Below are 225568 nucleotides of genomic sequence, written 5' to 3' on the forward strand. Positions count from 1 at the left end.
CCGGCGCTATGACTCGTTCTGGAATACCGGCGAAGAGCAATTCGCGACCGACGCGCTCGCGCCCGATTTCATGGACCGCACCTTGCCGCCCGGACGGGCCCAGGGGGTTGCAGGTCCCCTTGCCGCTTCGAAGTTCGTCCGCACGGCCATTCCCGATCTCACCTGCGAGATCGAGCAGATGATCGTGGCCGGAGATCGCGTGGTCACTCATTTGCACTTCCGTGGGCACTTCACGGGGCGCTTTAGGGAAGCCCAGGGCAACGGCGAAGCGATCGACTTCATCGCGACCGACATCTACCGCATCGCCAACGGCCGTATCGCCGAGAACTGGCATCTCGAAGACAATCTCACCTTGCTGCAGCAGCTCGGCCTCGTTGCGAAATGAATATCTGAGGAGCGTCGCATGTGGAAAACCCTGGCAGTTGCCCTGCCGCTCGCCGTCGTCGCATACGCAGGCGGCGCCAGGTTCGGCAGCCAACCCGCGCATATGGCATCGCAAATGCTGATGTCCGAGCTGTGCGGCGACGAGGCGCCATTCATGGTTGAAAATCAGGCCGCGATGCATCGGATGATGAGCGACATGGATATTGCTCCATCCGGTGATGTCGATCGTGACTTCTCAGCCATGATGATTCCGCACCATCGCGGTGCGATTGCGATGGCGCAGGCCGAATTGCGCTACGGCCGAAACGAATCCCTGCGGCGCATCGCCCAGGAAATCATTGTCGATCAGCAGCAAGAGATCGCCGTCATGCGCCTGGCGCTTGATCAGCCGTCGCCGCCGACTACGGCCACGGCGGCCTTGGTGCGGAAATAAGAGGGAGACCATGTCATGAAGCGAATTTTCGCGCTCGCAACGTCGCTTTGCCTGTCGAGTCTCTCTGCGACGTCGGGCTGGAGCGGACAGGCGCCGGGGCCCTCCGCCGCGGCCGACATTCCGGTCAGCCATCATGACCGGGTCTATGCGGCCGAGCAATTCTCCAACACCGTCTCGGTGACCGATCCCGCCGACAACAAGCTGCTCGGCGTCATCCGGCTGGGCGCGCCGTCGCCGCAAAACTTCAGTCCGCTCTACCGGGGACAGCTGCTGGTGCATGGCATGGGATTTTCACCCGACCATCGCACGCTGGCGGTGGTCTCGATCGGCTCCAACTCGGTCACGTTCATCGACACTGCGACCAACATGGTCAAGCACACGACCTATGTCGGCCGCTCTCCGCATGAAGCCTTCTTCACGCCCGACGGCAAGGAAGTCTGGGTGACCGTACGCGGCGAGAACTACGTGGCCGTGCTCGATCCCGTCAGCTTTGAAGAGAAGACGCGGATCGTGGTGGCAAATGGACCGGGGATGCAGATCTTCTCGCCCGACGGCAAATACGGCTATGTCTGCTCGTCGTTCAATCCGGAGATCGCCGTCATCTCCGTTGCCGATCATGCCATCGTCGGCAAGGTCGCGCAGGCGAGCCCGTTCTGTCCCGATCTCGCAGCGACGCCTGATGGAGCACAAGTCTGGTTCACGCTGAAGGATACCGGCAAGGCGCAAGTCTTCGACGCCCGGCCTCCCTTCAACCTGCTCAAGACGCTGGACACCGGCCCGATCACCAACCACGTCAACATCGTCCGTAACGCGAATGGGCAGTTCGCCTACATCACCGTTGGCGGCCTGAACGAGATCCAGGTCTACCGCACCGACGACTTCACCAAGGTCGCAACCATTCCGGTCGGCAAGCTGCCTCACGGCATCTGGCCATCGGGTGATGGTTCACGGGTCTATGTCGGATTGGAGAATGACGACCAGCTCGCCGCGATCGACACGCTCTCGAACAGCGTCATTGCCAATATCCCGATCGGCCAGGCGCCCCAGGCCGTCGCCTACGTGCCCGGTGCAGTGCCGACGGCGCGCGAGTCCGGCAATGGTGCCATGAGCGTCATGGACGACGCCGCCAGTCCCGAAGCCACCAATCTGCAGCAGCTCGGCATTGCCGGACAAGTTGCGCATTTCGCCATGGCCGCGGTCGGTCAAGCCTCAGAGCATCCGAAGGCGCTGACCAGTGTCAGCCTGTTTGACCAGGGCCTGTCCCAGGTGTTGCAGGCGGCAGCGACGGGTCTCGAACCGAAGCACGCCTATGTGCTGGCACTCGCCACGCATCCCGACGGCAGCGGCAAGCTCGAACCTCTGGCAGGCTTCATGACCAACCCGGCCGGATCGGCCATCGTGAACGCGCTGGGTCCGATCCGTCAGATTGTACAGAGCGACACTCAAGATGCGCGTCGCTATCTTGTGATCGCGCCGGGCTCCATGACCGAATTTGGAAAACCGGTGCAGGTCCAGGCGCCCTGAGCTGCGTGAGATGACATCCCGTCAACAGAATGTCATCTAACCTATCGCAATGCACACGGTTGTTTGCATTGCGATAGAGGCGGAGCCAAACCAGAGAAGGTATCGAAGCAGAAGCAATTACGAAAAATCAACGCATTCGTGTTGCGACCTCGTCAACTGATTCTGCTTATGTTAGACTTAGGTCTCAAAGCAGGGGTTAAGCAGGGAGGTCACCACGATGTCAGCAATCGCTGAAGTGTTGTCGACCGTCGCGCCGAGGCGTGATCCGCGTTGTAGCGAGTTGCCAACCTGTCCCGTGTGTGCCGACTCCATGGTCGCCGCCGAAGCGTCCGCCTACGTCTCAGACCACATGATCAGCTATCTCTGGACCTGCGACACTTGCGGCTACGGCTTCGTCACCAAGCACGCCGTCAAGCAGCGGCTGGTGTGCAACTAGCCCAATCGCTCTAGCGCGGGGCGATGTCGCCCCTCGCCCAGTCCTCGCGCGTACGCTGATAAAACTCATCGAACGTTCCGTGTGCGATCGCGTCCCTGATGCCCTGCATCAGGAACTGGTAGTAAGCGATATTGATTTCAGACAGCAGCATCGCCCCCAGCGTCTCGCCGGCCTTGACGAGATGATGCAGGTAAGCGCGCGCGTAGTTGCGCGCGGATGGCCATGAGCTCTCCTCATCAAGCGGGCGCGGATCGTCGGCGTGGCGCGCGTTGCGCAGATTGACCTGGCCGAAACGCGTGAAGGCGACGCCGTGGCGGCCATTTCGCGTCGGCATCACGCAATCGAACATGTCGACGCCGCGCTTCACCGCCTCCAGAATGTCGTCGGGCGTGCCGACGCCCATCAGATAACGCGGTCGGTCGGTCGGCAGTGCCGGCGCGGTCTCGTCGATCATGGCCAGCATCACCGCCTGCGGCTCGCCGACGGCAAGGCCGCCGATCGCATAGCCATGAAAGCCGATCTCGACGAGGCCTTGCGCGCTGGCATGGCGCAGCTGAGGAATGTCGCCGCCCTGCACGATGCCGAACAGCATGTAGCCGTCGGGCGCACTCTCGAAAGCCCGCTTGCTTCGCTCGGCCCAGCGCAGCGACAGACGCATCGCGCGGTCGATGTCGTCGCGCTCCGCCGGCAGCCGCACGCATTCGTCCATCTGCATCGCGATGTCGGAGCCGAGCAGGCGCTGCACCTCGATCGAGCGTTCCGGCGACAGCTCGATCTTGGCGCCGTCGATATGCGAGCGGAACGTGACGGCGTGCTCGCTGATCTTGCGCAGATCCGACAGCGACATCACCTGGAAGCCGCCGGAATCCGTCAGCATCGGCCCGTTCCAGCCGGTAAATCTCTGCAGGCCACCGAGGCCGTTGATGCGCTCCGCGCCGGGACGCAACATCAGATGATAGGTGTTGCCGAGCACGATATCGGCGCCTGCATCGCGCACCTCGCGCCAGTGCATGCCCTTCATGGCACCGGCCGTGCCGACCGGCATGAAGGCCGGGGTCCGCACCACGCCATGGGGCGTGGTCAGGCGGCCGGTGCGCGCCGAGCCATCGGTGGCAAGCAATTCGAAATGATTGGGTAGAGGACTCATGGCGCCGCTTATTGCGTGTCGGGCCTGGCCAATCAACCCGCCCGGACCACGATGCCCCAGACTGGGACACTGCTGAAGCGGACGTGATGCCGGTCACGCTTGATAAATAAAACGATACAGTATAGTTTAATAGCGGGGCTGGACGAGACGCCGCGGCAAATTGCCGGCGGCCGTAGATGCGTGATCGTCAGCCACCGACCGATGCCCCTCCCCAATTGCTCGACCGATACGTCCAGCCTCCCCGATGGCTGGACAATGCGAACCGGCGCCCGCCTGCTCACGTCGCTGGTCCTGATGTGCAGCCTGGCGCTCACCGCCTGCACCTCGCTCCCCCGCACGCCCTATACGGCGGCCGAGGCGAGCGCCTCGCGCGTGCTCGATATCGACGGCCTGCGGCGCTATGCCGACGAGCCCATCACGAAGTTCAGCTTCGAGCAGGACAAGGCGGCCGGGAGCAGAACCTATCTGGCGCTCTCCGGCGGCGGTGCCGATGGCGCCTACGGCGTCGGCGTGCTGAACGGCTGGACCGCAGCGCGTAACCGCCCGACCTTCACTGTTGTCTCGGGCGTGAGCACCGGCGGCCTGATCGCGCCCTTTGCCTTCCTCGGATCGCAATATGACGACACGCTTCGGGAGCTCTACACCAGCGGCATCGCCGAGAGCCTGCTGAACGATCCCAGCATCATGCGCGTGCTGTTCGGCTCCGGCCTGTTCGGCAATACGCGGCTGCGCGAGCTGGTCGCGCGCTATGTCGGGCCTGAGATCATGGCACAGGTCGCCCGCGAGAACGCCAAGGGCCGACGGCTGCTGGTGGTCACCACCGATCTCGACACCCAGCGCACCGCGATCTGGGACATGGGCAAGATCGCCGCGGTCCGCACGCCCGAGGCGCTGAAACTGTTTCGCGACGTGATGGCGGCCTCGGCCAGCATTCCGCTGGTGTTTCCGCCGATCCTGATCGAGGCCGAAGGCCAGGGCCGCAAGTTTCAGGAGATGCATGTCGATGGCGGCGTAACGGCGCCCGTGCTGACCTTGCCGGAGGCCCTGCTGTTCCAGGGGCGCCTGCCGGGCAACGCGAAGATGGACATCTACATCCTCGTCAACAAGAAGATCGAACGCAATTTCGAGCTCGTCGCCAACAGCACGATCGATGTCGCCTCACGCAGCCTGTCCTCGATCACGCAATCGCAGACGCGCTCGATCATCTTCTCGACCTATGATTTCGCCCAGCGTAACCACCTCGGCTTCCATCTCTCCTACATCGAGCGCGATTATCCGGCGCCGCCGTCCGAAGGCTTCGACACCGGCTATATGCGGGCGCTCTACCAATACGGATACGAGAAAGCGGCCGGTGGCCAGGCCTGGACCTCGCGGATGCCGTGACGTCCGCCTCGTGGAACAGGGCTCGTGGCGAGGTCGTTGACGACGCGGCCAATTCGGCCGGATTCGACGCCCCGGTTGCTGCGCGTTATAGAGCAATGACCATCGGCACGATCGCGCAGGAATCATTGGGCATGGGATTGGCTGCGACCAGGACAAGAACGGCTGCACCACGCCGCGAGGCCTCGAAATCGCGTGGCGGCCGGCCGACCAAGAGTGCAGCGATCGAGCGCGACCAGCGCCTGATCGAGGTTGCCACCCGCCTGTTCCTCGATCGCGGTTTCGATGCGACCTCGCTCGACGCGGTGGCGGAAGCAGCCCGCGTCAGCAAGCCCACCGTCTATTCCCGCTACGGCGACAAGCGCGGCCTGTTCGCCGCCGTGCTGAGGCGCGAGATCGCGCGCTGGCTTGCGCCGCTGTCGGCCGCCGCCGAGACGCAACTCGGCAACTCCTCCGACATCTCGGTCGAACAGCGGCTGATCGAGATCGGGCGCGAAATGCTCAATTTCACCTGCGGACCCGATGCCGTCGCCTTCAGTCGCATGATGACTTCGCAGGCCATCAATTTTCCCGACATCGCCAAGCTCGGCAAGGAAGAAGGCTGGCTGAAGGCCGTCGCCACCACCGCGCGCTTCTTCGACCATCTGGTGACGCAAGGCGCGCTCGATGTCGACGACACCACGATCGCGGCTGAAGTGTTCCTCGACGTCGTCGTCGGCCACACCCACCGCATGGCGACGTTCGGCACGCCGATGGAACTCAAGGCGGCCGAGAAGCGGATGCGCGCGGCGATCAAGCTGTTCCTGGCCGGCGCGATCGGTCCCGCAGACCGCATCCAGGGCGCCCCAAAAGCCGCCCAACGGCGTCGTCCCTCCCGCTGACATTTCCGTGAGACCGGCGATTTGTCCCCTGCGGACGATGGCCTGTTCGTTGACCAAAATAAAACGATACGGTATGGTTTTGTTTATAGAGCGGTGCGGGCCCCTTTTTTCACCAGCCCCAAAAGAGGACCGAACCGCTTGGATCGCCGCGACGGGACAGCCCGTTGCGGCAATCAGCGGCCGGCCATTGCCCGTGGTCGGCCGCGACTTCTTTACGATTATCCGGCACACTTGCTGGTTCAAGGCTTGCCGGCCGAGGGTTCGACCATGAGCACGACAGGACGACGGGTGTACGGTTTGCTGGCGATTGCCCTGACGGGGCTGCTCGTCGCAGCGCCGGCCCGCGCGATCGTCTCGGCGGGCTCTACACCCACCGCTCTCCACGACGAGACAGATGGGGACGCCGCAGCGGACCGCCAGGCCGTCAGCCGCGAGATCGAACGTTTCCGCAGCTCGTCGATCTCGATCAGCCAGGCCATGGCGATTGCGGAAGCCCGACATGCCGGCGCCACGACCGCGGACATCAGCTTCGACGGCGGCTCGGGCGTACCGGTGTACCGGGTCAAGACCCTGCACAACGACCGGATCTGGCGGCACACCATCAACGCCGCGACCGGCGAGCTCATGGGCGGCGAAGCCGCCCTGCCCCTGACCGAACTGGACCACGACGATCGCAGCAATCTCGCAGCGCTCGGCATCATCAAGCATCGCCTGGCCGATGCGGTCCGCGTCGCCGAGCAGGCAGCGTCCGGCAAGGCCATCAGCGGCGGGCTGGTACGCGAACGTGGCCGGCTCAATTTCGCGATCGTCGTCATCAGCGGCGACGACCTCAAGGAGGTCATCCTCGAGCCACCGGGCGCCCGGGGCAAATAGCGCAGGCCACAATCCCGCCCGAAAGCCATTGACGGACGCAAGACTCTCCCGCATAAGTCGCCGCCATGTTCACGACCACCAAACGCACGACCAAAACCATCACGGCCTTCGGGGCCCGGGGAGGCGTGCGCGCATAGTCGTCGACTAAAACGCATCAGCTCTACCGAAGCCCCGCCCAAGATGGTCCGGGGCTTTTTTGTTGTCTAAATCTCAGCTCAATCGAAATGGAATGGAGGACACTGTGAGTAACGATCCCGTCGTCGCGATTGTCGGCGTCACCGGTGCGGTGGGCGCCGAATTCATCGCCACCATGGACAAGCGTGGTTTTCGCGTCGGCAAGCTCAAGGCGCTCGCCAGCGCCCGCTCCGCCGGCAAGACGGTATCGTTCCGCGGCCAGAACGTCGTCATCGAGGAGCTGACCGAGCGCGCCTTCGAGGGCGTCGACATCGCGCTGTTCTCCGCAGGCAGCGGCATCTCGAAGAAGTTCGCGCCGATCGCGGTCAAGGCCGGCGCCGTCGTCGTCGACAACTCCTCCGCCTTCCGGATGGACCCGAACGTGCCGCTGGTGATCCCCGAGGTGAACGGCAACCGGATCCGCGACCACAAGGGCATCATTGCCAACCCGAACTGCGCAGCGATCACCGCGCTGGTGCCGCTCTGGCCGATCCACCAGAAGAACCGTATCAAGCGCGTGATCATCTCGACCTACCAGGCCGCAAGCGGCGCCGGTGCCGCCGCGATGGACGAGCTCGTCGAATCCACGCGCGCCAATCTCAACGGGCAGGTCTATACGCCCAAGGTGATGCCGCATCCCTACGCCTTCAACCTCTTCAACCACAACACGGCGATCGACCCCGAGACCGGCTACAACGACGAAGAGACCAAGGTCATCAAGGAAACCCGCAAGATCTTCGAAGACGAGAAGATCGCCATCGGCGTCACCTGTGTCCGCGTGCCGGTGCTGCGCGCCCATTGCGAGGCCATCACCTTCGAATGCGAGAAGCCGATCACCGAAGACCAGGTCCGCGCCATCATGGCGCAAGCGCCCGGCGTGAAGGTCGTCGACGATCGCGTGAAGAACTACTTCCCGATGCCGATCGACGCTTCGGGCCAGGACGACGTCCTGGTCGGCCGCATCCGCAAGGACCTCAGCGATCCCTCCGGGCATTCGATCTCGATGTTCGTGGCGGCCGATCAGCTGCTCAAGGGCGCAGCGCTCAACGCAGTGCAGATCGCCGAGCTGTTGCCGCAGCGGGTGATGGCGTAACAGGTACCGGCAGGAACAGGTCTCGTAGGGTGGGCAAAGGCGCGCAAGCGCCGTGCCCACCAGTCTTCTCCGCATTCAAGAAAGACGTGGGCACGCTTCGCTTTGCCCACCCTACGGCACTGCGCGAAACAACAAACACGAATCCCCATACGAATAGAACCGATATCCGCTCGCAATGGCATGCGCGTAGGCCTGCTGCATCGTCTCCAGGCCCGCAAAGGCCGACACCAGCATGAACAGCGTCGACTTCGGCAGATGGAAATTCGTCATCAGGACATCGACGGCGCGGAAGCGATAGCCGGGCGTGATGAAGATCGAGGTCTCGGCCGTGAACGGCTGGATGGTGCCGTCTTCACGCGCTGCGCTTTCGAGCAGCCGCAGTGACGTCGTGCCGACGGCGACAACGCGTCCGCCGTTTTGTCGTGCGGCGTTGAGCCGCTGCGCGGTCTCGGCCGAGATCGTGCCCCACTCGGCGTGCATCTTGTGGCCGTCGGTGTCGTCGACCTTGACCGGCAGGAAGGTCCCTGCCCCGACATGCAGCGTGATGCGGTTGATGCCGACGCCACGCGCGCCGAGCGCCTGCTCCAGCTCCGGCGTAAAGTGGAGCCCCGCGGTGGGCGCGGCCACCGCGCCTTCATTGGCCGCGAACATGGTCTGGTAATCTGCGAGATCCTGATCGTCAGGCGTGCGTTTCGACGCGATATAGGGCGGCAGCGGCGGGCTGCCGAGATCGGCGATGGCCTGGTCGAGCGCCGGGCCGTGGAACGAGAATGACAGCGTCACCTCGCCTTCCGCACCCTTGGCCTCGACCTCGGCATCAAGATGGCCGAGCAGGCAGACCTTGCCTTCATTGCCGAAGCGGATGCGGTCGCCGGCAATCAGCTTCTTCGCGGGCTTCACCAGTGCCTGCCAGCGCGAACCGTCGAGGCGCTTGATCAGCGTCGCCTCGATCTTCGGCTCGGTTTCGCGACCAATGCGGCGCCCCTTGAGTTGCGCCGAAATCACCTTGGTGTCGTTGACGACGAGCTGGTCGCCCGGCTTCAGCCATTGCGGCAGATCGGCGATGGTCTGGTCGCGCAGCGCACCGTTCTCGACCACCAGCATCCTGGCGGAGTGGCGCGGGCTTGCCGGGCGCAACGCGATGCGCTCGGGCGGCAGTTCGAAATCGAAGAGGTCGGTGCGCATTCGTCCTGCCTGGCGCAACAGAGCCAGACCCTCATGGTGAGGAGGCGCGTTAGCGCCGTCTCGAACCATGAAGGCCGAGCTGCAGCGGCGGGGCCATCATCCTTCGAGACGCACGTTCCGCGCTCCTCAGGATGAGGGGCGAGCCCTTACTCCTTGTCGGCGGCCATCCGCGCCTTGACGATCTTGTCCGGGTTCTGCACCGGCTCGCCGCGCTTGATCTTGTCGACGTTCTCCATGCCCTCGGTGACCTTGCCCCACACCGTGTACTGGTTGTCGAGGAAGCGGGCGTCGTCGAAGCAGATGAAGAACTGGCTATCGCCGGAATCGGGGCTGGCGGCGCGCGCCATCGAGGTGGTGCCGCGCACATGCGGCTCCTTGTTGAACTCGGCCTTCAGCTTCTTGCCGGAGCCGCCGGTGCCGGTGCCGTGCGGGCAGCCGGTCTGCGCCATGAAGCCGTCGATCACGCGATGGAACACGATGCCGTCGTAGAAGCCTTCGCGGACCAGCTCCTTGATGCGCGCGACATGGCCGGGCGCGAGGTCGGGCCGCATCTCGATGGTGACGGGGCCCTGCGTGGTCTCGAGGATCAATGTGTTTTCGGTGGCGCTCATGCTCGTCTCTCTTGCGTTAGGGGTGGAGTCTTGTCAGGTGACGTTCTGCGGTTACGGAACTGGATCGCGAATGGACGTCCCGCGGCGGCGCCGGCCATTGCATCGGTAAATGGCATCGGCGTGCAGCGCTGCAACGCCTCCATCACCGCGATCCGGTATTGCAGCCGGTCACTGTCGGAGGCCTCCGCGGATTCATAGGTAATCCTCGGATGGCCCAGAATGTTTCCGGCCCGGTTAAAGCTCACGACGACGGTGATGTCGATAGGGCGAGCCTTGGCCGGCGGCGGCGGCTTCCAGCAGGTCCGCAAGTGCTGGAAGAGGTCCTGGATGGTGTTGACCGGCGCGTCCTCTGCAGCCGCGCCGGTGATGCCGAACAGCAGCACGGCTGCAGCGAACAGGAGCCTGTCGCCGCGGCGCGCCATAAGCCCTCCTACTTGATGTCGGAGGCGACCTGCACCTTCACCATCTTGTCGGGATCGGTGACGGTGCCGCCGGGCGAGCCGGCCGGTGCCTTCTTCAGCTTGTCGACCACGTCCATGCCCTGCACGACCTCGCCGACCACGGTGTACTGGCCATCGAGGCTGCCGCCGTCGGCGAACATGATGAAGAACTGCGAGTTGGCGGTATCGACGCTGTCGCCGCGCCGGGCCATGCCGACGATGCCGCGGGCGAAATGGACCTTGGAGAATTCCTGCTTCAGGTTCGGATATTTGGAGCCGCCGGTGCCGTTGCCGTTCTGGCCGTCGCCGGTCTGGGCCATGAAGCCGTCCATCACGCGGTGGAACGGAACGTTGTTGTAAAAGCCCTCGCGCGCGAGCTGCTTGAGGCGCTCAGCGTGCTGCGGCGCAAGGTCGGTCCGGAGCTTGATGACGATGCGGCCCTTGGTGGTATCGATGACAAGCGCATTGGCCTTGTCGAGATTGGCCGGCAGTTGCTGCGCCGTCGCCGGGACTGCGCCAATCAGCGCGACGAACATCGTGGCAAGAATTGCGAGACGACGGATCATGGACACTCCGGATCAGGTGAGATGAAAAAGCGCGCCGTTATGCGGCGAATTTTGCCTTGAGCTGGGATGCAACGAGCGGCGGGACGAAGGTCGAGACGTCTCCGCCCATGGCGGCGATCTGGCGCACCAATGTGCCGGTAATCGGGCGGACCAAAGGGGACGCCGGCAGGAAGACGGTTTGCACGTCGGGCGCCATGGCGCCGTTCATGCCGGCGAGTTGCATCTCGTAGTCGAGGTCGGTGCCGTCACGCAGGCCCCGAATCATGATGGTCGCACCGAATTTGCGCGCTGCGGTGACTGCGAGATCGTCATAGGTCACGGCCTCGAGCGTACAGCCGGCCTGGGCCGCTATCGGCCCGCAGACGTCGTGGAGCATCTTGAGCCGCTCCTCGGTCGAGAACAGCGGCTTCTTGCCGGGATGGACCCCGATCGCGACCACCAGCCGGTCGCACAGCGGGACACTGTTCCGGACCACGTCCAGATGGCCGTTGGTGATGGGGTCGAAGGAACCCGGATAAAAGGCGATGCGCGGCATGGCCACGTCCTACCGCGCCCGGCCCGGCCCGGCAAGCCGGACAGGTTCCTTGCCCGTTTCCTGTCGGTTTCCTGCCGATTTTTCCGCCAATCCCCGTCGGAAGGCGCCGGATTGTTTCGTCCTCGGGGTGTCCACGAAACAAAACCGCGCACGAACGAAACCATTTCCGGCGTCGGTGAAGACGTCCGGAAACTGGTCATGGTTACTAATCCAGCCAACGAATGACGGGCCGCAAACAAGGCGCAGCGGCCGCATCACAGGGGACCGTCGATGATCAAGGCTCTTTCAGCGATCGCTATTGCTGCGTGTGTTGCTACCGCCCTCACCCTCCTGCCCGGTTTTGCTCCCACCGTTGAAGCGAGCGTCCCGCAGCCGCTGGCCAAGGCCGACCGGCTCGACATCAAGACCATCGGCAGGGAGTGCTCGGAGCGCGCCTGGCCGAATTTCGAGGCGTCCTGCCTGCGCCGCGCCGGCACCAAGGCTGACGTTCGTGTCGCCCGCCTGGTGACGGCAGACCGGACCCCGTAGGCTGTCTGTCAGCTCGGCGTCATAAACCTCGCGATAAACACCATGGATATTTGCGGCGTCTCGTCGCAGACTGTGTGACGCTCGCGCCCCTCGGAATGGCCCGACGGGCGCGGTCCCATTGAGGGGTCGCATTTGTCCAGTACGCCCGCAGTCGCTTCCGGCCATCATCCCGACCCTCTGCCGCTTGCCATGACCATGGGCGCCCTCGGGGTGGTCTATGGCGATATCGGCACCAGCCCCCTCTACGCCCTGAAAGAAGCCGCCAAGGCGGCCGCGCATGGCGGCACAGTGACCCCCGAGGCTGTCCTGGGCGTTGCCTCGCTGATCCTGTGGGCGCTGCTGCTGATCATCTCGCTGAAATATGCGCTGCTGATCTTGCGCGCGGATAACCGCGGCGAAGGCGGCATCGTCGCGTTGCTGGCGCTGCTGCATGCTCGTCACGCCCAGCCAGGCACCTGGCGCGCCCATCTCCTGGTGGTCGGCCTGATCGGCGCTGCGTTGCTCTATGGCGACGGCGCGATCACGCCGGCGATCTCGGTGCTCTCGGCCATCGAAGGCCTCAAGGTCGACGCCCCCTCGCTCGCGCCGGCGGTGGTGCCGATCACCATCGTCATCCTGGTCGGCCTGTTCATGATGCAAAAGCAGGGCACCGGCTTCATCGGCCGCATCTTCGGACCGGTGATGCTGGCCTGGTTCTTCGTGCTCGCCGCGCTCGGCATCCACGGCATCGTCAAGGCGCCGGCAGTGCTGGCGGCACTGAGCCCGCTCTACGCCTTCGAGTTCCTGATCCACCAGGATTTCCACGTCTCCTTCGCGATCCTCGGTGCCGCTTTCCTCGCCGTGACCGGCGGTGAGGCGATGTATGCCGACATGGGGCATTTCGGGCGCCTGCCGATCCGGCTTGCGTGGTTCGCGATCTGCCTGCCGGCGCTGGTGCTGAATTATTTCGGCCAGGCCGCGCTCCTGATCACCGATCCCGGCATGATCGAGAATCCGTTCTTCCAGCTCTGCCCGGACTTCCTGCATTACGGGCTGGTCGCATTCTCGGCCGTTGCGACTGTGATCGCCTCGCAGGCGATCATCTCCGGCGTGTTCTCGCTGACCCAGCAGTCGATCCAGCTCGGCTTCCTGCCGCGCATGCAGATCCGCCACACCACCAGCGATGCGATCGGCCAGATCTACGTGCCACTGGTGAACTGGCTGCTCGCCGCCGCAACGCTCGGCGCGGTGGTCAGCTTCGGCACGTCGGACGCGCTGGCCGGCGCCTACGGTATCGCGGTCTCGCTGCTGATGGCGATCACCACCCTGCTCGCAGCACTGGTTGCGATCCAGTGGGGCTATTCGCCGTTGCTCGTCGTGGCCGTGAACGGCTTCTTCTTCGTGATCGACGTGATCTTCTTCTCGGCCAATTCGATCAAGCTGTTCGAGGGCGGCTGGTTTCCGCTGCTGCTCGCCGCCTTCGTCGCCTTCCTGATGCTGACCTGGCGCAGTGGCGTGAAACTGGTCGAAGCTGCGCGCGGAAAACTGCGCCAGCCCGAGGAAGACCTGATCGAGACCGCGGTCAACAAATGCAGCGCACGTCTCCCCGGCACCGCCGTGTTCCTGGCATCGGCGGCGAAAGGCGTGCCGCTGGCGCTGACGCAGTTCGTCAAGCACAACCACGTGCTGCATGAGCGCATCATCCTCGTCACCGTGCTGATCGAAGAGGTGCCGCACGTCCCCGACGAAGCGCGCGCCGAGGTGATCGAGATCATCGCCGGCATCACCCGCGTCGTGCTGCATTACGGCTTCATGCAGAACCCGACGATCTATGAGGGCCTGACGCTCGCCTGCCGCCAGGGCAAGCTGCCCGGCATCGACCTCTCCGACATCACCTATTATGTCGGCCGCGAGACCATCATTCCGAGCGAGGACATTCCGGGCATGTGGGTCTGGCGCGAAGGCCTGTTCGCCTTCCTCCAGCGCAACGCCGAGCGCTCAGCGGCGTTCTTCGGCGTGCCGACCAAGCAGGTCGTGGAGTTCGGCACGGAGCTGGAGATTTAGCGAAGTTCGTAGCCCGGATCGCTCCATCCGGACCACGGAGCCGCGCATTACTCTCCGTTCGGCTCCCCGTTCGCCCCGTTGCCGTTCTCGGCCTCTTCCGTGATGTGCTCGACCGAGACGACGTGCTCGTCCTCGGCGGTGTCGAACACGATCACGCCTTGCGTCGACCGGCCGGCGACGCGGATGCCTTCGACCGGGCAGCGGATCAGCTGGCCTTTGTCCGTCACCAGCATGATCTGGTCGGCGTCTTCCACCGGGAACGAGGCCACCAGGTTGCCGTTGCGGTTGTTCACGCTCATGGCGACGATGCCTTTGCCGCCGCGGCCCGTGGTCCGGTACTCGTAGGATGAGGTCCGCTTGCCGTAGCCGTTGATGGAGACGGTCAGCACGACCTGCTCGGCCGCCGACATCTCGGCATAGCGCTCCTGCGGCAGCTGGAAGCTGCCCGACGTCTCCTCCGCCTCGGCATCCGCGGGGGCTTCCTCGCTTGCGGCCTCGCCGGCGACCGCGCGGCGCATCTTCAAATAGGCCGAGCGCTCGTCGGAAGTGGTCTCGACATGGCGCAGGATCGCCAGCGAGATCACCTTGTCGCCCTCGCCAAGCGCGATGCCGCGCACGCCCATCGAGGTGCGCCCGGTGAACACGCGCACGTCGGGGACCGGGAAGCGGATGCACTGGCCGCCGGCGCCGGTCAGCAGCACGTCGTCACGCTCGGTACAGATCTGCACGTCGACGATCGCTTCGCCCTCATCGAGCTTCATGGCGATGATGCCGGAGCGGCGGACGTCGACGAAGTCGGACAGCTTGTTGCGCCGGACGTTGCCGCCTGTCGTGGCGAACATCACGTCGAGCTGGCCCCAGGTCGATTCATCCTCGGGCAGCGGCATGATGGTGGTGATGCGCTCGCCCTGCTCCAGCGGCAGGATGTTGATCATCGCCTTGCCGCGCGCGTTCGGCGCGGCCATCGGCAGGCGCCAGACCTTTTCCTTGTAGACCTGGCCGCGGGACGAGAAGAACAGCACCGGAGTATGCGTCGATGCGACAAAGAGCCGGCTGACGAAATCCTCGTCGCGGGTCTGCATGCCGGAGCGGCCTTTGCCGCCGCGGCGCTGCGCGCGATAGGCCGACAGCGGCACGCGCTTGACATAACCCGCGTGCGAGACGGTGACGACCATGTCCTCGCGCTGGATCAGGTCCTCGTCCTCGACCTCGCCTTCCTGCTCCATGATCAACGTCTTGCGCGGGGTGGCGAACTCGGCCTTCACCTCGGCGAGCTCGGTCTTGATGATGGTCAGCACGCGCTCGCGCGAGCGCAGAATGTCGAGATAATCGGCGATCTCGCCGGCAAGCTTGTCGAGCTCATCGCGGATTTCGTCACGGCCGAGTGCGGTAAGCCGTTGAAGCCGCAGGTCCAGAATGGCCCTCGCCTGTTCCATCGACAGCCGGATCGTCCCATCCTCGCTGATGCGGTGGCGGGGATCGTCGATCAGCGTCAGCATGTCCTCGACATCGCGGGCCGGCCAGTCGCGCGACATCAGGGTGTCGCGCGCGGTGGTCGGGTCAGGCGAGGTCCGGATAACGCGGATCATCTCGTCGATATTGGCGACTGCGATGGCGAGACCGACCAGGATGTGCGCGCGATCGCGCGCCTTGGCGAGCAGGTACTTGGTGCGGCGAGTGACGACCCGCTCGCGGAAGTCGACGAAGATGGCCAGCAGGTCCTTCAGATGCATGATCCGCGGACGGCCGCTGTCGAGCGCCACCATGTTGACGCCGAAGCTCGTCTGCAGCGGCGTGAATCTGTACAGCTGGTTCAGCACCACATCCGGCACGGCGTCGCGCTTCAATTCGATGACGACGCGGTAGCCATCGCGGTCGGATTCATCGCGCAGGTCGCCGATGCCTTCGATCTTCTTTTCCTTGACCAGCTCGGCGATGCGCTCGACCATCGTCGCCTTGTTTACCTGGTAGGGAATCTCCGTGACGATGAGCGCCTCTCGCTCCTTGCGGATGGTCTCGATGGCGACCTTGCCACGCATGACGATCGAGCCGCGGCCAAGGTGGTAGGCCGAGCGGATACCCTGCCGTCCGAGGATGACGCCGCCGGTCGGGAAATCCGGTCCCGGCACGATGTTGATGAGCTCGTCGATGGTCAGCGCGGGGTTGTCGATCAGCGCGACGCAGGCGTCGATGACCTCGCCAAGATTATGCGGCGGGATGTTGGTCGCCATGCCGACCGCGATGCCGCCGGCGCCGTTAACGAGCAGGTTCGGGAACTTGGCCGGAAGGACCGACGGCTCGGTCTCGTTGTTGTCGTAGTTCGGCTGGAAGTCGACGGTGTCCTTGTCGATGTCGGCCAGCAGGGCCAGCGCCGCCTTCGTCAGCCGCGCTTCGGTGTAACGATAGGCGGCCGGGGGATCGCCATCGACCGAGCCGAAATTGCCCTGACCGTCGATCAGCGGCACGCGCATCGAGAAGTCCTGCGCCATGCGGACCATGGCGTCGTAAATCGACTGGTCGCCGTGCGGGTGATACTTACCGATGACGTCACCGACCACGCGGGCGGACTTGACGTACTTCTTGTCCGGCGTGTGCCCCTGCTCGTTCATCGAGTACAGGATGCGGCGATGCACCGGCTTCAGACCGTCGCGGGCATCTGGCAACGCACGCGCCACGATCACGCTCATGGCGTAGTCGAGATAGGACTTCTTCATCTCCTCGAAGATGGAGACGGGGCGAATATCCGAGGGTTGCGCCGGCTGGTCGCCGGGCTTGTTGTCGTCGTCAGCCAAGGGGGAATCCGGTGAAATTTTATCTGGGAATCATATAGCGCATCGACGCCCTGATAACCACCCTTGGGGGCTTCCGGGAAGCGCTTTTTCCGACTGTTTTTCCAGAGACTTACGCCACTCCTGCCACCGTCTCGGGCGGGGTCCGAAGGAGCGCCCTGGAACCGTCCCTTACGCCCCGAAAAACACGCTGTGCATGATGCGTCCGGGCAGCAGTGTGAACAGGCCCGCCACCACCAGCGCGCCGGTAAAAAGGAAGATCATGGTCCACCGATGCGCGGCGACGCGATGCGTGTGGGCCCGCCATACCGCGAGCGGCAGCATCACCAGCGTGAAGATCGACAGCAGATGGATCGGGCTGAACGGCCCGACCAGGCGGATCTGGTGGATCCAGAACGACGAGACGGCCACCACGGCCATCAGTGCCACCCAGATCCAACCGATCGTCCGGTGCGGCAGCGTGCCCTTGGGCGCGGCAAACTGCACGAGGCCGAGCACGAAGGCCGCCATCGCCGCGAAGGCGTGCAGCGGGATCGCAGGTGCAGCGTCAAGCAGCGGCGTGAAGCTCATGTGGCCCTCTGGTCGGAACCGACCATGTGAATAGGATTAACATAAAGTTAATACCATTCACATCGCGACCCGTCAAAGGCTTGAGGCAGCACATGAGACCAGCCCGGAAAAGCCGAGCCTGGCCCGTCGATTGGCAGGAAATCCTACCGCCTCACACGAGCCGGCTACCGCGTTGGAAGAGAAGCGCCCTCTCGGCGAACGCCACCGTGGCGACGTGGAAGATTCCGTCGACCACCAAAAGCTGTGTATCTAGCCCTGACTATTTCGGAGCGGTCAAAGTGACCAACGTCCTCTTCGTCTGCAGCGCCAATCGCCTCCGCAGTCCGACGGCCGAGCAGGTGTTTTCGACCTGGCCAGGGATCGAGACCGACTCGGCCGGCATCTCGAACGACGCAGACGTGCTGTTGTCGACCGAACAGGTCGAATGGGCCGACATCATCTTCGTGATGGAGAAGGCCCATCGGACCAAGCTGAACCGGAAATTCCGCGCCAGCCTGAATGGCAAGCGCGTCATTTGCCTCGACATTCCGGACGACTACGAGTTCATGGATCCCGTCTTGGTCGGGATGCTCGAAAACCGGGCCGGTCGTTTTCTGTCCCGGCCCGCGCCAACTCGCTCCACCCGCGTCAAAGGCTGAGCCTCAGAACGGGATATCGTCGTCCATGTCGTTGTTGCGGCCACCGCCGCCGGCCGCAACCGGGCGGCGCGGCGCGCTGCTGACCGGACCGGACGAGCCGAAATCGCCGCCCGGCTCGTCACCGAAGCTGCCGCCTCCCCCGCCACCGCCGCGACCGTCGAGCATCGTCAGGGTCGAGTTGAAGCCCTGGAGCACGACTTCGGTGGAGTACTTCTCAGCGCCCTGCTGATCGGTCCATTTGCGGGTCTGCAGTGCGCCCTCGATGTAAACCTTGGCGCCCTTCTTCAAATATTGCTCGGCGACCTTGCAGAGCCCTTCATTGAAGATCACGACGCGATGCCACTCGGTCTTTTCCTTGCGCTCGCCGCTGTTCTTGTCGCGCCAGGTCTCGGAGGTGGCGATGCTCAGATTCGCGATCGGCCGCCCGTCCTGGGTGCGGCGGATCTCCGGATCCTTGCCAAGATTTCCAACCAGAATGACCTTGTTGACGCTTCCCGCCATCGCCGCTCTCCACTCCAAATGCCAATGAATTTCGAAAAGGCGCGCCCGCGCTGCCGCCTGTTGGGCCGACCCTATACGCTTACGAGCACTGATCGGCCCGCCACGCCCTCGGTTATCCCCATATATAGCATCGGCGGAATATTTGTTCCAGATTTGTTCCTGCCAAAACTGGCGCCGATTTTGTGCACAACGCGTTCCTGAGGCCGCTATTCACTGTGCGATGAATTGGAACTTTCCCGAGTTCCCTAAAACGCCAAAAACTTCTTAACATTCATCAACTTGCGCGGTCTTCGATTGGCCGGCAAGTGTTGCATTCCGGAGACGGACTCCACCTCGAGATGCGCGTAAGGTTGCCTCGAAATTGTTCATTTGGGCGTCGCGCCTGACTGACCGCTCCGGGGACCTTTGGAGCGGTCGACATTGGGGAGACTGTAATGAAGAAAATTCTGTTTGGAGCAATCGGTATCGTTGCGTTGGGCTTGTCGGCTCCCGCAAGCGCAGCGGATATGGCGGCACGCCCCTACACCAAGGCGCCAGTTGTGGCACCTGCTCCCATCTACACGTGGACTGGCTTCTATCTCGGTGTTCAGGGCGGCGGTGGCTGGGGCCGAAGCAACGAAACATATTTCCTTGCCCCCAATACGCCTGCCTTCGTCGGATCGCAGAACTACGACACCAGCGGCGGCTTCGTCGGCGGCGTCGCCGGTTACAATTGGCAGATGGGCGCCTTCGTCATTGGTCTCGAGGGCGATTATCACTGGGCCGACATCAGCGGTCGGTCGTCGGTGATCAATGTTGGTCCGCCGAACCTCGGCGACAGCTACGCCACCAAGCTGCGCGGCTTCGGAGACATCAAGGGCCGCGTTGGTTACGCTTGGGGACCGGCGCTCTGGTTCGTGAGCGGCGGTGCGGCCGTCGGCGATATTCAGCACCGCTATGACGCAGCCCTCAACGGCGGCGCGGCCAACACTTTCGTCCAGAACGACTGGCGCTGGGGTTGGACCCTCGGTACCGGCGTGGAGTACATGTTCGCTCCGAACTGGTCGGCAAAGGTTGAGTACAACTACATCGACCTCGGCAAGAGCACGATCCAGTACTCGCCCGTGGTGGCGAATCGCTCGGAGTGGAACGACACGATCCACACCATCAAGGCCGGCGTGAACTACCACTTCAATTGGGGTACGCCCGTCGTCGCGAAGTACTGATCCATTTGAAACCATTCAGGAATCAAAGGCCGGCCTTGTGCCGGCCTTTTTGTTTTTTGTTCCCGATGGGAACTATAGGTCAGCGACTGTTACATTTTGTATCTGTTGTGGCATTTGAGAGACACAACTTGCGGCTTCAGTGGTGTAAGCCGACGTCAGTTGGACCACAGCGTCCGATACTGCTTCCGACGCACGGAAGTCCAAAACAGAAACTGGGACTGGGATTTGTTGAATATGAAGAAGATCTTGTTGGCTTCGGCCGCTCTGCTCGCCCTCACTGGCGCCGCTTCGGCTGCCGACCTGGCGGCTCGCCCCTACACCAAGGCTCCGGTGGCCGTGGCTTCGGTCTACAATTGGACCGGCTTCTATCTGGGTATCGTCGGCGGCGGCGCCTGGGAAGATTCGGGCAGCCCGCGGATGCAGGGTGGCTTCGTCGGCGGCACCGCCGGCTACAACTGGCAGACCGGCAACGTTGTGTTCGGTGTCGAGGCTGACGGCGCCTGGGCCGATGTCAGCGCTTCGGCGACCGGCGCGACCGTCGTCCCCGGCTTCGGCGTCGTGACCGCGACCGCCAGCTCCAAGACCGACGCGATGGGCACCGTGCGCGGCCGCATCGGCTACGCCATCAACAACGTCCTGGTCTACGGCACCGGCGGCTACGCCTGGATCGACAACAAGATCACCCTCTCCGCGCTCGGCGTGTCCGCGTCGGACAGCAAGTTCCACTCCGGCTGGACCGTCGGCGCGGGCGTCGAGGCGTTCTTCGCTCCGCAGTGGTCGGTCAAGGGCGAGTACCTCTATCGCAGCCTCGGCGGCGAGACCTACTTCACCGGCGCTCTGCCCACCGGCACGCTCAACTTCCACACCGTGCAGGTCGGCGTGAACTATCATTTCAACGGCCCGATCGTCGCCAAGTACTGAGTTCAGTACCGGGCTTCGGCTCTTACGCCATCACGTTACGAAAGGCCGGCCTTGTGCCGGCCTTTTTGTTTTCGCCGCCCGGTGCGACGAACCGTCATCTCGATGGAGGCGCTTTCCCGCATGTTGTGGCTTATCGGGCACACAACCTGTAGATTAATTGCGCTAGACATAGGCGAACGGACCTTCGAGTCCGATGCCCTTCCGCTACACGGGACGGCCAAGCAGAAACTGGGGATTAGGTTGAAATGAAGAATATTTTGTTCGCTTCCGTCAGCTTGCTCGCAGTGAGCGCAGTCGCCCCCGCGATGGCCGCAGATCTCGCCGCACGCCCCTACACCAAGGCCCCGGTGGCCGTGGCTTCGATCTACAACTGGAACGGCTTCTACATCGGCGGCAACGCCGGCGGCGGCTCGAGCCACAATTGCTGGGATACGACCAGTGTCGCTGGCGTCGCCGTCCCCACGACGAGCGAGGGTTGCCATAATGCGACCGGCGCCCTCGTCGGCGGCCAGATCGGTTATCGCTGGCAGGCCACCAACTGGGTGTTCGGCCTCGAAGCGCAGGGCGATTGGGCTGATCTGAAGGGTTCGAACACGAGCTCGCCGGCCGCCTTCTTCCCGCTGGTGAACAATACCAAGATCGACGCCCTCGGCCTCTTCACCGGCCAGGTGGGTTATGCCTGGAACAACGTGCTCTGGTACGTGAAGGGCGGCGCGGCCGTCACCCACAACAAGTTCAGCGGCACTCTGGCTGGTGTCACCTTCGGCTCCGCGACCGACACGCGTTGGGGCGGCGCCGTTGGCACCGGCATCGAGTTCGGCTTCGCGCCGAACTGGTCCGTCGGCGTCGAATATAACCACCTGTTCATGGGCAAGCACACCGACAGCTTCACCGCGTTTGGCTTGCCCTTCCGCGCTGACAGCATCAAGCAGGACGTGGATATGGCCACGGTTCGTGTGAACTACACCTTCGGTGGCCCGGTGGTCGCCAGGTATTGATCTAACGTTTCGGTTCTGACGTCATCACGTTACGAAAGGCCGGCCTCGCGCCGGCCTTTTTGTTTTCGCGCCCCGATGCGCTGAACCGTCAAGGAATCGTAAGGCGCGCGCATGGCGCTCGCGAATTGGTTCGGCGAGTTGGGGACGCGACATGAAGACTTGGGCAGTGGCTGCGATCAGCCTGTTCGCATGCGGTGCGCTTGCACCGGCCGTTGCTGCGGATCTCCCGCTCTATTCCAAAGCGCCGGTGGCGCCCGTACCCGCCCTCGAATGGACCGGCGTCTATGGCGGCATCAATGGCGGCGGCGGCCTCGGCCATGCCTGCTGGAGCGTTGTTGCCGTCAGCGGCGTTGCGATCAATCCGGCCGTCGGCGAAGGCTGCCACAATGCCAGCGGCGGCACGGTCGGTGCCCAGCTCGGCTATCGCTGGCAGAAGGCGCACTGGGTGCTCGGCGTGGAAGGCCAGGGCAACTGGGCCGACTTCAAGGGCAGCAATGTCAGCCTGGTGCGGGCGCCGCTGAACAACCGCACCAGGATCGACAGCTTTGGTCTGTTCACCGGCCAGCTCGGCTACACCGTGAACAGCGTGCTGTTCTACGGCAAGGCGGGTGCAGCGGTCGCTCACGACAAATACGACGAGTTCGTTCCGGGCGTCGGCGTCGTGTCCAACACACTCAGCCAGACCCGCTGGGGCTACAGCGCAGGCTTCGGCGTGGAGTATGCCTTTGCGGAAAACTGGTCGGTCGGCGGCGAGTACGACCATCTGTTCCTCGGCCATCACGGCGGCGATCTCGCCGGCGCTGCGCTCGTTCCGCCCGGTCGCACCGAGCGGATCGGCCAGGACATCGACATCGGGCTGATCCGCGTCAACTATCGCTGGGGCGGCCCGGTCGTCGCCAAATACTGAGCGAGATGCGCTCCGAAAAAGGACTTCCTCCAAGGTCCTGGTCGTGCGCGGATTGCCCCAAATCCGCATCCAAGCGCGAACTAAGGGCCGGCCTTGCGCTGGCCCTTCGCTTGTTCCGGACGGCGCGCTACTGCCAAGTCACTGCCAAGTCTCGCCAGCGCGCCAACAATCCGTTGACGATTCGCAAGTCCCTCTGGAAATCCGTCTCCGTTCTTCCTACGTTCGCTGGCAACCCCATCGGCGCCGATCCCGGTTCCGGGCGAAGCGCGCCTTTTATGTCGGCGCGATCGCGCACCTTTGGGATTCCTTGAGGGCAACTCGGATGGATGAAGTGATCAAGGCCAAGCGCCAACAGCAGAACGCGGGCTCGAGCCTGCGCGCAATTACGATCCGTGGCGCGCGCGAGCACAACCTCAAGAACATCGACGTCGAGATTCCCCGCGACAAGCTGGTGGTATTCACCGGCCTCTCAGGCTCCGGCAAATCCTCGCTCGCCTTCGACACCATCTACGCGGAAGGCCAGCGCCGCTATGTCGAGTCGCTCTCGGCCTATGCCCGCCAGTTCCTCGAGATGATGCAGAAGCCCGACGTCGACCAGATCGACGGCCTGTCTCCGGCAATCTCGATCGAGCAGAAGACGACGTCGAAGAACCCGCGCTCCACCGTCGGCACGGTGACCGAGATCTACGACTACATGCGCCTGCTCTGGGCGCGCGTCGGCGTGCCCTATTCGCCGGCCACGGGCCTGCCGATCGAGAGCCAGACCGTGTCGCAGATGGTCGATCGCGTGCTGGCGCTGCCTGAAGGCACTCGCCTCTACCTGCTCGCTCCCGTCGTGCGCGGCCGCAAGGGCGAGTACCGCAAGGAGCTCGCCGAATGGCTCAAAAAGGGCTTTCAGCGCGTCAAGATCGACGGCACCTTCTACGAGCTTGCGGAAGCGCCGACGCTGGACAAGAAATTCCCGCACGACATCGACGTCGTCGTCGACCGCATCGTGGTGCGCGCCGATATCGGCCAGCGCCTCGCCGAAAGCTTCGAGACCGCGCTGAAGCTCGCCGAAGGTCTCGCCGTGATCGAGTATGCCGATGCACCGGCTGCGGCTGCTGCGCCCGCCGAGGAGAAAAAGAAGACCGCGAAAATCCATGACAAGAGCGGGCCCGAGCGCATCCTGTTCTCGGAAAAGTTCGCCTGCCCCGTCTCCGGCTTCACCATTCCCGAGATCGAGCCGCGGCTGTTCTCGTTCAACAATCCCTATGGCGCCTGCCCGGCCTGCGGCGGCCTCGGCGTTGAGCAGCATGTCGACGAGGACCTCGTCATCCCCGACAAGGAGCTCGCGATCGGCAAGGGCGCGATCGCGCCCTGGGCCAAATCGTCGTCGCCCTATTACACCCAGACGCTGACCGCGCTCGGCAAGCACTACAAGTTCACGCTGACCACCAAGTGGAAGGATCTGCCGAAGAAGACGCAGAACGCGATCCTCCATGGCTCCGGCGAGGACGAGATCAAGTTCTCCTACGAGGACGGGGTGCGCTCCTACGACACCAAGAAGCCGTTCGAAGGCGTCATCACCAACATCAACCGCCGCTATCGCGAGACCGAGAGCGAGTGGGCCCGCGAAGAGCTGGCAAAGTATTTCCACGACGTGCCCTGCGGCGCCTGCAACGGCTTCCGGCTCAAGCCCGAGGCGCTCTGCGTCAAGATCGGGGCCAAGCATATCGGCGAGATCTCGGAGCTGTCGGTCAAGAATGCCGGCGCCTGGTTCGAGACCGTGCCGGAGGCGCTGAACGCGCAGCAGAACGAGATCGCGGGGCGCATCCTCAAGGAGATCCGCGAACGCCTCACCTTCCTGCTCGACGTCGGCCTCAACTATCTCACCCTCTCCCGCTCGTCCGGCACGCTGTCCGGCGGCGAGAGCCAGCGCATCCGCCTGGCCTCGCAGATCGGCTCGGGCCTGACCGGCGTGCTCTACGTGCTGGACGAGCCCTCGATCGGCCTGCACCAGCGCGACAACGCGCGGCTGCTCGACACGCTGAAGCGGCTGCGCGACCTCGGCAACACCGTGATCGTGGTCGAGCATGACGAAGACGCCATTCTGCTGGCCGACCACGTGCTCGATATCGGTCCGGGCGCCGGCATGCACGGCGGCAACATCATTGCCGAAGGCACGCCCGCCGAGATCATGCGCAACCCGAAATCGCTCACCGGCAAATATCTCACCGGCGAGCTCGAGGTCGAGGTGCCGGAGCGGCGTCCGCCGAACCATCGCCGCACCATCAAGGTGGTGAATGCGCGCGGCAATAACCTCAAGAACGTCACGGCGGAAATTCCGCTCGGCCTGTTCACCGCCGTCACCGGCGTGTCCGGCGGCGGCAAGTCGACGCTGCTGATCGACACGCTCTACAAGTCGATCGCGCGCAAGCTCAACGGCGCCAGTGAAGGCGCAGCCCCGCATGATCGCATCGAGGGCCTCGAGCATATCGACAAGATCATCGACATCGACCAGTCGCCGATCGGCCGCACGCCCCGTTCGAACCCCGCGACCTATACCGGCGCCTTCACACCGATCCGTGAGTGGTTCGCAGGCCTCCCTGAAGCCAAGGCGCGCGGCTACGAGCCCGGCCGCTTCTCCTTCAACGTCAAGGGCGGCCGCTGCGAGGCCTGCCAGGGCGACGGCGTCATCAAGATCGAGATGCACTTCCTGCCCGACGTCTACGTCACCTGCGACGTCTGCAAGGGCAAGCGCTACAACCGCGAGACGCTGGAAGTCCTGTTCAAGGGCAAGTCCATCGCCGACGTGCTCGACATGACCGTCGAGGAAGCCGCCGAGTTCTTCAAGGCGGTGCCGCGCGTACGCGAGACCTTCCAGACCCTGCACCGCGTCGGCCTCGACTACATCCATGTCGGCCAGCAGGCGACGACGCTGTCGGGCGGCGAAGCCCAGCGTGTCAAACTCGCCAAGGAGCTGTCGAAGCGCGCCACCGGCCGCACGCTCTACATCCTGGACGAGCCGACCACCGGCCTGCACTTCCATGACGTCAAGAAGCTCTTGGAAGTGCTGCACGAGCTGGTCGCGCAGGGCAACACGGTGGTCGTCATCGAGCACAATCTCGAGGTCATCAAGACCGCCGACTGGGTCATCGACCTCGGCCCTGAAGGCGGCGACGGCGGCGGCGAGATCGTCGCCTGGGGCCCGCCGGAAGACATCGTGAAGGCGGCGCGGAGCTACACCGGAAAATTCCTAGAGCCGGTGCTGAAGAAGGCAAGGAAGCCGAAGCGCAGGAGCACGAGCGAGGCGGCGGAGTAGCGTTTTGGTCTGAGGCCGTAGGGCGGATTAGCGAAGCGTAATCCGCCACTGCTTATCTCGTGAAACGAGCGCGATCCGGGAAAGGACCGCCATGCCCGCTGACCTCGTGCAAACCTATCGCGCCTTCGCCCACAACAATGCGTGGGCGAACCATCGCCTGCTCACCGCCTGCGCCGGTCTCAGCCAGGCCAAGTTCGAAGCCCGGCGAACCGGCTTCTTCCCGAGCATTCAGCGCACGCTGAACCACATCTATGTCATCGATCTCTTCTACATCGATGCACTGGAGGGTGGCTGGCTCGGACCGCGCGCCTGGGCGAACGAGGTGCCCTACCCCTCGCTGTCCGTGTTGACGCCAGCCCAGGTCGCCATGGACAAGCGCCTGCTCTCCATTTGCGATGTGCTGACGCCCGAGCTTCTCGACGGCTTCGTCCGGATCAATCGCAACACATCCGTCCAGGTCGAACGCCGAGATCGGCTGCTGATGCATCTGTTCCAGCACCAGATCCATCACCGCGGGCAGGCGCACGCCATGCTGTCGGAAACGGCCGTCGCGCCGCCTCAGCTTGATGAGTTCTTCGCGGAGGGTGAAGCGCCACTCAGGGCAGCCGAGTTCGCCGACCTCGGATGGACCGAGGAGACCGTGTGGAAATCCTAGAGCGGACCGGCTTCTTCTTTCCATGCCCTGTTGCGTCATATTCGACAGGGCCAGATCACCGACCTCGATAGAGCAATGCGCAGCCGAACCTATACGCTCTTCCGCAAAGCCATCCTCGCCGAGCAACAGGTGACATGCGTCTACGAGGGTCGCCACCGCGAGCTTTGCCCGCATATCATCGGCACCAACAAGAGCGGCGAGGAAGCCGTGCTGGCCTGGCAATTTGCCGGCGAAAGCAGCGGGCCACTACCGCAATGGCGATGTCTGAAGCTGGCCAACGTGAGCGCTGCGCAGGCCCGCGATGGCCGCTGGCACGAGGGTGGCTCTCACCGAACCACTCAGACCTGCGTCAGCAACATCGATCTTGATATCAATGTTCACGTCCGCAAGTTGCGGTGACAATTGCCGTCTATGATCGCCGGGTTGATTTCAATACGCTCATGCCGCATGGCTATACTCGAATTCTGCCGAACAATTGCACGCCACACTGCTTGTCAGCGAACTCCCCCTCCTCCATGCCCTACTCCCTCGCCATCTTTGACCTCGACGGCACCCTCGTCGACAGCTTCCCCTGGTTCCTGCGCACCATCAACGACGTTGCCGATCGCTTCGGCTTTCGCCGCGTTCGGGATGAGGATGTCGAGGGGCTACGGCATGCCTCGACACGGGAGATTCTCTCCCGGCTCGAAGTGCCCTTGTGGAAGCTGCCGGCGATCGCGCGCCATGCGCGGCGGCTGAAGGGCGAAGCGGCGGCGGAGATTTCGCTGTTTGCGGGCGCCGAGGCGATGCTGCGGACACTCTCCGGGAACGGCATACAGCTCGCGCTGGTGACGTCGGACAGCGAGGTCAATGCGAAGGCCAAGCTCGGCGACGTCGCCTCCCTTTTCTCGCATTTCGACTGCGCGGCTTCAGTGTTCGGCAAACCGGCCAAATTCCGCCGGGTGATGCGGCGCGCCGCCGTGGAGCCGACCAAAGTCATCTCGATCGGCGATGAGGTCCGCGACATCGAGGCGGCGCGCGCGGTGGGCATCGCCTGCGGCGCGGTCAGGTGGGGTTATGCAGCGCCTGCAGCATTGCAGGCGCTTGCGCCGGACTACATGTTCACGCAGATGGATGAGATCGCGGATGCGCTCGGCCGGACGCCGGCACAAATCTGAAGCGCAAGAGCCCGCTGGGGAGACGGTAATGACACTCACGGACGCAGCCCGCCTCAAGCTCCTCACTCCGCCGGCCGGCCGCTTGCGCGTCGTGCTCGACACCGACACTTACAACGAAATCGACGACCAGTTCGCGCTGGTGCAGATGCTGCTGTCGCCGGAGCGGTTTGACGTCGAGGCGATCTACGCCGCGCCGTTCTTCAATGCGCGTGCGGACAGTCCCGGCCACGGCATGGAGTTGAGCTATCAGGAAATCCTGCGCCTGCTGGAACGCCTGAACGTTGCGCCGGATGGCCTGGTGCATCGCGGCGTCATCGACTATGTCGGCCCCGGCAAGATGGCCCGGACAGCCCCCGCCGTAGACGACCTCGTCGCCCGGGCCCGTGCAGGCTCGCCGGACAACCCGCTCTACGTCATCGCCATCGGCGCCATCAGCAATGTCGCCTCGGCGCTTCTCAAGGCGCCCGATATCATCGACCGCACCGTGGTGGTGTGGCTCGGCGGCCATGCGCTGGAATGGCCTGACACCATCGAGTTCAACCTCAAGCAGGATGTCGGCGGCGCGCAGGTGCTGCTCGACAGCGGCGTCCCGCTTGTGCTGGTGCCGTGCAGGGGCGTTACCTCGCGCCTTCATTCGACGGTGCCGGAGATCGAGCGCTACGTCGAGCCGCATGGCAGCATCGGCGCATTCCTCGCTCAGAGGTTCAAGGAATATTCCGAGGATCACATGGGCTGGGCCAAGGAGATCTGGGACATGGCGCCGGTCGGCTGGCTGCTCAATCCATTGTGGGCGCCGAGTGTGATCATCCCTGCCCCGGTTCTCACCGATCAGATGACCTGGAGCGTCGACCGACGGCGGCACCCGATCCGCTACGTGACCTATGTGGATCGCAATCCGATCCTGAAGGATTTTTTCGTGAAGCTGCGCGATTTTGCGGCATCGAAGGTGCCGTAGGGTGAGCAAGGCGCAGCGTGCCCACCGATAGTCTCGTGGGCACGGCGCGTTGCGCCTTTGCCCACCCTACGGCAGCGTGCGTTAATCCGCCCTACTCCGTCTTCCGCAAGAACGCCCCGAATGCGCGCGGGCCGTCGCCGGTCTTGACCTCGCCGATCACCTTCAGCTCGGCCGCATCGATGATGTCGAGCGTGTTGCTCTCCCAGCAGGCGACGATGATGCGCTTGCCGTCGGCGGTCGCGTTGATGCCTTCGGGATAGTCGCCGACATTGATGCGCTTGACCGGCTTCAGGGTCGCGACATCGAACACGCTCACCGTGCCGCCATACTGGTCGGTGACGAAGCCGCGCCCCTGCGTCAGCGCCACCGCATAGGGGCGCATCCCGACCGGCACGCGGCCGATCTCGGTGCCGCCTGCGATATCGATCACCGAGACGTCGTTGGAGCCGACATTGGCGGTGTAGGCGCGCTTGCCCTCGGCGTCGATGGTGACACCGAACGGACGGGTGCCGACCTTGATGACCCCCTTGCGCTCGCGCGTCGCGGTGTCCACCACCGAGACGCTGTCGTCGTCGCGGTCTGCCGACAGCAGCAGCTTGCCGTCAGGCGTCACCGCGAGGCCCGATGGCGAGGCGCCGACAGCGATGCTGGCGGTCACGCTGCGCGAGGCGGCGTCGATCACCCGCACCGCAGCCGCATACCAGTCGGCGACATAGACCGTCTTGCCGTCGGGCGAGACGGCAATGCCGAGCGGCCCGCCGCCGACCTCGATACGGCCGGCGACCTGCCGCGTTGCGGCGTCCACCACCGTCACCGCCTTGGCGTCCGGGCTCGTGACATAGGCGAAGCGGCCGTCCGCGGTGACGGCCACGCCGGCCGGCTTGCCGCCGATCGGGATGGTCGCGACGCTACGCGCCGACGCGAGGTCCACGACCATCAGATCGTCGCTGAGCTGATTGGTGACGAACGCCTCTTCGGCAGAGGCGGCGCCGGCGAGGCTGGCGGCGAGCGCCGCCAGGACCAGGGCCCGCACGGTCAGCTTCCGCTCTCGATCTTCTTCTTCAGCGCCTCGAGGCCGGTCTGATAAAGTCCCTTCACCGCCTTGACCGCGGCTTCATCGCTCAGCTCCGGCGGCGGATCGTTGTTGGGAAAGCCCCGGTAGAACGCACCGGTCCATTCCAGCGTCGTGCCCTTGCCGTCGGCGCTCGGCGTCACCGTGAGCGTCGAGGAATAATTGGTGACCGGCAGCACCTTCACGTCGACTTTGGTGATCCGATAGGAATAGGTCATCGCGGCGGCGTCGAACTTGTAGAGCTCCTCGTCGACGATGGCACCTCCCGTCAGGGTCAGCCGCCGCGTCGCTTCAATGTCGTTGCCCTTCTCGCCCTCGGTCTTGGTCACAGGCGGAAGCCAGCTCATGTCCTGGAAATTGCCGATCACCGCCCAGACCTTGGCCGGCGGCGCGTTGATTTCGATGGATTCCCGCACCTTCTGCCGGGTCGGTCCATGAGCCCAAGTCGGCGCAAAAGCAGCCGTCAAAGCCATTCCAGCCACCGCAAGCACCGCCACCCCGGCGATCGCCCCACCGATCGTCTTCCTCATCGCGTTTCCTCGTCCTTTGACCATGCGCGACTTGAGGCGCGCTGAGGCCATGGTAACGCATTTTCGGGCCGTGGGGAGACCGCTTCGTGGCCTCGGCGTGGCGACCGCAACGCTCGCGCCCCCACAAGCCCTTGCGTCGCCCGGCGGGCAAAACACGCCAAACGATGGTCAATACTTCCACGGTAAAACAATTCGCTTTACTCGAATTCGGAAATACATCATATTCCGACCATCCCAACCCGGCCGAGGGGCGCTATCGCGATCGTCACGACACGCGGGATGGGACGTGGTGGACGTGGGTCACATCGGCGCGAAGGGTTTTGCAGGGCGGGCAACCGTGAGCGAGACCGTCGCGCGCACGACCGGTGTGATCGGCGTACGGCAAAATCGTGTGGTCCTGGCGCCCGGAGCCTGTGCGCCAAGTCTTGTGGTGATGCGTATCGCCCAACCGGGTCTGCGTGTCAGCCATCTGCAAGGCGACGGGGGCAATAGTGCATCGCTCCCCGGGGAGATCACGACATAAGCCGTCAAACCACTGCGCAGGGAAGGCCGGATGTTTGGCTTCACCTGTATGCCGCTGTGCAGCCTCTTGTAGCGCAACCTTCGCACAGTGGACCGCGGGTGCCAGCCGGCACCCGGTCTTCCCTGCGCCCTCGGCACTTTTGAGGGCGGTGACGACCGCAAAGCTCGGGCACGGCGCGCCGCGAGGATGAGAGTCTGTGTCCGCAATCCCAAGATGTTGATTAAAACACGAAGCTTGCGGGTGGCTTGCTAAGCAGGTCCGCGCGATGCGGCACTTGGGCGCAAGCGACACCTAAAGTTGTTACCCAGAATCGCAGCAATGAATTGTAACAATGTTTCTGTCTGCTGGCATGAGGCCAGTCCCTGCCTTGCGACCCGGCAATGATTGACGGACGTCCAGGACCCTCCGACAAGCCCCGCCGAGCCGTCAGGAATTCCCCATGGTGTCCACCTATTTTGGCTATAGCTACGTCACGCGCAATCTCGCACAGACCCTGACGCGGGTGGCGCAGCAATCGGACGTGTCGCGCGAAGCTGCCTATTACAAGGCCAACATCGGCAAGGTGCACTCCGTTGACGACCTGATGAATGACTACCGCCTGTATCACTACGTCACGAAAGCCTACGGCCTGGAAGACATGGCCTACGCCAAGGCCTTCATGAAGAAGGTACTGCAGAGCGATCTTTCGGACGCCAAAAGCTTTGCCAACACGCTGATCGACAAGCGCTACCGGGAATTTGCCGCCGCATTTTCGTTCGGTGGCGGTGAAACGAAGGTTGCGCAGTCGGACAACCAGACCGACGACATGATCGGGCTGTACACGGCAGCCATGAAGAGCAACGTCGATGCTGTTGCCGCCGACACGAAATACTACAACGCCACAATCGGCAACGTGACCAGTGCCGACCAGCTTCTCAACGACGATCGTCTTCGCAACTATGTCGCCTCGGCATTCGGGATCGACCAGAGCAAGTGGCCGCGTGACACCATCAAGCAGGTCCTGACCAGCGATCCGTCCGATCCGAACAGCTACGTCAACACCACCTTCGCTTCCCAGCTAGGTGGCCTGAACGCCCAGCTGGCCCAGGCCAAATCGGATGCGACCGACGCCAGCTCGAAGATCGCCGACTACACGGCGCAACTGTCGCAGCCCGGCGCCGACGTTGCCCAGTTGAATGTGCAGATACTGGTCGAAAAATATCACCTGCAGTCGGCCGCAAGCACCATCTCCAGCACCAACGATGCCATTGCGGCGACCGGCAACTTCATGGATCTGGCCGGAGCGTTCGAGTTTTCGGCCGACGGGTCGCTTCCAACGGGGACCCCGGCGCAGACCGCCGCAAACATCGCCAGCACGACCCAGAGTTTTGACGACAGCAAGTCGGCCGTCTATGCCGCGGCAAGTCCATTGCAGGAAGCTCTGGTCATCGCACAATTCAGAAAATTCATCCCCAATGTGACTTCGCTCCAGACGCTGGTGTCCACACCAGGTGCGTATAATTTCGCGCTGGCAGCCGTAGGCCTCGATCCCACAAAGGTCTCACAGTCCACAGTGAAGGCTGTTCTCGAAAGCGACCTCAACGACCCCAAGAGCTACGTCTATACGCTCAAGGACAATCGATACGTTAAGCTCGCGCGCGCGTTCAACTTTGACGCCAAGGGCAATCTGACGACACCCCTGACCGCCCAGGGTTCGGCCGAAGTCCTCGATATCGCCAAGGACTACGTCATTGAAAAATTGAAGAATGCAAGCAAGCAGGACCAGGCCAAAGTCAAGGCTCAAGCCCAGAAAGACGCGACGGACTATCAACAGTCGATAGGCGACATCGACAGCGTTTCCGATCTCCTCGCGAACAAAAAGATGGTCAACTTCATTCTTGTCGCCAAGGGTCTCGACCCCGCGAAAGTGAGCACCGCCTATCTCAAGAAGATCTTCGCCTCCGATCTGAACGATCCCAAGAGCTTCGCGAACACGGAGAGCGACCCACGCTTTGCCGAGATCGCGGCGTCGTTCAATTTTGACAGCAAGGGCAATGTCGCGCGCCTGCCAATGGTGGGCCCGCAGAAGCGCGATCAATTCCTGGCAACGCAGAAGAACTATCTCGAGCAAAGCCTGGAGCAGCAGCAGGGCGATACCAATCCCGGCGTGCGTCTTGCGCTGTACTTTCAGCGAAAGGCGGGGGAAATCACCTCCGCATACGACATCCTGGCCGACAAAGCTCTCTCGGAGGTGTTTCGAACCACCTTCGATTTACCTGATCAGATGGCGTCGATGCAGATCGATCAGCAGGCCAAGATCGTGGAGAAATACCTCAATCTCAAAGATCTCGGAGATCCCACGAAGGTTGCAAAGCTGTTGAGCCGTTTCTCGGCCATGTATGACGCGAAGAACGCCAGCCAAACCTACTCGCCCGTGCTCGACCTCTTCCAGGGATCGAGCTCGGGGACATCAGGCTTCAGTGAATCGACATATCTGGCCATGGCGAAAATGCGCGCCAGCCCGTGGTGATCACTCTCTGTCATTGCGAGCGAAGCGCAGCAATCCAGGCTATTGCCGCGGAAAGATTCTGGATTGCTTCGCTGCGCTCGCAATGACTACGGAGAGAGCAAGGTCAATCACGCTCCCCTGCGTATGTTCGCGTTACTCCAGCGCCTCCAGCACCAGCTCCATCGTCATCAGCACCGGATTGTCGCCGCGGACCAGGCGGCCCTCGGCCATGCCACCGGTGTAGTCGATCAGGGCGACGTCGAGCGCAGCCTCCAGCGCGCCGGATGTATCAGGTGCGATCGTCCCAGCAGTGATCGCCAGCTCCGTGGCGAAGGGCTCGATCACGCCGCCATGGGTAAAGCGCGCGCCGATGGTCGAGCCGACGCCGCCGTGGATTTTTGCGCGCGCAATGCCGTGCGCCTTGCAGAAGGCTTCGAGGCAGCCGGCAAAATCCTGGTTGGGCCGCAGTCGCAGCGCGAAAGCGCGGCTCGTCGTGCGCGCACCGGTGCGCGCGGCGGCGACCGGCCCGAACAGCTTGAAATTGGTCTCTAGGTCGGGCTCCGCCGTGAACATCGCACCTTCAATGCCGAAAGCCTGGACCTCGAAGGGTTCAGAAACAACGGTCTCGTCCGGCAGCATGTGGCCGCCGCTCGCCTTGCCGTCCGCCTCGGTCCACAGCCCGTGGCAATGATAGAACGGCGCGCCGTCGCGCATGCCCAGCGTCATGCTGCCGAGCCTGGTGCGCGTCACCCCCGCCGGCCGATAGGTATCGCTGTAGAAGGCCGCATTCTCGCCTGTCCTGGACAGCGCCGGCATCACGTAACCAAACGGCCCGAGCGCGCCGTGGCCGAAATTCAGCACACCGCTGGTAAAGCCTTCCGCCGCAAAACCGCGGCGCGCGGCTTCCAGCAGCGGCAGGCCTGCTTCAACTGTGAACGAAAAGGCGCGCCCCCTCGCCTCCACCCATTGGATACGCTCAGTGACGGGCGCGCCCGGCTGCTTGATACTCCGCATCACGTCAACTCAGCCCGCCTTGGTCTTATCGAGATCGAGCAGCCCGCGCGCCTCGAGCTCGTCGCGCACCATGCGTTTCGGCACCTTGCCATAGCCGGATTTCGGCAGCGCCTCCCAGAAGAAGAACCGCTTCGGCATCTTGTAGCGCGGCACCTTCGGCAGCAGGAACGCCGCCATCTCGGCTTCGCTCACAGGCTTCGTCCCCTCGCGCGCGACGCAGACGGCGACGCCGACCTCGCCCCAGGTCGCATCGGGCACGCCGAGCACGGCGACCTCGCCGACGGCGGGATGCGTCAGGATCTTTTCCTCGATTTCACGCGGATAGATGTTGGAGCCGCCGGAAATGTACATGTCGGAGGCGCGGCCGGTGATGTAGACGAACCCCTCCTCGTCCATGTGGCCGAGATCGCCGGTGCGGAACCAGCCGTTGCGGAACGCCTTCGCGTTGGCCTCGGGGTTATCGTAGTAGCCGGCGAGCACCGCAGGCCCGATCACGCAGATCTCGCCGCTCTGGTTCGCCTTGAGCTCGCGGCCCTCGTCGTCCTGGATCGAGACCTGCATGCCGGTCCGCTCGAAGCCGCAGGTGCCGATCTTCGCATGCGGCCCGTCCTCGGGATCGTGCAGCGCGGCCGGCAGCACGGTGATGTTGCCGGTGACCTCGCCGAGGCCAAAATACTGCACGATGACCTTGCCGAGCTTGTTCAGCGCGGCCTTCTGATCCTCGCGATACATCGGTGCGCCGGCATAGATCACGTGACGCAGCGAGGAATGATCGTATTTGTCGGCGGCGGGGTGCTCGACCATCATCTTCAAGATCGTCGGCACCGTGAAGAGATTGCCGACCCGGTGCGTCGCGATCAGGCGGAACGCCTCATCGATATCGAATTTCTCGGTCGGCAACAGCACGGTGCAGACGCCGCGCGCGGTCTGCACCAGCTGATGCACGCCGGCGCCATGCGACAGCGGCGCCACCACCAGCGACGCATCCGTTTCCGTAACGCCGGGGGTGAGATCGGCGAGATGATTGGTGACGACAAAGCCCATCTGGCCGTGGGTCAGCACCGCGGCCTTGGAGCGGCCGGTGGTGCCGGAGGTGAAGAAGAACCAGCAGGGATCATCATGCTCGACCGCGACGTTGTCGACCATTTGGCCTGCCTGCGAAGCGATGGCGTCGGCCACCGAGCGTTCGGCGAACGAAGCCTTGCCGTCGATGCTCCAGGTGAACTCCAGCGCACCACCGGTCACGGCCGCCGCGTGCTCGGGAAAATCGACGTGGCACAGAAATGCCTTCGCAGCGGAGGCCTGTGCAAGATAAGCCACCTCATCCGGCATCAGGCGGAAATTGGTGGGCACCCAGACTGCGCCGAGCCGGAACGCGGCGAACATCGAGAAGAACATCTCGTCGCCATTCTTGGAATGAACGAGAATGCGGTCGCCCTTGGCAATGCCGCGCGCAGCGAGCGCCGCCGCCAGTGCGGAGACCTGCGCATCGATCTCGCGCCAGGTCCAGGATTTGTCACCCCAGACGAAGCCGGGGCGTGATCCATGCCGCCGCGCATTCTGGGTCAGCATATAGGCGAGATTCATGACGCGGCGGGACATGCGGAGCGGCTGCATCGGGCTTCCTCTTCGACGGCAGACGGCACGCAAGCCGCCCGCTCATTGGAGCCCATTTATCGTCATCGAGAGCGGCGTAGCAAGACCGCCGGCCGGGCACCAGCCCTACGGTTTCCTGAACTCGAACGGCGTCGCCGTAATCGCCTTTTCCTTGACACAGGCCTGCACACCGAAGCCGCCGCAATAGCTGCCGTGCAGGTCGAAGCGGATGACGCGCGCCGCACCTCGCTTCATCGCGGGTGCCACGATGCTGTAGCTGCGGACGTAGCCGTCGAACACGGCGTGCACGCTGCCGTCCGGCCGCGTCACCAGGATGTCCAGCACGCAACCGCCGGTTCCGCAATAGGTGCTCTCGCGCTCGCCACACTTGGTGTCGCGGAAATCGACGATGTAATCGTCGCGGCCGTCGCCGGTCAGGTCGACCTGACGCACCGTGTCCGGCGCGAAGGTTACCGCGCCGCCGCCCTGGCTGTCACATTCCTCATTGGCGTAACGCAGCGCTTTCTGCACGGCAGGCGGATAGTCGGCGGGATTGAACGGCTTTGCCTCATCGGCGCGTGCGGCGGCCGTGAGCATCGTGAGCAGAACGATCAGATATCGCATGCGCGTTGGTCGCGGGCGCAGCCGCAATCGTTCAGGGAATTTTAAACATGATCGGCGCAACCTGCATCAGTCCTTGCGTACAGAGTGCCCCATCATGGTCAAAGCGCCCGCCTTCCTGCTGTTGTCGTTGGCGCTCGCCGGATGCGCGGTGGCCCCGCAAGCCCATCTCGCCTCCGATCCAGCCTTCAGACCGGCGCGCTATGCCTGGGATGGCGCTGGCGCAGATCCGAACCAGCCGCGTACCACCGCCCAGCCATCGCGGGCAACACGCACGGCCGCCGCATCCGAGCGCGCCAGCTCGCAAGCCGGGCTCCAGCCTTATTCGAAGGAGTGGTGGCAGGCTCAGGACGGCATCGAGGCCGAGCAGGACGCCAAGGTCAATCGCTCGCTCGTCATCTGCCAAGGCTGCCTCCCCGCCAGGCCTCAGCCGGAAGATTCGCGCCTCGCCAAAGCGGCGGATTGAACCGAACCGCGCGTCCTTCGGTCTACTGAGATAGCGCGCTGACATGGCCATTCCGGCCTATGGTCGCGTGCCGTTTATCTCAGGGACAATCCATGCTCACCCGCCGCAGCCTTATCGCCGCCTCCCTCTTCGCCGCCGCCACGCCAGCCTTCGCTCAGGCGCCCGCCGCCAGCGATCCCGCCTCCATCCTGACTGCGATCTACACCCGCGCCGCCAAGGGCAAGGGCGATGGCGGCGCCGCCTTCGTCACCGAGAACAAGGCCGCGAAGGCAAAATATTTTCCAAGGCTCTGGTTGCGTTGTGGGCCAAGGCGGATGCCCATACGCCGAAGGGCGATGTCGGGCCGATCGATTTCGATCCCGTCACCGATTCGCAGGAACCCGACGTAAAATCGTTCAGGGTTGACGCGGAGAAGACGGAGGCCGACAAGGCGACGCTCGCGGTGACCATCACCGGCCACCGCAACGACCGCAAACCTGCCGACCAGATCGTGCGTTACGACTTTGTGCGCGAGACCAACAGCTGGAAGATCGACGACATCAGGGGCTCCTCCGACGGCGAGGCCTGGTCGATCCGCAAGATGCTGACGGACGCGCTGAAGAGCTGACTGGAGACATCATGAGCGACGTCATCAACAACAAGGCCCATCACCGTTACGAACTCGAGGTGGAGGGCCACCTCGCGACCGAGCATTACAAGCTCGACGGCAATGTCATTACCTTCGAGCACACCGACGTGCCGAAAGAGCTCGGTGGCAAGGGCGTCGGCTCAAAGCTGGTGCAAGGCGCGCTCGACCAGGTCCGCGCGGCCGGCTTGAAGCTGGTCCCGGAATGCCCGTTCGTGAAGGCGTGGATCGAGAAGCATCCGGAGTATGCGGATCTGGTGAAGGGGTAAACAAGCTCTGGCCCGCCGATTGCGCGGCGGGCCTGCCGAAATCCAAGACCTACTGCCCGTGCTTGAGCATATCCTGGTCACTCAGATCCCAGTCCTGCCACAGCTGGAGCACGCCGAGGATCACCGCCACCGCGCCGAGACTCGTATGGTAGATCCGGAGAAAACCTTCGCCGGAATAGCCAAGCATCAAGGGCGAGACGATGAGCCACAGCCCGACCAGGATCGTCGCCACCTCCTGCCAGCGCCGCAGCGCGACATATTCAAGCTGGCTGAGGCCAAATATGACGAGGCCGATCGCGACCGTGTGCAGGACCACCATCTCGTTTCCAATGATCCCCGCGCGATCCTGGACGGGAAACCACGGCGACGCGACAACCAGCGCACCGAGCAGCATCCCACACCAGTCTTCCCATGTTCGATGAGTATTCAAAAAACCAAAGTCCGACATCGTAACCTCCTACAAAAGAGGCATACGTCGGCGGCTGGCGATCATGACACTCCGAATGTCTAGCAACCCTGCCGGCCGCATTCGGGCGTATGTCCTGTAACAAGACGTGGGGAACCGGCGCACAATTGCAAGACTGACCAACGTTTTGATCGGTGAGGCAATCGAACGCCCGCTTACAACGCCCCAAGCTTCTGCAGTGCATCATGCGCCGTCTGCAGGCCCGGCTTCAGCTCCATCGCCTTGCGGAAATCGGTAATCGCGCCCTGCTTGTCGCCGAGCCGCATCCTGGCCTGGCCGCGATTATTCCAGGAGAACACGTCGGCAGGATCGTATTGCAGTGCCTTGTCATAATCGGCGAGGCCACCCTTGTTGTCGCCTTGGTAGAGCCGGATCATGCCGCGATTGCGCCAGCCACGGGCATCCGTCGGCGCGACGCGGATCGCCTCGCCATAATCGGCGGCGGCGCGGTCGAGCTGCTCGCTGTCGCGATAGACGTTGCCGCGGTCGATATAGGCGAGCAGATCAGGCGCGAGCTTGATCCGCGTGGTGTAGTCGGCGAGCGCGTGGGCCAGATCGTGCCTGCGGGCATAGACGTAGCCGCGATTGGCATAGGCCATGGCGTAGTTGGGATCGCGCTTGATCGCGGCGTCGAAATCGGCAATGGCGCCGTCGAGATCGCCCTTGTTGAAACGGGACTCGCCGCGGTTGCTGTAGGCCATCGCCAGCGATGGATCGAGCGTGATGGCTTGGTCGTAATCGGCAATGGCGTGATCATAATCGCGCTTGAAGCTGTAGACGCGGCCCCGATTGTTGAAGGCGCAGGCGTAGGTCGGATCGAGCTTGACCGCCTCGTCGAGGTCGGACAGCGCGGCATCGAGCTCGCGCCTCTCGGTCAAGCCATGCCCGCGATTGCAATAGGCGCCGGCGAGCCTCCGGCCAGTCTCGCTCCTGGTATCGATCACGGTCGAACAGGCCTTCACCCGCTCATCCGGCGTGCTGGTCTGCCCGACACAGGCCTCCCAGGCCGGACCGCCCTCGGCCGCGGCCTGGACCGGCACCGTCGAGACGAGTACGGCGAGCAAGGCCATGAGAGCGAGCGGGACACGCATTTTGCAGATATCTCCCCTGCAGCGACCTCGCTTGGTCGCGCCTTGGCAAGGCTGGGTTCAGGCGCCTAGATCAGGGCATGAGCATCGCTTCGGAAGGATCAGGCATGGCGGCATCGGTACGCGACAACAAGGACAGGAGCCGCTTCGAGCTCGATGTCGGCAGCGAGTTGGCCTTCGCCAATTACCGGCTGACGCCGTCGGCAGTCATCATCACCCACACCGAGACGCCGCATGCGCTGCGCGGCCGCGGCATTGCGTCCGAGCTGATCAAGGGCGCGCTCGACCTGATCCGCCACGACGGCAGAAAGGTCATCGCGGGCTGCGGTTTCGTCGTCGACTATCTCGACAAGCATCCGGAGGATGCGGATCTCGTAGCCTGAACGCAAAAGGGCCCGCGAGATCGCGGGCCCTTTTTTGGTTGCTTGGCGTCGACCGATGCGCCTCGGTCAGTGTTTGATTTCGGGCGGCAGCTTGCCGCCATTGGCGGCGAGCTTGGACATCACCTGCTTGTGCAGCCAGACGTTCATGCTGGCGGAGTCGTTCATGTCGCCGGTATAGCCGAGCTCCTTGGCGAGATCCTTACGCGCGGCAAGGCTCGAATCGATGTCGAGCGCCTTCATCAGGTCGACGATCGAAGTCCGCCATTCCAGTTTCTCTTTCTGGGCAGCCACCAGCTTGTCGACGATGGCAGCAACGTCCACAGTCGCTGCGGGCGCGGCGGAGGGTGCAGCGCCCGGCGCGGCCGAAGGCGCCGACGCGGTCCCTGCCGGCGCGCTGCCCGCGGGTGCGCCGCCGGCGGGCGCAGCGGAAGCCGGATGGCTGCCGAAAATTGCGCCCATGATTTTCCCGAAAATGCTCATGTCTGCTCCCCGAAAAGGATCCCGTTGGAAGGCCCTGAGTGGGCACTTATAGACGAAGTTACGTCGTTGCGCCCGCGAAGTTCCGCGAACCACAAACAGCATGAGCTTATCTGCGGCGAAATGACGACCGGATGACGTCATCGCGGTTGCACTGCGGCAACGAATCTCACCCAAGCGTGAGGGACAGGACTCGGAAATGGGCGTACGCTTCCCGTTCAGCTCGCGATGCCACCCGGAATTCGCGTCTGGTTGGACTCGCAAAACTCAGAAAGCGGCCGCTTGCGCCGTTGTCGGCGCCGAATTCGGCTGCGCGGCAAGGGAGCAAGTCGACCATGGCCACACTCTACCAGGGCAATGTCCCCACGATGGGCCAGACCGCAGAGGCGGCTGGACCGGTGATCCGAACCATCCAACTTTCCGACTTGCACGACGCGCTCAAGCGCGGCTGGGAAGATTTCAAGGCGGTTCCGAGCCACGCCATCATCCTCTGCGTGATCTATCCGGTGCTCGGCCTCGTGATCGCGCGCGTCGCGATGGGCTATTCCGTGATCCCGCTGCTGTTTCCGCTGGCCGCAGGCTTCGCCCTGATCGGCCCGTTCGCAGCACTCGGCCTCTATGAGCTCTCGAGCCGTCGCGAGCGATATGAAGAAGCCAGCGCCTGGGATGCCATGGACGTGCTGCGCTCGCCCTCCTTCGGCGCCATGCTCGGCCTCGGCACACTGCTGCTCGCGCTGTTCGTGACCTGGGTCGCGACTGCGCAGGCGATCTATGTTGCTGCATTCGGCTATGAAGGCGTCAGCGGAATCTCGGATTTCGTGACGCGCGTGCTGACGACATCTCAGGGCTGGTGGCTGATCGTGATCGGCTGCGGCACGGGCTTCCTGTTTGCGCTCGCTGCGCTCTGCATCAGCGCCGTCTCATTCCCCCTGATGCTCGATCGCCATGCCGGCGCGCTGGAGGCGATGGTCACCTCGCTACGCGTCGTCGCCAAGAACCCGGTGCCGATGGCGGCCTGGGGCCTGATCGTGGCGGTGCTGCTGGCGCTCGGAACGATCCCCGCGTTTCTCGGACTTGCCGTCGTCATCCCCCTGCTCGGCCACGCGACCTGGCATCTCTACCGCAAGGTCATCGTCTCCGAGCCCGGTGCACGGCCGGTGCCGCCCCCGCCGCAACGCCCGCGCAAGCCGGCGGCAGACTTCCCCGCCAACCTCTTCCCCTGGCGGAATAGGGAATAGGGCCGGAGCCTGACGATCTTGTTACAACCGATCCCGCCCCGGAGGCCCCGGGCGGGGTCGGTCGATGTCATACGCCTTGCTTTGGCCGCTGTTACAACCGAGATTGCCGCCGCCGGTCATGTCACTTCACGGAATCAATTTACTCGAATGACCCTGACGATTTCTCGTCTCGCTCTCGCAGCCCTCGCCCTCTCCGCGTCAATCCTGTCAGCCGAACCCGCGCTCTCCGCGGTCGCCTGCGGTTCGGGCAATTTCGACGCCTGGCTCGCCGACTTCAAAACCGAGGCCGTGGCCAAGGGCATCTCGCAACAGGCGGTGGCCGCCGGGCTTGCCGGCGTCACGCTCGACCAGAGCGTGCTCAACCGCGACAAATCGCAAAAGGTCTTCACCCAGACTTTCGAGGAGTTTTCCGGTCGCATGGTGCCGCCGCGGATGACGCGCGGCTCCAACATGATGAAGCAGTACGGCTCGGTGCTGTCGCGCATCGAGCAGACCTATGGCGTGCCAGGCGAGGTGCTGGTTGCGATCTGGGGTCTCGAGACCGATTTCGGCGTCAACACCGGCAAGTTCGCGACGATCCGCTCGCTGGCGACGCTGGCCTATGATTGCCGACGCGCCGAGCAGTTTCGCGGCGAGTTGATGGATGCCCTGCGTATCGTCCAGCGCGGCGATCTTGCACCCGCCGACATGAAGGGCGCCTGGGCCGGCGAGCTCGGTCAGACCCAGTTCATGCCGTCGTCCTGGATGAAATATGCCGTCGATTTCGACGGCAACGGCAAGCGCGACCTGCTGCACAACGCACCCGACGTGCTGGCCTCCACGGCGAACTATCTTGCGGGCTATGGCTGGCAGAAGGGCAAGGATTGGCAGCCGGGCAGCCCGAACTTCGCGGTGCTCCAGCAGTGGAACAAGAGCGAGGTCTATTCGAAGACGGTGGCCTACTTTGCCACCCAGCTCGCCCACGCGCCTTAAGGCACACCGCTCGGGTACAAAAACGCGTAGGGCCGATCGCCTCGCGACCGGCCCTCTCTTGGGTGTGCGTTTACCTACCCGTTTACTTGCCCATGGTGGCTTGCATCGCCTTGTTCAGGTGCGCACCGCACACACCCATTTTGCCATTGAGCAGCGCGTCCTGCGCAGCCGTGATCTCCTTCTCGGCGACGAACTTGCTGTCGCCGTCGGGCATGCCCTCGATCGCTGTCTCCGTCTTCTCCAGGTTGGCTCCGCTGCAGCCACCCATGCTGTGCTTGGCAGCTTGGGCCGGCGCGACGGCGAATGCGACGGCGGCAATTGCGATAACCCCGAGTAACTTCGTCATGATGTTACTTTCCTTCTCTTGCTCTTGGGACAGACCCAGCGACATTGCCGGAATCTGCAACATGACTTTGCTGCCGACGCGGCAACTTGCCGCAATAAATTCCCCGCGAGAATTGCGTGATGTTGCGCGCCGCGCAGGGCCGCATGCGAAATTTCTGATTTTCATTACAACTTTGTAATCCGGATCTGCACGCACGACGTGTGTGCACTGCATCAACGAGGGAAGTGCTCCGCCTCCAGCCGATCGGCGAGGCCAGTTTCCTGCAGATCCCGTCCCGCTGAACTCCCCAGAAGCGTCGCGGCGGCCCTCCAGATCAACAGCGCCTTCAAAGTTATAGTGAACAAATATTCATTACTATAAATCGTCGATTCATGCGATTCGCGCATGAGAGACTTGGGCTTAGAAGCTGGCACATCGCCTTGCAGGTCACGGAAACGCTACTTATTTCCAGCAGCATCGGAACCGCATGGTTTGCCATAAACCCGTGATTTCACGGTATTTTATTGCACCGTGCCGCTCCTTTCGCCTAGCAGTTGGGCGGGCGTGCCGACAGGTTAATCGTCCCTTACCTCCGCCATGCGCTCACTGCTTAGCTGCATCGCAACATCGGAACTTTCGCACTGCACTACCCTCACTTATATTCATTTCAACGATGCCGCCCGGGCAAGGGCTGAATCGAACTACAGGAGACTACCAATGCTGCTCTCGCTCATCCGCATGATCCAGGCTTTCCGGGATTATCAGCGCAACGTTGCCGAGCTGTCCCAGCTCAGCGATCGCGAACTGGCCGACATCGGCCTCGATCGCTCGGACATCCCGCGCGTTGCCGCCGGCCAGTATCAGGGCTGATATCGTTCAGCCCTTCACCGGACGAACCGATAACGCCCGCCTCGTGCGGGCGCTGTCGTTTTCAGCGGCAGAAAACTCGATCTCTGCGATTCCACTGGCCGCAGAAAAGCGCTACCTGTCCGCCCCATGACAGGACCCCAATCCAATATCGTGCACGTGATCGGCGCTGGCCTTGCCGGTTCCGAAGCCGCCTGGCAGGTGGCGAAATCAGGCGTGCCCGTGGTGCTGCACGAGATGCGGCCCGACCGCATGACCGAGGCGCACCGCACCGACGGGCTCGCTGAGCTCGTCTGCTCCAACTCATTCCGCTCGGACGACGCCGCCAACAACGCGGTCGGCCTGCTCCATGCGGAGATGCGCCGGCTCGACTCGCTGATCATGCGCGCGGCCGACGCCAACCAGGTGCCCGCCGGCGGCGCGCTCGCCGTCGACCGCGACGGCTTCTCGGCCGCCGTTACCAAGGCGCTGAACGACCATCCCCTGATCGAGATCGCCCGCGGCGAGATCAAAGGCCTGCCGCCGGCCGACTGGAGCAACGTCATCGTTGCCACCGGCCCCCTCACCTCCGCGCCGCTGGCCGATGCCATCCGCGAGCTGACCGACGAGAACGCGCTCGCCTTTTTCGATGCGATTGCGCCGATCGTGCATCGCGAATCCATCGACATGTCGGTGGCCTGGTTCCAGTCGCGCTACGACAAGGTCGGCCCCGGCGGCAACGGGGCGGATTACATCAACTGCCCCATGAACAAGGAGCAGTATGACGGCTTCGTCGCCGCGCTGATCGCAGGCGAGAAGACCGAGTTCAAGGAGTGGGAAACCAACACGCCCTATTTCGACGGCTGCCTGCCGATCGAGGTGATGGCGGAACGCGGCCCCGAGACCTTACGCCACGGCCCGATGAAGCCGGTCGGCCTCACCAATCCGCACGATCCCACCACCAAGTCCTACGCCATTGTGCAGCTTCGCCAGGACAACAAGCTCGGCACGCTCTACAACATCGTCGGTTTCCAGACGAAGCTGAAATACGGCGAGCAGCAGCGCATTTTCCGCACCATTCCGGGGCTGGAGAAAGCCGAATTCGCACGTCTCGGCGGCCTGCATCGCAACACCTTCCTCAACTCGCCAAAGCTGCTCGACAGCCAGTTGCGCCTGCGCGCGCAGCCGCGGCTGCGTTTTGCCGGCCAGATGACGGGCTGCGAGGGTTATGTGGAGTCTGCCAGCGTTGGCCTGATCGCCGGCCTCTATGCGGCAGCCGACGCGCGCGGCGAGACACTGGCGAGCCCGCCGGGCACGACGGCGCTCGGATCCCTGCTCGGCCATATCACCGGCGGCCACATCGAGACCATCGAGCCGGGCACGCGCTCCTTCCAGCCGATGAACATCAATTTCGGTCTGTTTCCACCGCTCGCAACCGCGCCGACGAAGAAACCTGACGGCACGCGCCTGCGCGGCAACGAGAAGACGGTGGCCAAGAAGCAGGCAATGAGCGCATTGGCGCTCGCCGATCTCGATCGCTGGATCGCCGATCATTTGCGCATTGCCGCAGCCGCGTGAGTTTTCGATGAGTCTCCCGAAAGACGACGCCGCGGTGCTCTCGGCGCGCTGGACCGAGGGCGTGCTGCTCAAACGTGACGTGTTCTCGACCGTCGAGCGCGGCCGTTTTCGCGGCGACAGCGGCGAGGTCGATGCCGTGCTGCGCCGCCTCGACGAGGTGCCGTGGTGGTCGTTCCTGGTCGCTCGGCATCTGTTTGCGCGCGAGAAGCACGCGCTCGCCCTGGCAAAGGGCCTCAATGTCGGCCCTGAATTGCTCTGGGCCGGCCGTCGCGCGCTTGTGCGCGGCTTCGTCGACGGCGTCGCGCTGCATCTGGCAAAACCCCATGGCGACCTCGCCTATTTCCGTTCAGCCAAGGCCGCGCTGCGGAGGCTGCGCCGCGCCGGCATCTGCCACAACGATCTCGCCAAGGAGCAGAACTGGCTGGTCGGCCGCGATGGACGCGCCTATGTCACCGACTTCCAACTCGCAGCCTGCTTCAACCGGCGCGGCCGCCTCTATCGCATCCTCGCCTACGAAGACCTCCGACATCTGCTCAAGCACAAGCGCTCCTACGCGCCCGAGGCGCTGACGCCGCGCGAGCGAAAGATCCTGGCCAAGAAATCCTTCGCCGCGAGCCTGTGGCTTGCCACCGGAAAGAAGGTCTATCGCGCCATCACCCGCGGCCTGTTCAACTTCACCGACCGCGAAGGCGGCGGCCGCCGTCTCGTCAACGACGCGCCGGTGCTGGCCGCGTTGATCCGGCAAAACCCCGCCGTGCGCGATACCGCCATCGTCGCCTTCGCCGACCGCCGCTCGGGCGTCGGGCTCTATGCCTTCGTGGAAGCTGATCAGACCGCGCTCGAAGGCGAGCTCCGCAACGAGCTTACGGCTGCCAAGGGTCCGAAGCCGCCGGAACACATCCAGGTCGTGCACGCGTTGCCGCGTGACACCAGCGGCAAGCCGCGCACCGAGATCCTGCAACTGGTCGCCATGAACCAGCTCGACCTGATCGAGCCGATGATGAAGAACGACCAGGACCGCGCCTTCCTCAAGGACATCCTGGAGCAGCGCAAGAACCTGCGCGATCGCTTCAACTTCGAGGCGGACCTGCCCACCAGTTAGATGACGGGATGGGCGGCGCCTTGAAGCGTCCACAATGCCGGTGGAGAAGCCGGGGATTGCACTGACTCGGGGAACGATGACGAGCTGGGGGACCATAAGGCGCCGCACGGCCCTGCTGATCGCAGGGCTCGTGCTGCTGGCAACCACGCCTGGCATGGCCGCAGAGTCCCCTGCTGAACAGATCTCCGGCTTTCGGGCGAAGCATGGTGAGGGCCGCGTCGTACGCGACACAACCCTCGACCGCATTGCCATGGACCAGGCCCGTGCGATGGCGGCAAAGGATGATCTCAGCCACGACGCCCTCGGCCCGTTCAACAGGCGCGTCGCGCCATCGGGCGCAGGCCGCGCCGCCGAGAACATCGCCTACGGCTACGACAACTTTGAGAAGACGCTGGGACAGTGGATCGACTCGTCCGGTCACCGCAAGAATCTGCTGCTGCACAACGCCTCCCGCGTCGGGATCGCCAGCGCCAAGAACGCCAGCGGCAAGCGCACCTATTGGGCGATGGTGATCGCCGGCGATTACGAGCCCAAGCCGGGCAAGGGCAACGGTAAGGGCAAGAAGGACAGTGAGCCGCTGGTGGCCGTGAAACGCGAGGTCACGCCCGCCAGCAAGCCCAAAGCCAGCAACTGCCACGTCAAGCTGCTCGGCCTCTGCATCTGAGGCGAGACCGTTTCAGCCCGACGCAGCAACGGGCACGGCCCTACCGCGCCGGTTCCGCCAAATCCCTGGCTTTCAGGTCGCGCGGCAGCACGGTCAGCAACAGCACGGCACACAGCACACACAGTCCGCCGATGACGTAGAGCGCGGGCGTCGTGCTGCCGGTCATATCCTTGACCGACCCGACCATGACCGGGCTGACGATACCGCCGACCTGCCCGAGCGTGTTGATGAGCGCGATCCCGCACGCCGCGCCCGCGCCGGTAAGGATTTTTGGCGGCAGGGTCCAGAATGTCGGAATGGCCGCGACCACGCCGGCGCCGAGAATCGCAAGCGCGCCAACCAGCGTGACGACGTTCCGGTCGAAGGCGCCGGACGCAAAGAAGCCCACCGCCGCAGCCAGAACCAGGCCGGCGACGAATTTTGGCCGCTCGCCTGAGGCATCCGACAGGCGCCCGACGACGATCATGCAGATGGCCCCGCAGATATAGGGCACGGCGGTCAGGAAGCCGATCGCGGCCGCGCTGCCGCCGCCAGCTGCCTTGATCAGGTCGGGCGCCCAGAAATTGAGGCCGTAGGATGCGATCTGGATCAGGAAGTAGATGAACCCGAGCAGCAGCACGCCGGGCATGAGCAGCGATCGCCACGCCGAATGCTCGCCGATCTCGCTCTTCTGACGGTCGAGTTGGACCGAGATCAGGCGGCGCTCGTCGTCGCTCAGCCACTCGGCCTGTTCGATGCCGTCGTCCAAACGCAGCAGCACGACGAAGCCAAGCGCGACGCACGGAATGCCGCCGGCCAGGAACAGCCATTGCCAGCCGGCAAGGCCATGCAGCCCGTTCAGGTAATTGAGGATGAGGCCGGAGATCGGCGCGCCGATGATCCCCGAGAATGCGGTGGCGAGAAAGAACACGGACGTCATGCGACCGCGGTGTGATTTTGGAAACCAGAGCGTCAGGTAGTAGAGAATGCCCGGAGCAAATCCCGCCTCCATGGCGCCGATCACGAAGCGCAGCGCATAAAACTGCCATTCACTGTGGACGAAGACCATGGCGGCCGTCGCCAGCCCCCAGGAAATCATGATGCGGGCAATCCAGCGCCGCGCGCCGAAGCGATAGAGCAGCATGTTGCTCGGCACTTCCAGCAGGACATAGCCGACGACGAACAGGCTGGCGCCGAAACCATAAGCCGTGTTGCTCAGGCCAAGATCGGCTTGCAGGGCGGCCTTGGCGAAGCTGATGTTGACGCGGTCGAAGAACGCGAAGAAGTAGCAGATGATGATCAGCGGCATCAGCCGCAATGCGATCTTCTTGATGACTTGCTGTTCAGTAATTCCCGTATCGAGGTCGGCGGTGGCCGCCGTAGCGATTGTCATGGTTTCCTCCAGTATGTTTTTGAAATTTTGAGTGCGATCGCTCAGCCGGAGTGTCGCAAACGTTCGGGTATGGGATGCAGGTCGAGGGGACGGCCGGCCTTTGCGACCTGCCCCGGCACCTCATGTCCCACCAGCCCGGGCAATCCGAACGAGAGATCGATGAGGCGCTGCAGGTCGAGACCGGTCCGCAAGCCGATCTCGTGGCAGAGGTTGACGAGGTCTTCGGTACAGACATTGCCGGTAGCGCCCGGCGCAAACGGACATCCGCCGAGGCCGCCCAGCGCGGCGTCAAAGCGGCGCGCGCCGGTGTCATAGGCCGCGAGGACATTGACCAATCCGAGACCGCGCGTGTTGTGGAAGTGAAGCGTCAGCTTGCCCGCAGGGACCAGCAGCAAGACCTCGGCCACCAGCTGCGAGACCTGGTTGGGATTGGCCATGCCCGTGGTGTCGGCGAGCGTGATGCCGTCGACGTCGAGATCCAGATAGCGTTTGACGATATCGAGCACCCGTTCGAAGGGCTGCGCTCCTTCGAACGGACAGCCGAACGCCGTCGCAACGGTGGCATTGATCAGGGCGCCGCCCGCATGAGCCGGTTTCACGATCTCGGCAAGCGAGGCCAGCGACTGCCCGGGCGTCATGTTCATGTTGGCGCGATTGTGCGTCTCGCTCGCCGACATCACAAAATTGAGCTCGTCGGCACGCGCCGCCAGCGCCAGTTCGGCGCCCTTCCGGTTCGGGACCAACGCCGTGTAGATCGTGCCGGGATGCCGTTCGATTCCGGCAAACACCTCCGCAGCATCGCGCAGCGACGGGACGGCCGCGGGCGAAACGAAGGAGGAAACTTCAATGCGGCTGAATCCGATTGCAGAGAGCGAACTGATCAGCCGGATCTTTTCGCTGGTCTCGACCCATTTCGCTTCGATCTGCAGGCCGTCGCGCGGGGCGACTTCCTGGATCATGATATCCGCAGGCGTCACCGTCATTGCACCGCTCCGCTGCGGCGCAGCTGGGCGATATCGCCTGCCTGCAAGCCAAGCCTAGCGAGCACCTCGTCGGTGTGCTGCCCCAGCGTCGGCCCCGGCCATTTCACCGCACCGGGTGTCTCGGAGAGCTTCGGCGAAATGCCCGGCATCTTCACGGTCACGTCGCCCGGCAGTTCGGTCGGCAGGATCATCTCTCGGGCGACGTAGTGGGGATCGTCGACGATGTCGGCGACCGAATAGATCCGGCCCGCAGGAACATCGGCCGCATCGAGGCGCGCGAGGATCTCGTCCATCGTCTTCGTCGAGGTCCAGGCAGCGATGGCCGAATCGAGCAAGGCGTTGCTGCGAACCCGGCCGTCGTTGCTGGCAAGATCGGGATCGTCGGCCAGGTCCGGTCGGCCGACCACCTGCATCAGCCGCTTGAAGATCGCATCGCTATTGCCAGCGATGACGACGTGACGCCCGTCGGAGCTTGGATATGTATTGGAGGGACTGATGCCCGGCAGAGCGCCGCCGGTACGGGTCCTGACATGACCCATGAGGTCGTATTCCGGGACCAGGCTCTCCATCAGATTGAACACGCTTTCATAGAGCGAGACGTCGACGACCTGTCCGCGCCCCTGCCCCGTCTTGACACGCAGCAGCGACATCAGCGCGCCGATCACGCCGTGGAGCGAGGCAAGACTGTCGCCGATGCTGATGCCGACCCGCGCCGGCGGGCTATCCGGATCGCCCGTGGTGAAGCGCAAGCCCCCCATGGCTTCGCCGATCGCACCGAAGCCGGACCGGTCGCGATAAGGGCCGGTTTGCCCGTAGCCGGAGATGCGCACCAGCGTCAGGTCCGGGTTGAGCTTCGACAGCGCATCCCAGCCGAGGCCGAGCTTCTCGAGGCTGCCCGGCTTGAAATTCTCGATCACGACGTCGGCTTGCGCAGCCAGACGCAGCGCAACGTCGCGCCCCTCAGGCGACTTCAAATCGATCGCGATCGACTTCTTGTTGCGCGACTGCAGATACCACCAGAGCGATGTGCCCTGATGCAACTTGCGCCAAGAGCGCAGGGGATCGCCGCAGCCGGGCTGCTCGATCTTGATGACTTCGGCGCCGAACTCGGCGAACAGCCGCGCGGCAAACGGCGCAGCGATCAATGTTCCGAGCTCGACGACTCGTATTCCGGATAATGGTCCGTCCACGTCTGGCGCTCCTCGATCTTCTTTGATCGTGGTGTCGCCGAGTGCGAGGTCCTAAGTCCAATATCCTTTGATGAACACGCGTTCGCGGATGACGAACGACATGAAGGGCCGCAATCAGTGAGGTTTGGTTCCGGGCAATCGCAGATGATCGAGCATCAGCTGGCTCGTCGCCGACAACCCCGCGGGATCCCTTGCCACCAGCACCAGTTCGCGATCGGCCCAGTCGTCACTCAGCTCGACCGCCGCCAGGTTCATGCCGTGACTGAGCACCTCGAACGCACGATCAGGGATGAGGCCGATGCCCATACCGGCCTGCACCATCCGGCACACCGCATCGAAGCCGGGCACGTGAACCCGCAGCCGGATCGACTTGCCGATCTGCTGCGCCGTGTATTGCGAGCGGAGATAGATCGAACTCGTTGCAAACAGGCCGACATGGTCGTAGTCGAGCGTGTCGGCAAACGAAACGTCTTTTGCCGATGCAAGCGGATGATCCGTGCGCACCACGATGACGAGGCGGTCGCGCCGATAGGAGAACCGCTCCAGCCCGCGCGTCGAAACGTCCGCCGAGCAGATGCCGATTTCGGCCACGCCCTCCTCGACACCGCGAACGACATCGGCGCTGGGACGTTCCTGCAGATCGAGCCGCACCAGCTCGTGCGAGCGAAAGAATCCGGGCAGATCGTCGGGGAGGAACTCGACGATTGACGACAGATTGGCCAGCATTCGCACATGACCGCGCACGCCTCGCGCGTGCTCGGCCATATCGACCGCGATCTTCTCGACATTGAGCAAGGTCACGCGCGCATGATGCAGCAGAGACTCGCCGGCGGGTGTCAGCGCCATGCCGGTCGGATGCCGCTCGAACAAGGCGACCTCTAGTACCTCCTCGAGATCATGCATACGCTTGCTGACCGCGGACGGCGCGATCGCCTCGCGCTGCGAGGCGCGCGTCAAATTGCCCTCTTCGCAGATGGCAATGAACAGCCGCAGCGTCGTGAGGTCGATCCGCCGGGTGATGTCGATCTTGGGCGCACCGCTCGTTGAGCGCGACGATTGCGTTTTCTCTTGCATGATCGGTTTTCCGATCCGGGAGGATATAGCGTTCGCAGTCGCCGGATTTCTCAAATTCCCGGCCCAAAGTTGGCCGGATTGGAGTGGGATACCAAGACGAGGCGATAATTCGCGATTTTGTTCCAGGCGGTACGCGAGCTTGCTCGTACCCGCCATCGCGCCTAATTCATAGCACCGGGATGGCAGAGGCGGAGACCAGCACGTGATCGACATCGACCGAATACGAGCCGACACACCGGCGGCCTCCCGGCTCGCCTATCTCCACAACGCGGGCGCAGCGCTGATGCCGGCGCCGGTTGTTGCGGCGATGAAGCAACACATCGATCTCGAAAGCGAGATCGGAGGCTATGCGGCCGCCGACCGCGAGGCGCGCCGGCTCGATTCAGTCTACGGCTCGATCGCGCGACTGCTGAATGCCGCGCCGGACGAGATCGCCCTCGTGGAGAACGCGACGGTCGCCTGGCAGATGGCATTCTACGCGCTTCCGTTTGGCAAGGGCGACCGCATCTTGACCGCAGAGGCGGAATACGCCGCCAACTATGTCGCATTCCTGCAGGTCGCCAGGCGCACGGGCGCGGTCATCGACGTGGTGCCGAGCGATGCCAGCGGCGAGCTCGACATCGAGGCGCTGGAACGCATGATCGACGACCGCGTGAAGTTGATCGCCATTACCTGGGTTCCGACCAATGGCGGGCTGGTCAATCCCGCAGCCGCCGTCGGGAAGATCGCGCGAGCGCACGGCATCCCCTATCTGCTCGACGCCTGCCAGGCGGTCGGCCAGATGGAAGTCGACGTCGAGGCCATCGGCTGCGACATGCTGTCGGCCACGGGGCGCAAATTCCTGCGCGGTCCGCGTGGCACCGGCTTTCTCTACGTCCGCCGCGCGCTATTGCAGCACCTCGAGCCGCCGATGATTGATCACTTCGCCGCGCCCTGGATCTCGCGGGACGCTTATCAACTGCGCGACGATGCCCGCCGTTTCGAAACCTGGGAGAACAATTACGCGGCAAGACTTGGCCTCGGCGCGGCCGTCGACTACGCCCTCGCGATCGGCCTCGGCCGGATCGAGCAGCGCTGCCGCTGGCTTGCGGGCCGCCTGCGTAGCGGTCTCGCGTCCGTGCGCGGCGTCACGCTTCGCGACCTCGGACGCAGCCCCAGCGCCATCGTCAGCTTCACGATGGAGGGGCGTGAGGCGGATGCAATCGTCCGCAGCGCCGCCGCGGCCGGCATCACGATCGGCGCCTCGGATCCGTCGAGCACCCGCATCGATGCCGAAGTCCGCGCGCTGCCGGTGGTCGTGCGGGCGTCCCCGCATTACTACAACACGGAAGCCGAGATCGATCGGTTGATCGCCCACCTCGCGGGTCTGGCGCCGCGATAGCGGCGCTCAGGTGCAGCGCGCGCTCAGCCCGGATGCGCCGAGCTTGGCCATGACCTCGTCGAGATGCGCGCTGTCGCGGGTCTCGATGACGAGTTGCAGCAGCGTCGCCTTGGCCGGAAGGTCGGAGAAGGTCCGCTGGTGCGAGACCTCGATGATGTTGGCGCCGGCTTCCGCCAGCAGTGCGGCGACCGCCGCCAACTGGCCCGGCCTGTCGGGAATATCGAGCGAGAGCTGGGTCAGCCGTCCCTCGCGCGCGAGTTCGCGCGTCAGCACCGAGGCGATCAGCCTGGTGTCGATGTTGCCGCCGCTCAGGACCAGACCAACCTTCGCGCCGGCAAAACGCGTGGGATCAGACATGATCGCCGCAAGGCCCGCGGCGCCGGCGCCCTCGACGACGGTCTTCTCGATCGAAATCAGGGTTGCGACCGCGCGCTCGAGCTCGGCTTCGTTGACGAGCGCGATGTCGTCGACCAGGGCGCGGACGATTTCAGTGGTGATCTTGCCCGGCGATTTGACTGCGATGCCTTCGGCGAGCGTATCGCCCCGCGCGGGCAGATTGCCGCCATGGACGGCATTGTACATCGAGGGATAGAGCCAGGCCTCGACACCCAGGATCCGCAGCGACGGCTTGATCGATTTCGCCGCAATGGCGATGCCGCTGATCAGGCCACCGCCGCCGATCGGGACGACCAATGTGTCGAGCTCCGGCACCGCCTTGAGCATCTCAAGCCCCACCGTGCCCTGCCCCGCAATGACCAGGGGGTCGTCGTAGGGGTGGACGAAGATCATGCCGCGGGCCTCGCCGTGGCTGCGTGCGAACGTAGCCGCCTCCTCCAGCGTCGCGCCGGTGACGACCACCTCGGCACCATGATGCCTGGTATTCTCGACCTTCACCATCGGCGTGCCCACCGGCATCACGATCGTGGCGGGAATGCCGAGCCGCTTGGCATGATAGGCCACGCCCTGCGCGTGGTTGCCCGCCGACATGGCGACGACGCCGCGCGCACGCTCCTCCGGCGTCAGCGCCGTGAGCCGGTTCAGCGCCCCACGCTCCTTGAACGATGAGGTGAACTGGAGGTTCTCGAACTTGAGCCAGAGGTCGCAGCCGCAGATGTTGCTGAGCGTCCGGCTGTAGCTGCAGGGAGTCTCGACGACGGCGCCGCGGATCGTCTCGGCAGCAGCTTGAATGTCACGAGCTGCGACCGGAAGGCCGCTCAGATCGGGGATTGCGGTTTGGGACAATTCAGCCATGGGACAGCATAGAGCATTCGGCCGCCTCGGGCGATAAGCCAACCGCTATTTGGTAAATTCCCGGGATCGTGAAGCCCGCCACAGCGTCCAAAGCGTGCGCAACCGCGACACCGGCTGCGGCGCGAAGGGATTGCGCCCCGGCCGCACCAGGCGATCGAGATCAGCCCGCGCCTGGCCTAGCGGCAGGAACGCTGCCCGCGCCGACGGTGCCACCTGCGCCAGCAGCGATGAGGCCGTCGCCAGATGCCGCCGGGCTTCGCCGATGAGCTGGTCCAGCACGGCATTCAGATGGGGCGTCTGTTTGCCGGCGAACACATCCTCGATGGCACAGCCATGGCCGGTCAGGAATTGCTGCGGCAGGAACAATTGTCGATGGGTCGAGTCCCGCGGCAGGTTCGCGATCACCTGCACGATGCCCTGCGCCAGCCCGGCATGCCGCGCGAGGTGCTCGCTCGCATCCGAAGCTTCGCCCATGATCCGCGCCGCGAGCGCGAACAAGGCCGAAGAGGTCGCCGCCAGATAGCCTTCCAGCGCCGTCATGGTCGGCATCGGATCGTTGTAGAGATCGAATTGGTGCTCGTCGACGAGCAGCGACAACGGCTCGACCGGTAGGTCAAAGTCCCGGATCGCACGCAGCAGCTCGGCCGCCACCGGATTGCCCTCGGCGCTGCCGTGAACGAGGCCCGAGAACAGATCGGTCCACCATTGAAAGCGGATTTCGCCGGGCAAGGGCTGGCTCACCTGGTCGCGGACCCGAACGATCTCGACATTGAAGGCGTAGAGCGCCAGCAGCGCCCGACGTTCGGCGGCTGGCGCGAAGAGGGTTGCGGCATAGCGCGGAAAGTCATGGCTGCGCACGAGGTCGGCGCAGAACGTCACGGTGTCGGGCGGCGTCGCAGCGCTGCTCATGGCACGGCAATCAGCGCAGCCGCAACGCGGCGCCGTTCGCCGATCATGATGTTGTAGGTGCGCACCGCCGGCCCGGTTTGCATAGTGTCCAGCACCACCCTCACCGCCTTCAGCGCCTGGCGCAGCTCCGGCGGCGGCAGCCAGACGCCGGTTCCGGTCCCGACCAGAAGCGTGTCGATGCTGTTGGCGGCCGTGAACACCCGATCCAGCGAATAGCGATCGATCTTGGTGGGATCCGTCACGTCCCAGGCCCAGATCGCGTCAGGCAGGCACAGCAGCGAGCCCCGGTGCGACATGCCGGCAAAGGCAAACCCGCCCTTGCCATAGGCCTCGATCGGCGCCGAGCGCGGGAAATGGGGAGCGTTGGGGTCGCCGGCCATGAGCTTCGTCCGAATGAGCCTATTGCCCTCGCAAACTCATGCGAGGGCATACGGTTCGGATCATGCCTTGTTTTTCTTCGCCGGCGGAGCCTCTTCCTTCGCATCTTCACGATGCTCGCCGACGCCGAGATAGATCAGAATCGGCGCTGCGATGAAGATCGAGGTGTAGGTGCCGACCAGCACCACGCCGAACATCATGACGGCCGTGAAGCTGTGGATGGCATGACCGCCGAACAGCAGCAGCGCCAGCAGCGCCAGCGTCACCGTGAAGTGGGTGATGATCGAGCGCGACAGCGTCGAGTTGATGGATTCGTTGAGGAGCTGCGGCATCGGCATCTTCTTGTAGCGCCGCAGCATTTCACGGATGCGGTCATAGATGACGACGGTGTCGTTGAGCGAATAGCCGAGAATCGTCAGGAGCGCCGCGATGCTGGTCAGGTCGAAGTCGACCTGGCTGATCGACATGAAGCCGATGGTCAGCACGATGTCGTGCACGTTGGCGATCATTGCACCGAGCGCGAACTGCCATTCGAACCGGAACCAGAGATAGACCAGGATCGAGACGATCGCGAGCATCAGGCCGATCATGCCGAACGCCAGCAGCTCGCCGGAGACGCGTGGCCCGACAACTTCGACGCGGCGATATTCGACGGTATCGCCGAGCGCGCCACGGACCTTCTGCACGGCCTCCTGCTGGGCGGCATCGCCGCCCGGCTGCTCCGCGACGCGGATCAGGACGTTCTCGGGACCGCCAAACTGCTGCAACTGGACTTCGCCGAGACGCAGGGCATCCAGCGTCGTGCGCATCGCCGCGATGTCGGCGGTACCCGACTTCGCCTTGACCTCCAGCAGCGTGCCGCCGCGGAAATCGATGCCGAAATTCAGGCCATGGGTGAAGAACAACGTGATAGCGAGAATCGACAACGCGGCCGAGATCGGGAAGCTGATGCGGCGGAAGCGCGTGAAATCGAAATGCGTATCGTCGGGGACGATGCGCAGCGACGGCAGCCAGCCGAACACCGAGACCACGGTAAGGACGGCGATCAGGATGCCGAGCCCGATGAGAACGTAGTGAGTCACGATCAGGCTCCTAGATCGGCACGTTCTGCGGCCGCTTCCACCGCACCCACCAGGCCACGATCAGCCGGGTCAGCGTGAAGGCGGTGAACACCGTGGTGATGATGCCGATGCCGAGCGTCACGGCAAAGCCGCGCACCGGGCCGGTGCCGATGTAGAACAGCACCGCAGCGGCGATGAAGGTGGTGATGTTGGAATCGAGGATGGTCGCAAGCGCCCGCTTGAAGCCGGCGTCGATCGCCGAAATCGCGTTGCGGCCGCCGCGCAGCTCTTCGCGGATGCGCTCGTAGATCAGCACGTTGCTATCGACCGCGATGCCGACGGTGAGCACGATGCCGGCGATGCCGGGCAGCGTCAGCGTGGCATTGAGCAGCGACAACAGGCCGAAGATCATGGCGACATTGACGGCCACCGCGATGTTGGCGAACACGCCGAACAGCCGGTAGGTCAACAGCATGAACACGATGACCATGATCGAGCCGACATAGGCTGCAAGCTCGCCCTTCTCGATCGAATCCTGGCCGAGGCCCGGACCGACGGTGCGTTCCTCGACCACCGTGAGCGGCGCCGGCAGCGCGCCGGCGCGCATCAGGATCGCAAGATCGTTGGCGGACTGGACCGTGAAGTTGCCTGAAATCTGCCCCTGTCCGCCCGTGATGGGCTCGCGGATGACCGGTGCCGAGATCACCTCGTTGTCGAGCACGATCGCGAACGGCAGCCCTACGTTCTCTTGCGTGGCCTGCGCGAATTTGCGCGCCCCGGTGGAGTTGAAGCGGAAGGAGACGATCGGCTCGTTGGTGCGCTGGTCAAATCCAGGCTGCGCATCGGTGAGCTCGGCGCCGGAGACCAGCACCTGCTTCTTGACGACGTACGGCACCTTCGGCGAGCTCTGGCTCATCAGGAGCTCGGAGTCCGGCGGCACGCCACCGCGCTGCGCCTGATCCGCCGGCACCGAGGTGTCGACCATCCGGAATTCCATCTTCGCGGTCTTGCCGAGCAGCTCTTTCAGATGCGTCGGATCCTGAAGACCCGGGACCTGAACCAGGATGCGGTCGGTGCCCTGACGCTGGATCACCGGCTCGACGGTGCCGAGCTCGTTGACGCGGCGTTCGACGATCTGGATCGACTGCTCGATGGTCTTGCGCATGCGCTCGACCATGGCAGGCTGCGACAGTGCCAAGCGGATCAAGCCGCCGCCGGCATCAGAGATGTCGAGATCACGCTGGGCGCTCGACCCGAGCAGACCGCCGATCGGCTGTGAGAGCTCACGCAGCTTGGTCAGCGCAGCCTGGAGGTCGGTATCCTTGACCCGGACCTCGACGGCGTCGCCGCGGGTCACGAGGCCGGTATAGCCGATCTTGGCCTCGCGCAGCGAGCGGCGGACGTCGTCGCGCACCTGATCGAGCTTTTCCTTCTTGACGTAGTTGGCATCGACCTCGAGCAGCAGATAGGAGCCGCCCTGAAGGTCGAGGCCGAGCACCAGCCGGCGCTGTGCCCAGGCCGGCCACGTCTTGACCTGCGCCTCGGGGAAGAAGTTCGGGACCGCGCAGAGGCACACGATCAGCGCCGTCAGGATGATCCCGAGCGCCCTCCACCGCGTGAAATACAACATCGACTGGACCTGTCAGATCAGGAGATTTGAGAGACTCGCAGGAAAGCGTTCACTTCGCCGCGGCGTCGTCCTTGGCGCTTTCCTTCGCGCTGTCCTTGGCCGGCTCGCCCTTGGCGCGCACGCCCGAGATCATCGACCGCATCTGGCGCACGCGCACGCCGTCGGAAATCTCGAACTCGATCTGGTCGTCATCGACCACCTTGGTGACCTTGCCGACCAGGCCGCCCGAGGTCACGACGGTGTCGCCGCGGCGAATGTTCTTCACGAGCTCGGCGTGGTCCTTCACCTTCTTCTGCTGCGGACGCAGAATCAGGAAGTACATGATCACGAAGATCAGGGCGAACGGCAGCAGCGACATCAACATGCTGTTGGTGTCACCGGCGCCCGCAGCCTGGGCATACGCAGGGGTAATGAACATTCGGACGATCCTCGTGGAAACGGGGGAAAACCGGTCAGGCCCTCAAGGGCGACCGGTTCGGTCAAATTCGCGCGGACTATAGCGGCCATTGCCCCAATTGCAACGCTGCCAGACCGTCGATTTGGCCACCTTGCGGCGCGCCGTCAGGCCCGATAAGGCTGCATTCTCAGGAACTTCGGACATGCCCAAAAAACCAAGCAAAAGCCCGGCCGGCAAAGGCCCCCGTACCCCTGCCACGAAGCCCGCCCAGGTCGCGGCAAAACGCCCCAAGGCGGTCTCAAAGGCGGCTTCCAAGGCTACCCAGGACCTTTCCCAGGAGCGCATCGTCCTCGCGCTGGAGACCATCGCAGCGCACCTCGCCGCCCAGGGCAAGCCGGCCGTCGAGCGCGAATCGTTCGAGCGGGCGGACGCCTATGTCTGGCACCCCGACGGCCGCCTTGCTGCGGTGCCGCGGGTCAGCCGCGTCGAGCTGTTCCTGCTCAAGGGCGTCGACCGGATGCGCGACATCCTGATGGAGAACACCGAGCGGTTCGCCAACGGACTGCCGGCCAACAACGCCTTGCTCTGGGGCGCGCGCGGCATGGGCAAGTCGTCGCTTGTGAAGGCGGCTCACGCCAGCATCAACGCCGCCCGCAAGCCCGCCGACAAGCTCAAGCTGATCGAGATCCACCGCGAGGACATCGAAACGCTGCCGATGCTGATGGAAAAGCTCCGCGACGCCAGCTTCCACTTCATCGTGTTCATCGACGACCTCTCCTTCGACGGCAATGACGCGTCCTACAAGTCGCTCAAGGCCGTGCTCGAAGGCGGCATCGAGGGCCGGCCCGAGAACGTCATCCTCTACGCCACCTCCAACCGTCGCCATCTGCTCGCGCGCGACATGATCGAGAACGAACGCTCGACCGCGATCAATCCCGGCGAAGCCGTCGAAGAGAAAGTCTCGCTGTCGGATCGCTTCGGCCTGTGGCTCGGCTTCCACCGCTGCAGCCAGGACGAATACCTCGCCATGGTGCGCGGCTATTGCAGCCATTTCGGCATCAAGGTCGACGATGAAGCGCTGGAGCGCGAGGCACTGGAATGGTCGACGACGCGCGGCTCGCGCTCGGGCCGCGTCGCCTGGCAGTTCGTGCAGGAGCTGGCGGGACGGCTCGGCGTGAAGCTGACGGCGAAGTAGTCGAGGTTGCCGCCGCGCTTCTCGCGACTGGAAAAGAAATCGCCCGCACAAGGCGGGCGACAACTGCGTTCTTGCGGCGAGAGCGAGAGCCTGACGTCAGCGCTCACGCCCCGTTCAGGAATTGAAGCGGGTCAACCGGGCTAGATCCCTTACGGATCTCGAAGTGGAGCTGCGGCGACGCCACCTCCCCGGATTGACCCGACTTGGCAATGACCTGACCGCGCTTGATAGGATCGCCGCGCTTCACCAACAGCTCACTCGCATGGGCATATGCGGTGACGTAGCCGTTGGAGTGCCGAACCAGGACCAGATTGCCATAACCCTTCAGCTCGTTACCCGAATAGGCAACGACGCCGTCTTCAGCCGCCTTGACCGGCGTCCCCTCGGGCACCGCGACGTTGATGCCGTCGTTGGACTTGCCGTTGGTCTTGGCGCCGTAGCTCGTGATCACCTTGCCGCGCACCGGCCAGCGGAAGGTCGGCAGCGAGCTGGTGGTCTCGGCCGCTTTCGCCGGCGCCGTCTCGGCGGGCTTCTCTTCGATATTGGCGGTGGCCTGGGCCAGGCGCGCGCTCTGCGCGGGCTGAGCAACGGCGGCCATCTTGGTGGCGGCAACCGGAGCTGCCGCGACCGGCTGCAGCGCAGCCGCCACAGGGGCCGCCGCGACAGGAGCCGGAGCAAGCGGAGCCGCAACCGCCGCCGTCTTGGCGCCCGGCACGGTCAGCTTGGTGCCGAGCTTGAGCTTGGCCGAGGGCTCGAGACCATTGGCACGCGCGAGCTCGGCCGCGGAGATATGGTTCTTGCGCGCGATGCTGGCGAGCGTGTCACCATGATTGACGAAGTGGAGGCTCGGCGGTGCAGCGACGGCAGCAACCGGCTTCGGCGCCATCGCGGGAGCCGCAGCGACCGGAGCCATCAACGGCGCGGGAGCCGCAGCCGTTGCACCGGGATGCGGGATGACCAGTTGCTGGCCGGGCGAGAGCGCGCGCGGCCCCTTGTAGCCGTTGGCGGCCATGATCGCCTGCGGGCTCACATGGTAGCGCTTGGCGAGCACGTCGAGCGTATCGCTGGTGCCGACGATGATCTTGGTCGCGCCGGCCGGCTGGGCGGCAGCGACCGAGCGCGGCGGCACGGTGCCGGTCGCCTCAAGACGCGGCTGAGCCGGCGGCGGCGTGTAGGAGCCGAGGCCACGACCGCCTCCGGAGACGCCCCCACCCGCTGCAACCGGGTAGGATTGTGGCGCGGCAACCGCCGGCGGTGGCAAGGCCTGGGACTGATAATAGCCGGGCTGGGTCTGCGGCCGCGCATATTGCGGCAGCTCACGCTGCGGCGGCGGGGCCTGCTGGACCGAACCGGTCGAGTCCGAGAAGGGGTTGGAGAAGTTCGCTTGGGACAGTCGCGACTGTGTGTCGGCACTGCACCCCGCGAAGCTCAAGGAAATCAGCGCCAGGACCGCGACCTGCGGTACGCGGCGCGAGTAAAGCAACTCGGCGACAACAGACATGGTTACTCACTCGTACGCAACAGAACTGGTCTTTTAAGTAAACACGCGTCGAGTAAATAACGGCTTAACCCTCCCAATAAGACCTTGGCAGCGCAGCTAATCCGGAGTTCTACAGCTCCCGCGCCACTCCCGGCAGCGCCGGCACGAAACGGACCTCGACGAGTTCCCTGCGTTCGATCCCGGCTTCGGTCCGGCGCAGGCGGGTCAGCGTCTGCACGCCCTGATGCGGGCCGACCGGCGCGATCAGGATGCCACCGACCTCGAGCCGCTCGATCAGATTCTCCGGAATCTGCTCCACCGCGGCCGTGACGATGATCCGGTCGAACGGGCCGATGTTCGGCGGGAGATTGAGGCCGTCGCCGAGCATCACCTCGACGTTGTGACAGTTGAGCTTCTCGAGCCTGGCGCGCGCCGCGTCCGCGAGCTTGCGGTAGCGCTCGACCGTCAGCACCTCGCGCGTCAGCCGCGACAGCACAGCAGCCTGATAGCCGGAGCCAGCGCCGATCTCGAGCACGCGGTGGGTCTTCTGGAGCTGAAGCTGCTCGGTCATATAGGCGACGACGAAGGGCTGGCTGATGGTCTGCCCGCAGGCGATCGGCAGCGCGCTGTCACGATAGGCAGCGTCGCGATCGGAGGCCTCGACGAACAGATCGCGCGGCACCTCTTCCATGGTCCGCAACACGATCTGGTCGCTGATGCCGCGACGCCTCAGCGTGAGCTGAAACATCATCTTTTCCGGCGGGGGCTGATTGGAGGTCATCGCTGCTTATATCGTCTCGTCGGAGGGCCGGATCGTCGCACGCGTCGCTCGGGCCCGGGCGAGAATCCTGTTCCTGCTTCGGAACCTATGATAGCCTTTTGCTGCGGTATTTGACCATAAATTGGCTTGCAGCGGGCGCACCGCAAACGCCGTTTTCGGGCGTCAGCTGGCCGAAACGCGCATTGCGTCGATTCATGTTATCTGCGAACGTTTTCCAGAGATGGGCAAGGACTCAACGACAATGACCGCGACCGGGCTTTCGGGCCGCTCTGTATTCCTCGTCGAAGACGAGGTCATGATCAGAATGATGGTCGCGGATATGCTGGAAGAGCTCGGTTACAAGGTCGCGGCCGAAGCGGGCGACATCAACGAGGCCCTGCGGCTGGCCCAGGCCACCGAGTTCGACATCGCCATCCTCGACGTCAACGTCAACGGCAAGGTCATCTCGCCGGTTGCCGATCTGATCCGGGAAAAGGGCTGCCCGTTCATCTTTGCCACCGGCTATGGCTCGTCGGGCCTGCCCGAGCAATACCGCGACCGGCCGGCGCTTCAGAAGCCGTTTCAGCTCGACGCGCTCGGCAAGACCATCGAAGCCGCGCTTCGCGGCAGCTAGCCGCTGTTTCCAGACCGTCCTTACCTTAACGTCGCGCTCAGCTCTTCGGAAAACGCTTCGTTGGTGCGGTCGAGCCGCAGCGGCGTGACCGAGACGTAGCGCTCGCGCAGTGCCGCGAGATCAGTGCCTTCGGCCGGCGTGTCCATCATCGCCGCGCGTTCGAAGCCGATCCAGAAATAGGGATTGTTGCGACCATCCCTGCGTTCGTCGATCCTGAGGAAGCCGAGATTGCGCTTGCCCTGCCGCGTGACGCGAATGCCGAGCACCTCTTCCGGCGTACAGGACGGAAAGTTGACGTTGATGACGGTGTCCTTCGGGATGCCGGCCTTGATCACCTTGCGCAGGATATCGGGACCGAATTTGCGCGCGGTATCCCACGGCGGCCGTTCGCGCGTCTCGACGCTGAATTCCTGCGAGAGCGCGAATGACGGAATCCCCAGGATGGTGCCTTCGAGCGCGCCGGCGATGGTGCCGGAATAGACCACATCCTCGGCAACGTTGCGGCCCTTGTTGACGCCGGAGAGCACGACATCCGGCAGCTTGGCGCCAAGGATATGGCGCGCGCCCATGATGACGCAGTCGGTCGGTGTGCCGCGCACTGCGAAGTGCCGAGGCCCGACTTCGCGCAGGCGCAAGGGATCGTTCAGCGACAGCGAATGCGATACGCCGGACTGATCAAGCTCGGGCGCCACCACCCAGACGTCGTCGGACAGCGCGCGTGCGATCTCCTCCACGACCTTGAGGCCGGGAGCGTGGATGCCGTCGTCATTGGTGCAGAGAATGCGCATGCCGGTGGTCGATTCCTGAACTGGGGTCAGGCCGTCTTATCCGGCTATGGCGGATCAGGCAAACCGGCTGGAGGCGGGAATTCGGCTGACGCAATGCAGGTCTCTTCTGTGATCTAGCTCATTGCGGCGCCGCAACACCGCATCCTAGTTTTACCGCGCATTTTCAGGCGACCGGGCACCGAATGACCCGCTTTGCAGCCGCTATCCTCCTCGGTTTCGGCCTCTGCGTGACAGGCGGCGGCTGGGCCCAGGATTCGGGACCTACGGACCGCTGCTTTCCCTGGCAGGAGCTCCGCAACGGCGTCTGCGCCGCCAAGTCGGCCCCCGTTGCGCCCGCGCCAGCTCCTGCAGCGCCGGAGCCGAGCCCACCTCCTGCCCCGGCCGAGACCAATGCGACGACCTCGCCGCTCGCCTGCCCACCCAACTCCCATGGCGAGGGCGGCGCCTGCATCACCGACATCGCACCACCCTCCGTCCCGCCGCGTGCGCCCATCACCATCACGTGCATCGGCGGCACCGCGAGCGATGGGCGATGCATCTGCCCTGCCGGATTCGAGCTGATGGCGGCGGGGCCAGATCCGGGCGGCACCTGCGTGCGAGCCAATGCGGACAATTGCCTTGGTGGCCAGATGACGGTCGCCGGCGCTTGCCTGTGCAGCGGCCAGGTCACGATGTCCGGACAGGTCTATGATCTCGAATTCCTACGCGGCAAATGCGTACCAAAACGCTGCCCGCGCGATGGCCCTTGCGTCACCGCTGCGGTGAAGCCGGATGCGGATACCTCATCAAGATTGTCGTCGGACGAACGGCCAAGCGACTGCGGCCACGGCAAGGTCGCAACGCGCCACGGCTGTGTGCCGGCACGCCGCCGCTCACGCGCGACGGACACAAACAGCTACTTCCGGATCACCCCGGCCTATCCAGGCCCGATGCATTATTGACGGCGGACGCGCCATTGCGGCAGGAAGCGCGCAAGCTTGCCCTCCGCGCGCAGCTGCATCGCCGGCTCGGCGGGGCTGACGGCATGTGTCTCAATCACCCCGAGCGTCTTCAGCTGCGCAACCAACGGGGCCGACGCGGGCGTCTCTGCAAAGCGCTCACGCGCGACCGTCACCGCCTTGTCAAAATCCTCGACGTTGACGCCCGGCTTGGCGCGCCGGCTTTGCACATACGCGTCGTCCCAGAGCCGCGCGATGCCGATGTCGAGCACGCCGCGCAAGCGCTGGTCGACGGCCTGGATGCCGGCACCTGTCACCGCCCATTGTCGGCCGACCCAGAAGATGTCGCGGTGCAAGGCCATGGACGATCGGTTCGCGTTGACGGATGGCCAGCAGGATAACCGGCCGCCCGATCTTCGCAACCAAACGTTTCTGCGTTTCAGACGGGTAACGCTTTTTCTTGACGCGAACCGGTTCCCACTTCGCGCGAAAACGCTTCGTTATTCGCGCGCGACCACCTTCAAGCCGCCCATATAGGGCTGAAGCACGCTGGGCACCGCAATCGAGCCGTCCTCCTGCTGATAGGTCTCCATGACCGCGATCAGCGCGCGGCCGACCGCCGTGCCGGAACCGTTCAGCGTGTGCACGAAGCGCGGCTTGCCGTCGGGCCCGCGCGAGCGCGCATCCATGCGCCGCGCCTGGAAATCGCCGCAGACCGAGCAGCTGGAGATCTCGCGGAACATGCCGCCCTCGCCCTGCCCGGGCATCCACACTTCGATGTCGTAGGTTTTCTGCGACGAGAAACCCATATCCCCTGCGCACAGCGTCATCACCCGATAATGCAGGTCGAGCTTTTGCAGCACCTGCTCGGCGCAGGACAGCATCCGCTCCAGTTCGTCCTTGCTGGTCTCAGGCGTCGTGATCGAGACCAGCTCGACCTTGGTGAACTGGTGCTGGCGGATCATGCCGCGCGTGTCGCGCCCCGCAGCGCCCGCCTCGGCGCGGAAGCACGGCGTCAGCGCGGTGAGCCGCATCGGCAGCTGCTTCTCGTCGAGAATGGATTCGCGCGCGAGGTTGGTGAGCGAGACTTCCGCGGTCGGGATCAGGCCGAGGCGCTCGGTCTTCAGCCGCTCATGATCGGGCGAAGCAAGCAGTTCGCCCTTGATCGCCCAGAACTGGTCGTCCTCGAACTTCGGCAACTGCCCGGTGCCGAACATCACCTCGTTGCGCACCAGGAGCGGCGGGTTGATCTCGGTGTAGCCGTGCTCATTCGTGTGCAGGTCGAGCATGAACTGCCCGATCGCGCGTTCGAGGCGCGCCAGCCCCTTCTTCAGCACGACGAAGCGCGCGCCGGAGAGTTTTGCCGCCGCCTCGAAATCCATGTAGCCGAGCGCGGTGCCAAGATCATCGTGCAGCTTCGGCGCAAAGCCGTAGTTGCGCCTGGCGCCGAAGACGTGGTGCTGGACGTTGCCGTGCTCATCGACGCCATCGGGCACTTCATCGAACGGAATGTTCGGGATCGCGGACAGCTCCTTGATCAGCTCATCGTCGGCCGCCTTCGCGGCGGCCTCGAGCTCGGGCATTGTGGTCTTGAGCTCGGCGACTTCAGCCATCAGCTTGGCCGCACGCGCCTCGTCCTTGGCCTTCTTGGCGTCGCCGATTTCCTTCGACGCAGCATTCCGTCGCGCCTGCGCCTGTTCGGAAGCCAGGATCGACGCGCGCCGACGCTCATCGATCGCGAGCAGCGACGCCGACAGCGGCTTCAGGCCCCGCCGGGCGAGGCCGGCGTCGAAGGCTTGCGGATTGTCGCGGATCGATTTGATGTCGTGCATGGCGGCGGTCCTGAGGCTTGTTGCAAACTTTCAACGCCAACGTTGTAAGTCAGCAATGACTGGCATCCCCTAGCACAGCTGTCGTCACCCGCGAAGGCGGGTGACCCAGTATTCCAGAGACGGGAGCGATTCTCCGAGAGGCGGCGGCGTACTGGATTCCCCGCCTTCGCGGGGAATGACACCGGTGGGCGAGGCGCCCTACTCGGCCGGGTTGGCCGGCGTCGACACGTCGGTGCCGGTAGAGGCCTGCGAGGCAGCTGCCTTCTTCTCCACCATCGAGACTGCGATGATCGAGCCCTCGTACAGCGCAAGCAGCGGAATCGCGAGCGAGCACTGGCTGAGGATATCCGGCGGCGTCAGGACTGCCGCGATGATGAAGGCCAGAACGATGAAATAGCGGCGCTTCTCGCGCAGCATCTTGGACGTGATGATGCCGACCCGCCCGAGCAGCGTCAGGATCACCGGAAGCTGGAAGGCGATGCCGAAGGCGAAGATCAGCGACATCATCAGCGAGAGATATTCGCCGACCTTGGGCAGGAGCTGGATCTGCGCGGTCTCATCGCCGCCCATCTGCTGCATGCCGAGCGAGAAGCGGACCAGCATCGGCAGCACGACGAAGTAAACCAGCGCCGCGCCGAGCACAAAGAAGAACGGCGTCGCGACCAGATACGGCAGGAAGGCCTGCTTCTCGTGCTTGTAGAGGCCGGGCGCGACGAACTTGTAGATCTGCGTCGCGACGATCGGGAATGAGATGAAGCCGGCGCCGAACAGCGCAAGCTTGAGCTGGGTGATGAAATATTCCAGCAGCGCCGTATAGATGAACTTCGAGTTCTCGGCGCCCGCGACCCACACGAACGGCCAGACCAGTACGTTGTAGATCTGCTTGGCGAAGAAGAAGCAGAAGATGAAGGCCACGCCGAAGCCAAGCAGCGCCTTGATCAGCCGCGACCGCAGCTCGATCAGATGGTCCATCAGCGGGGCTTTGCTGGCCTCGATATCGGCGTCGCTCATGACGCTTTGGCGTCCTTGATCGCTTCGGATGGCGCCGTGTCTTGAGTAACAGTGTCCTGTGCGACCGGCGCCTGCTCGACCTCACGGGTGATGGCGAGCGGCTCAGTCACGGCCGAATGCGCTTCCGCTTCCACAAAGGTCTCCGGTGTCGGGGCTTCCGGCGTGGTCGGACTTGCCGGCGGTTCGACGGCAGTTGTCGTGGGCGTCTCAGCCGGCTTGTCGAGCGCATCGACGCGAAGCGCGTCGCTGACGTCCTTCTGCAGCGAGGTCATCAGACCGCCGCCGGTGAAGCCGGAGGCGGCTTCCTTGACCTCGTCAAAGCTCTTCTTGAGGTCGGCCATCTCGGCCTCGCGCATCGCTTCCTGGAACTGGCCCTGGAATTCGGCGGCCATCTTGCGGGCCTTGCCCATCCATTGGCCGACCATGCGCAGCACGCCCGGCAGCTCTTTCGGGCCAATGGCGACCAGGGCCACGACCCCGATCAGAACCAGCTCACTCCAGCCGATGTCGAACATGACGTCTTCCGTTCACGCGAAGCCACGATCGGCCCAATCCCTCACGCGCAGGATCGGGTCCGCTTCCCGCGTCTCGCGTGCTCCTGGCTCAGACGGCCTTGCTGCCGACGTCGGATCGCGCCGCGGTCGGCGCGGCATTGTGCTCGATGGACTTCGAGGGCTCCTGCTTCTCGGCGGGCTTGTCGTCGTCCTGCATGCCCTTCTTGAAGGCCTTGATGCCCTGCGCCACGTCGCCCATCAGATCCGAAATCTTGCCGCGGCCAAACAGCAGCAGGACCACTGCGATCACCAAGATCCAGTGCCAAATGCTAAGTGAACCCATCCTGCAACCCTCCAAACGCGCATGGCCGGGACCCGGCCGATCTTGACCGGAACGTAGGCTTCGCAGGCCTCAAAAACAAGGACCAAGGCAGCGCCAATTCGCTGTTGGCGCTACGTAATCTTGCTAGTGTTAACTGGTCGCAGGGGGCCCGTGGAAGAGCGGAGGATCACTCCTCGCTCCCGCCCTCGCCGCCCTCATTGCCGCCTTCCGGCGGCGTCTCGGGCTCGACCGCGGGCGCCAGCGCCAGATCGAGGTCCTCGCCCGGTTCCAGGGGATCCTCGTCCTCACGCAGCGCCGGGTCATCCGAGGGCGTCGGTACGCTGAAGCCGGTCGGCAGGCGCGAATCCAGCAGGCCGGTGCCCTTCAGTTCCTCCAGGCCCGGCAGGTCGCCAAGCTGTTCCAGGGTGAACTGCGACAGGAAGTCCTCAGTGGTTCCGAAGGTCAGCGGGCGGCCGGGCGTCTTGCGACGACCGCGCGGCTTGATCCAGCCCGTCTCCAGCAGCACGTCGAGCGTGCCCTTGGAGGTGACGACACCGCGGATCTCTTCGATCTCGGCGCGCGTCACCGGCTGGTGATAGGCGATGATCGCCAGAACCTCGATCGCCGCGCGCGACAGGCGGCGGGTCTCGGTGCTCTCGCGCGTCATCAGCCAGGACAGATCGCCGGCGGTGCGGAACGTCCATTTGTTGGCGACCCGCACGAGGTTCACGCCGCGCAAGGCGTAGTCGGCCTGGAGCTGCTCAAGCGCGGCCTTGACGTCGACGCCCTCGGGCATGCGCTTGGCCAGCGTCGCCGTATCCAGTGGTTCATTCGAAGCAAACAGCAGCGCTTCCAGCAGCCGCAATTCTTCGGGACGTGCCTGGGACTCGTTCTCCATCGGCTCGGCCTCTTCTACCCGCACTTCAGCCAGGCTTGCCATGGCAGCTTCTCCTTCTTGCACTTAACCGACCGGCGCATCGGGCGCAGGAGCTGCGTCCACGACCGGCTTCGGGCGCCCCTTCCGGAAATAGATGGGCGCAAACGCCTCTTTCTGGTTCAGCTCGAGCTGACCTTCGCGCACGAGCTCAAGCGCAGCGGCGAAGCTCGAGGCGAACACCGTCGCACGCTGCGTCGGATCGGCGACGTGACGGACCAGGAAATCGTCGAGCACGCCCCAATCGTCCTGTTCGGTGATGCTGCCGACCAGCCGCTCCAGCGTGGCGCGCGCCTCGGCGAGCGACCACACCGTACGCTTGGCAAGATGCACGCTCGCCAGCACGCGCGACTGGCGCTGGGAGGCATAGGCCGTGAGCAGGTCGTACAGCGTCGCGGTATATTTCGGATGCCTGATCTCGGCGATCTGCTCGGGCTCACCGCGCGGGAAAATGTCGCGCAGCAACTGCTGCCGGTTCATCAGCCGGTTGGCGGCTTCGCGAATGGCTTCCAGGCGACGCAGACGGTTGGCGAGCGCAGTCGCCATTTCCTCGGCGCTCGGACCTTCCGCACTCGGCGGCTCCGGCAGCAGCAGGCGCGATTTCAGGAAGGCAAGCCAGGCGGCCATCACGAGATAGTCGGCGGCAAGCTCGAGCCGGATCTTTCGCGCAGCTTCGATGAAGTGGAGGTACTGGTCGGCCAGCGCCAGGATCGAGATCTTGGCGAGATCGACCTTCTGGTTTCGCGCCAGCGCGAGCAACAGGTCGAGCGGACCTTCATAGCCCTCGACGTCGACGACCAGCGCCGGTTCATCCTCGGCCAGCTCTGCGGGCCGCCCGGTTTCAAACGATAGGATTTCTGCGGTCATGCGGATGCCGTGGTTGCGGTCAATGCGTCCAGTTCCGCATTGTCATTGCTGTAAAGCGCCGTGTCGCAGCCGGCTGCGAAGATGGCGCGAATTCGCCCGGCGATGCCTCCGGCCAGCGCGTTCATCGGCACGTCATCACTCATTAACAAACCCTGGAACCCGACTGCGCTGCGAATCACCTGAGCAATCATTGTCGCAGAAGTCGTCATTGGATGGGCGGGCTCGGCAGCGCCATCCACGGGAATGCTGAGGTCGCCGCGATTGGTCGCGGTTACCCCAATAGCGATCGATTCCCTAAGCGGCACCGGGACTTGCGTGCCAATTCCGATGCGGCGGCTGAAGGGAATGAAGTCCCATGGGCATTCAGCACGGCCAAACGCCCGCCTGGCGGCGGTCAGTTCCGTTCCGGATACGCCGGTATTGAAGGCCCGCGTGCTCATAGGGGCCGATTAACCTTGCCCCGGGAGGGGGTCAAGGAAACGGCCGCTAATTCCTCTGGACGAAGCAGGACGGCAGACCAGCCGACTTCAGATTGTTGCAGGCCTGCACCGCCTCGTCGGCCGAGCCATATGGTCCGGCGAAGGCGCGGTAGACGATCCCCTTGCCCTTATCGGTCAGATCGACGCGCTTGATGACCGGCGAACGGCCGCCGAGGACACTGCCGTATTTGCTCTGCAGCACCCGGTAGGACGCGGCGGCACTATCCTCGCTCTGCTGCGAGGACACCTGCACGACGTAGCCACCGCCGCCGCCGCCGGGCGCCGGTGCGATTTGGGTCGGAGTGTTCGCCGCCATCCGCTGCGCCGGCTCGGCGGGCCCAGCCTGCGGCGCCAGCGAGAGCGGCTGGTTGGCGCTGGCATTGGCCGAGGTCGGCGGCGTACGCGGTGCGGCCGGTACAGCGACCGGCTTCGGCGGCGCGACCGGCTTGGCTGCTGACGCAGCGGCGGTCTGCGGCACGGCGCTGTCGGTCTGATCACCCTTCACGGCCACGGTCTTGATCGAGCGCGGCGCACTGTTCGGCATCGTCCCGTTGCTCGGGACCGGACCGGCATTCTGTGGCGGAATGTTGGACGGCGACACGCTCGCAACCGGCGGCGGGTTCGCATTCGGATTCAGCGGCGGAAACACCACGCGGGGACCTGCCGCCTTGGCATTGACATCGACGGGCGCCTCCTCGCGCGGCACGATCTTCTCGCTGCCGTCGCCGCTCACCATGCGGTCCGGCACCTTGGCCGAGGAGTCCGACGGCGCCGGCACGATCTTGGTCGGCGTGTTGTCGGCCTTGATGATCGGCGGCTCGCCGCTGCGGGGCGAGCCAATGTAGGTCTTGTAGGCGAAGGCCGCACCAGTTCCGACCACGGCCAGCGCGAGGATCGCGGCAACCGTCATCATGCCGCCGCGCGATTTCCTGGGCTCGTCGAGATCGGCCTCGGGATAGTCGCTCTGGAACGCGTAAGGGTCGTCCGGATAGGCCGGCTCACGCTGAAAATCCTGCTCGCCGGACTCGAGCCGCCCGTAGAGCGCATCATCGTAGCGCGCCGGATCGGGCTGCTCGTACGCTTGCTCCTGCGCCTGCTCCTGATGGTAGGCCTGCTGTTGGTAAGCCTGATCCTGGTAGGCGCGATCCTGATAGGCCTGCGGCTGATGAAACTCAGGCTCCGGCGCGGCCGGCTGGGCTGAATAGCGATGCAGGGGATGAACGGGATTCACGGCGACGGGATAGTCGGGCTCGGGCGCCGGCTGCGGTTGCACGTTGGCGCGCCGCATCCATGACGGCGGCCCCGGCTGAGGCGCGGCCGCCTGCTCGGCATAGTCCTGCTGATAGCCGTTCTGCGAATAATCGTCGTCCTGATAAGTTTGCGCAGGCGCTGGAGCTGCTGCCGGCGGCGCACCTGGGCGACCCTGCGCTGCGAACGGATCGGTCTGTCCGATCAGGCGGGCGAGTTCGGCCAAGGGATCGGTCTCCGCTCTCCCATGCTGATCGCCACCGCGACCAAAGTCGTCGGAAGGAAACGGTCGGTGCTGATATCGTTCGGCCATCGTGATGATGCGTCCCTTCGGGAAAGCCGCGCGCCCCTCGACCAAGGCGCGGCTTTCGACCCACAAGGCTTTCAACCAAGTCTAAGCGATCCGGCTTCTGCCGGTACCCCCAAATATTCCCCTTAAGTAGTTCGCCCCAAACTACCGCATCTCGTCCGGAGCATGGACGCCGAGGATGGCGAGGCCCGATGCCAGGACAGAGACGACGCCCTGGACCATGGCCAGCCGCGCCTTTGTTAGAACTGCATCATTATTGATAATGAAGCGTAAATAGGGCAAATCGCGCCCCTTCGTCCAAAGTGCGTGAAATTCGCTCGCTAAGTCATAGAGATAAAAGGCAATACGGTGCGGCTCGTGGGCCGCGGCGGCGGCCTCCAGCATGCGAGGATAAATTGCGAGGCGCTTGAGAAGGTCGAGTTCGACAGGGTCAGACAGCCGCTCCACCGCCGACTCACTGAGCCAGGCAATCCGCTTGTCGGCATCCTCGGGGAGTTCCGGGAACACCTCCGCCCGCGCGTTGCGGAAGATCGAATGACCGCGGGCGTGGCCGTACTGGACGTAGAACACGGGATTGTCCCGCGACTGTTCCATGACCTTGGCAAGGTCGAAGTCGAGCACCGCGTCGTTCTTGCGGTAGAGCATCATGAAGCGAACGGCATCCTGGCCGACTTCATCCACCACCTCACGCAAGGTGACGAAGTCCCCGCTCCGCTTGGACATTTTCACCGGTTCGCCGTTGCGCAGCAACTTCACGAGCTGGACGATCTTGACGTCGAGCTCCCCCTTGCCGGAGGTCGTCGCCTTCACTGCGGCCTGCATACGCTTGATGTAGCCGCCGTGATCGGCGCCCCAGACGTCGATCATCTCCGCAAAACCACGGTCGAACTTGTTCTTGTGGTAGGCGATGTCGGAGGCGAAGTAGGTATAGGAATTGTCCGACTTGATCAGCGGACGATCGACGTCGTCGCCGTAGGCGGTCGCCTTGAACAGCAACTGCTCGCGGTCTTCCCAGTCCTCGACCGGCGCGCCCTTCGGCGGCGGCAGGCGGCCTTCATAGATGTCGCCCTTGGCCTGCAGGAACGAGATGGTCTCTGCAACCTTGTTGTTGCCGCTCTCGATCAGCGAGCGCTCCGAGAAAAACACGTCGTGGCGGATGTTGAGCGCGGCGAGATCGTCCTTGATCTCGTCCATCATCATCGCGATCGCCTTGGCCCGCACCGTCGGCAGCCATTGCGCCTCGCTCATCGCGAGCAGCTTGTCGCCATGCTCCTTCGCCAGCGCTGCGCCGACCGGCTTCAGATAGTCGCCCGGATAGAGCCCTTCCGGAATCGCACCGATATCCTCGCCGAGCGCCTCGCGATACCGCAGGAACGCAGAGCGCGCGAGCACATCGACCTGGGCGCCGGCGTCGTTGATGTAATATTCGCGGGTGACGTCGTGGCCGCCGAACTGAAGCAGGCTCGCCAGCGCGTCGCCGAACACGGCGCCGCGACAGTGGCCGACATGCATCGGTCCGGTCGGATTGGCCGAGACGTATTCGACATTGACCTTGGAGCCGCCGCGGACGCGGCCGTAATCGGCCCCCTCGCGCAGTACCGTCCGCAGCGCCTCGGCCCAGGCGGTCGGGTTCAGGGTCAGGTTGATGAAACCGGGACCGGCGACGTCGACCTTGGCAATCAGTGCGTCGGCGCGAAGCCGCTCGGCGATCTGCTCGGCGAGGTCCCGGGGCTTTGCCTTTGCCTCTTTCGCAAGCACCATGGCGGCGTTGGTCGCCATGTCGCCATGGGTCGCATCGCGCGGCGGCTCGACCACCACGCGCGAGAAATCGATGCCCTCGGGCCAGTTGGCTTCCGCCGCGAGCGCGCGGCATGCGGCGTGCACGCGTGCGAGCACGTCGGCGAACAGATGCGGTGCTGAGGATGTGTCGGGCATGGGCGCCGCCTAACGCAAATCCGGGGTCGAGTCAAAGAGCCGCTGGTGCTCGGTCAGGGCGAAACGGTCGGTCATTCCGGCAATGAAATTGCCGATCCGGCGGGCCCGGTCGCCCTCGTCGTCCGCCTCTGCTCCGACCAGCCATTCCGGCGGGAGGTCGGCTGGTGATGTCAGGTACTTTGCGAACAAGTCGAACAGGATCTGTTCCGCCTCCGCCATCACCCGCACCACCCGCTTGTGGCGGTACATGTGCCCGAAGAGGAAGCGCTTGATGGCAGCCTCCTCTGCGGCGACCTCCGCCGGGAAAGCGACCAGCGCCCGGCTCTGCTGGCGCACGTCCTGGGCCGACTGCGGCCGGACGGCGGCGATGTTCTTCTGCGCCTCTGCGAACACCGCGCCGATCAGGTGCGAGATCAGCTCGCGCACCAGCTCGGCCCCACGCCTGACGTCTTCGAGATCGGGATAATGCGCCGAGGTCTCGGCGATGATCTCGGCCGTGAGCGGCATCACCTTGAGATCGTCGAGGTGGAACAGACCCGCGCGCAGGCCGTCGTCGATGTCGTGGGCGTCGTAGGCGATGTCGTCGGCGATCGCCGCGACCTGGGCCTCCAGCGAGGCGAAGCTCCACAATTCGAGGTCGTAGCTCTTGATGTAGTCGGCGATTCCAACGGGAATGCCGTGCTCGCGATAGCGCCCGACCGGCGCACCGCTGCGGTCGGTCAGCGGGCCGTTGTGCTTGACGATGCCCTCGAGCGACTCCCAAGTCAGGTTCAGCCCGTCGAACTCGGGATAGCGGTGCTCCAGCGAGCCGACGACGCGGAGCGCCTGGGCGTTGTGGTCGAAGCCGCCGAAGTCCTTCAGGCAGGCGTCCAGCGCCCGCTCGCCGGCATGGCCGAACGGCGGATGACCGAGATCATGGGCGAGCGCCAGGGTTTCCGTGAGGTCCTCGTCGAGCCCCAGCTGCCGCGCCAGCGCGCGGGCGATCTGCGCGACCTCCAGCGAATGGGTCAGCCGGGTGCGGTAATGGTCGCCCTCGTGGAACACGAACACCTGGGTCTTGTACTTCAGGCGGCGGAACGCGGTGGAATGGATCACCCGGTCGCAGTCCCGCCGGAACGGGCTGCGGGTCCGGCTCGGGGGCTCGGCGACCAGCCGGCCACGGCTGCGCTCGGGGTCGCAGGCATAGGGCGCGCGGGGGGCAGCCATTCCGACGGACACGACGAATTTAGTCCCTATCCATTTGATTCTGCGTATCCTTGCACTTAACTATGCCGGACGCGGGATACCAAATGAATTGGCTATGACGCGGGCCTATCGGAGACGAACTATGACCACCCCTGTGACCATCAGTGACCGCGCCGCCCGCCGGATCGGAGAGATCCTCAAGGGCGAAGGCACAGGCGCGATGCTGCGCATCTCGGTCGAGGGCGGCGGCTGCTCCGGCTTCCAGTACAAGTTCGACATCGACCGCGACCGCACCGACGACGATCTCGTGATCGAGCAGGAGAACGCGGTGGTGCTGGTCGATTCCGCCTCCCAGCCGTTCCTGGCGGGCTCGCAGGTGGATTTCGTCGACGATCTGATCGGCGCCTCGTTCCGCGTCAACAATCCCAATGCGACGGCGTCCTGCGGCTGCGGCACCAGCTTCTCGATCTAGCCGAACTCAAAATCCGTAAAACAACCCCATGCACCGTAGCCAGCCAGCCGGCACGGTGAATTTCGTATTTTACGAAAATAATTTGACCCGTCGGGCAAAACAGGGGTAATAGGTGATCATCGCGAGATCCCAAGGTCGGGGAGCTCGACCTGACACACACACACGGCGGGCTCGATACAGCCCAACGCCGAAGCGGCCCCCGCTGCAGTCCAATCCTTAGAGAAAGCTGGAATCTCGTCAGCAGCGCAATCTCGGAGGCGCGGCGGGCAGAACGGCCTCAAATGAGTTGATGGTGCGACTGCTGTCGGCCCGATTGGCGGGATCGACCATGAACCCGTTGTCTGCCCAACACGACCAAATGCACATGCGGCGGGAAGCGCCGCTATCGACCGTGCTTTCGACAGACCCATGCCCGCGGAAGAATGCCGATGATCTTGCGGCGCGTAAGTGAGCACGTCGCGACGTGCCGATTGAGCCGCAGGGATGTTATCGCAGCCATGGCCGCAATGGTGACAACCGGCTTGCCGGCGCAAGCGCATGGCGCAGGAGACTCGGGCATGTATTTCGTTCCGGGCGGCCGGATCGGTTTTCAGCGTCCGGCAACTATCACCCCCCAGACAAACAGTTGGCATCTCCTGTCGTCAGACCACACGCTCCAGGTGGAAGTCAGGGAAGCCCTGCGAATCGACGCGGATTGGGACGAGCGGATGTGGGCACCGGCCCGTCATGCTCTCATTGCATCGGGCTTTCTTTCGCCGGGCATAGAGCATCGGCATTTCCGCGACCAGCGGTTCGATGAACATGACGCCGACTATGCTGCGAACACTCATGTGTTTCGAGACGACCACTGGATCGGGCAGATCAGGATTTCGACGAGCACGCTTGGTTCACAGTTCATGTCGGTCCCCGGCGGACAGATCGCGCGCTGGCGGGATGTGACTGATGCACTGATTGCGTCACTCGCGGTACGTCCCTCCCCATCGGCGTCGGAGGCGCTGGCGGAGTTGCGGGTGTATTTGACCCTCGACGATCTCAATCCCCGCCTGGTCGGCAATCAACTCATCCTGAGCATCGCGCCACCGGCGACGCCGCTGGAAGCGTCAGGGGTCAATGGCTCCTACATCTTGCTGTCCCAACTCTCGCTGTTACCCCTCGGCAGTCCTGAGAAACTCGAGCAGACGACGAATGCGGCCTTCGCCCTTTATCAAGGAACCCCTGGCAGCCGGGTCATTGCCGGTTCGGACTGCCGTGGAGTCGTTCTGCGCGAGAACCGACGGGCCGACGGTGACGAGGTGACCTTCTCGACCAAAGTCATGGCTTTTGGACGGACGCGACAACTCGAGATCTCGTCGCATTACAGCTTGGGCGATCGCGACCGAATCCTGCAAGCCCTTGAACGAGTCGTCCTCTCGCTCTCACTTCCCGACGGCTGATGAACCGAAATCTTAGCGCCACAGCGAAACAAGTGGCCATCTTCATCGGCGGTGGCGCTCCACTTAGATCAAGGCCTCGCCAGAGACACCCGGACATGTCGGTGAATACGGAGACGATCCATGAAACTCGCGCGTGATGGCATCCAGCTATCCTTCGACATCGCCGGGGCGGGACCGCTTCAATTTCTGTTCGTCCATGGCCTCGGCGGCGACCGCACGCATTTTGCGCCGCAGATGGCGTATTTCGCCCGTCAAGGTCGGGCGTTGAATGCCGAGTTGCGGGGGCATGGTGAAAGCGACAAGCCGGAACAGGTGTATTCGATTGAAGGCTTCGCCGATGATCTCGTCTGGCTGTGCAACCGACAGCAGATCACAAAGCCGGTCATCGTGGGTCAGAGCATGGGTGGCAACATGGCGCTCGAAATCGCCGCCCGCTATCCGGATTTTCCTGCTAGCCTGGTGCTGCTCGACTCCGGGGTGTTCTTCCCTGCCTCGGCAGGCACGGTGTTCACCGGCTATCTGGAAGGCCTGAAGGGGCCGAACTTTGCGGACGAGGCGCGGAAAATCGTGGCGGACTCCTGTCTGCCGACGGACAGATGCCGCGCCCATGTTGAACAGACCTTTCTGGCGACGCCACAGCACGTGCTGGTGTCCACGTTTAAAAGCCTGTTCCCCTGGGATGAGCATCGGGCGCGCGAGTGCGCCCAGGCGTGCCGAGTCCCGGTGCTCTACATCGAAGCAGCCCATCGGCTTGCGGATCTGGATCGTTTTGCGGCGCTGTGCCCGCAATTGGTCACGGCCAAGGCCGTCGGCTCCGGGCATTTCCTGTCGCTGGAAGTGCCGGAGCAGATCAACCCGATGATCGACCGGTTTATCTCGCTCTACATGCGAGAACCCGAGTAAGCTTCGGCCCCATTATCCGGCCCGAGGCTGTGTTGTTCACGGTCGGCGCGCTCTTTTCGGTGATGACGGACGGCCGACAGAGACATCCTCGAGAAGCCCTTTTACGGTTCGTCCACGTTGCCCATGCTATTTCTGGCACGATGGCCATTCACCGCCTTTACGGCGAGGGCGCCCGACGCTCACGCAGCGAGTTGGGAGAGAATGGTGGGATCTTCAATGCGATCGTCCTGAGTCAACAGTATCGCGTTGGCGAGAATCAGCGAGAGCGTCGAGTCGCCTTCGAACAAAGTCGCCATTCCAGCCTCATTTCAGCTTGAGCTTGCATTGCGAGAGTTCGCGTCTGGCATCCTTTTCAGCGCACCAGGATTGCATTGCTTCGACAGACGACCACGTGCTGCGTCCCTCTTCGGAGCAGCCAATCGCTGCTACCAACACCCTGTTCTGCCGGTCCGTGACCGTGACGTTCTTGGGGGTGCCATTCCTGATCCAACCAAACACGACATCGGACTCGTCCGGTTGCAGATTGCTGAGTCCGCGTTGCACGAGGCAGCCACAAAACTGCTGTTTTGAACCTCCAGCACGCAGGCCTTTGTGCTCCATCGCACTGATGCATTTGTCGTAGAGGGGCACTTGTTGGTCACCCAGACTGTATTGCGAGGCGACAGCTTGCCTCTGAGCGTCGGCCCGCTGCGAACCCGTCGCCCAAAGCCAGGCTGCGCCGCAAATGAAGAGTGCCATCGCCACGTAGCTTCTCAGTCCCATCGTCCCGTCTCCTGCAGCGCTCGGCCGATATTGTCGCCAACAACCACGTCGAATGCACTCCGCCCAACGCGTCTATTCAACGAGGCGCGGACCGACCATCGGCTTGCCTTTGCCGCCAAGCTTGATACGTCTCGACCAGCCCGGTGCCGAACAATTGCGCCACCCTTTTCACCTTGACCACCGTGTCGTCGTAGATGTCCTGGAAGCGGCCGAATTCGTGCGTCCGCTGGACCTCGTCATGCGCGGCGCGAAGCTTGTCGCGAAGTCCAAGAATGAGGGGCAGTCCAGTCCTGGCGAGCTGTTGAAGGATCTCTTCCGTACAGAACGGCATATCGAGAATGGAGGCAGTTCTCACATCTCCCGCGACGAGCATCGTGTTCCATTCGTCGTATGGGTTCAGGCCCAGATGGTAGATGAGAAAATCACCGGCTTCGCCGTTCCAGCAATCGTCGTGAAGGAGCGACAACGCCCGCACATTGAGATTGTCGTGCCCCTCCGCCAACGCCTTGGTCCGAACCTGACGGATGCGTGCGTCGACAGCCTTGCGGCCTTCCTCGATCATCCTCGCAACATCTGCATGCGTGACACGAAGATTGCCCGGATCATCCGGCTTTGCACCGATCCTCGCGAAAAACGCAGCGTTCTCTGGATCGTCCCATAATTCCGGCGGAACAATATGCTTGCTGGAATTAGGTGTGCTTCGCCGTCCGAAGCCGAAAATGGCCATGTCTGATACTCACACTACGCGTTGGGAAAGAACGGAAGGATCTTCAATACGATCGTCCTGAGCCAACAGCATCGCTCACAGCGGGAAAACTCGTGCCATTTTCAATTACTGATTGATAAGATAGCGTTACGGCAATTGGAGCTGCGTGCTTAACACTTGCTTGCCCGGTGCTGTGAAATTAAGGGGAATCCCGCCATCTTCGTTCGCCACATCAATACATGGCACATCAACAGCAGTAGCAAATTATCCAATGCACATGATCGATCGTCTGCTCTGTTGCCTCGCTCTCATCCTCGCGGTCGCAGCCGTCCCGGTGCCACCCGTGCACGCTGCCCAAACCTGCCCGTTCATCAGCGCGCAGGAGCTCGCCGGCGCGATGCCGGCGCTCAGATGGTCGCTGATTTCAAATCAGGACGGCCGCGGTTGCATCTACCAGGCCGGGCGCGGCGATACGATGATGCTGACCGTGTTCCGCAATCCCGACAAGGACCGCGCCAGGGAATTGTACGCAACCTTCGTCAAGACGTTTGGCGAGCGCATGCCGCTCAGCGCAGTCGCGGACATCGGTGATGAAGGCCAGCGCGGGACGACCGCCGCCGACGCGCAGCGCCAGGAGGCTTCGGTCCTAGCTCTGTCCAGCGACTACATTCTGCAGATCAGCGTCTATCCGATCGGCCGGCGCGCCGACGATGCGCTGCTCGGCCCCCTCGCCCAGGTCGCGCGCATTGCCATTGGCAATGTGACCAAGACCAGCGAGCGGTTCGGCGACTGCGAATGGCTTAATCCCGCGGATGCCGACGGCTTCCTCGACAAGAGCACGCTGCAGGTCCAGCGGACCGGTGGGGGCAGCTGCATGATGTTCGATCGCGAGGCCAACACCATGGCCGTCGCGGTGATCACGACCTCGCGCGACACCGCAATCAGCATGATGAAACGCCCAGGTCCCTGCCAACATGTGGCGATCCCCGAGCTCGGCGCTGAAGCGTTCGGCGAGCATTCCTGCACCAAGGGCAACGGCAACGCCGTCAACATCTTCGTCTGGAAGAACGGCAGGCAGGCGTCGATCCTGTTCGCGCCGGTCAAGCCGCATCCGGAGTCCGGCTCGGTCGAGCGTCTGAAGGCGGTCGCCGGGCGGGTCTACGGAAAGCTGTAACGGCGCCGCACATTTGTCAGAGGGGCGGCGCGGTCAAAGCGAAAGCTGTTGCAAGGATTTGAAATCGTCCCAGACAATCCTTGTCTCGCCGATCATCGTGCCGCCAAGCTCGATTTGTCGCCTGTCGGACACGCGGCCGCCAAGCCTTGCATAGAACCGGTGCGCGGGTTCGTTGCCGTCGAGAACCCAGAGGTAAGCTCTGACGCTTCCATCGGCCGTCTGTCGTCTCGAAAAACTCTGCATCAAAGTCACGCCAAGCCCCTGCCCCCGGAGGTCCGGCCTGACGTGAAGGTTGTCAACATGCAAGTCGAAACCGGGTTCGCAATCCGTGGCCGGTGTTGTCCACCCGGAAATGAATCCAGCCGCCGAATTCTCTCGTGTTGCAATCAGAAGCCGATCACGCGGAGCTATCCGATCGAATATTCCGCCCCATCGTCGTGCGCGATTGTCGTCCAGACCCCGATCAAGAAAGGCGTCTGGCAGGATGCCCCGATACGCCACCTTCCAGCTCGCTGCGTGCAATCTCGCGATCGCGGGGAGATCACCGTCGACAGCGTCTCGAATCTCGCAGTGCATCAGCTAGCCCAATTGAGTATTCGAGAAGCCCTTTGACGGGGCGGTGGCCGGATCATTTTCGGCGAATTGCGGGACGTGCCGCCATCGCGTGGACTGCGGTTCAATCCCCCGCAAGCTTCTGTCCGACCGCGTAAAGCCTGCAATCCTCGCCGTGCGAATTGATCTTGCATCTCATCACAGCAGGCTCGCGCGCCTCGACGGCTGTGCGACCAAATCCAGTCCCGCAGTGGCCGCCCGTGCTCACCGCGAAGGCCTTGGCGTCATCGGGATTGGCGAGGTAGGCCGCGAACGATTCCTGGCAAGCGGCGACAGCCCCCGGCGGGATTGGCAGCTCTGCGAACAACGGCGCCGCTATGACAGTCCTGGTTGGAAGACCCAGTTTTTCAAGAAAAGGGTCAACGGATGGAAACCAGGTGTCCGCCGGCGCGAGCATGACGGTATTGTGGCCGTTCGATCCGAACGGAGGCAGCACATGCAACTGCGCAGGCGCACCGTCAGCGCTGTAGGCCGCGAACATGCGCCGTGCCAAGTCTGGACCGTAGAATTGATCGTTCTCGGCATAGAGCCAAAGCATGGGGATACGGGCCGTGTGCCCCAATGCGGCGACTGTATCGACCAGATGATCAGGCGAGCAAGGTTGGTTGGGTGCGGAGAAGCTATTTCGACCGCCGTCAAAATTCACGGCGCCAACGACCCCCGGTATGTTCTGTGCGGCAACGGCCATCACCGTGAGCCCCCCAACGGAATGACCGAGCAAGACGACATGCTCAGCGTCGACCCAGGGCTCATTGCGCAGTGAAGCGACCGCCGCAATGATATCGTCGCTGGCAGCGCGCACGGCCGGAAGATAGTCGCAGGTCTGCCGCGCAGACTCGGAGAACCCTCCCCCGGATCGGCCATAGCCACGACGCATGATCGAGACCACTGCATATCCTCGCTGCGCGAAGGCAACGGCCGCCTTGGTGTAGCCGACCGGAGAGCTGTTAAGGAGTGCAGTGAAGAATTCCTCGCCGAAGCCGTGAGGCATTCCGTGCGTAATCACGACGAGAGGGAATTTGCCGGGGCGATCAGGACGAATGACGAAGCTTTCCAGCGACACCTTGTTGCCGGAGATAACGACAGGCAACATCATGTGCGCGCTCATCAGCGGCCCGTCGCCGGCGCGGGCGGAGGCCGTGAACAAGATGAGAAGCAGGGCAAGGAGGCGCATGGATGCAAGGTAACACGGTGCCTTCGAATTGCCTGCGTCCGGCCAACCAGTCCGAAACGCATCTTCATGCACGCGGTTAACGCCTACGCCCCCGTCATCTGCCTTTCCTCGTCGGTCCACTCCACCTCATCAGGCATCAGTTCCGGCTGAAGCGGCGCGTCCTCTGCCATCACGTGACCGTCCAACCCGCGCAGAAGGGCCGCGGCCAGCGCGGGCTTCCGTAGCGGCTTCGCCAAAAAGTCCGACATGCCGGCCTCGCGGCAGATCTTGACGTCTTCGGGGAATGCGTTGGCCGTCAGTGCGATGATCGGCAGGGCCCCGAAGCGTCCGCCTTCCGCGCGGATCGCCCGGGTCGCGGCAAGGCCATCCATCTCGGGCATGCGGACGTCCATCAGCACGATGTCGTAATCGCCTTCGGAGACGGCCGCGACAGCCTCGACGCCGTCGGCAACGACCCGGAGCTCGACCTCGAAGGCGCCGAGCATCTTGCTCACGACCATGCGGTTGACGGCATCATCCTCGGCGACCAGCACCCTCAGCGGCCGGTCGAGGCTCGCAATGCGAGCCGCCAGATCGTCGGCTTCATCGCGGCCCGCGTCTTGACCGGACGTCTGCGCCTGGCTCCACGGCAGCACCAGCGTGAAGCAGAAGGTCGAGCCCTCGCCCGGCGTCGAGGTGACGCCAATGGTGCCGCCCATCTGCTCGATGATGCGCCGGGAAATCGCGAGACCGAGGCCGGTGCCGCCGAAGCGGCGGCTGATCGAGGCGTCGGCCTGGGCGAAGTCCGAGAACAGTTGCCCGAGCTTCTCGGGCGCAATGCCGATGCCGCTGTCGGTGACGGTCCATTCGACGGTCGCGAGCAGATCGCGGCGCGCCTGGCAGATGGCCTTGATCGTCACCTCGCCATGGTCGGTGAACTTCACCGCGTTGGAGGCGAGATTGAGCAACACCTGGCGGATACGCGCGACGTCGCCGCGCAGCGTCGGCGGCAGGTTCGGATCCAGCTCGACCTTGACCGCGAGCCCCTTGCTCTTGGCGCTCGCGCGCACCACGGTCGCGACCGTCTCGACCAGCGTCTGCGGCGCGAAGTCGATGGCCTCGAACGCGAAGCGCCCCGCTTCGAGCTTGGACAGATCGAGGATGTCGTTGAGGATGCGCTGGAGGTTGTCACCGGACTCGTGGATCGTCGTGACGGCCTCGCGCTGCTCCGGATCGAGTTTTGTTTCGAGCAGCATGCTGGCAAGTCCGAGCACGCCGTTCATGGGCGTGCGGATCTCGTGGCTCATCACGGCCAGGAAATCGGACTTGGCCCGGCTCTCGGCCTCGGCCTTTTCGGCGCGCCAGCGCTCGGTAACGTCGCGGCCGAAGCCGCGATAGCCCAAAAATTGCCCGTCGCGGTCATAGGACGGTTTCGCCGTCAGCGACCACAGCCGCGCCTCGCCGCCCGCAACCACCTTCAAATTCATCTCGTGCAGCGGCTCGGCGTGCTCCATCAGTCCGACGACGTTGTAGGCCGCCGCCTTGTCCTCGGGGCAGAGCATGTCGAGCACATCGGCGAACAGCGATCCCTTCAGCAGCGGAAGCGGCAATTGCGCGACGTCGGCGAAGCGTTGCGGCACGTCGGTGAGGTGTCCTCCCGCATCGGTCTGCCACAGCCAGTCGCTCGCGTTCTCCTGAAAATCCTTCAGCAGCAGCGAGATGATCTCGGTCTGGCGTTCGAGTTCGAGCTGGGCCTTGAGATTGCCGAGGAACAGATTGCCCTGCGAGACGATGTTGCGCGCCATGAAGAACGCGAACAGCAGCAGGAAGACCGCGGTCAGGGCATACGGACCCGCGCCGCACAACAGCATCGCGCCGGCGCAGGCGATCGTCATCGTTGCGAGATAGACGAGGCCCGCACGCGGGAAGGTCGAGAGCGTGAAGGCACCGCCGGACATCATGCCGACCATCAGGCAGGCCAGGATGAGCTGGCTGGTCGGCCCAACCCGGCTGAACAGAGCGAGCGGCAGCGTGCCCCAGATCGCCGCGAGGAAAAACGCCTGCCGCAGCATCTGCCGCGTCGCACGTCGCGACGCTTCCTGCGGCGGATTCTGCTGCGCGCGCCACCACGCACGAACGGCGAGCGAGGCGGTGACGGCAAGGGTCATGCCCCAGATCGCGAGGAAGTCGTTCCAGCCCCGGCCCCAGAACAGGATCAGCACGATGGCGACGTTGAGCATGGTGACGGACATCGTCATCGGGACGGCTCGCGTCACCGCATCGATCTGCTTGGCGCGGATGCGACGCAGTTCGCGCTCGCTGAGACCCGCGGTGAGGCCGTCCTCGATCTCGAAGCCGCCGAGCCAATACAGGAACGCGCCGATCAGGCCGTCTCGCGGCTCGCCTGGCTTCATGGATTTATCCGGCCATCCCATTTGAAAAACCTTTTCCGCATCAATGACCCGGAGCCGGCTTAAGCCGGGTTAATTTTGTGGGAGATTTTGCGGCATCCTTGACGGGCAGGTTTGCATTTTGTTCTAACCGGGGCCCCTGCCCGGAGCCCTCACCCATGCCCATCAGAGTTGCCACCTGGAACGTGAATTCGGTCCGGCAGCGGATCGATCTGCTGCTGACATGGCTGAAGGAGTGCCAGCCGGACATCGTCTGCCTGCAGGAGATCAAATGCGTCGATGACGCCTTCCCGCGGCTGGAGATCGAGGCGCTCGGCTACAACGTGGTGACCCACGGACAGAAGACGTTCAACGGCGTCGCGTTGCTCTCCAAGCTCAAATTCGACGAGACCAAGTCAGGGCTGGCCGGCGACGACGAGGACAGCCACGCCCGTTTCCTCGAGGGCGTGGTGACGCTCAAGCGCGGCGTGCTGCGCATCGCCTGCCTTTATCTGCCCAATGGCAATCCGGTCGGGACAGAGAAATATCCCTACAAGCTCAAATGGATGTCGCGGCTTCTTGAGTATTCGAAGGAGCGCCTTAAGACCGAGGAGCCGCTGATCCTCGCAGGCGACTTCAACGTCATTCCGCATGCCCGCGACGTCCACAATCCCGCCGCCTGGACCGAGGATGCCCTGTTCAAGCCCGAGACGCGGGAGAGCTTTCAGTCCCTGCTCGGCCTCGGCCTGACCGACGCCCTGCGCGCCGTCACCGACGAGCCCGGGCTCTACACCTTCTGGGACTACCAGGCCGGGGCCTGGCAGAAGAACCAGGGCCTGCGCATCGACCATCTGCTGCTGTCGCCCCAGGCCAGCGACAAGCTCGCCAATGTCGGCATCGACAGCTATGTGCGGGCTTGGGAGAAGCCGTCGGACCACGTGCCGGTGTGGGCGGATCTGGATCTGGAGGCGGCGTAAGCTTCGCGGAGTTGGCAGGAGCCAGCGGCCGTCGCAACTGCCGTAGGTGGGCAAAGGCGCAAAGCGCCGTGCCCACGATCTCTTCATGATCGAAACAGGTGGTGGGCACGCTTCCGCCTTCGCTCTTCGAGCTACGGCGGACAAGTCGCTTTGCCCACCCTACGGCAGCTTTGCTGCCGAACTACTCGCGGCGACCCTGCACCCACTGCTCCAGCATCTGCAGGCACATGGCGCGGTCGTCGTCCGACGCCTTGGCGAAGGCGCGGTTGTAGTTTTCCTTGATCCAGGTCTCGTCGGTGCCAGCGCTGTCACGCGCGAGCGTCAGCCACATCAGGCCACGCGCGGCCTGCCGCGGCAGGCGGTCGCCGTTGAACAGCATCTGTCCGAGCAGCGCCTGGGCCTCATGCTGGCCCTTCTGGGCGGCGAGGCCGAGCCAGCGCGCGCCGTAGCGGAAATCTTCGCGCGAAGCATCCGGCGTCTTCAGATACAGCCGGGCGAGGTCGTACTGGGCGTCCGCATTGCCGAAATAGGAGGCGGCATAGGAGAACATCTCCCGTGCTCGATCCGGGTCGGCCTTGATCTTCGAATTCGGGATGCCGCTCAGATAATAGCGGCCGAGCGCGACGAAGGCGTTCGCCACGACCTGCGCCTGCGGCGCCGACGGGCTGTCCTCGGCATGCGCGTTCGCGATCTTGGTGAAATAGTCGAAGGCGCGCACATCGTCCTGGGCGACGCCGTCGCCATTGGCGTACATGCGGCCGAGCTTCCACTGCGCGATCGGGTGACCGCCCTCGGCGGCATATTGCAGGGCGCTGAGCGAAGTTTCCTGGGGCGCGACCGGCGGCGCCGACTTGCGCACCGTTCCCGCAGCACCGGGCAAGGTGGTCACGACCGGGATGGTCGCATCCTTCTGGTTGACCGGCGCGCCGTCGAAAGCGAGCGCCGGCGCGGCCAGCGCGGTAGCCCCCAACACAAACGCAACAATGGTACGCCTAGATGTCCGCATAGCACTGCTTCTCGTGCGCGCCGCCCGGATGGGTCACTGCCCCCCCGACCGCTGGTCCAACCTGTTGGGCATATTTCCAGAGCGCGCCCGTCGTGTGGTTAGTCGCGCGAGCGCTCCATTTGGTTTTGCGCTGGGCGAGCTCGGCGTCGCTCAATTTTACGTTAAGAGTCCCGTTGTCGGCGTCGATCTCGATGATGTCGCCGTCCTCGAGCAGCCCGATCGGGCCGCCGACCGCCGCCTCAGGCCCGACATGGCCGATGCAGAAGCCGCGGGTGGCGCCGGAGAAGCGCCCGTCGGTGATGAGTGCGATCTTACCGCCCATGCCCTGGCCGGTCAGCGCCGCGGTGGTCTGGAGCATCTCCCGCATGCCGGGGCCGCCCTTGGGGCCCTCGTAGCGGATCACGATGACTTCGCCTTCCTTGTAGGTGCGCTTCTGGACCGCCTCGAAAGCATCCTCCTCGCGGTCGAAGCACCTGGCCGGACCGGTAAACTTGAGGTTGGACATTCCCGCGACTTTCACGATCGCACCTTCTGGCGCCAAATTGCCCTTCAGACCGACCACACCGCCTGTAACGGTGATGGGCTTGTCTGCCGGGTGCACCACGTCCTGGTGCGGATTCCACTTCACGCTTTTGAGGTTTTCGGCGATCGTTCGACCGGTGACCGTAATGCAGTCGCCGTGGAGAAATCCGTTGTCGAGCAGCGTCTTCATCAGAAGCGGTATGCCACCTACTTCAAACATGTCTTTGGCGACATAACGGCCACCCGGCTTCAAATCCGCGACATATGGTGTCTTTTTGAAGATTTCGGCGACGTCGAATAAGTCAAACTTGATGCCGCACTCATGCGCGATCGCCGGCAAGTGCAGTGCAGCATTGGTCGAACCGCCGGACGCAGCAACCACGGCCGCCGCATTCTCCAGCGCCTTGCGGGTGACGATGTCGCGCGGCCGGATATTCTGGGCGATCAGGTCCATGACCTTCTCGCCCGCAGTCATGCAGAAGGCATCGCGGATTTCGTACGGTGCCGGAGCGCCGGCCGAGTAAGGCAGTGCGAGCCCGATGGCTTCCGAGACGGTCGCCATGGTGTTGGCCGTGAACTGGGCGCCGCAAGCGCCGGCCGAGGGGCACGCCACGCGCTCGATTTCGTCGAGATCCTCATCCGACATGGCGCCGACCGAGTGCTTGCCGACGGCCTCGAACATGTCCTGCACGGTGACCTGTTGCCCGCGGAAATTGCCGGGCAGGATCGAGCCGCCGTAGATGAAGATCGAGGGCACGTTGAGGCGGACCATCGCCATCATCATGCCGGGCAGCGACTTGTCGCAGCCGGCAAGGCCGACCAGCGCGTCGTAGGCGTGACCGCGCACGGTCAGCTCGACGGAATCGGCGATGCATTCGCGCGACGGCAGCGAGGAGCGCATGCCGTCATGGCCCATGGCGATGCCGTCGGTGACGGTGATGGTGCAGAATTCACGCGGCGTGCCGCCGGCGGATGCGACGCCCTTCTTCACCGCCTGCGCCTGGCGCATCAGGGCGATGTTGCAAGGGGCAGCCTCGTTCCAGCACGAGGCGACGCCGACGAAGGGCTGGTGGATCTGATCGGTGGTCAGGCCCATGGCGTAGAAGTAGGACCGGTGGGGCGCACGCGCAGGACCTTCCGTCACGTGACGGCTCGGCAGCCTCTGCTTGATGTTGGTCTTGGCGTCCATTGCGACCAGTTTCCTTGGCTAACCCTTGTCAGACCCGGAACATCAGACCCAAGATTTGAATCGACCTTGGGATTTCCCGCCGCCTGCAAGGGACCAGCCCAGCCCCTGAAACATTAGAGCGATTGTATTCATGTTCGGGTGTGGCCAAAAAGCGGCGCTGATGCGAACGACCGGTGATGAGGGTTAAATCCACCGTGAGTGTTGCGTTGACAGCACAATCGTTACCGGGAAGACACGGATTGGCCTACCGTGATACCCCCACGAAGATGACAATCCACAACCTTTGATTTCATGATTCGCAGAGCGCGACCGGTTTTGCGGTGACGACGCCGAGCTGCGACTGAGTCGCCCTCGCGGCGCAAGCAGCATTATGATTTTCAGAAACCGCAATCGCGATATTGCTTGCTCGCCAGCCGGAAATGCGAGCCGACCTCGACGAAATCGACATCGATGCATTGGTGTCCGTGGCGCACTTCGGTGAGGCCCTCGCAGCGGAGATATTCGATGTTGATGCGCCAGCGCTTCTCGGCCGGAGAATAGGTCGCGAAATCGTGCTGGGCGCTCGCCGGTCCCTTGCACATGCTGGCGATGTAGTGGCGGATTTCAGGAGGCAGGATGCCGATATGCTCCGGATTCCAGGGATCATCCTTGGACGGGGAGCTTCCCCTTGAGTCAGCCGGCAGGGCCGTCGTGAGCAGAAGCGAAACTCCGAGAACGAGTGCACGCATCAGCATGTTGGCCTCCTCCCGCGCGTGGTGGCCGCAGCCATACTAGTCCATTTCGAGCCGCGAACGGCGGACAAGTTGAGCCGCGGACCCATCTCCCCTTACCGGCAGCACCGATTGCGCTGCAGCGTAAGCACATTGACTCAGATAGGGTACCCCCCTATCTTATTGGGATGTCGCACACGATCAAGCACAAGTCGAAGCTCATCGGCCGGGTCCGGCGCATCAAGGGCCAGCTCGAGGCCGTCGAGCGCGCGCTGGAGTCGGAGATCGGCTGTGCCGACGTGCTGATGCTGGTGGCGTCGGTGAAGGGCGCGATCAGCGGTCTCACCACCGAGCTGCTGGAAGACCACATCCGCCACCATGTCGTGGATCCCGCGCATGAGAAGGATCCGGAGAAGGCCAAGGGCGCCGCCGACCTCATCGACGTCGTCCGAACCTATTTGAAGTGAATGCTATGACCGACCTGTCTCACCTGCTCCAGCAGAGCAGCGCGCACGCATGGCTGTTCGTGCCCAGCGCCATCCTGCTGGGGGCGCTGCATGGTCTCGAGCCCGGCCATTCCAAGACCATGATGGCCGCGTTCATCATCGCGGTGCGGGGCACCGTGCTCCAGGCCGTGCTGCTCGGCCTGTCGGCGACCATCTCCCATACCGCGATCGTCTGGGCGATCGCGCTCGCGGGGCTGTATTTCGGCCAGGAATTGTCCGGCGAACGCAGCGAGGCCTGGCTGCAAATGGCCTCCGCCGTCATCATCATCGGCATCGCCGGCTGGATGGTCTGGCGCACCTGGCGGGAACAGAACCACGCGCACGCGCACGACCACCATCATCACGACGAGGCGCAATCCATTTCCCTCGCGGGGTCGTCGCTCTCGCTGGACGTGTTCGAAGACGGCGTGCCGCCTCGCTGGCGGATCCGGAGCGAGAGCGGTGCGCTTCCCACGTCCGGCGACATCGCGGTGACCACTATCCGCGAGGACGGCTCAGAGCAGACCTTCACGTTTGCCGCCCGGGACGGATACCTCGAAAGCGTCGAGGAGATTCCCGAGCCGCATGCGTTCAAGGCGCGCGTCGCCTTGGCCGGCGAGTCCACCGAGCTCCTGTTCAGGGAGCACGATCACGACCACATGGATCTCGGCGACGAGGACGACGCGCACGCGCGCGCCCACGCCGCTGATATCCGCAAGCGCTTTGCCGGGCGCAGCGTGACGACGGCGCAGATCGTGCTGTTCGGCCTCACCGGCGGACTGATCCCCTGCCCCGCCGCGATCACGGTGCTGCTGCTCTGCATCCAGCTCAAGCAGTTCAGCCTCGGCTTTATCCTGGTGCTGTCCTTCGGCATCGGGCTCGCGATCACGATGGTGTCGGCAGGCGTTCTCGCCGCGCTCAGCCTGCGGCATGTCGAACGACACTGGGGCGGCTTCAGCCGCTACGCCCACCGCGCGCCCTACGTCTCGGCGGCCTTGATCGTCTTCGTCGGCCTCTACACCGGTTGGACGGGCTTGCACGAACTGATGTTGTGACCATCGGCGAAATCAGCCTTTCGCGCTCGCCGTCTTGTCGAGCGCGGACCGTAGCCCCTTGGCGAGCTTGATCGCGTCATCATTGGCCCAGAAGTGCATGAAGAACAGCCGCGGCTGCTCATCCAGCATGTGGCTGTGCAATGCCGTCACCTCGATGCCGTTCGCGAGCAGCGCTGCGACCACCGGGTTCACCTCGTCACCCGACAGGACGAAGTCGCCGGTGATGGCAGCCTTGCCTCCGCCAGTTGGCTGAAAGTTGATGCCGCTCGCAACGCCCATCGCCCCGACGGGCGTGAGCGGCATGCTCTCCTGTGTGATCGGATCGCGACGCTTGACGGCGAATTGGTAGACGCCGCCATTGACCTGTCCCTTCGTGCCGATGATCTGGTCGAGCGCAGCGGTGTCGAGTTCGACGGCGGGCTGCGGGCTCGACGGTGCGGTAACGGTCAGGGGTGTCTTGCTTTCGGCGAGAGCGTCGTGGATCGCCGACGCCAGCTTGACCGGGTCGCCATGTCCCGCAACATGCATGTAGAACGTCGCCGGGCTCGCGCGCAGCAGATGGTTGTGCACGGCGGTGATCTCGAGACCGCTGGCGATCATCTTCGCCATTACGGGCGTGATCTCGGTCTCGAGCAGCACAAGGTCGCCCATGACCATGGCGCCGCCGTGGGCTGGCTTGAACGCCACCCAGCCGCCAAGCGCCAGCGCCGGCTTGATCGCGACCCCGTCCAGGGTCACGGCGAGATCGCTGCGCGGAAACCCGTATCGATGGACATCATCCGCGACCGCAGCCTTGCGGCCGAGGGTTTGGTCGATCGCTTGCCAATTGACCTCTTCGGCCTGGGCCGCCGAGACGAATGGCGCGGCAAGCGACACTGGTCCCATAACGGCGGCCAGCAAGAGAACGGCGTGACGGAGTTTTGGGAGTCGCATGGTCCTTCTCCTGGTGTCCCTGCCCCAGGGTAGAAGCCTTCCGAAAGGCATCCAAATCACGCGCGTTGCCGCGCGCGAGCCGAATGAGCCAATCTGTCGAATGAAGACGGTGTGTGAAATGGACATGCTGCGCCCTTGGTGATCAGGACGCGATGCTTTGGCATGTCGCCTCGCGGGGAGACCGCATATCCCCGACGCCTCGACTAGAAGCCTGAGGGACCAGGCTGTCAACGCGGACGATCCGCGAGGTCTCGAAAAGTTTTCGTCGGTCCAATGGAACCAATTGTCGTGTGCCTGCGCTCGCGCGATCTGCGGAAGCCGCATCGTCGCATCTTGCGGCTTCCGCACGATCCCGCATAGAATGCCGCAGTGGGGACAAGGCAGACTCCCCGTGAGACTTCGGTCCAAGTCTGCGCAGCACGCAATTCGTGGAGCTTGCGCATGGACACAACATCCCCTCACCGATATTCCATAGCTATTCTTTCACGAGGCGACGCAGGCGCGCGCCTCGACACAACGGCACAGAACAGTCGTTTCGTCCGCGTCTTCGAAGCCCTCGCCGCCGCCGGCATCGCGGCACACCCCGCCATCTACGACGAAAGCTTCAGTGATGCGGTCCGCGATCAGCTGCTTGCGGTCGACGGCGTGCTGGTCTGGGTCGATCCGATCCACCAGGGAAAGACGCGCGCGGAGCTGGACGCCTTGCTGCGCGACGTCGCAGCGCGCGGCCCGTGGGTCAGCGCGCATCCAGACGTCATCCTGAAGATGGGCGTCAAGGAGGTGCTCTACCGGACGCGCAATCTCGGTTGGGGCGCCGACACCCATCGCTACGACAGCGCGGCCGCCTTCGCAGCGGAATTTCCACCACGGCTGAGGGCTGACGGCCCGCGCGTGCTCAAGCAGAATCGCGGCAACGGCGGCCAGGGCGTGTGGAAGGTCGAGGCGCTACCAAATGCGACCCCGGCGGTTCGCGTGCTCCATGCGCTGCGCGGCAGCCATCCGGAGGACATGCCGCTCGATGCCTTCATCGCGCGATGCGAACCCTATTTCGGCTGGGGCGGCTGCATCATCGATCAGCCGTTTCAACCGCGCCTGCCCGACGGAATGATCCGCTGCTACATGAGCGGCGCCAGGGTCGCAGGCTTCGGCCATCAACTGATCAAGGCCTTGATCCCGCCGCCGCCGCAAGGACCGGAGTCACCCGAAGCGCAACCGGGGCCGCGCATCATGCACGGACCCGACGCACCATCATTCCAGGCGCTGCGGCGGCGGATGGAGGACGAATGGACGCCGCAGATGATGAAGCTGCTGGCCATCGACGAAGCATCGCTGCCGGTGATCTGGGACGCCGACTTCCTCTTCGGGCCACGCGACGCCGATGGCGCCGACAGTTATGTTCTCTGTGAGATCAATGCGAGCTCGTGCTTTGCGATCCCCGATGAGGCGCCGGCGGCGATCGCACGGACGGTTCGCGAGCGATTGGTGGGCGCCAGGCGATAATTGCTATTTGTGCGAGAGGTGATAACCCCGCTTCTCATATTCAAACGCCACGAGCTCGCAGATCCGAACCGAAGGATCTGCGGGCGCGGCGTAATAGGCCCGGATCTCCTTGATGCGTCCGCTCTCCGTGTCGAAAACGTACCATTCGTCACCGCGAAGCGCGGTGCCCTGCTTGCGCTTCCAATGGGTCCATTCGATCACGGCTTCGGGTGTCGTCGACGAGCACAGGATCTTTTCGATGGTCCATTGCGAGCCGAGATTTTCGACACACCATATCCATTTGTACGCGATCGTCTCGGCGCCGCGCCATGGAATGTCCGGCAGGCCGGGTGGAAAGTAGTGCACGGCGTCTGCGGTGAAGCACGACATCAGGGCATCGTAATCTGCGGCGTTGCAGGCCTCGAAATAGCGACGGATGGTCGCCTCCATGGCGGCGGGTGATGTCTTGCTCATCTCATGCTCCCGCCCGGATGGTCGTCGCTCGCGCCGGATCGGCGCCGGCCTTCTTCCAGGCCTCGAAATCGGCGCGCACGGAAGGCGTCGGCGGGTAGACGCCATAGAGCGGCTCGCCAGCACCGATGCGATACGACAGATACTTCTCCAGCTGGTCGCGCCGCTCGCAGAGATCGGCCATCTCGGCCGCCAGATGCCGCGGCACGACAGTGACGCCGTCACCATCGCCGACGATGATGTCGCCGGGATAGACCGCGACGTCAGCGCAGGCGATCGGGACATTGAGGTCCGCGACGCGATGATAGGACAACCGCGTCGAGGCCGTGACCTGCCGCGCATAGGCCGGGAAATCGAGCCGCGCCAGTTCCTGGCCGTCACGAAATGCGCCGTCAGTGACGATCGCGGCCGCACCGCGCACCTTCATACGCGTCGGCAGCATGGCCCCTGCCGATGCCGCACGCGGATCGTTGCGGCTGTCGATCACCAGCACATGGCCCGGCGGAATATTCTCGACCGCTTCCCATTGCAGATTGTCTGCGTTCGGATGTGGTGTGAGCGTCTCGATGGTATCGAGATCCTCGCGCGCCGGAATCATGCGCATGGTGAAGGCTTCGCCGGCGAATCGGACCGCGTCCTTGTTCATCGGCACCAACCCGACCAGGAAACACTGGCGCAGGCCTTTCTTGAACAGCTCGGTGGTCAGCGATCCCGAGGAGACATCCTTCAGCCGGCGGATGACGGAGGGATCGAGGGGATGAAGTTTTGCCTTCGGCTCGTACATGGCGTTTCCTCCCTCAGGGGCGCTTTCCGACCTCGTGGACGTCGCGGGTCCAGGCCCGCCCCTGCTCCGACAGGCTGAAGCCGAGGCCGGGCCGGTTCGGCACGATCATTCGACCGTTCACGACCTCCAGCTTTTCGTTGAACATCGCTTCCGACCACTCGAAATGCTCGACCCAGGGCTCGCGCGCGTAGGCAGCCGTCAAGTGCAGATGGATTTCCATGCAGTAGTGCGGCGCGAGCTGAAGCTTCTTGTGGTCGGCAAGCGCGAGGATCTTGAGGAACGGCGTGATACCGCCGACGCGCGGTGCATCGGGCTGGATGAAATCGACCGAGTTGTTGCGGATGAGCTCGTAATGCTCGTCGACGCTGGTCAGCATCTCGCCGGTCGCGATCGGGGTTGCGAGCTCGGCGGCGAGCGCCGCATGGCCTTCGTAATCATAGGCATCGAGCGGCTCCTCGATCCAGGTCAGGTTGAACTGCTCGGCGATGCGGCCGAAGCGCAGAGCCGTGGTGCGATCCCATTGCTGGTTGGCGTCGATCGCCAGGGGAACGTCGCCGATATGGTTGCGAACCGCTTCAATCCGCTTGAGGTCCACCATCGGATCGGGCTGGCCGACCTTCAGCTTGATGGCGCCGATGCCCTTGTCGAGCGCCATGGAGACACGCTCCTTCACCTCCTCGATCGGCATCGAGAGATAGCCGCCCGACGTGTTGTAGCAGCGCACGGAATCGCGATGGGCGCCCAGCAGCTTTGCCAGCGGCAGTTTTGCGCGCTTGGCCTTGAGATCCCACAGCGCGATGTCGAAGGCCGCGATCGCCTGCGTGGACATGCCGCTGCGGCCGACCGAGGCGCCGGCCCAGACCAGCTTGTCCCAGAGCCGCGCGATGTCGCTCGGGTCCTCGCCGATCAGCTCGCCGGCGATCTCCTTGGCATGCGCGAACTGGCCGGGACCGCCGGCGCGCTTGGAATAGCTGTAGCCGATGCCGCTGTGACCGTTCTCGGTCTCGATCTCCGCAAACAGGAAGGCGATCTCGGTGAGCGGCTTCTGCCGGCCGGTGAGAACCTTGGCATCGCTGATGGCTTGCGCCAGCGGCAGGAAGACAAGCGAGGTGCGAACCCAGGCAATCCGGTCGGTGGTGGCTTCGCCGGCGGCAAGGCCTGCGGCGAGCGGGTTGGCGATGATGCGAGGATTGCCTGGCGTATGGACGTTCATGATGGTCTCCTGTGAGTGGGATTTCGGGTGATGAGGCTTATTCGGCGGCTTGCGGCGCGGCGCGGATCAGGCCGCCGCCTTCGCGGATGACGAGGCGCTCGATCGGGCCGACGATGACCCAGTAGCAGAGCACGGCGAGCAGCCCGTGCAGGCCGACATAGAGCAGTGCACCGTTGAACGATCCGGTGGCGGACAGGATGTAACCAATCGCAACAGGCGTCACGATTCCGGCGGTGTTGCCGATCGCGTTGAAGACGCCGCCGGTGAGGCCGATCACTTCCTTCGGCGCGGTGTCGGCGACAACGGTCCAGCCGAGTGAGCCAAAGCCCTTGCCGAAGAACGCCGCGCTCATCAGCACCGTGATGAGGATGGTGGAGTCCGTGTAGTTGCAACCGATGATCAGCACGGTCATGACGAGGCCGATCGTGATCGGGGTCTTGCGCGCGATCCCGAGGGAGCCGGTGCGCTTGAACAGCCAATCCGTGAAGAAGCCAGTCGCGACACCGCCGATGAAGCCGCAGATCGCGGGGATGGTCGCGATCAGGCTGGCATCGAGCACCGACAGGCCACGCGCCTTGACGAGATAAGTCGGAAACCAGGAGACGAAGAACCAGGTGATGGAGGAGATGCCGTATTGCGCGAGGAAGATGCCGACCAGCATCCGGCTCTTGAAGAGTTCGCCAAGGTCGGACCAGCGCGGCCCCTGCTCTGCCACCGCTGCCGGCGACGCCGCCCCGAGATCGACCAGCGCACCGCCATCACGGAGATGATCGAGCTCCGCGGCATTCATTTTGGGATGAAGGCTCGGCGGATAATAGGCGATCGCCCAGAGCGCGGCGAGCAGGAAGCCCAGCACGCCCATCACACCAAAGATATGCTCCCAGCCGAAGCGGTGATCGAGAAAGCCCATCAGCGGGGTGAAGATGACCAGCGAGACATATTGCGCGCTGTTGAAGATGGCGCCCGCAATGCCGCGTTCGGCGGACGGAAACCACGCCGCGATGATGCGTCCGGCCGCGGGGCCGACGGGTGACTCGAAGATGCCGAGCATGAATCGCAGGATCAGCATCACCAGGAACGGATAGCTGGCCCAGCCGACACAGCTCATCAGGAATGTGACGAGCGACCACAGGATCAATCCACCCAGGATGGTCTGCTTGGCACCAAGGCGATCCGCGATCCATCCCGCCGGGAGATGCGCCAGCACATAGGCCCAGGCAAAGGCCGAGAACATCCAGCCGAGTTCGACCGGCGTGATCCCGAGCGCCTTCGTCATGTTGGGCCCGGCGATCGATAGTGTGGCGCGGTCACCGCTGCTGAGCGCCAGCAGGATGGTGATCAACGCCAGGGTGACGAAACGATAATGCGTCCGTGCGGACGGCCTTTGATCCGTGGTCACGCTGCTCCGCCCTTTCCCGTTTTGTTTGACCCGGTCGGACTTGTGCGACCGTGGATGTCCGCGAACGCCTGCGGCATTGGGGACGCGAGAAAGCTAGATCAGCGATCAATTCAGGTCTAAGCTCATTTTTGGATGAAATTGATCCAGAAAAGGTATCAATGATCGAGTTCGGGCAAGTGCGGGCCTTCGTGGCGGTGGCCGATGAGCTGAATTTCGGCCGCGCGGCCCGACGGCTGAACATGACGCAACCGCCACTGAGCCGGCAGATCCAGTTGCTGGAGGCAACGCTCCGCGTCACCCTGCTCGAGCGCACCAGCCGCTCGGTAAAGCTGACCGCGGCCGGACGTGCCTTCCTCGCCGAGGCGCGCGCATTGCTTCAGCAGCGCGAGCACGCCGTGAAAGCCGCGCGGCAGGCCGCGGCACTCACCGGTGGCGCGCTGTCAATCGGCTTCGTGGGCGCAACGACCTACGGCTATCTGCCGTGGCTTGCGACGCGCGTAAGCGCCGAACTGCCGAACATCGAAATTACGTTCGAGGAACTGACATCGCGTCAGCAGCTCGATGCACTGAGATCAGGGCGGATCGATCTCGGGCTGGTTCGGCCGATCGAGACCGAGAAGCCGATCCGGAGCGCGAGCGTTTTTCGCGAAGGACTAGCCCTTGCGCTGCCGCTCGATCATCCGCTCGCCGTGCGCCGGCGACCCGAGCTATCGCATCTCGAAGGCCAGCCCTTCATCATGTATTCGCCTGATGGGCCTTACATGCGATCACTATTGACCGCGGCGTTCGACGCCAACGGCGTTCGGCCGCAGGTGGTGCAGTCGATGAGCCAGGCGCAGGCGATCCTGTCGCTGGTCAGCGCGGGCCTTGGTGTCGCCATCGTGCCGGACGAGACCCGCAATGCCTGCTTCGACAATGTCGTGTTTCGTCCGATCAGGCTCGGACAGTCCGTCTTCGCCGAACTGCATGCAATCTGGCGCAGCGACAACCGCAACGCCGCCCTGCCCCGGCTGCGCGAGCTCGCGTTCCGGACCGCGCGCTGAGCGCGGCTGCAATCGGCTGAAGTGACAAGCCTAGGCGCGCTGATCTAAACGTGCAAACACCGCGCTCGTCAGACCGCCGAGCAAGGTCCAGAACACCAGGCTCGTCACCGTCACCGCAGTGACGAACTGATGCGTCAACGACGACGGCACGTTGGTCTCGATATTGGCGAGCTCCGGCGCGCCGATCAGGTGCGGTAGGGTCAGCAGGATCACGCCGGCGATCGCAGCCGGCACCGAGCGGCGGAAGACGATCATGGCGAGCCCGCCGGCCGTCGCGAGCACGGCGGCCAGCCACCAGATCTGGCGCGACAGCAGCGGTGCGGCGGGTACGCCCGGCAGCTCCGGCGGCAGGCCGAGGCCGGGCGCAAGCGTAAAGACGGCAAAGCCCGCCAGCCCCCAGAGCAGGCCTTCGTGCCAGGAGACGCTCGCGCCGGTCGCGCCACTGCGCACGGCGAAGAAGCCGGCCAGCAGCAGCGCGAAGCCGATCGCGGTCAGGATGTTGGCGGCGGCGGTATAGGCGTTGCGCTCAAAACCGTCGCGCGGCTCCCAGGCCCCGGCACCATGGTCGTGGCCGCCAGCGCCATGATCATGGTCGCCGGCGCCATGGTCATGGTCATGGTCGCCGTGATCGTGGGCGGCGTGGTCATGCCCGGCTGCCGCCGGCTGCGCCGTGGCCGGAGCGTCATGCTGGTGCGCCTCCGCCGCCTTCTCGAAGACTTCCGCCTTCAGGATCAGGGGGACGGTGCCGAACTGCTGGACGACAGTGACGATGAGACCGACGATGAAGCCTGAAATGACCGACGCGAAGACGATCGCGCGAAACGTGCTCATGCCACCCCGGTTAGTGGCAGGGGAACGCGTTCGAGTGACGCACGTCGTGCGCCGCGTTGTGGACGACGTCGATGTGGGAGAATCCGACCATGCCGACGACGAACACGCCGAGCACCATGGCCATCAGGGCCTGCGACAGCCGTCCCACCTGCCCGGCGGCGACCGGAAGCGTGGTCTGCGCGTTGGCGAGCTGGGCGGTCGTGAGCTGAGACGGGCTCATGGTCTATTCTCCATTGGCGATTTGCGGCTCTTCTAGCAGCTTCCGGGCGACGTCGCGACTGGTAAGATGCAGGCTTATCCCAGGCAAAATGCCCTTCCGGACGATCTTGGCGCACGCTGCCGCCCGGAAGGCAGCCTCGGAGCGCCGGAAATAGCCGAGGCAGGCCTCGGGGGTCGGCTCCGTGCCCAGCAAAGTCCGGAAGGCGCCCCGATGCACGGCGCAGATCGCGCCGTGGCCGGTGACGGGAAACACCAGCGAGGCGATGTCGTCGCGCCAATGCACTTCGTTGCTCAAGCTGTCGCGCGCCCCGTGAGCACCATCGGTCATCTCCCGGCGGCGACCCTACCACAGCTGTCGACGAATTCGGCCAGATCGCAATCAGGCCGGCTCCCGTTCCGCGCGCGTCCTGATCATGGCGCGCTCGCCGGCGTCGACGAGCTGGCCGATGCCGGTGCGGCCGGTCAGCGCGCAGCGGATGATGTTTTCGGCGACCGACCTGCGGAAGCCGTGGTCCTCGCCATCGGGGCGATGGCGGCAGACCCGGTCAAGCGCCAGCTTCATGTTGATCCGTGTGCGGGTGTCGAAATGCTCGCTGATCATGCGCCCAGCCTCAATGCGTTGTTGCCCCGGCACTGAACGCCCGGGAATCGGCAGGGTTCCAAACGCGCAACCAAGGTGGCGGCTCAGGTCCGCCCGCGCGGGCGCTGGGCCTGCGCCCAAGCCGCCGTCACCTCATGCGGGGGGACGTCGACGCGTTTGATCGGCAGCAGTTGCCCGGACGCCGAGACGATCGCGGTTTCCTCGCGGCGACAGCGCGGGCAGACGAAGCGGACCTCGTGCGGCTGTGCCGACCAGCTGGCACGTTTGACATTGGCCGCCATCGGCCAGGCCTCGCATTGCGAACACGAAACCAGAAACCGGCCAGGATCGAGCATACCCATTCCATAGGACTCCGTTCCTGCCCGCTCCTTCCAATGATTATCCCGGGTCAATCGTTCCGGTGGCGGAGCACCGTCAGCGGTCCGGCTCTAGCGGTTCCCCGATCGCGGCCACATCCGCGCCAGCGTTCCATCGCGCATCACCAGCGCATGCCAGAAGGTCGCCGCGATGTGCAGGGCCACGACGGCATAGACGACATAGGCCAGCGTGTCGTGCGCGACCTCGCCGGCATGAGCGATCTGCGGGCTGTCGGCCACCAGACGCGGCCAGCTGAACGTCCAGAAATATTTCAGCGAATAGCCGCCCGCCGAGGAGAACGCGTAGCCGGTCAGCGGCATCGCGAACAGGATGAGGTAGAGCGCGACATGATTGATCCGCGCGGCGAACCGCACCAGCGCACCGAATGACGACGGCTCGGGCGGCACCCTGGTCGCCGCCCGCACCATCAGCCGCAGCAGCGACAGGAACAGCAGCGTCATGCCGAGCGATTTGTGCACCTCGAGGAGCTCACGGCGCGGCGAGGTGCCCGGCGGCTGGAGACCGCAATAGAATCCGATCAGCATGGCGATGATGAAGAGCACCGCTGTTGCCCAGTGAATCCTGCGCAGCAGCGGCGCATAGGCCGTCGAGACTTCCGAGGACATCAAACTTGCATCAGGCTTCGTCGGCAATCCCGTTACGCAACAGGCCGACCTTGTCGATCTCGACCTCGACGACATCGCCCGCCTTCATCCAGAGCGGCGGGGTGCGCCTGGAGCCGACGCCGCCCGGCGTGCCGGTGGCGATGACGTCGCCGGGCTCGAGCCGGGTGAACTGCGAACAATAGTCGATCTGACGCGGGATATCGAAGATCATCTGGTCGATCGTGGTGTCCTGCACCACCTCACCGTTGAGCCGGGTCTGCAAGCGCAGCGGGCCGACATCGCCGACCTCGTCGGGCGTGACCAGATAAGGGCCGAAGCCGCCGGTCGCGGGAAAATTCTTGCCCGGCGTGAACTGGTGGGTGTGGCGCTGATAGTCGCGGACGCTGCCCTCGTTGTAGCAGGCATAACCGGCGATATGCCCCCAGGCTTCGCTGCGCGAAATGTAGCGGCCGGGCTTGCCGATCACGACCGCGAGTTCGCCCTCGAAGTCGAGATGGGTCGAAACCTTCGGGCGAATGATGTCGGTGAGATGACCGGTCTGGCTGTTGGCGAAGCGGCCGAACACGGTGGGGTTCTCGACCTCCGTGCGGCCGGTCTCCTTGCGATGGTTCTCGTAGTTCAGCCCGATGCAGAGGATCTTGTCCGGGTTCGGGATCACCGGCAGATATTTGATCTTCGACAGCGGATGGCGCTTGGCGCCGGCGGCGGATTTTGCGGCCTCAGCCAGCGCGCCTGCTGCGATCGCCGATTTCAGGTCGGGGTAGCGATCCCTGAGAGCAGCGCCGAGATCGGCCACGCTGTCGCCCTCCACCAGGCCCCATGAGGCGGCGTTGTCGATGGTAAAGCTTGCGAATTTCATGTGGTGTCCTTGACGTTTGGGCCGATCAGATCGACGTGGCAGGAAGGATGGTAGCTGAAGATGACCGCGAGGAGGTCTTCGCAAAACGCGCGATGGTCCGCTCCGGGAAGATGAGTGCGAATGCGGCAACCGCGCCGACAATGAGGATGCCGGCGGTGAACGTCATGGCATGCGCATAGCCGAGCGCGCTGTTGCTGCCCGCCTCGCCGACGATCCACCCCGTGAGCGCATTCGAGAACAGCGCGGACGCCGCATTGCCCGAATAGATCACGACGATCAACCGGCCGCGCTGGGCGGCGGGCGCCACGGCGCCAAGCGCCACCGGACCGAAGATCGTGGTCAGGCTGGGCGCCGCGAAGGCGATCGCCACGCAGACGAGCTGCAGCGCGCCCGACGTCACGATACTGAGCAGCAGCGCCGAGCCCGCGACCAGCAGTGCCAATCCCGAGGCATTGCCGAGGCAGGCACGCAGGCTCCAGCCCCGGCGCTGAAGGGCTTGCGTAATCCATGAGCCGCTGAGCAACAGCGGCGACTGGAAGATGTAGATGGCCGAAATGATCCAGCCGACATCGGTCGGCTTGTAGCCGAGCCCGAGCTGGAGAAATGGCGGCAGCCAGGTCGCGGAGATGCCGACGATCCAGTACGACATGGTCGACATGATGATGACGCCGATCACCGTCGGATCACACCACAGGAGTCGCGCCGGCACGTTTGGCGCAGCTGCCGGCGCGTCCTGGCCGGCGGCGGTCGCGGCGTAAGGTCCCTCCGCGCCGATGATGCTCCAGGCAACCATCCAGACGATGCCGAGCAGGCCGCAAACCAGAAAGCCGGTGCGCCAGCCGTAATTGATGATCACATAAGTCAGCAACGGGCCGCCGGCCAGAAGTCCGACGCTGATGCCCTGGAGCACCACGGCACTCGGGACGCTGCGCTTGTCGGCGGGAAACCAGTTGTAGCAGGCGTGCAATGCCGTCGGCAGGCCCGGCCCCTCGCCCGCGCCGAGAAGAATGCGGCACACGACCAGCACCATGACGGAGCTCGAGAAGAACACCGGAAGCTGCGTCGCCGACCAGATGGCGGCGAGCAGCATCAAGATCCACTTTGCTGGGAAACGGCCGACGACGAACAGTCCGACCGCCATGCCCGAGAGCGAGAACAGCAGAAAGAAGCTGCTGCCGATCAGGCCGAACTCCTTCGGGCTGAGCGACAGCTCCTTCATCATCGGCACCGCCGAGAGACCGAACACAAGCTTGTCGAAGAAATTGATCGTCTGGAACAGAAACAGCATGATGAGGACGGCGTAGGCGCGCGCAGGCACCGCAGGTCCCGTCGTCAGGCTCGACGATGATGGCATGATTTCCCCCTGTTGAATTTTGTCTTTGTCTTGTTCATCGCAGCTGCGCCTTCAGACCGGACAGCATCGCCACGAGCGCGGCTTCGTCGGCCGCAACGCCGTAGACGTAATGATCGGGGCGCACGATCGCGGCCGCGCAGGCATGCCGTGCGAACCAGCTCGCCACCACGCCGCTCTCCTCCCGCAGCACGTCCGGGCCGGCATCGTGATCCGCCTCAGCGATGCCGATCACGCGCAAGCCTGTCTCCGCCGCGCGGGTCGCGATCGCAGGCGAATGCGCCAACGCGCTATCGCCCCTGAGCACGAGCCGCCATCCGGCACCGCAGGCGGCGTCGAGCAATTGGCGGCCGTTTGCGGTCAGCACCCACGGCTGCGGAAACAGCGTCCCGTTGGCAGCATGCAGCACCTCGGCGCGCAGGCCACAGCTGAGCGGCGGCACGATCTCCTGTCGGGTGATGGTCCGCGGCACGCCGCCCCCTTCGGCGAGGATGCGGGCATCGCGTGCTGCGGCCGCGTCCGGATCGCGCTCGCAGATGACATGACCGATCGCCTTGATGCGCGTCGTCAGCTCGCGGACATGGGCACTGCGTTCCTCCTGGTAGGTGTCGAGCAGCGCCGCGCCGGACTCTCCGCGCAAGACGCGCGCGAGCTTCCAGGCCAGATTGGCGACGTCGCGAATGCCCTGGCACATGCCCTGGCCGATGAAGGGCGGCTGCTGGTGGGCCGCATCTCCGGCGAGGAAGATGCGCCCTTCGCGCCATTTGCTGGCGACGAGGGCATGAAAGCGATAGCTCGCCGCCCGCCACAGCGTCGCATCGTCGGGCGTCAGCCAGCGCGCCAGGAGCCGCCAGACCTGCTCGGGCCGCTCCATCGCGCGCGGATCCTCGCCCGGCAGCAGCATGATCTCGAAACGCCGATGCGAGCCAGGTCCGACGATGTAGGTGGTCGGCCGTGCCGGATCGCAGAACTGAGCCGCCGTGCGCGGCAGTTTTGCAAGACCCGCCGCGTTGACATTGAGGTCGATCACGAGCCAAGGCTCGTCGAACACCAGATCGTCGAAGCCGATCCCGAGCTGCCGGCGGACCGTGCTCGATGCGCCGTCGCAGGCAATCACATAGTCTGCCGTGACGTTCCGGGGGCCCCGGTCACCGCGGAGCTCGAGCGTCACGCCGTTCGGCGCCTGTTCGAGCCGGCGGAGCTCGGTGCCGAGTTCGACGACCACCGACGGAAGCGAGCGCGCATGCGCGCGCAGGATTTCCTCGACCGGCGGCTGGGTGAACACCATGGTCGGCGTATAGCCAAGCGGATAAGGCTCGCTGACCATGTCGATGCGGCGGATCAGCTGGCCGCGCGCGCCGAAATGTTCGGAGGCCGGAAACGGCGCAATGTACGGACCCAGCTGCCCGGCAATTCCGAGATTGTCGAACAGCCGCAGGATCTCGTGATCGATCGCGATCGCGCGCGGCTTGTCGTAGACGGCGCGGTCCCGGTCCACGGCCAGCGTGCGGATCCCTTGCGCGCCCAGCAGGCTGGCGGCGACGGCGCCTGACGGACCGAAGCCCACGACAGCGACCTCAAACTCGTTCGCGTGGTTCGAACCGGATACCAAGCTCTGCACATCCCGTGTGAGTGTTGATGAGGTGCCGCGCTCAAGGTGCGGCGTAGCGAACCGACAATTGCGCCGCCTTGACGTGCTCGGCCTTCGGCGGAGCGATGCCCCATTGATCGGTGCGGCCGGGCGGCCAGACCCAATGATCGGGGCCCCGCACGACGTAGCTGTCGTCGACCTGGAGCACCTCGGCGGTGTATTCGATCACGGTCCCGACCGGATCGATGAAATAGGAAAACACGTTGTCACCGGGCCCGTGGCGACCGACGCCCCATGCAATCGGAAAGCCGGCATCGATCATCCGCCCCGAGCCGCGCATTACCGCCTCCAGGCTCGGCATCAGGAAGGCAACATGGTTGAGTCCGTTGACCCCTGCCGCGGCGATCACGACGGCATGGTGATCGCTGTTGCAGCGGACGAACGCCATCGCCTTCGAACGGTCCGTCAGCCGAAATCCGAGCGCGCGTTCATAGAAGGCTGCGGAGCGATCGACATCGGTGCTGTTGAGATTGACGTGGGCAAGCCGCTCCGGCCGGTCGCCTTGCTGCGGCCCCGGCGCGTGACCGATATCGCCGTGAACGAAACGAAGGATGCCACCTTCCGGTGCGCGAATGGTCATCGCCACGCCGCCATCGGGCGCAGCGTTGGGCGCCGGCCCGCACAGCAATCGGGCGCCTTCGGCAACCGTTCTGTCGGCAATGGACGCAAGATCGTCGGGGCTTGCGACGCGAAAAGTCACCGCGCCGAGCTCCGGCTGCTCGCTTTGGTAGAGCGCCACGACGTGATGATCGCGGCCGGTTGCGCGCAGATAGACGATGCCGTCCACGCGCGCGACGAGCGCAAGGCCCCAGACGTCGCAATAGAATTTTACGGAGCGGTCGAGGTCCGGCGTGCCGAGCTCGACGCTGCGCAGCGCTGTCACCGGAAACCGGGCCATGAACGCACTCCTCCGTCAGGCCACTGTCCGGGCTGACCGGGTGTGGCTTTCTTGATCGCGGCCGCACCTTCACGACCGTCCCGTTCCTTTTATTACACAAAATCGATACCGCAACAGAAATTTATACATTTTATGGAATCGTGATCAGATGTATATGATGATGGACCGCGAGCAGAGCGAACAACGGAGACTTGAGCGGTGGAATTGACTGCAACGGCCTCCCTGTCCGCACCATCGACGCAAGCGAGCCATGTCTACGACCGGCTGCGCGAGGACTTGTTGTCCGGACGCCTTGCGCCGTCGCGCAAGCTGCAAATGCGATTTCTGATGGAGACCTATCAGACCGGCCAAACGCCGCTGCGCGAGGCGCTCAACCGGCTGACCGCCGACGGACTGGTCGAGGTCCGCGAGCAGCGCGGCTTCTACGTCAAGGACGTCAGCCGCGCCGAGCTTGCCGAGCTGACCAAGACGCGCTGCTGGGTCGAGGCTCTTGCGCTGCGTGAATCGATGGCGGCGTCCACGCCCCAGTGGGAGGAGCAACTGGTGCTGGCGCAGCATCGGCTGAGCCGCGTGCCGCGGTCGCTGAGCGCCACGGAGTTCGAGGACAATTCCGAATGGGAGCGGCTGCACCGCATCTACCATCGGACCCTGATCGGTCAGTGTGGCTCGCAATCCCTCATCGCGTTCTGCGGTCAGCTTGCCGACCAGCTTTATCGTTACCGGCGGCTGTCGATCAGCAAGGCCTTTCCCTCCCGCCATGTCGGTGACGAGCATGCGGCAATCGTGGATGCGGTGCTGAGCGGCGATTCCGATCTGGCGGTGACGCTGTTGACGGCTCACTATCGGCGAACCGCCGACGTCATCCTCCAGGACGAGGCTATTTTCCCGGAATTGCGACGCGAAGCCGCCCGCGGCTGACGGAGGCCGCGGCTTCGGGTCTTGCCTTCAGTGCGCGCCCTTGAGCGTGCAGGAGGTGGTGCAGGTGACGGTATTGCCGTGGTCGCACGCCTTGCAGGCGGCAACGCACTGGTTCATGTCGCGGGGATTGTAGGAGCTGTAATTCCGCAGCGCGCAGACCGGGGTCGAGCCCGTGACGTCCTGTTCCGGGTTGCAGGCTGCCGTCAGAAGCGCAAACAAGATGACCGCAAACAGACGCATGGGACGTCACCATCGGACGAGCTACGTACGCGGGCAACGTTGCATGGCAATCTTGCCCTAAGCATTCCCATCTGCATTCCCATCGCCAGGCAACGCAACGCGTCGTTCCCCGGTTCCCATCGAGGATGCGTCTCAATTGTTAAGAACGGCTTGCGATCGCCCACGATCCCGCCAACGCAGAGATGCCGCGTCGTGCTTCTTTGCAATTGGAACCGTTAGACCAATTCAAGCGGCAGCCTTGGTCGCGATCACGTGGCGCATGTCCACCGCGAGCTGACGGTACTGCTCCCCGAGCTTCAGGTAGAACTCGCGCTTGTTGCTGTCGGTGGCGAGCTTGGCAATCAGCTCGCATTCGGCGGTGAGAGTCTCAAACCGCTCCAGCCTGTCCTCAAGTTCTGTCATTGGCGTATCCCCATTAAACGCCTCAAGGACAGCTAACCTAAGCCCGGGCATTAGGTCACGGCGAACATCGTTATAGAGTAGAACGAATTATTCGCGGACGGCCGGCTATTTGCTTTCCATTCGCCAGGCGCCGTCCCAATCGGCGGCTGGAGGGGTCGTCTCGAACTGCGCAATGCGGGCCAGCATGGTGCGCGACGGGCCGTCGCCGGGGGCATGCTCCAGCGCGGCGTTGAACGCGGCGCGTGCGTCGTCGAAGCGGCACGCGCGATAGGCGGCAAGTCCTTCGGCATAGTGCGCGCGCAAGCTTTCCTGCGGCTCGGCCAGCCCACCCGGCCGTCCCATCACCTCGAACACCGGTTGCGGCACGCTCTGCCCGACCACCGCGAGACGATCGATCTCGCGCAATTCGAGCCGCACTCCGATCACCTCGGCGGTCGCCTGCGAGATCAGAATGCGGGTACCGTAGACCTTGTTGACGGCCTCGAGGCGCGAGGCGAGGTTCACCGCGTCGCCCATCACGGTAAAGCTCATCATCAGCTCGGAGCCGATGCTGCCGGTCAGGACCTCGCCGGTGGCAATGCCAATGCGCAGATCGCACGGCACCGGCATGGCGCGGATGCCGAGCAGATCCGGCAATTGCTTCTGCAGCGCGGGCACCTGGTCGGCCATGTCGATGGCGGACAGGCCCGCGAGCAGCGCCTGCTCGTCTTCCTCGACAAAGGGCGGGCCCCAATAGGACATGATGGCGTCGCCGATATATTTGTCGATCACACCGCGGTTGTTCCGGATCGGCGCGGACATCACCGTGAAATAGTGGTTCATCACCTTGACGAGGCCGCGCGGGGTCATGCCCTCGCTCATCGAGGTGAAGCCGCTCATGTCGGAGAACATGATGGTCATCACCCGGCGCTGGCCGTCGATGGCGATCTCCGGCCGCTCGATCAGGCCCTGCACCACCTTCGGATCGATGTAGCGGCCGAAGGTTTCGCGGATGCGCTCGTTGTTGCGCAACTGCTCGATCATGCGGTTGAAGGCGGCCGCGAGCTCGCCGATCTCATCCTGGGTCGAGACGGTGATGTTCTTGTCGAAGCGCCCTGCCTCGACCTCGCGGGCTCCGGCCAGCAGCAACCGCACCGGACGGGTGATGCCGCTGGAGACCAGCAGCGCGAAGGCAAATCCGACCACCGCCGCGAGGATGGTGACGATGCCGGAGATGATAATCGCCTTCCGCTGGTGGCCGACCACGGTCGACGTCGAGGCATAGACCTGCTTGAGCATGTCGGCACGAATGCCGTCGATCCTCTGGTTGAACTGGTCGCGCAGCGCGTCGAGTTGCTCCAGCGTGCCGCGCGCCTCCGGCATCTGCTTGGCATCGATCTGCTTGAGCAGTTTTGCGTGCGCCTCGCTCATGCCATGGCGCAGCTCTGAGACGGCGGTCTCGATACGGGTGTCGATCCGCGCCAGTGCGGCATTGTCCGAGGGCGTCCTGGTATCGTCGATGATTGCGTTGATGAGCTTGCGCGCGGCCGAGGTCTCCTCCTCGATCCTGCGGTCGGCTTCCTCGAACTCTTTCAGCCGAGCAGCGTACGCCTCCTCATCCGGAGCTTCCTGCATCTTCATCATGACCATCCGCCGCAGCGCCACCGACCGCTCCAGCGAGCGGATGTTGGCCCGCGCGAGATCGCCATAGGCCGGGATGTAGCGATTGGTCAGCTCGTCCAGGAGAACGCCGACCTGGCTCGACATCACCATCGACAGGATCGAGGTGATCAGCATCAGGACGATCAATCCGAGGGCGATGCCGACGATCTTGCGCCGGATCGACTGGTTGAAGAGCGGCATGAGGTGCGGGCAAAGGCTGAGATGAAGGATCTGTGGAACTCAATACACCGGATTTCGGCCCGGGAACACGCGCAATCGGGCCATTCGCGGCGCCAAGAGCCGCCAGCGACCGTCGCGCGAGGCCCATTCGTTAACAAAGGTTAAAAAGGCCCTGCTCTATCCCCCGTCGCAGAGGTTCCCGCGCTCCATCCGTATTTTGCCGCATTGTTGCGACAGCGTGAGGAATACGAAACGATGCTGAGTCATCGTTTGGGGGTCGTCTTTGATTCTCGAGCCGCATGTCGTCGCGGACTTTGGTTTGTACTGGTTTCGCAGGGGGACCACGCAATGAACCAGTGCCTACGCTCGCTCGCGTGTGTCGTTGCCGTGGCCGCCTTGGCCCTCCTTCCCACCGAGCTGACGGCAAAGAGCAGTCATAAATCATCCGCGTCGAAGAAGACGCATGAGGCCAAATCCGGCGGCAAGCCGCGGCATGCAGCAAGCGGCAAACACGGCAAACACGCCGAGGCCAAGCGCAGATCGAAGAAGCAGGACGACGAGCCCGCGGACAAGCCCGCGCCGCCTGCGCTGACCGGCGACCTCGCCGCGCTGAAAGACGCCTTCGACCTCGCGCGCAAGGGCAAGACCGATGATGCGAGCGCGGCCCGCGACCGCATTGCCGATCCCGCCGGGCAAAAGCTCGCCGACTGGTTCATGCTGCGCCATTCCGAGAGCACGGCACCTTTCAAGCGCTACGCGGCCTTCCTCGCCGCCAATCCGGATTGGCCGAGCGCGGCACTGCTGCGCCGGCGCGCCGAGGCGCGGCTGTGGCAGGAGAAGAGCGACGCGGCGACCGTGCACGCCTTCACGATGGACCGGCCGACCAGCGCCAAGGGCAACTTCGCGCTGGCGCGCGTGCTGCTCACCGAGGGCGACAGCGACCGGGCAACGCGTCTGGTGCGCGAGGCCTGGCGCTCGGAGGAGCTGTCCGAACGTAGCGAGGAGGATTCCTACACAGCGTTCCGCGATCTTCTCACCGCTGAGGATCATCGCGCCCGCATGGACAAGCGCCTCGGCGCAAAGGACTACGCCGGCGCAAGGCGCGCGGCCAAGCGGCTCGGCGAAGACTCGCTCGCGATCGTCAAGGCCTGTGCCGCGGTTAACGGCAAGGAGAACAAGGCCAAGGACTATCTCGACGACGTGTCGGCGGATGCCCGTCGCGATCTCGGCTATGTCCTTTGCCGTGCACAGTGGCATATCCAGAAGGACCGCATCGACGATGCGGCCGAATTGATCCTCGCTGCGGCCCCCGACACCATGGCGGCGCAGGATACCGATGCCTGGTGGCGCGAGCGCCGCCTGCTGGCGCGAAAACTGCTCGACCAGGGCAAGTTCAAGACGGCGTATGACGTGGTGCGCGCGGCCGTGGTGCCCGCGATGGAGGTCTATCGCGTCGACTATCACTTCATGTGCGGCTGGATTGCGCTGCGCTATCTCGACGATCCCAAGACCGCGATGATGCACTTTGCGGCCATCGACGAAGGCTCGCCCAATCCGCTCGCGCTGTCGCGCGCACATTACTGGCGCGGGCGCGCGGCCGAGGCCATGGGTGCCGCAGCCGACGCGCGCATGAGCTACACGGTCGCCGCGCGCTATCCGACCGCCTATTACGGCCAGCTTGCCCGCGCACGACTTGGCCTCGAGGGGCTAGAGCTGCGGGCCCCCTCACCCATGCTGGCCTCCGCCGACACGCCGGCCGCGGACGAGCGCGTCCGCGCCGCCGACATGCTGTACGGCATCGGCGAGCGCGACACGGTGTACTACTACGCCGAGGATTTCGCCAAGGAGGGCACCGACGTCGCGGCGCTCGAAGCGCTCGGGGAGCTCGCCGGCCGACGCAACGACGCGCGCGTCATGCTCGAGGTCGGCAAGTCGGCGCTGGCGCGCGGGCTCGCGCTCGACCACTACGCCTTCCCGACCATCGGCATTCCCGAACACAAGCAGGTCGCGCCCGCGATCGAGACCAGCGTGATCTATTCGGTCGCTCGCACCGAGAGCTCGTTCAACCAGCGCGACAAGTCGGCCGCCAATGCGGTCGGCTTGATGCAGGTCACGCCGGAAGCTGGCCGCGACACGGCAAAGCGCTTCGGCCTGACCTATGACTGGGACAGAATGGTCTCCGATCCCGTCTACAACACGCAGATGGGCGCAGCCGAGCTCAGCGCATTGCTGTCGGAATATCGCGGCAACCAGATCATGACCTTCGCCGGCTACAATGCCGGCCGCGGCCGGGTGCGCGAATGGGTGCAGGCGCACGGCGACCCCAGAGACCCCAAGATCGATCCGGTCGACTGGGTCGAGCGCATCCCGCTATCGGAGACGCGCAATTACGTCCAGCGCGTGATGGAGAACGTGCTGGTGTACCGCGCCCGCTTCGAGCCCAGCGGCATGGTGGCCGGCAAGGACGTCCAGCGTGTCACGGCACAAGACGTGAATGCGGCTCCGACGGCATCGGCCGCAGCCCCCGCGCCCTAGGCCCGCACCGCCGGGGCTGGAACGCGGCGCAAGGGCTGGACGGGTGACTGCGGCCGACGGTTCTGCGCAGCCGGCATCGTGGGGTTAGCCGTCACCTCCTTCCATGGTCAGAAGGTCGTGCGCGCGCAGATAGACCTCAGTCAGCGAGCGCGAGAGCGCGCTCATCTGCATCATCAAGCTCCAGGCCGAAATGGCCGTGAGCACCGATATCGCCTCGAGCGAACCGCGGTAGGGAGCGAATATCCCCATGGTTGCCTGCTGCCGGTAGCAGTCATAGTCGCAATAGCGCGCCTGCATCGACGCATGCCGGAGATAACTCGCGCCCAGCGGCCGGGCGCAGGCGCTACAAGCGGCGCCCGGGCGAGGTGTTTCCTGGTTGACGAGCATGAATCTCAAAATCGTGTCCTCTGTTGCCGCCTCGGCCGGTTCTCAAGACGCCGCTCGCGCACGCTCCCCGAACGGCACCAAGGCTTCGTGATGAAGCGCGTAGCATTCGTGGTCGCAGTAGGGCAGCAGCGTTCGCACGTCGCGCAAATAGCCGCCGCTGATCTCCTCGCAACACCACAGACAGAACGTCTTGCGGAATGGGGTCCTGCCGTTCACCAATACGAACCTCACGTGGCACCTCCCAGCGCGAAGCAATAGACCGTATCGACCAGGGAAGCGGATGGCGGCGGCGCGCAAAGATGGTTGCGGCCGTCGGGATTGTCCCTGTTTCGCTCGACTTTCTGGGCCGGGACCAGGATGTATTTCCCGTCCTCCCGGCGCCGCGCATAAATCTTGCCGTCGACGTAGCGGATCTCGGTCGGGTAGCAATCCGCGCTGTTGCAGCAGCTCATCACCGGATTGTCCGGCATGTGCCAGCTCGAATAGAACTTCTCGTGGACCAGTTCGTCTTGAGGCGGATGGTGGCGATGTGCGGCGTCCTGTCCAGCCTCCTCGGCCTTCACGCCCGTGATCAGGGGAAGCGGCAGCGCGACCGCGAGGAGGAGCTTGCCGACACCGTTCAACACGCAGCCTCCTCGTTTAAAAGTTTCCCTGTGAAGCGGTCTTTGCGGCCCGCTCTCACGCCGTCTGAAATCGGAAGAGCCAACGCCGGTCTTGCTCACGGCGCTCCCTGAAATGGTCGAGACATTTCCTCGAGCAGAGCGGCGTTCGCCAGGAATAGTATCGGATCAGGCCAAACTTCCCTGCACAGACGGCACATCCCTGTGCGTCAGGACGGCGCTCGGAGTATTCGGACCTATCGCACATCATCCTCTCCTCTTGGCCTCTCGTGGGTCCTCGTGCACTGAGGCACGGTCACCACGGTCGTCACGGAAAATGCGGCTTCTCAATCGCGACCTGCCAATTCATCCGGCAGGTCAGAGTGGCGGAGGCAGAGCTCGGCTCTTTGGGTGCAACACACCGAGCATCCCGGCAATTTGTGCTCCGCAATCGACTCCTCTCGATTGGACTTACCCTAGGCCGCGTGCATCGGATCGCTCAATTGTACGGAGGTAAATGCACGCTAGAACTAGGGATGCGCGAGCTATACGTAGGTTTGTCCCGTAGTTTTCCGGACCCACGCAACGAGACGGCGCAAGGTGCGCGAGCTGCACGGCCGCCGCGAGTTTTGTGCAAGGTCCGACTTTGGCCGGAGGGAATTGCCCCTGTTGTGGCAAAGTGCTCTACTCGCATTGCCTACAGCGCGCCGGGACGGCTGCGATGATGTCTGGCCAGATCGCAAAACTTGGGAATTCGGCCGCACAATTCCTGCTCGGCGGCCTCGCGGCGCTTCGATCATTCGGCAGCGGCGAAAAGGCCAAGGCCGCGCGCGGAGAAGACTCCCGGCAAGACACCGATCTGCGCGACGCCATGAAGCAATGGCGCGAGGTGTTCGAGCACAATCCGGTCATGTACTTCATGGTCGACCCGACCGGAACGGTCCTCAACGTGAACACGTTTGGCGCCGCACAACTTGGCTACACGACGGCCGAACTGATCGGCCAATCCGTGCTGAACGTCTTCTTCGAGGAAGACCACGACACCGTCCGCCACTGCGTCGCCCTGTGCCTGGAGACAGTGGACCAGCCGCACACCTGGGAGATTCGCAAGATCCGGAAGGATGGCTCGGTCCTCTGGGTCCGTGAAAACGCGAAGGCCATGTTGCGCGGCGACGGCAGGCCCATCGTGCTGGTCGCCTGCGAGAACATCACCCAACGCAAGGAGGCCGAGGATGCGCTGCGGCGAAGCGAGGCCTATCTCGCCCATGCGCAGGAACTGAGCCACACCGGCAGTTTCGGCCTCAGCCTCGTGACGGGCGAGGCCGTCTGGTCAAGGGAGACCTTTCGCATCTTCCAATGTGACCCGGCGACGAAGCCGACCCTTAACTTCGTCTTTCAGCGCATCCATCCGGACGATCGCGACAGGGTCAGACGGACCCTTGATCGGGCTTCCCTCGAAGCGGAGAATCTCGACCACGAATATCGCCTGCTGATGCCGGATGGATCGGTCAAATATCTCCATTCCGTGGCGCGCGCGGTGCGACACCTATCCGGGCGCATCGAATTTGTCGGGGCCATCACCGATGTCACGATTGCAAAGGAGGCGGAACAGAGGCTGCGTCGCAGCGAGGCCTATTTGGCCGAAGCCCAGCGCCTCAGCCATACGAGCAGCTGGTCGTGGGACGTGCGCCGTCAGGAGTTCGCCTACAGATCGGCCGAGCTTTACCGCCTGTTCGGATTTGAACCGGACCAGATCGACCTCCCGGCACGGGATTTCCAGCAGCGCATCCTGCCTGAAGACTTTCGGCGGATCGCCGAGGTGGAACGTCAGGCCGTCCGGCAGCGAGAGCCCTTCCAGATCGACTTTCGGATTGCGCGTCCGGACGGCTCGATCAGACGCGTCCACTCGGAGGGCCATCCCGTCATCGGCAGCGACGGTGAGGTGACGGAAATCATCGGCACGCATGTCGACGTCACCGAGCAGGTCGCCGCCAAGGAGGCCCTGCAAAGGGCATTCGACGAGCTAAAGACATCCGAGCAGCGATTCCGCGACTATGCCGAAACCGCGTCGGACTGGTTCTGGGAGACCGGGCCGGATCACCGTATCACGCACATATCGGAACACGCTGATACGTCCTCCGCCGCGCCGACGGGATTGATCGGCCTGACGCGTTGGGACATTCCGCCCGATGCCGAACTCGAGCCCGAGAAGTGGGAGCAGCATCGCCTGGCGCTCGATGCCCATCTTCCGTTCCGCGATCTCGTCTACCGCAGCAGAGATCTCAACGGACATCCCATCTATGTGCGCACCAGCGGCAAGCCGTTCCACGATGCAAGCGGCAGTTTTCTCGGCTATCGCGGCGTCAGCAGCGACGTGACGGCGGCGATCCGCGCCGAGCAGGCCGAGGAGGCGCTACGTAAGGCGCAAGCCGAGCTGACCCATGTCACGCGCGTGACGACACTCGGTGAACTCACCGCCTCGATTGCCCATGAAATCACCCAGCCTCTCGCCGCGGTGATCTCCAATGCGGACGCCTGCATCGGCTGGCTTGGCCGCGAGCCTGCCGATCTGACGGCTGCACGCCGTTCCGCGGAATGGATCGTCGAGGACGCCAACCGGGCCAGCGAGGTGATCCGCCGGATCAGGGCGCTAGCGAAGAAGACCGAGATCGAGGTGATTCCGCTCGACATCAACGAGGTCGTCAGGGAGGCCGTGGCGCTGGTTCGGCGCGAGCTCGCCACCCATGCCGTATCGGTGCGAATGGAGTTGGCGTCCGACCTGCCCAGGATTTGCGGCGACCGGATCCAGCTGCAGCAGGTCCTGATCAACCTGCTGATGAACGGGATCGAGGCCATGCAGGCCAATATCGACCGCCCGCGCGAGCTGGCGATCCGCTCCGGCCATGCGGACGAAGACGGCGATCGCCGCCTGCTCCTCACCGTGACGGATCGTGGCGTCGGCCTCGGCAAGGACGTGACGGATCGTATCTTCACGCCGTTCTTCACCACGAAATCGGGCGGCCTGGGCATGGGCCTCTCGATCTGCCGATCAATCATCGAGGCTCACGCAGGACGGCTTTCGGCCTTCCCCAACGAAGGGAGCGGAGCAACTTTCCAGATCGCCCTGCCCTTGCCGCACAAGGACGCATCGTGACTGATCATGGCAAGCAAGCGCAGGCGAATGCCGATGAGCCGATCGTTCGGATCGTCGATGATGATCCGTCGATGCGCCGCGCGCTCACCAATCTCTTTCAATCGGTTGGTCTCAAGGTCGAAGCCTTCGGCTCAGCGGCGGAGATCATGGAGGCCAAGCCGCCGGCGGTCCCCAGTTGCCTCGTGCTCGACATTCGCCTGCCGGGCTCGAGCGGCCTCGACCTTCAGGCCGACCTCGCCAAAGCCAACATTCACACACCGATCATCTTCATCACCGGTCATGGCGATATTCCCATGACCGTCCGGGCCATGAAGAGCGGCGCCGTCGATTTTCTGACCAAGCCGGTACGCGACCAGGACATGCTGGATGCGGTGCAGGCTGCGCTCGAACGGGACCGCAAGCGGCGCGACGCCGAGAAATCGGTCTCGGGCGTGCGATCCCGTTTCGAGGGCCTGAGCGCGCGCCAGCGCGACGTCCTCAGTCTGGTCGCGTCCGGCCTGATGAACAAGCAGGTCGCCGCCGAGCTGGGATTGGCCGAGATCACCGTGAAGATCTATCGCGGGCAGATCATGCGGAAAATGGGCGCGAGGTCATTGGCCGATCTCGTCAGAATGACCGACGCGCTCGGAATCCCACGCACAAGGGGAAACCTGCAAACCTAAGTATGCTTTCCAATCTCGCTCCGGGGGCCCACTTTCCGGTCGGCGGCCGTGCCACGGCCGGAGGCTCCCCCAATCAGGAGCGATCATATTGTCATTGTCTTCAATTATTTCCGTCATTGATGATGATCCGTCCGTTCGCCTTGCGACGAACAACCTCCTGACGTCGCGGGGATACACGGTCTACACCTTTGGCTCCGCTCACGAATTTCTCCAATCCGGCAAAATCGACACGATCGCCTGCGTGATCGCGGATGTGCAGATGGCGGTCATGAGCGGCGTCGATCTCCTGATGCATCTGCGCGACCTTGGGCATCTGACGCCGTTCATCTTCATGACAGCTTTTCCCGATGATGATGTGCGCGCCCGCGCGCTGAAGGCCGGCGCGATCTGCTTTCTCGCCAAGCCGTTCTCCACGCCGACCCTGCTGCAATGCCTGGAGACGGCGCTCTCGGCGCCTGGAAAAGCCGCGACCTGATGATGTGGCCGCGACCTGGCGGCCACCCACGGCGGGAAACTCCGCGTTGCGTCAATCCACCGTGATGTTGGCGGCCTTGATGATCGGCCACCATTTTGCGATCTCGGCCTTCTGGCGGGCGCCGAGGGCTTCGGGCGTGAGCTGGTCCTGCGGCGTCATCTCCAGGCCCTGGCTTTCGAGCTGCTTCTTCACCGCGGGATCGTTCAGCGCTTCCACGGCTGCGGCGTTGAGCCTGGTCACGATCTCCTTCGGCGTGCCCTTGGGCACCCATAGGCCCGACCATAGCGTCATGTTGAAACCCTTCAGCCCCGCCTCCTCCGCGGTCGGGATGTCAGGCGCCGACGACAGGCGCTTGTCATCGGTGATGGCGTAGGCACGGATGGTGCCGGCGCGAACCTGGTTGATGGAGTTGGAGGTCTGGTCGACGATGACGTCGATCTGGCCGGCGATCAGATCGTTCAGCGCGGGTGCAGTGCCGCGATATGGTACGTATTGCAGCTTGATGCCGCTGACGCTCTCGAAATAGACGCCGGCGATGTGGCTGCCCGAGCCGGCGCCGGCCGTGCCGGCCGTTGGCGGCGATGGCCGCGACTTGAGCCAGGCCAGGAGCTCCTTCAGCGAGGTCGCCGGCACCGCGTTCTTGCTGACGACGATCATCGGATTGCTCGGCAGCAGCACCACCGGTTCGAGATCGGCGACGAGGTCGTAGTTGAGCTTGTAGACGGCGCCGTTGGCGACGTGGGTGCCGAGATGGCCGAACGAGATGGTGTAGCCGTCCGGCGGCGAATGCACGGCACGCCCAACCCCGATCGAGCCGCCGGCGCCGGTGACATTCTCGATCACCAGGGCTTGGCCGAGCGACTGGCGCATCCGCTCGGCGAGCACGCGTGCCATCGCATCCGAGGGGCCGCCGGCCGCGAAGGGCACGATGATGGTGATCGGATGCGACGGATAATCGTCGGCGCGCACGACGCCGGTGAGAGCGAGAATGCCGATCAGCCCGGCCCAGACGGCCTTCTTCATTGTGTTCTCCCCGACGATGTCGTTTTTGTTTTTATCTCTTCCCGCGTACGGGAAGAGAGGTCGTTCGTGAAGAGACGAAATGACGCGCTAGAACTGCGTGTAGTCGATCGGCTTGTGGCGATCGAGCGTGCGGGTGACCGGCGGCAGCGGATACTTCAAGCCGGTCGCGCAGTTGAACAGCATCACGCGATCGGTCTTGCTGACGCGGCCGTCGGCGAGGCTCTCCTTGTAGGCGGCGTAGGTCGCAGCACCTTCGGGGCACAGCAACAGCCCCTCCTCGCGCGCCACTTCGTTCAGCGCCGCCGAGATCTTGTCGTCGTCGACCGCGATGGCAAAACCCTTGCTCTGCCGCACCGCGCGCAAAATCAAAAAGTCGCCGATCGCCTGCGGCACGCGGATGCCGGATGCGATGGTGTGGGCGTCCTCCCAGCGCGTCGCGTGCTCAGTGCCGGCGTCATAGGCGCGCACCATCGGCGCGCAGCCGGAGGCCTGCACCGCGACCATGCGTGGGCGCTTCGAACCGATGAAGCCGATCTTCTCCAGCTCGTCGAAAGCCTTCCACATGCCGATCAGTCCGGTGCCGCCGCCGGTCGGATAGAAGATCACGTCGGGCACGTCCCAATTGAGCTGCTCGGCAAGCTCGAGGCCCATCGTCTTCTTGCCTTCGATGCGGTACGGCTCTTTCAGCGTGGACGTATCGAACCAGCCAACCTTGGCCTTGCCCTCGCCGACGATCTTGCCGCAATCGTCGATATAGCCGTTGACGCGGTAGACGGTCGCGCCCTGCAGCTCGATCTCGCTGACATTCACCTCGGGCGTGTCGGCCGGGCAGAAGATCGTGGTCTTGATGCCGCAGGAGGTCGCGTAAGCCGCGAGCGCCGCGCCGGCATTGCCGTTGGTCGGCATCGCCATATGCTTGATGCCGAGCGCCTTGCCCATCGACACCGCCATGACCAGGCCGCGCGCCTTGAACGAACCGGTCGGCAGGCGTCCCTCGTCCTTGACGATGATCTCGCCGCCACCGAGCTTCTTAGCCAGCTTCGGCAGCCGGATCAGCGGTGTGGTGACTTCACCGAGCGAAACGATGTCCTTGCATTTGCGCACCGGCAGCAGCTCGCGGTAGCGCCACATGTCGGCGGGGCGCTGCGCCAGCGCGTCCTTGGTCAGCGCCTTCTTCACGCCCGCGAGGTCGTAGCGCACGAGAAGCGGCTTGCCGGCCTTGGAGAGGTTGTGGACCTGATCGGCCGCGTAATGATCACCCTCCATCGCGCATTCGAGATGGGTGACGAAGGTCGGGCGTTCGATGGTCAGGTTGTCGTTGTCTTGCATGGGTTCATTCCCTTTTTGTTGTTGTGATGTATTCTCTGACCGTCACCCTGAGGTGCCGGAGCGTAGCGGAGGCCTCGAAGGGCGACGAGCCCGGCTGCTCGATCTGGGCCGTGCATCCTTCGAGGCTCGCTTCGCGAGCACCTCAGGATGACGGGTTTGATGCTTAGATGTTCAACACCCGCCCGTAGGCATCCAGCACGGCTTCCTTCATCATTTCCGACAGGGTCGGGTGCGGGAACACGGTGTGCATCAGCTCTTCTTCCGTCGTCTCCAGGTTCATGGCGACGACATAGCCCTGGATCAGCTCGGTCACTTCGGCGCCGACCATGTGGGCGCCCAGAAGCTGGCCGGTCTTCTTGTCGAAGATCACCTTGACCAGACCCTGGTCCTCGCCGAGCGCGATCGCCTTGCCGTTGCCGACAAAGGGGAAGCGGCCGACGCGGATCTCGCGGCCACTCTCCTTGGCCTTGGCTTCCGTCAGGCCGACCGAGGCGACCTGCGGATGGCAGTAGGTGCAGCCCGGGATCATGTTCTTGTCCATGGGGTGCGGATGCAGGCCCTTGATGGCCTCGACGCAGATCACGCCCTCATGCTCGGCCTTGTGCGCGAGCATCGGAGGACCGGCGACATCACCGATGGCGTAGATGCCGGGAATGTTGGTCTTGCCGTAGCCGTCGATGACGATGCAGCCGCGATCGGTCTTCACGCCGAGCTTTTCGAGGCCGAGATTCTCGATGTTGCCGACAACGCCGACCGCCGAGATCACGCGCTCGAACTCGGTGGTGACGGGCTTGCCCTTGCCGTCGTCGATGGTGGCGACGACGCTGTCGGCCTTCTTCTCCAGCTTCGTGACCTTGGTCGAGGACATGATCTTGATGCCCTGCTTCTCCAGCCGCTTGCGCGCGAGGCCCGCGATCTCCGCGTCCTCGACGGGCAGGATCTGCGGCAGCACCTCGACGACGGTGACGTCGGAGCCCATGGTATGGAAGAACGAAGCGAACTCGATTCCGATCGCGCCGGAGCCGACCACCAGCAGCGACTTCGGCATCCGCTCCGGCACCATCGCTTCAAAATAGGTCCAGACCAGCTTCTTGTCGGGCTCGAGCCCCGGCAGCACGCGCGGCCGCGCGCCGGTCGCGATGATGATGTGCTTGGCCTGATAGCTCCCCTCGCCCAGCGACCCCTTCGGGCCCTCGACGTCGGACTTCTTCACGGTGACCTTGCCGGGCGCGTCGATCGAGGCAGCGCCCCAGATCACGCTCACCTTGTTCTTCTTCATCAGGAAGCCGACGCCGTCGTTGAGCCGCTTCGAGACGCCGCGCGAGCGCTGCACCACCGCCTTCGGGTCGAACGAGACGTTGTCGGCCGACAGGCCGTAGTCCTTGGCGTGCTGCATGTAGTGATAGATCTCGGCCGAGCGCAGCAGCGCCTTGGTCGGGATGCAGCCCCAGTTCAGGCAGATGCCGCCGAGATAGGATTTCTCGACGATCGCGACCTTGAAGCCGAGCTGGGCGGCGCGGATCGCGGTGACATAGCCGCCGGGGCCGGAGCCGATGATGATGACGTCGAAGGATGTATCGGCCATGGCGGCTCCCGTTCAACTTAAGAAGTTGCGCCGCGGGCGCGGCGTCTGGAAATTAAAAACCTGACCAGCCATTCGAGCGCGACGATGAAGGCCAGGATAGCCAAACCGATGAAGAAGATCGGCTGGGAGATGTTTCGCGAGAGCTGCTCGCCGGAGAGAAACGCGTCGTGGATGACCTCGCGGCCGATCGGGCTGACGAGGATCGCGATCGCGAGCAGCACTGAAATCCAGGGCCATCGCGTCCGCATGCACCTCGCCCTCCCCGCGTCAGACCATCATCATCACGGGGTTCTCGATCAGCTGCTTGAAGGCGCCGATCAGCTCGGCGCCGAGCGCGCCGTCGATGGCGCGGTGATCGCAGGACAGCGTCACGCTCATCATGTGGGCGATCTCGATCTTGCCGCCGCGCACGACGGGGCGCTCCTCGCTGGTGCCGACCGCGAGGATCGTCGCGTGCGGCGGGTTGATCACCGCGGTGAAGTGGCTGATGCCGTACATGCCGAGGTTGGAAACGGCGGTGGTGCCGCCCTGGTATTCCTCGGGCTTCAGCTTGCGCGAGCGGGCGCGCGCGGCAAAATCCTTCATCTCGTTGGAGATGGTCGAGAGCGTCTTGGTCTCGGCCTTGCGGATGATCGGCGTGATCAGGCCGCCCGGCATCGCCACGGCGACACCGACGTCGGAATGGTGGTGCTTGACCATGCCGCTTTCGGTCCAGCTGACGTTGCAGTTCGGAATCTTCTGCAGCGCGACGGCCATCGCCTTGATGACGAAGTCGTTGACCGAGATCTTGTAGAGCGGCTTCTTCTCCTTGTCCTTTGGCGCGGCCGCGTTGATCTCCTCGCGCGCAGCCATCAGCTTGCCGATGTCGCAGTCGATCGTGAGGAAGAAATGCGGGACGTTCTGGATCGAGGCGGTCAGGCGCTGCGCGATGGTGCGGCGCATGCCGTCATGCGGGACGATGTCGTAGGAGCCCGGCTCGAACAGCGACAGGATCTGCTTGTCCGACATGGTCGGTGCGATCGAAGGCGCGCCGGCGGACGGCGCCGCGGCGGGCGCCTTGAGGCCCTTGCCGGACTTGGCCTGCTCGACGTCGCGCGCGACCACGCGGCCATGCGGGCCGGTGCCGGTGACCATGCCGACATCGATGCCGGCTTCCTTGGCGATACGGCGGGCCAGCGGCGATGAGAACACGCGGCCGCCATGGCCGTTGCTCTGTGCGGCGGGAGCAGCAGCCTGCGGCGCAGCCGCGGCGGGCGGCGCAGCCTTGGGCGCGGCAGCAGGAGCTTCAGCGGCCTTGGGCGGCGCGGCCGACGCGCTGGGCTTGGCGGCGCCCGCGGCCTTCACGTCCTCGCCTTCGCCGGCGAGCACCGCGATCACGTCGTTGACCGGGACGTCCTGCGTGCCCTCCGGCACGAGGATCTTGGCGATCGTGCCCTCGTCGATGGCCTCGACCTCCATAGTGGCCTTGTCGGTCTCGATCTCGGCGATGACATCGCCGGATTTGACCTTGTCGCCTTCCTTCTTCAGCCACTTGGCGAGGCTGCCCTTCTCCATCGTCGGCGAAAGAGCGGGCATCAGGATGTTGATGGGCATGCTGACCTCACGAAGAACTTCTCAAAACGTCGTCTTCGAAAGTGAAGACGAACAGACCAGGTTTAGTTGCCGATGTCGCCTTGCCACAGGCGCTCATTGGCAGGGATGGAACGCCAATTCTTCATCATGGTGATGGAGCGATCGTCGGCAAGGTCGATCCAGGGAATCCCGAACTTGTCGAGAATGTCCTTGGACCCCTCGAAGGTGACGGATTCTCCGATCACCACGAGCTTGACCTTGAACAAAGCGAGCGCGCCGGCACACATCGAGCATGGCGACAGCGTGGTGTACATGACGGTGTCGTGGAACGAGATCGCACCGGCCTCGCGCAGACAGCTCATTTCGCCGTGCAGGATCGGATTGTTCTCCTGCACGCGGTTGTTGTGGCCGCGGGCAATGATCTTGTTGTCGCGCGCCAGGACAGCGCCGATCGGCAGGCCGCCTTGCGCGATCGAGGCCTCCGCTTCGCGGATCGCCTCCAGCATGAGATCGTAGTGGTGGGATTCGACAGCCACGGTCAGTGCCCCTTTGCCCGCGGCGTCGTGGTGCCGGTGTCGGTCGGCCGCTCGATCTCGGCCTGGAACATCTCGAGGATCCGGCCGAGCGCGTCCTCCTCGCTGTATTCGCTCTCGCGCGCATAAGCGCGCGCGGCGTGGCGGGCGAGATCGACGAGCAGCAGGCCCCACATGTCGGGCTCCTCGAAGGCACGCTGGAACGCCATCGACAGCCCGCCATCCAGCACGAACACGCGCAGGATCTCGACCGCATCGTCGCGGGCGATGACGTCGGGCGGCAGTGGCTGCTCCTTCGGGCCCGACATGGCCTACCTGTAGCAGACGGCTTTGGCGGCCTCGACCACTTCCGCAGCCGAAGGCAGTGCGAGCTTCTCCAGGTTCGCGGCGTAGGGCATCGGCACGTCCTTGCCGGAGACACGCGCAACCGGCGCATCGAGGTAGTCGAACGCGTTCTCCATGATGCGCGCGGCGATCTCGGCGCCGACGCCGCTCTGGGCCCAGCCCTCTTCCACCGTGACGGCGCGGCCGGTCTTCTTGACCGAGTTGATGATGGTCTCGGTGTCCATCGGACGCAGCGTGCGCAGGTCGATCACCTCGGCCTCAATGCCCTCCTTGGCGAGCTCGTCGGCCGCCTTCAGCGCATAGGTCATGCCGTTCGACCAGGAGATGATCGAGACATGGCTGCCGGCGCGCACGATGCGCGCCTTGCCGATCGGGACGATGAAATCATCGAGCTTCGGCACCTCACCGGTGTGACCGTACAGCACCTCGTTCTCGAGGAAGATCACCGGATTGGGATCGCGGATCGCGGCCTTGAGCAGGCCCTTGTAGTCGGCGGCCGAGAACGGCGCGACGACCTTCAGGCCCGGGACGTTCGAATACCAGGCCGAATAATCCTGGCTGTGCTGGGCGGCGACGCGCGCAGCCGCGCCGTTGGGCCCGCGGAACACGATCGAGCAGCCCATCTGGCCACCGGACATGTAAAGCGTCTTGGCCGCGGAGTTGATGATCTGGTCGATCGCCTGCATGGCGAAGTTGAAGGTCATGAACTCGACGATCGGCTTCAGGCCGGTCATCGCGGCGCCGACGCCGACACCGGCGAAGCCGTGCTCGGTGATCGGTGTATCGATCACGCGCCTGGCGCCGAACTCCTGAAGCAGGCCCTGGGTGACCTTGTAGGCGCCCTGATATTCGGCGACCTCTTCGCCCATCACGAACACGTCGGGGTCGCGGCGCATCTCTTCAGCCATGGCGTCGCGCAGCGCTTCGCGGATGGTCTGGGTGATCATCTCGGTGCCGGCGGGCACCTCCGGATCGGGCTCGGCGACGGCCTGCGGCGCAGGCGCGGCCTTCGCTGCGGGCGCCTCGGCCTTGGCAGCGACGGGTGCAGCAGCCTCCGCGGCCGGTTTTGCCGGCGCAGGTGCTTTCGCGAGATCGGCCGCGCTCTCGCCGTCGGCAAGAATGGTCGCGATCGGCGTGTTCACGGGAACGTCGGCGGTGCCCTCGGCGATCAGGATCTTGCCGAGCGTCCCCTCGTCGGTCGCCTCGACCTCCATCGTGGCCTTGTCGGTCTCGATCTCGGCGATCACGTCGCCGGACTTGATCGTCTCACCCTCTTTTTTCAGCCATTTGGCGAGGTTGCCCTTTTCCATCGTGGGCGACAACGCGGGCATCAGCACTTGAATTGGCATATCGACTCCAAAAGAAAGCTTGCGCGCGTTCAGCGGTAGATATCGGTCCAGAGCTCGGCGGCATCCGGCTCGGGATCATGCTGGGCAAAGTCGGCAGACGCGTTGACGATGTCGCGCACCTCGGCGTCGATCGCCTTGAGATCGGCCTCGCTCACCTTGGCGGCCAGCAGGCGGTTGCGCACCTGCTCGATCGGGTCCTGGTCGTGACGGACCTTCTCGACCTCCTCGCGCGTACGGTATTTCGCAGGATCGGACATCGAGTGGCCGCGATAGCGGTAGGTCTGCATTTCAAGGATAAAGGGGCCCTTGCCGGCGCGGCACCAGGCCGCCGCCTCCTCGCCCGCCGCCTTGACGGCGCGGACGTCCATGCCGTCGACCTGCTTGCCGGGAATGTTGAAAGAAGCACCGCGCTTGGAGAAATCCTGCTGCGCCGAGGCGCGCGAGACCGAGGTACCCATGGCGTAGCGGTTGTTCTCGATGACGAAGATCACCGGCAACTTCCAGAGCTCCGCCATGTTGAAGCTCTCATAGACCTGGCCCTGGTTGGCCGCGCCGTCGCCGAAATAGGTGACGCTGACATTGCCATTGCCGCGATAATTATTGGCGAAGGCGAGACCAGTGCCGAGCGAGACCTGCGCACCGACGATGCCGTGGCCGCCGTAGAAATGCTTCTCCTTGCTGAACATGTGCATGGAGCCGCCCTTGCCCTTGGAATAGCCGCCGCGGCGCCCCGTCAGCTCGGCCATCACGCCGTTGGCCTCCATGCCGGTGGCGAGCATATGTCCGTGATCGCGATAGCCGGTGATGACCTGATCGCCCTCCTTCAGGGCCATCTGCATGCCAACTACCACGGCCTCCTGGCCGATATAGAGGTGGCAGAAGCCGCCGATCGCGCCCATGCCATAGAGCTGGCCGGCCTTCTCCTCGAACCGCCGGATCAGGAGCATGTCGCGGAGCGCCTTCAGCTCCTGCTCCTTGGTGAACTCCGGGGGCGAACCGCCGTTGGTCTTGTCCTGCTCAGCGCTTGCGGCGGCTTTCTTGGGTGCGGCCATGGGAATTCCGGGTCAGAGAAATCTAGGTCCTCTCTAACCTAACTCAATCGCGTGTGAAAGCACCGCAGCGGCATGACGCGACTTTCATTATGCCGCACTGCAACGTGGCCGAAATTTTGCAAAACCTTTGGCGCGGATCAGGCAACATTTGCTCCGCGCCAACGAGAGCTCTGCACGCAGACGAGGCAACGACATCGGACACGCATATCTCGGGGCGCTGGGCCCCGATGCCTGTTCGATTCGTACCGGGCGACTACCAGCCGAGTTCGCGCAGATAAGCCGCGCGGGCGGCAACGCCGGTATGGGTGAAGTCGGTGAAGACCCCATCGACGCCGAGACGGAAGAATTTGAGATATTCCAGAGCGGGATCGGCGTGATAGTCGGCCGCGAGATATTTCTTCTCGTTGCGGAACGTGAAGACGTGGACGAACAGGCCGAGCTTGTGCGCGTCGGCGATCAGGCTGGTTGCCTCCTGCGTCGATGCCTCCGGCGTCGAGCCCTTATAGGGCGTGCCGTCGGCATTGGTATCCTTCCACGGCGCGATCTTGAGCGGAACGATATAAGCCTTCCACGGACCGATGCCATCGGCATAGGTCTTGATCTCGGCAAGGCCCGCAGGCGTCAGCATCGCATCATAAAGGCGCGCATCACCGGCCACCGTCCAGTCGAACGGACGGGAATTGGTGATGTTGTTGAGCAGGACCCTGCCGGTCTTGAAGTCGATGCCGTTGCCGTCGACGAGCTGGACCTGCCGCGTCTCCAGGCCATGGCTGCGCATATATTTCAGGCTGCCGGGCTCGAAGCTCTGGACCAGGATCGGCGCGTCCTTGGTGTTGAGGCCGTTGTCCTTGATGATCTTGATCAGGGCATCCTCGAGCGGATGGCTGCCGGGCGCGCCGCAGCCATTGGCGATGGCCTGGGCATTGTTCCAGGTCGGGTTCTTGGTTTCCGGATAGACCAGGATCGACCGCCCGGTCTCCTTGCTCTTGGCCTTGGCGATGTCGAGGATGTCCTGGAAGCTGATGACCGGGAATTTGCCGTTGAACAGCTTCGGCCGCTCATTGGCCGCATCGTAGGTGGTGCCGCCGATCCATTCCTTCAGCTCGGCCATGGTGAAATCGGTGATCGACCAGTCGTTGGTGTGATCCTCACCGTCGACGATCAATGACTTCAGCACCGATTTGGGATCTGCCGGATCGGTGAGATCGACGAGATAGTCCGTGGGCGTGCCGGCAGCAGCCGGTGCCTTGACGCGCACGCCGGGCACCGTGCGCTTGCGGGCCGCGACCGCCGCATTGGTCTTGGCCACCTCGGCCACGTTGGTGTTGTCGGCGAGCCAGGGGTTGTGGCGTGCAACCAGCACGCAATCCTTGGTGAGGTGAAGGTCCTCTTCGAGCGCGTCGGTGCCGAGCGCGGCGGCGAGGTCATAGGAGGCCTCGGTCTCTTCGGGCACCAGTCCCGGCACGCCGCGATGTCCGAGGATCAGCGGCGCCTTTCCGTCGACGGTCAGGAAAGGTTTGGCGCCTGATGGCGCCGCCTGCGCAAAGGCGATCGAGGGTGCAAGCAACGCCAGGGCCGCCGCGCCGAGCAGCAATGCTCCGGTATGAATCTTCCGCTGCAAGGGATTGGTCGTCATGGCCGCGCCTCCGTCTGTGCCTGGCATCGCACTTTGTGCGATCGGGGCTGTCGTCTTGTCTCAAGACTCTGACAGATGGATGACGGCGGGGCGAGCGGTAGCCGATGTACACAGGCGGCGCCGCGATGACGCCGCCTGTGCCTTCCCAATCGAAACCTGCCGACTAGAAGAAACCGAGCTTCTTCGGGCTGTAGCTGACCAGCAAGTTCTTGGTCTGCTGGTAGTGGTCGAGCATCATCTTGTGGGTCTCGCGCCCGACGCCCGACTGCTTGTAGCCGCCGAACGCGGCATGGGCGGGATAGGCGTGGTAGCAATTGGTCCAGACCCGGCCGGCCTGGATCGCCCGGCCGAAACGGTAGCAGCGATTGGCATCGCGGCTCCAGACGCCGGCCCCGAGGCCGTACAGCGTGTCGTTGGCGATCGCGAGCGCCTCGTCGTCAGTCTTGAAGGTCGTGACGGAGACGACGGGACCGAAGATCTCCTCCTGGAAGATCCGCATCTTGTTGTGGCCTTCGAACACCGTCGGCTGGACGTAGAAGCCGCCGGCGAGATCGCCCGTGAGCTCGGCGCGCGCACCGCCCGCCAGCACCTTGGCGCCCTCCTGCTTGCCGATGTCGATGTAGGAGAGGATCTTCTCCAGCTGGTCGTTCGAGGCCTGCGCGCCGATCATGGTGTCGGCGGCGCGCGGGTCACCCTGCTTGATCGCGGCGACGCGTTTCAGCGCCCGCTCCATGAAGCGGTCGTAGATGTCGGCGTGCACGAGCGCGCGGCTCGGACAGGTGCAGACCTCGCCCTGGTTCAGCGCGAACATGACGAACCCCTCGATCGCCTTGTCGAAGAAATCGTCGTCTTCGGCGGTGACGTCGTTGAAGAAAATGTTCGGCGACTTGCCGCCGAGCTCGAGCGTGACCGGAATGAGGTTCTGGCTGGCATATTGCATGATCAGCCGGCCCGTTGTGGTCTCACCGGTAAAGGCGATCTTGGCGATACGCGGGCTGGAAGCGAGCGGCTTGCCGGCCTCGAGGCCGAAGCCGTTGACGATGTTGAGCACGCCCGGCGGCAGGAGATCGCCGATGATCTCGGCCCAGACCATGATCGAGGCCGGCGTCTGCTCGGCCGGCTTGAGCACCACGCAATTGCCGGCGGCAAGCGCAGGCGCGAGCTTCCAGCAGGCCATCAGTAGCGGGAAGTTCCAGGGGATGATCTGGCCGACGACGCCGAGCGGCTCGTGGAAATGATAGGCGATGGTGTCGTGGTCGATCTCGCCGATCGAGCCTTCCTGGGCGCGCACCACGCCGGCGAAATAGCGGAAGTGATCGATGGCCAACGGCAGGTCGGCGGCGCGGGTCTCGCGGATCGGCTTGCCATTGTCCCAGGTCTCGGCAACCGCGAGCCGTTCGAGATTCTCCTCCATGCGGTCAGCGATGCGATTGAGGATCGCGGCGCGCTCGGCGACGCTGGTGCGTCCCCACGCGGCCTTGGCGGCATGGGCGGCATCGAGGGCCGCCTCGACGTCCTGCGCGTCGGAGCGCGCGATCTTGCAGACGATCTTGCCGGTCACCGGCGAGGCGTTGTCGAAATACTTGCCAGAGTGTGGGGCGACGAATTTGCCGCCGATGAAATTGTCATAGCGTTCGGCGAACGGACTCTGGGTGACGCCGAGGAATTCTACCTTGTTCATTGATCACTCCCGATGTTGATGTTTGCGCAAATCGTCGTGTGTTCACGACTTGCGCCGACGATCTCGCGAGAGGTGATTTCTGTCAGCCCGGGCGGGAGCGATGGCCGGGCCGACCTGTCGCAGTTCTGCGACAGTCAGTGCTTCAGCTCGAACCGATTCAGCTTCCGGTGCAGCGTGGCGCGGCTGACGCCGAGGGCTTTTGCGGCGGCCGACACGTTGCCGCCGGCCCGCAACAATGCTCGCTGCAGCACCGCGCGCTGCCCGCCAGCGAGATGGTCTTGCGCAGGTTCGCCGCCGAGCAGGTCGGCCGCAGGCATCGGCTGCAAGGGGCGGCCCGGCGCAATCCCGAGCCCCGCCCTCGCCGTCCGGGTCGCACCGATCACGAGATCGTCCGCATCGACCGCGACGAGTCCGATGGACTGGCCGTCCGCGCCTTGCGTCAGCACGATGCGGGCATGGGCGAAAGCGCGGCGAAACATATCGGCCTCGATGCGCTTCGCCGCATCGCCGGCCGCCAGCGCGATCAGATTGGAGAAGGCGTCGGTGCGGTCGGCGCGGCAGGAGGAGACATCGAGCACGCCGGCAAAGACCGCCTCGTGGTCGTAGATCGGAACCGCCGTGCAGCTGAGCAGCGTGTTGCGCGTGAAGAAATGCTGATCGCGGTCGATCGTCAGTGGCCGCTGCTCGACCACGCAGGTGCCGATGCCGTTGGTACCCTCGTGCTCCTCGCTCCAGAGCGCGCCGGTCCACAGGCCCCATGATTCAAACGTCGCGTCGTCGGCCGGCGTGCCGCGGCGATCGACCGGGACCCCCTCACCGTCTGCGAGCAAGACGCAGCAGCCGGCGGCACCGACCGCCTGATAGAGCCGGTCCATGGCGCCCTGCGCGGCGGCGAGCAGCGGTGCGATGCGCTCGCGCGCCTGCCGCAACTCGGCCTCGCTCAGCCGCAGCGGCAGGCCGCGGCCAGCGGGATCGAGGTGATGCAATCGCGACGAACGGCGCCACGAGGCCACGAGCGCGGAGCGAGCCGCCTGGCCTGATGCAATGGCGGCTTCGACACGAGCCGCGTGATGCCGGGGCATTGACCCATCCATCACCGTTTCCTCCGGAAGGCAGTCTAGGCGGCGCCTCGCACAACCCGATTGATCTCCGTCAACCTTCGGCGGCATGGCGCCCGGACAAGGAATGCCTGCCCCGCCATATCGGCGTCAAGGCGGCAACCGGGCGCGGCTCTACGACTTTCGGAACAAGTGGGAACGGCTTTCGCGCGCCGTTTCGGATGCAGCGGAAAACGCTAGTTTTGCGGGATCATCCGAACGAGATCGTGCGGATTGACATAGTCGAGCTGGAACCGGGCCCGCTCGTCCAGCATGTCAGGATCGATCTTCTCGGTGCGCAAGAGCGAGACACGCTGCTCGCTCCGGGCGCGCTCGCGCTTGAGCTGCGCCAGTTCGCTGGTCAGCGCGATGATCTCCTGGTCGAGCTCCTGGCGGGCGTTGAGGCCGTATTTGCCGGTATAGGCGTTGACCCCGAAATAGCCGACGATGGCGGCCGCCATCGCATAGAGGGCAAGACCGGTCAGGATCGATTTCAGGCGCGCGCGGGAGACCATTTTGGCAAGATGGGCCAGCTTGGTTAAGGGACTGCTAACCGCCCCTACCCGATCGGCCCAACGGCCGCCAGACCCTCATGGTGAGGAGGCGCGAAGCGCCGTCTCGAACCATGAAGGCCCAACTGCCCCGCGGCCATCCTTCGAGACGACCGCTACGCGGTCTCCTCAGGATGAGGACTGAATTTGCGGCCGCGGGCGGTTAGATCAGCCGTGATGCTTGGCAACGTGCGCTGCGTAGGCGTCGATATAGGCCTGGAGGACGGGCTTGAGCGACTCCTTGGTCAGATTGCCTTCGGCATCAAAAGCATCGCCGACGGCGTTCAAATAGATCTCGGGCTGCTGCAGGATCGGGCCGGCAATGCCCGGCAGTATGTTCTGCAGCGTCTTGGCGGCGCTGACGCCACCGAGCGGGCCCGGCGAGTTCGAGATGATGCCGACCGGCTTGCCGTTGAACGAGCTCTTGCCATAGGGGCGCGAGGCGACGTCGATGGCATTCTTCAAAACGCCCGGGATGGCGCGGTTGTATTCCGGGGTCACGAAGATGACGCCGTCGGACTTCTGCAGCTTCTCGCGGAAGGCCAGCCAGTCGGCGGGCGGTGCACCCTCGAGGTCCTGGTTGAAGAAAGAGATGCCCTCGAGCGTCACGACCTCGAGCTTGAGAGACGCCGGCGCGAGCTTGGTGAGCGCCTTGGCGATCTTGAGCGAGAAGCTGTCCTTGCGCAGGCTGCCGGCGATCACGACGATGTTGTAGGCCATCAGATTATCCTTGGTTTGTCCTTGAAACCCCGAGAGGGAAGTGCCGGGCGGCACTTAAGCGATCCGGGCCAATGGATGCAAGTGCATGAACCGGTCCGTTTTGGAAACGCTGAGTTTCGCGAAAGCAGATGGTCACCCAAAACAATCGGGCCGCCAAGCGGCGGCCCGATGCTTCGTGCAAATCTGAAAACCGGCTCAGATCGTCGGATTCCACGCCGACGGGATCAGGCGATATTTGGCGCCGTCCTTCTCGACATGGCCGACCGAGGGGAAGGTGAAGTGGAAGCCGATCACGGTCGCCTTCTCGGCGGCCGCCATGTCGTAGAACTTGTGACGGGTCTGCTGCGCCAGCGCGCCGTCGGTGTCGAAGGCGACGTGCCAGTCCGGATTGCGCAGGAACAGCTCGGGAATGTTGGTGACGTCGGACTGGATCAGCACCTTGTTGTCGCCCGAGGCGACTGCGAACGAGGTGTGACCGGGCGTGTGGCCCGGCGTCGCGATCGAGGTGATGCCGGACACAACCTCCTTGCCCCAATCGTACTTCGTCACCTTGGACTCGATGCCGGCGAAGGTCTTCTTCACGTTGGCGAAGTAGTTCTTCATCATGTCGCTGGAGGCCTTGCCCGCGTTCTCCTCACTGGCCCAGAACTCCCAATCTTTCACCGGCACCATGATCTCGGCATTCGGGAAGGCCAACGAGCCGTCGGCCAAACGGATTCCGTTGGTGTGGTCCGGATGCAGATGCGACAGCAGCACGACGTCGATGCTCTTCGGGTCGACGCCGGCGGCCTGCAGGTTTTGCAGGGTGCGGCCGACGGCGCCCTTGCTGGGCTCGAGATTGGCGACGCCGTTGCCGGTATCGATCAGCACGAGCTTGGAGCCGGTGTTGATCAACTGCGGATTGAACGGGACAGTGACCATGCCCTTCGGCATGTAGGCGGCGTCGGCAGCGGCGAGCGCCTCCTCCTTCGGAATGTTGACGACGAACTTGTCCGGCATCGGGAAGCTGCGCGCACCGTCATTGATCGAGGTGCACTCGAAGCTGCCGACCTTGTAGCGGTAGAAGCCCGGCGCCTGCGCGCCGGCTTGCGGCACCGCGGCATTGGTTGCGATTGGTCGCAGTCCGGTGATGGCGGCCGCGCCGACTGCAGCGGCGCCTGCGAACAAATGGCGGCGATTGAGATCGGTCATGGAGATGTCCCCTTCTGAGCGCGTTGCGGTTTTTCCGCTTTCAACGCGGCGGAATAATCTCCCGCTTCGCTCAGAAGGCAAGACCTCTTTTGGTTGAGCTGCCGCCGCAGATCACGAAGATTTATTTGGGTTGATGAGGAATTTTTCGCCGGTGGCGCGTTTGCCGTACACCGCGATGTTGGCGGGATCGAGCGCCTCCTGCAGCGACACCACCTTGGTGTAGTGGCTGGCGAAGGTGGTCTTCAATTCACTCACGACGCGCTGACGCAGATGGCCGATATCGGCCGGTCCGATCTTCTGCAGGAACGGGGTCAGGAGCCAGCCGCCAACGCCCCAGGCCATGCCGAAGCCACGCGGCAATTCGATCGGACGGATATCGAGCGCGCCATAAACGTAGACCTGCTTGTGCACGCTGGAGCCGTAGCGGCTGTATTCCTTCGCCGTCTTGTTGATCGCGATTTCCATGCAGTTGAGGATGTCGCCGGCGAGCTTGCCGCCGCCGATGGCATCGAAGGCGATGGTGGCGCCGGTCTCGACCAGCGCATTGGTGAGATCGTCGAGGAAGCTCGGCTTGCTGGAATCGACGACATGCTTGGCGCCGATCTTCTTCAGGATGTCCGCCTGCTCCTGGTTGCGCACGATGTTGACGAGCGCGATGCCATCCTTGATGCAGATCTTGTTCAGCATCTGGCCGAGATTGGAGGCTGCCGCGGTGTGCACCAGCGCCTTGTGGCCTTCGCGCCGCATCGTCTCGGTCATGCCGAGCGCGGTGAGCGGATTGACGAACCAGGACGCCCCCTCGGCCGCCGTCGTGCCCTCGGGCAGCGGCTGGCAGTCCCTCGCCTTCAGGGTCCGGTACTGCGCGTACATGGCGCCGCCGATCATCGCGACCGTCTTGCCCATCAGCGCCTTCGCGGCATCGGACGAGCCGGTCTTGATCACGACGCCGGCGCCTTCATTGCCGACCGGCAAAGACTGGTCGAGCCGCGCGCCCATTGCGCGCATCGCACCGTCAGGCACCTTCGCGGTGATGACGGGCGCCTCTTTCGTACCGGACGCCCTGGCCGTGCTCATGTCGGCCGCGCCGACGAGCAGGCCGAGGTCGGACGGGTTGATCGGCGCCGCCTCGATGCGTACGACGACCTCGTCGTCCGCGGGCTCGGGGGTCGGCACGTCCAGAAGCAGGATCTCGAGCTCTCCGCTTGTCTTGATCAGCGAACGCAGTTGCAGTCCGGTCTTGCCGTCGCTCATGTCGATCCTCCCCTGTCCTTGTTTTTCGCGCTTTCGCGCGGTGACGCTGGCTTATGCCAGCGCCTTCAGTGCCGCCTTGCCGCCGTACAGCGCCTGCTTGCCGAGCTGCTGCTCGATGCGGAGGAGCTGGTTGTATTTGGCGGTGCGATCCGAACGTGCAAGGGAGCCGGTCTTGATCTGACCGCAATTGGTGGCGACCGCGAGGTCGGCGATGGTCGAATCCTCGGTCTCGCCCGAGCGGTGCGACATCACCGAGGTGTAGCCGGCCTTGTGCGCCATCTCGACGGCGGCGAGCGTCTCGGTCAGGGTGCCGATCTGGTTGACCTTGATCAGGATCGAGTTGGCACGGCCGGCCTTGATGCCCTCGGCGAGACGCTTGACGTTGGTGACGAAGAGATCGTCGCCGACGAGCTGGCACTTCTTGCCGACGAGGTCGGTGAGCTCCTTCCAGCCGTCCATGTCGTCCTCCGACATGCCGTCCTCGATCGTGACGATCGGATAGCGGCCGACGAGGTCGGCAAGGTACTTGGCCTGCTCGGAGACCGAACGGGTCTTGCCTTCGCCTTCATAGACGTACTTGCCGTCCTTGAAGAACTCGGTCGAGGCGCAGTCGAGCCCGATCACGATGTCGGCGCCCGCCTTGTAGCCGGCCTTGCCGATCGCGTTCATGACGAACTCCAGCGCGGCATCCGCCGACGGCAGGTTCGGGGCGAAGCCGCCTTCGTCGCCGACATTGGTGTTGTGGCCGGCCTTCTTCAGCTCCGACTTCAGCGTGTGGAACACTTCCGCGCCGTAGCGCAGGCCCTCGGCGAAGGAGGACGCACCCACCGGCAGGATCATGAACTCCTGGAAGTCGATCGGGTTGTCGGCATGCACGCCGCCATTGATGATGTTCATCATCGGCACCGGCAAGAGCCGCGCCGAGGTGCCGCCGACGTAACGGTAGAGCGGCATGTCGAGCGAATTCGCGGCCGCCTTGGCGCAGGCCAGCGAGACGCCGAGGATGGCGTTGGCGCCGAGCCGGCTCTTGTTGGGCGTGCCGTCGAGGTCGATCATGATCTGGTCGATCTGGGCCTGCTGTTCGACATCGAGGCCGCTCAGGGCCTCGAAGATCTCGCCATTGACGGCGCCGACCGCCTTGGTGACCCCCTTGCCGAGATAGCGGGCCTTGTCGCCGTCGCGCAGCTCGACCGCCTCATGGGCGCCGGTGGAGGCACCGGACGGCACGGCGGCGCGGCCGAGCGCGCCATCTTCCAGCACGACGTCGACCTCGACGGTGGGATTGCCACGGCTATCGAGAATTTCGCGGCCGATGATGTCGATGATGGCGGTCATGAGGAGCCTCTTTTCGGGGAACAAAGGGGGCAGTTCGCGGCTGCTTCTACCGCAATGCATCGAAGCGGAAAAGGCCGGGTGACGGCCGGGCGATGATTGGCTAAGAGGGCCGCACCGGAGGCGGCCTCATGTCGAAAAAACCCAGCAAATCGAACAACTCACCCAGCTTGCAACTCGGCCGTGCCGTGGAATGGCCCGACGCGCCCGAGAAGGCCAAGCTCGACCGCGTGCCCAATCCGCAAGCTGGCACCGATTATCTGGTCCGTTTCACCGTGCCGGAATTCACCTCGCTCTGCCCGGTGACCGGCCAGCCCGATTTCGCCCATCTGATGATCGACTACGCGCCCGGCCAATGGCTGCTGGAGTCGAAATCGCTCAAACTCTACATCGCGAGCTTCCGCAACCACGGCGCCTTCCACGAGGACTGCACCGTGATGATCGGCAAGCGCATCGCTTCCGAGATCAAACCGAAATGGCTGCGCATCGGCGGCTATTGGTACCCGCGCGGCGGCATCCCGATCGACGTGTTCTGGCAGACCGGCCGCGTACCGAAGGGCCTGTGGGTGCCCGAGCAAGGCGTCGCGCCCTATCGCGGCCGGGGTTAGTTGGAGACCAATGACGATGACATCGATGTCTGCGAAATTCCGTGGCCTTGCCTTGAAGCTTGCCCTGGGCCTTCTCGGCGTCCTGTGGCTGACCGGCGCGTCGGAGGCTGCCGAGGTCCGCGTGATGATCTCGGGCGGACTGACGGCGGCCTATCAGGCGCTGGTGCCGGAGTTCGAGAAAGCCACCGGCCACAAGGTGCTGACCGCCTACGGGCCGTCGATGGGCACCACCGCCAACGCGATCCCGGTCCGGCTCGAGCGGGGCGAGCCGGCGGACGTGCTGATCATGGTGGGCTACGCGCTCACTGATCTCGTCAGCAAGGGCAAGGTCGTGGCCGGCAGCCAGGTCGACCTGACGCGGTCGCCAATCGGGGTCGCCGTGAAATCGGGCGCGACGAAGCCGGACATCAGCTCGGTCGACGCGGTCAAGCGCGCGTTGCTGGAGGCGAAGACGATCGCCTATTCCGACAGCGCCAGCGGCGTCTACGTTTCGACCGAGATGTTCAACAAGCTCGGCATCGCTGAAGCCATGAAGGACAAGGCGCGAAAGATTCCGGCAACGCCGGTCGGCGAGATCGTCGCGCGCGGCGAGGCCGAGCTTGGCTTCCAGCAGATCAGCGAATTGAAGCCCGTGAAGGGCATCGACATCGTCGGCCCCCTGCCCAAGGAAATTCAGCAGATCACGATCTTCTCGGCCGGGATTGCAACCGTCTCCAAGGAACAAGAGGCTGGCCGCGCCCTGATCAAGTTCCTTTCCTCACCCGCGGCGCGCGAGGCGATCATCGCGAGCGGCATGGAGCCGATCTCGGCGGACGGCGCGAAATAGCGCGTCGCCGCCGACAGGCCTGACGGCGACTACGGCACGACCAGGACCGGCACGCTTCCGTTGACGAGAACTTCGGACGTCTGGCTTCCCAGAAACAGCTTTCTGAGGCCGCGCCGCCCATGAGAGGCCATGACGATCAGGTCACAGCCTCCAGACTTTGCCGTCTCGACGATCGCAGTGGCCGGGTGCGCATTGGGGACGTGGACGAGTTCGACCGACAGCCCGCTCCGCTCGGCCATGGCTCGCGCTTCATCGAGCACTTTGCCTGCCCGCTCCCTGCAGGCCGCATCAAAACTATCAACCTCTCGCTGCGACGGAACCCATCCCGAATCGTGTCCGCCGCCAAAATCGATCGGCAGCGGTTCAGTCACGGTGACGATTGTTGCTTTGGCCTTCAAGGCCTTTGCCAGAGCAATTCCATGCTCGACACCTTTTCTTGCGACATCCGAACCATCGGTGCTCAAGAGAATATTGGCGTACATTCGGTGGCTCCCTGCTGCCTGCCCCCGCCTGCCCCTCGCAAGTGATGCCTGCGAATATGATCCGATCCTCGGCCCCGGTCTATTCGCTTTTATCTTAATCTCGATATCCCTCATGGCGCAGCGACGCGCTCATTTCGCGCGTTCGGCGACCACGTTTGCAGCAGGCTCAGTGTCCAGCTGCTGTTCCGATCAGCGCCTTAGGCCACCTCACGCACCCTGGTGATGAAGCTGTCGACCTCGCCCGTCAGCGATGACGACTGGCTCGACAGGTCGGCGGCCGCCTTCAGCACGCCGGAGGCCGCGCGGCCGGTCTCGTTCGCGGCCGACGAGACGGTTGCGATGTTGCGCGTCACCGTCGAGGTGGCTTCGGCCGTGTGCTGCACGGTGTTGGCGATCTCGGCGGTCGCCTTGTTCTGCTCCTCGATTGCCGCCGCAATGGTGCGATTGATTGTCGAGACTTCCTCGATGGTCTTGACGATGCCGTCGATGGCGGAGACCGCCTTCTGCGTCGCGCCCTGGATCTCCGTGATCTGGGCGCTGATCTCCTCGGTCGCTTTCGCCGTCTGCGACGCCAGGTTCTTCACCTCGCTCGCCACGACCGCAAAACCGCGTCCGGATTCGCCCGCACGGGCGGCTTCGATCGTCGCGTTCAAGGCCAGCAGATTGGTCTGGCCCGCGATCGAGGTGATGAGGCCGATGACCTCGCCAATGCGGTCGGCGCCGTCGGCGAGCGCGCGCATGGTGCTGTCGGTCTCCCTGACGGTGACGACCGCATGCTCGGTGGCGCGGCTCGCCTGCTCGACCTGGCGATTGATCTCGCGGATCGAGGCATTGAGCTCCTCGGCCGCGGCCGCAACCGTCTGCACGCCGCCGCCGACCTGGTCGGCCAGCGTCGAGGCGGAGCCGGCCTGAGCCTGGGCTTCCGCCGCGGTGCCCGACATCGAGCGCGCCGTCGTCTCCAGCTCGCCCGAGGCGCTCGACAACGTCTGCACCATCTGGCCGATCCGGCTTTCAAACTGCCGCACCAGCCCCGTGAGTTCGCTCGCACGCTTCTCCTTGTCGGCGCGCTCGGCCGCCTGATCGCCCGAAAGACGCTCGGCGTTGATCATGGCCTCCTTGAACACCTGCAAGGCCGACGCGATGCGGCCGATCTCGTCGTTGCGGTCGAGGCCCGGAACGTCGCTCGCGAAATCACGATCGGCAAAGCGCGTCATCACGCCGGTGATCGCGGTCAACGGCCGGGTCACGCGGTTGCGCATCAGCATCAGGCCACCGATCATCAGCGCCAGCGAGGCCGGCATCAGGAGACCGAACAGGATCAGGGTGAAACGGGCGCGCGAGGCGCCCTCCTCGGCCCGCGAGATCATGTTGGCCAGCGCGGTCTGCGTGACGATGACGACGTTGTTGGCGCCGACAAGCTGACGATCACGGTAGTCGATGCCGGCAACGCCGGCGGGCTCACCGGCGAGCAGCTTGGTCGCAATCGCATTGCGCTCGTCGCTGAGCGCGCCGGAGATTTCCGGCTCGGCGGTGCGGATCGCCTGCAACAGCTCGGGCGAGGCCACGTTCGGGCCGAGGTCGCGCACCACCAGCCAGGACTGCTGGATGCGACCGCGCAGATCGGCGAAGGTGACGCCGTCCGCGGCGGTCCAGGTCTTGTTGGCCAGGATCGAGGAGAACTGGACGAGAATGGTCTGGCCTGCATTGGCGCGGGCCTGCCAGGCGGCCTGCTTGGCGATCAGGAGCCGATCGACCACGGGGTCGATCAGCGTCATCGCATTGTCGACATGGGCGGTGACGTCGCCGATCGCATCCATGAAGCCGTCGCTGATCTTGGCCCAGCTCGGCTGCAGGCTGGCTTCACGCGCCCCCTTCTCCTGCTTCAGCGCAGTGGTCGAACGCGGCCGCAGCTCCTCGAGCTGCGCCCAGAGGCCGCGGAGCTTGTCGAGCTTCTCGCTGAGGCCGGGCGCATCGACCGCGGCGAGGCTCTGCAGGGCCTGCGCGTAATTCTTCTGCACGGTGGTGCGCTGCTCGGAGAGGCTGCTCATGACGCTGTCGGGCGCGGGCGAGGCCGAGGCCAGATAGCTCAGCGTGTCACCGCGCTCCAGGCGAAAGATCACCAGCGTGTTGGTCAGGTCGCGGCTTGCAATCGTGAGCGAGACGATGCGGTTGCTGTCCAAATAGCGCGTCACCGCCAGCTTCAGGGCGTAGGCGCAGATGACGACGAGGATGAGACCGAGAGACCCAACCACCGCCCCGAGAATGCGGGCGACCGAACGCTGTTTTTGCATCGACTGATCCACAGATGTTGCCGCCGGCTAGCGGTTCGACGGCACTCTACGGAGCGAAGCGTGAGATTTGATTTAAGATTGAAGGGGTTTGGCTACCGCCGCCCCACGGGAAAATACGGGGATCGGCAGCTAAATCGGGCCCTCAGGCGCGCGCATCGGACGGTGCCCGCGGCTTGAGCAGCGCAGCGCAGGCAAAGCCCAGCAGCACCATCAGCACGGCACTCGCGACCAGGGTCGGTGCCTTGCCCGTGTGGGCAAGCCCGAACCCGTAGGCGAGCGGACCGACCGTCTGGCCCATGAAGAAAAAGAACGAGTGCAGCGACATCGCGGTCGCCCGCGCCTCGACCGACAGTTCGCTGGCGAACACCTGCAGGCAACCGTGGATCATGTAGAAGCCCCAGCCCATCAGCAGCATGATGGCGAACTGGACTTTCCAGCCGGGCCCAAGGGTGAGTGCTGCAAGCTGGAGCGCGACGAGGCTCGCGCCTGCGATCATCATGCCCTTGACGCCCAGCCGCGGCAGGAAGCGCGAGACCGTGAACGTGTAGAACAGCCCGCCGACCGCGAACCCCGCGATCACGATGCCCGCGATCGACAGCGAGGTCTCGCCGAGATCGAACAGCAAGGCGGCGATGAAGGGAAACAGGCCGAACACGCAGCAGCCCTCGACGAACACGGCCGAATAGCAATAGCGGGCGTTGGGATTGGCGAGGATGGTGCGATAACCCTGCCGCAAGGTCTTCAGATCGCTCTTCGGCGGCGCCGTTAGGGCGGCGCCACGAAAGCCCGCCGCGACCGCGACGGCGGCGATCAGCCCGAGCGCGCCGATGATCACGAGCACGCCGCGCCAGCCGACCAGATCGCCGATGATGCCCGAGGCGGTCGCGCCGAGCAGATTGCCGGTCATCGACCCCGCCAGCGTGCGCCCGATCGCCACCTGTCGCTTCGCCGGCGCGACGAGGTCCGCGGTGAGGCCGAGCGCAACCGGAAACACGCCACCCGAGGCAATGCCGGCGAGCATACGGCTCGCAAACAGGCCCGAGAAGGATGTCGAGAGCGCGCCCAGAATGCAGGCGACACCGAGCAGCGCCAGGCACAACGTCATCAGCCGCGCCTTGCCGAACAAATCGGCCGCAGCACCGACGATCGGCTGGATCAGCGCGTAGATCAGGGCATAGCCGGCCGCGATGCTCGCCGCGGTCGTGATGCTGATCGAAAATTCCTCCGCGACATGCGGCAGCACCGGATCGAGCGCGCGCGTGGACAACGCCGCCGAGAAGCTCGCAAGCGCGATGATGTTGATCGCGGGTGGAAACTTCTGGTCGGACGACGGCCTGGCCACGGGCTCGTGCATCAGTGCGCTTGGCCCTTGGTCACCGCATCGAACGCCATCAGCTTAGCGATGAGCCCTTCGAACTCGCGCAGCGGCACCATGTTCGGACCGTCGGAAGGCGCGCGATCGGGATCGGGGTGGGTCTCGATGAAGACGCCGGCGACGCCGACGGCGACGGCCGCGCGCGCCAGCACCGGCACGAATTCGCGCTCGCCGCCGGAGGATCCACCCTTCCCGCCCGGCTGCTGCACCGAATGGGTCGCGTCGAAGATCACCGGTGCACCGGTCGTGCGGGCCATGATCGGCAGCGCGCGCATGTCGGAGACCAGCGTGTTGTAGCCGAAGGAGGCGCCGCGCTCGGTGACGAGCACGTTGGGATTGTTGGCGCTGGTGATCTTGGCGACGACATTCGTCATGTCCCAGGGCGCGAGGAATTGCCCCTTCTTGACGTTGACGACCTTGCCGGTTGCGGCCGCGGCCAGAAGTAGATCGGTCTGCCGGCACAGGAAGGCCGGGATCTGCAGGATGTCGACGGCCTGTGCGACGTCGGCGCATTGCGCGGCATCGTGCACATCGGTCAGCACCGGCAGGCCGAGCGAGGACCGGATCTCGGCGAAGATCGGGAGCGACTGCACCAAGCCGAGGCCGCGCTGCGCCGAGGCGCTGGTGCGGTTGGCCTTGTCGAAGGAGGTCTTGTAGACGAGGCCGATCTTCAGCCGCGCGGCGATCTCCTTCAGCGCGGAGGCGACCTCGAGCGCGTGCTGACGGCTTTCGAGCTGACACGGCCCGGCAATGATCGAGATCGGCAGATCGTTGCCGAATTTGACCGTGCCGACGCTGACGACCGGGGCCGCGGATGATGAAGAGTTCAAGGCCAATTCCCTCGTTTCGCCGCGACCATAGCGGTGATGAGGGGCCGATCAACCCCATTCGGCCCGGGCTATCAGAATATCAGGGTTGCGCGGGAAGTCCCCGTCGCAACCCATGCCGGACGGGCGCTATTTCACTGACGAAAAGGCGGTCGGCGTCAGCAGCTGGCTGACGATATTGTCGATGATCTGGCCGTCCGCTTCGCTCTCGGCACGGGCTTTCATCCAGTCGGGGTCCGTCATGAACTTGCCCCACTTCGCCTCGCGGTCGGCAAGCGACTCCCAGGCCAGGAAATAGGTCAGCTGCTGGTTGGATGCACCGATCAGCGTCGTAAAGAAGCCGGCCTGCTTGATACCGTGCTTTTCCCACAGCTTCAGCGTCACCGTCTCGAACCGCTTCAGCAGCGCCGGCAGGCGGCCGGGCAGGCAGTGATAGACGCGCATCTCGTAGATCATTGGTGTTTTGCTCCCTGGAAAGGTGCGGCGGTTATAGCGGCCGGCCCTGAGGCTGTCTTGGGCCCTGCCCGGCCGCCCCCCGCGGCGTTTCGCGCATGGCTGGATCATTTCCCGCAATGCTGCCGTAATGATCGGGCCGCTAGAAGGGCTCAATGCGGTTGAGGTGCCGGATCATGCGGATTTTGCTCGTCGAGGATGAGGCGGAGATGGCCACAGCGCTTTCGTCGGCGCTGCGGCGCTACGACATGGTGGTGGATCACGCCCCCACGCTTGCGGACGCCGAGGAAGCGATTTCCGCCGACGTCCATGCCGCCGTCCTGCTTGACCGCCAGTTGCCCGACGGCGACGGCCTCGCCCTGATCCCGAAGCTGCGGGCACGCGCCGACGGCGTGCCGATCATCGTCTTGACCGCTCGCGGCGAGCTCGCCGACCGCATCGCCGGGCTCGACAGCGGCGCCGACGACTATCTCGCCAAGCCGTTCGCCGTCGAGGAATTGCTGGCGCGGCTTCGTGCCGTGCTGCGGCGGCCCGCGGGTCTGTCTCCCGACGTGATCCGTGCCGGCCGCATCGCCTTCGATGTCGGCCACCGCGAGGCCAGCATCGACGGCCAGCCGTTCGAGCTGCCACGCCGCGAGCTGCTGGTGCTCGAAGCCCTGATCCGCCGAATGGGCCGCACGGTGCTGCGCTCGGCGCTCGAAGAGGCCGTCTACAATTTTGACGACGAGATCCAATCGAATGCGCTGGACACGCACATCTCGCGGTTGCGGCGCAAGCTCAGCGATGCCGATGCCGGCGTGGAGATCCACGGCATTCGCGGCGTCGGCTATCTCCTGAAGAAGTTGCCATGAGCAGGCACGACGATCCCTATTGCCTGCGCTCGCGATTGAGCTGGCGCCTGCTTGCGCTCCAGGCCGCACTATTGCTGGCGCTGGTTACCGTCGTCGTCGGTGCGCTCTGCGCCTCGGGCTTCGTGCTCGCCGAGCGCGACGAGGATCGCGTCATCGATGTCGTGCAGCGCGCGCTCGCGCATAATGCGGACGGCGACCTGATCCTGCGGTCGACGCCCGATTTGAAGCAGCTGCGTGCTGAAACGTCGGACCTCTGGTTTCTGGTCCGCGACCGGCAAGGACATTCCCTGACCGAAGGCGCCGTGCCGCCGGAATTCGCGGCGATCGGCGGCGGCCTCGACCAGATCAGCCAGGCGCGGCTCGGTTGGCAGATGTTCGAGGACGATCCACGCAAGCCGGCAGCGCGGCTGAAGCGCGTCGAGACCGACGCCGGCAATGTGCAGATCATCACGGCGACGCAGGGCCGGCTGACCGGGGCCAAGGCGCTGTTGATGACCTCGCTGGCGTTTCTCGGCATCGCCCTGCCCGGTCTGCTCGTGATGGGTACCGCGACCTTCATTGCGACGCCGATGATCGTGCAACGGGCCTTCAGGGGGTTGGATACCACCGCGGATCAGGCGCGGCGCATCGACATCCATCAGCGCGGCGCGCGGCTGTCGGTGGAACGAATTCCGCTGGAGGTCGTGCCGCTGGTCACCGCGGTCAACGACGCGCTGGCGCGGCTCGACCAGGGCTATGCCCGTCACAAGCGCTTTGTTGCGGATGCCGCGCACGAATTGCGCACGCCGATCGCGATCCTGAACACGCGACTGGAATCGCTCCCCTCCGGTCCGGACAAGACACGGCTGCTGGAGGACGCCGCGCGGCTGGCGACGCTTGCCGAGCAATTGCTCGACATCCAGCGGCTCGACCGCTGCGGTCATCCCTTCACGCGCATCGATCTCGTCGCGATGGCGCAAAGCGCGGCAGCCGACCTGGCGCCGCTCGCGATCGCCGCAGGCTACGAGCTGGCGCTCGATGCGCCCTCATCGCCGATCGAGACGATCGGCGATGCCGCCGCGCTGGAGCGCGCGCTGACCAATCTCGTGCAGAACGCGATCCAGCACGGCCCTCGCCGCGGCACGATCGGCATTCGCGTGAGCAAGCCCGCCTGCATCGAGGTCACCGACGAAGGCGCCGGCATTCCACGCGATCAACGCGAGCAGATCTTCGAGCCGTTCTATCGCCTCTCGCCGCTCGATCGCGGCGCCGGCCTTGGTCTCAACATGGTGCGCGAGATCGTGCTCCTGCATGGCGGCCAGGTCTCGGTCACCGATGGCGCCGACGGCGGCACCTGCTTCAGAATGACGCTGCGGCCAGGCCCGCAGATTTGATTCAATCCGCGTTCGCGGCTCACTGCGCAATGCTGTCGCAATCTGCTCCCGCGACAGTGCATCCGCCTCACCTCTGATCCCAGGAGGCGCCATCGAGATGCCGGAGTGCGCATGCCCAATGATTTCCTCTCCTTCTTCCTGTCCTGGATGTCTTCGCCGCGTCGGGTCGGCGCCATCGCGCCATCGGGTGCGGCGCTCGCCGATCTCATCACGCGCGAGATCACCGAGAAGACCGGCCCGATCCTCGAGCTCGGTCCAGGCACCGGCGCGTTCACCTACAAGCTCCTGAAGCGCGGCGTCAGGCCACAGGATCTCACGCTGATCGAATACGGCTCGGACTTCATGAAGCTCTTGCAGATGCGCTTCCCCGGCGCGCGCGTGCTGTGGATGGATGCGGCGCGGCTGGCGACGGAGCGCCTCTATGACGGCGCGCCCGTCGGCGCGGTCGTGAGCGGACTGCCGCTGCTCAACATGTCGACGCGCAAGGTGATCTCGATCCTCGGTGGCGCATTCAGCTATGTCCGCCCTGGCGGCGCCTTCTACCAGTTCACCTATGGCATGAGCTGCCCGATCCCGCGTCCGGTGCTCGATCGTCTCGGCCTGCGCGCAACGCTGGTGGACCGCGCCTTCCTGAACGTGCCCCCCGCCGCCGTCTACAAGCTGACGCGTCGGCCGCAGATGACGCTCGTTGCGGGATCGCTGGCGCCGGCGATTTCACCGCCGGTCTCAGCGGAAGCGGATTGTTAAACCGGCCGCCTCCCCGATCGCAACGCTTCGCGCAGAGCTTACCCGGACGTGGGCGCGAAAGACGCAAGGCAAGCACGGGCTCAATAGCGCCCGGCCACTGTTCTTGATATTGTCGCGGCGCGGTCTTCCGTCGGCCGGCGCGGACGCCCAAGGTACGCCCAAGGCAAACGGCGGCGCGGCCGACACGATCAAGGGAGGCACAACCAATGACCTATTTTGATCTCGGACCGTACAGCCGCAAAATCACCACGTCGTCCCCCGATGCCCAACTCTGGTTCGACCGGGGGCTCAACTGGGTGTTCGGTTTCAACCACGGCGAAGCGATCAAGTGTTTTCGCAAAGCGCTCGAATCCGACGGAAACTGTGCGATGGCGCATTGGGGCATCGGCTACGCCGCCGGCCCCAACTACAACTTGCCCTGGGTTCGCTATGACGCACACGGCCGACAACTGGCACTCGCGGCATCTTACGACGCGACGCAGGAGGCGCTCGCGCATGCGGGCAAGGCAAGCCCAATCGAGCAAGCACTGATCCGCGCCTTGTCTGCGCGCTATCCCCAGCGCGATGCAATCGACGACATGGCGCCGTGGGACAAGGCCTTCACGCACGAGATGCGCAAGGTCTTCACGACATATTCCGATGATCTCGATGTCAGAGCCATCCTCGCCGAAGCGATCATGAACGAGACGCCGTGGCTGATGTGGGACCTTGCCACAGGCAAACCCACCATGGGAGCCGGCACCGAGGAATGCAGGATGGTACTCGAACAGGCCTTCGACAGAATGCCGGCGGCGTGGGATCACCCGGGGCTTCTACACCTCTACGTCCATCTCATGGAGATGTCGCCGGTCCCGCAACGGGCGATGCGGGCCGGTGACCGACTGCGTGCGATCGTTCCCGACAGCGGGCATCTGATCCACATGCCGACGCATCTCGATGTGCTGTGCGGGCAGTACAACGACGTACTGCTCTATAACCAGAAGGCGCTGGCGACGGATCGAAAATTCCTCGCTTATTCGGACGATCCGGGTGTCTATCTGGTCTACGTCATTCACAATTTCCACTTCGCAATCTACGGTGCGATGTTCCTGGGCCAGTACGCTCCCGCCATTGCGGCAGCCGAGGAACTCATTGCGAGCGTGCCCGAGCCAGTGCTGCGCGTTCAGTCGCCGCCGATGGCGGACTTCCTGGAAGGCTATCTGACGATGAAGCAGCACGTTCTCGTGCGCTTCGGCAAATGGAACGACATCATTGCTCAAAAGCTGCCGGAGGATCGCGAGTTGTACTGCTCGGTGACCGCCATGATCCACTACGCCAAGGCGGTGGCTCACTCGGCGCTTGGCCACATCACTGAGGCCGAAAACGAAAAAGCACTGTTCACGCAGGCGAAGACGCGGGTGCCGGAGAGCCGGCTCGTGCACAACAACAAGGTCGTGAACCTGCTCGCCGTGGCCGAAGCCATGCTGAATGGCGAGCTGGAATATCGCAAAGGCAACTACGACATGGCATTCGCGGAGCTGCGCAGTTCGGTCGCGCTCAGCGACGCCCTGCCCTATGACGAGCCCTGGGGATGGATGCAGCCGCCGCGCCACGCACTCGGCGCGCTGCTTCTGGAGCAGGGCCGGATCGAGGAAGCCGAAGCGGTGTACCGTTCCGACCTTGGCCTCGATGGAAAGCTAAGCCGTGCCTGTCAGCATCCGGACAATCTGTGGTCGCTTCACGGATTGCACGAGTGCCTGGTGCGGCGCGGCGACAAGGCCGAGACACCGCTGATCAGGCAGCGGCTTGATCTCGCTCAGGCGCGGGCGGAGGTGCCGATCAAGGCTTCCTGCTTCTGTCGCAGGATGGACGTTGCGGCCGCGTAGCGACCGCGCGAGTCATAATGATTTTTGGAAACAGCGGAGCCGGCTAGACCAGCCGGCTCTGCTTCGCCGCCGCTGCGATGAACGAGGCGAACAGCGGGTGCGGCTCGAACGGCCGCGACTTCAGTTCGGGGTGGAACTGGACGCCGATGAACCAGGGGTGATCCTCGTACTCGACGATCTCCGGCAGCACGCCGTCAGGCGAGAGGCCGGAGAATTTCAGGCCGTGCTGCTCGAGGCGGTCCTTGTAGGCGGTGTTGACCTCGTAGCGATGGCGATGGCGTTCCGAAATCTCGGTCGCGCCGCCATAGACCTGCGAGACGCGGCTGCCGCGATTGAGCGCGGCGGGATAAGCGCCAAGCCGCATAGTGCCGCCGAGATCGCCGGCCTGCGAGCGCTTCTCGAGCTCATTGCCGCGCAGCCATTCCGTCATCAGGCCGACCAGCGGCTCCTTGGTCGGACCGAACTCGGTGGAGTTGGCCTCCTCGATGCCGACGAGGTTTCGCGCCGCCTCGATAACAGCCATCTGCATGCCGAAGCAGATGCCGAAATACGGCACGTCGCGCTCGCGCGCGAACTGCGCCGCCTTGATCTTGCCTTCCGCGCCGCGCTGGCCGAAGCCGCCCGGCACCAGGATGCCGTTGACGTGCTCGAGGAACGGCGCCGGATCTTCCTTCTCGAAGATCTCGCTCTCGATCCAGTCGAGATTGACCTTCACCTTGTTGGCGATGCCGCCATGCGAGAGCGCCTCGATCAGCGACTTATACGCATCCTTCATGCCGGTGTATTTGCCGACGATGGCGATGGTGACATCGCCCTCGGGATTACGGATACGCTCGTTGATCTGGTGCCAGCTCTTGAGCACCGGCGGGATGCGCGATTCGATGCCGAAGGCGGCGAGCACTTCGTCGTCGAGGCCTGCCGCATGATAGGCTTCGGGCACGGCGTAGATGCTGTCAGCGTCGCGCGCCTCGATCACGGCACTCTCGCGCACGTTACAGAACAGGCCGAGCTTGCGCCGCTCTTCCTTCGGGATCTCGCGATCGGTGCGGCAGAGCAGGATGTCCGGCTGGATGCCGATCGAACGCAGCTCCTTCACCGAGTGCTGCGTCGGCTTGGTCTTCAGTTCGCCCGCGCTCGGGATGTAAGGCAGCAGCGTGAGATGGATGTAGATGGCGTGATCGCGCGGCAGCTCGTTCTTGAGCTGGCGGATCGCCTCGAAGAACGGCAGGCCTTCGATGTCGCCGACGGTGCCGCCGATCTCGACCAGTACGAAATCGTAATCGTCATTGCCGGAGAGGACGAACTCCTTGATCGCGTTGGTGACGTGCGGCACCACCTGGATGGTCGCGCCGAGATAATCGCCGCGGCGCTCCTTCGAGATGATGTCCTGGTAGATGCGCCCCGTCGTGATGTTGTCCTGCTTTGTCGCAGGCCGCCCGGTGAAGCGCTCGTAGTGACCGAGATCGAGATCGGTCTCCGCGCCGTCATCGGTCACGAACACCTCGCCGTGCTGATACGGCGACATCGTTCCGGGATCGAGGTTGAGATAGGGGTCGAGCTTGCGGAGGCGGACCTTGTAGCCCCGGGCCTGCAGCAGGGCACCGAGTGCCGCTGAAGCCAAACCCTTGCCGAGCGAAGAAACCACGCCGCCGGTGATGAATATGTACCGCGCCATGGGACCTAACCTCTAATCCCTCGAATCCGATTCGCCAAAGCGATTCGTATTCCGCCCCAAAGAATCTGCGGGCCTGTGGGTGAGCCAAAACTAAGTGTGGTGACAGTGCCTTGATGGGGATTGTTGATGCAGGACGGTAGCCTCCGCCCTGCATGGCCCCCCTGCTTTATTGCGAGCGAGGCACCTGCGGGCCGCTCGGCGCTGCCGGGGCCTGCTGCTGCTCGTCCGCCTTCTTCAGCGTATCCAGAATACCGCCCGACGTCGGCGCGGTGATCGGGTTGGCGCCGCCCGGCTGGGTCTGCGACGCCGGTGTGCCGATGATCGAGGACGGCGCGCGGTTGTAGCCGGCGTACCAGGACAGGAACAGGCTGGTCAGGAAGAACCCGGCAGCCAGGATCGCGGTGGTGCGCGACAACAGATTCGCGGTGCCACGGCTCGACATGAAGCCTGCGCCTCCGCCCATGCCGAGGCCGCCGCCTTCCGACTTCTGGAGCAGCACGGCACCGATCATGACAGCAACGATCATGAGGTGGATGACGATGACAACAGTCTGCATAGTATCCTTCCGTCACAAGCCGACAGCGCCGAGACGGCGGCCGATCGCGCTTCGCGGGTTTTCCTGAAGTTGCGCGGTGTTACACGATCGGAAGTGGCTTTGCCACCCCCGATCGGACACGGCCGCGCTTTCACTTAGCTAGGGGCAACCTTTGGCGATCGCAAGGAAATCGGCTGCTTTCAGGCTGGCGCCGCCGACCAGCGCGCCGTTGACGTTTTTGACCGCCATCAGCTCGGCTGCGTTCGACGGCTTGACCGAACCGCCATAGAGGATCCGCATCGCGGCCCCATCAGCCTTGAACCGGGAGGTCAGGAGTTCCCGGATAAAGCCATGAATCTGCTCGACATCCTTGGCCGTGGGGGTCAGGCCCGTGCCGATCGCCCAGACCGGCTCATAGGCCACGACCAGGTTGGCGGCCGTGGAGCCGTCGGGAAGCGAGCCGTTGAGCTGGCCGCGGACGATGTCCAGGGTCTGGCCGGCATCGCGCTGGGCCTGGGTCTCGCCGATGCAGACGATCGCGACCGCTCCCGCCCGCCAGGCCGCTTCCGCCTTCTGCCGGATCAGCGCATCGCCCTCGCCGTGGTCGGCGCGACGCTCGGAATGGCCGACGATGATGGCGGTCGCACCCGCATCCGCCAGCATTTCGGCCGCGATATCGCCGGTATGGGCGCCGGAGGCCTTGGGATGGCAATCCTGGGCCCCTACGGCCACCTTCTTGCCGCGCGCCTTGTCCGCAAATGCCGCGATCAGGGTCGCCGGCGGGCAGACCAGCAGATCGGCCTTGCCGGCCACCTCTGCCGCGCCATTGAGCATGGCGTCGAATTCGGCGGCCGCGGCCTTCAGGCCGTTCATTTTCCAGTTGCCGGCAATCAGCGGTCGGATGGCGTCGGTCATGTCAATGTCCAGCAAATTGAGGTTTGTGCATGCGCTAGCAGAGGTACTGCCGCAGTTCCAGAGACCAGGGACCTTTAACCGCAGATTCGAAGGCCGGCCTGACCTGAGGTTGCGGGGGGAAAGGTGCCACTTTATGATGGCATATCAATTTGGTGACGCGCTTCTGCGGAATCTGCATTAAGACGCGCTCCCGTTCCCCTCCTGCCAAACAAGTTGGACCAAATGCTTCGAGGAATGCGCAAGGCCTCATCAAACTGGGTCGGCAAGACCATCATGGCCGTCGTGATGGGCGTGTTGATCATCAGCTTCGGCATTTGGGGTATCGCCGACATCTTCAAGGGCTTCGGCCAGTCCACGGTGGCCAAGGTCGGCCACACCGAGATCTCGCTGAACGAGTTCCGCCAGATCTACACCGATCGGCTCCAGCAGATCGGGCGCCAGTTCGGCCGCCCGCTGACGCCCGAACAGGCGCGCGCATTCGGCCTTGACCGCCAGGTGCTCCAGCAGACGATCGCGGAAGCCGCCCTCGACGAGAACGCGCGGCGGCTCGGGCTCGGCCAATCCGATGAGCAGATCCGCGAACTCATCATGAACGACCCGAACTTCAAGGGCGTCGACGGCAAATTCGATCCGAACCGCTTCCAGGGCCTGATCCGCAATTTTGGCTACACCGAGCAGCGCTACGTCGCCGAGCAGCGCAAGGTCGCGCTGCGCCGGCAGATCACCGGCACGATCGGCGCCGGCCTCGAGCCGCCGAAGGCCATGCTCGACGTCGCAACCCGCTTCCAGAACGAGCAGCGCGCGATCGAATTCGTCCGGCTCGACACCGCGCAAGCAGGCACGATCGAACCGCCCTCGCCCGAGGCCCTCGCCGCCTATTTCGAGGACCACAAGGTCCAGTTCCGCGCGCCCGAATATCGCAAGATCGTCTTCGCCGTGATCTCGCCCGAGGAGATCGCCAAGTGGAGCGACGTCTCCGATGACGACGCGAAGAAACTGTTCGATCAGCGCAAGGACCAGCTCTCCACGCCGGAGAAGCGCCAGATCCACCAGATCGTATTCCCGAACGTTGCCGACGCACAGGCCGCGCGCGAACGCCTCGCCGGCGGCCTCTCCTTCGAGGACCTCGGCAAGGAGCGCGGATTGAGCGCCACCGACGTCGATCTCGGGCTCGTGGCCAAATCCGCACTCGAACCCGCCGTCGGTGATGCCGCTTTCGCGCTTCCCGCAGGCGAGATCAGCCAGCCGATCCAGGGCCGTCTCGGCGTCTCGATCGTCAAGGTCGACAAGATCGAGCCGGGCGCCGAGGCCGACTACGCCAAATTTGCCGCCGACGTGAAGCGCCAGATCGCGGCCGAGCGCGCGCGCGTCAAGGTCGGCGAGCTCCGCGACAAGATGGAAGACGAGCGCGGCGCCGGCACCAGCGTCGCCGATGCCGCGCAGAAGCTCGGGCTCACAGCCGTGACCATCGATGCCGTCGACCGCTCCGGCCGTGCGCCGAACGGGCAGACCGTTGCCAACATTCCGCAGGGCCTCGATGTGGTGTCGCAGGCCTTCAACAGCGACGTCGGCGTCGACAACGATCCGATCTCGTTCAAGAACGGCTATGTCTGGTACGACGTGCTCGCCATCACGCCGTCGCGCGACCGCAACCTCGACGAGGTTCGCGACCAGGTCGAGGCCCGCTGGCGCCAGGACCAGATCGCCACCAAGCTGAAGGCCAAGGCGACCGAGATGGTGCAGAAGCTCGAACAGGGCGGCAAGCTCGCTGACGAGGCGGCTGCGATCAACGCCAAGATCGAGACCGCGAGCGGCTTCAAGCGCGACGACGCGCCGGCCGGCGTGCCCGCGAACATCGTCGCGGCCGCTTTCCGCACCGCCAAGGATGGCGTCGGACAGGCGCCCGTGACCGGTGGCAGCGAAGTCATCGTCTTCCGCGTGACCGACATCGTCGATCCCGCGGTCGATACCGCCTCCGACGCCGTCAAGAAGATGAAGGACGGCATTGACCGCTCGCTGACCGACGAGCAGGTTGCCTCCTACGTCAACAAGCTTCAAACCGACATCGGGACCAGCATTAATCAGGCCGCCTTCGCGCAGGTGACCGGCGCGAACCAGTGAGTTGAAAGCACGCGATGGACGACCTGAAATCGATCATTGGAAAAGTGGCGACCGGCGCCAGCCTGTCGCGTGACGAGGCAGCATCCGCCTTCGACGCCGTGATGTCCGGCGAGGCCACGCCCTCGCAGATGGGCGGCCTGTTGATGGCGCTGCGCGTGCGCGGCGAGACCGTGGAGGAGATCACCGGCGCGGTCGCGGCGATGCGCTCCAAGATGCTCACAGTCGACGCGCCCGCGGACGCCGTCGACATTGTCGGCACCGGCGGCGACGGCTCCGGCTCGGTCAACGTCTCGACCTGCGCGTCGTTCATCGTCTCGGGCACCGGCCTGCCGGTCGCCAAGCACGGCAACCGCGCGCTGTCCTCGCGCTCGGGCGCGGCCGACGTGCTGGCCTCGCTCGGTGTGAAGATCGACCTCAAGCCCGAGCAGGTCGGGCGCTGCGTGCGCGAATGCGGCATCGGCTTCATGTTCGCGCCAGCTCATCATCCTGCGATGAAGAACGTCGGCCCGACCCGGGTCGAGCTTGCCACCCGCACGATCTTCAACCTGCTCGGCCCCCTGTCCAACCCGGCCGGCGTGAAGCGGCAGATGGTCGGTGTGTTCTCGCGGCAATGGGTGCAGCCGCTGGCGCAGGTGCTGAAGAATCTCGGCTCCGAATCCGCCTGGGTGGTGCACGGCTCCGACGGGCTGGACGAGATCACCCTCACCGGCCCGACCTTCGTCTCCGCGCTCCATAATGGCGAGATCCGGAACTTCGAGGTGACGCCCGAGGACGCCGGCCTGTCGCGCTGCGAGCCCGGCGCGCTGAAGGGCGGCGACGCCGATGCCAATGCGGTCGCGCTGCAAAGCGTGCTCGACGGCAAGCCGAGCCCCTATCGCGACGTCGCGCTCCTCAACGCCGCCGCCGCACTCATCGTCGCGGGCCGCGCCAAGGACCTCAAGGAGGGCGTCGCGATCGGTGCGAAATCGCTCGACAGCGGTGCGGCAAGTGCGCGGCTGAAGCATCTGATCGCGGTCTCGAACAGCTGAGCCTGTCATGTCTGATATCCTGACCAAGATCGAAGCCTACAAGCGCGAGGAGATTGCCGCAGCCAAGCGCGCGCAGCCGCTCGCGGCGGTGGAGGCAAAGGCCAAGGCGCAAGGCGCGCCGCGCGGCTTCGTGCGCGCGATCAAGGCCAAGCATGCCAATGGCGACTATGCGCTGATCGCCGAGGTGAAGAAGGCCTCGCCGTCCAAGGGGCTGATCCGCGCCGATTTCGATCCGCCCCTGCTCGCCAAGGCCTATGAGGCGGGCGGTGCGGCTTGCCTGTCGGTGCTAACCGACGCGCCGTCGTTCCAAGGCCATCTCGACTTTATGGTGGCGGCGCGCGCGGCGACCTCGCTGCCGGTGCTGCGCAAGGATTTTCTGTTCGACACCTATCAGGTCGTCGAAGCGCGTGCCCACGGCGCCGATTGCATCCTCATCATCATGGCCGCGCTCGACGACGCCACCGCCAAGGACCTCGAGGACACCGCAATCGCCTACGGCATGGACGTGCTGATCGAGATCCACGATCGCGCCGAGCTCGAGCGGGCGCTGAAGCTGCGCTCGCCGATGATCGGCGTCAACAACCGCAATCTGCGCACCTTCGAGACGACGCTCGCGACCAGCGAGACGCTGGCGCCGCTGATCCCTGCGGAACGGCTGATGGTCGGCGAGAGCGGCATCTTCACGCCGGCCGATCTCGCCCGGCTCGAGCGCGTGGGCATGTCGACCTTCCTGGTCGGCGAGAGCCTGATGCGGCAGGCCGACGTCACCGCGGCGACGCGCACGCTGCTCGCGCGCGAGACCAAGGCCCGCGCCACGGGCACGCGCTGATATGGCGCGCAAGCCGTCCAAAACCAAACCAAAGCCCAAGCCGTCGGACAAGGCGAGCCCTGCCCTCACCCATATCGGCGCCTCCGGCGAGGCGCGGATGGTCGACGTCTCGGACAAGGTCGCGACCGAGCGGCTGGCCGTCGCCGAAGGGCGCGTCGTCATGGAAAGGGCGACGCTCGACCTGATCGTCTCCGGCAATGCCAAGAAGGGCGACGTGCTCGGCACCGCGCGTATCGCCGGAATCATGGCGGCGAAGCGCACCTCGGAGCTAATCCCGCTCTGTCATCCGCTCGCGCTGTCCAAGGTCACCGTCGACATCGAGCCCGACGCCAGGCTGCCGGGCTGCGTGGTGCGTGCCAGCGTCAAGGTGACCGGCCCCACAGGCGTCGAGATGGAAGCGCTGACGGCGGTCTCCGTCGCCTGCCTCACCATCTACGACATGATCAAGGCGGTGGAGCGCGGCGTCCGCATCGAGGGCATCCAGCTCATCGAGAAGCTCGGCGGCAAGTCGGGCCACTACCGCGCCTGACCAAGGTTGCTACTTCAGCGACGAGCTGATCGAGCCGAATTTTGCACTGAGCTTGCTGCCCATGCCGTTGACGACGGTGATGATGGCGAGCGCGATGCCGGCGGCGATCAGGCCGTACTCGATCGCGGTCGCGCCGGATTCGTCGGCCCAGAAATTGTTCAAAGTCTTTTTCATGATCGTATCCTCTCCGCGTCGTTGTGAGCGCGGTTCGCCGGTCAGTTTGCAAATCGCGCGCCAGCGCGGCAGCGAGGACCGTCAACACGTTAGATGGTTAAGCACGGGTTGACGTCGCCGTGACCGGCAAGAACTGTCCGGCATCGTGATCGGCGCAGGCAAAACCTGCACACCTCCCGCCATGCGCATCGATCGCATTTGTATGTTGCGGTTTATGTCGCGTTAACCGCGCTTCCTAACGTCGCCTCCACATCGATCCCGTAAACCGACGGATGTTACGGGGGTCGTGAATTGACCCTGACGTGTGTACGGCAACGATCGACATGATAACGAGATACGGCAGTCGCCTCCTCGACCAGGCCTTCGTCCGCAGCGGACCGATCCGCTGGCTGGTGGTGGGCGGTACACTCCTGATCGCTGCGATCGCCGTCGGCGCGGTGCTGATGGCGCAGAATTTCCGCGAGCGCGCGCTACGCAATTCCGGCCGCGAGCTGGAAAACACCGTGCTGCTGCTCGCCCACCATTTCGATCAGCAATTGCAGGATTTCGCGGTCATCCAGAAGGATTTCGTCGGCCATGTGCGCGCGACCGGAATCACGACCGCGGAGGACTATCGCAGGCGCCTCGCCGGCCAGGATGTGCACCAGATGCTGCGTTCGAAGATCGAGGCGCTGCCTTACATCGGCGGCGTCAACATCATCGACGCCGATGGCAATGTGATCAACTCCTCGACGACATGGCCGGCCCCGAAGGTCAACGTGGCCGATCGGGCCTATTTCCGCACTTTCCGCTACGATCCGCAGGCGCCCGACGTGCTGATCGAACCGGTGTACAGCCGCATCTCCGGCGCCTGGACCATCCTGATCGTGCGCAAGGTCATGGGAGCGCACGGCGAATTCATGGGTGTTGTCGGGCGCGGCATCGAGCCGGCCAATTTCGAGAAGTTCTTCGGGTCCGTCGCGCTCGGCGAAAGTGCCACGATCTCGATGCTGCACCGGGACGGCACCCTGCTTGCCCGCTTCCCGCATTCCAACGAAATGATGGGGCACAATTTCAGGAACGGCACGTTCGAGCAGCAGAAGGTTTTCGCGCTCGATCACTTCGCCGGACGCTTCGTGAGCCCGGTCGACGGCGAGGACCGGCTGGTCTCGGCGCGGGCCCTGCCACACTTCCCGATCCTGATGATGGCGACGACCACGCGCGCAGCGGCGCTTGCCGACTGGCGCGAGCAGATCGGCATCCTGATTTCGGTCGCCGGCGCCTCTGCGCTCGCGATCGCCGGCCTCTTGATCGCGATCGTGCGCAAGCTGCTGGCGCAGCACCGCATGTCCCGTGAGCGGCTGACGCTGGAGAAGCAGCGCCTCGACCGCGCCGTCAACAACATGACCCAGGGCCTGCTGCTGTTCGACGCCTCGCAGAAGCTCGTGATCTGCAACCAGCGCTACATCGAGATGTACGGCTTGTCGCCCGAGATCGTGAAGCCCGGCTACAGCTTCCGCGACATCATCCTGCACCGCAAGGCCACCGGTTCATTCCCGGGCGACGTGGAGCAGTATGTCGCGCGGGTGCTGCGTGACATCCACGTGCGCAACTCCATGGTGGTCGAGACCGGCGATGGCCGCGCGATCCAGATCGTCAACGAGCCGCTCGGCGACGGCGGCTGGGTCGCGACCCACGAAGACATCACCGAACGTCGCCGTATCGAGGAGCGCATCACCCATCTCGCGCACTACGACGCGCTGACCGACCTGCCGAACCGCGCCATGTTCCACGAACATCTGCGCGGAGAGCTTCTCGCCATCGTCGACGGCGAAGAGCTCGCGGTGCACTACATCGACATCGACGAATTCAAGGGCGTCAACGACGCGCTCGGCCATCTCGTCGGCGACGAGCTGTTGAGGTCGGTGGCGGAGAGCCTGCGCGCCTGCGCCGGCCCCTCCGATTTCGTGGCGCGGCTCGGCGGCGACGAATTTGCGATCGTGCAGAGCACCGTGACCTCGCAGGACCAGGTCAACGAGCTCGTTGCCCGCGTCTTCGCGGCGATCCGCACGCCGTTCGACTGCATGGGCCATCATCTCACCACCGACGCCAGCATCGGCATTGCGCTGGCACCGGGACACGGCACCGCGCTGGACCAGATCCTGAAGAACGCGGACATGGCGATGTACGCCGCCAAGTCCGCCGGACGTCGCACCTTCCGCTTCTTCGAGCCGGAGATGGACGCCAAGGTGCGCGAGCGGCGCCAGTTGGAGATCGATCTGCGCCACGCCATCGCTTACGGCGGCCTCGAGGTCTATTACCAGCCCTGTCTCAGCCTCAAGGACGACCGCATCACCGGCTGCGAGGCGCTGGTGCGCTGGCACCACCCCGAGCGCGGCATGGTTTCGCCGGCTGAGTTCATCCCGATCGCCGAGGATACCGGGCTGGTCAACGAGATCGGCGAATGGGTGCTGGCGACTGCCTGCCGCGACGCCGCCGGTTGGCCCGACGACATCCGCCTCGCCGTCAACGTCTCACCGGTCCAGTTCAAGAGCGGCACGCTGGCGCTGAAGATCATGGCGGCGCTGGCCGCCTCCAATCTGCCGGCGAGCCGGCTCGAGCTCGAGATCACCGAAGCCGTGCTGATCCGCGACGACGAGACCGCACTTGCGATCCTGCACCAGCTCCGCGCCATCGGCGTCCGCATCGCGCTCGACGATTTCGGCACCGGCTACTCCTCGCTGAGCTATCTGCACCGCTTCCCGTTCGACAAGATCAAGATCGACCGCTGCTTCGTCAATGACATCGCCGGTCCCGACGGCTCCGCCAGCATCGTCCAGGCCGTGGTCAATCTCGCCAGCGCCCGCCGCATGGCGACCACGGCCGAAGGCGTCGAGACCGAGGAGCAGCAGCGGCTGCTGCGCACGCTCGGCTGCACCGAAATGCAGGGCTATCTGTTCAGCGCTGCAAAGCCCGCCGACAAGGTCATGGAGCTGTTCGCGCTCCATCGCAGCCGCCTCGCCCAGCGCGACGGCAACGAAGCGCGCCGCCGCGAGGCAAGCTAGCCGACCGGCGCGCCGCGGCGATCGCCGCAATTGCCGTCAAGTCATCAGGATATCTGCCTCATCGTCCCGTGGAATTTCGAGAAGTCAGGGCGAGCTTTGGCGTCCTTGGCGGGTTGCGTGATGTTCGTGATGATGGTGTTCAGCCTGTAGTCCTCGAGATGAACCACGGTCGTGCCATCGCGCTCCTGCCAGGTGACGAGGAAAAGCAGGTCGCGAATGGGTTCGACCGTTATGTCGACCGTCTCCGAACTGTCCGGGATCGGATTTCCGTTCGCGTCGAGGCCGACATAGGTCATCGACGTCTCGGACGTGAAGTCGAGTTGCACGCGAAAGTGACCGCCGCTCGCTGAACTGAAGTCGACGATATACTTGTGACCAACTGCGGGAAAAACATCCGGCATCGTTCAATCCTCCGGAATGAGACATCGAGGCAATACCGCGATGTCTGAGCTGCCACGAAACCCGATAACTATCGCAGCTCGACCTTGAAGGGCTTCTTCCCCGGAGCGGCCGTCAGCGATGCCATCGCGCGCGTCTGGGGACCGCTGCCAAGCAAGCCGTCGCGGGTGCGGACCTGAACCTCGATGTCGTCGGCGGTGATACGGGCTGCCGCCACGCCGAGCGAATGCGTGCTGATCGCCGCCCTCCCCTCGATATGGGTCTGGCAATTCGCGCAACCGTCGACGTGCCAGCGGCTCAGCACCGCTTCGGTCCCGATATGCTGCCGCTGTCCATCGACATTGGCGAATGCGCTGATCAGAAACGAGCCGCGGATGCGCGCACGATTGAGGCCGCGCACACTGATCGTTCTGCCGCTGCCGGCGGCGCTGGCGGCGGCCGCGAGCAAGGCATGCTGATCGAGCGAACCGGGGCCGTAGGTATATCCCAGCTGCGTCTCGATATTGATGCAGTCCTGTGACGTGTAGGGACGCTCCTTGCCGCGCTCGGTCAGCTTGAACGGATCCAGCGGGGATTCGAGCGTCAGCCAGGAATTCGCCGCCGTGCCCGGCGTCGGCCCCTGGCTGTCGACGGAATTGGTGCCGGGATATTGCGGGATGATCTCGAGTTTGTCGGTGAACCCGTTCTTCTTCTGCCACAGCCAGAACACGCGATCGACAAAGCAGTGATGGAAGAAGAAGATCGGATCGAGGCCGGCGGTATCGTTCTCGCCCATATCGCCATTCGCCCCGTCGATCGGAGAGGCGTCGAAAATCTTCGGCAGATCGAAACCGCCGACGGCGAGATGGATGCTGTTGTGCGGGCTCTCGATCGGAACGATGCGCTGCCCGTGGTCGTCGAACCATTGCGCCGCGGACGTCGTGTTGGAAAACACCGTGTAGTTCGGCGCGTTCAGACACGCCGTGTATTTGTCTTTCACATGCCCGCCGCCGACGGGCTTGCCATCGACGATGACGGTCTCGGACAGCCAATTGCGGACGTTGTCGTTGAGCAATCCCACATTGGTGTCGTAGTTGGGAAACTGCGCATTGTGCGCCGCCGTCGCCGCCTTGTCCGCGTCCGTCCCGACCAGCCCCGACAGCGGATAGCGCACCGTCTCGTATCCCTCGGGCTTGCTGTAATCGGCGTCAGGGATCGGGCTGAGATGATCGACGATGCCTCGCGGAAACACGAATGAGCGCAACGGGTTTGGAATCGTCTGGCCGTCCAGGACGAAGTCCTTCTGGGTGAGCGCGCTTGGAATCCCGTTGGTCGTCGACGCGGTGCTGGTCTCGTCCCAGAACGGCAGCGTCACGTCGGCGCAGCCCAGAATGCTTCTCAGCGCCTCTTCCAGTTTCACCAGGTAGACACGGTGCCAGGTCGGAAACAGGATGTTGCCGTGATTGCAGTAGCCGCCCCAGTACTGCGAGTTGCCCCAGCCCGCGCCGCGAAACGGCTCGCCGTGATAGCCCCCGAGCACGAAGAATGATCTGGGATCGTCGGGCGGCAGCTCCTTGATGCCCTTCCAGGCCCGCATCACGTCTTCAAGCGGCTTCTTGTTACCGTTGTTGTACTCGTCCTGGAGATCCTGGATCGAACGACGGACTCGCAGCGTGGCGCTCATGGCTTTTGCTCCCCAGACAGGCCAAGCGTTATCCTCGCACCTCGGATTGCATCGTAAATCATCTACTGAAGGTTGAATAGTAAATACTTCTCGACCAGAGAGCCGACGCGCCGTTCTGTCGCATCCGGCCTTCCCGCTTGACGACGAGGACCGGCCCGGATACGTCCGTCCCTGCAGCTGCCATCATGGTGCTGCCGTAGGCGTTACCGTCATCCAACGCGTCCTTTGTCGAGAGGATCCCAGCAGGGAGATCTCGATTCACGAGACGCCACGGTCATGCCATCACTTCCCCGCCTTGCGGTCGCTCAACCGTCCACGACGTCCCATCCTGCAGGGCTTGCCCGCGCCGGGATGTTTGCCGTCGTGCCGGGATCGTCCGCACGCGCACTTGCTGGATTGCCGTGGTCCTCAACTCCATTGAGAGGCAACCATGAAGATGACTGGCAATACGATCCTCGTCACCGGCGGCACCAGCGGCATCGGCCGCGCGCTTGCCGAAGCTTTCTACGACCGCGGCAATCGCGTCATCGTCGCGGGACGGCGACGGTCTCTGCTCGATCAGATCACGGCCGACCGTTCGGGAATTGTCGCCTTGCCGCTCGACCTCGACGATCCCGCGGCGCCGTCGCGCCTTGCGGCTGAAGTTCGCGCGCGCTTCCCCGAGCTCAACATGCTGATCGCCAATGCCGGTATCTCCAAGGCGGAGGACATGACCGCCGATGACTGGAACGCTTCCGACGCCGAGGCGATGGTGGAGACCAACATCCTGGGCGTGCTGCGCGTGGCGGCGGCGTTTCTGCCGATCCTGAAGGCGCAGCGGAATGCGACGATCATGGTGACGAGCTCGAACCTCGCCTTCGTGCCGCGCGCCGACTTTCCGACCTACTGCGCCAGCAAGGCGTTCCTGCATTCCTGGCTCCAATCGCTGCGCCATCAGCTGCGCAACATCCCCGTCGATGTGCTGGAGCTTGCACCACCCTATGTGCAGACCGAGCTCACCGGCGCGCAGCAGGCGGGCGACCCGCGCGCGATGCCGCTTCCTGCCTATGTCGCGGAGGTGATGCAGCTCCTCGAGCTTGCGGTTCATCCCCGCGGCGAAGTGCTGGTCGAACGCGATCGCGCGCGGCGCTGGGCCGAGCGCGAGGGCCGCTACGAGGCGACCTTTGCCGCGATGAACCCGAGCTGAGACGACGTCCCGAAACGAAATCGCCCGGGAGCGGCATCCGCTCCCGGGCGATCTCGAAAGGTCGCAAGGACCGTGAGAGATTAGTTCGGCACCGTGGCCTTGGGCGCCGGCTTCGCGGCCGCCGCGTTCACGGTGACGCCGTGCAGGAAGTCATAGGCCGCGTGCAGCGCCTTGTCGTCCTTCTCTTCCGGCGGGACATAGGACTGCGATCCAGTCTGCTCGGTGCCGTCGGCGGCCTGCAGATGGCCGCGCATCTGCGACTCCGCGATGGTGTCGACGCGGCCCTTCAGCTCGGGCGGCACGTCCTGGAGGATCTCGATGTCAGGCGCGATGCCCTGGGCCTGGATCGAGCGGCCCGACGGCGTGTAGTAGCGCGCCGTGGTCAGCGCCAGCGCGCCGTTGCCGGCGCCGAGCGGAATGATGGTCTGCACCGAGCCCTTGCCGAACGAGCGCGTGCCGATGATCGTGGCGCGCTTGTGATCATGCAGCGCGCCGGCCACGATCTCCGAGGCCGAGGCCGAGCCGCCGTTGACCAGCACCACAAGCGGCTTGCCCTTGGTGAGGTCGCCGCCATGCGCGGTGAAGCGCTGGGTCTCTTCCGGATTGCGGCCGCGGGTCGAGACGACCTCGCCGCGCTGCAGGAACGCACTCGACACCGACACGGCCTGGTCGAGCAAGCCGCCGGGATTGTTGCGCAGGTCCATCACATAGCCGACCAGCTTCTCCTGCGGGATGTCCTTGGAGATCGAGGCGATCGCCTTCTTCAAGCCGTCGGTGGTCTGCTCGTTGAACGAGGTGACGCGGATGTAGCCGATGTCGCCTTCGACGTGGAAGCGGACCGGGCGGACATGGATGATCTCACGCGTGATCGCGACATCCATCGGCGCATCGGCGCCCTTGCGGATGATGGTCAGCTTGGTCTTGGTATCGACCGGGCCCTTCATCTTGTTGACGGCCTGCTCGAGCGTCATGCCCTGCACGTTCTCGCCGTCGATCTTGCTGACGAGGTCGCCGGACATGAGGCCGGCCTTGGACGCCGGCGTGTCGTCGATTGGGGAAACGACCTTGACCAGGCCCTCCTCCATCGTGACCTCGATGCCGAGCCCGCCGAACTCGCCGGAGGTGGTCTCCTGCATCTCGGTCCAGGCCTTGTCGTTCATGTAGCGGGAATGCGGATCGAGCGAGGTCACCATGCCCGTGATCGCGCCTTCGATCAGCTTGGAATTGTCGGGCTTCTCGACGTAGCTCGCCTTCACCCGCTCGAAGACCTCTCCAAACAGGTTGAGCTGGGAGTAGGCATCGTCCGCGCCGGCTGCCGCCCGTGCCGCCCATAGTCCGCCCTGCGGACCGGATACGAGAAGGGTCAGGCATACTCCGGTAAGCGCGCCCAGGGGGAACAGCAGGGTTTTCCGCATGGAATGGTTGGCCTTTTCGCTTGGGACGGGACGCCACGCAAATGGCGATCCAGCCCGGTTCTCACAATACCATTCAGGTTTCTTCAAGGCCGGGCTGCCACGCCCGCGGGTATATCGCAAAAATCCCTTCGCCCTGGCCTAAACTTTTGGCAACGTTCCGAAACCATCGCCCGCCAAGCGGGAATCGATCGGCCGAGCCACGCTTCGCAGCTATGCGATTTTAGGATGGTTTTGGAGGGCCGAACGAGATACCCGATGACATAACGCTTCAAATTCTCGGGAGGATAACAATGAACGAAGCACTCCGGCCGGAACGGAATGTCGAACTCGGCGCCAGCAGCGAGCCGTTCCAGAACCTGCACGAATTCATCCGGAAGGCACGTTCCAACCTCAACCAGAACGCCTGGGACTACATCGTCGGCGCGGCCGAAACCGAAACTACGATGCGCCGCAACCGCATGGCCCTGGACGAGATCGCTTTCCGTCCGCGTGTGCTGCGCGACGTGCGCAAGGTCGACGGCTCGGTCGAGCAGTTCGGCCGCAAGATGCGCCTGCCCGTGGTGCTCGCCCCCGTCGGCGCGCTGGAAATCTTCGATCCCCACGGAGCCGCCAGCGTCGCGCGCGCGGCCGGCACCTTCGGGGCGTCGCACATGTTGAGCTCGGTCTCCGAGCCCGGTCTGGAGAAGACCGCCGAAGCCGCTCCCGACGCGCTGCGCATGTACCAGCTCTACGTTCGCGGCGACGACGCATTCGTCGCCGACGTGGTCAGCCGCGCCGAGAAGGCCAAATATGCCGCCTTCTGCCTGACCGTCGACACCGCCCATTACAGCCGTCGTGAGCGTGACATCGCCAAGCGCTACGTTCGCGAGAGCCGCCTGCGCGCCACCGGCGGCGATTTCCAGAAGGGGCTGGAGTGGCGGACCGTGAAGATGGTCAAGGACAAGTTCAAGATACCGCTGATCCTCAAGGGCATCGCCACCGCCGAGGACGCGCAGATCGCGGTCGATCACGGCGTCGAGTGGATCTACGTCTCCAACCATGGCGGCCGCCAGCTCGATCACGGCCGCGGCGCCATGCATGTGCTGCCCGAGATCGTCGACGCCGTGAAGGGCCGCGCCAAGATCATGGTGGATGGCGGCATCTGCCGCGGCACCGACATCGTCAAGGCGATCGCGGCGGGCGCCGACCTCGTCGGCATCGGCCGGCTGCAATGCTGGGCCCTGGCGGCGGCCGGCGAGACCGGCGTGACGCGGATGCTCGAACTGCTCGAGGACGAGGTGCTGCGCTGCCTTGGGCTGCTTGGCGCCACCTCGTGCGCCGAGGTCAACAAATCCTGTCTGCACCAGGCCACCGCAACCAATGCGCCGAGTGTGTTCAGCGCGTTCCCGCTATTCGACCATGAACCCTACCGATATTGATAGAATGATATCGCTCGCACCCGGCAGCGCGGACGCGCTTCTGTTCGATCTCGGGCGCGTCGTGCTCGACATCGATTTCTCCAAGGCGATCGCCTGCTGGGCGGGACATGCAGGCCTCGAGCCCGAAGCCATCGTGACGCGCTATGAGCGCGACAGCGAGGCCTACCGGCTGCACGAGGTCGGCAGGATCAGCGACGAGGACTATTTCCAGTCACTGCGCTCCTCGCTCGGCATCGGCATTTCAGATGCGCAATTCCTGGAAGGATGGAACGCGATCTTCGCCGGCGAGATGCCCGACATCGCGGAATTGCTGCCGCGCGCGGCGAAGCAGATGCCGCTCTACGCCTTCTCCAACACCAACCGCCCGCATGTCGACCATTTCTCGAAAGAGTATGCCGATCTGCTTGGTCATTTCCGCGCGCTGTATCTCTCCTCCAACATCGGCCTGCGCAAACCTGATGCGGAAGCCTTCGACCACGTCGTCACCGCGATGGGGGTGCCCGCCAACCGGATCGTGTTCTTCGATGACCTCGCCGCGAACGTCGAAGGCGCCCGCGCCCGCGGGCTGAAGGCCGTGCATGTCACCTCGCCCCGCGACGTCGGCATTGCACTGAAGGCGCTGGGGATCTGACCGCCGTTTCCGGGGCAATTTCACCCGGAGGAGGAACCAAACGGCTCTGTGCATTTTTATACGAAGTTCCGGGAACGGAATGCCCCCTTCCGGACTCTAGAGTCGGTTGGGAATTCTACGAACGGACGTATCATCGTGTTGGGCAAAACCTACCTCACCAAGCAGGCCTCCCTGCTGGTCAAATTCGCCAGGACCACCTCTGATTCCGAGCTTTCCGCCAAACTGATGAGCAAGGCGGCTGATCTGAAGGCCCAGGCCGATCCGATGCCCGACAGGGATCAAGGGCCTCAAGCGCCCGACGTCAGTCCGGAGGGGACCTGAGCTGGCCGTGGCTTCCATCATCCTCGTGCTTGCCATGGCTATCCTCCTGCCCGTCTATCTCGCCTTCCGGACCATGCCCCGGCGGACCTGATGCTCCCACTCCATCGCCGCGCGGGTGATGCAGGATCAATCATCCTGCGCGACCGTCGTTTTGCCTCCGTGCCTGCACTCGGCTAGAACTCTCGCCGCTGATTTGCCCGAACGGGCGTAGCTGGAGTTTTTCACCGTGGCCCTGATGCCGGTTTCTGACGCGCTCGCCGCGGTGCTCGCCGGTGCGGAGCCACTGCCTGAAGAGACGGTCGCGCTCGAGGCGGCCTTTCATCGCGTGCTCGCACGCGACGTCGCGGCGCGGCGGACGCAGCCGCCCCAGGCGATGTCGGCGATGGATGGCTATGCCGTCCGCGCAGCCGATGCGGCGAAGATTGACACGACGCTCACCGTCGTTGGCGAGGTCGCTGCCGGCCGTCCGTTTGCAGGAACGGTCGGCGCCGGTGAAGCCGTGCGGATCTTCACCGGTGGCGTCGTTCCCGACGGCGCAGATGCGGTCGTGATCCAGGAAGACACTGTCGCTGACGGCAAGCACATCGCGATCAAGGAGGCAGCCCTCACCGGACGCCACATCCGCCCGGCCGGCATCGACTTCTCCGAGGGCGACGTGCTCCTGCGCAAGGGCGCCAGGCTCACCGAGCGCGACCTCGCGCTCGCCGCCGGCATGAACCACCCGCAATTGGCCGTCCGCCGCCGCCCGAAGGTCGCGATTCTCGCGACCGGCGACGAGCTGGTGATGCCGGGCAGCACGCCGGGCCATGGCCAGATCGTCTATTCCAACGGCTACGCCCTGCATGCGCTCGCCCGCAGCGAGGGTGCCGACACCATCGACCTCGGCATTGCGGCCGACACGCTTGCCGCCACCACGGCCGGCATCCGGCGCGCGCGCGACTCCGGTGCCGACATCCTGATCACGACCGGCGGCGCCTCGGTCGGCGACCACGATCTGGTGCAGCAGGCGCTGAAGGACGAAGGCACCTCGATGGCGTTCTGGAAGATCGCGATGCGGCCGGGCAAACCGATGATGAACGGACAGCTCGGGGCGATGCGCGTGATCGGCCTGCCCGGCAATCCCGTGTCATCCTACGTGTGCGGCTTCCTGTTCATGGTACCGCTGATTCGCGCGTTGTCCGGCCGTTCGATGGTTCATCACCGCCGCGAACGCGCCGTGCTCGGCCGCGACGTCGCCGCTAATGATCAGCGCGAGGATTACCTGCGCGCGCGCCTCGATCTGCGCGATGACGGCACGCTCGTCGCGCTTCCCGTCAACCACCAGGACTCCTCGCTGCTTGCAAATCTCGCTGCGGCACAGGCACTTCTCGTGCGTGCGCCGTTCGCGCCGAAGGCCGAAGCGGGCGCGCCTTGCGAGGTGCTGCGACTGCCCGCCTGAGCGCATCGTTCGCAACCGTTCCGCGAACTTTGCCGCGTTCACGGTAAATTAAGCAGTTGCGGAACATGTATCGAACATATAGTGTCCGTTCATGATTTGTTTCGAGCATGTAGCGGCTTATCGCTGAATTCAGCGTCTCGGAATCGAACGACATCAACCGGGGGATTTTGGTCGAGATGTTAACGCGCAAACAGTACGAGCTCCTGCGGTTCATCAGCGAGCGCCTGAAGGAAAGCGGCGTGCCGCCCTCCTTCGACGAGATGAAGGACGCGCTCGATCTGCGCTCGAAATCAGGCATCCATCGCCTGATCACTGCGCTCGAGGAGCGCGGCTTCATCCGCCGCCTGCCCAACCGCGCCCGCGCCATCGAGGTGATCAAGCTGCCTGAACTCCAGGCCGCCGCCGGCAGCCGCCGCGGCTTCACGCCGAGCGTCATCGAGGGCAATCTCGGCAAGGTGCGTACGACGTCGAGCCCGCCCGCCGACGAGGGCGAGCGGCCCGTGGCGGTGCCCGTGATGGGCCGGATCGCGGCCGGTACGCCGATCGAGGCTTTGCAAACCCGCAGCCACACCATCAGCGTCCCGCCCGACATGCTCGGCTCGGGCGAGCACTACGCGCTCGAGGTCCGCGGCGACTCCATGGTGGAGGCCGGCATTCTCGACGGCGACATGGCGCTGATCCAGCGCAACGAGAGCGCCGACACCGGCGACATCGTGGTCGCCCTGATCGACGACGAGGAAGCAACGCTCAAGCGTTTCCGCCGCCGCGGCGCCTCGATTGCGCTCGAGCCGGCGAATGCGGCCTATGAGGTCCGTATCCTGCCGCCCAACCGGGTCAAGATCCAGGGCAAGCTGATCGGGCTGTACCGGAAGTACTGAGCGCGTCGCAATCGACGACCGCAATCAACGATTGGAGCGGACGATTGTCCGCTCCGGCTGGATAGTCTTTCTGGTTTTGCACAGATTATCCGGCCCCCTCTCCAGCGCTACATCCCCGGCACGCCGCAACGAAGCACGCATCGCTTCGCAGGCCTTTGAGAGACCGAGGAGATCACCATGCGCAAGATCGTTTTGAGCACCGTCACGATGGCGCTGATTGCAGCATCAGCGTCTCAGGCTTTCGCCGCACAGCAGCAGCACCGTGCCCGCAAGGCACCGCAAGCGACGAGCGCGCAATTCGGCGATGCCCGCAACGCGATCGAGCGGCCATCACAACCGGCCTGGCCATACTCCGGTTGGTCGGCGCCCGCAGGCCGCTGAGGCAACGCGCTGTTCGAATGCACGAGAGCAGGCTTTGTTCCTCGCGCATTTGAAAAAGATAATGTGATCGCGCTCTGCGGATGCGAGCCGCAGATTTGCCCACAAACAAGCATAAGATCGCGGCCTTCCACTCTGATAGGGGCCTGCGCCTCAGCGGAGGCGCGGGTGCTCTATCCCGATTGAGGAGCACCCCGATGTGTGACTACAGCCTGCACGCTGTCGCGACGCGCCCCGCAGAAGTGGGCGAGACGATCGTCACGACAACCTTCCGCGGCACCTCGACGCGCGGCTTCGCCTCCGAAGCCGACATGTCCGTCGCGGTCTGCCTGCTTCCGGGAACGGAGCTCGCCTTCGCCGACAACGTCCGCTACGACAATCGCTGGATCTGGACCCGCACCGTCAATTCGCGCGTCGGCAAGTTCGGCAAGGTCGATCCGCACATTCCCGATCGTCATCACGACGCGATCGAATTCCCCGACGGCAAATATGTGCTGGTGACGCAGTTGGTCGAAGGCCAGCGCGCAACCGTCCTGCAACTGCCCGTGACCCAGCCGCTCGGCGAGCGCGAGCACAAGCCGCAGATCAGCGCCGACAGGCCGCCGACCATCACCCGCCTGCCGATCGGCTGACGACGCCATCCCCGGCCGGCAGGTCGGGGCCAGGATCGAGATGTCCATCGCCGGCCGCGGCCGGCGAGATGGATTGGTTTGCGTCTGTGGAAATCATGAGCCCATAGCGCCAGCAAGTCGCACGAAGTTTGCGCTGCCTTGCCTGAATTTTGAACGTCCGCTCCGCAAGCAAATGGCCGATGCTGTTTGCAGCTTGAGGCAGCGGACAGGCTCGATGAAAACCTTCATTCGCGTCGTTGAACTCTGGGTGCCTGATCCAACGCGGACGCGGCTGGAATTCGGCGGCGGCCTCTACAGTGAAGGCCTGTCCGCGTTCAAGGCCGGCAGCGAGGATTTGCGCTTCGGATATGACGAGGGCCTTCCCGGCAAGGCCTGGGCGAGCGGCCATCCCGTGATCCTCACAAAGTTCGCCAACTCCTATTTCAAGCGGACCGACCAGGCTCTCGAAGCCGGCCTGACCTGCGGAGTCGCCGTGCCGGTGTTTGCCGGCGAATTCCTGCAAGCCGTCATGGTGCTGTTCTGCGGCGACGACGAGGCCCATGTCGGCGCGATCGAGCTCTGGCACAACGATGCCGAGCTCTCGCACGAGATCGCGCTCGTCGACGGCTACTACGGCAGCGCCGACATGTTCGAGTTCAACTCCCGTCACACCAGATTTTCGCGCGGCTTCGGCCTGCCCGGACGCACCTGGAAAGCGGGTCTGCCGTTGATCATCAGGGATCTGCACGACGCCAAGAGTTTCCTGCGTTGGGAGGACGCCGCCAAGGTCGGGATCAATCTCGGCGTCGGCGTGCCCTACCGCACCGGCACCGACCAGACCTGGGTGCTGACGTTCCTCTCCGCGCAGGCGACGCCCATTGCGCGCCGCTTCGAGATCTGGGTCCCGAACGAAGCCCGATCAGTGCTGGTGTTTCGCGCCGGCGATTGCAGCGCGCAGACCGACCTCGCCGCGCTCTATGCGCAGAGATCGATCGCCAGGGGCGAAGGCAGTATCGGCGGGGCCTGGGCCACCGGCATGCCCGCGCTCAACGACGATCTCGCGCATGACGGCTCGATCGCCGCCGTGGGGGCTCGCGCAGCCGGGCTGAGCCGGATGGTGGTCCTGCCGGTGATCGGCAACGGCAGGCTCGAAGCGATGCTGGCCTGGTATCTCTAGCCAGCCAGCTCAATCCTCGGCCTGCTGATCGGCCTCCGACGGCGTTGCGTCCTTGCTGCGCGGCGCGGCCGTCTTCGGCGCAAGGCTTCCGTCGAAATCGTCCGCACCGGGGGTCGCGGGTGACCAGGGACGATCCGCGCCCCTCGCCCTCACGCCCTGAACCGCAAAACCGTCGCCACGCTGCGTCAGCGCCAGTGCGCCCTGGCGCGCGAGACGCGGTCGATCGACCACCATCGCGGCGCAATCCGGCGGCGCCGGCCTTGCCGTCACGACCAGCGCGGCGCGACTGCAATCATCAGCCAGCGCGTCGATGCGCAGCGCCTGCGCAACCATGCGGCCGTCGGCGAGTGGCGTCACACAGCCGGACTCGTCGCACGACACGCCGTCACCGAGCGAGGCGCTGGCGGCATCGCGCGGGTCGGCGTCCGCGGCCAACCATTCCTTCAGGAGGAAGTTGTCCTTGTTGGTCCGCATCAGATGCAACTGGCCGTCCCTGCCCCGCACGGCGACGTTCTGCCCGTCACCGGCGATGAGGATGTCGGGTTGCCGGACCGACAGACCCCAGATGGTTGCCGCGGCGAGCACGAACGCGCCCGACCAGCGCAGCGGCGTGCGTAGCAGGCCCATCAGGATCAGGCCGAAGCTCGCGGCGATCAGCGGCGCGGTGCCGAAGGCGGCGATGTGACCGATCGCGCCGGGCAATGCGGCGACCCAGCGCGACACGGCCACCATCCAGTCGATCCCGATTCCCATCAGCCACCAGAACACGCCGTCGAGCCCGAATGGAGCCGCGAGCAATCCCAATAGCCCCGCCGGCATCACCAGCGCCGACACCACCGGCATCGCACCGAGATTGGCGAGCACGCCGTAGGGCGTGACGCGGTGGAAATGGAAGGCGGCATAGGGCGTGGTCGCAAGCCCCGCGATCATCGAGGCCATGAACAGCATCGCGATCTCGCGGCCGCCCCATAGCGCGATGCGCGCGGTCGTCGAATGATCGGGCGAGGCAAACAGGTTCGGCATGCCGATCTGCACCAGCGCGACCAGCCCAAGCGTTGCCGCGAAGGACATCTGGAAGTTTGGATGCACCAGCGCCTCAGGCGCGACCGCAAGCACGATCAGTGCTGCCACCGCCAGCGTGCGGAACGTGATGGCGCGGCGATCGACCATGACAGCGATCAGCACCACGGCGGTCATGAAGAACGACCTTTGGGTCGCGACCTCCGCGCCCGAGAGCAGCAGATAGAACGCGGATGCGACCAGCGCCGCGGCCGCCGACCATTTCTTGATGGGGAAGCCCACCGCCAGCCCGGGGATCAGCGCCAGCAGCGCGCGAACCGCGAAGAAGACGACGCCCGCGACCACGGCCATGTGGTAGCCGGAGATCGACAGAACATGGCCGAGGCCGGAGATGAACATCGCGTCGTTGACGGGCGTGGTGATCGCATCGCGGCGCCCGGTCAAAAGCGCAGTCGCGATCGCGCGGTTGTCGCCATCGAGCGTGGCGCGGATGCGCGCATCGATCGCATCGCGCAGGCCTTGCATGACCGCCGCATAGCGCAACCGCAGGCCGCCGGCATCGGGCGGCGTCACGGACGCGATCACTCCCATCACGAAACCGGAGGCGCCGATGCCCTGGAAGAACATGTCGCGCGAGAAATCGTAGCTGCCCGGCCGCAATGGCGACAGCGGCGGCATCAGCCGCGCCTTCAGCTGCACGAAGCTGCCGACATCGGGGGCCGTCCCCTTGCGCACGGAGAGACGGACGCGATCGAGCTTCACGTCGCTGCGCTGCGCCTCCATCGCGGTGACGCGCAGCACGAAACGGTCGGTCCGTTCGCGGATGTCGCGGGTCTCGACGAAGCCTGACAGCGACACCGAATAAAGCGGCCTTGCGAGCACCGTGTGCGCGATGCGCGCCGTCTTCCACGTCGCCATCGCAAAGCCGGCCGCGACCGCCGCGATCATGATCGCGGGCGCAAACCACCGGCTTCGCCGCAACAGGACGGCACCGAGCGCAAGCGCCACCGCCGTCGTGACACCGATCCACAGCACCGGCTCATGATCGGCGGCGAAGTAGAGCGCGATGCCGCAGCCGAAGGCGATGGGCACCCAGGGAAACAGTCGCCCGGCGCCGGCTTCGGCCTTTGCCCATTCGCGCAGCCGCCCGACTGCCGCAGGCCAAACGCCAAAGCCTGTCGGCGCAAAGCCGCCGGCCGACGCGGTCCGGCCGGTCGTCGGCCAAGTCCCGGCAATCGGGGCCCCGGCAATACCCTGCGAGGCACGCTGTGGCCGGCCCGGCTCCGCCATTCCTTGGCAACCCCTGCGATACGCGACAGGCGCAGAGGCTACCGGAACGTGCAGTCGCGCGAATAGCGGCACAAATCAGGAACGAAAGGGCCGCAGCCCTACTTTTCCTCTTCCATCGTCACGGCGACATCCGCCTTGGCCGAGAGCCGGACCTTGTTGCCCTCGACACCGGCGACCAGACCCTTGTCGATGAAATGGTGATGGCCCTTGTGGCTGCCCTCGCCGCTGTCCTTCTTGGTCAGCTTGATGCGGTTGCCTTCGACCTTGTCGACCGTGCCGACATGGACGCCGTCGGCACCAATGACTTCCATATGCTCTGCGATGTTCTGCATGCTGGGATCCTTGTTTGGACCCACACAACGCACCGGGAGCACGTTCGTTGCTTCGCAGGAATGACGATGCCGTGTGGCAATGCGCCTGTCAGATCAGCGGCGCCTTGGCCGAAGCATGGTGATTGACAATCTTCCAGTCGCCATCCTCAGGGATGATGACCCAGCTCATCTTGACGACGAGATCGGCCCGCTCGCCGGCGAGGTCAAACGTGATGGTTGCCCCCATGTTGATCAGGTCCGGCCCAGCATATGACGCCAGAACCTCGGAAAAAGCCGCGCTCGGCTTGCGCCAGCGCGGCAGGCCGTTGAAATAGTCGGCGACGCCGTCCCTGCCCCGATAGAGTGTTGGGTTGGAGCCGAAGAAGAACGCGTTGCTGGAGTACAGCGATGACAGCGCAGCCGCATCGAGAGCCGCGAAGCCGGCACACCATTTCGCGATGATGGCGGAAACGATGGTGTCGGCCTCACTGGTCATTTGTCGTCCCCCCAGCCCTTGTCGCTTCAGCCTTTGGCGACTTCCTTCGCGAAGGTGTCGCGCAGGCCGATGGTGCGTGAAAACACCGGCTTGCCGGGCGTCGAGTCCTTGTCGCGCACGAAATAGCCCTGGCGCTCGAACTGCATCGGCTCGGTGGAATTGCTCTCGGCAACCGATGCCTCGATCCGCGCGTCGGCCAGGATCTCCAGCGACTGCGGGTTGAGATCGGCCGCGAAGTTCGAGGCATCCGGGCTCGGATTGGCGAACAGCTGGTTGTAGATGCGGATCTCCGCAGGCACGGACGTCGCCGCCGGCAGCCAGTGCATGGTCGCCTTGACCTTGCGACCGTCGGGCGCGTTGCCGCCCTTGGTGGCGGGATCGTAGGTGCAGCGCAGCTCCACCACGTCACCCTTGTCATTCTTGATCACGCCGGTGCACTTGATGAAATAGGCGTAGCGCAGCCGCACCTCGTTGCCCGGCGACAGGCGGAAGAACTTCTTCGGCGGGTTCTCCATGAAGTCGTCCTGCTCGATATAGAGCTCACGACCGAACGTGATCTTCCGCGTCCCCGCCGACGGATCGTCCGGGTGATTGATGGCCTCGAGCTCCTCGCTCTGCCCTTCCGGATAGTTCTCGATCACCACCTTGAGCGGCCGCAGCACGCCCATGCGCCGCTGCGAGGTGCGGTTCAGCTCCTCGCGGATGCAGAACTCCAGCATGCCGACATCGACCACGCTGTTGGCCTTGGCGACGCCGATGCGCTTGATGAATTCGCGCAGGGCGGCCGGCGGCACGCCGCGGCGGCGCATGCCCGCCATGGTCGGCATGCGTGGATCATCCCAGCCGGCGACGTGGCCGTCGCGGACGAGCTGGGTCAGCACGCGCTTGGACAGCAGCGTGTAGGTGATGTTGAGGCGCGCCATTTCGTACTGGTGCGGCTTGGACGGCACCGGCAGCTTCTCGATGAACCAGTCATAGAGCGGCCGGTGGTCCTCGAACTCCAGCGTGCAGATCGAATGCGTGATGCCCTCGATCGCATCCGACTGGCCGTGGGCATAGTCGTAGCTCGGATAGATGCTCCACGTGGTGCCGGTGCGCGGATGGTGCGCATGCAGGATCCGGTACAGCACGGGATCACGCAGGTTGATGTTGCCCGCGGACATGTCGATCTTGGCCCGCAGCACGCGCGCACCGTTCGGGAATTCGCCGGCCTTCATGCGCCGGAACAGGTCGAGATTCTCGTCGACGCTCCGGTCGCGGAACGGCGAGTTCTTGCCCGGCTCGGTCAGCGTGCCGCGCGAGAGGCGGATGTCCTCCTGGGACTGGTCGTCGACATAGGCGAGCCCGTCATGGATCAACTTCTCCGCCCATTCGTACAGGCGATCGAAATAGTCCGAGGCGTAGAACAGGTTCTTGCCCCAGTCGTAGCCGAGCCAACGCACGTCGGCCTGAATGGAGTCGATATATTCCTGCTCTTCCTTGACCGGATTGGTGTCGTCGAAGCGCAGATGGCAGCGGCCCGGAAACTCCTGGGCGATGCCGAAATTCAGTGCAATCGACTTGGCGTGGCCAATGTGCAGGTAGCCGTTCGGCTCCGGCGGGAACCGGGTGACGATCTCCTTGTACTTGGCCTGATCGAGGTCGGCCTGGATGATGTCACGAATGAAATCGCGCCCAACCTCAGTCGCCACCGGTTCTGTCATTACGAAAATCCTGTAGGGAAATCAGCGGCTCTTCTGCCAAATTCGCTTGGCTGAGCCAAGGGGTTAAGCGAGCCCTTGAGCGGTCGCTGCCGGGCTTTAGTTATGCTCCGGTCCTGTTATATACCACCGCCTCCAATGCATAGGCCCTGCCAAGAATGACCGATTCCGTCGTCACCCGCTTCGCTCCCTCGCCGACCGGCTTCCTCCATATCGGGGGGGCCCGCACGGCGCTGTTCAACTGGCTCTTTGCGAAGAAGCACGGCGGCAAGATGCTGCTCCGGATCGAGGACACCGACCGGGAGCGCTCCACCGAGGCTGCGATCGGAGCGATTCTGGACGGGCTGAAATGGCTGGAGCTCGGCTGGGATGGTGACGTCATCTACCAGTTTAGCCGCGCCGCCCGTCACCGCGAGGTCGCCGAGCAGCTGCTGGCCGACGGCAAGGCCTACCGCTGCTACGCCACCGCCGCGGAGCTCACCGCGATGCGCGAGAAGGCGCGCGCGGAGGGCCGAACCCGCCTCTATGACGGCCTATGGCGCGATCGCGATCCGGCGACCGCCCCCTCCGACGTCAAGCCGACCATCCGCCTGCGCGCGCCGCAGACCGGCGAGACCGTGATCGAGGACCAGGTCCAGGGCCGCGTGGTCTGGCAGAACGAGAACCTCGACGACCTCGTCCTGCTGCGCGGCGATGGCAATCCGACCTACATGCTCGCTGTGGTCGTGGATGACCACGATATGGGCGTCACCCACGTCATCCGTGGCGACGACCATCTGATCAACGCCGCCCGCCAGAAGCAGATCTACGATGCGATGGGCTGGGCGCTGCCGAACATGTCCCACATCCCCCTGATCCACGGTCCGGACGGCTCAAAACTGTCCAAGCGCCACGGCGCGCTCGGCGTCGACGCCTACCGCGCCATGGGTTACCTCCCGGCCGCGCTCCGCAACTACCTCGTCCGCCTCGGCTGGAGCCATGGCGACCAGGAGATCTTCTCGACCGAGGAGATGATCGCCGCGTTCGATCTCGCCAATGTCGGCCGCGCCGCCGCCCGCTTCGACTTCGCCAAGCTGGAGAACCTCAACGGCCATTACATCCGCCACGCCGACGATCAATCACTCGTGAAGCTGTTCGAGGACGTGCTCGACCACGTCGTGCCCGCCCGCGACGAGATTAAGGCGAAGTTAAACGACACCACGCGCGGCCAGCTGCTCAAGGCCATGCCGGCCCTGAAGGAGCGCGCCAAGACGCTGATCGAACTGATCGACGGCGCCTATTTCATCTTCGCCGACCGCCCGCTGCAGCTCGATCCGAAGGCGGCAGCCCTGCTGACGACCGAGAACCGCAAGCTGATCGGCCAGCTTCATTCCGCGCTGGAGAATGTCGAGACCTGGAGCGGCGCCACCACGGAGGCCGCGCTACGCGCTTTTGCGGAGGAAAATAGTCTCAAGCTCGGCGCGGTCGCCCAGCCCTTGCGCGCGGCGCTGACCGGTCGGACCACGTCGCCTGGCATATTTGAGGTTTTGGACGTGCTGGGGCGCGAGGAAAGCCTCGCCCGGCTCCAGGATCAGTCCAAGGACTAGACTAAGACGTAAGTAGGCCATGGGCAGACCATGGCTGCCATGATCTTGCAGCGCACACAGCAATAATATACCCATCTGACCGTACCTTCTGGAACATCCGGCCTGCCCCATCTTCTCCCTTGGGGGCCTCCGGCTCCGGCCCGTTTCACCATACATCGGGGACCTCTGATGGACGCAAAAGAAACCAACAAGACCGCCACGCTGACGGTCGGAAACAAGAACTACGATCTTCCGATTCACAGCGGCAGCGTCGGACCTGATGTCATCGATATCGGCAAGCTGTACGGCCAGTCCGGCCTGTTCACCTACGATCCCGGCTTCACCTCGACCGCGAGCTGCCAGTCCAAGATCACCTATATCGACGGTGACGCGGGCGTGCTGGAATACCGCGGCTACCCGATCGAGCAGCTCGCCGAGAACGGCGACTTCCTCGAGACCTGCTATCTGCTGCTCTACGGGAACCTGCCGACCGCCGCGCAGAAGAAGGATTTCGACGACCGCGTGATCCATCACACGATGGTGCACGAGCAGATGGCCCGCTTCTTCCAGGGCTTCCGCCGCGACGCCCATCCGATGGCCGTCATGGTCGCTTCGGTCGGCGCGCTCGCCGCATTCTATCACGACTCGACGGACATCAACGATCCAAAGCAGCGCATGATCGCTTCCATGCGCATGATCGCGAAGATCCCGACGCTGGCGGCGATGGCCTACAAGTACACGGTCGGCCAGCCCTTCGTGTATCCGAAGAACTCGCTCTCCTTCGCCGAGAACTTCCTCAACATGTGCTTCGCCGTGCCGTGCGAGGAGTACAAGATCAACCCGGTGCTCGCTGACGCGCTGGACAAGATCTTCATCCTGCACGCCGACCACGAGCAGAACGCCTCGACCTCGACGGTGCGTATCGCCGGCTCCTCCGGCGCCAACCCGTTCGCCTGCATCGCCGCCGGCATCGCCTGCCTCTGGGGCCCGGCGCATGGCGGCGCCAACGAAGCGGCGCTTGCGATGCTCGCCGAGATCGGCACTGTCGACAAGATCCCCGAGTTCATCGCCAAGGTGAAGGACAAGAACTCGGAAGTCCGCCTGATGGGCTTCGGTCACCGCGTCTACAAGAACTACGATCCGCGCGCCAAGATCATGCAGAAGATGTGTCACGCCGTTCTCAAGGAGACCGGCCATGGCGACGATCCGATGCTGAAGGTGGCGCTCGAGCTCGAGAAGATCGCGCTCAGCGACCCGTACTTCATCGACCGCAAGCTGTACCCGAACGTCGACTTCTATTCGGGCATCACGCTGAAGGCGATGGGCTTCCCGGTCTCGATGTTCACCGTGCTGTTCGCAGTCGCCCGCACCGTCGGCTGGATCAGCCAGTGGAGCGAGATGATCGAGGATCCGCAGCAGAAGATCGGCCGTCCGCGCCAGCTCTACACCGGCGTCACCCGCCGCGACTACGTCGCGATCAAGGATCGCAAGTAAGTCGGACGGAAATGTCCAACGGAACGGCGCCATCCCACGATGGCGCCGTTTTTGTTTGCGGACTACTTCTCGGGCATCATGGACGAATGGAGATGGTCGATCTTCCACGCACCGTCTTCATAGCGATAGATGAATGAGTAGCGCGCCTTGACGTCCGACTTGCTCCCGCTGGCCGGGTCCGTCAGCGACACGGTCCACGTCCCGACGCGGCTTGCCGTGCGGCAATCGATCTCGACCGTGGACGTATCGATGCGGCCGACCGGGCTGCTCTTGAGAAACTTCACGAAGTAGTCGTTGACCTCGTCCCGCGTCGTCCTCGGCGTGTTCGAGACGGTCGCGAGCAAGACAGGATGCTTCGTGAAAAGGGCGGTGACCTTTGCAGGATCCTTTGTCGCCCATGCGCCATTGAACGTCGCAAACAGCGCCTCGATCTGTCCCTCGTTCACGACAGGACAATTCTGGCCCTTGGCCTGCGCGCCGGTGGCGGCACCCGCAATCATGACAAGAGCAACGGACGCGAGCTTAACATTCCTTAACATAAACCTGCTGACTCCTCTGTTTCAGGCCAACAGCAGCTAGGAAGTTCCGGGCGGAACAAAAGAGCCGAAGGGCTAGACGAGTTGCGCATGCGTGATCTTGCCGCTCCCCTCTTGCAGCGATGACGCCCGCTCTCGTTTCGCCCGAGATATTGTAGGGTGAGCAGCGCAACGTGCCCGCCCGACAAATTTGGAGAATGCCGATGCTCAACGGAAGCTGCCTTTGCGGAGGCGTTGCCTACGAAGTCGACGCGGCCCCGGGCTCCATCGTCCACTGCCATTGCCGGACCTGCCGCAAAACGCACGGCTCGGCCTTCTCCACCGTCACCAACGTTCCGCGCGATCGTTTTCGCTGGACGAACGGCGAGGGGTTGCTGCGCGGCTTCGAATCCTCACCCGGCAAGACTCGCTATTTCTGTTCGCGTTGCGGCTCGCACATCGTGGCCTCGCGCGAAGGCCGAGACACGGTGCTGCTACGGATGGGCTGCTTGGACACCCCGATTGCGGAACGGCCCGGAGTCCACATCTGGCGATCGGACGCGTCCGACTGGTACGACCCGAAGGACGAATTGCCGGAATGGTCGGAAGGCACGCGGCCCAAGCCCGCATCCTGATCTTGTTGCCCCGCACAACAACAAGTCCACACATCACACCGACGAGCGCTTGACAGCGGAAACACTCCGCGCGCAAATTCTTACACTAAGTAAGAATGACGACAGGGATGGAAATGCCGGAGCAGCCGAGAAGTCGGCGGCAGACGCGCGCTGCCATTTTGACCCATCTGCTTCAGTCCGGCGGCTCGTTCCGGCCGCCGCTGGCAAAAGCCGTGCGCCTGTCCGAAGCGAGCCTGTCGCGCATCCTGTTCGACCTGAAAACCGAAGCCCTGATCGAGGAAGTGCGGCGCCCTGCCCCTTATGTCGGCGGCCCGACGGGCCTGGTGTCGCTCGACCGCACGGTGGCGCTTGGAGGTCTCGAGCTGACCGGCCAGTGGCTCAGCGTCGGCGTTGGCGGCCTGTCGGGCGAATTGCATTACACCGAGCGTGTGCCGCTGCCGAAGAAGCCGACCGTCGAATCCGTCGGCCGCGTGTTTCACGAAGCGCTGGTATTGCTGCGCGACTGGACGCGCCGGCGCCGCATCAGGCTCGCACAGGTCGGCGTCACCGTTCCGGGCCTCGGTCGGCTCAGCGAATTTGGCAATCCGATCATTCCCTGCGACGTCGGACGTATCGGCAACATGTTCGGCGAATTGTTCGCGGGCGTGCCGGTCACCTTCACCAATTCGGTGGTGGCGCACGCCACGTTTCATCGTTGCCGCACGGAAGATTATCCGTTCAGCGATGCGCATCTGTTCGTCTTCGTCGGCCAGGGCGTCGCCGGCGCCTGGCTGGATGATCCGATCGAGGACGACGCGCTCGATCCGGTCGAGCTCGGCCACATGGTCTTCGGCGCTGACGGCCCACGCTGCCGCTGCGGACATCACGGCTGCGTCGAAGCCTATACGTCGCTGCCGGCGCTGGCCGAGCTTCTGCGCGTCACCGAAGCGGAATTGGTCCGGCTCGGCAGTGAATGGGTGACCACGATGCCCCTCACGTCGCGGGTGCGGCAGGAACTGCGCCAGCGCCTGTTCAGGCTTGGCCTCGCCATCGGCAACACATTGAACGTCAAGCCATGCCGCGGCGTTGTCGTCAGCGGTTGGCCATCGCTGCTCGCCGAGGAGGAGCGAAGAGCCGTGATTGAGGGGATCGATGCCTGCTTGCTCGGCGGCCGGAAATTGGCGCAGGTGTCGCTCGCTTTCGTTCCGCCGTCGACCGGCAATGATCCACAGGCTGCATTGGCCTTCGCCGCGCTCTGCCTGGCGAGAAGCGGCGGCATGCCGGCCGCATCGACGGAGGCCGCCTGACATGACCTAAGCCGCGTGCGGCTCACGCACGCCAAGAAAGCGTCAAGAACAGCGCAAAACAGCGCAAAGAACTTCAAACCGGGAGGAACTTGCCATGCCGATCACAACAACAAGGCGTCGTCTGCTCGCTGGATCTGCTGCCACGCTCGCGCTGCCGGCCTTTGCCCGCGCACAAGGCGCGGTCAAGCCGCGCCTGACCGCAATCTCGCAATGGTCCGCAGGCAGCGACGGCGCTGCGATCACCGCGCTCGGCAAGAAGTTCGAGGAGAAAGGCGGCGTCTGGCAGCACTCGCCCGTGCCCGGCTTCACCACCGAAATGATGAACAAGCTGCGCGCGCAGATCATCGCCGGCGATCCGCCGGCCTGTTCGCAACTCAAGGGACCGGAGATTGCGGCGTGGTCGAAGATCGCTCCGACCGTTGACCTCGACGCCGTGGTCGCCGCTGCCGGCTACGAGAAGGTCGTCGCGCCGGACCTCGCCAAATTGCACAAGCCGGGCGGCAAGTGGATTGCCTTGCCGCTGCAGATCTACGCCACAAACATGCTGTTCCTCTCCAAGCGCGGAATGGACAAGGCCAAGGCTGACAAGGTCCCCGTCACCTGGGCTGACTTCAATGCGCTTGCCGAGAAGATGAAGACGGCCGGAATGGCCTATCCCATCGCCAACGGCGGCACCCGTCCCGATGACGGGCAAAAGTTCGAGGCATCGTTCGCCGGCATCAGCCCGACGGCATACCGCGCCGCGATCATGAATCTCGACAAGAAGGCGCTGGAAGGCCCGGAGATCAAGGCTGCCTTCGCACAGACACGCAAGATCTCCGAGTGGTGTGACCCCAATATCGGCGCCCAACCCTTTGCCACCAATGCGAAGCGTTTCATCGACGGCGACATGGGCATGTTGATCATGGGCGGCTGGGCGCAAGGCGTGTTGAAAAACGCCGGCTTCAAGCTCGACGACTTCATCATCACCCCCGGCCCCAGCGACAACAGCAAGCCGGTGTTCCTGTTGAATGCCGATGCCTTCATTTTCTGGCAGCGCAAGGAGGCCGATCTGCAGGCCGGCCAGATGCTGATGGCGCAGCTCGTGATGGATCCGGCGATCCAGACCATGTACTCGCAGATCACGGGATCGATCCCGGTGCGCACCGATGTCGATCTGTCCGGCGAAGGCTGGTCGGAGGGTCAACGGCGTACCGCGGCAGCTCTGAAAGACGCTGTTGCCAGCAATCAGGCCGTCCTGAGCGTTGCGCACAACATGGCGCAGGAAAACGGCCTCACCGCCGCAATGATCGACGTCATCACCGAATATGTGAAGAACAAGACGATCAAACCAGAAGAAGGCGTGTCCCGCCTCGCCGAGGCCGTCGAGAGCGCGCGTTGACCAACGCCGTCTCGAAAGCAGTGCAACCGGGCCGGTCGGCGACCTCTGAGATGGTGCGCCGGCTGCCCGAATTTCTGATGATCTGGGTGCCGCTGCTGTTATCAGCAGCGCACCTCATTTCGTTTTCGATCTGGACGATCTGGATTTCGTTCACGCCATCCACCCTCATTCCGGTCTCCGGCTGGGTGGGCCTGCGCAACTACACCGCGGTCCTGGCGTCACGAAACTGGCAGGTTGCCTTCGACAATCTGCTGCTGTTCGGCATCGCCTTCGTGGTTCTCAGCCTGTTCACCGGCCTCCTGCTTGCGATCCTGCTCGATCAGCGTATTCGCGCCGAGAACGTGCTGCGGTCCATTTTCCTCTACCCGCTGGCGGTCTCGTTCGTCGTTACCGGCACGGTCTGGAGCTGGTTGCTCAATCCCGGCATCGGGATCGAGAAGCTCGTCCATGACCTCGGCTGGAGCGCCTTCCATTTCGACTGGCTGGTCAACCGCGACATGGCGATCTGGACCATCGTCATCGCTGCGGTCTGGCAATCCTCCGGCTTCGCCATGGCCCTCTTCCTGGCCGGCCTTCGCTCGGTCGATGCCGACATCATCAGGGCCGCGCAGATCGACGGCGCGGGGCCGATCCGAACTTATTGGCGCGTCATCCTGCCGACGCTCTGGCCGATCACCGTCACCGTGATCGTGATCCAGCTGCAATTTGCGATCTCGGCTTTCGACCTCGTCCGCGCATTGACCAACGGCGGCCCGGGAATTGCGACCCAGCTGCCGGCACTCGTCGTCTACGATCTGATGTTCCAGCGCAGCCAGCTAGGCCGCGGCGCCGCGGCGGCGGTTCTGATGTTGCTCATCCTTCTCGCGGTGCTGTTGCCTTATGCGGCATGGCGTTATGTCCAACGACGGCAGTCCACTCATGCGTGACCAAAGCTTCGCGCCGGGCCGCGCTCTGATCTATCTCGTGGTGTCGTTGCTCGCGGCCGCCTGGCTCGCGCCGCTGGTTGTCGTCATCCTCAACTCGCTGCGCACCAACGAGGAGATCGCGCAGGGCTCGATGATCGGTTGGCCGCAACATCTGGCCTGGAGCAATTACGCCATCGCCTGGAGCGGCTTCTGCGTCGCCGAGACCTGCAACGGCATCCGGCCGTATATGCTGAACTCCGCGCTCGTCACGATCCCCGCGACAATCCTCTCCACCCTGCTCGGCGCTGTCGCCGGTTACGCGGTGTCGCTCTGGCGTTTTCGCGGCGACAATTGGATCTACGGTATCGTCACGCTCGGCCTCTTCCTGCCGCAGCAGATGCGCCTGCTCCCCTGGACCATCGTGCTACGCGACATCGGTCTCATCAACTCGCTGACGGGCCTCGTGCTGATTCACACGATCCAGGGGCTCTCCTTCACCGTGCTGTTCTGCCGGAACTACTATGTCGCCATTCCGCATGAATTGATCCGTGCCGCGCGCATTGATGGCGCCGGTTTCTTTCGGATCTTCTGGCGCATCATTCTGCCGCTCTCGCCTCCGATCCTGATCGTCACCGTGATCTGGCAGTTCACCCATATCTGGAACGAGTTCCTCTACGGCGTGACATTCACGACCGGCCAGCAGCAGCCTGTCACGGCCGCTCTGATCGCATTGTCGGCCGCGGTCGCGGATATCCCGAAGCACGGCGTGCAGAGCGCGGCGGTGATCATCGCAGCGCTCCCCACTTTGTTGGTCTACCTCCTCGGCGGCAGGTATTTCGTACGCGGTCTCACTGCCGGGGCCGTGAAATGATGGATGGGTCATGGCAGCACTGAGCATTCGAGCCCTGTCGAAGCGCTACGCCAATCTTGAGGTGCTGCAAGGCATCAACCTCGACATCGAGAGCGGCGAATTCACGGTACTGGTCGGCCCCTCAGGCTGCGGCAAGTCCACGCTTCTCAACATCATCGCCGGACTCGATCGCGCCAGTGACGGCACGATCGAGATCGGCGGGCGCGTCGTCAACGACGTCCCGCCCAAGGACCGCGACATCGCCATGGTGTTCCAGTCCTACGCGCTCTATCCGTCGATGACGGTGCGCCAGAACATCACCTTCGGCATGGAGTGCCGGCACGTCGCCAAGGCGGAGCAGGAGAAGGCCCTGGCGAACGTGGCCAGGCTGCTTCAGATCGAGCCGCTGCTCGGCCGCAAACCGTCGCAACTGTCGGGCGGCCAGCGTCAACGCGTCGCGATGGGTCGCGCGCTGGTGCGCGATCCCCTGCTGTTCCTGTTCGACGAGCCGCTCTCCAACCTCGATGCCAAGCTGCGCGTCGAGATGCGCATGGAGATCAAGCGTCTGCACCAGCGCATCGGCGCCACCATCATCTACGTCACCCACGACCAGATCGAGGCGATGACCATGGCAACGCGCATTGCCGTGATGCATCGCGGCGTTGTGCAGCAATTCGCCGACCCCGACACGGTGTACCGCTATCCGGCCAATCTGTTCGTCGCCCGCTTCATGGGCTCGCCGCCGATGAACACGATGCCGGCCCGGCTCGAGGCAGACAGCAGCGGTCCTGTGGCGGTGATCGGCGCAGGCCGACCGGACGAGGTCCGTCTCCGCCTCCAGGACTACGACGCAGCGACCTCCTATGTCGGCCGCGAGGTGGTGATTGGAATCCGGCCGGAATGCATCGCCGAGGGCGATCGCGTGTTCTCTGGCGCCACGGGCGCGCCGGTCATCGTCACCGCGCCTGTCGAGCTGGTCGAGCCCACCGGCGCGGAGACCATTGTCCTGCTGCGGCTTGGCGGTGAGGCCGCGCAGGCGCGCATCTCGCCGGACATCCGCCCGACGCCGGGCGGGACCGCCTCTTTCGCCCTCGATACCCGCCGCATTTGCCTGTTCGACCCTGAGACGGAGCGACTGATCGCATGACCCAGACGACCTATGCCGACCTCGCCGATCGCGTGGTGGTGATCACCGGAGGCGCCAGCGGCATCGGTGCCGCCTTTACGCGCGCGTTCGCCGCTCAGGGCGCGCGCGTCGCCTTCCTCGACCTCGACACGCAGGCGGGCGAAGCGCTCGCGCAGGAGGTGGCCAAGACCTCCGGCACGGCACCGCTGTTCGTGCCCTGCGATCTCCTGGATATCGACGCCCTGCGCGCCGCGCTGGCGAAGGTGCAGGGGTCGCTTGGCAATGCCGCAGTCCTCCTCAACAATGCCGCGAACGATCAGCGCCAGGTGCTGGCTGATGTGACGCCGGCCCAGTTCGACTGGACGATCGGGGTCAATTTCAAGCACGTCTTCTTCGCTGCGCAAGCTGTGGTGCCGCAGATGCAGGCGCGCGGCGGCGGCTCGATCATCAACATGTCGTCGGTCGCCTGGATGCGCGGCGCGCCGGGGCTGCCGGTCTACGCCGCGGCCAAGGCGGCCATCGTCGGCTTCACCAATTCACTCGGCCGCAAGTTCGGCGCCGACCGCATCCGCGTCAACGCGATTGCGCCGGGCATGGTGATCACCGAGCGGCAGCGGAGGCTGTGGTATCCGGACGAGAAGGTCATCACCGAGATGCGCACGCGCCAGGCCATTCCCGATGCGGTAACGCCCGAAGACATCGCCGACATGGCGCTCTACCTCGCCTCCGACGCGAGCCGGCGCATCACGTGCCAGTGTTTCCGGGTGGATGGTGGGCTGGCGTAGATCGTCCGTCGGGCCATTCACATCGCCACGCACGAGATCAGCTCTCAAGCCTTTTTCTGGTCGAGCGAAGGATATCGTCGGATAGCTTGGGATCGCTCACGGCGCGAGCAAGCACGAGCGCCCCGACCAGCGAAGCAAGAGTGGCAAGCGCCTCCTCGTCGCGCTGGCGTCGCTTGATGCCGCCACCCAGCCGCTCGCCGAGCCAACCGGCCATTCCCCTCACTCCAGCAGTGAAACGCTCTCGCGCCCCGTGGCCTTGGCGCGGCATCTCGCAGCACAGAGCCGCAAACGGACATCCGGTCCCGGGCTCGTCGCGATGCGTGGCCGACAGATATTCAGAACCGTAGTCGCCAAGACTCCACTCCTCGCGCAGCTCCATGCCCTTGGTGACAATCGCATCGGCGACCGCTTCCTCGACAAGCCGCTCCTTGGAGCCGAACTGGCTGTAGAGGCTGCCGTGGGTCATCCCGGCCGCTTCAGCCAGCGCATCAACGCCGACACCGGACATGCCGCGCTCGCGCATAAGGCGCGACGCCGCCTTGAGAATTCGGTCGCGGTTTTCAGCCGCCTTCTCCTTGGAAACTCGCATGCGTCAGATCCTGAACCAGAGTGATCTTGACAAATATAATTACGATCGTCATCTTATTAAATGATTACGATCGTAATCAAAAAAATCATCCGACCGGATCCGCGTGGCCGAAGCCCTCGCCCGCGGCGGATTTGATCGCGCAACCCCGTCCGGGGCCGCCAGGAGAAGCAGATGGCTCAGTTTAGAGGGAAGATTGCTCTGGTGACCGGCGCCTCGTCGGGCATCGGCGAAGCCACCGCGGAGCGGCTCGCGAAGGCCGGCTACAAGGTCTACGGCACCAGCAGACGGGGAGCCCAGACAGGCCAGCGATCGTTCGAGATGCTGCCCCTCGATGTGACCAGCGATGAATCAGTGGAGGCTGCCGTAAGCGAAGTGGTGCGGCGCGATGGCCGCATCGATGTGCTCGTGAACAATGCCGGCTTCGGCGTCGCCCCCGCCGGCGCCGAAGAGAGCTCGATCGATCAGGCGCGGTCGATCTTCGAAACCAACTTTTTCGGGCTGGTCCGGATGACGCGCGCTGTCGTGCCGCACATGCGACGCCAGGGCAGCGGTCGCATCATCAACGTCGGATCTGTCCTCGGCTTCCTGCCGATGCCTTACGGCGCGCTCTATGCCGCGACCAAGCACGCGGTGGAGGGATATTCGGAATCGCTGGACCACGAGCTACGCACCCGGGGCATCCGGGTCTCGGTCATCGAGCCCGCGTACACGAAGACGCCATTCGACACGAACTTCATGGAGCCGGATGCCAAGCTCGATGAGTACCGCGAAGCTCGTGCGGGCGTGAACAGGAGGGTGAAGGAGCTGATGGCGACGGCCGAGCTTCCGGGCGTCGTGGCCGAAACCGTGCTCACGGCGGCCGACGCGGCAAACCCGAAGGTCCGCTACGCGGCCGGCAAGCTCGCCAAGCGGCTGCGCTTCCTTCGCAGATTTGCGCCTGCCGGCTTGGTAGATGCCGGGATTCGAAAGGACCTGGGGCTCGACGCCAGGCATGTCGTGGCCTCCCGCCCCGCCCGAGCTTTCTGACGGGATGAACGAGCCACCGCCCCATACAGCCGCTCCCACAAAATCTTCGAAACAGCATCACATGAAAGCACTTGTCTTAAAGCGCTACGGCAAACCCGACCAAGTCACCTTCGCTGACATTCCCCGGCCACAGCCTGGACCGGATGAGCTTCTCGTTCAGGTCCACGCGGCCGGCTTGAATCCTGTCGACAACATGATTGCGAAAGGACTGTTCAAGCCCGTCCTCCCGCTTCAGCTACCAGCCACGATGGGCAGCGATCTGTCTGGTGTCGTGGTGGAAGTCGGAAGCCGCGTGACCCGCTTCAAGCCGGGCGATGCCGTGTTCGCCAGTATCTTCGACCTGAGCGGCACCGGCGCACTCGCCGAACTCGCGCGTGTGCCCGAAAGCGCCGCCGCGCCCAAACCGGCAAATCTGGACTTCGTGCAAGCGGCCTCGATCCCGATGGTCGGCCTGACATCGTGGCAGGCCCTCAAGGAGCGAGCACAACTCAAGCCCGGCCAGAAGGTGTTCATCCCGGCAGGCGCCGGCGGCATCGGCACGTTCGCAATCCAGCTCGCGAAATATTTCGGGGCAAAAGTCGGGACGACAACGAGCACCGGGAACATCGACCTCGTGCGGAGCCTCGGGGCCGACGAGGTGGTCGATTACAAGACGCATCAATTTGAGGACGTGCTCCGAAACTACGACGCCGTACTGGGCACCGTCAGGGGCGATGCGATCGAAAAATCGCTTCGGATATTGAAGGCCGGGAGCACCGTCGTCTCGCTGGTCGGACCGCCGGACGCCGCATTCGCGCGCGCCCGGGGCATGAACTTTCTCATGGTGCTGGTGTTCGGGCTTCTCAGCCGCAAGATCATTCGCCTCGCCAGCAGACACGGCGTCGCCTATTCGTTCCTGTTCGTGCGTCCAGACGGCAGCCGGCTCGCGGAGATTGGCGGGCTTCTCGAAGCGGAAAGCATCCGGCCGGTGATCGACAAGGTTTTTCCGTTCGAACAGGCGAAGGACGCGCTTTCATATCTCGGCCAGGGACGAGCGAAGGGAAAGGTCGTCGTCCAGATGAGATAGTGGCGTCGGCGACTCTATCCCTGGCTCGCCTGCCGCCCCTTCCGCATCGTCGCGAGCACGATGTCGGCGGCGAGCACGCTCGGCGATTTATTGCCGGTCGACATGATGGTGTCGAGCTGCGCGAAGGCTTCGACCTGTTGCTTGCGCATCGGTGTCTCCGCCAGCACCTCGGACAATGCGGCTGCGAGCTTCTCCGGCGTGCAGTCTTCCTGCAAGAATTCGGGGATCACGTCCTTGCCGATCACGAGATTGGCGAGGATCACCGAAGAGACCTGGATCGCGCGGCGCAGGATGAAGGCCTCCATCGCGCCGACGCGATAGGCCGTCACCATCGGAATGCCCGACAGCGCGAGCTCCAGCGTCACCGTGCCGGATTTCGCCAGCGCCGCGCGCGCGATCCGGAATGCGGCGCGCCTCTCGGCTTCGCCGACGACGATCTGCGGCTTGACCGGCCAGGTCGCGACGCCCGCGCGGACCGTGGCTTCGAGATGCGGCATTGTCGGCAGCATCAATTCGAACGCGCGGCCCTCGGCCTGCAATCGCCCGAGCGCGGCGCCGAACAGGCCGAGATGATGCCGGATCTCGCTGCGGCGGCTGCCCGGCAGCACCAGCAACACCGGCGGCTCGCCGGCGCGTCGCTTTTGCTCGTCGGGGTTCGGACGCAGCGACGGCAATTGCTCGATCAGGGGATGGCCGACATAGCTGCAGGGCGGCCCTTTCAGCTTGCGGTACTCCTCCGGCTCGAACGGCAGCAAACCCAGCACGTGATCGACATAGCCGAGCATCGCGCGCGCACGGCCCGGCCGCCAGGCCCAGACCGAGGGCGAGACGTAGTCGATCACCGGGATCGCCGGATTCTTCGCGCGCACGCGGCGCGCAACACGATGGGTGAAATCGGGACTGTCGATGATGACCAGCGCGTCGGGCGCGGACTCGGTCACGGCATCCGCGGTCTCGCGGATCAATCGCAGGATCTTCGGCAGTTGCTGCATCACCGCGGCAAAGCCGACGATCGACAGCTCCTCGATGGGAAACAGCGTCTCGAGCCCCTCGCGTGCCATGGTGCGGCCGCCGACGCCCTCGAACTGCACGCCGTCGCCGAGGCGCTGGCGCAGCACCTTCATCAGCGCCGAGCCGAGCCGGTCGCCGGATTCCTCCGTCGCGATCAGGAAGATCTTCCGTTTGGGATTGCGGGTCTGCATCACGCGGGCAGACCGACGACGAAGAGATATTTGGCGTCGGCGAGCCCGATCATCGCCTGCGGCTCGGCGGCGATGGTGTTGCCGGCGATGACGGCGACACCGGCAAGGCCGGCCTTGGCGACGCCCTCGATCGTGCGCGCGCCGATCGTCGGCAGGTCGAAGCGAAGATCCTGGCCGCTCTTCGGCGCCTTCACCAGCACGCCACGCCCCGTGGCGGCACGGATACGGCCCTCCTCGCGCAGCCGCGCCACGCGCGCCAGCAGCGCATCAGTGCCCTCGATGTCCTCGACAGCCACCACATGGCCGTCGATCACCACGGCGGCCTGCCCGATGTCGAACGGACCGAGCGCGGTGAGCACCGCGCGTCCGCGTTCGATGTCGCCCTTGGCATTGTCGGCCGGCCAGGCGCGCGTGATGCAGCCCTCGGGCATCAGCAGGTCGGGCGCGACGTCCTTGATGCCGACCATGCGAAAGCCGCCTTGCTCGAGAATGCGCCCGACACTGGACAGCAGATGATCGTCGCCGCCGCGGAAGGCGCGGATGACGTTGCCGAGCAGCCGCAACGTCGTGAAGTCGAACCGGATCTCCGTGAGTGACGGCCGCACCAGGGTGCCGATGAAGATCAGGTCGCGGCAGCCTTCCTCGCGGAACAGCCGCATGGCGCGGCCGAGCTGACCGACCGAGATCCAGCGGTGGCGGAATTTTTCCGCCTGCGCCGGATCGCAGGCGCCTCGCAACGGAAACAGCACCGGCGTAATGCCGCGCGCCGCAAGCGACTCGGCCACTGCGAACGGCATCGCGCCACCGCCAGCGACGACACCGACCGGTGATAAAATCCCTGGAGCCGCCGATGTCATGTCCGCGGCCATCCCGGCGTCACTTCTCGATGGTGGGAAGACAGAGCGGACGCTTGCCCTTGCCGATGAAGCCGAGGATTTCGGCGATCGCCGGATCTTCGCTCTCGAGGGACCGCACCGCCTCCAGCCGCTCGGCGAACGTGCCGGAGCCATGGAAGAGTTTCTGGTAGAATGCACGCACGGTTGCGAGGCGCTGCCGGGTGAATTTGCGCCGCTTCATGCCGATGAGGTTGAGGCTCTCCAGCACCGCATATTGGCCGTTGGCGAGCCCGTACGGGATGATGTCGTCGCGCACGCCCGAGAGGCCGCCGACCATCACATAGGACCCGATGCGCGTGAACTGGTGCACCGCGGACAGCCCGCCGATATAGACGGCATCGCCGATCTCGCAATGGCCACCGAGCGTCGCCGAGGTCGCGAAGATCGCGTTGTTGCCGACCATGCAGTCGTGGCCGACATGGCTGTTGTTCATGAAGTAACCGTCGTTGCCGACGCGCGTCTTGCCGCCGCCCTTGACGGTGCCGACGTTCATGGTCGCACCTTCGCGGATGGTGCAGCCGGAACCGATGTCGAGCGTGGTCGGCTCGCCCTTGTAGCTGAGGTCCTGCGGCGCGCCGCCGAGCACCGCGAACGGCGAGATCACGCAATTGTCCCCGACCGAGGTATGGCCGATGACGGTGACCTGTCCGAGCAGCTTGCAATTGGCCCCGATCCGGGCGTTGCGACCAATGATGCAAAAGGGCCCGATCTCGGTGCCCTCGCCGATCACGGCGCCGTCTTCCACCCGTGCGGTGGGGTCGATCTTACTCATCAAGCGATCTTACTAATCAAGAAGGTCTGACTATGTGTTGAACTTGCTCGGCTTTCCGGTGGTTAGCGCGACTGCGCCCGATCTGTCCAGTGACGTATGATCTCGGCGTGTTTCAGAGAGCGGCTGAAGAAGCCACGCCACTGCATCAACGACCTCATCCAACACTTGAACGGGCGGCGCGCCCCAATCAGTCGGTCAACATGGCTCCGACATCGGCTTCGGCGACGACTTGACCATTGACCTTGGCATCGCCGTGAAACCACCACATCGCCTTGCGGCGGCCAACCGAGCGCATGTGATACTCGATGGTGTCGCCGGGCAGCACGGGCTTGCGGAATTTGCACTTGTCGATGGTGAGGAAATACACCGCGCGCGGCTTCTCGGTGCCCTCGACCGACTTGATGCCGATCACGCCGGCGGTCTGCGCCATCGCCTCGATCATCATCACGCCCGGATAGACCGGACGTTCGGGGAAATGGCCCTGGAAGGCCGGCTCGTTGAAGGTGACGTTCTTGATGCCGATGCCGCTGTAATCGGCCCGGATGTTGATCACCCGGTCGATCAGGAGCATCGGAAAGCGGTGCGGCAGCGTCTGGAGGATCGCATTGATATCCACCAGCTCGAATTTCACAGGTGATTCCGCCGTCATTCCCGTCCCTCGTCCTTCGGATCGGCCTTGCTGTCGCGTACCAGGCGCTCCACCGCGATGATTTCCTTGAACCATTGTTTGGTCGGCTTGGCAAAAAATCCACCCCAGCGACCATTCGGCGGGATGTCGTCCTTGACCCCGCTCATCGCGGTGACCTGGGCCCCATCACCGATCTTGAGGTGATTGTTGATGCCAACCTTTGCTCCCAGCGCCACGTTGTCGCCGATCGTCAGGCTGCCCGCGAGCCCGATCTGGGCCGCCAGCAGGCAGTTCCGGCCGATCGTCACATTGTGGCCGATCTGGACCTGATTGTCGATTTTGGTGCCCTCCCCGATCATGGTGTCCCGCAGGGAGCCGCGATCGATGGTGGTGCCGGCGCCGACTTCCACATTGTTCTGGATCAGCACGCGGCCGGTCTGGGGCACTTTCAGATGCCCTTCGGGGCCGAAGAAGATGAAGCCGTAGCCGTCCTGGCCGATCGAGCAGCCGGGGTGGATCAGCACGTTGTTGCCGATCAGTGCGCACTGGATTGCCGTGCGGGCGCCGACATTGCAGTCCCGCCCGATCTTGACGCCCGGACCAAGAACCACGCCGGCGCCGATCACGGTGCCGCTGCCGATCTCGACATCCGGACCGATAACGGTCAGCGGCTCGACGATGACATCGTCCTCCAGCCGCGCCGACGGGTCGATGATGGCCGATGGCGCAATGCCGTCATTGCCGAACCAGGACTGTGGGCGCAGCGCATCGCCATGCCATTCCCGGGCGATCCCGACAAAGGCACGGAACGGCTGCGCCACCCGCAGCACGGCCACGTGCGCGGGCACCTGGGCCTCGAAGCGCGGGCTCACCAGACAGGCGCCGGCCTTGGTCGCCTTGAGCTCATCGGCGTATTTGAGGTTGTCGAAGAACGCCAGATGCATCGGGCCGGCTTCGTCCAGCGAAGCAAGACCGGTGATAACATGACCGCCCCTGACAGGGTCGACCAGTTGCGCCTTGGTCAGCGCGGCGATGTCGGCCAGCGTCGAGGCCGGCGGCTTTTTGAAGAAGGTCGGCTGCGCCATTCCACCCCGTCGCGGTCCGGCTTCGGCATGAAGCGATCAGGCCGCATCATGCCTTATCTCATGGATTGAGCGTGATCTTTTTGGCGATCAACCCCCAGGGAATTCCCGGAAGGGAACTCCCAAGGGGGCCAGATCATCATGCCCTGTTGATCGAATTAGAACGAGGTGCCGCCGCCGAACCGGAATTCCTGCACGCGGTCATTCTTGCCCTTGGTGAGCGGCACTGCGTAGTCGAAGCGCAGCGGACCGAACGGCGAGGCCCAGATCAGACCGACACCGACCGACGACCGGACCACATTGCCATTGTCATACACCAGGCCGGTACAAGTTCCGGTCGTAGCCGGGTTGATGGTCGAAGGCGTGCAGTTCGAGTTCTTGGTCGTGGTCATTTCGTTGGTCAACGACCACGTCGTCGGGCCCTGATAGTCGAAGAGACCGCCGGCGTCGGCGTAGACAGCGCCCTTCAGACCCACTTCCTTCGGAAGGAACCAGAACGGCATCTGCAATTCCAGCGAAGCGCCCCAATATTTGGTGCCGCCAATTGCGTCCTGCGTACCATAGGGATTCAAGTCGCGCGGACCGATGCCGTTCGGCGCGAAGCCGCGGACGAGGTTCGGACCCATCTGGAAGTGATCCAGCATGCGCAGATCGCTGCTGCCGACCTTGTTCAGGACACCGCCCTGAAGATGGACCACACCGACGAGGTCCGACACCAGCGATTGGTAGTACTTCGCATCGGCCACGGTCTTCAGGTAGGAGACGTCGCCGCCGACGCCGGCGAAGTCCTGCCTGAAGTCGACGAGCAGGCCGTCGGTCGGGTTCTTGTTGTTGTCCAGCGTGTTGTAGGTCAGCGTGTAGCCAAGCGCCGAGGTCAGCGTCTTGCCGCCCGCAAGTTCCTTGCGGACCGGGAGCGACGCTTCACCATCACCGTAGCAGCCGAGGCCGTTGGTCGAGGTCAGATCAATGCCATTGACGGCAGCGAAGGCCGGGCTCGGGTTGAACGCCGACGAGCCGAGCACGTTGTTACAGTTCGCCAGGTTGGACGGCAGCGTGATTTCCTGCCGGTAGATCGAGTAGCGCAGCTGGAGCGACAGATCCTCGCGCAGCTGGAAGCCGAGCCGCGGGCTGAAGCCCAGCGTCTTGGTGCCGTAGGAGATGTAGCTGTTGGACAGCTGGGTGCGCTGATAGAGGTCGAGGCCCAGCGCGACCCGGTAGTCGAGCAGGTACGGCTCGACGAACGACAGCGAATAGCCGCGGGCGTACTGGCCGTAGGTGACCGACGCCTTGGCGAACAGGCCGCGGCCAAGCAGGTTGCGCTCGGAGACAGAGACTTCGGCCAGCGCACCGTCGGTCGTGGAGTAACCGCCGGAGACCGAGAAGTCGCCGGTCGACTTCTCTTCGAGATCGACGATCAGGACCACGCGATCGCTGGACGAGCCGGGCTCCGTCGTGATCTTCACGGTCTTGAAGTAGTCGAGGTTCTTCAGGCGGCGCTCGGCGCGATCGACCAGCGCACGGTTGTAGGCATCGCCCTCGGACAGGTCGAACTCGCGACGGATCACGTAGTCACGGGTACGGGTGTTTCCGCGGATGTTGATGCGCTCGATATAAGTGCGCGGGCCTTCGTCGACGTTGAACACGACGGCGACGGTGTGCGCATCGAAATTGCGGTCGCCGCCCGGACGCACCACTGCGAAGGCATAGCCGCGGCGCGACGCCTCGATCTGCATGTCCTCGACCGATTTCTCGACCGATTCCACGTTATAGAGCGAGCCGACATTGACGCGCGAGAAGCTGCGCAGCGTGCTCGGGTCGAAGTTCGGGATGCTGGTGCGGAAATCGACGGAGCCAACGCGGTATTGCTGGCCTTCCTCGATCTTGAAGGTGACGTTGAAGCCCTTCTTCTCCGGATCGTATTCCGTGAGCGCGGCAACGACCTGAACGTCGGCGAAGCCGTTCTTCAGGTAGAAGCGGCGAATCAGGTCACGGTCGGCCTCGACGCGGTCCGGATCGTAGATGTCACCGCTTGAGAGGAAGCTCAGCAGGTTCGATTCGTGGGTCTTGATGACGTCCCGGAGGCGGTAGGACGAGAACGCGTTGTTGCCGACGAACTCGATCGACTTGACGCCGGTCTTGGCACCTTCGTTGACCGTGAAGACGAGATCGACGCGGTTGTTCGGCTGCTCGATGATCTCCGGCGTGACGGTCACGTCATAACGGCCGGAGCGGCGATAGATTTCGGCGATTCGCAGCGTGTCCGACTGCACCATGGCGCGCGAGAACGTGCCGCGGGCCTTGGACTGGACTTCGGCGGTGAGCTGCTCGTCCTTGATCTTCTTGTTGCCTTCGAACGCGATGCGCCCGATCACCGGGTTTTCCACCACGGAAACGACGATCTGACCGCCTGCGCCGCGGTTGATCTTCACGTCCTGGAACAGGCCGGTTTCGATCAGCGCCTTGAGGCCGTCATCGATGGCGCCCTGATCGAGGCGGCCACCGGGGCCGGGCTTGAAATAGGAGCGGATCGTCTCCACCTCGACACGGCGATTCCCCTCGACGGAGATCGACTGCACGGTCTGAGCGAGCGCAGACGAAGACACAAAACCAGCCCCAACCGGGGCAAACACCGGCGCGCCGAACAAGATCAGGGTTGCGAGCAAGCCCCCCCGGAGTCGCAGTCCAAACTTCATGCGCAACGCGCCCTTATCAACGTACCAGACCCAACCCCAAAGCCGGTCTGGGAGATTCCCCAAGTTCTAGCCGCTTGTAGCCAATTTCACCGACGCCGCAAACGGCCGAGCGCGCCGCAATTTCAATTTCATTCCAAGACGTTGCTCAACAGCAACGCCACAAAAAAGCCCCTATCAGGAAGCCGCCATCCGCAGGATGTCGTTATAGGTCGCAAACACCATCAGCATCAGCACGAGACCCAGTCCGATTCGGAAGCCCATCTCCTGGGTGCGCTCGGACAGCGGACGGCCGCGCACGACTTCGGCTGCATAGAACATAAGGTGGCCGCCATCGAGCAGCGGGATCGGAAACAGGTTCAGAAGCCCGATCGAGACCGACAGCACGGCGCACAGATTGATCACAAACTGGAACCCGGCGCTCGCCGCCTGCCCCGACATCTTGGCGATGCCGAGAACGCCACTGACCTCGTTCGGATTGCCCTGGCCGACGAACAAGGAACCCAGGAACTTGAAGGTGCTGGTGATGATGAACCAGACCTGCTCCACCCCGATCTTGAGCGCCTCGCCGACACCGACCGGCGCGGTCGAGGCCTCACCGGCCTGAGACTTGTGCTCGACGCCGAGCACGCCGACCTTGTGGCTGTTGCCGAATGGATCCTTGCGCTCGAGCAGCGCCGGCGTCGCGGTCAGCGATACGATCGCGCCATCCCGCTTCACCTGGAACGCCAGCGCCGAACCGGCGTTCGTCGCGACGATCCGCTGCATGTCGGCAAAGCTCTCGATCGGCTTGCCGTCGATCTGCACGACGACGTCGCCGATCTTGAAGCCGGCAGTGGCCGCAGCACCGTCGGCGACGACGCCGTCGACGCGCGCGATCGTGCTCGGCTTGCCGTAATACAGGGCCATCCCCGCGAAAATCAGCGCGCCGAGAATGAAATTGGCAATCGGACCGGCCGCGACGATGGCGGCGCGCGGGCCGACCTTCTTGTGATGGAAGCTGCCGGCGCGCTCCTCGGCCGTCATGGCCGCGAGCGTCTCGGCCGACGGGGTCGAAGCCTCGCTTTCGTCGCCGAAGAACTTGACGTAGCCGCCGAGCGGGATCGCCGAGATCTTCCAGCGCGTGCCGTGGCGGTCGTTGAAACCAACCAGCTCAGGTCCGAAACCGAGCGAAAAGGTTAACACCCGAACGCCGGCCCAGCGCGCGACCAGGAAATGGCCGAGCTCGTGGAAGAACACGACGATGGTCAGGACAAACAGGAAGGGAACGACGTAGCCGAGGAGCCCATGGCTCAACGTATTGAAACTATGGGTAAAAAAGTCGATCATCGAATTCCCTCACCCAGCGCCGCTAGGCCCTGGCCCCGAACTACCTAGGATGCCTTTAAGGCAATTTGAGGCAATAGGGCGGCAGCTTTATTTCGAGAAACATGGTCAATGGATATTGCGTCGTCCGCCGAGGTCATGGGGCCCTGGTTCCCGCCCCGGATCCAGTCCTCCAGCGTCGCCTCGACCAGCCGGGCAATGGCGCCGAACCGGATCTTGCCGGCGATGAAGGCCGCGACCGCGACCTCGTTGGCCGCGTTGTAGACCGTGGTCGCCCCCTTCCCGTGCCGGAGCGAATCGAACGCCAGGCGAAGCCCGGGGAACCGCTCGAAATCCGGTGCCTCGAAGGTGAGCTGGCCGATCTTGGCCAGATCGAGCCTGGCCGCCGGTCCCTTGATGCGGTCGGGCCAGCCGAGGCAATGGGCAATCGGCGTGCGCATGTCCGGCGAGCCGAGCTGCGCCATCACCGAGCGGTCGGAGAACTCGACCATGCCGTGAATGATCGACTGCGGATGCACCAGCACGTCGATCTCGTCAGGCGCCAGCGCGAACAGATAGGACGCCTCGATCACCTCGAGCCCCTTGTTCATCATCGAGGCGGAATCGATCGTGATCTTCTGGCCCATGCTCCAGTTCGGATGCTTCAGGGCCTGTTCGAGCGTCGCCTGCTCGATGTCGGCCGGCTTCCAGGTGCGGAACGGACCGCCGGAGGCGGTGATGATGACGCGAACCAGCTCGTCGCGATTGCCCGATGCCAGCGCCTGGAACAGCGCGTTGTGCTCGGAATCGGCCGGCAAGATACAGGCGCCCGCTTTCGCCGCGCGCTGCATGAAGAAATCGCCGGCGCAAACCAGGCATTCCTTGTTGGCGAGCGCGACATGCGCGCCGCGATCGACCGCGGCCAAGGCCGGCTTCAGTCCCGCCGCGCCGCTCACCGCCGCCATCACCCAATCGGCCGGACGCGCGCCCGCCTCGATCACCGCGCTTTCGCCGGCGCCGCATTCGGTGCTCGTGCCGGCGAGTGCGGACTTGAGCTCGGCGAGCTTGGAGGCATCGGCGATCGCGACGAAGCGCGCGGAAAATTCCTTCGCAAGCTTCGCCAGCGCCTCGACATTGCTGTTCGCGGTCAGGGCCTCGACGCGATAGCGCTCGGGCGAGGCGCGCAGCAGATCCATCGTGCTGTCGCCGATCGAGCCGGTGGCACCGAGCACCGTGACGCTGCGGATGTCGGCCGCAGCCGGCTTGTTGTTACGCAAAGGGACTGCGCTCATATCCTCACCAAACCATAAGACCGCTTCCGGCGCTATGCACACCATGGCGGAGAAAGCCGATAATCCATGCCACCAGGATGGCGGCGACAAAGCCGTCCAGGCGGTCCAGAAGTCCGCCATGGCCGGGAATTAAGTGACTGGAATCCTTGACGCCAAAGCGCCTTTTCACCGCGGATTCGAACAGATCGCCCGCTTGCGAGACCACCGACAGGATGCCGCTAACGCACAGCAGTGGAACCGCTTTTCCGAGGCCGAATGCGGCAAAACCGGCCGCAACCGCAAGGCTCGCGGCAAAACCGCCGAACGCGCCGGCCCAGGTCTTCTTCGGGCTGACGCGCGGCCACAGCTTCGGTCCGCCGATGCCGCGGCCGGCGAAATAACCGCCGATATCGGTCGCCCACACCACGAGCAGCACGAACATCAGCGCGGAGAAGCCGTTGACCAGATCCTTCCGCACCAGGATCGAGGCGAGCAGCGCCGCCGCCGCATAGGCAAAGCCGGTCGCGGCCCAGACGAACTTGCCCCGGGCGATCAGCGTCACGATCGCACCGCCGACACAGCCGGTGACCACGGCGGTTTTCAGTCCACCGAAGGCAACGCTGGCTCCCATCATGGCGATGACGATCGTCCCTGCCCCGGTCAGCGCGGCCGAGCCGGCGCCCACCACCATCAGCCACTCCGCGAACAGTCCGATCGACACCAGGGTGACGAGCAGCGCCCACAGCCAGCCGCCGGCGTAAGCGACCGCAATGGTCAGCGGCGCCAGGACCAGCGCTGCGAGGACTCGCATCACGAAATTGCTCGGGGCAGGCTTCGCGCCCGCGGCTTCGGCGCCGGGTTCGCTCACGAGACGGTTTTCGCGACCAGGCCGCCGAAACGGCGCTCACGCCTGGCGAATTCGGCGATCGCGCCTTCGAGCGCCGCCTTGTCGAAATCGGGCCAGTGGACTGGCACGAACACGAGCTCGCTATAGGCGGCCTGCCACATCAGGAAGTTGGACAGGCGCTGCTCGCCGCTGGTGCGGATGATGAGGTCGGGATCGGGAATGTCGGGCGCGTCGAGATGAGCGCCGAGCGCATCGGCATCGATCGAGGCAGGATCGCGGCTGCCGTCTGCGACTTCGCGCGCGAGCTTCTGCGCCGCTTTCGCGATCTCCTGCCGCGAGCCGTAGTTGAAGGCGACGACGAGCGTGAGGCGCGTGTTGTCGCGCGTCAATTCCTCGGCCTCGTTGAGCAGCGAGCAGATGTCGCCCTCGAGCCCGTCGCGCTCGCCGATGATGCGAACCTTGACGCCGTCGCGATGCAGGCTCGCGAGGTCGTTGCGGATGAAACGCCGGAGCAGACCGAAGAGATCGCCGATCTCGCTCGCCGGGCGGGACCAGTTCTCCGAGGAGAACGAGAAGATGGTGAGATAGCGGATGCCGAGCTCGTGCGAGGCACGCACTACGCGGCGCAGCGCCTCGACACCGCGGCGATGCCCCTCCGCACGCGGCAGGCCGCGCGCAGCCGCCCAGCGCCCGTTGCCATCCATGATGATGGCGACATGCGCAGGCGCCTCGGACCGGTCTGGTCCTTCCGTTGCGGGCGCGGCGGCGTTGGACATGGAAAAGAAGCCTTAAACGGTGAGGATTTCTTTTTCCTTGGCGGCGAGCAGCTGGTCGATCTCGGTGATGGTGCCGTCGGTCGCCTTCTGGACCTCATCGGCGTGACGCTTCTGATCGTCCTCCGACATCTCGTGATTCTTCTCGAGCTTCTTCAGGACATCGAGACCGTCGCGACGGACGTGTCGCGCAGCCACCTTGGCGGCTTCGGCGTATTTGTGCGCGACCTTGACCAGTTCCTTGCGACGCTCCTCGTTCAGCTCGGGAATGCGCAGGCGCAGCACCTGGCCTTCGGTCGCGGGCGACAGGCCGAGATTTGAATCGACGATCGCCTTCTCGACCGGCTTCACCATCGTCTTGTCCCAGACCTGCACCGAGATCAGGCGCGGCTCGGGAACGCTGACGGTGGCGAGCTGATTGAGTGGCATGTGACTGCCATAAGCCTCGACCTGCACCGGATCGAGCATCGATGCCGACGCGCGACCCGTACGCAGGCCGCCAAGCTCGTGCTTGAGCGACGCCACCGCGCCCTGCATGCGGCGCTTCACTTCGTTGAGATCGAAATTACCCGTGGCCATCACGTTTCTCCTTCAATATCCCGGCGACCTCACCTCGCCGCCCTTCCCTCGGGCGCGCAGATGAGCCCTCAGCCGGCGACGATCGTCCCGTGGCCGGCGCCGCGTAGAATCGCGCCGATCGAACCGGGCTCCGCGATCGAAAATACGATGATAGGCAGCGACGTCTCGCGGGCAAGTGCGAAGGCGGTCGCATCCATCACCTTGTAGCCGCCCTCGATGGCCTGCGAATGCGTCAGCCGGTCGAATCGCGTGGCGGACGGGTCCTTCTTCGGATCGGCCGAGTACACGCCGTCGACATTGGTCGCCTTCAGCACCGCCTGGGCGCCGATCTCGGCGGCGCGCAGCACCGCCGTCGTGTCCGTGGTGAAGAACGGATTGCCGGTTCCGCCGCCAAGCAGCAGGATCCGGCCTTCGGCGAGGTATTTGTGCGCCGCCGCACGGGTGAACAGCTCGGACACCTCGGGCATGACGAACGCCGAGAGAGCCCTCGCCGGCGTGCCCTTGCGTTCGATCGTCGCTTCGAGCGCGAGGCAGTTCATCATGGTCGCAAGCATGCCCATGGTGTCGCCGGTCGGGCGCGACACGCCGCGGGAGGACACCTCGACGCCGCGAAAGATGTTGCCGCCGCCGATCACGACCGCAACCTCGGTGCCGAGCTGACGGGCGGCGATCAGATCGTCCGCAACCCGGTCCATTGTCGGCTGATCGATGCCAAAGCCTTGCTGTCCCGCGAGGTATTCGCCGGACAGCTTGATCACGACGCGACGATAGACCGGATCAGTCATGAGCACTTTCCTCGTCCGGGCGCCGCTTCCGGCGGCACGCCGGAAGGAACGTTCCGGCGCTTACTTCTTGCCGCTGGCCGCCGCGACCTCAGCCGCGAAGTCCGATTCCTGCTTCTCGATTCCCTCGCCGAGAGCATAGCGCACAAAGCCCGCGATCTTCACCGCGCCGCCGACCTTGCCTTCGGCTTCCTTCACCGCCTGCGCCACCGACTTGCCGGTGTCGTGGATGAAGGCCTGCTCGAGCAGGCAGACTTCCTTGTAGTAGGTCTTCAGACCGGACTCGACGATCTTCTCGATCACGTTCTCCGGCTTGCCCTGCTGGCGATATTTGTCGGCGAGCACGTCCTTTTCGCGCTTGACGACGGCCGGATCGAGACCGGACGGCTCGAGCGCGAGCGGGTTGGCGGCGGCGACATGCATCGCGATCTGGCGGCCGAGCGCTGCGAGCTCGTCGGCCTTGCCGGGCGATTCCAGCGCCACGATCACGCCCATCTTGCCGGCGCCGTCGACGACCGCGCCGTGGACGTAGCTCGACACCACGCCCTGGCTCACTTCGAGCGCAGCGGCACGACGCAGCGTCATGTTCTCGCCGATGGTGGCGATCGCGTCGTTGATCGCGGCTTCCACCGTGACGTCACCGACCTTGGCGGCCTTGATCTTCTCGACGTCGGCGCCGGCGTCGAAAGCGACCTGGGCGACCATCTTGACCAGGCCCTGGAACTGGCCGTTACGCGCGACGAAGTCGGTCTCGGAGTTGACCTCGACCACGACGCCCTTGGTGCCCTTGGTAAGCGCGCCGATGAGACCCTCGGCCGCGACGCGGCCCGACTTCTTGGCGGCCTTCGACAGGCCCTTCTTGCGCAGCCAATCCTGCGCCGCTTCCATGTTGCCGTCGTTCTCGGTCAGCGCGGCCTTGCAGTCCATCATGCCTGCGCCGGTGGACTCGCGCAGATCCTTGACCATCGCAGCAGTGATCGTTGCCATCGTTGAAAATCCTTCTTGCCTGCCGGTTCGCCGCGGCGCGGCTCCAATTGCCCCGCCGCGGTCCATCTCAGGAATTCGCGTCAACTGAATGAAAATGGTGGCCGGATCCTATCCGGCCAACCCATCGCTCTTTTTGACTATTCCGCTTCCGCGGTCAGCGCCTTGGCCTTGGCGACCCAAGCGTCCGCGCGGCTCGGCAGACCGACTTCTTCGCCGATCTTGTGCGCGGTGTCGTGATCGAGCTCGGCGAGCTGCCAGTAGTGGAAGATGCCGAGGTCGTTGAACTTCTTCTCGATCGCGCCCGACACGCCCGGGAGCTTCTTGAGGTCGTCGGCGGTGCCGCGCGGGCCGGCGAGGCCCTGGAAGCCGCCAGCAGCCGGCAGCTCTTCGGCGACCGGACGGGCCGAGGCACCGATGTCGATGCCGGAATCGCCCTGGGCGCGCGAGATGCCGTCGATCGCGGCACGCGCGATCAGGTCGCAATACAGCGAGATCGCGCGACCGGCGTCGTCATTGCCCGGCACCACGTAGGTGATGCCCTTCGGGTCGGAGTTGGTGTCGACGATCGCAGCGACCGGAATGTTGAGCCGCTGGGCTTCCTGGATCGCGATGTCTTCCTTGTTGGTGTCGATCACGAAGATCAGGTCGGGCAGACCGCCCATGTCCTTGATGCCGCCGAGCGAGCGATCGAGCTTGTCGCGCTCGCGCTGAAGCGTCAGGCGCTCCTTCTTGGTGTAGGAATTGGCTTCGCCGCCGGCGAGAACCTCATCGAGGTGACGCAGGCGCTTGATCGAGGCCGAGATCGTCTTCCAGTTGGTCAGCGTGCCGCCGAGCCAGCGCGAATTGACGAAATACTGCGCGCAGCGCTTGGCTGCGTCCGCAACACCGTCCTGCGCCTGGCGCTTGGTGCCGACGAACAGGATGCGGCCGCCCTTGGCAACCGTGTCGCTGACGGCCTGGAGGGCCGTGTGCAGCATCGGCACGGTCTGGGCGAGGTCGACGATGTGGATGTTGTTGCGGGCGCCGAAAATGAACGGAGCCATCTTCGGATTCCAGCGGTGAGACTGGTGACCAAAGTGCACGCCAGCTTCGAGCAGCTGACGCATAGTGAAATCGGGTAGTGCCATCGTTCTAATTCTCCGGTTGGTTCCTCCGGAAGCGTGTGAGCAAGACGGAGCGTTGTCGCCCCGGCTGCCACCGGACGGCCTTGTGAGCCATGCTTCCGTGTGAGATGCGGCGCTATATAGCGCCATTTCGGCCAGAAGCAAGGAAATAAGGGCCTTTCGGGGCTTCTACCGCCCGCGAAAGGCCCATTCCGGGATTTCCGCCCTGTCCGCTAGCACTTTGGCTGGTTCGGCGGGCATTTTTTCGGGGCCGGAGCCGCAGGCCGCGGCGGCGGTGCCGGCGGCCGCGGCGGGGCCGCAGCCACCCGGGGCGGCGGTGGCGGCGGCGCCGGACGGGCGACAGGCGGCGGCGCCGGCCGCGCGGCGGCAACGGGCGGCCGCGGTGGTGGTGGCGGCGCGGCGACCCTCGGCGGAGGCGCGGCCACCCGCGGCGGCGGAGACGTTGCCGGTCTTGCGACCGCCTGCGGATGCGGTGGTGGCGGCGGTGGCTGCCTTGTGACCTGCGCGGGCGTTGGTGTTATTGGCCGCTGCCCCTGCGGCTTGAGCGTCTCCCGCACACCGACCGGCGGCGACGGCTGCGTCGGATTGCCATTGGTCACGTTGGTGGTCACCGTTGGCTTGCCCGCAGGGCTCGTGGTTGGCGAGGTCACCGCCGGCTCATGCGCCAGCGATTTTGCATGCGGATCCGTCACGCCGGTCACGGGCGTCTGTGTCACGGACGGCTTGGCCGCGGCGTTGGCCGGAGCGGTCGTGTTGGTCGGCGCCGTTGCCGTATTGGGATGCATTTGCGGAGTGCCGCCGACCGGCGTCGTCGTGGTCGGAGCGCCCCCAACTTTCGGCGTTTGGACTCCCGGCTGCGCTCCGGTCCCGGACGATACGGGTGCCGTCTTCGTGTCGGGAAGCGGCAGCGCATGGCCCTGGAGCGGCGTTGACGTCGCCGCATTGTTCGGCGCGAGATTGGCCTTCGTCGGAACGATCGTTCCCGGCTTGGCCGTCGGGTTTTGGACGAAGGCCTGCTGGCTCGCGTTGAGCGGCTGGGTCGGGTTCTTCTGAAACGACAGTGCCTTGTCCTGAACGATCCTGGGGACATGGGTGACGGCGCCCGCGCTGGTCGTGCCCGCGGCAACGGATACGGCGGCCGTGACGTTACCGGCCGGCGGCGGCGGCACGGGCCGGTTGATCACGGTGTTGATGACCGTGGTGTTGTGGATGTTGTTGAAGATGATGTTGTTCGGCGGCGGCGCGACATAGACCGGCGGGCTGTAGAACGCCGGGATCGGCACGAACACCGGCTGCGGCAGCACGAACAGCCCGACGACGGCAAGCGGCGGTGCCAACACCACGAAATCCGGCGGCGGCGGCGGACAGAAATAGACCGGCGGCGGCGGCGGCGGCGCGAAGCCGAAATCGGGATCGCTGAAATACAGCACCGGACGGTCGACATAGACCACCTCCGCCGGCGGCGGTGGCGGCACGTCATAGTCCATCATCGCAAAGGTCGGCGGCGGCTCGAGCGGCGCGGTCAGGATCGCCAGGCGCCGACGCGCATCACCCGCATGCGGCCCGCTCGGATAGCGGCGCAGATACGACCAATAGGCGTCCGGCGTATCGGCGCGATAGGACCGCCGCCAGGTGATCGCCTCGCGGCGCGCCGCCACGATCGCCATCACGCGCTTGGCCATGGGATCACCGGGATAAGCGGCGAGAAATTCCTCATAGGCCGGCAGCGTGTCGCGCTCGAGTGCCGCCGCATAGGCGTCCTGCACACCGAGATCGCGGATCGGCTTGTTGCGGATGGCGGCGACCTGGTCGGGCGCGGCCTGCGGCGGCGGCGCGTCCGGGGCGCGCTCGAAGAAGGCGAACTGCGCGGTGATCTTCTGGTCGTCCCACGGAACTTGCGCGCCCTTGGAGGTCTCGTTGACGCGCAGGCGAACGCGGTCGAACACTTCCGGCAACGACAGCCCGCCGGTGCGGATCATCTCGGCGAGCGATTGCGCATAGATGCCGTATGGCCCCGGCTCTTCCGGCGCCACCGTGCCGGGCGCGGCGTTGAAGGCGATCAGCATGTTCGGATCGGGTTCGACCAGCGCCAGGCCGCTCGCGATCGGCTGCTGGCCGCCCTCGACGAAGGGCTGCGCGCGCGCCGCGTCGAGCACGACGATGTTGGCCTTGAGCGGGATCGCGGCGAGCTGGCGGGCATAGTCGCTGATGCGCAGTGCCTCGGTCGGAATGTCGGTGTCGCGCGCGATGTTGGAATCGACCGGGATGAAATAGTTCTCACCGGCGAGCTGCACGCCATAGCCGGACAGATAGATCATCGCGACGGTGCCGGGGCCGGAGGCCTGCGCCTTCTGGATGAAATCGCGCAAGCTCTTGCGCAGCGTGTCGCCGTCGAGGTCACGCGCGCCGACCACGTCGAAGCCTGCCGCCTGCAGCGTCTGCGCGATCAGGCCGGCATCGTTCGCGGCGGTTGCCAGCGGCGACTTCGAATAGGCGCCGTTGCCGACCACGAGCGCGATGCGCTTTTCCTGCTGCTGTGCAAATGCCGGCGGCGGCGCGCTCGCCGCAATGGCCACGATCGGAAGGAGAAGGCAGATAAAGATTCTGAGCGTCCCACGCATGGCCTGCCTGCCGTTTTTGTTGTTGAGGTGCCAACGCGTATGAAACGCGCTGCCAGCTGAATGGTACTTGAACGAAACACTTTGTCACGAAAGGCTCGGATTGAGGCGGCGGCATGACGCCCGCCGATCCCGGCATGTTGCGTCAGCTCCGCGTAAGCCTTGCGGCCAAAACCGAGCGAGGGGCCGGCCTATTCGTTCAGCCCTGCGCGATCAGATCGACCGTTCCCGTCGTCAGCCGGTAGATGCCACCGACGACCTTGAGCTTGCCCTGTTCCACCGCCGCGTTGAGGATCGGCGCGGCCGACTTCAGCTTGCCGACATTGTCGATCACGTTCTGCCGGATCGCCTTGTCGAGTACGTCCCCACCCTGCTGCATCGCAGCTTTCGCCGCCGGCGCGATCGCATCGACCAGCGAAGGAATGTGTCCCGGCGGCGATGTGTTGTCCTTGATCGCCTTCAGCGTCGCATCGACCGCGCCGCAGGCATCATGGCCGAGCACGAGGATCAGCGGCGTGTTGAGCACGGCGACCGCGTATTCCAGGCTGGCGATGGTTTCGGTGCCGGCAAAATTGCCGGCGACGCGGCAGACGAAGAGATCGCCGCGGCCGGTGTCGAAGGCATATTCCGGCGCGATGCGCGAGTCCGCGCAGCTCAGCACCGCCGCGAACGGATTCTGCCCGCCGGCCAGCGCCTCGCGCTCATGCTTGAAATCGTGGCGCCGCGCCACGCCCTCGACGTAGCGCGCATTGCCCTCCGTCAGCCGCTTCAGTGCCGCATCCGGCGACAGCACGTTCTGCGGTTTGGGCGGGGCCTTGTGCTCCTTGGCGAAGGCTTGGCTGACGAAGGCTTGGCTGGTGAAGGCTTGGCCGGCGACGGCGGTGCCCAGCGCAGCGACAGCGAGCTGCATCGCGGATCGGCGCGACGGCCCCGTGTGACTCAAGCGATCTTCGGAGCATTTCTCGCACATCGTTCGCTTCCTCGGCTGTTCCAGCGGGATCCGTGCAGACGCAATATTCTACATCCCGGCCGCAACGGCGTCACGAACTCTGAAGGCCCTGCCCCGCACCTACTGGGCCTCGGCCAGCTTCAGCTCGGCGATCGTCGTTCGCGCGGCGGTTTCGTCCAGCGCCATGAAATCCACGGGCCCCTGGTTCTTGTAGCCGGAGGTCATCGCGAGCGTCAGACCATAGCCCAACACCCCCGTACTCGCGTTTGCGATCACGGCATTCTTGCGCTCGCTCACGCGGGCGACAAAAAACAAGGTCTCGCCTGGGCGCGCGGAAAACTCGACATGCGTCACGCCGGGAAAGCCCGGCTCCTCCGCCACGAACCAATGCGGCCCTGCCGCCGGACGATCCGCATAGACATAAGTCCCGGTCTTCAGCCCCGAGAGCGGCGTGCCATCGAGCTTGAATCCCCAGCCCGCATCGGCAAGACCGCCAAAGCCTTTTTCACGAAACACCACGATGCGCGCCTGCCCCGCTTTCGGTGGCCCGATCTTCCGCAGCGTTTCCGAATAATCCAGCCCGCTTCTCGCAGTCGTCTCACAGCCGCACAGCATCGCCGCGGCCACGAGCAGCACCAGCCCACGCAATAGCATCACGCCCCCGAACTTCATTCCCCGAAAGGCATGCTAGCCGGAAACATCGCTTGGTTGCAATGGCAGGATCGGATCCACCAGACCGATCATACGGTCGCAGCAGCAAGGCTAGATCTGCTGCACGTCCACCACGCCGGCCACCGCCTTGATGGCGCCCGCGATCTGCGGCGAGACCTTGAAGCGGCCGGGCAGCTTCATCTCGACCTCGGTCTCGAGGTCGAGCATCATCACCAGCGAAACTTCACCGTCGCCGTTACCGCGCGGTGCGATGCCGGGACTGCCGACCTTTGGCGCGGCGCCGTTCGCGCCCGCAGCCTCCGGTCCGGCCAGGCGCTTGGCGATCGAATCCAGCGGCTTGGTGTCGCGCACGAAGATGCGCAGGCCCTTCTGCGTCTTGGCCGCGGCGTCGTCCAGCGGCTCGGCATGCAACACGCGGGCGCGGACATCCTCGCCCTGCAATTCGGCGCCGAGCTGCAGCAGCACGGCAGCGCCCGGCTCCAGCACGTCGCGATATTGCGCGAGGCCCTCGGAGAACAGCACGGCCTCGAAATGACCCGTGGGATCGGACAATCCCATGATGCCCATCTTGTTGCCGGTCTTAGTGCGCCGCTCCATGCGCGACACCACGGTGGCCGCGACCTTGCCGGCGGTCGCACCTGTCTTCACGGCGCGTGAAAATTCCGCCCAGCTTTGCACCCGCAGCCGCTTCAGCACCATGGCGTAATCGTCGAGCGGATGGCCCGACAGGAAGAAGCCGACGGCGTCGTATTCGCGACGGAGCTTTTCGGCCGGCAGCCAGGGCTCGATCTGCGGCAGCATGATGGTCGGCGCGTCCGCTGACATGCCGAACATGTCGTTCTGGCCGATGGTCTCGGCCTGATGCGCGCGCTGGCACGCCGCCAGGATCGAATCCGCACCGGCGAAGACCCGCGCCCTGTTCGGCTCCAGCGTGTCGAAGGCGCCGGCGGCGGCGAGACTTTCGATGATGCGCTTGTTGATCGCACGCGGATTGACCCGCGCGGCGAAGTCGGCGAGCGAGGTGAACAGACCGCGCTTGGTCCGCTCCTCGATGATCTGATCGATCGCCTGGATGCCGACGCCCTTCAGCGCGGCGAGCGCGTAGTAGATGACCTTGTCGCCGACCTCGAAGGTCGCGCCGGAGCGGTTGATATTCGGCGGCTCGACCTTGATGCCGAGGCGTTGCGCCTCGGAGCGGAATTCGGAGAGCTTGTCCGTGTTGTTGAGATCGAGCGTCATCGACGCCGCGATGAACTCCACCGGATAATGCGCCTTCATGTAGGCGGTGTGGTAGGACACCAGCGCGTAGGCCGCCGCGTGGCTCTTGTTGAAGCCGTAGTCGGCGAATTTCGCCAGCAGCTCAAAGATGGTCTCGGCCTGCCCCTTCGGCACGCCGTTCTTCACCGCGCCGGCGACGAAGATGTCGCGCTGCTTGTCCATCTCGGCGCGGATCTTCTTGCCCATGGCGCGGCGCAGCAGGTCGGCGTCGCCGAGCGAATAACCCGACATCACCTGCGCGATCTGCATCACCTGTTCCTGGTAGATGATGACGCCGAAGGTTTCTTTCAGGATCGGCTCGAGCACGGGATGCAGATATTCCGGCTCCTCGTCGCCGTGCTTGCGCGAGCAATAGGTCGGGATGTTCGCCATCGGGCCCGGGCGATACAGCGCGACCAGCGCGATGATGTCCTCGAAACGGTCAGGACGCATGTCGACCAGCGCGCGGCGCATGCCCTGGCTTTCAACCTGGAACACGCCGACCACCTCGCCGCGCGCCAGCATCTGATAGCTTTCGGCATCGTCGATCGGCAGCGTCGCGAGATCAACATGGATGTCGCGCGGCTTGAGCAGCTTGCACGCGACGTCCAGCACGGTCAGCGTCTTGAGGCCGAGGAAGTCGAACTTCACGAGGCCGGCCGGCTCGACCCATTTCATGTTGAACTGGGTCACCGGCATGTCCGACTTCGGATCGCGGTACATCGGCACGAGTTCGCTCAGGGGGCGATCGCCGATCACGATGCCGGCCGCGTGGGTCGAAGCGTGCCGCGTCAGGCCTTCGAGGCGCTGCGCAATGTCGAAGGCGCGCGCCACCACCGGGTCTTCGTCGCGGAACGCCTGGAGTTTCGGCTCGCTCTCGATCGCAGCCGCCAGCGTGACCGGCGCGGCCGGATTCTGCGGCACGAGCTTCGTGAGCTTGTCGACCTGGCCGTACGGCATCTGCAGCACGCGACCGACGTCGCGCAGCACGCCGCGTGCCTGCAGCGTACCGAAGGTGATGATCTGCGCGACCTGGTCGCGACCGTAGCGCTCCTGGACGTACCTGATCACCTCGCCGCGGCGATCCTGGCAGAAGTCGATGTCGAAGTCCGGCATCGAGACGCGCTCGGGATTGAGGAAGCGCTCGAACAGCAGGCCGAACTTGATCGGGTCGAGGTCGGTGATGGTCAGCGCCCACGCCACCAGCGAGCCCGCGCCGGAGCCGCGGCCCGGTCCGACCGGAATGCCCTGGCTCTTTGCCCATTTGATGAAGTCGGACACGATCAGGAAGTAGCCGGCGTACTTCATGCGCATGATGACGTCGAGCTCGAACGCCAGACGCTTGTTGTAGTCCTCCTCCGTCATGCCCTGCGACAGGCCGTGCACGCGCAGGCGATTGGCGAGCCCCTCCTCCGCTTGTCGCTTCAGCTCGGCCGCTTCGACCGAAGCCGCATCGGAGCTGCCGGCGGCACCGACGGTAAAGAACGGCAGGATCGGCTTGCGCGTCATCGGGCGGAACGAGCAGCGCTCGGCGATCTCCACTGTGGACGCCAGCGCTTCCGGAATGTCGGCGAACAGCACCGCCATCTCGGCGCGGGTCTTGAAGCGGTGATCGGGCGTGAGCTGCTCGCGCTCGGTCTCGGCGATCAGCCGGCCGCCGGCGATGCAGAGCAGCGCGTCGTGCGCCTCGTAGTCGTCGGTCGACGCGAAATACGGTTCGTTGGTCGCGACCAGCGGCAGGCCCTTCGCGTAGGCGATGTCGATCAGCCCGCTCTCGATTCGCCGTTCCTTGTCGATGTTGTGGCGCTGCAATTCGACATAGAGGCGGTCGCCGAACAGGCCGGCGAGACGCTCACAGCGCGTGGCCGCGATCTCGGCCTGCCCCGCCGCCAGCGCGAGCGAGATCGGCCCGTCCGGGCCGCCGGTCAGCGCGATCAGGCCCTCGGTCTCGCCGTCGAACCAGTCGAACTTGATGAACGGTGCGTGGCTGTCGGGTGATTCGAGGAACGCGCGCGAATTCAGCCGCATCAGGCTGCGGTAGCCGCGCTCCTGGGCGGCCAGCAGCACCACGCGCGAAGGCGGGAGCGCGTTGCGCGCGTTGGGATCCTGGTCGCCGAAATCGATCGCGAGCTCCAGGCCGACGATCGGCTGAATGCCGGACCCCGCCAGCTTGTCGGAGAATTCGAGCGCACCGAACAGATTGTCGGTGTCGGTCAGTGCCAGCGCCGGCTGATGATCCTTCTTCGCAAGCTCGGCGAGCTTGGCGATCTTGATCGAGCCCTTGAGCAGCGAATAGGCCGAGTGAACGTGAAGGTGGACAAATCCGGCGCTCGGCATGGTCGCGTAACGGCCTCTTGTGAGATGCGTTGGAGCGGTCGCCGGCAGTGGAGGCATCCCCTGCATCGCCCGGCCGACTCGCCTCACAATGGTGGGGGCTCGCCGCGCCAGAGTCCACGCCGCAGCCGCCGATCGGCCGCCTCATCCTGCTTTTCCCCAAGCGACCCGCTTGGCTGGAGCTGCGGGATCACAGCTGCGGGATGACTTGGGCCCAGATCGCGATCATCCCGACGAACAGCGCGATCGACGTCAGTGCAGCGGCTTCTTCCACGAAAATCCTGAACATGGCTTGCTCCATCACCAGAACGTATGAAGAACATTGTTCTCATTTTGTTCCGGGGAGTCAAGCCGACTCAGGTGCTTCAAATTGAAATGGTTAACTCGCTGAATTCGCACAACAAAAAAGCCCCAGCGCAAGGCCGGGGCTTTCGATGATCGCCTCTCTCGAAGCGATCAGTCTCGGTACTTTGCTCAGTACTTCGCGATGATCGGGCCGCCGAACTTGTAGTTCAGGCGGACGAGACCCATGTCGACGTCCTGCTTGATGTGGTCGGTCTGGACGCCGGTGAAGGTGACATCCTTGCCCGACAGGAAGATGTGGTTGTACTCGACGCCAACCGACCAGTTCGGAGCGAAGCCGAACTCGAGGCCAGCACCGACAGTGCCGCCCCAACGGGTGTCGTTGACCGAAGCAAACGTCGCGCCGGCAGCACGCAGCTCGTTCTTGGTGCCAACCACAGCCGCACCGCCCTTCGCGTAGAGCAGGACGTTGTTCCAGGCGTAGCCGACCTGACCGGTGAGCAGACCGAACGAATCGATCTTCGAGCGATTGGTGAAGCCGGTCAGAGCGCTGAGATTATCGCCGGAGAAGTCAGCCCAGTTGCCCTGGCCTTCCAGACCGAACACCCACTGTGCCGACTGCCAGCGATAGCCGACCTGACCACCGACCGTGCCGCCCGTGGCGTTGTGGGAACCCTCGCCGCCAACCAGCGGAGCGGTCTGATTCCAGGTCGTGTGCGCGGAAGCGCCGCCGCCGTTGATACCGATGTAGAAGCCGCTCCAGTCATAGACGGTCGCGATCATCGCCGGCGCCTTGGTGTAGGGCCGCGCAGCGAGGTCAGCAGCCAGCGCCGGTGCAGTCGCGCTGATCGCGACGAGGCTCACAGCAGCGAGCAACATGTTCTTGTTCATATTAATCCCGTTCCAGTTTCGTCATTAGGCCCCCGGGCCATGGCGTCGTCATAACAGCGATCGTCGGAATTGCTGTAACCTCGACGCCACAGTTCACCTCAAAGGGCCGCGCTACATTAATGAAAGTTTAGCGAGGCGCGCGCGGAAACCCTTTGAAACAAGACTCTTCAGCAGTTCCAATGTCATTGACGCGACATGCACTGCGAACGCGCGAAACAACGTCGCGCGCACAATCCTGTGATCAGAACATTGATGAATGCGTGCTGCGTTTGCTTTCCGCATTGTCGCCACATTCTCACGCGCGATCGACACAAGCGCGTTCATGTTGGACGCGCGCGCAAGCGCAGAAAAAACGGGTGGCCGCTCGCCGCTCGTGGCGCGTCGATTGAGGAGCGCGTACGCCTCTCTTAGAGCCAGGGCGGAGCGCTCAACGACGGCGCGATATCGACGGCGCCCTCCTCGCCCCGCTGCGCCAGACCATCACAGAGCAACAGAGCGGCCTCATCCAGCTCGAGATGCGGTTCGCGCGCCGCACGCCACGTGTCCCATGGCGAGATTTCCTTCTTGGCGAGCGCGAGCAGATCGCGCGCCAGGTTGACGCGCGCGAAGAACAGGCCGGAGGTCGTGCCATGGCCGAGCTGCGCGGGATCGATCGCGCCGGCTCGGCATCGTTGCCACGCCTCGATACCGGTGATGAACGCCGTACGCGGAACATCGGTTGGTTCAAAATCGAATTGGAGGAGGTTGCGGTGCGGCTCGTCGAGCTCCGCATCGACCAGGACCCAGCGTTGTTCATCCCGCGCCCAATACTCGCACACCCAGTGATCGTGATAGGGATGCCCTGTAAAGTAACTGCCGAAGCCGCAGCGGACGCGGGCCGGCACGCCGTGTTGGCGAAGAACGGCGCATAAGATCAATGCGTAATCCCGGCACGTCGCCAGGGCTCTCGACTCGCCCGGTCGCGCGATCGTCAGCGGTCTCGGGTCGATCGCCAGAAGTTGATCCAGACGTTTGGACACAGGCAGCGTGGCACGGCTTTGACCGGAGAACGCGGCAGGGTCGAAGCCCTGCCTCTCGATCCATGCCTCATGGATCAGCAGTCCGTGCAGGATGCGACACAAGGCTGGAATATCCAGCGCGAGGCCGCCAATCAAATTGGCATAAGCGCCGGGATCGGTAAGCGCACTGTGGCCGGCGTAATAGTTGGAAGTCGCAGGTTCACGCATCACGGGCCTGTCGGCGGCAAATCCATGCGCGGGCTCGTCAATGGAAGGGATCGATCCGCGCTTGTGACACAATAAGCTCGCGGCCTCCCAACATGCCACTAAAAGTTGTGACCTATCCGATCATCCTGTAACGTCGGCACGTATCTTTCACTGCGTCTGGTCCCGTCAGTTCATGCTTGCCCGCATTTTGCTCCTCGTGGCCGTGCTCTCGCTCCCCGGCACATCGCGTGCAGAACCGACACCGGCCGAGATCGCGGGGTTTGCCTCCAGGCTGACGATCTACCTTGCCAAGGGACCCCAGGACGCGTGCGGGCCGGGCTGCGATCGCTGGATCGCGATCGAGGGCCAGGTCGACAATGACGCGGCATCCCGCGTTCGCCGCTTCCTCGCCGGCGTCAAGGACACGCAGCGTCCGATCTATCTCCATTCGCCGGGCGGCAATGTGGAGCAGTCCTATGTCATCGGGCGGCTGCTGCGCGCCCGCAAGGCGGTCGCACGGGTCGGCCAGACCATCGCGACGGCCTGTGCAGCGGGCACGCAGGTGGACGCCGCATGCCTGAAGACGAAGAACGCAGCCGGCGAAGTCGAGGCCGAGCTGACCACCTACCATGCGATGTGCAACTCGGCCTGCGGTTACCTCTTCCTCGGCGCGACGTCGCGCGAGGTGGCCCCTGACGCTGCGCTGGCGGTCCATAACTCCAGGCTCGTCTTTGCCATTCACGGCCATCCGTCCCCGGAAGTGATCGCCGAGTTCAGGCGGCGTCGAACGGCAAGCGGCGACCGCGACCGCACCGCCTATGTTGCCGCGATGGGGATCAGCCGTGAGCTCGATGATCTGATCCGGACCGTGAAGTTCGAAAACCTGCACATGCTGACGCGCGCCGAACTGTATCGGTTCGGGATCGACACGCGACCGCTTGCCGAGACGATGTGGCGGCTGGAGAAGGGAGCCCGGCCTTACATCAGCAAGTTCGCGACGCTGAAGAACGACAACGGCCCGCCGTTCCGAACGATGGAATGGCGCCTGTATTGCAACAACAAGAATCGCGTGCCGCTGATGTTCGCGGCCGAGATCGATGAGGCCGCGGTCGGCAAACGCACGATCATGATGGCGGCGGACGCGGCTCCCAACGAGGAAGCCGGAGGATTATCGGTGCGGGCCGGCAAATACGAAATGTGGAGCGGCTCGCTCGATTTCGGCACGTTCAGGGCGATCATGGCGTCCCGCTCCCTGCATGTCCGGGAGACCCTGCGGCAGCCGGACGAAACGGCGGACACGACCAAGTTCGACATCGACATGACGGGCCTGGCAGCGGCATGGACGCAGCTCGAGGCAAATTGCCCGCCGGCGACGGCCGCCCCGAAGAGCCCCTGGCCATCGGTGCCTCAATCAGGGCGCGGCAGCTAGGGTCGCAGGCGCGTCGATATCATCGACGGCCTGACGTGACGATCGCGGTCCTTTCGAGAGCGCGTCGCGCTCAGCCTGCGGCTGCGATCTTCGCGCGGAACGACTGCTGTCCCTCGACGATCTTGTCGATCAATGCATCGAGCGCCCAGAAGCGCTCGCGAATGTCGAAATCGACCGCCCGGCTCTCGATGCAGGAAAAGGTGCCGAGCCGCTGATGATAGAGCTTGGCCAGTTTCGGATAGCCCATCGGCTCCGCCATCGCGGCCAACGCGAGATAGACTGACAGCTCATTCGCCAGCGACGGATGTTTCTGGTGCTGCGTCAGCAGCCATTTGTAGAGGTCGGGGTGGAAGTTCGTGAACACACCGGTGAATCCGGGAGCTCCCGACTTCATCGCGTCGAAGGCGATCGCGGCATTGGCGTTGACGATCCGGAGCGGCGAGCCGTTCGTCAGCTTGACCCGGCGCTGCACGGTCGGAAGGTCACACGAAACGTCCTTGAGAATTGCGAAGCGGCCGCTGTCGGCGCAAAAGGCCAGCTCATCGTCGGAGAGAAGCCGGCGGAACGGTGCCGGGCATTCATAAAGACCGAGGGTCATGTCCCTGGGCAGCCTGTCGAGCAGCCAGGCCACATTGTCGGTGAAATTCGCCCCCGCCAGATCGAGGGACGCGAGACGGTTGGTCACCAGCACCAGTCCATCGACGCCCGTCTTCGCGATCGACGTCAGCTCGGTGAGCTGGTCTTCCCTGGATTCGCTGATATGGCCGGACGCGATGACGGGAAGCCGGCCGGCAGCCGTCCTGGCGACGAACCGCGCCAGCTCGACGCGTTCGTCCAGCGTCAGGAACTGCATCTCGCTCGACTGGGCGACCGCGAACAATGCGTCGGCACCGTTGGCGATATACCACTCGATCAGCCTTTCGAGGCCGGAATAGTCGATCGTCTTCGCCTCGGTGAATGGCGTCAGCATCACGGGAATGATGCCCTTGAGAGCGATGGTCACAGGCTAGCTCCAAAGAGTGGCGAGCATGGCAGCGGTTTCGCTGCCCGCTCGCGAGTATAGATCAATGGCAAGGGGGAGTCCGCAGCGGCAACACGCGCTGCTGCGGACGCCAGAGGTCATTCGCTGACGATCTTCTTGATGCGGTCGATCATCTCGTCGACGGCCTGTTCCGGCGGCACCTTGTCGAGCACCACACGGATCGTGGCTTTCGCCCAGACGTTCTCGTTGTTAACCGTGGTGAACTTATAGTTCCGCGTCATCTCGTAGCCGCCGACGCCGGCTGCGAACTGGTCGCGCAGGATCTTGCGGTGCTCGTCGCCGTTCCAGAACGCCGACTTCACGGCGGCGGTCTTCACCGGGAACCAGCGGCCCAGCGCGCCTTCGACGTACGGCTGGAGGTTTTCGTCCTGAAGCAGGAACTGCACGAACTCCTTGGCGCGCGCCTTGTTCTTCGCCTGCTGGAAGATCACGCCGACCACGACCGAACTGCGGGTGTGCATCGGCGTACCGTCCGGCTTGCTCGGCCAGGGCAGCGTCCGGATGCGCTCTTCGTAGTTCTTCTTGGCCTCGTCCCGCTGCTCGGCGGTCAGGGTCTGGTTGGTCGAGTCATCCAGCCACTTGCCGGGGATCGAGATGGTCGGGTTGAAGGTCATCACCGTCGTCTTGTTGTGGAAGGCGACGTTGTTGTCGGCATCCTTCCAGCTCGTCGCGGAGGACGGGACGCAGCCCTTCTTGTAGATATCGGTGTAGTCCCTCAGCGCGGCAACGAGACCGGCCTTCATCTTGGGATCGTCGAGCAGCAGCTTGCCGCTGTCGTCGACCATGACGACGTTGTAGGCCTCGGCGAAGGTCAGAAAGCCGATCAGGCTGTCGCTGCTGTCCACGCCCATCGGCAGACCGATGCCGTAGACGCGCTTGCCGCTCGCCTTGCGGACCGCTGGCTGCGCCTTGTCGCACCAGAATGACCAGAAGCCTTTCCAGTCCTTCGGGATGTCGCTTTCCTTGAGACCGCCCTCCTCGAGCATGTCTTTCCAGTAGTGCAGATGCAGCGTCGCCTGCTTGACCGGGAAGGCGTAGTAGCCCTTGCTCTTGGTCTGCTCGTTCTGGAGCATCACCGTCTCGAGTGCGGTCTTGTCGAACTGGTCCTTGAGCGGCGTCAGCACGGAGCTGAGGTCTTCGAGCTTGCCTTCGGCCGCCCATTTACCGACGCTCTGGAAGTTGAAAGTGTCGGCATAGGCGACATCCGGCACCGTACCGGAATCGAGCGCAGCGACGGTCTTCGGAATGATGTCCTGCGTCGCATATTGCGACAGCTCGACCTTCACGCCGGTCTTGGCTTCGAATTTGTGGATCGCCTGCAGCAGCGCGTCCTCTTCGGCCGAGTAGAAGCCCTTGTTCCACCAGACCACGAGCTTCTCTTTGGCGTGGGCCGCCGGCGACGCCGCGAAGGAGCTAAGCAGAAGCGTCACTGCGACCGCGCAGCCGTTCAATGTTTTCGACAGACCAACCCGCATTCCCGCATGTCCTCCCGTGGCGCTTCCCTGCGAAACGCTCGTTACGCTTATGGCAATGAGCCGCGGCTTCTGTAAGCGCTTACATAAGTGGTGTCAATTTTGACGGAAGAGCCGTTTTCCCCTGTCTTTCAATAAGATACTTCGGCTTTAGCTTCGTGCAGACCAGCCATCTCGCGAGCCTACCAGCGGGGCACCCTTCCCCGGCCGGATATCACGCGCGATCTTCGGACCAGCGGCCGGAGCTGTCCCTCACCTGCAGCACGGGAGCGACCTCTTCGGACTGCGGGCCAGCCTGGCGGCCGGCAACGACTGCGAGAAGCTGATTGGCGGCCAACGTGCCGATGGCCTGGTTGTCGACCTTCATGGTGGTCAGGCGTGGGGCGAAACGCGACGAGATCGCGAGATCGTCGAACCCGGTGATCGAGAAATCCCTGGGCGCTGTCAGGCCAAGCGTGTTGGCGGCCATCAATGCGCCGAGCGCGATGTTGTCGTTGCCGCAAACGATCGCCGTCGGTCGCGCCTCTCCTTGCCGTGTCATCAAGTGCGAAAAACTCTCGGCGCCGAATTCCAGCGTCGACGGACCGATCAGCAGATTGTCGTCCGACAGTTGCAGACCCGCAGCCGCCAGCGCGTCCCTCACGCCGGCAAGCCTCGCAGTGACACGATCGTTGTTCGCCACCGGCTGGAAGATGCCGGCGAAGCGGCGATGGCCGAGCGAGAGCAGATGATCCGTAATCCGGGTGAAGGCGGCGCGATTGTCGAACCCGATGCAGGGGTGCTCGGACAGCTTGCTGTAGGAGTATGTGACGACATAGGGAATGTCGCGCGCCTTCAGCGCCGCGAACAGCTCCGCGGGATGGTTCTCGCCGACGAGCGCAATCGCCTCCACGCCCCGGGCGAGCATGGCCTCCGCCTGCCGCAAGCCTTCGAGCGGGTCATAATTGGAGCAGCCCAGAAACAGCGTGAAGCCGGCATTGCTGAAGACGGCCTGCATCCCGCCGATCTGACGCGCGAAGATCTCGTTGTCCAGCGTCGGAATGATCGCGCCCATGATGTGCGTCCGGCTCGACGCCAGCGCCCTGCCCGCCGCATTGGGAATCCAGTTGAGCGCGCGCGCCGCCTCCCTCACGCGCTCCCGGATCGCCTCGGAGACCTTGTCCGGCTCGTTGAACACCCGCGACACGGTGGCCGTCGATACATTCGCGGCACTTGCGACCGCCTCGAGCTTGACCCGGCCGCTTCCCTCGCGCGTTCGTTTCGTGCCCGTCACTGTCCAAGCCCACCCCGGTGTATCCGATGACGAACCTACTCCGAAACCTCATCGTTTCGCAAAGCGGTTCACCCGACCCTACACCGGCGTATAAATCACGAGCTTCAGCGCGGGATCGTCGTTGGCCTGAAAGCTGGTGTGCTCGAAATGCAGCACGCCCTTGGTGGGATGGGTCATGGTCTTGCGGCCCGACAGGGTGCCGTGCACCTCATGCGCGCCCCACCATTTGACGAATTCGGGACTGCCTTCGCGGAGCCGCGTCAGCAATTCCGCAAAGGCGGGATCGCCGGCCCAGACGTCATGGGTGGCACGAAACATCGCCACCATGCGCTTGGCGACATCGGCCCAGCCCGCGCCATAGGATTTTCGCGTCTTCTTGTTGGTCATCATCTGGAGCAGCGTGTTGCGATCCTCTTCCGGCAGCCGGCCGAACGCGAAGATCTCCTCGGCGGCCGCGTTCCACGCCAGCACATCCCAGCGCCGCCCCGTGATGTAGGCCGGGTGCGGCAGGCTCTCGACCAGGCGCAGGATCGGCGGCGGCACCACCTCGCGAGTGAAGGGACGCCTGTCGCCATCGCGCGCGAGGTCCTTGAGATGCGCATGCTCGGTCTTGCTCAGACGCAGCGCGCGCGCCAGTGCATCGACCGTGGTGACCGACGGGCTGACGGTGCGCCCCTGCTCCAGACGGATGTACCAGTCGACACCAATGCCGGCGAGCTGGGCCACCTCCTCGCGGCGCAGCCCCGCGGTGCGCCGCCGCTGGCCCGTGGGAAGACCCACCGACTTCGGCGACAGCTTTTCGCGGCGGGAGCGGAGGAAATCGCCGAATTCGACGCGGCGTGGGTCGGCCATGAATGTGTCCCCGCGGATGGAGGGCTTATCGAGTACTAGGATAATACCAGGCCTTCCCGGCGCGCGACAAGCGGTCCATATGCCCATCACCCCACAATGAGGTGACCACATGAAAGCTGCCGTGCTCAAATCCTTCGGATCCCCGCTCGCGATCGAGAACGTGCCCGACCCGGTGCTCGGCACCGGCGAGGTGATCGTCGATATCGTGTCCACCCGCGTGTTGTCCTATACGAACGAGGTGTTGAGCGGCGAGCGCAAATACGCCCTCGACCTGCCGGTGGTCCCAGGCGCCGGCGGCGTCGGCCGCGTGCGCGCGTTCGGACCGGACGCGACCAAGCTTGCCGTCGGCGACTGGGTGCTGTGCGATCCAACCGTGCGCTCGCGCGACGACGCAATTGCGCCCGACATCACGCTGCAGGGCGTGAGCGCGCGCGGCGACGGCGGCATGCGGCTGCAGAAATATTTTCGCCACGGCTCCTTTGCCGAGCAGATGCGGCTGCCGACTGAGAACGTGAAGCGGCTCGGCCGGGTCACGGACGCCGAAGCCGCACAATGGTGCGCGCTCAGCACCATGCTCGTGCCTTATGGCGGCTTCCTGGCCGCAAAACTCCAACCCGGCGAGACCGTGCTGGTGAGCGGCGCGACCGGCAATTTCGGTAGCGCCGCGGTGGCGGTGGCGCTGGCGATGGGCGCGGCCTGGGTCGTGGCGCCGGGGCGCAACGAGAAAATGCTCGCCGAGCTCGTGCGTCGCTACGGCGAGCGCGTCAAGCCGGTGAAGCTTTCGGGCAATGAGGCCGACGATCGCGAGAGCATGAAGCGCGCAGCACCCGGCCCGATCGATTGCGTGTTCGACATCATGCCCCCTTCGGTCTCGACGAATGTGGTGCGCGCCGCGATCATGACGGTGCGCCCCTACGGGCGCGTGGTGCTGATGGGCGGCGTCAACATGCTGGGCGGCCCGGGCCTGGAGCTGCCCTACAACTGGATCATGCGTGAATGCATCACCATCCACGGGGTCTGGATGTATCCGCCGGATGCAGCCATCCGCCTCATCGCGATGGTCCGCGCGGGGCTCCTGCGCCTCGATCAGTACGAGACGAAGGCCTTCGACCTCGACCACGCCAACGAGGCCGTCGCCTATGCCGCCGCCAACGCCGGCCCGTTCAACATGACGGTGATAAGGCCGTAATCGGCCTGCCCGCTGCGGCGATGCGCCGCCGCGGCGGGCGAGCCAGAACCAGGCTGGAGAATTGATCCCGTCGGGACTCTCGAGACCCGCTCTGCATGGCTGCGCTCTCTGGCGCGCTTCTAGCATCGTTTCGCATCATCAAGCGACAGAAAGCGAAATTGGCTTGGAGGTCGCGAAAGACGATCTACGAAGACAAATCATGCAAGCAAGGCCGACACTATGAAGCCGACGACAGAAGGGGCAACGCGCGCATCGATCGGGATTGTCGCCGGTTCGGGCCCAGAGGCCGGAATCGATCTTTGGAGCAAGGTTCTTGCCCGCAACCAGACGCTTTTTGGCGGCGATTTCCGCGGAGACCTCGACGCCCCGCGCGTGGTGGTCTTGTCGGAGCCCACGCTGGGCCTGTCGATGGACCTCGAAGAAAACGAAGAAATCGTCTGGCACAGCCTGAAGCAGACGATTGCCGCGATAGCGGTCCAGGCGGATGCCTATACCATCGCCTGCAATACACTCAACTTGTTCGCACCGCGCATCCTTTCGCTCGGTCTGCCGGGAGAGTTCGTGTCATTCCAATCCGCGCTCTCCGCCTGGGTCGCACGCCACCGCGTCGAGCGCATAGCCCTTCTGGGTGCGGCCCCGGTCACGAGCCTTGGACCGTGGTCTGCCTACCAGTCGCTCCAGGACATCGTCGCGGTCGAGACCCCGTCCAACGCCGCGGAGCTGCACAATCTCATTCTCGACGTGAAACGTCTCGGAAGTCGCGATCCCTCGCTGCGGCCGCGCCTCCAGACCCTCGTCGAGGGGCTGAAATCGGATCATGTCATTCTTGCCTGCACCGAACTGCCGCTGATCTCGGATATCGAAACCGGCAAGAAACTCATCGACGTCACCGATCTTGTCGCGCGCGAGCTGGTTGACCGTTCGCTTGCGGGAAGGCGCGGCGTGCCTCGACCGGGAAGTGCCGTCGCAGGCTTCCAGGCATGATGTCGGGCGTACCCAGCAGCACAGGCGGCTCGGCATCGACGAAGTTGGACCAAGATCGCCCAGCCGGGCTCTCGGACAAACGAAGCCCCCAAATCCTGCTCATTCACACGGGCGGAACGATTGCCATGCGCGGATCCGCCGACGGACTCGCGCCCGCCGCCGGCGTCTTGGAGGACGCCGCCGCCGCGCTTGGACCGCCTGGGGCGCGCTTATCGATCTGCTCGTTCGACCCCCTTGTCGATAGCGCCGACATTGGCCACGAGCACTGGAACCGGATTATCTCACATCTCGAAGACTGGTCGGGCGACGGCGCTGTCGTCACGCATGGCACGGACACGATGAGCTTCACGGGAGCTGCACTCAGTCAGTCTCTGGCGGGTGCACCCTTTCCGATTATTCTGAGCGGTGCGATGCGCCCGCTCGGCACGGGCGGGGACGCTGAATCGAATCTCGAGCTCGCATTGCAATCTGCCCTCACCGCGCCTCCCGGTGTCTGGCTTGCCTTCGCCGGGCGCACGGTCGCTGCGACCGGACTGGTCAAGCGCCATTCCAGCGCACCAGACTCCTTTCGCGCCGTCACACCGCCGATCGGCGCTGCGCAGTTTCGCCCTCGACGTTTCGGCGATGTTCGCGTGGCGATCCTGACGATCTCACCCGGCATGCCCGCCGGCATGGTCTCGGCGGCGCTCGCGGAGCTCGACGGCGCTGTCCTGCGGCTGTTCGGACCGGGTACGATCGTCAGCAATGCCGCTCTCCTTGACGCTCTCGATGCTGCACTTCGAAGAGGGTGTCGGTTGCGCGCAGTCAGCCAGTGCGAGCAAGGCGGCCTCGCACCCGGCGCCTATGCGGCTGGCGCGCCGCTCTGGCGTCTTGGCGTGGAAAATGGCGATGCAGAAACGGCCGAGGCAGCGCTCGTCCGGCTTTGGCTGGAGTTGTCGGAGGCGCGGCCTGAACAATAGTGACGGGCGGCAAACGCCTTCAAGTCGCAATTGGCGCCGGCGTCGCGAGCCGCGCCAGCTACGTCATGCATCGACCGGGTAAAACAGCGGTGCACTCGGCTGCATGGTGTTGTCGATCATGTCCCGTATCGAACGCGGGATCGTCGGCGCATCGGGCGCAAACAGCCCGCAATTCGTCAGCGCGGGCCGGACTTCGATCTCCGCGCCCAACCATTCGAACACCACGCGGGAGCAGGCAATTCTGCGCTGGCTTCCGGACGACACCCCCATGATCAGCCCGGTCAACCGGGCGATCTTGTTGCGTCGCGAAGGAAACAGGATGGTCTGCGTGACCTCGTTGCCGGTCAGGGTCTCGTAATCGACCAGAAATATTCGATCCTCGAGAAACAAGGCGGCGCCGGAATATCGGCACTTGTAGGCCGCGCCCCTCCGCTCCGGATCGGAGAAATGTTCGATACGCCGATAGTAGACCTGGTTTTGGTGCGTAAACAGGTGCGTGAGCCCGCGCAGGACCATTCCCGGCGAGCTCATCGAATAATAGTAGACGTGATAGTAGCCGACATAACCGCGTAGCGCCGGAAGCGATGCCGCGCGCAGCCGGTCGATGCCATCCGCATAGGGTGGACGCGGCTTCGACGTCCGTCGCTTGAGCGCTATGATGCGCGCAAACTGCGCCGGTGCGAGATGGAATTCCGACGCCTCAACTCCAAAATAATCGCACAAGCGATTGAGGATGTTAGGCGACGGACGCGCCGCCGCGCGCAGATAACGGTTGAACTGCGTGCGGTTGATGTCGAGGCGACGACAGACCTCCGAAACGGACGGCGCGTAGCTACAGGCCAGACGAAGATTCTCCGCAAAGGATCGCTGCATCTCGCTGGCGGAGTCCTCCGCCGATTTCGTAATGACTTTCGCCTGGACCATTCGCCCCTGACGCTATTTGATGCTCCAGAAGCATATTATGGAAACGCCGCCGAGGCGCAAGCGGAGGCCCCATAATCCGTGATCCCCCGGGCGTCATCACGCCGATCTGGATGCCCGACCGACGGAGATGACCCTGGCAACAGAGCAGCGGCCGCCGAACCGGCACTGTTCCTGAACGCGGCGCACAACCGAAATGTCCTTTTTTTAAGCTGCAAATGCCGCTCTGATCGGCAGGACAATCGGACGTCCTCGACCGTTGGCAATCACTCGCCGCGCCACATCCCGCGCTAGCCCGCCCTGCTCGTCCAGCCGCGGGCCAGACCGAGCCTCCGCCGCCCCACCCTCGGAATCCCGAGCCGATGGACAAGGCCTTTAGCCCTGACCATCCATCTCTGGTGCTATCTGATGCTGCGTGAGCATAAGCAAACGTCATGATGACGCAAGCCGCCAAATAGCCAGCGTAAATCCCCCAATCGATGATCCCTTCCCAGGCGTGTTTGTTCCGATCTGGGTGAGCCGATCGGGCGCTCTCGAGAAGGGGGAAGTCACCATGACATTGATGAAGACTCTGGCTGCGGCCACCACCGGCCTGATGCTGCTTTCCTGCGCAGCGACCGCTCAAGACAAAGGTGCAATCAAGATCGTCACGCAGTCGCCTCTCTCGGGACAGCAATCTGTCGCCGGCGAAGGCATCATGCTTGGCGCCCAGCTGGCCGTCGCCCAGTTCGCCAAGCAACTGACCGACATGGGCTTCCAGCTCTCGCTGCAGCCGGAGGACGATCAGGCCACGCCGAACGTCGGCGTTGCCAACGCCAACCGGATCCTCAACGACCCCGCCGTGCTCGGCGTGGTCGGCCACTACAATTCCGGCGTGGCGATTCCATCCTCGGAAGTCTACGCCAAGGACAATCTCGCGATGGTCTCGCCGGCCAACACGAACCCGGCGATTACCGATCGCGAGACGACGCGCGCCATCGCGAACCGCATCTGCGGCCGCGACGACGTTCAAGGGCCGGCAGGCGCCAATTTCGCGACCGATACGTTGAAGGCAAAGAAAGTCTACATCATCAACGACAAGTCCGCCTATGGCTCCGGCATCGCCCAGACCTTTGAAGCGGCGATCCGGAAGAGCGGCGCCAACGTCATCCTGTCCACCGGCATGGACCAGAACGAGACCGACTTCTCGTCGATCCTCAATCGCGCCCGCGTCGACCAGCCCGATCTCGTCTACTACGGCGGCACCTACCCCCAAGGCGGTCTGATCATCAAGCAGATGCGGCAAAAGGGCCTGAAGGCCGCCTTCCTTGGTGGCGATGGCCTGGACAGCGGCGATCTGCAGAAAATCGCCGGGCCCGAGAACATGACCAACGCCTATTTTACGACGACGGCGTTGCCGCTCTCGCAAATGCCGGCCGCAGCCGCCTTCGCGCAGGCCTACAAGGCCAAGTTCAACAAGGATCCGGAGGTCTACTCTGCCTACGGATACGACAGCGCACGCGTGGTCATCGAGGCGATCGTCGCCGCAGCCAAGGCCAAGGGTGGCGCGATGCCCACCCGCGCGGCGGTGGCAGCGGCGGTTCGCGAGGTCAAGTTCGACGGTGTCACCGGCCCGGTCGCCTTCAACAATCGCGGTGACATCGCGAGTGCGAAATACGTCGTGATCGAAGCCGGCAAGTCGGCTGACGCCAACAAGATCGTCAAGGTCATCGACGTCGCAGCCCCCGGCGGGTCCTGAACCGCTGCGGTTGCGCTTCATGGCGGCCGCGGCGCCCCTCAGCTCCGCGGCCCGATAACCCCGATCCCTGCCTCACACCGGGCGCCCTCGCCGATTGCGCCTTCGGAAAGCCGCGACATGTCCTTTCAGCTGGTCCTCGAATTGCTTCCATCGACGCTGGCGGATGGACTCATCCTCGGTTTGCTCTATGCCACCATCGCGCTTGGTTACACGATGGTCTACGGCGTCCTCGGCCTGATCAATTTTGCCCACTCCGAGATCTTCATGGTGGGCGCCGTCGTCGCGGTCGAACTGCTCACCTATGTTCTGGCCGGCTCCCCGCTCCACCCCGTCGTACAATTGGTGCTCGCCATGATCGTCGCGGCCGCGGTCTCAGCCGCACTCGCGGGCCTGGCGGAGCGCGTCGCCTACCGGCCCTTGCGGCGTTCGAATGCACCAAAGCTGGCTCCGCTGATCACTGCCATCGGCATCAGCCTTTTCCTGCAGGACGCCGTGCGGTTCGTCGAAAGCCTGTTCGGCCAGTTCATCCGGCCGTTCCCGTCGATGCCGTTCTTCGATATTCCGCTGCCGCTGACGCCCAATGACAGCGTTCCGATGAAATCGCTCGTCATCCTGATCGTCGCCGGAGCGATGCTGGCAGGGCTCCGATATACCGTCACCCATACCCGGCTTGGCAAGGCGATCCGCGCGGTCGCAACCGACCGCATGGCGGCCAGCCTGATGGGCATCGACGTCAACCGCATCGTCATGCTGACGTTTGTCATCGGCGGCGCGCTCGCCGGCGTCGCGGGAACGCTCTACGCGCTACAGTTCGGACGCGTGGATCCGTTCTCGGGATTCATTCCTGGCCTGAAAGCGTTCACCGCGGCGGTCCTTGGCGGCATCGGGTCAATTCCCGGCGCCATGGTCGGCGGCATCGTCCTCGGCTTGATCGAGATGTTGATCGGGACATTCGTTCCCATCCTGACGAACAACGCCATAGGCACCGAATACAAGGACATCTTCGCCTTCGGCATCCTCATTCTCATCCTGATCTTCAAGCCTACCGGCCTGCTCGGGCGTCCCTCCACGGAAAAGGTGTAGTTCATGGTCAGCCGCCCGTTTTCCAGATCTGCGTGGCTGATTGCCTATACGCTGGTCGTGACCCTGCTGTGTATTTTCGTCTTCACGGGCAACGGCCTGATGGACACGGTGGCGTTCGTCGCGTTGCTTGTCCCGCTCTTCCTGGCGAGCGACTTCGACAAGACCGATCCGCGCGTCGGTGGGCTCGTGCTCGCGTTCGTGTTGCTGTGTGCCCTGCCCGTCATCGGAATGCGCAACACCTTCTATCTCGACGTCGCCATTCAGGTCGGCATCTTTGCGGTCCTGGCGCTGGGGCTGAATATCGTGGTGGGCTTCGCCGGTCTGTTGGACCTCGGATTCGTCGCATTCTTCGCGGTCGGCGCCTACCTCTGGGCCATTGTCAGTTCTCCGCACGGAGCCGCGTTGCTCGGCGCGGGATTCCCGCTGCAAGGTGATGCG

At 64.4% G+C, this 225568-nt stretch carries 216 protein-coding genes and 2 pseudogenes (2 of these 218 cut by a window edge); 87 read left to right on the forward strand and 131 right to left on the reverse strand.

The features are described from left to right. From NLM31_RS23520 to NLM31_RS23535, 4 genes are all read left to right on the forward strand, one after another. Nucleotides 1-385, forward strand: partial view of an ester cyclase gene (locus NLM31_RS23520; RefSeq protein WP_254193821.1) — the 3' portion only. The gene continues 173 nt to the left of window position 1, outside the view; only the last 385 of its 558 coding nucleotides appear in the window; its start codon lies beyond the left edge, outside the window; it ends in the stop codon at nucleotides 383-385. An 18-nt stretch (nucleotides 386-403) separates the two neighbouring features. Next, nucleotides 404-817 carry a DUF305 domain-containing protein gene (locus NLM31_RS23525; RefSeq protein WP_254193822.1) on the forward strand — a complete coding sequence of 138 codons (414 nt, stop codon included), beginning with the start codon at nucleotides 404-406 and terminating at the stop codon, nucleotides 815-817. 15 nt (nucleotides 818-832) lie between these two features. Next, entirely contained in the window at nucleotides 833-2341 is a 1509-nt protein-coding gene (locus tag NLM31_RS23530) for a YncE family protein (RefSeq protein WP_254193823.1), read from the forward strand. A 217-nt stretch (nucleotides 2342-2558) separates the two neighbouring features. Continuing rightward, complete coding sequence (locus tag NLM31_RS23535) at nucleotides 2559-2777, forward strand: hypothetical protein (RefSeq protein ID WP_254131623.1); 219 nt, start codon at nucleotides 2559-2561, stop codon at nucleotides 2775-2777. A gap of 10 nt (nucleotides 2778-2787) precedes the next feature. Here NLM31_RS23535 and tgt read toward each other — a convergent pair whose 3' ends face one another. Further along, nucleotides 2788-3924, reverse strand: coding sequence for a tRNA guanosine(34) transglycosylase Tgt (gene tgt / locus NLM31_RS23540; protein ID WP_254193824.1), 1137 nt, complete (start codon nucleotides 3922-3924; stop codon nucleotides 2788-2790). A gap of 255 nt (nucleotides 3925-4179) precedes the next feature. On the opposite strand from tgt, the gene NLM31_RS23545 reads away from it, so the two are divergent. The 4 genes from NLM31_RS23545 (at nucleotide 4180) to NLM31_RS23560 (ending at nucleotide 8325) form a co-directional block, all read left to right on the forward strand. Continuing rightward, complete coding sequence (locus NLM31_RS23545; RefSeq protein ID WP_254193825.1) at nucleotides 4180-5307, forward strand: patatin-like phospholipase family protein; 1128 nt, start codon at nucleotides 4180-4182, stop codon at nucleotides 5305-5307. A 131-nt stretch (nucleotides 5308-5438) separates the two neighbouring features. Then, complete coding sequence (locus NLM31_RS23550) at nucleotides 5439-6185, forward strand: TetR/AcrR family transcriptional regulator (RefSeq protein ID WP_254135419.1); 747 nt, start codon at nucleotides 5439-5441, stop codon at nucleotides 6183-6185. A 138-nt stretch (nucleotides 6186-6323) separates the two neighbouring features. Next, nucleotides 6324-7058, forward strand: coding sequence for a PepSY domain-containing protein (locus NLM31_RS23555; RefSeq protein WP_254193826.1), 735 nt, complete (start codon nucleotides 6324-6326; stop codon nucleotides 7056-7058). A gap of 229 nt (nucleotides 7059-7287) precedes the next feature. After that, complete coding sequence (locus NLM31_RS23560; RefSeq protein WP_254193827.1) at nucleotides 7288-8325, forward strand: aspartate-semialdehyde dehydrogenase; 1038 nt, start codon at nucleotides 7288-7290, stop codon at nucleotides 8323-8325. A 111-nt stretch (nucleotides 8326-8436) separates the two neighbouring features. Here the strand turns inward: NLM31_RS23560 and queA are convergent, their stop codons facing one another. From queA to coaD, 5 genes are all read right to left on the reverse strand, one after another. Beyond that, nucleotides 8437-9510 carry a tRNA preQ1(34) S-adenosylmethionine ribosyltransferase-isomerase QueA gene (queA, locus tag NLM31_RS23565; RefSeq protein ID WP_254193828.1) on the reverse strand — a complete coding sequence of 358 codons (1074 nt, stop codon included), beginning with the start codon at nucleotides 9508-9510 and terminating at the stop codon, nucleotides 8437-8439. A 146-nt stretch (nucleotides 9511-9656) separates the two neighbouring features. Continuing rightward, on the reverse strand, nucleotides 9657-10121 hold the full coding sequence (locus tag NLM31_RS23570) for a peptidylprolyl isomerase (RefSeq protein WP_254131629.1): 465 nt from the start codon (nucleotides 10119-10121) through the stop codon (nucleotides 9657-9659). Further along, complete coding sequence (locus NLM31_RS23575; RefSeq protein ID WP_254193829.1) at nucleotides 10118-10543, reverse strand: hypothetical protein; 426 nt, start codon at nucleotides 10541-10543, stop codon at nucleotides 10118-10120. Before NLM31_RS23575 ends, NLM31_RS23570 begins: the two co-directional genes overlap by 4 nt. Nucleotides 10544-10551: 8 nt before the next feature. Continuing rightward, nucleotides 10552-11127, reverse strand: coding sequence for a peptidylprolyl isomerase (locus tag NLM31_RS23580; RefSeq protein WP_254131631.1), 576 nt, complete (start codon nucleotides 11125-11127; stop codon nucleotides 10552-10554). Between the two features lie 37 nt (nucleotides 11128-11164). Continuing rightward, nucleotides 11165-11662: a pantetheine-phosphate adenylyltransferase gene (gene coaD, locus NLM31_RS23585; protein WP_254193830.1), complete on the reverse strand. Its 498-nt coding sequence runs from the start codon at nucleotides 11660-11662 to the stop codon at nucleotides 11165-11167. 270 nt (nucleotides 11663-11932) lie between these two features. Here coaD and NLM31_RS23590 point away from each other — a divergent pair, with 270 nt between their 5' ends. Together NLM31_RS23590 and NLM31_RS23595 are read left to right on the forward strand one after the other, a co-directional pair. Next, nucleotides 11933-12190, forward strand: coding sequence for a hypothetical protein (locus tag NLM31_RS23590; protein ID WP_254131633.1), 258 nt, complete (start codon nucleotides 11933-11935; stop codon nucleotides 12188-12190). Between the two features lie 189 nt (nucleotides 12191-12379). Continuing rightward, a complete protein-coding gene (locus tag NLM31_RS23595; protein ID WP_254196250.1) occupies nucleotides 12380-14233 on the forward strand; it encodes a potassium transporter Kup in 1854 nt (617 codons plus the stop codon). A gap of 47 nt (nucleotides 14234-14280) precedes the next feature. Here the strand turns inward: NLM31_RS23595 and gyrA are convergent, their stop codons facing one another. Together gyrA and NLM31_RS23605 are read right to left on the reverse strand one after the other, a co-directional pair. Next, on the reverse strand, nucleotides 14281-17025 hold the full coding sequence (gyrA, locus tag NLM31_RS23600; protein WP_254193831.1) for a DNA gyrase subunit A: 2745 nt from the start codon (nucleotides 17023-17025) through the stop codon (nucleotides 14281-14283). A 168-nt stretch (nucleotides 17026-17193) separates the two neighbouring features. After that, nucleotides 17194-17592, reverse strand: a complete 399-nt coding sequence (locus NLM31_RS23605; RefSeq protein ID WP_254131635.1) for a DUF2306 domain-containing protein — start codon at nucleotides 17590-17592, stop codon at nucleotides 17194-17196. Between the two features lie 278 nt (nucleotides 17593-17870). Between NLM31_RS23605 and NLM31_RS23610 the strand changes: the two genes are divergently transcribed. Continuing rightward, nucleotides 17871-18230, forward strand: coding sequence for a low molecular weight protein tyrosine phosphatase family protein (locus NLM31_RS23610; RefSeq protein ID WP_254131636.1), 360 nt, complete (start codon nucleotides 17871-17873; stop codon nucleotides 18228-18230). Between the two features lie 3 nt (nucleotides 18231-18233). Here NLM31_RS23610 and NLM31_RS23615 read toward each other — a convergent pair whose 3' ends face one another. Then, complete coding sequence (locus NLM31_RS23615) at nucleotides 18234-18731, reverse strand: single-stranded DNA-binding protein (RefSeq protein WP_063683369.1); 498 nt, start codon at nucleotides 18729-18731, stop codon at nucleotides 18234-18236. 434 nt (nucleotides 18732-19165) lie between these two features. Here NLM31_RS23615 and NLM31_RS23620 point away from each other — a divergent pair, with 434 nt between their 5' ends. The 9 genes from NLM31_RS23620 (at nucleotide 19166) to NLM31_RS23660 (ending at nucleotide 28833) form a co-directional block, all read left to right on the forward strand. Beyond that, nucleotides 19166-19936 (forward strand): outer membrane protein, encoded by a 771-nt coding sequence (locus tag NLM31_RS23620; protein WP_254193832.1) that lies wholly within the window; start codon nucleotides 19166-19168, stop codon nucleotides 19934-19936. A 234-nt stretch (nucleotides 19937-20170) separates the two neighbouring features. Next, nucleotides 20171-20857, forward strand: a complete 687-nt coding sequence (locus NLM31_RS23625; RefSeq protein ID WP_254131638.1) for an outer membrane protein — start codon at nucleotides 20171-20173, stop codon at nucleotides 20855-20857. Nucleotides 20858-21102: 245 nt separating this feature from the next. Continuing rightward, complete coding sequence (locus tag NLM31_RS23630) at nucleotides 21103-21855, forward strand: outer membrane protein (protein WP_254193833.1); 753 nt, start codon at nucleotides 21103-21105, stop codon at nucleotides 21853-21855. A gap of 151 nt (nucleotides 21856-22006) precedes the next feature. Continuing rightward, on the forward strand, nucleotides 22007-22762 hold the full coding sequence (locus NLM31_RS23635) for an outer membrane protein (RefSeq protein WP_254193834.1): 756 nt from the start codon (nucleotides 22007-22009) through the stop codon (nucleotides 22760-22762). Nucleotides 22763-23084: 322 nt separating this feature from the next. Continuing rightward, nucleotides 23085-26066, forward strand: coding sequence for an excinuclease ABC subunit UvrA (uvrA, locus tag NLM31_RS23640; RefSeq protein ID WP_254193835.1), 2982 nt, complete (start codon nucleotides 23085-23087; stop codon nucleotides 26064-26066). A 91-nt stretch (nucleotides 26067-26157) separates the two neighbouring features. Then, complete coding sequence (locus NLM31_RS23645; protein ID WP_254193836.1) at nucleotides 26158-26721, forward strand: DinB family protein; 564 nt, start codon at nucleotides 26158-26160, stop codon at nucleotides 26719-26721. A 75-nt stretch (nucleotides 26722-26796) separates the two neighbouring features. Further along, nucleotides 26797-27120, forward strand: a complete 324-nt coding sequence (locus NLM31_RS23650; RefSeq protein WP_254193837.1) for a hypothetical protein — start codon at nucleotides 26797-26799, stop codon at nucleotides 27118-27120. 116 nt (nucleotides 27121-27236) lie between these two features. Next, on the forward strand, nucleotides 27237-27878 hold the full coding sequence (locus NLM31_RS23655) for an HAD-IA family hydrolase (RefSeq protein WP_254193838.1): 642 nt from the start codon (nucleotides 27237-27239) through the stop codon (nucleotides 27876-27878). Nucleotides 27879-27906: 28 nt separating this feature from the next. Further along, nucleotides 27907-28833 carry a nucleoside hydrolase gene (locus NLM31_RS23660; RefSeq protein WP_254193839.1) on the forward strand — a complete coding sequence of 309 codons (927 nt, stop codon included), beginning with the start codon at nucleotides 27907-27909 and terminating at the stop codon, nucleotides 28831-28833. A gap of 91 nt (nucleotides 28834-28924) precedes the next feature. Here NLM31_RS23660 and NLM31_RS23665 read toward each other — a convergent pair whose 3' ends face one another. Both NLM31_RS23665 and NLM31_RS23670 read right to left on the reverse strand, forming a co-directional pair. Next, complete coding sequence (locus NLM31_RS23665; RefSeq protein ID WP_254193840.1) at nucleotides 28925-29866, reverse strand: cytochrome D1 domain-containing protein; 942 nt, start codon at nucleotides 29864-29866, stop codon at nucleotides 28925-28927. 2 nt (nucleotides 29867-29868) lie between these two features. Next, nucleotides 29869-30435 (reverse strand): SRPBCC family protein, encoded by a 567-nt coding sequence (locus NLM31_RS23670; RefSeq protein WP_254193841.1) that lies wholly within the window; start codon nucleotides 30433-30435, stop codon nucleotides 29869-29871. Between the two features lie 962 nt (nucleotides 30436-31397). Between NLM31_RS23670 and NLM31_RS23675 the strand changes: the two genes are divergently transcribed. After that, nucleotides 31398-33467 (forward strand): DUF1217 domain-containing protein, encoded by a 2070-nt coding sequence (locus NLM31_RS23675; protein ID WP_254193842.1) that lies wholly within the window; start codon nucleotides 31398-31400, stop codon nucleotides 33465-33467. Nucleotides 33468-33599: 132 nt separating this feature from the next. On the opposite strand, the gene NLM31_RS23680 is transcribed toward NLM31_RS23675, so the two are convergent. The 3 genes from NLM31_RS23680 to NLM31_RS23690 form a co-directional block, all read right to left on the reverse strand. After that, on the reverse strand, nucleotides 33600-34460 hold the full coding sequence (locus NLM31_RS23680; RefSeq protein WP_254193843.1) for a PCC domain-containing protein: 861 nt from the start codon (nucleotides 34458-34460) through the stop codon (nucleotides 33600-33602). Between the two features lie 9 nt (nucleotides 34461-34469). Further along, a complete protein-coding gene (locus tag NLM31_RS23685) occupies nucleotides 34470-36077 on the reverse strand; it encodes an acyl-CoA synthetase (RefSeq protein WP_254193844.1) in 1608 nt (535 codons plus the stop codon). A gap of 105 nt (nucleotides 36078-36182) precedes the next feature. Continuing rightward, complete coding sequence (locus NLM31_RS23690) at nucleotides 36183-36680, reverse strand: hypothetical protein (RefSeq protein WP_254193845.1); 498 nt, start codon at nucleotides 36678-36680, stop codon at nucleotides 36183-36185. Between the two features lie 94 nt (nucleotides 36681-36774). Between NLM31_RS23690 and NLM31_RS23695 the strand changes: the two genes are divergently transcribed. The 3 genes and pseudogenes from NLM31_RS23695 to NLM31_RS23705 all read left to right on the forward strand — a co-directional run bounded on the left by NLM31_RS23695 (nucleotide 36775) and on the right by NLM31_RS23705 (nucleotide 38037). Beyond that, the gene (locus NLM31_RS23695; protein ID WP_254193846.1) at nucleotides 36775-37143 is read left to right on the forward strand and encodes a hypothetical protein; all 369 of its coding nucleotides are present in this window, start codon (nucleotides 36775-36777) and stop codon (nucleotides 37141-37143) included. A gap of 92 nt (nucleotides 37144-37235) precedes the next feature. Continuing rightward, a pseudogene (locus tag NLM31_RS23700) lies at nucleotides 37236-37750 on the forward strand (DUF3828 domain-containing protein). 11 nt (nucleotides 37751-37761) lie between these two features. Next, on the forward strand, nucleotides 37762-38037 hold the full coding sequence (locus NLM31_RS23705; protein WP_254193847.1) for a GNAT family N-acetyltransferase: 276 nt from the start codon (nucleotides 37762-37764) through the stop codon (nucleotides 38035-38037). A gap of 49 nt (nucleotides 38038-38086) precedes the next feature. On the opposite strand, the gene NLM31_RS23710 is transcribed toward NLM31_RS23705, so the two are convergent. Continuing rightward, on the reverse strand, nucleotides 38087-38485 hold the full coding sequence (locus tag NLM31_RS23710; protein ID WP_254193848.1) for an SPW repeat protein: 399 nt from the start codon (nucleotides 38483-38485) through the stop codon (nucleotides 38087-38089). Between the two features lie 173 nt (nucleotides 38486-38658). After that, the gene (locus tag NLM31_RS23715) at nucleotides 38659-39594 is read right to left on the reverse strand and encodes a tetratricopeptide repeat protein (RefSeq protein ID WP_254193849.1); all 936 of its coding nucleotides are present in this window, start codon (nucleotides 39592-39594) and stop codon (nucleotides 38659-38661) included. A 104-nt stretch (nucleotides 39595-39698) separates the two neighbouring features. Between NLM31_RS23715 and NLM31_RS23720 the strand changes: the two genes are divergently transcribed. Next, nucleotides 39699-39974: a GNAT family N-acetyltransferase gene (locus NLM31_RS23720; protein WP_254135421.1), complete on the forward strand. Its 276-nt coding sequence runs from the start codon at nucleotides 39699-39701 to the stop codon at nucleotides 39972-39974. A 66-nt stretch (nucleotides 39975-40040) separates the two neighbouring features. On the opposite strand, the gene NLM31_RS23725 is transcribed toward NLM31_RS23720, so the two are convergent. Continuing rightward, nucleotides 40041-40454: a DUF3597 domain-containing protein gene (locus NLM31_RS23725; RefSeq protein WP_254135422.1), complete on the reverse strand. Its 414-nt coding sequence runs from the start codon at nucleotides 40452-40454 to the stop codon at nucleotides 40041-40043. A 332-nt stretch (nucleotides 40455-40786) separates the two neighbouring features. Between NLM31_RS23725 and NLM31_RS23730 the strand changes: the two genes are divergently transcribed. Both NLM31_RS23730 and NLM31_RS23735 read left to right on the forward strand, forming a co-directional pair. Continuing rightward, nucleotides 40787-41689, forward strand: a complete 903-nt coding sequence (locus NLM31_RS23730; protein ID WP_254131659.1) for a DUF2189 domain-containing protein — start codon at nucleotides 40787-40789, stop codon at nucleotides 41687-41689. A gap of 147 nt (nucleotides 41690-41836) precedes the next feature. Beyond that, nucleotides 41837-42661, forward strand: coding sequence for a lytic murein transglycosylase (locus NLM31_RS23735; protein WP_254193850.1), 825 nt, complete (start codon nucleotides 41837-41839; stop codon nucleotides 42659-42661). Between the two features lie 82 nt (nucleotides 42662-42743). On the opposite strand, the gene NLM31_RS23740 is transcribed toward NLM31_RS23735, so the two are convergent. Next, the gene (locus NLM31_RS23740) at nucleotides 42744-43070 is read right to left on the reverse strand and encodes a hypothetical protein (RefSeq protein ID WP_254131661.1); all 327 of its coding nucleotides are present in this window, start codon (nucleotides 43068-43070) and stop codon (nucleotides 42744-42746) included. A 633-nt stretch (nucleotides 43071-43703) separates the two neighbouring features. Here NLM31_RS23740 and NLM31_RS23745 point away from each other — a divergent pair. From NLM31_RS23745 to NLM31_RS23760, 4 genes are all read left to right on the forward strand, one after another. Continuing rightward, nucleotides 43704-43856: a DUF1127 domain-containing protein gene (locus tag NLM31_RS23745; protein ID WP_007590701.1), complete on the forward strand. Its 153-nt coding sequence runs from the start codon at nucleotides 43704-43706 to the stop codon at nucleotides 43854-43856. A 126-nt stretch (nucleotides 43857-43982) separates the two neighbouring features. Then, entirely contained in the window at nucleotides 43983-45410 is a 1428-nt protein-coding gene (gene trmFO / locus NLM31_RS23750) for a methylenetetrahydrofolate--tRNA-(uracil(54)-C(5))-methyltransferase (FADH(2)-oxidizing) TrmFO (RefSeq protein ID WP_254193851.1), read from the forward strand. Nucleotides 45411-45417: 7 nt separating this feature from the next. Then, nucleotides 45418-46512: a serine/threonine protein kinase gene (locus NLM31_RS23755; protein WP_254193852.1), complete on the forward strand. Its 1095-nt coding sequence runs from the start codon at nucleotides 45418-45420 to the stop codon at nucleotides 46510-46512. 76 nt (nucleotides 46513-46588) lie between these two features. Beyond that, complete coding sequence (locus NLM31_RS23760; protein WP_254196251.1) at nucleotides 46589-47176, forward strand: CAP domain-containing protein; 588 nt, start codon at nucleotides 46589-46591, stop codon at nucleotides 47174-47176. Nucleotides 47177-47216: 40 nt separating this feature from the next. Here NLM31_RS23760 and NLM31_RS23765 read toward each other — a convergent pair whose 3' ends face one another. The 4 genes from NLM31_RS23765 to NLM31_RS23780 form a co-directional block, all read right to left on the reverse strand. Then, a complete protein-coding gene (locus tag NLM31_RS23765; protein WP_254193853.1) occupies nucleotides 47217-48548 on the reverse strand; it encodes an MFS transporter in 1332 nt (443 codons plus the stop codon). A 41-nt stretch (nucleotides 48549-48589) separates the two neighbouring features. After that, entirely contained in the window at nucleotides 48590-49531 is a 942-nt protein-coding gene (locus NLM31_RS23770) for a hydroxymethylglutaryl-CoA lyase (protein WP_254193854.1), read from the reverse strand. After that, complete coding sequence (locus NLM31_RS23775) at nucleotides 49528-50721, reverse strand: CaiB/BaiF CoA-transferase family protein (RefSeq protein ID WP_254193855.1); 1194 nt, start codon at nucleotides 50719-50721, stop codon at nucleotides 49528-49530. The genes NLM31_RS23770 and NLM31_RS23775 overlap by 4 nt, the downstream gene beginning before the upstream one ends. Nucleotides 50722-50835: 114 nt before the next feature. Beyond that, the gene (locus tag NLM31_RS23780) at nucleotides 50836-51795 is read right to left on the reverse strand and encodes a LysR family transcriptional regulator (protein ID WP_254193856.1); all 960 of its coding nucleotides are present in this window, start codon (nucleotides 51793-51795) and stop codon (nucleotides 50836-50838) included. Nucleotides 51796-51997: 202 nt separating this feature from the next. On the opposite strand from NLM31_RS23780, the gene NLM31_RS23785 reads away from it, so the two are divergent. Beyond that, nucleotides 51998-53176, forward strand: a complete 1179-nt coding sequence (locus tag NLM31_RS23785) for an aminotransferase class V-fold PLP-dependent enzyme (RefSeq protein WP_254193857.1) — start codon at nucleotides 51998-52000, stop codon at nucleotides 53174-53176. Between the two features lie 6 nt (nucleotides 53177-53182). On the opposite strand, the gene NLM31_RS23790 is transcribed toward NLM31_RS23785, so the two are convergent. The 6 genes from NLM31_RS23790 to yajC are packed head-to-tail and all read right to left on the reverse strand — an operon-like array spanning nucleotide 53183 to nucleotide 58823. Next, on the reverse strand, nucleotides 53183-54427 hold the full coding sequence (locus NLM31_RS23790) for a threonine ammonia-lyase (protein WP_254193858.1): 1245 nt from the start codon (nucleotides 54425-54427) through the stop codon (nucleotides 53183-53185). 45 nt (nucleotides 54428-54472) lie between these two features. Then, the gene (locus NLM31_RS23795; RefSeq protein ID WP_254193859.1) at nucleotides 54473-55336 is read right to left on the reverse strand and encodes a phytoene/squalene synthase family protein; all 864 of its coding nucleotides are present in this window, start codon (nucleotides 55334-55336) and stop codon (nucleotides 54473-54475) included. Further along, a complete protein-coding gene (locus NLM31_RS23800; RefSeq protein ID WP_091885494.1) occupies nucleotides 55333-55716 on the reverse strand; it encodes an Mth938-like domain-containing protein in 384 nt (127 codons plus the stop codon). Before NLM31_RS23800 ends, NLM31_RS23795 begins: the two co-directional genes overlap by 4 nt. Nucleotides 55717-55776: 60 nt before the next feature. Continuing rightward, nucleotides 55777-56796, reverse strand: coding sequence for a protein translocase subunit SecF (gene secF / locus NLM31_RS23805; RefSeq protein ID WP_254131671.1), 1020 nt, complete (start codon nucleotides 56794-56796; stop codon nucleotides 55777-55779). A 10-nt stretch (nucleotides 56797-56806) separates the two neighbouring features. Continuing rightward, entirely contained in the window at nucleotides 56807-58405 is a 1599-nt protein-coding gene (gene secD / locus NLM31_RS23810; protein ID WP_254131672.1) for a protein translocase subunit SecD, read from the reverse strand. Between the two features lie 49 nt (nucleotides 58406-58454). Continuing rightward, entirely contained in the window at nucleotides 58455-58823 is a 369-nt protein-coding gene (gene yajC, locus NLM31_RS23815) for a preprotein translocase subunit YajC (protein WP_148753779.1), read from the reverse strand. Between the two features lie 181 nt (nucleotides 58824-59004). Between yajC and NLM31_RS23820 the strand changes: the two genes are divergently transcribed. Then, nucleotides 59005-59997 (forward strand): ATP-binding protein, encoded by a 993-nt coding sequence (locus NLM31_RS23820; protein WP_254193860.1) that lies wholly within the window; start codon nucleotides 59005-59007, stop codon nucleotides 59995-59997. A 103-nt stretch (nucleotides 59998-60100) separates the two neighbouring features. Here the strand turns inward: NLM31_RS23820 and NLM31_RS23825 are convergent, their stop codons facing one another. Then, entirely contained in the window at nucleotides 60101-61498 is a 1398-nt protein-coding gene (locus NLM31_RS23825; protein WP_254193861.1) for a LysM peptidoglycan-binding domain-containing M23 family metallopeptidase, read from the reverse strand. 109 nt (nucleotides 61499-61607) lie between these two features. Beyond that, a complete protein-coding gene (locus NLM31_RS23830; protein WP_254193862.1) occupies nucleotides 61608-62258 on the reverse strand; it encodes a protein-L-isoaspartate(D-aspartate) O-methyltransferase in 651 nt (216 codons plus the stop codon). A gap of 241 nt (nucleotides 62259-62499) precedes the next feature. Between NLM31_RS23830 and NLM31_RS23835 the strand changes: the two genes are divergently transcribed. Next, complete coding sequence (locus tag NLM31_RS23835; protein ID WP_254193863.1) at nucleotides 62500-62871, forward strand: response regulator; 372 nt, start codon at nucleotides 62500-62502, stop codon at nucleotides 62869-62871. 20 nt (nucleotides 62872-62891) lie between these two features. Here NLM31_RS23835 and surE read toward each other — a convergent pair whose 3' ends face one another. Further along, nucleotides 62892-63659, reverse strand: coding sequence for a 5'/3'-nucleotidase SurE (gene surE / locus NLM31_RS23840; RefSeq protein WP_254193864.1), 768 nt, complete (start codon nucleotides 63657-63659; stop codon nucleotides 62892-62894). Nucleotides 63660-63841: 182 nt separating this feature from the next. Between surE and NLM31_RS23845 the strand changes: the two genes are divergently transcribed. Then, nucleotides 63842-64600 carry a hypothetical protein gene (locus tag NLM31_RS23845; RefSeq protein WP_254193865.1) on the forward strand — a complete coding sequence of 253 codons (759 nt, stop codon included), beginning with the start codon at nucleotides 63842-63844 and terminating at the stop codon, nucleotides 64598-64600. Here NLM31_RS23845 and NLM31_RS23850 read toward each other — a convergent pair. From NLM31_RS23850 to NLM31_RS23900, 11 genes and pseudogenes are all read right to left on the reverse strand, one after another. Beyond that, nucleotides 64594-64959 carry a hypothetical protein gene (locus tag NLM31_RS23850; RefSeq protein WP_254131679.1) on the reverse strand — a complete coding sequence of 122 codons (366 nt, stop codon included), beginning with the start codon at nucleotides 64957-64959 and terminating at the stop codon, nucleotides 64594-64596. The genes NLM31_RS23845 and NLM31_RS23850 overlap by 7 nt on opposite strands. Nucleotides 64960-65097: 138 nt before the next feature. After that, entirely contained in the window at nucleotides 65098-66429 is a 1332-nt protein-coding gene (serS, locus tag NLM31_RS23855; protein ID WP_254131680.1) for a serine--tRNA ligase, read from the reverse strand. Between the two features lie 198 nt (nucleotides 66430-66627). Beyond that, nucleotides 66628-67440 (reverse strand): twin-arginine translocase subunit TatC, encoded by an 813-nt coding sequence (gene tatC, locus NLM31_RS23860; protein WP_254193866.1) that lies wholly within the window; start codon nucleotides 67438-67440, stop codon nucleotides 66628-66630. Next, nucleotides 67437-67955, reverse strand: coding sequence for a Sec-independent protein translocase protein TatB (tatB, locus tag NLM31_RS23865; RefSeq protein WP_254193867.1), 519 nt, complete (start codon nucleotides 67953-67955; stop codon nucleotides 67437-67439). Before tatB ends, tatC begins: the two co-directional genes overlap by 4 nt. Nucleotides 67956-68043: 88 nt before the next feature. Then, nucleotides 68044-68277 carry a twin-arginine translocase TatA/TatE family subunit gene (locus tag NLM31_RS23870; protein ID WP_027529733.1) on the reverse strand — a complete coding sequence of 78 codons (234 nt, stop codon included), beginning with the start codon at nucleotides 68275-68277 and terminating at the stop codon, nucleotides 68044-68046. Nucleotides 68278-68443: 166 nt separating this feature from the next. Next, nucleotides 68444-69196 (reverse strand): SMC-Scp complex subunit ScpB, encoded by a 753-nt coding sequence (scpB, locus tag NLM31_RS23875; protein ID WP_254193868.1) that lies wholly within the window; start codon nucleotides 69194-69196, stop codon nucleotides 68444-68446. Between the two features lie 21 nt (nucleotides 69197-69217). Then, nucleotides 69218-70057, reverse strand: a complete 840-nt coding sequence (locus NLM31_RS23880) for a ScpA family protein (protein ID WP_254131684.1) — start codon at nucleotides 70055-70057, stop codon at nucleotides 69218-69220. Nucleotides 70058-70065: 8 nt separating this feature from the next. Next, a pseudogene (locus tag NLM31_RS23885) lies at nucleotides 70066-70296 on the reverse strand (glycoside hydrolase family 3 N-terminal domain-containing protein); the annotation flags it as partial. Between the two features lie 247 nt (nucleotides 70297-70543). Then, entirely contained in the window at nucleotides 70544-72097 is a 1554-nt protein-coding gene (locus NLM31_RS23890; RefSeq protein ID WP_254196252.1) for an SPOR domain-containing protein, read from the reverse strand. Between the two features lie 141 nt (nucleotides 72098-72238). Continuing rightward, the gene (gene argS, locus NLM31_RS23895; RefSeq protein ID WP_254193869.1) at nucleotides 72239-74029 is read right to left on the reverse strand and encodes an arginine--tRNA ligase; all 1791 of its coding nucleotides are present in this window, start codon (nucleotides 74027-74029) and stop codon (nucleotides 72239-72241) included. 9 nt (nucleotides 74030-74038) lie between these two features. After that, entirely contained in the window at nucleotides 74039-75247 is a 1209-nt protein-coding gene (locus NLM31_RS23900) for a deoxyguanosinetriphosphate triphosphohydrolase (RefSeq protein ID WP_254131686.1), read from the reverse strand. 109 nt (nucleotides 75248-75356) lie between these two features. Between NLM31_RS23900 and erpA the strand changes: the two genes are divergently transcribed. From erpA to NLM31_RS23915, 3 genes are all read left to right on the forward strand, one after another. Then, complete coding sequence (gene erpA / locus NLM31_RS23905; RefSeq protein WP_212300782.1) at nucleotides 75357-75686, forward strand: iron-sulfur cluster insertion protein ErpA; 330 nt, start codon at nucleotides 75357-75359, stop codon at nucleotides 75684-75686. Between the two features lie 557 nt (nucleotides 75687-76243). Continuing rightward, the gene (locus NLM31_RS23910; protein ID WP_254193870.1) at nucleotides 76244-77119 is read left to right on the forward strand and encodes a hypothetical protein; all 876 of its coding nucleotides are present in this window, start codon (nucleotides 76244-76246) and stop codon (nucleotides 77117-77119) included. Between the two features lie 120 nt (nucleotides 77120-77239). Beyond that, nucleotides 77240-78022, forward strand: coding sequence for an alpha/beta fold hydrolase (locus NLM31_RS23915; RefSeq protein ID WP_254193871.1), 783 nt, complete (start codon nucleotides 77240-77242; stop codon nucleotides 78020-78022). 303 nt (nucleotides 78023-78325) lie between these two features. Here NLM31_RS23915 and NLM31_RS23920 read toward each other — a convergent pair whose 3' ends face one another. Beyond that, complete coding sequence (locus NLM31_RS23920) at nucleotides 78326-78784, reverse strand: hypothetical protein (protein WP_254193872.1); 459 nt, start codon at nucleotides 78782-78784, stop codon at nucleotides 78326-78328. Between the two features lie 76 nt (nucleotides 78785-78860). After that, on the reverse strand, nucleotides 78861-79511 hold the full coding sequence (locus NLM31_RS23925; RefSeq protein WP_254193873.1) for a hypothetical protein: 651 nt from the start codon (nucleotides 79509-79511) through the stop codon (nucleotides 78861-78863). Between the two features lie 250 nt (nucleotides 79512-79761). On the opposite strand from NLM31_RS23925, the gene NLM31_RS23930 reads away from it, so the two are divergent. Then, entirely contained in the window at nucleotides 79762-80664 is a 903-nt protein-coding gene (locus NLM31_RS23930) for a hypothetical protein (RefSeq protein WP_254193874.1), read from the forward strand. Nucleotides 80665-80697: 33 nt separating this feature from the next. Here NLM31_RS23930 and NLM31_RS23935 read toward each other — a convergent pair whose 3' ends face one another. The 3 genes from NLM31_RS23935 to NLM31_RS23945 all read right to left on the reverse strand — a co-directional run bounded on the left by NLM31_RS23935 (nucleotide 80698) and on the right by NLM31_RS23945 (nucleotide 84864). Then, nucleotides 80698-81240: a GNAT family N-acetyltransferase gene (locus NLM31_RS23935; protein WP_254193875.1), complete on the reverse strand. Its 543-nt coding sequence runs from the start codon at nucleotides 81238-81240 to the stop codon at nucleotides 80698-80700. 100 nt (nucleotides 81241-81340) lie between these two features. After that, complete coding sequence (locus tag NLM31_RS23940) at nucleotides 81341-82372, reverse strand: dienelactone hydrolase family protein (protein WP_254193876.1); 1032 nt, start codon at nucleotides 82370-82372, stop codon at nucleotides 81341-81343. A gap of 161 nt (nucleotides 82373-82533) precedes the next feature. Next, on the reverse strand, nucleotides 82534-84864 hold the full coding sequence (locus NLM31_RS23945) for an ATP-binding protein (RefSeq protein ID WP_254193877.1): 2331 nt from the start codon (nucleotides 84862-84864) through the stop codon (nucleotides 82534-82536). 134 nt (nucleotides 84865-84998) lie between these two features. Here NLM31_RS23945 and xth point away from each other — a divergent pair, with 134 nt between their 5' ends. Next, on the forward strand, nucleotides 84999-85796 hold the full coding sequence (gene xth, locus NLM31_RS23950; RefSeq protein WP_254193878.1) for an exodeoxyribonuclease III: 798 nt from the start codon (nucleotides 84999-85001) through the stop codon (nucleotides 85794-85796). Between the two features lie 181 nt (nucleotides 85797-85977). On the opposite strand, the gene NLM31_RS23955 is transcribed toward xth, so the two are convergent. From NLM31_RS23955 to NLM31_RS23965, 3 genes are all read right to left on the reverse strand, one after another. Beyond that, on the reverse strand, nucleotides 85978-86802 hold the full coding sequence (locus tag NLM31_RS23955) for a tetratricopeptide repeat protein (protein WP_254131693.1): 825 nt from the start codon (nucleotides 86800-86802) through the stop codon (nucleotides 85978-85980). Further along, a complete protein-coding gene (ilvD, locus tag NLM31_RS23960) occupies nucleotides 86789-88513 on the reverse strand; it encodes a dihydroxy-acid dehydratase (RefSeq protein WP_254193879.1) in 1725 nt (574 codons plus the stop codon). The genes NLM31_RS23955 and ilvD overlap by 14 nt, the downstream gene beginning before the upstream one ends. Before the next feature lie 377 nt (nucleotides 88514-88890). Then, on the reverse strand, nucleotides 88891-89247 hold the full coding sequence (locus NLM31_RS23965; RefSeq protein WP_254131695.1) for a hypothetical protein: 357 nt from the start codon (nucleotides 89245-89247) through the stop codon (nucleotides 88891-88893). 164 nt (nucleotides 89248-89411) lie between these two features. On the opposite strand from NLM31_RS23965, the gene NLM31_RS23970 reads away from it, so the two are divergent. Further along, nucleotides 89412-89690 carry a metal/formaldehyde-sensitive transcriptional repressor gene (locus tag NLM31_RS23970; protein WP_063706516.1) on the forward strand — a complete coding sequence of 93 codons (279 nt, stop codon included), beginning with the start codon at nucleotides 89412-89414 and terminating at the stop codon, nucleotides 89688-89690. Between the two features lie 5 nt (nucleotides 89691-89695). Continuing rightward, nucleotides 89696-90763, forward strand: coding sequence for a nickel/cobalt efflux transporter (locus NLM31_RS23975; protein WP_254193880.1), 1068 nt, complete (start codon nucleotides 89696-89698; stop codon nucleotides 90761-90763). A gap of 12 nt (nucleotides 90764-90775) precedes the next feature. Here the strand turns inward: NLM31_RS23975 and NLM31_RS23980 are convergent, their stop codons facing one another. Continuing rightward, complete coding sequence (locus NLM31_RS23980) at nucleotides 90776-91648, reverse strand: DUF1259 domain-containing protein (protein WP_254196253.1); 873 nt, start codon at nucleotides 91646-91648, stop codon at nucleotides 90776-90778. 489 nt (nucleotides 91649-92137) lie between these two features. On the opposite strand from NLM31_RS23980, the gene NLM31_RS23985 reads away from it, so the two are divergent. Next, nucleotides 92138-93196, forward strand: coding sequence for a Cj0069 family protein (locus NLM31_RS23985; protein WP_254193881.1), 1059 nt, complete (start codon nucleotides 92138-92140; stop codon nucleotides 93194-93196). Between the two features lie 3 nt (nucleotides 93197-93199). Here the strand turns inward: NLM31_RS23985 and NLM31_RS23990 are convergent, their stop codons facing one another. The 4 genes from NLM31_RS23990 to NLM31_RS24005 are packed head-to-tail and all read right to left on the reverse strand — an operon-like array spanning nucleotide 93200 to nucleotide 97042. Beyond that, a complete protein-coding gene (locus tag NLM31_RS23990; RefSeq protein ID WP_254193882.1) occupies nucleotides 93200-93649 on the reverse strand; it encodes a nuclear transport factor 2 family protein in 450 nt (149 codons plus the stop codon). A gap of 1 nt (nucleotide 93650) precedes the next feature. Further along, nucleotides 93651-94430 (reverse strand): ribonuclease activity regulator RraA, encoded by a 780-nt coding sequence (locus NLM31_RS23995; RefSeq protein WP_254193883.1) that lies wholly within the window; start codon nucleotides 94428-94430, stop codon nucleotides 93651-93653. A 13-nt stretch (nucleotides 94431-94443) separates the two neighbouring features. Next, on the reverse strand, nucleotides 94444-95643 hold the full coding sequence (locus NLM31_RS24000) for a mandelate racemase/muconate lactonizing enzyme family protein (protein ID WP_254193884.1): 1200 nt from the start codon (nucleotides 95641-95643) through the stop codon (nucleotides 94444-94446). Nucleotides 95644-95680: 37 nt separating this feature from the next. Then, nucleotides 95681-97042 carry an MFS transporter gene (locus NLM31_RS24005; protein ID WP_254193885.1) on the reverse strand — a complete coding sequence of 454 codons (1362 nt, stop codon included), beginning with the start codon at nucleotides 97040-97042 and terminating at the stop codon, nucleotides 95681-95683. A 158-nt stretch (nucleotides 97043-97200) separates the two neighbouring features. Between NLM31_RS24005 and NLM31_RS24010 the strand changes: the two genes are divergently transcribed. Next, nucleotides 97201-98085, forward strand: coding sequence for a LysR family transcriptional regulator (locus NLM31_RS24010; protein WP_254193886.1), 885 nt, complete (start codon nucleotides 97201-97203; stop codon nucleotides 98083-98085). 30 nt (nucleotides 98086-98115) lie between these two features. Here NLM31_RS24010 and NLM31_RS24015 read toward each other — a convergent pair whose 3' ends face one another. The 10 genes from NLM31_RS24015 to NLM31_RS24060 all read right to left on the reverse strand — a co-directional run bounded on the left by NLM31_RS24015 (nucleotide 98116) and on the right by NLM31_RS24060 (nucleotide 105478). Beyond that, entirely contained in the window at nucleotides 98116-98916 is an 801-nt protein-coding gene (locus NLM31_RS24015) for a CbtA family protein (RefSeq protein ID WP_254193887.1), read from the reverse strand. Between the two features lie 10 nt (nucleotides 98917-98926). Beyond that, the gene (locus tag NLM31_RS24020; RefSeq protein WP_254193888.1) at nucleotides 98927-99136 is read right to left on the reverse strand and encodes a CbtB domain-containing protein; all 210 of its coding nucleotides are present in this window, start codon (nucleotides 99134-99136) and stop codon (nucleotides 98927-98929) included. A gap of 3 nt (nucleotides 99137-99139) precedes the next feature. Continuing rightward, complete coding sequence (locus NLM31_RS24025; protein WP_254193889.1) at nucleotides 99140-99463, reverse strand: hypothetical protein; 324 nt, start codon at nucleotides 99461-99463, stop codon at nucleotides 99140-99142. Between the two features lie 51 nt (nucleotides 99464-99514). Next, nucleotides 99515-99736 (reverse strand): hypothetical protein, encoded by a 222-nt coding sequence (locus NLM31_RS24030; protein WP_254193890.1) that lies wholly within the window; start codon nucleotides 99734-99736, stop codon nucleotides 99515-99517. 83 nt (nucleotides 99737-99819) lie between these two features. Further along, the gene (locus tag NLM31_RS24035; RefSeq protein WP_254193891.1) at nucleotides 99820-100077 is read right to left on the reverse strand and encodes a hypothetical protein; all 258 of its coding nucleotides are present in this window, start codon (nucleotides 100075-100077) and stop codon (nucleotides 99820-99822) included. Nucleotides 100078-100164: 87 nt separating this feature from the next. Next, nucleotides 100165-100719 carry a cytochrome b gene (locus tag NLM31_RS24040; RefSeq protein ID WP_254193892.1) on the reverse strand — a complete coding sequence of 185 codons (555 nt, stop codon included), beginning with the start codon at nucleotides 100717-100719 and terminating at the stop codon, nucleotides 100165-100167. A gap of 10 nt (nucleotides 100720-100729) precedes the next feature. Then, the gene (locus tag NLM31_RS24045; RefSeq protein ID WP_254193893.1) at nucleotides 100730-101578 is read right to left on the reverse strand and encodes a fumarylacetoacetate hydrolase family protein; all 849 of its coding nucleotides are present in this window, start codon (nucleotides 101576-101578) and stop codon (nucleotides 100730-100732) included. 25 nt (nucleotides 101579-101603) lie between these two features. Then, a complete protein-coding gene (locus NLM31_RS24050; protein WP_254131708.1) occupies nucleotides 101604-102932 on the reverse strand; it encodes an MFS transporter in 1329 nt (442 codons plus the stop codon). A 34-nt stretch (nucleotides 102933-102966) separates the two neighbouring features. Further along, on the reverse strand, nucleotides 102967-104541 hold the full coding sequence (locus NLM31_RS24055) for a bifunctional 3-(3-hydroxy-phenyl)propionate/3-hydroxycinnamic acid hydroxylase (RefSeq protein ID WP_254193894.1): 1575 nt from the start codon (nucleotides 104539-104541) through the stop codon (nucleotides 102967-102969). Between the two features lie 40 nt (nucleotides 104542-104581). Continuing rightward, complete coding sequence (locus tag NLM31_RS24060) at nucleotides 104582-105478, reverse strand: VOC family protein (RefSeq protein WP_254193895.1); 897 nt, start codon at nucleotides 105476-105478, stop codon at nucleotides 104582-104584. A 198-nt stretch (nucleotides 105479-105676) separates the two neighbouring features. On the opposite strand from NLM31_RS24060, the gene NLM31_RS24065 reads away from it, so the two are divergent. Next, nucleotides 105677-106396: a GntR family transcriptional regulator gene (locus NLM31_RS24065; RefSeq protein WP_254131711.1), complete on the forward strand. Its 720-nt coding sequence runs from the start codon at nucleotides 105677-105679 to the stop codon at nucleotides 106394-106396. A gap of 27 nt (nucleotides 106397-106423) precedes the next feature. Here the strand turns inward: NLM31_RS24065 and NLM31_RS24070 are convergent, their stop codons facing one another. The 3 genes from NLM31_RS24070 to NLM31_RS24080 all read right to left on the reverse strand — a co-directional run bounded on the left by NLM31_RS24070 (nucleotide 106424) and on the right by NLM31_RS24080 (nucleotide 108880). Beyond that, nucleotides 106424-106636 (reverse strand): hypothetical protein, encoded by a 213-nt coding sequence (locus NLM31_RS24070; RefSeq protein ID WP_254131712.1) that lies wholly within the window; start codon nucleotides 106634-106636, stop codon nucleotides 106424-106426. 225 nt (nucleotides 106637-106861) lie between these two features. Beyond that, entirely contained in the window at nucleotides 106862-107038 is a 177-nt protein-coding gene (locus NLM31_RS24075; protein WP_254131713.1) for a hypothetical protein, read from the reverse strand. A gap of 105 nt (nucleotides 107039-107143) precedes the next feature. Then, on the reverse strand, nucleotides 107144-108880 hold the full coding sequence (locus tag NLM31_RS24080) for an adenylate/guanylate cyclase domain-containing protein (RefSeq protein WP_254193896.1): 1737 nt from the start codon (nucleotides 108878-108880) through the stop codon (nucleotides 107144-107146). A 327-nt stretch (nucleotides 108881-109207) separates the two neighbouring features. On the opposite strand from NLM31_RS24080, the gene NLM31_RS24085 reads away from it, so the two are divergent. Beyond that, complete coding sequence (locus NLM31_RS24085; protein WP_254193897.1) at nucleotides 109208-111394, forward strand: lytic transglycosylase domain-containing protein; 2187 nt, start codon at nucleotides 109208-109210, stop codon at nucleotides 111392-111394. An 84-nt stretch (nucleotides 111395-111478) separates the two neighbouring features. On the opposite strand, the gene NLM31_RS24090 is transcribed toward NLM31_RS24085, so the two are convergent. The 3 genes from NLM31_RS24090 to NLM31_RS24100 are packed head-to-tail and all read right to left on the reverse strand — an operon-like array spanning nucleotide 111479 to nucleotide 112407. Beyond that, a complete protein-coding gene (locus tag NLM31_RS24090; protein WP_254131716.1) occupies nucleotides 111479-111781 on the reverse strand; it encodes a hypothetical protein in 303 nt (100 codons plus the stop codon). Nucleotides 111782-111823: 42 nt separating this feature from the next. Next, nucleotides 111824-112012 carry a hypothetical protein gene (locus NLM31_RS24095; RefSeq protein ID WP_254193898.1) on the reverse strand — a complete coding sequence of 63 codons (189 nt, stop codon included), beginning with the start codon at nucleotides 112010-112012 and terminating at the stop codon, nucleotides 111824-111826. Next, nucleotides 112009-112407 carry a hypothetical protein gene (locus NLM31_RS24100; protein ID WP_254193899.1) on the reverse strand — a complete coding sequence of 133 codons (399 nt, stop codon included), beginning with the start codon at nucleotides 112405-112407 and terminating at the stop codon, nucleotides 112009-112011. The genes NLM31_RS24095 and NLM31_RS24100 overlap by 4 nt, the downstream gene beginning before the upstream one ends. Nucleotides 112408-113101: 694 nt before the next feature. Here NLM31_RS24100 and NLM31_RS24105 point away from each other — a divergent pair. From NLM31_RS24105 to NLM31_RS24115, 3 genes are all read left to right on the forward strand, one after another. Then, nucleotides 113102-115534: a PAS domain S-box protein gene (locus NLM31_RS24105; RefSeq protein ID WP_254193900.1), complete on the forward strand. Its 2433-nt coding sequence runs from the start codon at nucleotides 113102-113104 to the stop codon at nucleotides 115532-115534. Beyond that, the gene (locus NLM31_RS24110) at nucleotides 115531-116196 is read left to right on the forward strand and encodes a response regulator transcription factor (protein WP_254131720.1); all 666 of its coding nucleotides are present in this window, start codon (nucleotides 115531-115533) and stop codon (nucleotides 116194-116196) included. The genes NLM31_RS24105 and NLM31_RS24110 overlap by 4 nt, the downstream gene beginning before the upstream one ends. Before the next feature lie 88 nt (nucleotides 116197-116284). Continuing rightward, nucleotides 116285-116671 carry a response regulator transcription factor gene (locus tag NLM31_RS24115; protein ID WP_254131721.1) on the forward strand — a complete coding sequence of 129 codons (387 nt, stop codon included), beginning with the start codon at nucleotides 116285-116287 and terminating at the stop codon, nucleotides 116669-116671. A gap of 51 nt (nucleotides 116672-116722) precedes the next feature. On the opposite strand, the gene NLM31_RS24120 is transcribed toward NLM31_RS24115, so the two are convergent. From NLM31_RS24120 to eno, 17 genes are all read right to left on the reverse strand, one after another. Continuing rightward, on the reverse strand, nucleotides 116723-117694 hold the full coding sequence (locus NLM31_RS24120; protein ID WP_254193901.1) for a tripartite tricarboxylate transporter substrate binding protein BugD: 972 nt from the start codon (nucleotides 117692-117694) through the stop codon (nucleotides 116723-116725). Between the two features lie 87 nt (nucleotides 117695-117781). Further along, complete coding sequence (locus NLM31_RS24125; RefSeq protein WP_254193902.1) at nucleotides 117782-119023, reverse strand: threonine synthase; 1242 nt, start codon at nucleotides 119021-119023, stop codon at nucleotides 117782-117784. 163 nt (nucleotides 119024-119186) lie between these two features. Next, entirely contained in the window at nucleotides 119187-120608 is a 1422-nt protein-coding gene (gene lpdA / locus NLM31_RS24130) for a dihydrolipoyl dehydrogenase (RefSeq protein ID WP_254193903.1), read from the reverse strand. Nucleotides 120609-120625: 17 nt separating this feature from the next. After that, nucleotides 120626-120829 (reverse strand): hypothetical protein, encoded by a 204-nt coding sequence (locus tag NLM31_RS24135; RefSeq protein WP_309143701.1) that lies wholly within the window; start codon nucleotides 120827-120829, stop codon nucleotides 120626-120628. Between the two features lie 46 nt (nucleotides 120830-120875). After that, nucleotides 120876-122201: a pyruvate dehydrogenase complex dihydrolipoamide acetyltransferase gene (locus NLM31_RS24140; RefSeq protein WP_254193904.1), complete on the reverse strand. Its 1326-nt coding sequence runs from the start codon at nucleotides 122199-122201 to the stop codon at nucleotides 120876-120878. A gap of 62 nt (nucleotides 122202-122263) precedes the next feature. Beyond that, nucleotides 122264-122716, reverse strand: coding sequence for a nucleoside deaminase (locus NLM31_RS24145; RefSeq protein WP_254193905.1), 453 nt, complete (start codon nucleotides 122714-122716; stop codon nucleotides 122264-122266). Between the two features lie 2 nt (nucleotides 122717-122718). Continuing rightward, on the reverse strand, nucleotides 122719-123021 hold the full coding sequence (locus NLM31_RS24150) for a DUF5076 domain-containing protein (protein WP_254131728.1): 303 nt from the start codon (nucleotides 123019-123021) through the stop codon (nucleotides 122719-122721). 3 nt (nucleotides 123022-123024) lie between these two features. Then, nucleotides 123025-124407, reverse strand: a complete 1383-nt coding sequence (locus NLM31_RS24155; RefSeq protein WP_254131729.1) for a pyruvate dehydrogenase complex E1 component subunit beta — start codon at nucleotides 124405-124407, stop codon at nucleotides 123025-123027. 29 nt (nucleotides 124408-124436) lie between these two features. Further along, a complete protein-coding gene (gene pdhA, locus NLM31_RS24160) occupies nucleotides 124437-125459 on the reverse strand; it encodes a pyruvate dehydrogenase (acetyl-transferring) E1 component subunit alpha (protein ID WP_254193906.1) in 1023 nt (340 codons plus the stop codon). A 253-nt stretch (nucleotides 125460-125712) separates the two neighbouring features. Next, nucleotides 125713-127095 (reverse strand): glycerophosphodiester phosphodiesterase family protein, encoded by a 1383-nt coding sequence (locus tag NLM31_RS24165; RefSeq protein ID WP_254131731.1) that lies wholly within the window; start codon nucleotides 127093-127095, stop codon nucleotides 125713-125715. A gap of 163 nt (nucleotides 127096-127258) precedes the next feature. Then, on the reverse strand, nucleotides 127259-128776 hold the full coding sequence (adh, locus tag NLM31_RS24170) for an aldehyde dehydrogenase (protein ID WP_254193907.1): 1518 nt from the start codon (nucleotides 128774-128776) through the stop codon (nucleotides 127259-127261). 134 nt (nucleotides 128777-128910) lie between these two features. Then, nucleotides 128911-129870 (reverse strand): GAF domain-containing protein, encoded by a 960-nt coding sequence (locus NLM31_RS24175; protein WP_254193908.1) that lies wholly within the window; start codon nucleotides 129868-129870, stop codon nucleotides 128911-128913. Between the two features lie 200 nt (nucleotides 129871-130070). After that, nucleotides 130071-130388, reverse strand: a complete 318-nt coding sequence (locus NLM31_RS24180; RefSeq protein WP_027529774.1) for a septum formation initiator family protein — start codon at nucleotides 130386-130388, stop codon at nucleotides 130071-130073. Between the two features lie 204 nt (nucleotides 130389-130592). Further along, a complete protein-coding gene (locus tag NLM31_RS24185; RefSeq protein ID WP_254193909.1) occupies nucleotides 130593-131144 on the reverse strand; it encodes an NADPH-dependent FMN reductase in 552 nt (183 codons plus the stop codon). A gap of 195 nt (nucleotides 131145-131339) precedes the next feature. Then, a complete protein-coding gene (locus NLM31_RS24190) occupies nucleotides 131340-132335 on the reverse strand; it encodes an MBL fold metallo-hydrolase (protein WP_254131736.1) in 996 nt (331 codons plus the stop codon). Nucleotides 132336-132446: 111 nt separating this feature from the next. Next, nucleotides 132447-133586 carry a zinc-binding dehydrogenase gene (locus NLM31_RS24195; protein ID WP_254193910.1) on the reverse strand — a complete coding sequence of 380 codons (1140 nt, stop codon included), beginning with the start codon at nucleotides 133584-133586 and terminating at the stop codon, nucleotides 132447-132449. A 51-nt stretch (nucleotides 133587-133637) separates the two neighbouring features. Next, a complete protein-coding gene (eno, locus tag NLM31_RS24200) occupies nucleotides 133638-134921 on the reverse strand; it encodes a phosphopyruvate hydratase (RefSeq protein ID WP_254131740.1) in 1284 nt (427 codons plus the stop codon). Between the two features lie 128 nt (nucleotides 134922-135049). On the opposite strand from eno, the gene queF reads away from it, so the two are divergent. Together queF and modA are read left to right on the forward strand one after the other, a co-directional pair. Then, nucleotides 135050-135526 (forward strand): preQ(1) synthase, encoded by a 477-nt coding sequence (queF, locus tag NLM31_RS24205; RefSeq protein WP_254131741.1) that lies wholly within the window; start codon nucleotides 135050-135052, stop codon nucleotides 135524-135526. A 16-nt stretch (nucleotides 135527-135542) separates the two neighbouring features. Beyond that, nucleotides 135543-136352: a molybdate ABC transporter substrate-binding protein gene (gene modA / locus NLM31_RS24210; protein ID WP_254193911.1), complete on the forward strand. Its 810-nt coding sequence runs from the start codon at nucleotides 135543-135545 to the stop codon at nucleotides 136350-136352. 29 nt (nucleotides 136353-136381) lie between these two features. Here the strand turns inward: modA and NLM31_RS24215 are convergent, their stop codons facing one another. The 5 genes from NLM31_RS24215 to NLM31_RS24235 all read right to left on the reverse strand — a co-directional run bounded on the left by NLM31_RS24215 (nucleotide 136382) and on the right by NLM31_RS24235 (nucleotide 141783). Continuing rightward, on the reverse strand, nucleotides 136382-136834 hold the full coding sequence (locus tag NLM31_RS24215) for a universal stress protein (protein ID WP_254131743.1): 453 nt from the start codon (nucleotides 136832-136834) through the stop codon (nucleotides 136382-136384). A 197-nt stretch (nucleotides 136835-137031) separates the two neighbouring features. Further along, nucleotides 137032-139125 (reverse strand): methyl-accepting chemotaxis protein, encoded by a 2094-nt coding sequence (locus tag NLM31_RS24220; protein ID WP_254193912.1) that lies wholly within the window; start codon nucleotides 139123-139125, stop codon nucleotides 137032-137034. Between the two features lie 142 nt (nucleotides 139126-139267). After that, nucleotides 139268-140479: an MFS transporter gene (locus NLM31_RS24225; protein ID WP_254193913.1), complete on the reverse strand. Its 1212-nt coding sequence runs from the start codon at nucleotides 140477-140479 to the stop codon at nucleotides 139268-139270. After that, nucleotides 140479-141330 carry a 3-deoxy-8-phosphooctulonate synthase gene (gene kdsA, locus NLM31_RS24230; RefSeq protein WP_254131746.1) on the reverse strand — a complete coding sequence of 284 codons (852 nt, stop codon included), beginning with the start codon at nucleotides 141328-141330 and terminating at the stop codon, nucleotides 140479-140481. The genes NLM31_RS24225 and kdsA overlap by 1 nt, the downstream gene beginning before the upstream one ends. 126 nt (nucleotides 141331-141456) lie before the next feature. Beyond that, nucleotides 141457-141783: an NIPSNAP family protein gene (locus tag NLM31_RS24235; protein WP_254131747.1), complete on the reverse strand. Its 327-nt coding sequence runs from the start codon at nucleotides 141781-141783 to the stop codon at nucleotides 141457-141459. A 173-nt stretch (nucleotides 141784-141956) separates the two neighbouring features. Between NLM31_RS24235 and NLM31_RS24240 the strand changes: the two genes are divergently transcribed. From NLM31_RS24240 to NLM31_RS24255, 4 genes are all read left to right on the forward strand, one after another. Next, the gene (locus NLM31_RS24240; RefSeq protein WP_254131748.1) at nucleotides 141957-142631 is read left to right on the forward strand and encodes a response regulator transcription factor; all 675 of its coding nucleotides are present in this window, start codon (nucleotides 141957-141959) and stop codon (nucleotides 142629-142631) included. Next, nucleotides 142628-144004, forward strand: coding sequence for a HAMP domain-containing sensor histidine kinase (locus NLM31_RS24245; RefSeq protein WP_254131749.1), 1377 nt, complete (start codon nucleotides 142628-142630; stop codon nucleotides 144002-144004). Before NLM31_RS24240 ends, NLM31_RS24245 begins: the two co-directional genes overlap by 4 nt. Nucleotides 144005-144115: 111 nt before the next feature. Next, on the forward strand, nucleotides 144116-144751 hold the full coding sequence (locus NLM31_RS24250; RefSeq protein ID WP_254131750.1) for a class I SAM-dependent methyltransferase: 636 nt from the start codon (nucleotides 144116-144118) through the stop codon (nucleotides 144749-144751). Between the two features lie 206 nt (nucleotides 144752-144957). After that, nucleotides 144958-146616 (forward strand): hypothetical protein, encoded by a 1659-nt coding sequence (locus NLM31_RS24255; RefSeq protein WP_254193914.1) that lies wholly within the window; start codon nucleotides 144958-144960, stop codon nucleotides 146614-146616. A gap of 43 nt (nucleotides 146617-146659) precedes the next feature. On the opposite strand, the gene NLM31_RS24260 is transcribed toward NLM31_RS24255, so the two are convergent. The 3 genes from NLM31_RS24260 to tpiA form a co-directional block, all read right to left on the reverse strand. Continuing rightward, entirely contained in the window at nucleotides 146660-148291 is a 1632-nt protein-coding gene (locus tag NLM31_RS24260; RefSeq protein WP_254131752.1) for a CTP synthase, read from the reverse strand. Between the two features lie 166 nt (nucleotides 148292-148457). Further along, nucleotides 148458-148847: a preprotein translocase subunit SecG gene (secG, locus tag NLM31_RS24265; protein WP_254131753.1), complete on the reverse strand. Its 390-nt coding sequence runs from the start codon at nucleotides 148845-148847 to the stop codon at nucleotides 148458-148460. 138 nt (nucleotides 148848-148985) lie between these two features. Then, on the reverse strand, nucleotides 148986-149741 hold the full coding sequence (gene tpiA / locus NLM31_RS24270; RefSeq protein WP_254193915.1) for a triose-phosphate isomerase: 756 nt from the start codon (nucleotides 149739-149741) through the stop codon (nucleotides 148986-148988). A 222-nt stretch (nucleotides 149742-149963) separates the two neighbouring features. Between tpiA and NLM31_RS24275 the strand changes: the two genes are divergently transcribed. Genes NLM31_RS24275 through moaC form a run of 4 tightly spaced genes read left to right on the forward strand, consistent with a single transcriptional unit; the run spans nucleotide 149964 to nucleotide 154248 of the window. Then, nucleotides 149964-151862: a SurA N-terminal domain-containing protein gene (locus tag NLM31_RS24275; protein ID WP_254131755.1), complete on the forward strand. Its 1899-nt coding sequence runs from the start codon at nucleotides 149964-149966 to the stop codon at nucleotides 151860-151862. Between the two features lie 14 nt (nucleotides 151863-151876). Continuing rightward, a complete protein-coding gene (trpD, locus tag NLM31_RS24280; RefSeq protein ID WP_254193916.1) occupies nucleotides 151877-152890 on the forward strand; it encodes an anthranilate phosphoribosyltransferase in 1014 nt (337 codons plus the stop codon). A 7-nt stretch (nucleotides 152891-152897) separates the two neighbouring features. After that, nucleotides 152898-153719, forward strand: a complete 822-nt coding sequence (gene trpC / locus NLM31_RS24285) for an indole-3-glycerol phosphate synthase TrpC (RefSeq protein ID WP_254193917.1) — start codon at nucleotides 152898-152900, stop codon at nucleotides 153717-153719. Nucleotide 153720: 1 nt separating this feature from the next. Next, complete coding sequence (moaC, locus tag NLM31_RS24290; RefSeq protein WP_254193918.1) at nucleotides 153721-154248, forward strand: cyclic pyranopterin monophosphate synthase MoaC; 528 nt, start codon at nucleotides 153721-153723, stop codon at nucleotides 154246-154248. Nucleotides 154249-154257: 9 nt separating this feature from the next. On the opposite strand, the gene NLM31_RS24295 is transcribed toward moaC, so the two are convergent. Then, nucleotides 154258-154422 carry a Flp family type IVb pilin gene (locus NLM31_RS24295; RefSeq protein ID WP_254131759.1) on the reverse strand — a complete coding sequence of 55 codons (165 nt, stop codon included), beginning with the start codon at nucleotides 154420-154422 and terminating at the stop codon, nucleotides 154258-154260. A 323-nt stretch (nucleotides 154423-154745) separates the two neighbouring features. Here NLM31_RS24295 and NLM31_RS24300 point away from each other — a divergent pair, with 323 nt between their 5' ends. Continuing rightward, entirely contained in the window at nucleotides 154746-157466 is a 2721-nt protein-coding gene (locus NLM31_RS24300) for an EAL domain-containing protein (protein WP_254193919.1), read from the forward strand. A 44-nt stretch (nucleotides 157467-157510) separates the two neighbouring features. On the opposite strand, the gene NLM31_RS24305 is transcribed toward NLM31_RS24300, so the two are convergent. Together NLM31_RS24305 and NLM31_RS24310 are read right to left on the reverse strand one after the other, a co-directional pair. Continuing rightward, a complete protein-coding gene (locus NLM31_RS24305; RefSeq protein WP_254193920.1) occupies nucleotides 157511-157867 on the reverse strand; it encodes a hypothetical protein in 357 nt (118 codons plus the stop codon). Nucleotides 157868-157935: 68 nt separating this feature from the next. Further along, on the reverse strand, nucleotides 157936-159528 hold the full coding sequence (locus NLM31_RS24310; protein WP_254193921.1) for a tyrosinase family protein: 1593 nt from the start codon (nucleotides 159526-159528) through the stop codon (nucleotides 157936-157938). A 430-nt stretch (nucleotides 159529-159958) separates the two neighbouring features. Here NLM31_RS24310 and NLM31_RS24315 point away from each other — a divergent pair, with 430 nt between their 5' ends. Continuing rightward, entirely contained in the window at nucleotides 159959-160714 is a 756-nt protein-coding gene (locus NLM31_RS24315) for an SDR family oxidoreductase (RefSeq protein ID WP_254193922.1), read from the forward strand. A gap of 80 nt (nucleotides 160715-160794) precedes the next feature. Here the strand turns inward: NLM31_RS24315 and NLM31_RS24320 are convergent, their stop codons facing one another. Further along, nucleotides 160795-162129: a S41 family peptidase gene (locus NLM31_RS24320; protein ID WP_254193923.1), complete on the reverse strand. Its 1335-nt coding sequence runs from the start codon at nucleotides 162127-162129 to the stop codon at nucleotides 160795-160797. A 290-nt stretch (nucleotides 162130-162419) separates the two neighbouring features. Between NLM31_RS24320 and NLM31_RS24325 the strand changes: the two genes are divergently transcribed. From NLM31_RS24325 to NLM31_RS24360, 8 genes are all read left to right on the forward strand, one after another. Further along, complete coding sequence (locus NLM31_RS24325; protein ID WP_254193924.1) at nucleotides 162420-163547, forward strand: alpha-hydroxy acid oxidase; 1128 nt, start codon at nucleotides 162420-162422, stop codon at nucleotides 163545-163547. A gap of 4 nt (nucleotides 163548-163551) precedes the next feature. Further along, the gene (locus NLM31_RS24330) at nucleotides 163552-164178 is read left to right on the forward strand and encodes an HAD family phosphatase (protein WP_254193925.1); all 627 of its coding nucleotides are present in this window, start codon (nucleotides 163552-163554) and stop codon (nucleotides 164176-164178) included. A 135-nt stretch (nucleotides 164179-164313) separates the two neighbouring features. Beyond that, the gene (locus tag NLM31_RS24335) at nucleotides 164314-164499 is read left to right on the forward strand and encodes a hypothetical protein (RefSeq protein ID WP_254131767.1); all 186 of its coding nucleotides are present in this window, start codon (nucleotides 164314-164316) and stop codon (nucleotides 164497-164499) included. 226 nt (nucleotides 164500-164725) lie between these two features. Further along, nucleotides 164726-165937, forward strand: coding sequence for a gephyrin-like molybdotransferase Glp (glp, locus tag NLM31_RS24340; protein WP_254193926.1), 1212 nt, complete (start codon nucleotides 164726-164728; stop codon nucleotides 165935-165937). Between the two features lie 176 nt (nucleotides 165938-166113). Beyond that, on the forward strand, nucleotides 166114-166815 hold the full coding sequence (gene lexA / locus NLM31_RS24345) for a transcriptional repressor LexA (protein WP_014494969.1): 702 nt from the start codon (nucleotides 166114-166116) through the stop codon (nucleotides 166813-166815). 177 nt (nucleotides 166816-166992) lie between these two features. Continuing rightward, nucleotides 166993-167196 carry a hypothetical protein gene (locus tag NLM31_RS24350; protein WP_254193927.1) on the forward strand — a complete coding sequence of 68 codons (204 nt, stop codon included), beginning with the start codon at nucleotides 166993-166995 and terminating at the stop codon, nucleotides 167194-167196. A 194-nt stretch (nucleotides 167197-167390) separates the two neighbouring features. Further along, nucleotides 167391-167825, forward strand: a complete 435-nt coding sequence (locus tag NLM31_RS24355) for a hypothetical protein (protein WP_254131770.1) — start codon at nucleotides 167391-167393, stop codon at nucleotides 167823-167825. A gap of 214 nt (nucleotides 167826-168039) precedes the next feature. Next, the gene (locus NLM31_RS24360; protein WP_254131771.1) at nucleotides 168040-168981 is read left to right on the forward strand and encodes a GAF domain-containing protein; all 942 of its coding nucleotides are present in this window, start codon (nucleotides 168040-168042) and stop codon (nucleotides 168979-168981) included. 9 nt (nucleotides 168982-168990) lie between these two features. Here the strand turns inward: NLM31_RS24360 and NLM31_RS24365 are convergent, their stop codons facing one another. The 4 genes from NLM31_RS24365 to NLM31_RS24380 form a co-directional block, all read right to left on the reverse strand. Then, a complete protein-coding gene (locus NLM31_RS24365; protein WP_254193928.1) occupies nucleotides 168991-171291 on the reverse strand; it encodes a ComEC/Rec2 family competence protein in 2301 nt (766 codons plus the stop codon). Between the two features lie 98 nt (nucleotides 171292-171389). Next, nucleotides 171390-171623 carry a DUF2171 domain-containing protein gene (locus NLM31_RS24370; RefSeq protein ID WP_015685840.1) on the reverse strand — a complete coding sequence of 78 codons (234 nt, stop codon included), beginning with the start codon at nucleotides 171621-171623 and terminating at the stop codon, nucleotides 171390-171392. Between the two features lie 88 nt (nucleotides 171624-171711). Further along, nucleotides 171712-172098 carry a nuclear transport factor 2 family protein gene (locus tag NLM31_RS24375; protein WP_254131789.1) on the reverse strand — a complete coding sequence of 129 codons (387 nt, stop codon included), beginning with the start codon at nucleotides 172096-172098 and terminating at the stop codon, nucleotides 171712-171714. 26 nt (nucleotides 172099-172124) lie between these two features. Then, nucleotides 172125-173801, reverse strand: a complete 1677-nt coding sequence (locus NLM31_RS24380; RefSeq protein ID WP_254193929.1) for a glutamine--tRNA ligase/YqeY domain fusion protein — start codon at nucleotides 173799-173801, stop codon at nucleotides 172125-172127. A gap of 155 nt (nucleotides 173802-173956) precedes the next feature. Here NLM31_RS24380 and gltX point away from each other — a divergent pair, with 155 nt between their 5' ends. Together gltX and gltA are read left to right on the forward strand one after the other, a co-directional pair. Further along, nucleotides 173957-175384 (forward strand): glutamate--tRNA ligase, encoded by a 1428-nt coding sequence (gene gltX / locus NLM31_RS24385; RefSeq protein ID WP_254193930.1) that lies wholly within the window; start codon nucleotides 173957-173959, stop codon nucleotides 175382-175384. Between the two features lie 168 nt (nucleotides 175385-175552). Then, nucleotides 175553-176857, forward strand: a complete 1305-nt coding sequence (gene gltA / locus NLM31_RS24390; protein ID WP_254131792.1) for a citrate synthase — start codon at nucleotides 175553-175555, stop codon at nucleotides 176855-176857. Nucleotides 176858-176919: 62 nt separating this feature from the next. On the opposite strand, the gene NLM31_RS24395 is transcribed toward gltA, so the two are convergent. Continuing rightward, nucleotides 176920-177396: an SgcJ/EcaC family oxidoreductase gene (locus tag NLM31_RS24395; RefSeq protein ID WP_254193931.1), complete on the reverse strand. Its 477-nt coding sequence runs from the start codon at nucleotides 177394-177396 to the stop codon at nucleotides 176920-176922. 200 nt (nucleotides 177397-177596) lie between these two features. Between NLM31_RS24395 and NLM31_RS24400 the strand changes: the two genes are divergently transcribed. From NLM31_RS24400 to NLM31_RS24430, 7 genes are all read left to right on the forward strand, one after another. Beyond that, complete coding sequence (locus tag NLM31_RS24400; protein WP_254193932.1) at nucleotides 177597-178007, forward strand: GFA family protein; 411 nt, start codon at nucleotides 177597-177599, stop codon at nucleotides 178005-178007. A gap of 107 nt (nucleotides 178008-178114) precedes the next feature. Continuing rightward, nucleotides 178115-179293 carry an ROK family protein gene (locus NLM31_RS24405; protein WP_254193933.1) on the forward strand — a complete coding sequence of 393 codons (1179 nt, stop codon included), beginning with the start codon at nucleotides 178115-178117 and terminating at the stop codon, nucleotides 179291-179293. Nucleotides 179294-179387: 94 nt separating this feature from the next. Beyond that, a complete protein-coding gene (locus NLM31_RS24410) occupies nucleotides 179388-180674 on the forward strand; it encodes an ABC transporter substrate-binding protein (RefSeq protein ID WP_254193934.1) in 1287 nt (428 codons plus the stop codon). Beyond that, nucleotides 180671-181600, forward strand: a complete 930-nt coding sequence (locus tag NLM31_RS24415) for a carbohydrate ABC transporter permease (RefSeq protein WP_254193935.1) — start codon at nucleotides 180671-180673, stop codon at nucleotides 181598-181600. The genes NLM31_RS24410 and NLM31_RS24415 overlap by 4 nt, the downstream gene beginning before the upstream one ends. Beyond that, nucleotides 181593-182450 carry a carbohydrate ABC transporter permease gene (locus NLM31_RS24420; RefSeq protein WP_254131797.1) on the forward strand — a complete coding sequence of 286 codons (858 nt, stop codon included), beginning with the start codon at nucleotides 181593-181595 and terminating at the stop codon, nucleotides 182448-182450. The genes NLM31_RS24415 and NLM31_RS24420 overlap by 8 nt, the downstream gene beginning before the upstream one ends. A gap of 10 nt (nucleotides 182451-182460) precedes the next feature. Then, nucleotides 182461-183576: an ABC transporter ATP-binding protein gene (locus NLM31_RS24425; RefSeq protein WP_254193936.1), complete on the forward strand. Its 1116-nt coding sequence runs from the start codon at nucleotides 182461-182463 to the stop codon at nucleotides 183574-183576. Then, nucleotides 183573-184340: an SDR family NAD(P)-dependent oxidoreductase gene (locus tag NLM31_RS24430; protein ID WP_254193937.1), complete on the forward strand. Its 768-nt coding sequence runs from the start codon at nucleotides 183573-183575 to the stop codon at nucleotides 184338-184340. Before NLM31_RS24425 ends, NLM31_RS24430 begins: the two co-directional genes overlap by 4 nt. Before the next feature lie 37 nt (nucleotides 184341-184377). Here NLM31_RS24430 and NLM31_RS24435 read toward each other — a convergent pair whose 3' ends face one another. Further along, entirely contained in the window at nucleotides 184378-184929 is a 552-nt protein-coding gene (locus NLM31_RS24435) for a TetR/AcrR family transcriptional regulator (protein ID WP_254193938.1), read from the reverse strand. A gap of 171 nt (nucleotides 184930-185100) precedes the next feature. Here NLM31_RS24435 and NLM31_RS24440 point away from each other — a divergent pair, with 171 nt between their 5' ends. Next, nucleotides 185101-185955 (forward strand): oxidoreductase, encoded by an 855-nt coding sequence (locus NLM31_RS24440; protein WP_254193939.1) that lies wholly within the window; start codon nucleotides 185101-185103, stop codon nucleotides 185953-185955. A 61-nt stretch (nucleotides 185956-186016) separates the two neighbouring features. Beyond that, entirely contained in the window at nucleotides 186017-187021 is a 1005-nt protein-coding gene (locus tag NLM31_RS24445) for an NADP-dependent oxidoreductase (protein ID WP_254196254.1), read from the forward strand. Nucleotides 187022-187035: 14 nt separating this feature from the next. Here NLM31_RS24445 and lpxB read toward each other — a convergent pair whose 3' ends face one another. From lpxB to NLM31_RS24545, 20 genes are all read right to left on the reverse strand, one after another. Then, entirely contained in the window at nucleotides 187036-188226 is a 1191-nt protein-coding gene (lpxB, locus tag NLM31_RS24450; RefSeq protein WP_254193940.1) for a lipid-A-disaccharide synthase, read from the reverse strand. Beyond that, nucleotides 188223-189080 carry an LpxI family protein gene (locus tag NLM31_RS24455; RefSeq protein WP_254193941.1) on the reverse strand — a complete coding sequence of 286 codons (858 nt, stop codon included), beginning with the start codon at nucleotides 189078-189080 and terminating at the stop codon, nucleotides 188223-188225. Before NLM31_RS24455 ends, lpxB begins: the two co-directional genes overlap by 4 nt. Before the next feature lie 19 nt (nucleotides 189081-189099). Further along, nucleotides 189100-189891 carry an acyl-ACP--UDP-N-acetylglucosamine O-acyltransferase gene (gene lpxA, locus NLM31_RS24460; protein ID WP_254193942.1) on the reverse strand — a complete coding sequence of 264 codons (792 nt, stop codon included), beginning with the start codon at nucleotides 189889-189891 and terminating at the stop codon, nucleotides 189100-189102. Nucleotides 189892-190078: 187 nt separating this feature from the next. Further along, a complete protein-coding gene (fabZ, locus tag NLM31_RS24465; RefSeq protein ID WP_018320213.1) occupies nucleotides 190079-190540 on the reverse strand; it encodes a 3-hydroxyacyl-ACP dehydratase FabZ in 462 nt (153 codons plus the stop codon). After that, nucleotides 190537-191604 carry a UDP-3-O-(3-hydroxymyristoyl)glucosamine N-acyltransferase gene (gene lpxD / locus NLM31_RS24470; RefSeq protein ID WP_254193943.1) on the reverse strand — a complete coding sequence of 356 codons (1068 nt, stop codon included), beginning with the start codon at nucleotides 191602-191604 and terminating at the stop codon, nucleotides 190537-190539. The genes fabZ and lpxD overlap by 4 nt, the downstream gene beginning before the upstream one ends. Nucleotides 191605-191759: 155 nt before the next feature. Further along, a complete protein-coding gene (bamA, locus tag NLM31_RS24475; protein WP_254131806.1) occupies nucleotides 191760-194294 on the reverse strand; it encodes an outer membrane protein assembly factor BamA in 2535 nt (844 codons plus the stop codon). A gap of 174 nt (nucleotides 194295-194468) precedes the next feature. Then, nucleotides 194469-195620, reverse strand: coding sequence for an RIP metalloprotease RseP (gene rseP / locus NLM31_RS24480; protein WP_254131807.1), 1152 nt, complete (start codon nucleotides 195618-195620; stop codon nucleotides 194469-194471). A gap of 44 nt (nucleotides 195621-195664) precedes the next feature. Beyond that, nucleotides 195665-196888: a 1-deoxy-D-xylulose-5-phosphate reductoisomerase gene (gene dxr, locus NLM31_RS24485; RefSeq protein WP_254193944.1), complete on the reverse strand. Its 1224-nt coding sequence runs from the start codon at nucleotides 196886-196888 to the stop codon at nucleotides 195665-195667. A gap of 4 nt (nucleotides 196889-196892) precedes the next feature. Further along, on the reverse strand, nucleotides 196893-197678 hold the full coding sequence (locus NLM31_RS24490) for a phosphatidate cytidylyltransferase (RefSeq protein ID WP_254196255.1): 786 nt from the start codon (nucleotides 197676-197678) through the stop codon (nucleotides 196893-196895). A 53-nt stretch (nucleotides 197679-197731) separates the two neighbouring features. After that, nucleotides 197732-198490: an isoprenyl transferase gene (locus tag NLM31_RS24495; RefSeq protein WP_254131809.1), complete on the reverse strand. Its 759-nt coding sequence runs from the start codon at nucleotides 198488-198490 to the stop codon at nucleotides 197732-197734. A gap of 12 nt (nucleotides 198491-198502) precedes the next feature. After that, nucleotides 198503-199066 carry a ribosome recycling factor gene (frr, locus tag NLM31_RS24500; protein ID WP_092229539.1) on the reverse strand — a complete coding sequence of 188 codons (564 nt, stop codon included), beginning with the start codon at nucleotides 199064-199066 and terminating at the stop codon, nucleotides 198503-198505. Nucleotides 199067-199134: 68 nt separating this feature from the next. Next, nucleotides 199135-199851 carry a UMP kinase gene (gene pyrH, locus NLM31_RS24505; protein WP_254131810.1) on the reverse strand — a complete coding sequence of 239 codons (717 nt, stop codon included), beginning with the start codon at nucleotides 199849-199851 and terminating at the stop codon, nucleotides 199135-199137. Between the two features lie 60 nt (nucleotides 199852-199911). Beyond that, nucleotides 199912-200835 carry a translation elongation factor Ts gene (gene tsf / locus NLM31_RS24510; RefSeq protein WP_254131811.1) on the reverse strand — a complete coding sequence of 308 codons (924 nt, stop codon included), beginning with the start codon at nucleotides 200833-200835 and terminating at the stop codon, nucleotides 199912-199914. 137 nt (nucleotides 200836-200972) lie between these two features. Further along, entirely contained in the window at nucleotides 200973-201962 is a 990-nt protein-coding gene (locus NLM31_RS24515; protein ID WP_254131812.1) for a 30S ribosomal protein S2, read from the reverse strand. 209 nt (nucleotides 201963-202171) lie between these two features. Then, nucleotides 202172-204580 (reverse strand): caspase domain-containing protein, encoded by a 2409-nt coding sequence (locus NLM31_RS24520; protein WP_254193945.1) that lies wholly within the window; start codon nucleotides 204578-204580, stop codon nucleotides 202172-202174. 196 nt (nucleotides 204581-204776) lie between these two features. Continuing rightward, on the reverse strand, nucleotides 204777-205547 hold the full coding sequence (locus NLM31_RS24525) for a carbonic anhydrase (RefSeq protein WP_254193946.1): 771 nt from the start codon (nucleotides 205545-205547) through the stop codon (nucleotides 204777-204779). Between the two features lie 99 nt (nucleotides 205548-205646). After that, nucleotides 205647-206162 (reverse strand): hypothetical protein, encoded by a 516-nt coding sequence (locus tag NLM31_RS24530; protein ID WP_254193947.1) that lies wholly within the window; start codon nucleotides 206160-206162, stop codon nucleotides 205647-205649. Nucleotides 206163-206288: 126 nt separating this feature from the next. After that, on the reverse strand, nucleotides 206289-209792 hold the full coding sequence (gene dnaE / locus NLM31_RS24535) for a DNA polymerase III subunit alpha (protein WP_254193948.1): 3504 nt from the start codon (nucleotides 209790-209792) through the stop codon (nucleotides 206289-206291). A gap of 471 nt (nucleotides 209793-210263) precedes the next feature. Then, the gene (locus tag NLM31_RS24540) at nucleotides 210264-210983 is read right to left on the reverse strand and encodes an outer membrane protein (RefSeq protein WP_254193949.1); all 720 of its coding nucleotides are present in this window, start codon (nucleotides 210981-210983) and stop codon (nucleotides 210264-210266) included. A gap of 407 nt (nucleotides 210984-211390) precedes the next feature. Further along, complete coding sequence (locus NLM31_RS24545; RefSeq protein ID WP_254193950.1) at nucleotides 211391-212209, reverse strand: transglutaminase-like domain-containing protein; 819 nt, start codon at nucleotides 212207-212209, stop codon at nucleotides 211391-211393. Nucleotides 212210-212381: 172 nt separating this feature from the next. Here NLM31_RS24545 and NLM31_RS24550 point away from each other — a divergent pair, with 172 nt between their 5' ends. Further along, nucleotides 212382-213617, forward strand: coding sequence for a hypothetical protein (locus NLM31_RS24550; RefSeq protein ID WP_254131818.1), 1236 nt, complete (start codon nucleotides 212382-212384; stop codon nucleotides 213615-213617). 70 nt (nucleotides 213618-213687) lie between these two features. On the opposite strand, the gene NLM31_RS24555 is transcribed toward NLM31_RS24550, so the two are convergent. The 4 genes from NLM31_RS24555 to NLM31_RS24570 form a co-directional block, all read right to left on the reverse strand. Continuing rightward, nucleotides 213688-214620 (reverse strand): dihydrodipicolinate synthase family protein, encoded by a 933-nt coding sequence (locus NLM31_RS24555; RefSeq protein ID WP_254131819.1) that lies wholly within the window; start codon nucleotides 214618-214620, stop codon nucleotides 213688-213690. A 116-nt stretch (nucleotides 214621-214736) separates the two neighbouring features. Then, nucleotides 214737-216134 carry an ABC transporter substrate-binding protein gene (locus tag NLM31_RS24560; RefSeq protein WP_254193951.1) on the reverse strand — a complete coding sequence of 466 codons (1398 nt, stop codon included), beginning with the start codon at nucleotides 216132-216134 and terminating at the stop codon, nucleotides 214737-214739. 211 nt (nucleotides 216135-216345) lie between these two features. Next, the gene (locus tag NLM31_RS24565; RefSeq protein WP_254193952.1) at nucleotides 216346-217404 is read right to left on the reverse strand and encodes a substrate-binding domain-containing protein; all 1059 of its coding nucleotides are present in this window, start codon (nucleotides 217402-217404) and stop codon (nucleotides 216346-216348) included. A gap of 78 nt (nucleotides 217405-217482) precedes the next feature. After that, nucleotides 217483-218256, reverse strand: a complete 774-nt coding sequence (locus NLM31_RS24570) for a helix-turn-helix transcriptional regulator (RefSeq protein ID WP_254193953.1) — start codon at nucleotides 218254-218256, stop codon at nucleotides 217483-217485. A gap of 109 nt (nucleotides 218257-218365) precedes the next feature. On the opposite strand from NLM31_RS24570, the gene NLM31_RS24575 reads away from it, so the two are divergent. The 3 genes from NLM31_RS24575 (at nucleotide 218366) to NLM31_RS24585 (ending at nucleotide 221388) form a co-directional block, all read left to right on the forward strand. Further along, entirely contained in the window at nucleotides 218366-219445 is a 1080-nt protein-coding gene (locus NLM31_RS24575) for a zinc-binding alcohol dehydrogenase family protein (RefSeq protein ID WP_254193954.1), read from the forward strand. Nucleotides 219446-219664: 219 nt separating this feature from the next. Beyond that, a complete protein-coding gene (locus NLM31_RS24580; protein ID WP_254131824.1) occupies nucleotides 219665-220429 on the forward strand; it encodes an aspartate/glutamate racemase family protein in 765 nt (254 codons plus the stop codon). Then, nucleotides 220426-221388 carry an asparaginase gene (locus NLM31_RS24585; protein ID WP_254193955.1) on the forward strand — a complete coding sequence of 321 codons (963 nt, stop codon included), beginning with the start codon at nucleotides 220426-220428 and terminating at the stop codon, nucleotides 221386-221388. The genes NLM31_RS24580 and NLM31_RS24585 overlap by 4 nt, the downstream gene beginning before the upstream one ends. 63 nt (nucleotides 221389-221451) lie before the next feature. Here NLM31_RS24585 and NLM31_RS24590 read toward each other — a convergent pair whose 3' ends face one another. Beyond that, a complete protein-coding gene (locus NLM31_RS24590) occupies nucleotides 221452-222312 on the reverse strand; it encodes a helix-turn-helix transcriptional regulator (RefSeq protein WP_254193956.1) in 861 nt (286 codons plus the stop codon). Between the two features lie 550 nt (nucleotides 222313-222862). On the opposite strand from NLM31_RS24590, the gene NLM31_RS24595 reads away from it, so the two are divergent. The 3 genes from NLM31_RS24595 to NLM31_RS24605 form a co-directional block, all read left to right on the forward strand. Further along, a complete protein-coding gene (locus tag NLM31_RS24595) occupies nucleotides 222863-224047 on the forward strand; it encodes a branched-chain amino acid ABC transporter substrate-binding protein (protein ID WP_254193957.1) in 1185 nt (394 codons plus the stop codon). 117 nt (nucleotides 224048-224164) lie between these two features. After that, complete coding sequence (locus NLM31_RS24600; protein WP_254193958.1) at nucleotides 224165-225130, forward strand: branched-chain amino acid ABC transporter permease; 966 nt, start codon at nucleotides 224165-224167, stop codon at nucleotides 225128-225130. Nucleotides 225131-225133: 3 nt separating this feature from the next. Continuing rightward, nucleotides 225134-225568: the beginning of a branched-chain amino acid ABC transporter permease gene (locus tag NLM31_RS24605; RefSeq protein WP_254193959.1), read on the forward strand. Its footprint extends 840 nt past the window's final position; 435 of the gene's 1275 nt are visible here — the first part of the coding sequence; the start codon lies at nucleotides 225134-225136; the stop codon falls past the right edge of the window.

It is taken from the genome of Bradyrhizobium sp. CCGUVB4N (assembly GCF_024199945.1).
Classification (GTDB): domain Bacteria; phylum Pseudomonadota; class Alphaproteobacteria; order Rhizobiales; family Xanthobacteraceae; genus Bradyrhizobium.

Excerpts from the sequence above, each read along its gene's own strand:
- NLM31_RS23970 (WP_063706516.1), top strand. The coding sequence starts at position 89,412 with ATGTCGCACACGATCAAGCACAAGTCGAAGCTCATCGGCCGGGTCCGG.
- xth (WP_254193878.1), top strand. The coding sequence starts at position 84,999 with ATGCCCATCAGAGTTGCCACCTGGAACGTGAATTCGGTCCGGCAGCGG.
- NLM31_RS23580 (WP_254131631.1), bottom strand. The coding sequence starts at position 11,127 with ATGATCCGTCGTCTCGCAATTCTTGCCACGATGTTCGTCGCGCTGATT.
- secG (WP_254131753.1), bottom strand. The coding sequence starts at position 148,847 with ATGCAGACTGTTGTCATCGTCATCCACCTCATGATCGTTGCTGTCATG.
- NLM31_RS24165 (WP_254131731.1), bottom strand. The coding sequence starts at position 127,095 with ATGACGACCAATCCCTTGCAGCGGAAGATTCATACCGGAGCATTGCTG.
- NLM31_RS24375 (WP_254131789.1), bottom strand. The coding sequence starts at position 172,098 with ATGACCAGTGAGGCCGACACCATCGTTTCCGCCATCATCGCGAAATGG.
- NLM31_RS23795 (WP_254193859.1), bottom strand. The coding sequence starts at position 55,336 with ATGAGCAGCGCTGCGACGCCGCCCGACACCGTGACGTTCTGCGCCGAC.
- NLM31_RS24150 (WP_254131728.1), bottom strand. The coding sequence starts at position 123,021 with ATGTCGGGCCCGAAGGAGCAGCCACTGCCGCCCGACGTCATCGCCCGC.
- dxr (WP_254193944.1), bottom strand. The coding sequence starts at position 196,888 with ATGAGCGCAGTCCCTTTGCGTAACAACAAGCCGGCTGCGGCCGACATC.
- NLM31_RS23745 (WP_007590701.1), top strand. The coding sequence starts at position 43,704 with ATGCTGCTCTCGCTCATCCGCATGATCCAGGCTTTCCGGGATTATCAG.
- NLM31_RS24520 (WP_254193945.1), bottom strand. The coding sequence starts at position 204,580 with ATGCGTGGGACGCTCAGAATCTTTATCTGCCTTCTCCTTCCGATCGTG.
- trmFO (WP_254193851.1), top strand. The coding sequence starts at position 43,983 with ATGACAGGACCCCAATCCAATATCGTGCACGTGATCGGCGCTGGCCTT.
- NLM31_RS23850 (WP_254131679.1), bottom strand. The coding sequence starts at position 64,959 with ATGGCCTTGCACCGCGACATCTTCTGGGTCGGCCGACAATGGGCGGTG.
- NLM31_RS24310 (WP_254193921.1), bottom strand. The coding sequence starts at position 159,528 with ATGAGCGCCACGCTGCGAGTCCGTCGTTCGATCCAGGATCTCCAGGAC.
- NLM31_RS24000 (WP_254193884.1), bottom strand. The coding sequence starts at position 95,643 with ATGAACGTCCATACGCCAGGCAATCCTCGCATCATCGCCAACCCGCTC.
- NLM31_RS23670 (WP_254193841.1), bottom strand. The coding sequence starts at position 30,435 with ATGAGGAAGACGATCGGTGGGGCGATCGCCGGGGTGGCGGTGCTTGCG.
- NLM31_RS23575 (WP_254193829.1), bottom strand. The coding sequence starts at position 10,543 with ATGGCGCGCCGCGGCGACAGGCTCCTGTTCGCTGCAGCCGTGCTGCTG.
- NLM31_RS24380 (WP_254193929.1), bottom strand. The coding sequence starts at position 173,801 with ATGACAGAACCGGTGGCGACTGAGGTTGGGCGCGATTTCATTCGTGAC.
- tatB (WP_254193867.1), bottom strand. The coding sequence starts at position 67,955 with ATGTTCGACATCGGCTGGAGTGAGCTGGTTCTGATCGGGGTCGTGGCC.
- surE (WP_254193864.1), bottom strand. The coding sequence starts at position 63,659 with ATGCGCATTCTCTGCACCAATGACGACGGCATCCACGCTCCCGGCCTC.
- adh (WP_254193907.1), bottom strand. The coding sequence starts at position 128,776 with ATGAACAAGGTAGAATTCCTCGGCGTCACCCAGAGTCCGTTCGCCGAA.
- NLM31_RS24300 (WP_254193919.1), top strand. The coding sequence starts at position 154,746 with ATGATAACGAGATACGGCAGTCGCCTCCTCGACCAGGCCTTCGTCCGC.
- NLM31_RS24250 (WP_254131750.1), top strand. The coding sequence starts at position 144,116 with ATGCCCAATGATTTCCTCTCCTTCTTCCTGTCCTGGATGTCTTCGCCG.
- NLM31_RS24295 (WP_254131759.1), bottom strand. The coding sequence starts at position 154,422 with ATGAAAAAGACTTTGAACAATTTCTGGGCCGACGAATCCGGCGCGACC.
- NLM31_RS24435 (WP_254193938.1), bottom strand. The coding sequence starts at position 184,929 with ATGCGAGTTTCCAAGGAGAAGGCGGCTGAAAACCGCGACCGAATTCTC.
- NLM31_RS24365 (WP_254193928.1), bottom strand. The coding sequence starts at position 171,291 with ATGGCGGAGCCGGGCCGGCCACAGCGTGCCTCGCAGGGTATTGCCGGG.
- NLM31_RS23545 (WP_254193825.1), top strand. The coding sequence starts at position 4,180 with ATGCGAACCGGCGCCCGCCTGCTCACGTCGCTGGTCCTGATGTGCAGC.
- NLM31_RS24550 (WP_254131818.1), top strand. The coding sequence starts at position 212,382 with ATGCTTGCCCGCATTTTGCTCCTCGTGGCCGTGCTCTCGCTCCCCGGC.
- NLM31_RS23790 (WP_254193858.1), bottom strand. The coding sequence starts at position 54,427 with ATGGCTGAATTGTCCCAAACCGCAATCCCCGATCTGAGCGGCCTTCCG.
- NLM31_RS23780 (WP_254193856.1), bottom strand. The coding sequence starts at position 51,795 with ATGCAAGAGAAAACGCAATCGTCGCGCTCAACGAGCGGTGCGCCCAAG.
- NLM31_RS23560 (WP_254193827.1), top strand. The coding sequence starts at position 7,288 with ATGGAGGACACTGTGAGTAACGATCCCGTCGTCGCGATTGTCGGCGTC.
- NLM31_RS23730 (WP_254131659.1), top strand. The coding sequence starts at position 40,787 with ATGGCCACACTCTACCAGGGCAATGTCCCCACGATGGGCCAGACCGCA.
- NLM31_RS24400 (WP_254193932.1), top strand. The coding sequence starts at position 177,597 with ATGCTCAACGGAAGCTGCCTTTGCGGAGGCGTTGCCTACGAAGTCGAC.
- NLM31_RS23920 (WP_254193872.1), bottom strand. The coding sequence starts at position 78,784 with ATGGGACTGAGAAGCTACGTGGCGATGGCACTCTTCATTTGCGGCGCA.
- NLM31_RS23590 (WP_254131633.1), top strand. The coding sequence starts at position 11,933 with ATGATCAAGGCTCTTTCAGCGATCGCTATTGCTGCGTGTGTTGCTACC.
- NLM31_RS23915 (WP_254193871.1), top strand. The coding sequence starts at position 77,240 with ATGAAACTCGCGCGTGATGGCATCCAGCTATCCTTCGACATCGCCGGG.
- trpD (WP_254193916.1), top strand. The coding sequence starts at position 151,877 with ATGGACGACCTGAAATCGATCATTGGAAAAGTGGCGACCGGCGCCAGC.
- NLM31_RS23935 (WP_254193875.1), bottom strand. The coding sequence starts at position 81,240 with ATGCACTGCGAGATTCGAGACGCTGTCGACGGTGATCTCCCCGCGATC.
- NLM31_RS23550 (WP_254135419.1), top strand. The coding sequence starts at position 5,439 with ATGGGATTGGCTGCGACCAGGACAAGAACGGCTGCACCACGCCGCGAG.
- NLM31_RS24360 (WP_254131771.1), top strand. The coding sequence starts at position 168,040 with ATGAAAACCTTCATTCGCGTCGTTGAACTCTGGGTGCCTGATCCAACG.
- NLM31_RS23620 (WP_254193832.1), top strand. The coding sequence starts at position 19,166 with ATGAAGAAAATTCTGTTTGGAGCAATCGGTATCGTTGCGTTGGGCTTG.
- NLM31_RS24560 (WP_254193951.1), bottom strand. The coding sequence starts at position 216,134 with ATGCGGGTTGGTCTGTCGAAAACATTGAACGGCTGCGCGGTCGCAGTG.
- pdhA (WP_254193906.1), bottom strand. The coding sequence starts at position 125,459 with ATGGCCGCACCCAAGAAAGCCGCCGCAAGCGCTGAGCAGGACAAGACC.
- NLM31_RS24180 (WP_027529774.1), bottom strand. The coding sequence starts at position 130,388 with ATGGTCTCCCGCGCGCGCCTGAAATCGATCCTGACCGGTCTTGCCCTC.
- NLM31_RS24455 (WP_254193941.1), bottom strand. The coding sequence starts at position 189,080 with ATGACATCGGCGGCTCCAGGGATTTTATCACCGGTCGGTGTCGTCGCT.
- NLM31_RS24235 (WP_254131747.1), bottom strand. The coding sequence starts at position 141,783 with ATGATCTACGAGATGCGCGTCTATCACTGCCTGCCCGGCCGCCTGCCG.
- NLM31_RS24190 (WP_254131736.1), bottom strand. The coding sequence starts at position 132,335 with ATGACCGATCTCAATCGCCGCCATTTGTTCGCAGGCGCCGCTGCAGTC.
- trpC (WP_254193917.1), top strand. The coding sequence starts at position 152,898 with ATGTCTGATATCCTGACCAAGATCGAAGCCTACAAGCGCGAGGAGATT.
- NLM31_RS23715 (WP_254193849.1), bottom strand. The coding sequence starts at position 39,594 with ATGCGTGTCCCGCTCGCTCTCATGGCCTTGCTCGCCGTACTCGTCTCG.
- NLM31_RS23735 (WP_254193850.1), top strand. The coding sequence starts at position 41,837 with ATGACCCTGACGATTTCTCGTCTCGCTCTCGCAGCCCTCGCCCTCTCC.
- NLM31_RS23740 (WP_254131661.1), bottom strand. The coding sequence starts at position 43,070 with ATGTTGCAGATTCCGGCAATGTCGCTGGGTCTGTCCCAAGAGCAAGAG.
- NLM31_RS23595 (WP_254196250.1), top strand. The coding sequence starts at position 12,380 with ATGACCATGGGCGCCCTCGGGGTGGTCTATGGCGATATCGGCACCAGC.
- NLM31_RS23930 (WP_254193874.1), top strand. The coding sequence starts at position 79,762 with ATGCACATGATCGATCGTCTGCTCTGTTGCCTCGCTCTCATCCTCGCG.
- NLM31_RS24545 (WP_254193950.1), bottom strand. The coding sequence starts at position 212,209 with ATGCGTGAACCTGCGACTTCCAACTATTACGCCGGCCACAGTGCGCTT.
- tgt (WP_254193824.1), bottom strand. The coding sequence starts at position 3,924 with ATGAGTCCTCTACCCAATCATTTCGAATTGCTTGCCACCGATGGCTCG.
- NLM31_RS24015 (WP_254193887.1), bottom strand. The coding sequence starts at position 98,916 with ATGAGCACGTTTCGCGCGATCGTCTTCGCGTCGGTCATTTCAGGCTTC.
- queF (WP_254131741.1), top strand. The coding sequence starts at position 135,050 with ATGTCGAAAAAACCCAGCAAATCGAACAACTCACCCAGCTTGCAACTC.
- NLM31_RS23685 (WP_254193844.1), bottom strand. The coding sequence starts at position 36,077 with ATGCAGCCGCTCCGCATGTCCCGCCGCGTCATGAATCTCGCCTATATG.
- lpdA (WP_254193903.1), bottom strand. The coding sequence starts at position 120,608 with ATGGCCGATACATCCTTCGACGTCATCATCATCGGCTCCGGCCCCGGC.
- NLM31_RS23690 (WP_254193845.1), bottom strand. The coding sequence starts at position 36,680 with ATGCGATATCTGATCGTTCTGCTCACGATGCTCACGGCCGCCGCACGC.
- NLM31_RS24355 (WP_254131770.1), top strand. The coding sequence starts at position 167,391 with ATGTGTGACTACAGCCTGCACGCTGTCGCGACGCGCCCCGCAGAAGTG.
- NLM31_RS23720 (WP_254135421.1), top strand. The coding sequence starts at position 39,699 with ATGGCGGCATCGGTACGCGACAACAAGGACAGGAGCCGCTTCGAGCTC.
- NLM31_RS24175 (WP_254193908.1), bottom strand. The coding sequence starts at position 129,870 with ATGGATGGGTCAATGCCCCGGCATCACGCGGCTCGTGTCGAAGCCGCC.
- secD (WP_254131672.1), bottom strand. The coding sequence starts at position 58,405 with ATGTTGTATTTCACGCGGTGGAGGGCGCTCGGGATCATCCTGACGGCG.
- NLM31_RS23525 (WP_254193822.1), top strand. The coding sequence starts at position 404 with ATGTGGAAAACCCTGGCAGTTGCCCTGCCGCTCGCCGTCGTCGCATAC.
- coaD (WP_254193830.1), bottom strand. The coding sequence starts at position 11,662 with ATGCCGCGCATCGCCTTTTATCCGGGTTCCTTCGACCCCATCACCAAC.
- NLM31_RS24220 (WP_254193912.1), bottom strand. The coding sequence starts at position 139,125 with ATGCAAAAACAGCGTTCGGTCGCCCGCATTCTCGGGGCGGTGGTTGGG.
- NLM31_RS23830 (WP_254193862.1), bottom strand. The coding sequence starts at position 62,258 with ATGACCTCCAATCAGCCCCCGCCGGAAAAGATGATGTTTCAGCTCACG.
- NLM31_RS24430 (WP_254193937.1), top strand. The coding sequence starts at position 183,573 with ATGACCCAGACGACCTATGCCGACCTCGCCGATCGCGTGGTGGTGATC.
- rseP (WP_254131807.1), bottom strand. The coding sequence starts at position 195,620 with ATGATCGACTTTTTTACCCATAGTTTCAATACGTTGAGCCATGGGCTC.
- NLM31_RS24540 (WP_254193949.1), bottom strand. The coding sequence starts at position 210,983 with ATGAACAAGAACATGTTGCTCGCTGCTGTGAGCCTCGTCGCGATCAGC.
- bamA (WP_254131806.1), bottom strand. The coding sequence starts at position 194,294 with ATGAAGTTTGGACTGCGACTCCGGGGGGGCTTGCTCGCAACCCTGATC.
- NLM31_RS24155 (WP_254131729.1), bottom strand. The coding sequence starts at position 124,407 with ATGCCAATTCAAGTGCTGATGCCCGCGTTGTCGCCCACGATGGAAAAG.
- NLM31_RS24045 (WP_254193893.1), bottom strand. The coding sequence starts at position 101,578 with ATGAAATTCGCAAGCTTTACCATCGACAACGCCGCCTCATGGGGCCTG.
- NLM31_RS24035 (WP_254193891.1), bottom strand. The coding sequence starts at position 100,077 with ATGGGTATGCTCGATCCTGGCCGGTTTCTGGTTTCGTGTTCGCAATGC.
- NLM31_RS23985 (WP_254193881.1), top strand. The coding sequence starts at position 92,138 with ATGGACACAACATCCCCTCACCGATATTCCATAGCTATTCTTTCACGA.
- NLM31_RS24120 (WP_254193901.1), bottom strand. The coding sequence starts at position 117,694 with ATGAAGAAGGCCGTCTGGGCCGGGCTGATCGGCATTCTCGCTCTCACC.
- NLM31_RS24245 (WP_254131749.1), top strand. The coding sequence starts at position 142,628 with ATGAGCAGGCACGACGATCCCTATTGCCTGCGCTCGCGATTGAGCTGG.
- eno (WP_254131740.1), bottom strand. The coding sequence starts at position 134,921 with ATGACCGCCATCATCGACATCATCGGCCGCGAAATTCTCGATAGCCGT.
- NLM31_RS23570 (WP_254131629.1), bottom strand. The coding sequence starts at position 10,121 with ATGAGCGCCACCGAAAACACATTGATCCTCGAGACCACGCAGGGCCCC.
- NLM31_RS23660 (WP_254193839.1), top strand. The coding sequence starts at position 27,907 with ATGACACTCACGGACGCAGCCCGCCTCAAGCTCCTCACTCCGCCGGCC.
- tpiA (WP_254193915.1), bottom strand. The coding sequence starts at position 149,741 with ATGACCGACGCCATCCGACCGCTGATTGCCGGCAACTGGAAAATGAAC.
- NLM31_RS23535 (WP_254131623.1), top strand. The coding sequence starts at position 2,559 with ATGTCAGCAATCGCTGAAGTGTTGTCGACCGTCGCGCCGAGGCGTGAT.
- lpxA (WP_254193942.1), bottom strand. The coding sequence starts at position 189,891 with ATGAGTAAGATCGACCCCACCGCACGGGTGGAAGACGGCGCCGTGATC.
- NLM31_RS24330 (WP_254193925.1), top strand. The coding sequence starts at position 163,552 with ATGATATCGCTCGCACCCGGCAGCGCGGACGCGCTTCTGTTCGATCTC.
- NLM31_RS24070 (WP_254131712.1), bottom strand. The coding sequence starts at position 106,636 with ATGCGTCTGTTTGCGGTCATCTTGTTTGCGCTTCTGACGGCAGCCTGC.
- NLM31_RS24080 (WP_254193896.1), bottom strand. The coding sequence starts at position 108,880 with ATGCCGCTCTTCAACCAGTCGATCCGGCGCAAGATCGTCGGCATCGCC.
- NLM31_RS24440 (WP_254193939.1), top strand. The coding sequence starts at position 185,101 with ATGGCTCAGTTTAGAGGGAAGATTGCTCTGGTGACCGGCGCCTCGTCG.
- NLM31_RS24090 (WP_254131716.1), bottom strand. The coding sequence starts at position 111,781 with ATGCTCGTCAACCAGGAAACACCTCGCCCGGGCGCCGCTTGTAGCGCC.
- NLM31_RS24515 (WP_254131812.1), bottom strand. The coding sequence starts at position 201,962 with ATGGCACTACCCGATTTCACTATGCGTCAGCTGCTCGAAGCTGGCGTG.
- NLM31_RS24495 (WP_254131809.1), bottom strand. The coding sequence starts at position 198,490 with ATGTCCAACGCCGCCGCGCCCGCAACGGAAGGACCAGACCGGTCCGAG.
- NLM31_RS24010 (WP_254193886.1), top strand. The coding sequence starts at position 97,201 with ATGATCGAGTTCGGGCAAGTGCGGGCCTTCGTGGCGGTGGCCGATGAG.
- NLM31_RS23990 (WP_254193882.1), bottom strand. The coding sequence starts at position 93,649 with ATGAGCAAGACATCACCCGCCGCCATGGAGGCGACCATCCGTCGCTAT.
- NLM31_RS23760 (WP_254196251.1), top strand. The coding sequence starts at position 46,589 with ATGACGAGCTGGGGGACCATAAGGCGCCGCACGGCCCTGCTGATCGCA.
- NLM31_RS24185 (WP_254193909.1), bottom strand. The coding sequence starts at position 131,144 with ATGGCCTACAACATCGTCGTGATCGCCGGCAGCCTGCGCAAGGACAGC.
- NLM31_RS24575 (WP_254193954.1), top strand. The coding sequence starts at position 218,366 with ATGAAAGCTGCCGTGCTCAAATCCTTCGGATCCCCGCTCGCGATCGAG.
- frr (WP_092229539.1), bottom strand. The coding sequence starts at position 199,066 with ATGGCCACGGGTAATTTCGATCTCAACGAAGTGAAGCGCCGCATGCAG.
- NLM31_RS24020 (WP_254193888.1), bottom strand. The coding sequence starts at position 99,136 with ATGAGCCCGTCTCAGCTCACGACCGCCCAGCTCGCCAACGCGCAGACC.
- NLM31_RS23655 (WP_254193838.1), top strand. The coding sequence starts at position 27,237 with ATGCCCTACTCCCTCGCCATCTTTGACCTCGACGGCACCCTCGTCGAC.
- NLM31_RS24325 (WP_254193924.1), top strand. The coding sequence starts at position 162,420 with ATGAACGAAGCACTCCGGCCGGAACGGAATGTCGAACTCGGCGCCAGC.
- NLM31_RS23870 (WP_027529733.1), bottom strand. The coding sequence starts at position 68,277 with ATGGGTTCACTTAGCATTTGGCACTGGATCTTGGTGATCGCAGTGGTC.
- moaC (WP_254193918.1), top strand. The coding sequence starts at position 153,721 with ATGGCGCGCAAGCCGTCCAAAACCAAACCAAAGCCCAAGCCGTCGGAC.
- NLM31_RS24350 (WP_254193927.1), top strand. The coding sequence starts at position 166,993 with ATGCGCAAGATCGTTTTGAGCACCGTCACGATGGCGCTGATTGCAGCA.
- NLM31_RS24305 (WP_254193920.1), bottom strand. The coding sequence starts at position 157,867 with ATGCCGGATGTTTTTCCCGCAGTTGGTCACAAGTATATCGTCGACTTC.
- NLM31_RS23645 (WP_254193836.1), top strand. The coding sequence starts at position 26,158 with ATGCCCGCTGACCTCGTGCAAACCTATCGCGCCTTCGCCCACAACAAT.
- tatC (WP_254193866.1), bottom strand. The coding sequence starts at position 67,440 with ATGAGCGACGCCGATATCGAGGCCAGCAAAGCCCCGCTGATGGACCAT.
- lpxD (WP_254193943.1), bottom strand. The coding sequence starts at position 191,604 with ATGGCGCAGCCGACCTTCTTCAAAAAGCCGCCGGCCTCGACGCTGGCC.
- NLM31_RS24260 (WP_254131752.1), bottom strand. The coding sequence starts at position 148,291 with ATGGCGCGGTACATATTCATCACCGGCGGCGTGGTTTCTTCGCTCGGC.
- NLM31_RS24315 (WP_254193922.1), top strand. The coding sequence starts at position 159,959 with ATGAAGATGACTGGCAATACGATCCTCGTCACCGGCGGCACCAGCGGC.
- NLM31_RS23530 (WP_254193823.1), top strand. The coding sequence starts at position 833 with ATGAAGCGAATTTTCGCGCTCGCAACGTCGCTTTGCCTGTCGAGTCTC.
- NLM31_RS24410 (WP_254193934.1), top strand. The coding sequence starts at position 179,388 with ATGCCGATCACAACAACAAGGCGTCGTCTGCTCGCTGGATCTGCTGCC.
- NLM31_RS24140 (WP_254193904.1), bottom strand. The coding sequence starts at position 122,201 with ATGCCCATCAACATCCTGATGCCCGCTCTTTCGCCGACGATGGAGAAG.
- NLM31_RS23820 (WP_254193860.1), top strand. The coding sequence starts at position 59,005 with ATGCCCAAAAAACCAAGCAAAAGCCCGGCCGGCAAAGGCCCCCGTACC.
- NLM31_RS24275 (WP_254131755.1), top strand. The coding sequence starts at position 149,964 with ATGCTTCGAGGAATGCGCAAGGCCTCATCAAACTGGGTCGGCAAGACC.
- NLM31_RS23995 (WP_254193883.1), bottom strand. The coding sequence starts at position 94,430 with ATGTACGAGCCGAAGGCAAAACTTCATCCCCTCGATCCCTCCGTCATC.
- NLM31_RS24040 (WP_254193892.1), bottom strand. The coding sequence starts at position 100,719 with ATGTCCTCGGAAGTCTCGACGGCCTATGCGCCGCTGCTGCGCAGGATT.
- NLM31_RS23675 (WP_254193842.1), top strand. The coding sequence starts at position 31,398 with ATGGTGTCCACCTATTTTGGCTATAGCTACGTCACGCGCAATCTCGCA.
- NLM31_RS24075 (WP_254131713.1), bottom strand. The coding sequence starts at position 107,038 with ATGACAGAACTTGAGGACAGGCTGGAGCGGTTTGAGACTCTCACCGCC.
- NLM31_RS23975 (WP_254193880.1), top strand. The coding sequence starts at position 89,696 with ATGACCGACCTGTCTCACCTGCTCCAGCAGAGCAGCGCGCACGCATGG.
- NLM31_RS24600 (WP_254193958.1), top strand. The coding sequence starts at position 224,165 with ATGTCCTTTCAGCTGGTCCTCGAATTGCTTCCATCGACGCTGGCGGAT.
- NLM31_RS23630 (WP_254193833.1), top strand. The coding sequence starts at position 21,103 with ATGAAGAATATTTTGTTCGCTTCCGTCAGCTTGCTCGCAGTGAGCGCA.
- NLM31_RS23705 (WP_254193847.1), top strand. The coding sequence starts at position 37,762 with ATGAGCGACGTCATCAACAACAAGGCCCATCACCGTTACGAACTCGAG.
- NLM31_RS23695 (WP_254193846.1), top strand. The coding sequence starts at position 36,775 with ATGGTCAAAGCGCCCGCCTTCCTGCTGTTGTCGTTGGCGCTCGCCGGA.
- NLM31_RS23680 (WP_254193843.1), bottom strand. The coding sequence starts at position 34,460 with ATGCGGAGTATCAAGCAGCCGGGCGCGCCCGTCACTGAGCGTATCCAA.
- NLM31_RS24050 (WP_254131708.1), bottom strand. The coding sequence starts at position 102,932 with ATGCCATCATCGTCGAGCCTGACGACGGGACCTGCGGTGCCTGCGCGC.
- NLM31_RS24225 (WP_254193913.1), bottom strand. The coding sequence starts at position 140,479 with ATGCACGAGCCCGTGGCCAGGCCGTCGTCCGACCAGAAGTTTCCACCC.
- gltA (WP_254131792.1), top strand. The coding sequence starts at position 175,553 with ATGGACGCAAAAGAAACCAACAAGACCGCCACGCTGACGGTCGGAAAC.
- NLM31_RS23625 (WP_254131638.1), top strand. The coding sequence starts at position 20,171 with ATGAAGAAGATCTTGTTGGCTTCGGCCGCTCTGCTCGCCCTCACTGGC.
- yajC (WP_148753779.1), bottom strand. The coding sequence starts at position 58,823 with ATGTTCATTACCCCTGCGTATGCCCAGGCTGCGGGCGCCGGTGACACC.
- NLM31_RS24490 (WP_254196255.1), bottom strand. The coding sequence starts at position 197,678 with ATGCGAGTCCTCGCAGCGCTGGTCCTGGCGCCGCTGACCATTGCGGTC.
- fabZ (WP_018320213.1), bottom strand. The coding sequence starts at position 190,540 with ATGACGGCGGAATCACCTGTGAAATTCGAGCTGGTGGATATCAATGCG.
- NLM31_RS24590 (WP_254193956.1), bottom strand. The coding sequence starts at position 222,312 with ATGGTCCAGGCGAAAGTCATTACGAAATCGGCGGAGGACTCCGCCAGC.
- NLM31_RS23910 (WP_254193870.1), top strand. The coding sequence starts at position 76,244 with ATGTATTTCGTTCCGGGCGGCCGGATCGGTTTTCAGCGTCCGGCAACT.
- queA (WP_254193828.1), bottom strand. The coding sequence starts at position 9,510 with ATGCGCACCGACCTCTTCGATTTCGAACTGCCGCCCGAGCGCATCGCG.
- NLM31_RS23835 (WP_254193863.1), top strand. The coding sequence starts at position 62,500 with ATGACCGCGACCGGGCTTTCGGGCCGCTCTGTATTCCTCGTCGAAGAC.
- NLM31_RS24585 (WP_254193955.1), top strand. The coding sequence starts at position 220,426 with ATGATGTCGGGCGTACCCAGCAGCACAGGCGGCTCGGCATCGACGAAG.
- NLM31_RS24240 (WP_254131748.1), top strand. The coding sequence starts at position 141,957 with ATGCGGATTTTGCTCGTCGAGGATGAGGCGGAGATGGCCACAGCGCTT.
- scpB (WP_254193868.1), bottom strand. The coding sequence starts at position 69,196 with ATGGCAAGCCTGGCTGAAGTGCGGGTAGAAGAGGCCGAGCCGATGGAG.
- modA (WP_254193911.1), top strand. The coding sequence starts at position 135,543 with ATGACATCGATGTCTGCGAAATTCCGTGGCCTTGCCTTGAAGCTTGCC.
- NLM31_RS24445 (WP_254196254.1), top strand. The coding sequence starts at position 186,017 with ATGAAAGCACTTGTCTTAAAGCGCTACGGCAAACCCGACCAAGTCACC.
- argS (WP_254193869.1), bottom strand. The coding sequence starts at position 74,029 with ATGCCCGACACATCCTCAGCACCGCATCTGTTCGCCGACGTGCTCGCA.
- NLM31_RS23945 (WP_254193877.1), bottom strand. The coding sequence starts at position 84,864 with ATGGGATGGCCGGATAAATCCATGAAGCCAGGCGAGCCGCGAGACGGC.
- NLM31_RS24595 (WP_254193957.1), top strand. The coding sequence starts at position 222,863 with ATGACATTGATGAAGACTCTGGCTGCGGCCACCACCGGCCTGATGCTG.
- serS (WP_254131680.1), bottom strand. The coding sequence starts at position 66,429 with ATGCACGACATCAAATCGATCCGCGACAATCCGCAAGCCTTCGACGCC.
- NLM31_RS23955 (WP_254131693.1), bottom strand. The coding sequence starts at position 86,802 with ATGCGGACATCTAGGCGTACCATTGTTGCGTTTGTGTTGGGGGCTACC.
- NLM31_RS24255 (WP_254193914.1), top strand. The coding sequence starts at position 144,958 with ATGACCTATTTTGATCTCGGACCGTACAGCCGCAAAATCACCACGTCG.
- NLM31_RS23890 (WP_254196252.1), bottom strand. The coding sequence starts at position 72,097 with ATGGCCGAACGATATCAGCACCGACCGTTTCCTTCCGACGACTTTGGT.
- NLM31_RS24370 (WP_015685840.1), bottom strand. The coding sequence starts at position 171,623 with ATGCAGAACATCGCAGAGCATATGGAAGTCATTGGTGCCGACGGCGTC.
- NLM31_RS24405 (WP_254193933.1), top strand. The coding sequence starts at position 178,115 with ATGGAAATGCCGGAGCAGCCGAGAAGTCGGCGGCAGACGCGCGCTGCC.
- NLM31_RS23650 (WP_254193837.1), top strand. The coding sequence starts at position 26,797 with ATGCGCAGCCGAACCTATACGCTCTTCCGCAAAGCCATCCTCGCCGAG.
- NLM31_RS23825 (WP_254193861.1), bottom strand. The coding sequence starts at position 61,498 with ATGTCTGTTGTCGCCGAGTTGCTTTACTCGCGCCGCGTACCGCAGGTC.
- NLM31_RS24105 (WP_254193900.1), top strand. The coding sequence starts at position 113,102 with ATGATGTCTGGCCAGATCGCAAAACTTGGGAATTCGGCCGCACAATTC.
- NLM31_RS23765 (WP_254193853.1), bottom strand. The coding sequence starts at position 48,548 with ATGACAATCGCTACGGCGGCCACCGCCGACCTCGATACGGGAATTACT.
- NLM31_RS23845 (WP_254193865.1), top strand. The coding sequence starts at position 63,842 with ATGACCCGCTTTGCAGCCGCTATCCTCCTCGGTTTCGGCCTCTGCGTG.
- NLM31_RS24580 (WP_254131824.1), top strand. The coding sequence starts at position 219,665 with ATGAAGCCGACGACAGAAGGGGCAACGCGCGCATCGATCGGGATTGTC.
- pyrH (WP_254131810.1), bottom strand. The coding sequence starts at position 199,851 with ATGACTGATCCGGTCTATCGTCGCGTCGTGATCAAGCTGTCCGGCGAA.
- NLM31_RS24085 (WP_254193897.1), top strand. The coding sequence starts at position 109,208 with ATGAACCAGTGCCTACGCTCGCTCGCGTGTGTCGTTGCCGTGGCCGCC.
- NLM31_RS23800 (WP_091885494.1), bottom strand. The coding sequence starts at position 55,716 with ATGGCCGGCGACCCCAACGCTCCCCATTTCCCGCGCTCGGCGCCGATC.
- NLM31_RS23605 (WP_254131635.1), bottom strand. The coding sequence starts at position 17,592 with ATGAGCTTCACGCCGCTGCTTGACGCTGCACCTGCGATCCCGCTGCAC.
- uvrA (WP_254193835.1), top strand. The coding sequence starts at position 23,085 with ATGGATGAAGTGATCAAGGCCAAGCGCCAACAGCAGAACGCGGGCTCG.
- NLM31_RS24395 (WP_254193931.1), bottom strand. The coding sequence starts at position 177,396 with ATGTTAAGGAATGTTAAGCTCGCGTCCGTTGCTCTTGTCATGATTGCG.
- NLM31_RS23770 (WP_254193854.1), bottom strand. The coding sequence starts at position 49,531 with ATGACGGTGACGCCTGCGGATATCATGATCCAGGAAGTCGCCCCGCGC.
- NLM31_RS24215 (WP_254131743.1), bottom strand. The coding sequence starts at position 136,834 with ATGTACGCCAATATTCTCTTGAGCACCGATGGTTCGGATGTCGCAAGA.
- tsf (WP_254131811.1), bottom strand. The coding sequence starts at position 200,835 with ATGGCAACGATCACTGCTGCGATGGTCAAGGATCTGCGCGAGTCCACC.
- NLM31_RS24320 (WP_254193923.1), bottom strand. The coding sequence starts at position 162,129 with ATGCGGAAAACCCTGCTGTTCCCCCTGGGCGCGCTTACCGGAGTATGC.
- NLM31_RS24420 (WP_254131797.1), top strand. The coding sequence starts at position 181,593 with ATGCGTGACCAAAGCTTCGCGCCGGGCCGCGCTCTGATCTATCTCGTG.
- NLM31_RS23725 (WP_254135422.1), bottom strand. The coding sequence starts at position 40,454 with ATGAGCATTTTCGGGAAAATCATGGGCGCAATTTTCGGCAGCCATCCG.
- NLM31_RS24195 (WP_254193910.1), bottom strand. The coding sequence starts at position 133,586 with ATGAGCGACGGCAAGACCGGACTGCAACTGCGTTCGCTGATCAAGACA.
- NLM31_RS24030 (WP_254193890.1), bottom strand. The coding sequence starts at position 99,736 with ATGATCAGCGAGCATTTCGACACCCGCACACGGATCAACATGAAGCTG.
- NLM31_RS24570 (WP_254193953.1), bottom strand. The coding sequence starts at position 218,256 with ATGGCCGACCCACGCCGCGTCGAATTCGGCGATTTCCTCCGCTCCCGC.
- NLM31_RS23880 (WP_254131684.1), bottom strand. The coding sequence starts at position 70,057 with ATGACCGCAGAAATCCTATCGTTTGAAACCGGGCGGCCCGCAGAGCTG.
- NLM31_RS24060 (WP_254193895.1), bottom strand. The coding sequence starts at position 105,478 with ATGGCCCGGTTTCCGGTGACAGCGCTGCGCAGCGTCGAGCTCGGCACG.
- ilvD (WP_254193879.1), bottom strand. The coding sequence starts at position 88,513 with ATGGACGCCAAGACCAACATCAAGCAGAGGCTGCCGAGCCGTCACGTG.
- NLM31_RS23980 (WP_254196253.1), bottom strand. The coding sequence starts at position 91,648 with ATGGGACCAGTGTCGCTTGCCGCGCCATTCGTCTCGGCGGCCCAGGCC.
- gltX (WP_254193930.1), top strand. The coding sequence starts at position 173,957 with ATGACCGATTCCGTCGTCACCCGCTTCGCTCCCTCGCCGACCGGCTTC.
- NLM31_RS24025 (WP_254193889.1), bottom strand. The coding sequence starts at position 99,463 with ATGACCGATGGTGCTCACGGGGCGCGCGACAGCTTGAGCAACGAAGTG.
- NLM31_RS23940 (WP_254193876.1), bottom strand. The coding sequence starts at position 82,372 with ATGATGTTGCCTGTCGTTATCTCCGGCAACAAGGTGTCGCTGGAAAGC.
- NLM31_RS23965 (WP_254131695.1), bottom strand. The coding sequence starts at position 89,247 with ATGCTGATGCGTGCACTCGTTCTCGGAGTTTCGCTTCTGCTCACGACG.
- NLM31_RS23755 (WP_254193852.1), top strand. The coding sequence starts at position 45,418 with ATGAGTCTCCCGAAAGACGACGCCGCGGTGCTCTCGGCGCGCTGGACC.
- NLM31_RS23635 (WP_254193834.1), top strand. The coding sequence starts at position 22,007 with ATGAAGACTTGGGCAGTGGCTGCGATCAGCCTGTTCGCATGCGGTGCG.
- NLM31_RS24125 (WP_254193902.1), bottom strand. The coding sequence starts at position 119,023 with ATGCAAGACAACGACAACCTGACCATCGAACGCCCGACCTTCGTCACC.
- lexA (WP_014494969.1), top strand. The coding sequence starts at position 166,114 with ATGTTAACGCGCAAACAGTACGAGCTCCTGCGGTTCATCAGCGAGCGC.
- NLM31_RS23925 (WP_254193873.1), bottom strand. The coding sequence starts at position 79,511 with ATGGCCATTTTCGGCTTCGGACGGCGAAGCACACCTAATTCCAGCAAG.
- dnaE (WP_254193948.1), bottom strand. The coding sequence starts at position 209,792 with ATGCCGAGCGCCGGATTTGTCCACCTTCACGTTCACTCGGCCTATTCG.
- NLM31_RS24525 (WP_254193946.1), bottom strand. The coding sequence starts at position 205,547 with ATGTGCGAGAAATGCTCCGAAGATCGCTTGAGTCACACGGGGCCGTCG.
- NLM31_RS24425 (WP_254193936.1), top strand. The coding sequence starts at position 182,461 with ATGGCAGCACTGAGCATTCGAGCCCTGTCGAAGCGCTACGCCAATCTT.
- NLM31_RS23615 (WP_063683369.1), bottom strand. The coding sequence starts at position 18,731 with ATGGCGGGAAGCGTCAACAAGGTCATTCTGGTTGGAAATCTTGGCAAG.
- NLM31_RS23710 (WP_254193848.1), bottom strand. The coding sequence starts at position 38,485 with ATGTCGGACTTTGGTTTTTTGAATACTCATCGAACATGGGAAGACTGG.
- erpA (WP_212300782.1), top strand. The coding sequence starts at position 75,357 with ATGACCACCCCTGTGACCATCAGTGACCGCGCCGCCCGCCGGATCGGA.